General features: G+C 68.5%; 214 protein-coding genes and 2 tRNA genes (2 of these 216 cut by a window edge). 82 read left to right on the top strand and 134 right to left on the bottom strand.

The genetic code is table 11. The features are described 5' to 3' along the window. The 3 genes in view from AC3A6J_RS10045 to AC3A6J_RS10035 are tightly spaced (at most 10 nt apart) and all read left to right on the top strand, a layout consistent with a single transcriptional unit that may run on beyond the window. A protein-coding gene (locus AC3A6J_RS10045; protein WP_487859783.1) for a GNAT family N-acetyltransferase crosses the window boundary here: on the top strand, nt 1–760 show its 3' portion. It extends 80 nt beyond the left edge of the window; the window shows 760 of its 840 coding nt (coding positions 81–840); its start codon lies beyond the left edge, outside the window; the stop codon is at nt 758–760. A gap of 10 nt (nt 761–770) precedes the next feature. Next, on the top strand, nt 771–1,838 hold the full coding sequence (locus AC3A6J_RS10040) for a dihydrodipicolinate synthase family protein (protein WP_487859782.1): 1,068 nt from the start codon (nt 771–773) through the stop codon (nt 1,836–1,838). Continuing rightward, nucleotides 1,835–2,626, top strand: coding sequence for an ABC transporter ATP-binding protein (locus tag AC3A6J_RS10035; RefSeq protein WP_487859781.1), 792 nt, complete (start codon nt 1,835–1,837; stop codon nt 2,624–2,626). The genes AC3A6J_RS10040 and AC3A6J_RS10035 overlap by 4 nt, the downstream gene beginning before the upstream one ends. A gap of 18 nt (nt 2,627–2,644) precedes the next feature. Here the strand turns inward: AC3A6J_RS10035 and AC3A6J_RS10030 are convergent, their stop codons facing one another. The 7 genes from AC3A6J_RS10030 to AC3A6J_RS10000 form a co-directional block, all read right to left on the bottom strand. Beyond that, nucleotides 2,645–3,667 (bottom strand): XdhC family protein, encoded by a 1,023-nt coding sequence (locus tag AC3A6J_RS10030; protein ID WP_487859780.1) that lies wholly within the window; start codon nt 3,665–3,667, stop codon nt 2,645–2,647. Nucleotides 3,668–3,677: 10 nt separating this feature from the next. Next, nucleotides 3,678–4,265, bottom strand: a complete 588-nt coding sequence (locus AC3A6J_RS10025; RefSeq protein WP_487859779.1) for an SRPBCC family protein — start codon at nt 4,263–4,265, stop codon at nt 3,678–3,680. Between the two features lie 34 nt (nt 4,266–4,299). Next, nucleotides 4,300–5,511 carry a vWA domain-containing protein gene (locus AC3A6J_RS10020; RefSeq protein WP_487860050.1) on the bottom strand — a complete coding sequence of 404 codons (1,212 nt, stop codon included), beginning with the start codon at nt 5,509–5,511 and terminating at the stop codon, nt 4,300–4,302. 25 nt (nt 5,512–5,536) lie between these two features. Continuing rightward, on the bottom strand, nt 5,537–6,439 hold the full coding sequence (locus AC3A6J_RS10015; protein ID WP_487859778.1) for an AAA family ATPase: 903 nt from the start codon (nt 6,437–6,439) through the stop codon (nt 5,537–5,539). Nucleotides 6,440–6,503: 64 nt separating this feature from the next. Continuing rightward, nucleotides 6,504–7,295 (bottom strand): FAD binding domain-containing protein, encoded by a 792-nt coding sequence (locus AC3A6J_RS10010; protein WP_487859777.1) that lies wholly within the window; start codon nt 7,293–7,295, stop codon nt 6,504–6,506. A gap of 49 nt (nt 7,296–7,344) precedes the next feature. Further along, nucleotides 7,345–9,783 (bottom strand): xanthine dehydrogenase family protein molybdopterin-binding subunit, encoded by a 2,439-nt coding sequence (locus tag AC3A6J_RS10005; RefSeq protein WP_487859776.1) that lies wholly within the window; start codon nt 9,781–9,783, stop codon nt 7,345–7,347. 13 nt (nt 9,784–9,796) lie between these two features. After that, entirely contained in the window at nt 9,797–10,294 is a 498-nt protein-coding gene (locus AC3A6J_RS10000) for a (2Fe-2S)-binding protein (protein ID WP_487859775.1), read from the bottom strand. A 179-nt stretch (nt 10,295–10,473) separates the two neighbouring features. Between AC3A6J_RS10000 and AC3A6J_RS09995 the strand changes: the two genes are divergently transcribed. Next, nucleotides 10,474–11,601 carry a helix-turn-helix domain-containing protein gene (locus tag AC3A6J_RS09995; RefSeq protein WP_487859774.1) on the top strand — a complete coding sequence of 376 codons (1,128 nt, stop codon included), beginning with the start codon at nt 10,474–10,476 and terminating at the stop codon, nt 11,599–11,601. 3 nt (nt 11,602–11,604) lie between these two features. Here the strand turns inward: AC3A6J_RS09995 and AC3A6J_RS09990 are convergent, their stop codons facing one another. The 11 genes from AC3A6J_RS09990 to AC3A6J_RS09940 all read right to left on the bottom strand — a co-directional run bounded on the left by AC3A6J_RS09990 (nt 11,605) and on the right by AC3A6J_RS09940 (nt 21,936). Beyond that, nucleotides 11,605–11,982, bottom strand: a complete 378-nt coding sequence (locus AC3A6J_RS09990) for a nuclear transport factor 2 family protein (RefSeq protein WP_487859773.1) — start codon at nt 11,980–11,982, stop codon at nt 11,605–11,607. A 110-nt stretch (nt 11,983–12,092) separates the two neighbouring features. After that, on the bottom strand, nt 12,093–12,929 hold the full coding sequence (locus tag AC3A6J_RS09985) for an ABC transporter substrate-binding protein (protein WP_487859772.1): 837 nt from the start codon (nt 12,927–12,929) through the stop codon (nt 12,093–12,095). Continuing rightward, on the bottom strand, nt 12,926–13,624 hold the full coding sequence (locus AC3A6J_RS09980; RefSeq protein ID WP_487859771.1) for an ABC transporter ATP-binding protein: 699 nt from the start codon (nt 13,622–13,624) through the stop codon (nt 12,926–12,928). The genes AC3A6J_RS09985 and AC3A6J_RS09980 overlap by 4 nt, the downstream gene beginning before the upstream one ends. Then, nucleotides 13,621–14,376: an ABC transporter permease gene (locus AC3A6J_RS09975; protein WP_487859770.1), complete on the bottom strand. Its 756-nt coding sequence runs from the start codon at nt 14,374–14,376 to the stop codon at nt 13,621–13,623. The genes AC3A6J_RS09980 and AC3A6J_RS09975 overlap by 4 nt, the downstream gene beginning before the upstream one ends. 99 nt (nt 14,377–14,475) lie before the next feature. Beyond that, complete coding sequence (locus AC3A6J_RS09970) at nt 14,476–15,951, bottom strand: M81 family metallopeptidase (protein ID WP_487859769.1); 1,476 nt, start codon at nt 15,949–15,951, stop codon at nt 14,476–14,478. After that, complete coding sequence (locus AC3A6J_RS09965; RefSeq protein WP_487859768.1) at nt 15,948–17,204, bottom strand: Zn-dependent hydrolase; 1,257 nt, start codon at nt 17,202–17,204, stop codon at nt 15,948–15,950. Before AC3A6J_RS09965 ends, AC3A6J_RS09970 begins: the two co-directional genes overlap by 4 nt. 28 nt (nt 17,205–17,232) lie before the next feature. Next, on the bottom strand, nt 17,233–17,943 hold the full coding sequence (locus tag AC3A6J_RS09960; protein WP_487859767.1) for an ABC transporter ATP-binding protein: 711 nt from the start codon (nt 17,941–17,943) through the stop codon (nt 17,233–17,235). A gap of 172 nt (nt 17,944–18,115) precedes the next feature. Continuing rightward, nucleotides 18,116–18,883 (bottom strand): ABC transporter ATP-binding protein, encoded by a 768-nt coding sequence (locus tag AC3A6J_RS09955; protein ID WP_487859766.1) that lies wholly within the window; start codon nt 18,881–18,883, stop codon nt 18,116–18,118. Beyond that, the gene (locus tag AC3A6J_RS09950) at nt 18,880–19,839 is read right to left on the bottom strand and encodes a branched-chain amino acid ABC transporter permease (protein WP_487859765.1); all 960 of its coding nucleotides are present in this window, start codon (nt 19,837–19,839) and stop codon (nt 18,880–18,882) included. Before AC3A6J_RS09950 ends, AC3A6J_RS09955 begins: the two co-directional genes overlap by 4 nt. Nucleotides 19,840–19,844: 5 nt before the next feature. Next, complete coding sequence (locus AC3A6J_RS09945) at nt 19,845–20,705, bottom strand: branched-chain amino acid ABC transporter permease (protein WP_487859764.1); 861 nt, start codon at nt 20,703–20,705, stop codon at nt 19,845–19,847. A gap of 25 nt (nt 20,706–20,730) precedes the next feature. Next, nucleotides 20,731–21,936, bottom strand: a complete 1,206-nt coding sequence (locus tag AC3A6J_RS09940; RefSeq protein ID WP_487859763.1) for an ABC transporter substrate-binding protein — start codon at nt 21,934–21,936, stop codon at nt 20,731–20,733. Nucleotides 21,937–22,097: 161 nt separating this feature from the next. Between AC3A6J_RS09940 and AC3A6J_RS09935 the strand changes: the two genes are divergently transcribed. After that, a complete protein-coding gene (locus AC3A6J_RS09935; protein WP_487859762.1) occupies nt 22,098–22,889 on the top strand; it encodes a FadR/GntR family transcriptional regulator in 792 nt (263 codons plus the stop codon). Between the two features lie 18 nt (nt 22,890–22,907). Here the strand turns inward: AC3A6J_RS09935 and AC3A6J_RS09930 are convergent, their stop codons facing one another. Both AC3A6J_RS09930 and AC3A6J_RS09925 read right to left on the bottom strand, forming a co-directional pair. Next, nucleotides 22,908–23,918 carry a DUF6929 family protein gene (locus AC3A6J_RS09930; protein ID WP_487859761.1) on the bottom strand — a complete coding sequence of 337 codons (1,011 nt, stop codon included), beginning with the start codon at nt 23,916–23,918 and terminating at the stop codon, nt 22,908–22,910. Nucleotides 23,919–24,061: 143 nt separating this feature from the next. Next, entirely contained in the window at nt 24,062–24,997 is a 936-nt protein-coding gene (locus AC3A6J_RS09925) for a LysR family transcriptional regulator (protein ID WP_487859760.1), read from the bottom strand. A gap of 94 nt (nt 24,998–25,091) precedes the next feature. Here AC3A6J_RS09925 and aptA point away from each other — a divergent pair, with 94 nt between their 5' ends. The 3 genes from aptA to AC3A6J_RS09910 all read left to right on the top strand — a co-directional run bounded on the left by aptA (nt 25,092) and on the right by AC3A6J_RS09910 (nt 29,100). Then, on the top strand, nt 25,092–26,447 hold the full coding sequence (gene aptA, locus AC3A6J_RS09920) for an omega-aminotransferase AptA (RefSeq protein WP_487859759.1): 1,356 nt from the start codon (nt 25,092–25,094) through the stop codon (nt 26,445–26,447). Nucleotides 26,448–26,536: 89 nt separating this feature from the next. Continuing rightward, on the top strand, nt 26,537–27,649 hold the full coding sequence (locus AC3A6J_RS09915; protein WP_487859758.1) for a substrate-binding domain-containing protein: 1,113 nt from the start codon (nt 26,537–26,539) through the stop codon (nt 27,647–27,649). Beyond that, complete coding sequence (locus AC3A6J_RS09910; protein ID WP_487859757.1) at nt 27,646–29,100, top strand: MFS transporter; 1,455 nt, start codon at nt 27,646–27,648, stop codon at nt 29,098–29,100. The genes AC3A6J_RS09915 and AC3A6J_RS09910 overlap by 4 nt, the downstream gene beginning before the upstream one ends. A gap of 19 nt (nt 29,101–29,119) precedes the next feature. Here the strand turns inward: AC3A6J_RS09910 and AC3A6J_RS09905 are convergent, their stop codons facing one another. Then, nucleotides 29,120–30,403, bottom strand: a complete 1,284-nt coding sequence (locus AC3A6J_RS09905) for an SUMF1/EgtB/PvdO family nonheme iron enzyme (protein ID WP_487859756.1) — start codon at nt 30,401–30,403, stop codon at nt 29,120–29,122. Between the two features lie 163 nt (nt 30,404–30,566). Between AC3A6J_RS09905 and AC3A6J_RS09900 the strand changes: the two genes are divergently transcribed. Together AC3A6J_RS09900 and AC3A6J_RS09895 are read left to right on the top strand one after the other, a co-directional pair. Further along, a complete protein-coding gene (locus AC3A6J_RS09900; protein ID WP_487859755.1) occupies nt 30,567–31,190 on the top strand; it encodes a TRAP transporter small permease subunit in 624 nt (207 codons plus the stop codon). A gap of 18 nt (nt 31,191–31,208) precedes the next feature. Further along, complete coding sequence (locus tag AC3A6J_RS09895) at nt 31,209–33,056, top strand: TRAP transporter large permease (RefSeq protein WP_487859754.1); 1,848 nt, start codon at nt 31,209–31,211, stop codon at nt 33,054–33,056. Nucleotides 33,057–33,156: 100 nt separating this feature from the next. On the opposite strand, the gene AC3A6J_RS09890 is transcribed toward AC3A6J_RS09895, so the two are convergent. From AC3A6J_RS09890 to AC3A6J_RS09875, 4 genes are all read right to left on the bottom strand, one after another. Next, complete coding sequence (locus AC3A6J_RS09890; protein ID WP_487859753.1) at nt 33,157–34,239, bottom strand: TRAP transporter substrate-binding protein; 1,083 nt, start codon at nt 34,237–34,239, stop codon at nt 33,157–33,159. Nucleotides 34,240–34,351: 112 nt separating this feature from the next. After that, complete coding sequence (gene dxs, locus AC3A6J_RS09885; RefSeq protein ID WP_487860049.1) at nt 34,352–36,208, bottom strand: 1-deoxy-D-xylulose-5-phosphate synthase; 1,857 nt, start codon at nt 36,206–36,208, stop codon at nt 34,352–34,354. Between the two features lie 38 nt (nt 36,209–36,246). Beyond that, nucleotides 36,247–37,170 carry a polyprenyl synthetase family protein gene (locus AC3A6J_RS09880; protein ID WP_487859752.1) on the bottom strand — a complete coding sequence of 308 codons (924 nt, stop codon included), beginning with the start codon at nt 37,168–37,170 and terminating at the stop codon, nt 36,247–36,249. After that, the gene (locus AC3A6J_RS09875; RefSeq protein ID WP_487859751.1) at nt 37,167–37,433 is read right to left on the bottom strand and encodes an exodeoxyribonuclease VII small subunit; all 267 of its coding nucleotides are present in this window, start codon (nt 37,431–37,433) and stop codon (nt 37,167–37,169) included. Before AC3A6J_RS09875 ends, AC3A6J_RS09880 begins: the two co-directional genes overlap by 4 nt. A 215-nt stretch (nt 37,434–37,648) precedes the next feature. On the opposite strand from AC3A6J_RS09875, the gene AC3A6J_RS09870 reads away from it, so the two are divergent. Genes AC3A6J_RS09870 through AC3A6J_RS09840 form a run of 7 tightly spaced genes read left to right on the top strand, consistent with a single transcriptional unit; the run spans nt 37,649 to nt 43,929 of the window. Then, nucleotides 37,649–38,776, top strand: a complete 1,128-nt coding sequence (locus tag AC3A6J_RS09870) for an aromatic ring-hydroxylating oxygenase subunit alpha (protein ID WP_487859750.1) — start codon at nt 37,649–37,651, stop codon at nt 38,774–38,776. 36 nt (nt 38,777–38,812) lie between these two features. Further along, complete coding sequence (locus tag AC3A6J_RS09865; protein ID WP_487859749.1) at nt 38,813–39,745, top strand: DMT family transporter; 933 nt, start codon at nt 38,813–38,815, stop codon at nt 39,743–39,745. A gap of 47 nt (nt 39,746–39,792) precedes the next feature. Further along, a complete protein-coding gene (locus tag AC3A6J_RS09860) occupies nt 39,793–40,701 on the top strand; it encodes a sulfurtransferase (protein WP_487859748.1) in 909 nt (302 codons plus the stop codon). Beyond that, a complete protein-coding gene (locus AC3A6J_RS09855; RefSeq protein ID WP_487859747.1) occupies nt 40,698–41,282 on the top strand; it encodes a DUF2796 domain-containing protein in 585 nt (194 codons plus the stop codon). Before AC3A6J_RS09860 ends, AC3A6J_RS09855 begins: the two co-directional genes overlap by 4 nt. A 4-nt stretch (nt 41,283–41,286) precedes the next feature. Further along, complete coding sequence (locus tag AC3A6J_RS09850; protein ID WP_487859746.1) at nt 41,287–42,033, top strand: ABC transporter ATP-binding protein; 747 nt, start codon at nt 41,287–41,289, stop codon at nt 42,031–42,033. Beyond that, the gene (locus AC3A6J_RS09845) at nt 42,030–43,292 is read left to right on the top strand and encodes an ABC transporter permease (protein ID WP_487859745.1); all 1,263 of its coding nucleotides are present in this window, start codon (nt 42,030–42,032) and stop codon (nt 43,290–43,292) included. The genes AC3A6J_RS09850 and AC3A6J_RS09845 overlap by 4 nt, the downstream gene beginning before the upstream one ends. Before the next feature lie 4 nt (nt 43,293–43,296). Beyond that, nucleotides 43,297–43,929: a DUF3299 domain-containing protein gene (locus tag AC3A6J_RS09840; RefSeq protein WP_487859744.1), complete on the top strand. Its 633-nt coding sequence runs from the start codon at nt 43,297–43,299 to the stop codon at nt 43,927–43,929. Between the two features lie 6 nt (nt 43,930–43,935). On the opposite strand, the gene AC3A6J_RS09835 is transcribed toward AC3A6J_RS09840, so the two are convergent. Then, a complete protein-coding gene (locus AC3A6J_RS09835; RefSeq protein WP_487859743.1) occupies nt 43,936–44,628 on the bottom strand; it encodes a helix-turn-helix domain-containing protein in 693 nt (230 codons plus the stop codon). 202 nt (nt 44,629–44,830) lie between these two features. Here AC3A6J_RS09835 and AC3A6J_RS09830 point away from each other — a divergent pair, with 202 nt between their 5' ends. The 8 genes from AC3A6J_RS09830 to AC3A6J_RS09795 are packed head-to-tail and all read left to right on the top strand — an operon-like array spanning nt 44,831 to nt 54,508. After that, entirely contained in the window at nt 44,831–45,994 is a 1,164-nt protein-coding gene (locus AC3A6J_RS09830; protein WP_487859742.1) for an NAD(P)/FAD-dependent oxidoreductase, read from the top strand. Nucleotides 45,995–46,030: 36 nt separating this feature from the next. Next, complete coding sequence (locus tag AC3A6J_RS09825) at nt 46,031–47,482, top strand: M81 family metallopeptidase (RefSeq protein ID WP_487859741.1); 1,452 nt, start codon at nt 46,031–46,033, stop codon at nt 47,480–47,482. 38 nt (nt 47,483–47,520) lie between these two features. Beyond that, nucleotides 47,521–49,110, top strand: coding sequence for an ABC transporter substrate-binding protein (locus tag AC3A6J_RS09820; RefSeq protein WP_487859740.1), 1,590 nt, complete (start codon nt 47,521–47,523; stop codon nt 49,108–49,110). Nucleotides 49,111–49,127: 17 nt separating this feature from the next. Continuing rightward, nucleotides 49,128–50,063 carry an ABC transporter permease gene (locus AC3A6J_RS09815; RefSeq protein WP_487859739.1) on the top strand — a complete coding sequence of 312 codons (936 nt, stop codon included), beginning with the start codon at nt 49,128–49,130 and terminating at the stop codon, nt 50,061–50,063. 27 nt (nt 50,064–50,090) lie between these two features. Next, entirely contained in the window at nt 50,091–50,984 is an 894-nt protein-coding gene (locus tag AC3A6J_RS09810) for an ABC transporter permease (protein WP_487859738.1), read from the top strand. Between the two features lie 17 nt (nt 50,985–51,001). Then, entirely contained in the window at nt 51,002–52,039 is a 1,038-nt protein-coding gene (locus AC3A6J_RS09805) for an ABC transporter ATP-binding protein (RefSeq protein ID WP_487859737.1), read from the top strand. After that, a complete protein-coding gene (locus AC3A6J_RS09800) occupies nt 52,036–53,025 on the top strand; it encodes an ABC transporter ATP-binding protein (protein WP_487859736.1) in 990 nt (329 codons plus the stop codon). Before AC3A6J_RS09805 ends, AC3A6J_RS09800 begins: the two co-directional genes overlap by 4 nt. Before the next feature lie 16 nt (nt 53,026–53,041). After that, nucleotides 53,042–54,508 carry an N-acyl-D-amino-acid deacylase family protein gene (locus AC3A6J_RS09795; RefSeq protein WP_487859735.1) on the top strand — a complete coding sequence of 489 codons (1,467 nt, stop codon included), beginning with the start codon at nt 53,042–53,044 and terminating at the stop codon, nt 54,506–54,508. Nucleotides 54,509–54,517: 9 nt separating this feature from the next. Here AC3A6J_RS09795 and AC3A6J_RS09790 read toward each other — a convergent pair whose 3' ends face one another. From AC3A6J_RS09790 to AC3A6J_RS09770, 5 genes are all read right to left on the bottom strand, one after another. Then, nucleotides 54,518–54,730, bottom strand: coding sequence for a hypothetical protein (locus tag AC3A6J_RS09790; RefSeq protein ID WP_487859734.1), 213 nt, complete (start codon nt 54,728–54,730; stop codon nt 54,518–54,520). A 95-nt stretch (nt 54,731–54,825) separates the two neighbouring features. Beyond that, nucleotides 54,826–55,719, bottom strand: coding sequence for a ZIP family metal transporter (locus AC3A6J_RS09785; RefSeq protein ID WP_487859733.1), 894 nt, complete (start codon nt 55,717–55,719; stop codon nt 54,826–54,828). A 112-nt stretch (nt 55,720–55,831) separates the two neighbouring features. Further along, complete coding sequence (locus AC3A6J_RS09780) at nt 55,832–56,743, bottom strand: dienelactone hydrolase family protein (RefSeq protein WP_487859732.1); 912 nt, start codon at nt 56,741–56,743, stop codon at nt 55,832–55,834. Between the two features lie 80 nt (nt 56,744–56,823). Further along, nucleotides 56,824–57,591 carry an aspartate/glutamate racemase family protein gene (locus AC3A6J_RS09775; protein WP_487859731.1) on the bottom strand — a complete coding sequence of 256 codons (768 nt, stop codon included), beginning with the start codon at nt 57,589–57,591 and terminating at the stop codon, nt 56,824–56,826. A 20-nt stretch (nt 57,592–57,611) separates the two neighbouring features. Then, nucleotides 57,612–58,493, bottom strand: coding sequence for a transporter substrate-binding domain-containing protein (locus AC3A6J_RS09770; protein ID WP_487859730.1), 882 nt, complete (start codon nt 58,491–58,493; stop codon nt 57,612–57,614). Nucleotides 58,494–58,748: 255 nt separating this feature from the next. Between AC3A6J_RS09770 and AC3A6J_RS09765 the strand changes: the two genes are divergently transcribed. After that, complete coding sequence (locus AC3A6J_RS09765) at nt 58,749–59,978, top strand: D-amino acid dehydrogenase (protein WP_487859729.1); 1,230 nt, start codon at nt 58,749–58,751, stop codon at nt 59,976–59,978. On the opposite strand, the gene AC3A6J_RS09760 is transcribed toward AC3A6J_RS09765, so the two are convergent. The 6 genes from AC3A6J_RS09760 to AC3A6J_RS09735 all read right to left on the bottom strand — a co-directional run bounded on the left by AC3A6J_RS09760 (nt 59,908) and on the right by AC3A6J_RS09735 (nt 67,315). Continuing rightward, a complete protein-coding gene (locus tag AC3A6J_RS09760; protein ID WP_487859728.1) occupies nt 59,908–61,470 on the bottom strand; it encodes a PepSY domain-containing protein in 1,563 nt (520 codons plus the stop codon). The genes AC3A6J_RS09765 and AC3A6J_RS09760 overlap by 71 nt on opposite strands. A 14-nt stretch (nt 61,471–61,484) precedes the next feature. Further along, entirely contained in the window at nt 61,485–63,656 is a 2,172-nt protein-coding gene (locus tag AC3A6J_RS09755) for a TonB-dependent receptor (protein WP_487859727.1), read from the bottom strand. 129 nt (nt 63,657–63,785) lie between these two features. Next, entirely contained in the window at nt 63,786–64,142 is a 357-nt protein-coding gene (locus AC3A6J_RS09750; RefSeq protein WP_487859726.1) for a DUF2946 family protein, read from the bottom strand. A 9-nt stretch (nt 64,143–64,151) separates the two neighbouring features. Then, the gene (locus AC3A6J_RS09745; protein WP_487859725.1) at nt 64,152–65,054 is read right to left on the bottom strand and encodes a LysR family transcriptional regulator; all 903 of its coding nucleotides are present in this window, start codon (nt 65,052–65,054) and stop codon (nt 64,152–64,154) included. A gap of 3 nt (nt 65,055–65,057) precedes the next feature. Further along, nucleotides 65,058–66,356: a M20/M25/M40 family metallo-hydrolase gene (locus AC3A6J_RS09740; RefSeq protein WP_487859724.1), complete on the bottom strand. Its 1,299-nt coding sequence runs from the start codon at nt 66,354–66,356 to the stop codon at nt 65,058–65,060. A 2-nt stretch (nt 66,357–66,358) separates the two neighbouring features. After that, nucleotides 66,359–67,315 (bottom strand): LysR family transcriptional regulator, encoded by a 957-nt coding sequence (locus AC3A6J_RS09735; RefSeq protein WP_487859723.1) that lies wholly within the window; start codon nt 67,313–67,315, stop codon nt 66,359–66,361. Nucleotides 67,316–67,398: 83 nt separating this feature from the next. Here AC3A6J_RS09735 and AC3A6J_RS09730 point away from each other — a divergent pair, with 83 nt between their 5' ends. Continuing rightward, nucleotides 67,399–68,952, top strand: coding sequence for an MFS transporter (locus AC3A6J_RS09730; protein ID WP_487859722.1), 1,554 nt, complete (start codon nt 67,399–67,401; stop codon nt 68,950–68,952). On the opposite strand, the gene polA is transcribed toward AC3A6J_RS09730, so the two are convergent. Beyond that, a complete protein-coding gene (gene polA, locus AC3A6J_RS09725) occupies nt 68,905–71,727 on the bottom strand; it encodes a DNA polymerase I (protein WP_487859721.1) in 2,823 nt (940 codons plus the stop codon). The two genes, AC3A6J_RS09730 and polA, sit on opposite strands and share 48 nt — an antisense overlap. Nucleotides 71,728–71,823: 96 nt before the next feature. Here polA and AC3A6J_RS09720 point away from each other — a divergent pair, with 96 nt between their 5' ends. Genes AC3A6J_RS09720 through AC3A6J_RS09710 form a run of 3 tightly spaced genes read left to right on the top strand, consistent with a single transcriptional unit; the run spans nt 71,824 to nt 74,105 of the window. Then, entirely contained in the window at nt 71,824–72,180 is a 357-nt protein-coding gene (locus AC3A6J_RS09720) for a hypothetical protein (protein ID WP_487859720.1), read from the top strand. Between the two features lie 43 nt (nt 72,181–72,223). Then, nucleotides 72,224–73,282 (top strand): homoserine kinase, encoded by a 1,059-nt coding sequence (locus tag AC3A6J_RS09715; protein WP_487859719.1) that lies wholly within the window; start codon nt 72,224–72,226, stop codon nt 73,280–73,282. Between the two features lie 10 nt (nt 73,283–73,292). After that, nucleotides 73,293–74,105, top strand: coding sequence for a BPSS1780 family membrane protein (locus tag AC3A6J_RS09710; RefSeq protein WP_487859718.1), 813 nt, complete (start codon nt 73,293–73,295; stop codon nt 74,103–74,105). A gap of 21 nt (nt 74,106–74,126) precedes the next feature. On the opposite strand, the gene AC3A6J_RS09705 is transcribed toward AC3A6J_RS09710, so the two are convergent. Together AC3A6J_RS09705 and AC3A6J_RS09700 are read right to left on the bottom strand one after the other, a co-directional pair. Then, nucleotides 74,127–74,447 (bottom strand): hypothetical protein, encoded by a 321-nt coding sequence (locus AC3A6J_RS09705; RefSeq protein WP_487859717.1) that lies wholly within the window; start codon nt 74,445–74,447, stop codon nt 74,127–74,129. 184 nt (nt 74,448–74,631) lie between these two features. Further along, nucleotides 74,632–77,043: a UvrD-helicase domain-containing protein gene (locus AC3A6J_RS09700; protein WP_487859716.1), complete on the bottom strand. Its 2,412-nt coding sequence runs from the start codon at nt 77,041–77,043 to the stop codon at nt 74,632–74,634. A gap of 207 nt (nt 77,044–77,250) precedes the next feature. Between AC3A6J_RS09700 and AC3A6J_RS09695 the strand changes: the two genes are divergently transcribed. Then, nucleotides 77,251–78,228, top strand: coding sequence for a GMP reductase (locus tag AC3A6J_RS09695; RefSeq protein ID WP_487859715.1), 978 nt, complete (start codon nt 77,251–77,253; stop codon nt 78,226–78,228). A 28-nt stretch (nt 78,229–78,256) separates the two neighbouring features. Here the strand turns inward: AC3A6J_RS09695 and AC3A6J_RS09690 are convergent, their stop codons facing one another. Continuing rightward, the gene (locus AC3A6J_RS09690; protein WP_487859714.1) at nt 78,257–79,126 is read right to left on the bottom strand and encodes an alpha/beta hydrolase; all 870 of its coding nucleotides are present in this window, start codon (nt 79,124–79,126) and stop codon (nt 78,257–78,259) included. Nucleotides 79,127–79,221: 95 nt separating this feature from the next. Between AC3A6J_RS09690 and AC3A6J_RS09685 the strand changes: the two genes are divergently transcribed. From AC3A6J_RS09685 to AC3A6J_RS09675, 3 genes are all read left to right on the top strand, one after another. After that, nucleotides 79,222–79,297, top strand: a tRNA-Ala gene (locus AC3A6J_RS09685). 307 nt (nt 79,298–79,604) lie between these two features. Then, nucleotides 79,605–81,293 carry a sensor histidine kinase gene (locus tag AC3A6J_RS09680; RefSeq protein ID WP_487859713.1) on the top strand — a complete coding sequence of 563 codons (1,689 nt, stop codon included), beginning with the start codon at nt 79,605–79,607 and terminating at the stop codon, nt 81,291–81,293. 18 nt (nt 81,294–81,311) lie between these two features. Next, entirely contained in the window at nt 81,312–82,001 is a 690-nt protein-coding gene (locus AC3A6J_RS09675; RefSeq protein WP_487859712.1) for a response regulator, read from the top strand. A 30-nt stretch (nt 82,002–82,031) separates the two neighbouring features. On the opposite strand, the gene AC3A6J_RS09670 is transcribed toward AC3A6J_RS09675, so the two are convergent. The 4 genes from AC3A6J_RS09670 to AC3A6J_RS09655 all read right to left on the bottom strand — a co-directional run bounded on the left by AC3A6J_RS09670 (nt 82,032) and on the right by AC3A6J_RS09655 (nt 83,928). Beyond that, a complete protein-coding gene (locus AC3A6J_RS09670; RefSeq protein WP_487859711.1) occupies nt 82,032–82,241 on the bottom strand; it encodes a Flp family type IVb pilin in 210 nt (69 codons plus the stop codon). A 13-nt stretch (nt 82,242–82,254) separates the two neighbouring features. Further along, nucleotides 82,255–82,818 (bottom strand): A24 family peptidase, encoded by a 564-nt coding sequence (locus AC3A6J_RS09665; RefSeq protein WP_487859710.1) that lies wholly within the window; start codon nt 82,816–82,818, stop codon nt 82,255–82,257. A gap of 26 nt (nt 82,819–82,844) precedes the next feature. Continuing rightward, the gene (locus AC3A6J_RS09660) at nt 82,845–82,991 is read right to left on the bottom strand and encodes a hypothetical protein (RefSeq protein WP_487859709.1); all 147 of its coding nucleotides are present in this window, start codon (nt 82,989–82,991) and stop codon (nt 82,845–82,847) included. A gap of 223 nt (nt 82,992–83,214) precedes the next feature. Further along, nucleotides 83,215–83,928, bottom strand: a complete 714-nt coding sequence (locus AC3A6J_RS09655) for an SDR family NAD(P)-dependent oxidoreductase (RefSeq protein WP_487859708.1) — start codon at nt 83,926–83,928, stop codon at nt 83,215–83,217. Nucleotides 83,929–84,067: 139 nt separating this feature from the next. Between AC3A6J_RS09655 and AC3A6J_RS09650 the strand changes: the two genes are divergently transcribed. After that, nucleotides 84,068–84,143: transfer RNA gene (locus AC3A6J_RS09650), tRNA-Lys, on the top strand. Between the two features lie 287 nt (nt 84,144–84,430). On the opposite strand, the gene AC3A6J_RS09645 is transcribed toward AC3A6J_RS09650, so the two are convergent. The 23 genes from AC3A6J_RS09645 to AC3A6J_RS09535 form a co-directional block, all read right to left on the bottom strand. Then, entirely contained in the window at nt 84,431–84,832 is a 402-nt protein-coding gene (locus tag AC3A6J_RS09645; RefSeq protein WP_487860048.1) for an acyl-CoA thioesterase, read from the bottom strand. A gap of 50 nt (nt 84,833–84,882) precedes the next feature. Next, a complete protein-coding gene (locus AC3A6J_RS09640) occupies nt 84,883–85,413 on the bottom strand; it encodes a MarR family winged helix-turn-helix transcriptional regulator (protein WP_487859707.1) in 531 nt (176 codons plus the stop codon). Beyond that, complete coding sequence (locus AC3A6J_RS09635; protein ID WP_487859706.1) at nt 85,413–86,189, bottom strand: SDR family NAD(P)-dependent oxidoreductase; 777 nt, start codon at nt 86,187–86,189, stop codon at nt 85,413–85,415. The genes AC3A6J_RS09640 and AC3A6J_RS09635 overlap by 1 nt, the downstream gene beginning before the upstream one ends. 55 nt (nt 86,190–86,244) lie before the next feature. Beyond that, on the bottom strand, nt 86,245–87,003 hold the full coding sequence (locus AC3A6J_RS09630) for an SDR family NAD(P)-dependent oxidoreductase (protein ID WP_487859705.1): 759 nt from the start codon (nt 87,001–87,003) through the stop codon (nt 86,245–86,247). After that, nucleotides 87,003–88,607, bottom strand: coding sequence for an ATP-dependent acyl-CoA ligase (locus AC3A6J_RS09625; protein WP_487859704.1), 1,605 nt, complete (start codon nt 88,605–88,607; stop codon nt 87,003–87,005). The genes AC3A6J_RS09630 and AC3A6J_RS09625 overlap by 1 nt, the downstream gene beginning before the upstream one ends. Further along, the gene (locus AC3A6J_RS09620) at nt 88,597–89,328 is read right to left on the bottom strand and encodes an ABC transporter ATP-binding protein (RefSeq protein WP_487859703.1); all 732 of its coding nucleotides are present in this window, start codon (nt 89,326–89,328) and stop codon (nt 88,597–88,599) included. The genes AC3A6J_RS09625 and AC3A6J_RS09620 overlap by 11 nt, the downstream gene beginning before the upstream one ends. After that, nucleotides 89,325–91,112, bottom strand: a complete 1,788-nt coding sequence (locus AC3A6J_RS09615) for a branched-chain amino acid ABC transporter ATP-binding protein/permease (RefSeq protein WP_487859702.1) — start codon at nt 91,110–91,112, stop codon at nt 89,325–89,327. The genes AC3A6J_RS09620 and AC3A6J_RS09615 overlap by 4 nt, the downstream gene beginning before the upstream one ends. Further along, nucleotides 91,112–92,167, bottom strand: a complete 1,056-nt coding sequence (locus tag AC3A6J_RS09610) for a branched-chain amino acid ABC transporter permease (protein ID WP_487859701.1) — start codon at nt 92,165–92,167, stop codon at nt 91,112–91,114. Before AC3A6J_RS09610 ends, AC3A6J_RS09615 begins: the two co-directional genes overlap by 1 nt. 52 nt (nt 92,168–92,219) lie before the next feature. Continuing rightward, complete coding sequence (locus AC3A6J_RS09605) at nt 92,220–93,383, bottom strand: ABC transporter substrate-binding protein (RefSeq protein ID WP_487859700.1); 1,164 nt, start codon at nt 93,381–93,383, stop codon at nt 92,220–92,222. Nucleotides 93,384–93,430: 47 nt separating this feature from the next. Then, the gene (locus AC3A6J_RS09600; protein ID WP_487859699.1) at nt 93,431–93,898 is read right to left on the bottom strand and encodes an aromatic-ring-hydroxylating dioxygenase subunit beta; all 468 of its coding nucleotides are present in this window, start codon (nt 93,896–93,898) and stop codon (nt 93,431–93,433) included. Beyond that, nucleotides 93,895–95,223, bottom strand: a complete 1,329-nt coding sequence (locus AC3A6J_RS09595) for an aromatic ring-hydroxylating dioxygenase subunit alpha (protein WP_487859698.1) — start codon at nt 95,221–95,223, stop codon at nt 93,895–93,897. Before AC3A6J_RS09595 ends, AC3A6J_RS09600 begins: the two co-directional genes overlap by 4 nt. Before the next feature lie 31 nt (nt 95,224–95,254). Beyond that, nucleotides 95,255–96,403 (bottom strand): ABC transporter substrate-binding protein, encoded by a 1,149-nt coding sequence (locus AC3A6J_RS09590; RefSeq protein ID WP_487859697.1) that lies wholly within the window; start codon nt 96,401–96,403, stop codon nt 95,255–95,257. Nucleotides 96,404–96,417: 14 nt separating this feature from the next. Further along, entirely contained in the window at nt 96,418–97,587 is a 1,170-nt protein-coding gene (locus AC3A6J_RS09585) for an ABC transporter substrate-binding protein (RefSeq protein ID WP_487859696.1), read from the bottom strand. Between the two features lie 62 nt (nt 97,588–97,649). Next, entirely contained in the window at nt 97,650–98,381 is a 732-nt protein-coding gene (locus tag AC3A6J_RS09580; RefSeq protein WP_487859695.1) for an SDR family NAD(P)-dependent oxidoreductase, read from the bottom strand. Then, the gene (locus AC3A6J_RS09575; RefSeq protein WP_487859694.1) at nt 98,378–99,190 is read right to left on the bottom strand and encodes a cyclase family protein; all 813 of its coding nucleotides are present in this window, start codon (nt 99,188–99,190) and stop codon (nt 98,378–98,380) included. Before AC3A6J_RS09575 ends, AC3A6J_RS09580 begins: the two co-directional genes overlap by 4 nt. Before the next feature lie 17 nt (nt 99,191–99,207). Beyond that, entirely contained in the window at nt 99,208–100,461 is a 1,254-nt protein-coding gene (locus AC3A6J_RS09570; protein ID WP_487859693.1) for an SDR family NAD(P)-dependent oxidoreductase, read from the bottom strand. Beyond that, nucleotides 100,458–101,630, bottom strand: coding sequence for a thiolase family protein (locus AC3A6J_RS09565; protein WP_487859692.1), 1,173 nt, complete (start codon nt 101,628–101,630; stop codon nt 100,458–100,460). The genes AC3A6J_RS09570 and AC3A6J_RS09565 overlap by 4 nt, the downstream gene beginning before the upstream one ends. After that, on the bottom strand, nt 101,627–103,261 hold the full coding sequence (locus AC3A6J_RS09560) for an AMP-binding protein (RefSeq protein WP_487859691.1): 1,635 nt from the start codon (nt 103,259–103,261) through the stop codon (nt 101,627–101,629). Before AC3A6J_RS09560 ends, AC3A6J_RS09565 begins: the two co-directional genes overlap by 4 nt. 7 nt (nt 103,262–103,268) lie before the next feature. Further along, nucleotides 103,269–103,757, bottom strand: a complete 489-nt coding sequence (locus AC3A6J_RS09555; protein WP_487859690.1) for an aromatic-ring-hydroxylating dioxygenase subunit beta — start codon at nt 103,755–103,757, stop codon at nt 103,269–103,271. Next, complete coding sequence (locus tag AC3A6J_RS09550) at nt 103,757–105,070, bottom strand: aromatic ring-hydroxylating dioxygenase subunit alpha (RefSeq protein WP_487859689.1); 1,314 nt, start codon at nt 105,068–105,070, stop codon at nt 103,757–103,759. The genes AC3A6J_RS09555 and AC3A6J_RS09550 overlap by 1 nt, the downstream gene beginning before the upstream one ends. 20 nt (nt 105,071–105,090) lie before the next feature. After that, on the bottom strand, nt 105,091–106,083 hold the full coding sequence (locus AC3A6J_RS09545; protein WP_487859688.1) for a PDR/VanB family oxidoreductase: 993 nt from the start codon (nt 106,081–106,083) through the stop codon (nt 105,091–105,093). A 13-nt stretch (nt 106,084–106,096) separates the two neighbouring features. After that, nucleotides 106,097–107,605, bottom strand: coding sequence for an indolepyruvate oxidoreductase subunit beta family protein (locus AC3A6J_RS09540; protein WP_487859687.1), 1,509 nt, complete (start codon nt 107,603–107,605; stop codon nt 106,097–106,099). A gap of 7 nt (nt 107,606–107,612) precedes the next feature. Continuing rightward, entirely contained in the window at nt 107,613–109,805 is a 2,193-nt protein-coding gene (locus AC3A6J_RS09535) for a thiamine pyrophosphate-dependent enzyme (RefSeq protein WP_487859686.1), read from the bottom strand. A gap of 160 nt (nt 109,806–109,965) precedes the next feature. Here AC3A6J_RS09535 and AC3A6J_RS09530 point away from each other — a divergent pair, with 160 nt between their 5' ends. Next, nucleotides 109,966–110,454: a MarR family winged helix-turn-helix transcriptional regulator gene (locus AC3A6J_RS09530; protein WP_487859685.1), complete on the top strand. Its 489-nt coding sequence runs from the start codon at nt 109,966–109,968 to the stop codon at nt 110,452–110,454. Here AC3A6J_RS09530 and AC3A6J_RS09525 read toward each other — a convergent pair. The 6 genes from AC3A6J_RS09525 to orn all read right to left on the bottom strand — a co-directional run bounded on the left by AC3A6J_RS09525 (nt 110,451) and on the right by orn (nt 117,115). Next, nucleotides 110,451–111,329: a quinone oxidoreductase family protein gene (locus AC3A6J_RS09525; RefSeq protein WP_487859684.1), complete on the bottom strand. Its 879-nt coding sequence runs from the start codon at nt 111,327–111,329 to the stop codon at nt 110,451–110,453. The genes AC3A6J_RS09530 and AC3A6J_RS09525 overlap by 4 nt on opposite strands. Continuing rightward, nucleotides 111,326–112,126, bottom strand: a complete 801-nt coding sequence (locus AC3A6J_RS09520) for an alpha/beta fold hydrolase (protein ID WP_487859683.1) — start codon at nt 112,124–112,126, stop codon at nt 111,326–111,328. The genes AC3A6J_RS09525 and AC3A6J_RS09520 overlap by 4 nt, the downstream gene beginning before the upstream one ends. Further along, the gene (locus AC3A6J_RS09515; RefSeq protein WP_487859682.1) at nt 112,123–113,127 is read right to left on the bottom strand and encodes a 3-hydroxybutyryl-CoA dehydrogenase; all 1,005 of its coding nucleotides are present in this window, start codon (nt 113,125–113,127) and stop codon (nt 112,123–112,125) included. The genes AC3A6J_RS09520 and AC3A6J_RS09515 overlap by 4 nt, the downstream gene beginning before the upstream one ends. Beyond that, nucleotides 113,117–114,190 carry an NAD/NADP octopine/nopaline dehydrogenase family protein gene (locus AC3A6J_RS09510; RefSeq protein ID WP_487859681.1) on the bottom strand — a complete coding sequence of 358 codons (1,074 nt, stop codon included), beginning with the start codon at nt 114,188–114,190 and terminating at the stop codon, nt 113,117–113,119. The genes AC3A6J_RS09515 and AC3A6J_RS09510 overlap by 11 nt, the downstream gene beginning before the upstream one ends. Before the next feature lie 212 nt (nt 114,191–114,402). Beyond that, on the bottom strand, nt 114,403–116,283 hold the full coding sequence (locus tag AC3A6J_RS09505; RefSeq protein WP_487859680.1) for a DEAD/DEAH box helicase: 1,881 nt from the start codon (nt 116,281–116,283) through the stop codon (nt 114,403–114,405). 235 nt (nt 116,284–116,518) lie between these two features. After that, on the bottom strand, nt 116,519–117,115 hold the full coding sequence (orn, locus tag AC3A6J_RS09500) for an oligoribonuclease (protein WP_487859679.1): 597 nt from the start codon (nt 117,113–117,115) through the stop codon (nt 116,519–116,521). Nucleotides 117,116–117,186: 71 nt separating this feature from the next. On the opposite strand from orn, the gene AC3A6J_RS09495 reads away from it, so the two are divergent. The 3 genes from AC3A6J_RS09495 to rsgA are packed head-to-tail and all read left to right on the top strand — an operon-like array spanning nt 117,187 to nt 119,808. Beyond that, on the top strand, nt 117,187–118,452 hold the full coding sequence (locus AC3A6J_RS09495) for a M48 family metallopeptidase (RefSeq protein WP_487859678.1): 1,266 nt from the start codon (nt 117,187–117,189) through the stop codon (nt 118,450–118,452). 36 nt (nt 118,453–118,488) lie between these two features. Beyond that, the gene (locus AC3A6J_RS09490; RefSeq protein ID WP_487860047.1) at nt 118,489–118,836 is read left to right on the top strand and encodes a 4a-hydroxytetrahydrobiopterin dehydratase; all 348 of its coding nucleotides are present in this window, start codon (nt 118,489–118,491) and stop codon (nt 118,834–118,836) included. Between the two features lie 15 nt (nt 118,837–118,851). After that, nucleotides 118,852–119,808 carry a ribosome small subunit-dependent GTPase A gene (gene rsgA / locus AC3A6J_RS09485; RefSeq protein ID WP_487859677.1) on the top strand — a complete coding sequence of 319 codons (957 nt, stop codon included), beginning with the start codon at nt 118,852–118,854 and terminating at the stop codon, nt 119,806–119,808. Nucleotides 119,809–119,813: 5 nt separating this feature from the next. On the opposite strand, the gene hisC is transcribed toward rsgA, so the two are convergent. The 7 genes from hisC to rpsP form a co-directional block, all read right to left on the bottom strand. Beyond that, nucleotides 119,814–120,902, bottom strand: a complete 1,089-nt coding sequence (gene hisC, locus AC3A6J_RS09480; protein WP_487859676.1) for a histidinol-phosphate transaminase — start codon at nt 120,900–120,902, stop codon at nt 119,814–119,816. 25 nt (nt 120,903–120,927) lie between these two features. Further along, nucleotides 120,928–121,929: a CobD/CbiB family protein gene (locus AC3A6J_RS09475; RefSeq protein WP_487859675.1), complete on the bottom strand. Its 1,002-nt coding sequence runs from the start codon at nt 121,927–121,929 to the stop codon at nt 120,928–120,930. A 49-nt stretch (nt 121,930–121,978) separates the two neighbouring features. Beyond that, entirely contained in the window at nt 121,979–122,698 is a 720-nt protein-coding gene (locus tag AC3A6J_RS09470; protein ID WP_487859674.1) for a CoA pyrophosphatase, read from the bottom strand. 153 nt (nt 122,699–122,851) lie between these two features. Then, nucleotides 122,852–123,232 (bottom strand): 50S ribosomal protein L19, encoded by a 381-nt coding sequence (gene rplS, locus AC3A6J_RS09465; protein WP_487859673.1) that lies wholly within the window; start codon nt 123,230–123,232, stop codon nt 122,852–122,854. Between the two features lie 123 nt (nt 123,233–123,355). Further along, a complete protein-coding gene (gene trmD, locus AC3A6J_RS09460; RefSeq protein WP_487859672.1) occupies nt 123,356–124,102 on the bottom strand; it encodes a tRNA (guanosine(37)-N1)-methyltransferase TrmD in 747 nt (248 codons plus the stop codon). A gap of 14 nt (nt 124,103–124,116) precedes the next feature. Beyond that, on the bottom strand, nt 124,117–124,671 hold the full coding sequence (rimM, locus tag AC3A6J_RS09455; protein ID WP_487859671.1) for a ribosome maturation factor RimM: 555 nt from the start codon (nt 124,669–124,671) through the stop codon (nt 124,117–124,119). Nucleotides 124,672–124,694: 23 nt separating this feature from the next. After that, nucleotides 124,695–124,958 carry a 30S ribosomal protein S16 gene (gene rpsP / locus AC3A6J_RS09450; RefSeq protein WP_307702207.1) on the bottom strand — a complete coding sequence of 88 codons (264 nt, stop codon included), beginning with the start codon at nt 124,956–124,958 and terminating at the stop codon, nt 124,695–124,697. Between the two features lie 169 nt (nt 124,959–125,127). Between rpsP and AC3A6J_RS09445 the strand changes: the two genes are divergently transcribed. Together AC3A6J_RS09445 and AC3A6J_RS09440 are read left to right on the top strand one after the other, a co-directional pair. Beyond that, nucleotides 125,128–125,652 carry an N-acetyltransferase family protein gene (locus AC3A6J_RS09445; RefSeq protein ID WP_487859670.1) on the top strand — a complete coding sequence of 175 codons (525 nt, stop codon included), beginning with the start codon at nt 125,128–125,130 and terminating at the stop codon, nt 125,650–125,652. Then, on the top strand, nt 125,649–126,095 hold the full coding sequence (locus tag AC3A6J_RS09440) for a TM2 domain-containing protein (protein ID WP_487859669.1): 447 nt from the start codon (nt 125,649–125,651) through the stop codon (nt 126,093–126,095). The genes AC3A6J_RS09445 and AC3A6J_RS09440 overlap by 4 nt, the downstream gene beginning before the upstream one ends. A gap of 21 nt (nt 126,096–126,116) precedes the next feature. Here AC3A6J_RS09440 and AC3A6J_RS09435 read toward each other — a convergent pair whose 3' ends face one another. From AC3A6J_RS09435 to hda, 5 genes are all read right to left on the bottom strand, one after another. Next, the gene (locus tag AC3A6J_RS09435) at nt 126,117–127,127 is read right to left on the bottom strand and encodes an anion permease (protein WP_487859668.1); all 1,011 of its coding nucleotides are present in this window, start codon (nt 127,125–127,127) and stop codon (nt 126,117–126,119) included. Between the two features lie 13 nt (nt 127,128–127,140). Next, nucleotides 127,141–127,785 carry a DUF47 domain-containing protein gene (locus AC3A6J_RS09430; protein ID WP_487859667.1) on the bottom strand — a complete coding sequence of 215 codons (645 nt, stop codon included), beginning with the start codon at nt 127,783–127,785 and terminating at the stop codon, nt 127,141–127,143. Nucleotides 127,786–127,898: 113 nt separating this feature from the next. Continuing rightward, nucleotides 127,899–128,507, bottom strand: a complete 609-nt coding sequence (gene folK / locus AC3A6J_RS09425; protein WP_487859666.1) for a 2-amino-4-hydroxy-6-hydroxymethyldihydropteridine diphosphokinase — start codon at nt 128,505–128,507, stop codon at nt 127,899–127,901. Continuing rightward, nucleotides 128,504–130,132, bottom strand: a complete 1,629-nt coding sequence (gene pcnB, locus AC3A6J_RS09420) for a polynucleotide adenylyltransferase PcnB (protein ID WP_487859665.1) — start codon at nt 130,130–130,132, stop codon at nt 128,504–128,506. The genes folK and pcnB overlap by 4 nt, the downstream gene beginning before the upstream one ends. 18 nt (nt 130,133–130,150) lie before the next feature. Beyond that, nucleotides 130,151–130,837 carry a DnaA regulatory inactivator Hda gene (hda, locus tag AC3A6J_RS09415; protein ID WP_487860046.1) on the bottom strand — a complete coding sequence of 229 codons (687 nt, stop codon included), beginning with the start codon at nt 130,835–130,837 and terminating at the stop codon, nt 130,151–130,153. Nucleotides 130,838–130,979: 142 nt separating this feature from the next. Between hda and purM the strand changes: the two genes are divergently transcribed. The 4 genes from purM (at nt 130,980) to AC3A6J_RS09395 (ending at nt 134,842) form a co-directional block, all read left to right on the top strand. Further along, nucleotides 130,980–132,020 carry a phosphoribosylformylglycinamidine cyclo-ligase gene (gene purM / locus AC3A6J_RS09410; RefSeq protein ID WP_487859664.1) on the top strand — a complete coding sequence of 347 codons (1,041 nt, stop codon included), beginning with the start codon at nt 130,980–130,982 and terminating at the stop codon, nt 132,018–132,020. A 40-nt stretch (nt 132,021–132,060) separates the two neighbouring features. Beyond that, nucleotides 132,061–133,131 (top strand): AI-2E family transporter, encoded by a 1,071-nt coding sequence (locus tag AC3A6J_RS09405; protein ID WP_487859663.1) that lies wholly within the window; start codon nt 132,061–132,063, stop codon nt 133,129–133,131. Nucleotides 133,132–133,259: 128 nt separating this feature from the next. After that, on the top strand, nt 133,260–133,841 hold the full coding sequence (locus AC3A6J_RS09400; protein WP_487859662.1) for an isochorismatase family protein: 582 nt from the start codon (nt 133,260–133,262) through the stop codon (nt 133,839–133,841). 11 nt (nt 133,842–133,852) lie between these two features. After that, nucleotides 133,853–134,842 carry a GlxA family transcriptional regulator gene (locus AC3A6J_RS09395; protein WP_487859661.1) on the top strand — a complete coding sequence of 330 codons (990 nt, stop codon included), beginning with the start codon at nt 133,853–133,855 and terminating at the stop codon, nt 134,840–134,842. Here the strand turns inward: AC3A6J_RS09395 and AC3A6J_RS09390 are convergent. From AC3A6J_RS09390 to murJ, 6 genes are all read right to left on the bottom strand, one after another. Further along, the gene (locus AC3A6J_RS09390; protein ID WP_487859660.1) at nt 134,836–136,122 is read right to left on the bottom strand and encodes an RNA polymerase sigma factor; all 1,287 of its coding nucleotides are present in this window, start codon (nt 136,120–136,122) and stop codon (nt 134,836–134,838) included. The two genes, AC3A6J_RS09395 and AC3A6J_RS09390, sit on opposite strands and share 7 nt — an antisense overlap. Then, nucleotides 136,119–136,541 carry a YciI family protein gene (locus AC3A6J_RS09385; RefSeq protein ID WP_487859659.1) on the bottom strand — a complete coding sequence of 141 codons (423 nt, stop codon included), beginning with the start codon at nt 136,539–136,541 and terminating at the stop codon, nt 136,119–136,121. Before AC3A6J_RS09385 ends, AC3A6J_RS09390 begins: the two co-directional genes overlap by 4 nt. Before the next feature lie 26 nt (nt 136,542–136,567). Then, entirely contained in the window at nt 136,568–136,984 is a 417-nt protein-coding gene (locus tag AC3A6J_RS09380) for a YciI family protein (protein ID WP_487859658.1), read from the bottom strand. Nucleotides 136,985–137,153: 169 nt separating this feature from the next. Continuing rightward, nucleotides 137,154–137,582, bottom strand: coding sequence for a bleomycin resistance protein (locus tag AC3A6J_RS09375; protein WP_487859657.1), 429 nt, complete (start codon nt 137,580–137,582; stop codon nt 137,154–137,156). Continuing rightward, nucleotides 137,579–138,433, bottom strand: a complete 855-nt coding sequence (locus AC3A6J_RS09370; RefSeq protein ID WP_487859656.1) for a SirB1 family protein — start codon at nt 138,431–138,433, stop codon at nt 137,579–137,581. The genes AC3A6J_RS09375 and AC3A6J_RS09370 overlap by 4 nt, the downstream gene beginning before the upstream one ends. Before the next feature lie 77 nt (nt 138,434–138,510). Then, complete coding sequence (gene murJ / locus AC3A6J_RS09365; RefSeq protein WP_487859655.1) at nt 138,511–140,064, bottom strand: murein biosynthesis integral membrane protein MurJ; 1,554 nt, start codon at nt 140,062–140,064, stop codon at nt 138,511–138,513. 106 nt (nt 140,065–140,170) lie between these two features. Between murJ and rpsT the strand changes: the two genes are divergently transcribed. Then, nucleotides 140,171–140,485: a 30S ribosomal protein S20 gene (rpsT, locus tag AC3A6J_RS09360; RefSeq protein WP_295984544.1), complete on the top strand. Its 315-nt coding sequence runs from the start codon at nt 140,171–140,173 to the stop codon at nt 140,483–140,485. 127 nt (nt 140,486–140,612) lie between these two features. Here rpsT and AC3A6J_RS09355 read toward each other — a convergent pair whose 3' ends face one another. Next, a complete protein-coding gene (locus AC3A6J_RS09355; protein ID WP_487859654.1) occupies nt 140,613–140,942 on the bottom strand; it encodes a DUF3579 domain-containing protein in 330 nt (109 codons plus the stop codon). Nucleotides 140,943–141,101: 159 nt separating this feature from the next. Here AC3A6J_RS09355 and AC3A6J_RS09350 point away from each other — a divergent pair, with 159 nt between their 5' ends. Both AC3A6J_RS09350 and argF read left to right on the top strand, forming a co-directional pair. Next, nucleotides 141,102–142,310: an acetylornithine/succinylornithine family transaminase gene (locus tag AC3A6J_RS09350; RefSeq protein ID WP_487859653.1), complete on the top strand. Its 1,209-nt coding sequence runs from the start codon at nt 141,102–141,104 to the stop codon at nt 142,308–142,310. Beyond that, on the top strand, nt 142,307–143,245 hold the full coding sequence (gene argF / locus AC3A6J_RS09345) for an ornithine carbamoyltransferase (protein ID WP_487859652.1): 939 nt from the start codon (nt 142,307–142,309) through the stop codon (nt 143,243–143,245). Before AC3A6J_RS09350 ends, argF begins: the two co-directional genes overlap by 4 nt. Nucleotides 143,246–143,266: 21 nt before the next feature. On the opposite strand, the gene AC3A6J_RS09340 is transcribed toward argF, so the two are convergent. After that, nucleotides 143,267–145,222 carry a S9 family peptidase gene (locus AC3A6J_RS09340; RefSeq protein WP_487859651.1) on the bottom strand — a complete coding sequence of 652 codons (1,956 nt, stop codon included), beginning with the start codon at nt 145,220–145,222 and terminating at the stop codon, nt 143,267–143,269. Between the two features lie 82 nt (nt 145,223–145,304). Here AC3A6J_RS09340 and AC3A6J_RS09335 point away from each other — a divergent pair, with 82 nt between their 5' ends. From AC3A6J_RS09335 to AC3A6J_RS09305, 7 genes are all read left to right on the top strand, one after another. After that, entirely contained in the window at nt 145,305–145,961 is a 657-nt protein-coding gene (locus tag AC3A6J_RS09335; RefSeq protein WP_487859650.1) for a response regulator, read from the top strand. Beyond that, nucleotides 145,958–147,334, top strand: a complete 1,377-nt coding sequence (locus tag AC3A6J_RS09330) for a sensor histidine kinase (RefSeq protein WP_487859649.1) — start codon at nt 145,958–145,960, stop codon at nt 147,332–147,334. Before AC3A6J_RS09335 ends, AC3A6J_RS09330 begins: the two co-directional genes overlap by 4 nt. A gap of 10 nt (nt 147,335–147,344) precedes the next feature. Next, the gene (locus tag AC3A6J_RS09325; protein ID WP_487859648.1) at nt 147,345–147,668 is read left to right on the top strand and encodes a YkgJ family cysteine cluster protein; all 324 of its coding nucleotides are present in this window, start codon (nt 147,345–147,347) and stop codon (nt 147,666–147,668) included. A gap of 81 nt (nt 147,669–147,749) precedes the next feature. Beyond that, nucleotides 147,750–148,403, top strand: a complete 654-nt coding sequence (gene kynB, locus AC3A6J_RS09320; RefSeq protein ID WP_487859647.1) for an arylformamidase — start codon at nt 147,750–147,752, stop codon at nt 148,401–148,403. 14 nt (nt 148,404–148,417) lie between these two features. Next, nucleotides 148,418–149,722: a kynureninase gene (kynU, locus tag AC3A6J_RS09315; protein ID WP_487859646.1), complete on the top strand. Its 1,305-nt coding sequence runs from the start codon at nt 148,418–148,420 to the stop codon at nt 149,720–149,722. After that, nucleotides 149,719–150,579 carry a tryptophan 2,3-dioxygenase gene (gene kynA, locus AC3A6J_RS09310; RefSeq protein ID WP_487859645.1) on the top strand — a complete coding sequence of 287 codons (861 nt, stop codon included), beginning with the start codon at nt 149,719–149,721 and terminating at the stop codon, nt 150,577–150,579. The genes kynU and kynA overlap by 4 nt, the downstream gene beginning before the upstream one ends. 48 nt (nt 150,580–150,627) lie before the next feature. Continuing rightward, complete coding sequence (locus tag AC3A6J_RS09305; protein ID WP_487859644.1) at nt 150,628–151,887, top strand: SMI1/KNR4 family protein; 1,260 nt, start codon at nt 150,628–150,630, stop codon at nt 151,885–151,887. Between the two features lie 19 nt (nt 151,888–151,906). Here the strand turns inward: AC3A6J_RS09305 and AC3A6J_RS09300 are convergent, their stop codons facing one another. From AC3A6J_RS09300 to AC3A6J_RS09270, 7 genes are all read right to left on the bottom strand, one after another. After that, a complete protein-coding gene (locus AC3A6J_RS09300) occupies nt 151,907–153,091 on the bottom strand; it encodes an FAD-dependent monooxygenase (protein WP_487859643.1) in 1,185 nt (394 codons plus the stop codon). Nucleotides 153,092–153,095: 4 nt separating this feature from the next. After that, the gene (locus tag AC3A6J_RS09295; RefSeq protein ID WP_487859642.1) at nt 153,096–153,386 is read right to left on the bottom strand and encodes a DUF6587 family protein; all 291 of its coding nucleotides are present in this window, start codon (nt 153,384–153,386) and stop codon (nt 153,096–153,098) included. A 28-nt stretch (nt 153,387–153,414) separates the two neighbouring features. Beyond that, complete coding sequence (gene feoB, locus AC3A6J_RS09290) at nt 153,415–155,310, bottom strand: ferrous iron transporter B (RefSeq protein WP_487859641.1); 1,896 nt, start codon at nt 155,308–155,310, stop codon at nt 153,415–153,417. Then, entirely contained in the window at nt 155,303–155,611 is a 309-nt protein-coding gene (locus tag AC3A6J_RS09285) for a FeoA family protein (protein WP_487859640.1), read from the bottom strand. The genes feoB and AC3A6J_RS09285 overlap by 8 nt, the downstream gene beginning before the upstream one ends. Before the next feature lie 124 nt (nt 155,612–155,735). Further along, nucleotides 155,736–156,191 (bottom strand): metallophosphoesterase family protein, encoded by a 456-nt coding sequence (locus AC3A6J_RS09280; protein ID WP_487859639.1) that lies wholly within the window; start codon nt 156,189–156,191, stop codon nt 155,736–155,738. 2 nt (nt 156,192–156,193) lie between these two features. Then, nucleotides 156,194–158,929 carry an aconitate hydratase AcnA gene (gene acnA / locus AC3A6J_RS09275; RefSeq protein ID WP_487859638.1) on the bottom strand — a complete coding sequence of 912 codons (2,736 nt, stop codon included), beginning with the start codon at nt 158,927–158,929 and terminating at the stop codon, nt 156,194–156,196. An 89-nt stretch (nt 158,930–159,018) separates the two neighbouring features. Next, entirely contained in the window at nt 159,019–159,432 is a 414-nt protein-coding gene (locus AC3A6J_RS09270; RefSeq protein ID WP_487859637.1) for a hypothetical protein, read from the bottom strand. Between the two features lie 133 nt (nt 159,433–159,565). Here AC3A6J_RS09270 and AC3A6J_RS09265 point away from each other — a divergent pair, with 133 nt between their 5' ends. After that, nucleotides 159,566–160,405, top strand: a complete 840-nt coding sequence (locus AC3A6J_RS09265) for a helix-turn-helix domain-containing protein (protein ID WP_487860045.1) — start codon at nt 159,566–159,568, stop codon at nt 160,403–160,405. Here the strand turns inward: AC3A6J_RS09265 and AC3A6J_RS09260 are convergent. The 6 genes from AC3A6J_RS09260 to AC3A6J_RS09235 all read right to left on the bottom strand — a co-directional run bounded on the left by AC3A6J_RS09260 (nt 160,317) and on the right by AC3A6J_RS09235 (nt 168,789). Further along, on the bottom strand, nt 160,317–162,569 hold the full coding sequence (locus tag AC3A6J_RS09260) for an acyl-CoA dehydrogenase (protein WP_487859636.1): 2,253 nt from the start codon (nt 162,567–162,569) through the stop codon (nt 160,317–160,319). The two genes, AC3A6J_RS09265 and AC3A6J_RS09260, sit on opposite strands and share 89 nt — an antisense overlap. 180 nt (nt 162,570–162,749) lie before the next feature. Further along, nucleotides 162,750–165,344 carry a bifunctional aconitate hydratase 2/2-methylisocitrate dehydratase gene (locus tag AC3A6J_RS09255; RefSeq protein WP_487859635.1) on the bottom strand — a complete coding sequence of 865 codons (2,595 nt, stop codon included), beginning with the start codon at nt 165,342–165,344 and terminating at the stop codon, nt 162,750–162,752. A gap of 80 nt (nt 165,345–165,424) precedes the next feature. Beyond that, on the bottom strand, nt 165,425–165,988 hold the full coding sequence (locus AC3A6J_RS09250) for a hypothetical protein (RefSeq protein ID WP_487859634.1): 564 nt from the start codon (nt 165,986–165,988) through the stop codon (nt 165,425–165,427). Between the two features lie 28 nt (nt 165,989–166,016). Beyond that, nucleotides 166,017–167,018 carry an HpcH/HpaI aldolase/citrate lyase family protein gene (locus AC3A6J_RS09245; protein ID WP_487859633.1) on the bottom strand — a complete coding sequence of 334 codons (1,002 nt, stop codon included), beginning with the start codon at nt 167,016–167,018 and terminating at the stop codon, nt 166,017–166,019. Continuing rightward, nucleotides 167,015–167,791, bottom strand: coding sequence for a trans-aconitate 2-methyltransferase (tam, locus tag AC3A6J_RS09240; RefSeq protein WP_487859632.1), 777 nt, complete (start codon nt 167,789–167,791; stop codon nt 167,015–167,017). Before tam ends, AC3A6J_RS09245 begins: the two co-directional genes overlap by 4 nt. Before the next feature lie 11 nt (nt 167,792–167,802). Further along, nucleotides 167,803–168,789: a malate dehydrogenase gene (locus AC3A6J_RS09235; RefSeq protein WP_042578072.1), complete on the bottom strand. Its 987-nt coding sequence runs from the start codon at nt 168,787–168,789 to the stop codon at nt 167,803–167,805. Between the two features lie 184 nt (nt 168,790–168,973). Between AC3A6J_RS09235 and AC3A6J_RS09230 the strand changes: the two genes are divergently transcribed. From AC3A6J_RS09230 to accD, 19 genes are all read left to right on the top strand, one after another. Continuing rightward, nucleotides 168,974–169,732 carry a GntR family transcriptional regulator gene (locus AC3A6J_RS09230; protein WP_487859631.1) on the top strand — a complete coding sequence of 253 codons (759 nt, stop codon included), beginning with the start codon at nt 168,974–168,976 and terminating at the stop codon, nt 169,730–169,732. A 235-nt stretch (nt 169,733–169,967) separates the two neighbouring features. Next, nucleotides 169,968–170,414, top strand: a complete 447-nt coding sequence (gene sdhC, locus AC3A6J_RS09225) for a succinate dehydrogenase, cytochrome b556 subunit (RefSeq protein WP_487859630.1) — start codon at nt 169,968–169,970, stop codon at nt 170,412–170,414. Between the two features lie 15 nt (nt 170,415–170,429). Continuing rightward, nucleotides 170,430–170,795 carry a succinate dehydrogenase, hydrophobic membrane anchor protein gene (gene sdhD, locus AC3A6J_RS09220; protein WP_487859629.1) on the top strand — a complete coding sequence of 122 codons (366 nt, stop codon included), beginning with the start codon at nt 170,430–170,432 and terminating at the stop codon, nt 170,793–170,795. A 16-nt stretch (nt 170,796–170,811) separates the two neighbouring features. Further along, nucleotides 170,812–172,620: a succinate dehydrogenase flavoprotein subunit gene (gene sdhA / locus AC3A6J_RS09215; protein ID WP_487859628.1), complete on the top strand. Its 1,809-nt coding sequence runs from the start codon at nt 170,812–170,814 to the stop codon at nt 172,618–172,620. Nucleotides 172,621–172,647: 27 nt separating this feature from the next. Then, nucleotides 172,648–173,349, top strand: a complete 702-nt coding sequence (locus AC3A6J_RS09210; protein ID WP_487859627.1) for a succinate dehydrogenase iron-sulfur subunit — start codon at nt 172,648–172,650, stop codon at nt 173,347–173,349. Between the two features lie 19 nt (nt 173,350–173,368). Continuing rightward, a complete protein-coding gene (locus AC3A6J_RS09205; RefSeq protein WP_487859626.1) occupies nt 173,369–173,683 on the top strand; it encodes an FAD assembly factor SdhE in 315 nt (104 codons plus the stop codon). Nucleotides 173,684–173,707: 24 nt separating this feature from the next. Continuing rightward, nucleotides 173,708–175,018 carry a citrate synthase gene (gene gltA, locus AC3A6J_RS09200; protein ID WP_487859625.1) on the top strand — a complete coding sequence of 437 codons (1,311 nt, stop codon included), beginning with the start codon at nt 173,708–173,710 and terminating at the stop codon, nt 175,016–175,018. A gap of 147 nt (nt 175,019–175,165) precedes the next feature. Then, nucleotides 175,166–175,306: an entericidin A/B family lipoprotein gene (locus tag AC3A6J_RS09195; protein ID WP_487859624.1), complete on the top strand. Its 141-nt coding sequence runs from the start codon at nt 175,166–175,168 to the stop codon at nt 175,304–175,306. 148 nt (nt 175,307–175,454) lie between these two features. Beyond that, nucleotides 175,455–176,408, top strand: coding sequence for a LysR substrate-binding domain-containing protein (locus tag AC3A6J_RS09190; protein WP_487859623.1), 954 nt, complete (start codon nt 175,455–175,457; stop codon nt 176,406–176,408). Between the two features lie 39 nt (nt 176,409–176,447). Then, nucleotides 176,448–177,869 (top strand): 3-isopropylmalate dehydratase large subunit, encoded by a 1,422-nt coding sequence (gene leuC / locus AC3A6J_RS09185; RefSeq protein ID WP_487859622.1) that lies wholly within the window; start codon nt 176,448–176,450, stop codon nt 177,867–177,869. 14 nt (nt 177,870–177,883) lie between these two features. Then, the gene (gene leuD / locus AC3A6J_RS09180) at nt 177,884–178,534 is read left to right on the top strand and encodes a 3-isopropylmalate dehydratase small subunit (RefSeq protein WP_487859621.1); all 651 of its coding nucleotides are present in this window, start codon (nt 177,884–177,886) and stop codon (nt 178,532–178,534) included. Nucleotides 178,535–178,572: 38 nt separating this feature from the next. After that, the gene (gene leuB, locus AC3A6J_RS09175; protein WP_487859620.1) at nt 178,573–179,661 is read left to right on the top strand and encodes a 3-isopropylmalate dehydrogenase; all 1,089 of its coding nucleotides are present in this window, start codon (nt 178,573–178,575) and stop codon (nt 179,659–179,661) included. Nucleotides 179,662–179,739: 78 nt separating this feature from the next. Further along, nucleotides 179,740–180,882: an aspartate-semialdehyde dehydrogenase gene (gene asd / locus AC3A6J_RS09170; RefSeq protein ID WP_487859619.1), complete on the top strand. Its 1,143-nt coding sequence runs from the start codon at nt 179,740–179,742 to the stop codon at nt 180,880–180,882. Between the two features lie 168 nt (nt 180,883–181,050). Then, entirely contained in the window at nt 181,051–183,873 is a 2,823-nt protein-coding gene (locus AC3A6J_RS09165) for a FimV/HubP family polar landmark protein (protein ID WP_487859618.1), read from the top strand. Between the two features lie 30 nt (nt 183,874–183,903). Then, a complete protein-coding gene (truA, locus tag AC3A6J_RS09160; protein WP_487859617.1) occupies nt 183,904–184,728 on the top strand; it encodes a tRNA pseudouridine(38-40) synthase TruA in 825 nt (274 codons plus the stop codon). After that, nucleotides 184,725–185,420, top strand: a complete 696-nt coding sequence (locus AC3A6J_RS09155) for a phosphoribosylanthranilate isomerase (RefSeq protein ID WP_487859616.1) — start codon at nt 184,725–184,727, stop codon at nt 185,418–185,420. The genes truA and AC3A6J_RS09155 overlap by 4 nt, the downstream gene beginning before the upstream one ends. Nucleotides 185,421–185,468: 48 nt before the next feature. Then, on the top strand, nt 185,469–186,746 hold the full coding sequence (gene trpB / locus AC3A6J_RS09150; protein WP_487859615.1) for a tryptophan synthase subunit beta: 1,278 nt from the start codon (nt 185,469–185,471) through the stop codon (nt 186,744–186,746). Further along, on the top strand, nt 186,746–187,591 hold the full coding sequence (gene trpA / locus AC3A6J_RS09145; protein WP_487859614.1) for a tryptophan synthase subunit alpha: 846 nt from the start codon (nt 186,746–186,748) through the stop codon (nt 187,589–187,591). The genes trpB and trpA overlap by 1 nt, the downstream gene beginning before the upstream one ends. A gap of 30 nt (nt 187,592–187,621) precedes the next feature. Beyond that, nucleotides 187,622–188,494, top strand: coding sequence for an acetyl-CoA carboxylase, carboxyltransferase subunit beta (gene accD / locus AC3A6J_RS09140; RefSeq protein WP_487859613.1), 873 nt, complete (start codon nt 187,622–187,624; stop codon nt 188,492–188,494). Nucleotides 188,495–188,534: 40 nt separating this feature from the next. On the opposite strand, the gene AC3A6J_RS09135 is transcribed toward accD, so the two are convergent. After that, nucleotides 188,535–189,092 carry a YggT family protein gene (locus tag AC3A6J_RS09135; protein ID WP_487859612.1) on the bottom strand — a complete coding sequence of 186 codons (558 nt, stop codon included), beginning with the start codon at nt 189,090–189,092 and terminating at the stop codon, nt 188,535–188,537. Between the two features lie 49 nt (nt 189,093–189,141). Here AC3A6J_RS09135 and AC3A6J_RS09130 point away from each other — a divergent pair, with 49 nt between their 5' ends. The 4 genes from AC3A6J_RS09130 (at nt 189,142) to AC3A6J_RS09115 (ending at nt 193,263) form a co-directional block, all read left to right on the top strand. Beyond that, nucleotides 189,142–189,789, top strand: coding sequence for an LON peptidase substrate-binding domain-containing protein (locus AC3A6J_RS09130; protein WP_487859611.1), 648 nt, complete (start codon nt 189,142–189,144; stop codon nt 189,787–189,789). A 122-nt stretch (nt 189,790–189,911) separates the two neighbouring features. Continuing rightward, complete coding sequence (gene lysS / locus AC3A6J_RS09125; protein WP_487859610.1) at nt 189,912–191,483, top strand: lysine--tRNA ligase; 1,572 nt, start codon at nt 189,912–189,914, stop codon at nt 191,481–191,483. After that, the gene (locus tag AC3A6J_RS09120; protein WP_487859609.1) at nt 191,480–192,748 is read left to right on the top strand and encodes an Hsp70 family protein; all 1,269 of its coding nucleotides are present in this window, start codon (nt 191,480–191,482) and stop codon (nt 192,746–192,748) included. The genes lysS and AC3A6J_RS09120 overlap by 4 nt, the downstream gene beginning before the upstream one ends. Beyond that, nucleotides 192,745–193,263, top strand: a complete 519-nt coding sequence (locus tag AC3A6J_RS09115; RefSeq protein WP_487859608.1) for a M48 metallopeptidase family protein — start codon at nt 192,745–192,747, stop codon at nt 193,261–193,263. Before AC3A6J_RS09120 ends, AC3A6J_RS09115 begins: the two co-directional genes overlap by 4 nt. On the opposite strand, the gene nagZ is transcribed toward AC3A6J_RS09115, so the two are convergent. The 22 genes from nagZ to AC3A6J_RS09005 all read right to left on the bottom strand — a co-directional run bounded on the left by nagZ (nt 193,260) and on the right by AC3A6J_RS09005 (nt 212,716). Further along, nucleotides 193,260–194,372: a beta-N-acetylhexosaminidase gene (gene nagZ / locus AC3A6J_RS09110; protein ID WP_487859607.1), complete on the bottom strand. Its 1,113-nt coding sequence runs from the start codon at nt 194,370–194,372 to the stop codon at nt 193,260–193,262. The two genes, AC3A6J_RS09115 and nagZ, sit on opposite strands and share 4 nt — an antisense overlap. After that, nucleotides 194,369–194,761 (bottom strand): holo-ACP synthase, encoded by a 393-nt coding sequence (acpS, locus tag AC3A6J_RS09105; RefSeq protein WP_487859606.1) that lies wholly within the window; start codon nt 194,759–194,761, stop codon nt 194,369–194,371. Before acpS ends, nagZ begins: the two co-directional genes overlap by 4 nt. Continuing rightward, on the bottom strand, nt 194,758–195,519 hold the full coding sequence (locus AC3A6J_RS09100) for a pyridoxine 5'-phosphate synthase (RefSeq protein ID WP_487859605.1): 762 nt from the start codon (nt 195,517–195,519) through the stop codon (nt 194,758–194,760). Before AC3A6J_RS09100 ends, acpS begins: the two co-directional genes overlap by 4 nt. Further along, entirely contained in the window at nt 195,516–196,292 is a 777-nt protein-coding gene (gene recO, locus AC3A6J_RS09095) for a DNA repair protein RecO (RefSeq protein ID WP_487859604.1), read from the bottom strand. The genes AC3A6J_RS09100 and recO overlap by 4 nt, the downstream gene beginning before the upstream one ends. 1 nt (nt 196,293) lies before the next feature. After that, on the bottom strand, nt 196,294–197,262 hold the full coding sequence (era, locus tag AC3A6J_RS09090) for a GTPase Era (protein ID WP_487859603.1): 969 nt from the start codon (nt 197,260–197,262) through the stop codon (nt 196,294–196,296). Nucleotides 197,263–197,269: 7 nt separating this feature from the next. After that, a complete protein-coding gene (gene rnc / locus AC3A6J_RS09085; RefSeq protein WP_487859602.1) occupies nt 197,270–197,956 on the bottom strand; it encodes a ribonuclease III in 687 nt (228 codons plus the stop codon). A 17-nt stretch (nt 197,957–197,973) separates the two neighbouring features. Beyond that, nucleotides 197,974–198,345, bottom strand: coding sequence for a DUF4845 domain-containing protein (locus AC3A6J_RS09080; protein ID WP_487859601.1), 372 nt, complete (start codon nt 198,343–198,345; stop codon nt 197,974–197,976). A gap of 30 nt (nt 198,346–198,375) precedes the next feature. Then, on the bottom strand, nt 198,376–199,341 hold the full coding sequence (gene lepB / locus AC3A6J_RS09075) for a signal peptidase I (RefSeq protein ID WP_487859600.1): 966 nt from the start codon (nt 199,339–199,341) through the stop codon (nt 198,376–198,378). A gap of 8 nt (nt 199,342–199,349) precedes the next feature. Beyond that, nucleotides 199,350–201,161, bottom strand: coding sequence for a translation elongation factor 4 (lepA, locus tag AC3A6J_RS09070; protein ID WP_487859599.1), 1,812 nt, complete (start codon nt 201,159–201,161; stop codon nt 199,350–199,352). Nucleotides 201,162–201,683: 522 nt separating this feature from the next. After that, nucleotides 201,684–203,192: a DegQ family serine endoprotease gene (locus AC3A6J_RS09065; protein WP_487859598.1), complete on the bottom strand. Its 1,509-nt coding sequence runs from the start codon at nt 203,190–203,192 to the stop codon at nt 201,684–201,686. Nucleotides 203,193–203,289: 97 nt separating this feature from the next. Next, the gene (locus tag AC3A6J_RS09060; RefSeq protein ID WP_487859597.1) at nt 203,290–204,354 is read right to left on the bottom strand and encodes a MucB/RseB C-terminal domain-containing protein; all 1,065 of its coding nucleotides are present in this window, start codon (nt 204,352–204,354) and stop codon (nt 203,290–203,292) included. A 22-nt stretch (nt 204,355–204,376) separates the two neighbouring features. Continuing rightward, nucleotides 204,377–205,051 (bottom strand): sigma-E factor negative regulatory protein, encoded by a 675-nt coding sequence (locus tag AC3A6J_RS09055; RefSeq protein WP_487859596.1) that lies wholly within the window; start codon nt 205,049–205,051, stop codon nt 204,377–204,379. A 17-nt stretch (nt 205,052–205,068) separates the two neighbouring features. Beyond that, complete coding sequence (rpoE, locus tag AC3A6J_RS09050; protein ID WP_487859595.1) at nt 205,069–205,743, bottom strand: RNA polymerase sigma factor RpoE; 675 nt, start codon at nt 205,741–205,743, stop codon at nt 205,069–205,071. 9 nt (nt 205,744–205,752) lie between these two features. Beyond that, nucleotides 205,753–206,235 carry a hypothetical protein gene (locus AC3A6J_RS09045; RefSeq protein WP_487859594.1) on the bottom strand — a complete coding sequence of 161 codons (483 nt, stop codon included), beginning with the start codon at nt 206,233–206,235 and terminating at the stop codon, nt 205,753–205,755. A 13-nt stretch (nt 206,236–206,248) separates the two neighbouring features. After that, nucleotides 206,249–207,493: a beta-ketoacyl-ACP synthase II gene (gene fabF / locus AC3A6J_RS09040; RefSeq protein ID WP_487859593.1), complete on the bottom strand. Its 1,245-nt coding sequence runs from the start codon at nt 207,491–207,493 to the stop codon at nt 206,249–206,251. Nucleotides 207,494–207,592: 99 nt separating this feature from the next. Continuing rightward, nucleotides 207,593–207,832 carry an acyl carrier protein gene (gene acpP, locus AC3A6J_RS09035; protein ID WP_007830471.1) on the bottom strand — a complete coding sequence of 80 codons (240 nt, stop codon included), beginning with the start codon at nt 207,830–207,832 and terminating at the stop codon, nt 207,593–207,595. Nucleotides 207,833–207,930: 98 nt separating this feature from the next. After that, the gene (gene fabG / locus AC3A6J_RS09030) at nt 207,931–208,674 is read right to left on the bottom strand and encodes a 3-oxoacyl-ACP reductase FabG (protein WP_487859592.1); all 744 of its coding nucleotides are present in this window, start codon (nt 208,672–208,674) and stop codon (nt 207,931–207,933) included. 29 nt (nt 208,675–208,703) lie between these two features. Continuing rightward, a complete protein-coding gene (fabD, locus tag AC3A6J_RS09025) occupies nt 208,704–209,654 on the bottom strand; it encodes an ACP S-malonyltransferase (protein WP_487859591.1) in 951 nt (316 codons plus the stop codon). 54 nt (nt 209,655–209,708) lie between these two features. Beyond that, nucleotides 209,709–210,686, bottom strand: a complete 978-nt coding sequence (locus AC3A6J_RS09020) for a beta-ketoacyl-ACP synthase III (protein WP_487859590.1) — start codon at nt 210,684–210,686, stop codon at nt 209,709–209,711. Further along, nucleotides 210,686–211,780: a phosphate acyltransferase PlsX gene (gene plsX / locus AC3A6J_RS09015; RefSeq protein ID WP_487859589.1), complete on the bottom strand. Its 1,095-nt coding sequence runs from the start codon at nt 211,778–211,780 to the stop codon at nt 210,686–210,688. Before plsX ends, AC3A6J_RS09020 begins: the two co-directional genes overlap by 1 nt. A 61-nt stretch (nt 211,781–211,841) precedes the next feature. Further along, complete coding sequence (gene rpmF / locus AC3A6J_RS09010) at nt 211,842–212,024, bottom strand: 50S ribosomal protein L32 (protein ID WP_007830466.1); 183 nt, start codon at nt 212,022–212,024, stop codon at nt 211,842–211,844. Nucleotides 212,025–212,149: 125 nt separating this feature from the next. Then, nucleotides 212,150–212,716 (bottom strand): YceD family protein, encoded by a 567-nt coding sequence (locus AC3A6J_RS09005; RefSeq protein ID WP_487859588.1) that lies wholly within the window; start codon nt 212,714–212,716, stop codon nt 212,150–212,152. Between the two features lie 36 nt (nt 212,717–212,752). On the opposite strand from AC3A6J_RS09005, the gene AC3A6J_RS09000 reads away from it, so the two are divergent. The 3 genes from AC3A6J_RS09000 to AC3A6J_RS08990 are packed head-to-tail and all read left to right on the top strand — an operon-like array spanning nt 212,753 to nt 215,243. After that, on the top strand, nt 212,753–213,334 hold the full coding sequence (locus tag AC3A6J_RS09000) for a Maf family protein (protein WP_487859587.1): 582 nt from the start codon (nt 212,753–212,755) through the stop codon (nt 213,332–213,334). Then, nucleotides 213,331–214,092, top strand: a complete 762-nt coding sequence (locus AC3A6J_RS08995) for an SAM-dependent methyltransferase (protein WP_487859586.1) — start codon at nt 213,331–213,333, stop codon at nt 214,090–214,092. Before AC3A6J_RS09000 ends, AC3A6J_RS08995 begins: the two co-directional genes overlap by 4 nt. 2 nt (nt 214,093–214,094) lie before the next feature. Further along, nucleotides 214,095–215,243, top strand: coding sequence for an MFS transporter (locus tag AC3A6J_RS08990; RefSeq protein ID WP_487859585.1), 1,149 nt, complete (start codon nt 214,095–214,097; stop codon nt 215,241–215,243). Nucleotides 215,244–215,279: 36 nt separating this feature from the next. Here AC3A6J_RS08990 and AC3A6J_RS08985 read toward each other — a convergent pair whose 3' ends face one another. The 4 genes in view from AC3A6J_RS08985 to AC3A6J_RS08970 are tightly spaced (at most 31 nt apart) and all read right to left on the bottom strand, a layout consistent with a single transcriptional unit that may run on beyond the window. Next, nucleotides 215,280–216,323 carry a S49 family peptidase gene (locus tag AC3A6J_RS08985; protein ID WP_487859584.1) on the bottom strand — a complete coding sequence of 348 codons (1,044 nt, stop codon included), beginning with the start codon at nt 216,321–216,323 and terminating at the stop codon, nt 215,280–215,282. Between the two features lies 1 nt (nt 216,324). Beyond that, a complete protein-coding gene (locus tag AC3A6J_RS08980; RefSeq protein WP_487859583.1) occupies nt 216,325–216,699 on the bottom strand; it encodes a Rieske (2Fe-2S) protein in 375 nt (124 codons plus the stop codon). A gap of 31 nt (nt 216,700–216,730) precedes the next feature. Next, on the bottom strand, nt 216,731–217,405 hold the full coding sequence (locus AC3A6J_RS08975) for an HAD family hydrolase (RefSeq protein ID WP_487859582.1): 675 nt from the start codon (nt 217,403–217,405) through the stop codon (nt 216,731–216,733). Beyond that, nucleotides 217,398–218,135, bottom strand: partial view of an RluA family pseudouridine synthase gene (locus tag AC3A6J_RS08970; protein WP_487859581.1) — the 3' portion only. 345 nt of this gene lie beyond the right edge of the window; 738 of the gene's 1,083 nt are visible here — the last part of the coding sequence; its start codon lies off the right edge, out of view — the gene reads right to left on this strand; the stop codon is at nt 217,398–217,400. Before AC3A6J_RS08970 ends, AC3A6J_RS08975 begins: the two co-directional genes overlap by 8 nt.

Below are 218,135 nucleotides of genomic sequence, written 5' to 3'. Positions count from 1 at the left end.
CGGCTGGAACCAGACCGGCTGCGACTGGCGGCTGTTCGAGCGGCTCGGCACGCTGCACGTCGTGCGCGATGCGCACGGCACGATCGTCGCGAGCGGTGCCGTGCTGCCAATGGAAGGCGCAGCCTGGATCAGCATGATCCTCGTGCAGCCGGAGATGCGCGGCCAGGGCCTGGGCCGCGCGGTGTTCGCGCGCTGTCTGCAGCAGGTGCAAGCGGCGGGCCTGGTCGCCATGCTCGACGCCACGCCGCAGGGCGAGCCGCTCTATGCGAGCTTCGGTTTCACCCCGTTGTGGCGGCTGGCGCGCTGGCAGCGCGAGGCCACCGCAGGCCCCACCGATGCGCTCGCGGCCGGCAAGCCGCCCATCGACAGCCTCGCCGCACTCGACGCCGAGGCGCTCGGCATGGCGCGCCCGGCCGTGCTCGCCGACCTGCTCGCGCGCGAGGACAGCCGCTGCGTGCGCAACGGCCTCGGCTTCGGGCTGGTGCGCGCAGGCCGCATCGCCCATCACATCGGTCCGCTGCTGTCGGCCGACGAGCACACGGCCGCGGCGCTGCTGCAGGACGCCGCACGCGGCTTGGGCGGCCGCATCTTCATCGACGTGCCCGAAAACCGCCCCGCCATGGCCGCGGCGCTGCGCGAAGCCGGCTTCACGCCGCAGCGCAGCTTTGCGCGCATGGCGCTCGCCACGCGCCCCGGCACGGCACCGCCGCTCGGCCAGCCTGCCTTCATCCACGCCATTGCCGGCCCCGAGTTCGGCTGAGGACATCCAGATGCCATTGAATCGATCCGACCTGCCCGCCGACGTGCTCGCGCTGCTCTCGCAAGGCACGGTGATTCCCGCGCACCCGCTCGCACTCGACGCGTCGCGCCGCCTCGATCGCCAGCGTCAACGTGCGCTCACGCGCTACTACGTCGATGTCGGCGCCGGCGGGCTGGCGGTGGGCGTGCACACCACGCAGTTCGCGATCCGCGAGCGCGGCCTCTACGCCACGGTACTCGAAGCCGCGATGCACGACCGCCTTGCCTGGAGCGGCCGCCCGATGGCGATGATCGCCGGCCTCTGCGGCCCGACCTCGCAGGCGCAGGCCGAGGCGCGCACGGCCGTCTCGCTCGGCTACCACGCGGGACTGCTGAGCCTCGCCGCGCTCGCGGGCTCGCCCGAAGACGAACTCATCGCCCACTGCGAAGCCATCGCCGAAGAGATTCCGCTCGTCGGCTTCTACCTGCAGACGGTCGTCGGCGGCCCGGTGTTGTCGAGCGACTTCTGGCGCCGCTTCGCATCGATACCGAATGCGCTCGCGATCAAGGTCGCGCCGTTCAACCGCTACCGCACGCTCGACGTGGTGCGTGGGCTGGTCGATGCGCGCGCCGAGGAGCGCGTGTTTCTCTACACGGGCAACGACGACCACATCGTGCTCGACCTTGCGCTGCCGTTCGCCGCCATGCGCGACGGCGCGCCGGTCGAGGTGCGCTTTCGCGGCGGACTGCTCGGCCACTGGTCGGTCTGGACGTCGAGCGCAGTGAAGCAGCTGCAGGCGATCAAGGCCGAACTCGCCGCGGGCGGCGGCACGCTGAGCCCGTCGCTGCTCGCGCTCGATGCGCGCGTGACCGACTGCAATGCCGCCTTCTTCGACGTGGCGAACAACTTCCACGGCTGCATCGCCGGCTGCCACGAGGTGCTGCGGCGCCAGGGGCTGCTCGAAGGCATCTGGTGCCTCGATCCCGAAGAGGGGCTCGGCCGCGGGCAGGCGGACGAGATCGACCGCGTCTACCGCCAGCACGGCGACCTGGCCGACGATGCGTTCGTGCAGGCGAACCTTGCGCGGTGGCTGGCATGAGCGCCGTTCTGCAATCGCGCGACGAAACGCCGCTGATCCGCATGCGGCAGTTGCGCAAGGTCTACCGCAAGCGCAACGAAGAATTCCTCGCCGTCTCCGACGTCACGATGGACGTGCACGCCGGCGATCTCGTCTCGCTGGTCGGTCCTTCGGGCTGTGGCAAGTCGACGCTGCTCAAGATCCTCTCGGGACTGCACGGCCACGACGGCGGCACGCTCGAGATCGGCGGGCCCGGCGGTGCCGGCTTCCAGCCAGGGCGCGATGTCGGCATGGTGTTCCAGCAACCGCTGCTGCTCAAGTGGCGCACCATCCTCGACAACGTGATGCTGCCCGCCGACATCCTCGGGCTGGAGCGCCGCGCTGCCCGCCAGCGCGCGCACGAGCTGCTCGAGATGGTCGGCCTCGCGGGCTTCGCCGACAAGCTGCCCTACGAACTCTCGGGCGGCATGCAGCAGCGCGCGGCCATTGCGCGCGCGCTGATCCACGATCCGAAGCTGGTGCTGATGGACGAGCCCTTCGGCGCCCTCGATGCGCTCACGCGCGAGAAGATGAACCTCGAGATGCTGCGCATCTGGGAACAGAGCCGCAAGACCTTCGTCGTGGTCACGCACAGCATCCAGGAAGCGGTGTTCCTGGGCTCGCACTGCGCCGTGCTCACCGCCGGGCCCGCGCGCATGGCCGACTTCTTCCCCATCGAGCTGCCCGAACCGCGCAAGCTGCATGTGAAGACCAGCCCGGCCTTCGGCGCGTACGTGCGCCGCATCTACGACCTGCTGGGCGTGGAATAGCGCGCGCCCCCGCGCGTGTCAGCCCGCCACCGCCTGCTGCAGGCCCTTGGCGCGCGCCACTTCCATTTCGCGCGGCAGCGTCACCGCGTTCTTCACAGCGAGGATCTCGGCCATCACGCTGACCGCGATCTCGGGCGGCGTCTTGCTGCCGATGTAGATGCCGATCGGCCCGCGCAGCCGCGCGAGCGAGGCGTCCGTCTGGTCGAAGTGCTCGATCATGCGGCTGCGCCGTGCCTCGGCATTGCGGCGCGAGCCGATGGCGCCCACGTAGAAGGCCTCGCTCTGCAGGGCCTCGAGCAGCGCGAGGTCGTCGAGCTTGGGATCGTGCGTGAGCGCGACCACGCAGCTGCGCCGGTCCGGCCTGAAGGCCAGCACCGCATCGTCGGGCATCTCGGTGGTGATCTCCACGCCGGCCAGCGACCATGCGGTGCGGTACTCGGCGCGCGGGTCGCACAGCGTCACGGCGAAGCCGCTGAACTTGGCCATGGTGGCAAGGTATTCGGCCAGTTGCCCGGCGCCGATCAGCAGCATGCGGTACTCGGGACCGAAGGTGTTGGTGAGCTCGGTCTCGTCCACCTTGAGTTCGTCGGGCGCGCTGGCCTCGGCCAGCTGCACGGCGCCGCTCGCGAGCGCGACCGTGCGCCGCATGAGCCGGCCCTGCTCGAGCGCGGCGACGAGCGCCGCGAGCGAGGCGGCATCGGGGTCGTGTTCGAGCAGCAGCTCCAGCGTGCCGCCGCAAGGCAGCCCGAAGCGATGCGCCTCGTCGGCCGTGATGCCGTACTTGACGAGCGCGGGCGGCGTGCCCGGCGGCACGCGCTCGCCGCTGCCGTGCGCGTGGCTGTAGCGTGCGATCAGGTCGTCCTCGATGCAGCCGCCCGAGACCGAGCCCACCACCGCGCCGTCGTCCGCCAGCGCCATGATGGAACCGACCGGCCGTGGCGACGAGCCCCAGGTGCGCACCACCGTGGTCAGCAGCGCACGCTTTCCGGCCTGCCGCCAGTCGCGCAGCGTGCGCAGCACCATGACGTCGAGATTCTCCATCCCTTCGCCCCTAGCTCGCCGCGTCAGGCGTGTCGCTGCCGTCCTTCTTGCCCAGGCCGATCTTCTTCATCAAGCCCGACACCATGCCGGCCTTTTCGGCCGGCGCTTCGGCGGCACCTTCCGCGGGCGGCGCACCGTAGCGGCTTTGCATCTCGGCATCGAAGCGCTTGAAGAAGTCGTCGGCGGTGGACTTGGCGGCGCCGTCGATCAGCCGCTGGCCAAGCTGCGCGATCTTGCCGCCGACCTGTGCCTGCACCGTGTAGTCGAGCTCGCAGGCCGCATCGCCGGCGGCGCCGCCATCGACCGGCCGGAGCGTCACGCTCGACGATCCCTTGGCAAAACCCGCTACGCCGCCCTGCCCTTCGAACGCGAGCTTGTAGCCGTCGGGGGCGACGATGTCGGTGAGCATGACCTTGCCGCTGAACTTGGCCGACACGGGGCCGATCTTGAGCGCCAGCGCCACGCTGTACTGGTTGTCGCCGGTGGCTTCGAACTTGTCGCAGCCCGGAATGCACTTCTTGAGCGTCTCGGGGTCGTTGAGCGCTTCCCAGGCCTGTTGTTGCGTCACGCCGAGGCGGCGGTTGCCGAGCATTTCCATGGTGGTTTCCTTTGGGGTTCTTCGCTTCTTACGGTCAGCGGCCGGAGCGCATCAGGGCCGCGAGGCTGGCGGCCAGCTGTTCGAGGGCATTCAGATTGTGGACCGCCCACATCGCATCCGCATGGCGGTGCAGCACGGCGGCCCCACGCGCCAAGGGGGCGTAGCCCTCGAAGCGCAGCAGCGGGTTGAGCCACAGCAGCCGGCGCGAATGGCGCTTGAGCCAGAGCAGCTCGTGGTCGAGCACGGCCGGTTCGCCGGTGTCGAGCCCGTCGCTGATCACCAGCACCAGCGTGCGCAGCCCCGTCAGCCGGCGCGCATGCGTTCGCCGGAGTTCGGCCAGCGAACTGCCGAGCCGGGTGCCGCCCGCGAAGTCGTCGATTGCCAGGCTCGCGGCCGAGAGCATCGCGTCGGTGTCGGCCAGGCGGAACGCCGGCGTGAGATCGGTGAGTCCGGTGCCGAAGGCGAACACGTCGCGCCGCCCGGCGCGCCGCGTGGCGGCATGCAGGAAGGCCAGCAGCAGCCGCGCGTAGCGCTCCATCGAGCCCGACACATCGACCAGCACCAAAAGCGGCAGCGGCTCTTCGCGCCGCGTGAGCCGCGGCAGGCGCAGGATCTCGCCGCCGGTGCGCGCGGCCTCTTGCAGCACGCCGGGCCAGTGCATGCGCGCATGCGCTCCCGCCTGGCCGGTCGCGCGCAGCCGGCGCGAAGGCAGCAGGGGCACGGGCAGCGTGACCTCGCGCGCGAGCCGCTCGACCAGCCGGTATTCCGAGGCGCCGAGCGCATTGAAGTCGGCGTGCTGCAGCCGATGCCGGTCGCTGGCCGTCATGGCGGCGTCGAACTCGATCTCCTTGTCCGGCGGGGCCGCCGCAGCCGGCTTCACCGCATCGCGCGGCGGGCTCAGGGCTTCGCGCACGCGCGGGCGCCGCTTCGACGGCTCGGCCTTGCCTTCGGCGCTCGGCAGCATCTGCGCCAGCAGCTTGTTGGCCAGCTCGGGATCGCGGAACCAGGCATCGAACAGCTCGCGGAACACCATGCGGTCCTGCTCGCGGCTCACCATGACGGCCTCCATGGCGGCGCCAAGATCACGCCGGCTCTCCACGCCGGCCAGCGTCGCGGCTTCGGCGGCCAGCGCGATGCGCATCGCATCGGTGCGCACGCCTGCGCGGCGCAGCGCGCGGCCGAAGGCCGTGATGTTGCCGGCCAGCTTGCCGGTGCGGGCGTCGCCTAGCTGCTGCATCGGGCGAATCGGGCGGACATCACGGCGCCCGGGTTCATGCGCCGGCCTCCTCCTCCGGCCGCAGCGCATCGGCGGCCAGTTCGTGCGTGAGCGCGGCCACGTCGTCGCGCTGCTTGAACAGGATGCCGGCAGTGTCGACCACCACCTCGGGGTCGAGCTCGACCGTGTCGAGCGCGATCAGGGCGCGTGCCCATTCGACGCTCTCGGCAATGCCCGGCGCGCGCTGGAACGCGTTGACGAAAGGCGCATCGCGCAGCCGCGCGACGAACGCGGCCACCTGGGCCGAGAGCTTCTCGCCGGCCTCGGGCACCTGGGCCCGAACGATCGCCAGCTCGCGCTCGCGCTCGGGGTAGTCGAGCCAGTGGTAGAGGCAGCGCCGCTTGACCGCGTCGTTGAGCTCGCGCGTGCGGTTACTCGTGAGGATGGTGACCGGCGGCACCACGGCGCGCACGGTACCGAGCTCGGGAATGCTGACCTGGTACTCGCCCAGGTATTCGAGCAGGAAAGCCTCGAAGGGCTCGTCGGCGCGGTCCACTTCGTCGATCAGCAGCACTGCGCCGGGCATCGGGGTCTGCAGTGCCTGCAGCAGCGGGCGGCGGATCAGGTAGTGCGGCTGGTAGACCTCGGACTCCACATCCCGGGCAGCGCCCGCAGCTTCGGCCGCGCGCATATGTAGCAGTTGCGCGGCGTAGTTCCATTCGTAGAGCGCCTCGCGTTGTTCCAGGCCGTCGTAGCACTGTAGCCGCAGCAGCTCGCGGCCCAGCGCCTTCGACAAGGCCTTGGCAAGCTCGGTCTTGCCGACGCCGGGCTCGCCCTCGAGCAGCAGCGGACGCTGCAGCTTGAGCGCGAGGAACACCGCGGTGGCCAGGCGCCGGTCGGCGAAGTAGCCGGCCTGCACCAGGCTGTCGGAAAGGGCGTCGATGGAGGCGAAGGTCATGGCAAAGGGTAGCGCAGGCTGCCGGAGGCAGGGGTCTCGAACAGGCAGCCGAAGGTCTCGTCCGTCAGCCCAGCGCCCGCGCCACCGCCCTCTGGGTCAGCACGCTGATCAGGTTCGCGCGGTAGGCCGCCGACGCGTGCAGGTCGCTGTTGAGTTCGCTCGCGTCGATCTTCACCGCGGCCGCCGCCGCGGGCGTGAAGCTCTGGTTCAGCGCATCCTCGAGCCCCGCGTAGCGGAACACACCGTTGCCGGCACCGGTGACGGCCACGCGCACGCCGCCGTCGTACTGCGCGAGGAACACGCCGACGAGCGGAAAGTGCGAGGCCTTCTGGCGCAGCTTTTCGTATACCGCGCGCTTCGGGACCGGGAAGCGGATGGCGGTGATCAGCTCGTCCTCCTCGAGCGCCGTGGTGAAGAGCCCGAGGAAGAAATCGTCGGCGGCAATCTCGCGCTTCGACGTGACGACGGTCGCACCGGAGCCGAGCACCGCGCTCGGGTAGCAGGCGGCCGGGTCGTTGTTGGCCACCGAGCCGCCGATGGTGCCCATGGCGCGCACCTGCCGGTCGCCGATGCGCGCGGCCAGGTCGGCCAGCGCCGGGTAGGCGGCCTTGACGTCGGCATGGTTCGCCACCTCGATGTGGCGCGACATCGCACCGATGGTGATCGTGTCGCCGTCCTTGCGGATGCCGGTGAGTTCGCGGACGCCGCCGAGGTCGACGAGCTGCTCGGGCGCGGAGAACCGCAGCTTCATGGAGGCCAGCAGGGTCTGCCCGCCTGCGAGCGGCTTGGCGCCGGCCGCGGCGAGCCGGACCGCATCGGCCACGGTGGTCGGCTGTTCGAGTGTGAAGGCGTACATGGTGGGGTTCCTTCTTTTCGTGCTTCTTTTCTTGTCGTTCTTGCGGTGTTCAGGGCGCGGGGCGGCCCTGGGTGCTGGCGGCGAGCGAAGGCGCCTGCACGTCCTGCGGGTTGCCGCCCTTCTGCATCGCTTCCCAGACCCGGTTCGGCGAAGCGGGCATGTCGAAGTCCTTCACGCCGAGCGGCGCCAGCGCATCGAGCACGGCATTGATCACGGCCGGCGGCGAGCCGATCGCGCCGGCCTCGCCGCAGCCCTTGGTGCCGAGCGGATTGTGGGTGCAGGGCGTGCAGACGGTGTCGAGCTTGAACTGCGGGAAGTCGCCCGCGCGCGGCATCGCGTAGTCCATGAAGCTGCCGGTGAGCAATTGCCCCGTCTCGTTGTCGTAGACGCAGTTCTCGAGCAGCGCCTGGCCGATGCCCTGCACCAGCCCGCCATGCACCTGGCCCTCGACGATCATCGGGTTGATGATGGTGCCGAAGTCGTCCACCGCGGTGAAGCGGTCGACCTTCACTTCGCCGGTCTGCTTGTCGATCTCGACCTCGCAGATGTAGGTGCCGCCCGGAAAGGTGAAGTTGGTCGGGTCGTAGAAGGCGGTTTCGTTGAGGCCGGGCTCGAGCTTGTCGAGCGGATAGTTGTGCGGCACGTAGGCCGTGAGCGCGACCTGTCCGAACGGGATCTTCTTGTCGGTGCCCTTGACGGTGAACTCGCCATTGGCGAACTCGACGTCGGCGTCGCTCGCCTCCATCAGGTGCGCCGCGATCTTCTTGGCCTTGGTCTCGATCTTGTCGAGCGCCTTCATGATGGCCGCGCCGCCCACCGAAATGGAGCGCGAGCCGTAGGTACCCATGCCGAAGGGCACGCGACCGGTGTCGCCATGCACCACGTCGACGTTCTCGACCGAGATGCCGAGCCGCGCCGCAACGACCTGCGCGAACGTGGTCTCGTGGCCCTGCCCGTGGCTGTGCGAGCCGGTGAACACCGTCACGCTGCCGGTCGGGTGCACGCGGATCTCGCCGCATTCGAACAGGCCCGCGCGCGCGCCGAGCGCACCCGCGATGTTCGACGGCGCGAGGCCGCAGGCCTCGATGTAGCTCGAGTAGCCGATGCCGCGCAGCTTGCCCTGTGCCTCGCTCGCCGACTTGCGTTGTGCATAGCCTTCGACGTCGGCCAGCACGCGGGCCTTGTCCATGCAGGCATGGAAGTCGCCGGTGTCGTACTGCAGCGCCACGGGCGTCTGGTACGGGAAGCTGGAGACGAAGTTGCGCTTGCGGATCTCGTCCTGCCCGAGGTTCATTTCCCAGGCGCAGCGCGACACCAGGCGCTCGAGCAGGTAGGTGGCCTCGGGCCGCCCCGCGCCGCGGTAGGCGTCGACCGGCGCGGTGTTGGTGAACCAGGCATCGACCTCGACGTAGATCTGCGGCGTGGTGTACTGACCCGCGAGCAGCGTGGCGTACAGGATGGTCGGCACCGCGGTCGAGAAGGTCGACAGGTAGGCGCCGAGGTTGGCGTCGGTGTGCACGCGCATGGCGAGGAACTTGCCGTCCTTGTCCATCGCCATCTCGGCGTGACTCACATGGTCGCGGCCGTGCGCGTCGGACAGAAAGCACTCCGAGCGCTCGGCCGTCCACTTGATGTTGCGGTTGAGCTGCTTGGCGGCCCAGGTCAGGCACACGTCCTCGGCATAGAGAAATATCTTCGAGCCGAAGCCGCCGCCCACGTCGGGTGCGATCACGCGCACCTTGTGCTCGGGCAGGCCCAGCACGAAGGCCGTCATCAGCAGGCGCTCGACGTGCGGATTCTGGTTCGACACGTAGAGCGTGTAGTCGTCGGTGCCCCGGCTGTAGCTGCCGATCGCCACGCGCGGCTCGATCGGATTCGGAATCAGCCGGTTGTTGACCAGGTCGAGCTTCGTGACGTGCGCCGCATTGGCGAACACCGCATCGACCGCGGTCTTGTCGCCCAGCGCCCACTTGTAGCACTGGTTGTCGGGCGCCTCGTCGTGCAGCGTGACGCCGCCGGCCTTCTTGGCGGCATCGGCCACGCTCACGAGCGCGGGCAGCACGTCGTAGTCGACCACCACGGCCTCGGCGGCATTCTTGGCCTGCTCCACCGTCTCGGCCACCACCATGGCCACATGGTCGCCCACGTAGCGCACCTTGTGGATCGCGAGGATCGGGTGCATTGGCTCCTTCATCGGGGTGCCGTCGGGGTTGTTGATGAGCCAGCCGCAAGGCAGCCCGCCCATCTTGCCCTCGATGTCCTTGCCGCTGAAGATGCCGACCACGCCGGGCATCTTCAGCGCCTCGGCCGTGTCGACCGACTTGACGACCGCATGGGCGTGCGGCGAGCGCACGAAGACCGCGTGGCTCTGGTTGGCCAGCGTGATGTCGTCGGTGTAGTTGCCCGCGCCGGTCAGGAAGCGGTAGTCTTCCTTGCGCCGCAGCGCCTCGCCGATGTGGGGTAGGTTCGAGAAGTCGGAAGCACCCATGATGTCGCTCCCTTCAGGCCGAAGCCGTGGTCTTGACCGGGGTGCCCGAGGCCATGGCCTCGCCGCCCATCTGCACCGCCTTGACGATGTTCTGGTAGCCGGTGCACCGGCACAGGTTGCCGTCGAGCAGCTCGCGGATCTCCGATTCGCTCGACTTGGGATGGTGCGTGCACAGGTCGATGGCGCTCATCACCATGCCGGGGGTGCAGAAGCCGCACTGCAGGCCGTGGCATTCCTTGAAGGCGGCCTGCATCGGGTGCATGGTGCCGTCGGGCTCGGCGATGCCCTCGATGGTGGTGATCTCGGCACCGGCCGCCTGCGCCACGAGGATGTTGCACGACTTGACCGCGCGGCCGTTGAGGTGGATGGTGCAGGCGCCGCACTGGGCCGTGTCGCAGCCGACGTGGGTGCCGGTCAGGTGGAGATGCTCGCGGATGGCGTGCACGAGAAAGGTGTTGGGGGGTGCGTCGACCGTGACCTGACGGCCGTTGACCGTGAAAGCTACCTGCATGTGGCTGTCTCCGTTGAAGGTGATGGCTGGTTCAGCGAAAGGCATCTTGGATGCCGGCCACGTGCACTATCCTAGGCAAAACCCTCAGCGCTTGCGCCACGGGCGCGAAATTCTCAAAATGAAACAGCTTGCGGCCGGCAAGCGCTCCCCACGACGCCCTCCCCGCGTAAACCAGAACGATGTCCGCTCCGATCGCCCCGCACCTGACCGAGCGTTCGCTCGCCATTGCCGAGGCGCGCCGGGCCCTGATCCACGGCGAGGCCCGCGCACCGGTGCGCATCGAGCCCTGGATCGCGCGCTCCTGGCAGCGCTGCATGGAGGCCGGGCGCCAGCCGCAGCAACGCGTGAGCTTCGATCCGGTCGGCCAGTCGGCCATCCGCGACGTGGCCGAGCGCAACCGGGCGCTCATGGCGGCGGCGCGGCCGGTGATCGAGCGGCTGTCGCGCGCCATTGCCGACACGCGCTATTTCGCGGTGCTGACCAATGCCGAGGGCATCGTGGTCGACGTGGGCGCCCTGCCCGACGGCGCCGACGACAGCGCCCGCTATGCGCGCAACATCGGCCGCATCGGCGTGGACCTGTCGGAGCGCGCCATCGGCACCAGCGCCATCAGCACCGCGCTGGCCGAGCAGGAGGCGGTGTGGCTGCACCGTGGCGAGCACTTCTTCGAGGACACCAGCGTCTACAGCTGCGCCGGCGCCCCGCTCTTCGGCCCGCAGGGCGACTGCATCGGCATGCTCGACCTGACCGGCGTGCAGGTGGCCGAGCGGCCCGAGCTGCGCCACCTGGCCATGCTGTCGGCGCGCAGCATCGAGAACCTGCTGGTACTGATGCAGCCTTGCGAAATGCGCCTGCACCTCTCGTGGCCCGGCTGTCCGCCCAGCGAGGCGACCGAAGGCCTGCTGTGCGTCGATGCCGAGGGCGGCGTGATCGGCGCCAATGCCGCCGCGCGGCAGATGCTGCACGAGCCGCTCGGTCGCAGCCCCCAGGCGCCGCTGCACTGCAGCGACCTGTTCGCGCTGCCGCTGCAGATGCTGCGCGATGCGGCACGGCGCGGCGACGCGGTGCTCGAAGCCCCGCTCTGGTCGGGGCTGCGCGTGCAGGTGCGGCCGCAGCGCGGCGGCGGCAAGCACCCGCCGGAGCCCGTTGCCGAACCCCGTCCCCGGCTGCGCGATGTGGAGACCGCGCTGATCCGCAAGGCCGTGGCCGACGCCCGGGGCAACGTGGCCGAGGCTGCACGTGCGCTCGGCATCAGCCGTGCCACGGTCTACCGCAAGCTGTGGCGCGGGCGCTCGGCTTCGCGCTGAGGCTCAGGCGCTCGCGGGAACCTTGTCGAGAAACCCGGTCACGGCGTGCAGCTTGCCCGCCTCGAGCTGTGCAAAGTCGGTGCCCTGGATCATGTCCTCGGCCTCGCTCGGTCCCAGGGTCCACGAGAAGCGCAGGTTGTCGCCGTGGGACTGCGCTTCGCCGAGCAGCTTGAAGCGGAAGCCCGGAAAGCGCTGCTGCACCGCACCGACCAGTGCGCCGATCTGCTCGCGGCCGCTGGCCTGCGCCATGGGATCGACATAGCGCGCATCGGCGGTCCAGCCCGAAGCGATGAGTTCAGCCCGGCGTGCGGCGTCGGTTTCGTTCCAGACGTCGATGTAGCGCTGGGCGATCGCGGTGGCGTCGTGGGCGGCGGTGTTCATGGTGCGTGTCCTTTCGAGGTCGATGCCCGCAACGTCGCGGGGTGAAAGGATGGTCGCGCCGCGCGCGTTTGGCGTCGATGACCTCGGAGGTCATGGCGCGCCGGCGCCGCTCAGTTGGCCGAAGCGTTCGGGAAGAAGAGCTGCTCCCCGCCGATCTTGTAGCCCGCGATCGTGTCCTGCCCGGCCGGCGAGATCACCCAGTCGACGAACTTCTGCGCGCCCCGGCTGTTGAGCGATGGAAACTTCGCCGGGCTCACGACCATCACGCCGTACTGGTTGAAGAGGCGCTTGTCGCCCTCGACCAGCACCGCCAGGTCGGCGCGGTTCTTGAAGCTGAGCCAGGTGCCGCGGTCCGCGAGCACGTAGCCGCCCGAGGAGGCCGCGATGTTCAGCGCCGGGCCCATGCCGCAGCCGCACTCCTTGTAGCCGCTGCCCTTGCGCTCGTTCGGCACCGGCTGGCCCGCTTCGGCCACGCCGGCCTGCGTCCAGAGGCGGCGCTCGGCCGCGTCGGTGCCGCTCTTGTCGCCGCGCGAGACGAAAGGTGCATTCACCGCGGCGATCTTCTTCAGCGAGGTGGCGATGTCCTTGCCCTTTGCGCCCGCCGGGTCGGCCTTCGGGCCCACGAGCACGAAGTCGTTGTACATCACCGGATGGCGCCTGGCGCTGAAGCCTTCGGCCACGAACTTCTCCTCGGCCGCGGCGTCGTGCACGAACAGCACGTCGGCATCGCCGCGCCGCGCCATGTCGATGGCCTGGCCGGTGCCCACCGCCACCACCTTGACGTCAATGTTGCTGGCCTTCCTGAAGGCCGGCAGCAGGTGCGAGAACAGGCCCGACTGCTCGGTGGACGTGGTCGAGGCCATGGTGATGGTCTCGGCGTGTGCGACGGCCGCAGCCGCCGCGAACATGGCCAGCGCGGCCGCAAGGTGCTTGAAAGACAGGTTCATGCCAACTCTCCTTTGACGAACAGGCGGGCCTCTTCCGGCAGCGGCCCATGAAAGAAATCGTGCACCGGCAGGTCGGCCAGGATGCGGCCGTGCTCGAGGTAGACCACGCGCGTGGCGAGCCGCTTGACCTGCCCCAGGTTGTGGCTCGCGAATACCAGCGTGCGGCCGCTCGCGGCCTCGGCGATGAGCGACTCGACCTCGCGCTTGGCGGTCGGGTCGAGGCTGGCCGTGGGCTCGTCGAGCAGCAGCACCGCCGGATGCAGCGCCCAGGCGCGCGCCAGCGCGACCCGCTGCTGCTGCCCGCCCGACAGCGCGCGTGCATTGCGCTCGGCCAGGTCTTCGAGGCCCACGCGCGCGAGCGCCGGCATGGCCGCGCGGCGCGCCTCGCCCCAGCGCATGCCGCGCAGCCAGAGCGCCAGCGCCACGTTGGTGGCCACCGAGGCGCGCAGCATGTGCGGCCGCTGGAACAGCATCGCCTGCTGGCGGCGCGGCACCGTTCCCGCCAGGCTGCCCGCCGCGTGCGGCACCAGGCCGTGCAGCACGCGCAACAGCGTGGTCTTGCCGCTGCCGTTGGCGCCGATCAGCGCCACCCGCTCGCCCGCGTGGATGCGCAGCGTGGCGCCCTGCAGCGCCGCAACCCGCCCCAGGCGCACGTCGACGCCCTGCAGCGTGAAGACAGCCGCATCGGCGATCACGAACGCGCCTCCACACGCCACGCCGACGCCGAAGCGCCCGGACCGCCGCCGCCGTCGATCCGCTCGCGCCAACCGCGCAGCGCCGCGATCGCGAGGTTGAGCACCAGCACCACGCCCAGCAGCACCAGCCCGAGCGCGAGCGCCAGCGGCAGGTCGCCCTTGCTGGTCTCGAGCGCGATCGCGGTGGTCATCACGCGCGTGAAGCCGTCGATGTTGCCGCCCACGATCATCACCGCGCCCACCTCCGAGACCGCGCGCCCGAAGGCCGCGATCAGCACCGTGAGCAGCGCGTAGCGCTCGTCCCATGCCAGCAGCAGCGCCCGCACCAGCGGCCGCGCGCCGAGCGAGCGCAGCTGCTCGCCGTGCGCGCGGTCGGTGTCCTCGATGGTCTGCCGCGTGAGCGCCGTCACCACCGGCAGCACCAGCACCGTCTGCGCCAGCACCATGGCCTGGAACGAGAACAGCCAGCCCAGGAAGCCGAGCGGCCCCGAGCGCGACAGCAGCAGGTAGATCACCAGCCCAACCACCACCGAGGGCAGCGCCAGCAGCGTGTTCAGCAACGTCAGCAGCGCAGCCCGCCCGCGGAAGCGCGCCACGCCGAGCCAGGCGCCGAACAGCAGCCCGAAACCGCAGGCCAGCACGCAGGCACTGGCGCTGACCGCGAGCGAACGCCCGACGATGGCCAGCAGCATCGGGTCGCCGGAGGCGAGCAGCTGCCAGGCCGCGACGGCACTTTGCGCGAAGGTGTTCATGCGGCGGGCTTCATGGGAGGCATGGGAAGGCGCCGCAGTATCGGGGCGTGGCCCCAGTTACCTATGTAAATGTTTGCATAGGCTGGGGATGCGCTCGCGTCAGATCGCGTCGAGCGGAAAGACCGGTCTGCGTACTTTCGAGAACGGGAACAGCCCGTAGTCCGAACTCGTCACGCCCCGGCTGTCGCACTCGACCAGCCCGGCGGCGATCGGCTCGAACACCGGCCGGCAGTACATGCGCGACTTGAGCAGCAGAAAGCGCTCGGTGCGCGGATCGAGCCCCGCGCATTCGAAGACGCCGAGATCCCACGGCTCCTGCGTGCGCTCGGTCACGACGATGCGCGCGGCGCCGGTATCGAACAGCACGGTGCGGCCCATGCTGCTGCGCTGGCCGGTGTAGGTGGGACCGGTGATCACGTACTCGCCATTGCAGACGGTGCGCACCACGCCGGTCAGCACCACGGGCTGCGCCGACCGGCCGATGCCCGCGAGCGAGATCTTGTTGCCGAGCGCCACCGTCGCCGTGGCGCCCTCGCCCGCCGCGACCAGCGCGGCCACGGCCTCGGGGTCGCACAGCGGACCCACGCCGATGCCGGCCAGCCCCTGCGCCAGCGCCTCCTGCAGCACGTCCATCGTGTCGCAGCTGCCGCCCGACATGCAGTTGTCGCCATGGTCGAGCAGCAGCACCGGGCGCGTCGCACCGTCAGCGAGCCGTTTCGCGCGCGCGACCGATTCGGCCAGCGGCTCGCTGCGGTAGACGAAGGCCTCGCGCTCGGCCCACATCTGCGCGGCGATGCGGTCGGCGGTGGCTTGCGCGCGCTCGGGCGACTGTGCATCGACCGCCACCACGCTCATGCAGGGTGCCTCGATGTCCGACAGCGAGAAGCCCGCGAAGATCGACACCGCGAGCGATTCGCCCGCGCCCTCGGCGGCGCGCGCGGCCTCGATCGCGCGCTGCATCGCGCCTGCGAACGAGGCGCTGCGCAGCGTGTGCGCCATCAGCGGCAGCCCGTGCCAGCGCATCGCGGGCCGGCTGCGCCCCGCGAGCAGGTCGAACAGCAGGCGGCCCGCGTGGGCGCCGGTCTCGTACATGTCGATGTGCGGATAGGTCTTGAAGCCGACGATCACCTCGGCGTTGCCGACCATTGCCGGCGTCACGTTGGCATGCAGGTCGAGCGCCACGCCGATCGGCACGCCCGGCGCCGCGGCGCGCAGGCGCAGCAGCAGGTCGCCCTCGCCGTCGGTGCTGTTCTCGGCCACCATCGCGCCGTGCAGGTCGAGCAGGATGGCGTCGCAGCCGGGCGCCGCATCGACGATGCACTGCGTGAGCGTGGTGTAGGCCTCGGCATCGACCGGCCCGCTCGGGTTGGCCGAGGCCGACACCGGCGTGACGACCTCGGCGCCGGCCTGCTCGGCCAGGTCGATGAAGGCCGACATCGCGGTGCGCATGCCCTTGTTGTCGCGATAGGCCTGGGCGCCGAACGTGGGGCCCTCGGGCCCGAAGGCCGAAAGCGGCGTGGGCACCGGTGAGAAGGTGTTGGTCTCGTGGTTGAGGCGCGCGATCAGCACTTTCATGATGCGGCCACTCCCGCGCTCTGCAGCATCGCCTGGAGCAGCACGTTGCAGCCGGCCTCGAGGTGCGCGGCTTCGGCGTCCTCGATCTCGTTGTGGCTGATGCCGTCGCGGCAGGGCACGAAGATCATGGCCGTGGGGCACACCCGCGCGAGGTACACCGCATCGTGGCCTGCCCCGCTGATCACGTTCATCGCGCTCAGACCCTGCACTTGCGCCGCCTCGCGGATCGCCGACACCAGCGCGGGCGTGAACGGCTGCGGCGGGAAGTAGACGACCTGTTCGACCGTGGCCTCGACCCGGCCCTTGGCGGCGATGCGCTGCACCGCGTCCTTGAATGCGGCGTCGAGCGTCGACAGCACCGTGTCGTCGGCTGCACGCAGGTCGACGCTGAGCTTCACGCGGCCGGGGATCACGTTGCGCGAATTGGGGTAGCTGTCGATCCAGCCGACCGTGCCGCGCGCGTGCGGTGCATGGGCGAGCGCGATGCGGTTCACTTCGACCACGAGTTCGGCGGCCGCGAGCAGCGCGTCGCGGCGCAGTTCCATCGGCGTGGGGCCCGCATGCGCCTCCATGCCCTGCAGCATCACGTCGTACCAGCGCTGGCCGAGCGCGCCCTCGACCACGCCGATCACGCGCTCGTTGGCCTCGAGCACCGGGCCCTGCTCGATGTGCGCCTCGAAGTACGCGCCCACGGGCGACGCGGCGGCCGAGGTCGGCGCATCGCCCGCATAGCCGATGGCCGCGAGCGCCTCGGCCACGCTGATGCCGTCGTTGTCGCGCTGGGCCAGCGCATGCTCGAGCGTGAAGGCGCCGGCGAACACGCCCGAGCCCATCATCACGGGCACGAAGCGCGAGCCCTCCTCGTTGGTCCACACGGCAATCTCGAGCGGCGCTTCGGTGACGATGCCCGCGTCGTTGAGGCTGCGGACCACCTCGAGCCCGGCCAGCACGCCGTAGTTGCCATCGAACTTGCCGCCCGTCGGCTGGGTGTCGATGTGGCTGCCGGTCACCACGGGCGGCAGCGCGTTGTCGCGGCCCGCGCGGCGCGCGAAGATGTTGCCGATGCGGTCGACGCGTACGTCGCAGCCGGCCTCGCGCGCCCAGCGCACGAAGAGGTCACGGCCCTGGCGGTCGAGGTCGGTCAGCGCGATGCGGCAGACGCCGCCCTTGGCGGTGGCGCCCAATTGGGCCAGTTCCATCAGCGACTGCCAGAGGCGCTCGCCGTCGATGCGGAGTTCGGTGTGGGGTGTCATGGTGTTCGATGAATGGCGGGTGAAAGCTTCAGGCAAGGCCCACGCCCAGGTAGCGGTCCTTCACCTCGTGGTCGGCCATGAAGGCCGCATTGCCGGCCTCGTGCACGACCACGCCCTGCTCCAGGATGTAGTGGCGGTCGGCCAGCTGCACGCAGACCTCGAGGTTCTGCTCGACCAGCAGGATCGCCACGCCAGCCGCCTTGATGGTCTTGAGCTGGGCGACGATCTCTTCGACGATGACCGGCGCGAGGCCTTCGACGGGCTCGTCAAGGATCAACAGGCGCGGGTGGTTCATCAGCGCACGGCCGATGGCGAGCATCTGCTGCTCGCCGCCCGAAAGCTGGCCGCCGCCGTTGCGCCGGCGCTCCTTCAGGCGCGGGAAGATGCGGTACACGTCGCCCAACTGCCAGCGCGAGTCGCGCCGCTGGCCGAGCATGAGGTTCTCTTCCACCGTCAGCAGCTTGAAGATGCCGCGGTGCTCGGGCACCAGGCACACGCCGCGCTGCGCGATCCGGTGCGCCGGCTGGCCCGCGACGTCCGCACCCTGGAAGCGCACGCGCCCGCCGCTCGGCGTGACGGCGCCCGCAATGCTCTTGAGCGTGGTCGATTTGCCCGCGCCGTTGCGGCCCAGCAGCGTGACCAGCTCAGCCTCGCCGACCGTGAGCGACACGCCCTGCAGCACATGGCTCTTGCCGTAGTGGGCGTGCAGGGACTCGACTTCGAGGATGTTCGCGCTCATCGGGTCGCCTCCGTTCCCCGAGAATCGGCCATGGCCTGGCTGCTGCCCCCTCTCCCCTTGGGGAGAGGGCTGGGGTGAGGGCCAGCGGCGACGGCAGGGGCAGTGCATGTGCGAAGGCCGTTGCCCTCACCCCTGCCCTCTCCCCAGGGGGAGAGGGAGCAAGAAACGGCGCTCATGCTTTTCCTCCGGTGATCATGTTGCCCAGGTAAGCGCTGCGCACGCGCGCATCGGCGCGGATGTCGCCCGGCAGTCCTTCGGCGAGCACGCGGCCCAGTTGCATCACCGTCACGGTGTCGGAGATGTCCATCACGATGTTCATGTTGTGCTCGATCAGCACCACGGTGTGCGCGTCGCGCAGCCCGCGGATCAGCTGCTTCATGTCGTCGAGGTCGTCGATGCCCATGCCCGAGGTCGGTTCGTCGAGAAAGATCGCCTTGGGTCGGGCGGCCAGCGCCATGCCCACCTCGAGGCGGCGCTGCTGGCCGTGCGACAGTGCGCCGGCCGGCGTGTCGGCCATGCGCTCGAGGCCGACGCGCTGCAGCACCTCGTCCACCGTCTGCGTGCAGGCACGCTCGCCGACCGGCGCGCGCCAGCAGTTCATGGCCTGGCGCGGCGCCACGCCCTGCGCGGCCACGCGAAGGTTCTCGCGCACCGCGAGGCTCGCGAACAGGCTCGTGACCTGGAACGAGCGCGCCATGCCGCGCTGCACGCGCCGGTGGTCGGGCTCGCGCGTCACGTCGTGGCCATCGAACAGGATGCGCCCGCCCGTGGTGGTGCCGGTGCCCGTCAGCATGTGGAACAGCGTGGTCTTGCCCGCGCCATTGGGCCCGATCACCGAGTGCACGGTGTTCGCCCTGATCTTCAGGTCGACGCCGCCGAGCGCGGCGAACTTGCCGTAGTGCTTGGTGACGCCGATCGCTTCGATGAGCACCTCGCTCATGCTTTTTCCCCTTGTGCGTCGGGCAGCCGGGCCGCAGGCGGTGCCTTGCGGAACACGCGCCGCCAGGCGCCTTCGCCAAGGCCCCAGAGCCCGCGCTGCATGCCAATGCTCACCGCGATCAGCAGCAGCCCCAGCAGCAACAGCCAGCGCGGCCAGAGCGTCGAGAGCCAGTCGGCCAGCAGCACGTAGAAGGCCGACCCGAGCACCGACGCGAAGAGGTTGCCGGTGCCGCCGATCACGGTGATGACCAGGATCATCTCGCTCGTGTGGTACTCGGCGTTCGACAGCGGTGCGATGCCGGTCATCATCGCGTGCAGGCCGCCCGCCAGGCCGGTGACAGCGCCCGAGATCACGAACGCCAGCAGCTTGAAGCGCCGCAGGTTGTAGCCCGCGGCAGCGGCGCGGTCCTCGTTGTCGCGGATGGCCAGCAGCGTGCGACCGAACACCGAATCGGTCACGCGCAGCAGCAGGCCGAACGCGATGAGGAACATCACGGCCACGAAGGCGTAGTACTTCCAGGGGGTGTCCATGAAGGCGGGGCGCGGCACGTCGAGCAGGCCGTTGTCGCCGCCCGTCAGGCCCGAGGCCGTGTAGGCCACGAAATAGAACATCTGCGCGAAGGCCAGCGTGAGCATCACGAAGTAGGTGCCGCGCTGACGAATGGCGACCCAGCCGACCACCGCCGCGCCGAGCGCGCCCATGGCAATGGCCGCGAGCAATGCCAGCGGCATCGGCAGCGCAAGCCGCGTGAGAAGGATGGCGATGGTGTAGCTGCCCAGGCCGAAGAAGATGCCTTGGCCGAACGACAGCAACCCGGTGTAGCCCAGCAGCAGGTTGCAGCCCAGCGCGGCCAGCGCGTAGATCAGCACCTCGCTCGCGAGCGAACCCGAGCGCAGCACCAGCGGCAGGCCCGCGGCGACGATCAGCGCCAGGAGAAACGTCATTTTTTTCGACATGGCGGTCAGGCCCTCCGGCCGAGCAGGCCATGTGGACGAAGCAGCAGCACGGCGCCCATCGCGATGTAGATCATCAGGCTCGCGCCCGGCGGCCAGAGGGTGCTCATGAGGCTCTGCACGATGCCGATCAGCAGGCCGCCCACCAACGCGCCGCCGAAGCTGCCGAGCCCGCCGATCACCACCACCACGAACGCCACGCCCAGCGCCTCGACACCCATGAACGGTTCGGCACCGCGGATCGGCGCGGCCAGCACACCGGCCAGCGCGGCCGTGGCCGCGCCGAGCGCGAACACCAGGCTGAACACGCGGAACACGTTGATGCCGAGCAGCGACACCATCTCGGTCGACTCGCTGCCCGCGCGCACCGCGCTGCCCAGCCGCGTGCCTTCGAGCACCCACCACAGCAGCACCGCGAGCACGGCCGTGAAGCCGATCACGAACAGCCGGTACTTCGGATAGATGAAGCTGCCCCACATCACCACGCCCTGCAGCAGGTCGGGCGTCGGCACGCTGTTGCCCAGCGGCCCCCAGACGACGATGACGATCTCCTGCACCGCGAGCGCGAGCCCCACGGTCACGAGGATGTGGAACTCGTGCGGCTTGGCATACACGCGGCGCAGCAGCAGCTTTTCCGCCAGCCAGCCGAGCGCACCGACGAACACCGGCACCACCACCAGCGCGAGCCAGAAGTCGAGCCCCCACTGCATCACCTGGAAGCAGAGGTAGGCGCCCAGCAGGTAGAACGCCCCGTGCGCGAAGTTGACGAAGCGCAGCAGGCCGAACACGATGGACAAGCCAACGGCCAGCAGGAAATACAGCATCCCGATGCCGATGCCGTTGATGGTCTGGAGCAGGTAGACGGACATGGGGCGCGTCGGTTTCCTTGCGTGCTCAGCCCAGCTTGCAGCCGGTCTTGTCGGGGGCCAGGAACGACTTGCCCGAACTCACCACGTCCACGTAGTCGGCCGCATCCTTCATCTTCGACTTGGCCTTGCCCTTGAGCAGGTAGTAGTCCTTGATGACCTGGTGGTCGGCCTTGCGGATTTCCTCGGCACCCGTGAGGCCGTCGTACTTCAGGCCTTCGAGCGCCGCGATCACGGCCTTCTGGTCGACGTTGCCGGCCTTGACGATGCCGTCGATCAGGATCTTGGTGCACACGTACGAGCCCGCGAGGCTGTAGTTGGGCACGATCTTGAGCTTGTCGGCCGTGCGCTTGACCAGGTCCTTGTTGAGCGCCGAGTCGACCGTGTGCCAGTACTGCGCGCCGAAGTACACGCCGTCGCACAGGTCGGCGCCGAGTTCGTCGAACTGCTCCAGCCCCGACGCCCAGGCGATCAGGATCGTCATGTTCTTGTGCATCCCGAAGCTCACCGCCTGGCGCAGCGCCGCCGACGACTGCGCGCCGAAGTTCAGCAGCAGCAGCACGTCGGGCTTGGCGGCGAGCGCGTTGGTGAGGTAGCCGCTGAACTCCTTCTCGTTGAGCGAGTGGTAGCTGTTGCCCACGTGCTCGATGCCCTTCTCCTGGAAGATGTTCTTGGCGGCGCTGAGCAAGCCTTCGCCGAACACGTACTGCGGCGTGATGGTGTACCAGCGCTTGGCCTTGGGCATGCTCGCGATCAGCGGGCGCACCGTCTGCTCGACCGCGCCGAAGGTGGGCACCGACCAGCGGAAGGTGGCTGCGTTGCAGTCCTGGCCCGTGATTTCGTCGGCCCCCGCGGTGGTGATGAACAGGCCGCCGGACTTCTCGGCCTGCTTGCCCATGGCCAGTGCTTCCGACGAGAGGATGCCGCCTGCGAAGAACCTGGTGCCTTCCTGCTGCAGCGCTTCCTGCACCTTGCGCACGGCGGTGGCGGGCTTGCCCTCGGTGTCGAGCACGGTGTAGGCGAGCGGGCGCTTGAGCACGCTGCCGTACTGCTCGATCGCGAGCTTCATGCCGAGGTCGGCGTACTTGCCGTTGGCCGCGAAGGCCCCGGACATCGGCACCGGGCAACCGAAGCGGATCGCCTCGGCCGACTGGGCCCAGGCGCCGCCGCTGCCGAACAGGGAAGCGGGCGTGGCCGACATGGCGGCGAGTTGAAGGAGGTGTCTGCGTTGCATGGTGTTCTCCGGTCGGTGGTGGATCAGCGCAGCGGTGAAGCTGCTCCGTGTGCGGGCAATTTAAGCGGATAAATAGGATTAATATGCTGGTAAAAACCCGCTAGCAATGCCCATGCCAAAATTCGCCGCGCCCCCCGTTCGCCCATGACATTCGTTCACGTATGAAACCCCCGCCGCCAGATGCCAACAGCTTCGGACAGCGCCGCCCCCGGCGGCAAAAGCTCTCGGACGTCATCGTCGAGGACGTCAAGCGCTGGATCGTGGCCGAGCGCAAGCAGCCCGGCGACCGGCTGCCGAACGAGAAGGAGCTGATCGAACTGTTCGGCTATTCGAAGAGCACAGTGCGCGAGGCGCTCAAGGCGCTGGAGGTGCGCGGCCTGGTGGCGATCCGCACCGGCCCCGGCGGCGGCGCCTACCTGCAGCAGGTGTCGGTCGAGCATGCGTCGGAGCCGCTGCGCAACTTCCTGCACTTCCATCACCTCGACGGGCACCACATCTACCAGCTGCGCAAGGCGCTCGAACCGGAGCTGGCCGTGAGCGTGGTGGGGCGGCTCACGCCCGAGAACTTCGAGCAGTTGGAGGCCAACGTGCGCCGGTGCACCATCGAGCCCACCAACGAAGACGAGCTGCGCACGCAGCGCGAGGCCGAGCTTGCTTTTCACACCATGCTGGCCGAGCGCTGCCCCAATCCGGTGCTCTCGTTCATGTGCCGCTTCCTCAACGACCTGCTGCGCGACCTGGTGGTCTACAAGAAGGCGCTCGACCACCACCACTTCGGCGAGACCAACGTGGACTACCACACGCAGCTGCTCGCGGCCTACCGCAAGGAGGATGCGGACGAGGTGCGCCGGCTCATGGCCGAGCACATGGTCGACGCCGAGGCCCACATGCACGAGATGGAAGCGCACATCGGGGCGAAGCATTTGCTGCTGCCCAGTGGGGGACAGCGGTAGGCGCGCAGGCCCGCGCGGTCAGCGTCGCTGCGCGGACTTCAGGGTCAAGACGACATCGAAGAACTCGCTCGTGCCGTCGTCGTTGTCGCTGACCAAGGCCGCGGTGGCCTGGCGCGGCTCCGTGTGCGTCAGCGCAATGGATTCCACCTTGGTCTTGAGTGGCACCCCGCCCTTCGACAGCAGGCGCTGCGCGCGTTGGGTCAGGTCGAGCGGCGCGCCATCGTCCAGCTCGGACAGCGGAATCAACCCCAGGAAGCTGCCGAGCACCGCGCCATCGTCGTAGGCGTTGTCGGTTCCCTCGACCGAGGCGCTGTAGACCAGGCTGTCGATCTCGGGCCAGTGGTCGGCGCCCGAGAGCCCTGCCTCGCGTCCCCCTAGCCGCGGCAGCTGCACCACGTACCGGCGGATGTCGGCGATGCGGCTCGCCTGGCCGGTCATGTAGGCCATGAGGTCGGCGAGCGTCACCTTGAAGAGCATGTTCTGCCCGGCGTTGCCCCGATTGAAGAAGTAAACCGCGTCAAGGGCCACCGCCACGGCCTCGATGTTGACCGTCTGGCCGGCCTCGAAGCCCGCGAGGGCGGCGAAGTCGCGGTAGAGCCCGGCCATGTCCCGCACATGGGCGACAGACTTGCCATTCACGGCAACCAGCAGGCCCGTTTCGCGCGTTCCCTGCTTGCTGCCCGAACCCAGGATCAGGTTCCAGACGGCCCCGTTCCATGCGACGGTGGCCATCGCTTCATGGTCAGGCTTGATTTTCTTGGCAATGCGGCCGTTCTTCTTGAGCGGATAGTCCTGCAGCAGGGTCTTGTCGACGATCGCGAATTTGCGGTTCAGCTCGAACAGATAGGGCGAATCGTCACCCACGACGAAGTACTTCCCCGCATGCCAGGTCATGCCCGAACCGGACGGAAGCGCTTTCCTGACCACCGGGTCGGTGGCTTGAACGCCGATCTCCGCGGCATGCGAACTCGAAGCGAAAGCCGCCAGCACGAGCGAGGCGGTGAAGGTCTTGTAGCGCGGGATGGGCATCTGTGGGAGCTGGCGAACGGGTCTGTCGCGCGGTTTCTGGAGGGAGCGCAAGCCTAATCCAGGCTCTGGCCGCAGCCCGAAAAGAAGGCGTCCACCGCGTGACGTATACACGCTTTTGTTTTACTTTCTGCACGACATCGCATTCAGCAATGCGCCTCCTCCAGGCACGCTTGAAACGCCAGCACCGCCCGCGAAGGCTTCGGCGACCTGCGCAGCAGGCTCACGAACCGGCACGCATAGTTGAACCGCGCCGGCAGCACGGCCTGCATGAGCCCGCGCTGCTCGAACACTTGCGCGTAGTGGTCGGGCAGAAAACCGAGAAAGCGCCCCGACAGGATCAGGGTTGCGATCGCCTCCTGGTCGAAGCCCGTGGCCTTGCGCGAGAGTTTCGCGCGGTGGCTCAACTCCATGTTCGGCGAGTGGTAGCCCAGGCCCGCGAAATGATGCTCGCGCAACCGGGTCCAGGTGAGCTTCGCGTGGCTCGCACCAAAGAGCGGATGCCCGGCACCGCAGTACAGCAGCATCGTCTCGTCGAACAGGTCGGCATACACCAGGCTCTTCGACGCGCGGTGCGCGGGGATGATGCCGATCTGAAAATGGCCGTCGAGCACGCCCTGCTCGATCGCGTTGATCGAGCCCACGTGGACGGCCAGGTTTACCTCGGGCGCAAGTTGGTTGAATCGCGCAATGGCGTCGCCGATGCGCGCCTTCGGATTGGTCGCTGTCTTGTCGAACAGCGCCACGTCGAGCTGGCCGCCCATGCGGTTGTGAATGTCGTCGATGCTGCCGCGAAACGCGTCGACCGAAGCCAGCAAACGCAGCGTCTCGTCGTACACGCGCTGGCCCTCGGCCGTGAGCGCAAAGCCCGCACGGCCGCGTCGGCACAGCACCAGTCCGAGCCGCGTCTCGAGGTCCTTGACATGGCGGCTTACCGTGGAAGTGCCGATGTTGAGCTCGAGCTCCGCCGCCGCCATGCCGCCGCAGTCGACCACGCTCCTGAACACCTTCAGCAGGCGCAGGTCCATGTCGCTGAGCTGGCCCAGCACCGCACGACTTCGGCTCTTTCCCTTTACTTGCATGAATCGTCAAGTGAACATTGATATTGCGCCATTCTCCACACTGACGGCGTTGCCAACAATGGGGCGCATCCCACTCACTCCCGGAGCCCGTGCCATGACCCTCGCCGCCCCTGCCGCCGATCCCACGCCCGCCTTTCGCACCGACGCCGCCTGGCTCGACGCGCACTGGATGCCCTACACCGGCAACCGCCAGTTCAAGGCCGATCCGCGCATGATCGTGGAAGCCAAGGGCGCCTACTTCACCGACGGCGAAGGCCGCAAGGTCTTCGACGGCCTCTCGGGCCTGTGGTGCTCGGGCCTGGGCCACGGCCGCCCCGAGATCACCGAGGCGGTGAGCCGCCAGATCGCGAAGCTCGACTATTCGCCGGCCTTCCAGTTCGGCCATCCGCTGTCTTTCGAGCTTGCCAACAAGCTCAAGGAACTCACGCCCGCGGGCCTGGATTACGTGTTCTTCACGGGCTCGGGTTCGGAGGCCGCGGACACCTCGCTGAAGATGGCGCGCGCCTACTGGCGCACCAAGGGCCTGGCGGGCAAGACGCGCCTGATCGGCCGCGAGAAGGGCTACCACGGCGTCAACTTCGGCGGCATCTCGGTGGGCGGCATCGCGGCCAACCGCAAGCTCTTCGGCCAGGGCGTGGAAGCCGACCACCTGCCCCACACGCAGATCGCGGCCAACGCCTTCACGCGCGGCATGGCCGAGCACGGCGCCGAGCTCGCCGACCGCCTGCTCGACCTGATCGCGCTGCACGACGCGTCGACCATCGCGGCCGTGATCGTGGAGCCCTTCGCGGGTTCGGCCGGCGTGGTGATCCCGCCCAAGGGCTACCTGAAGCGCCTGCGCGACATCTGCACCGCCAACAACATCCTGCTGATCTTCGACGAGGTCATCACCGGCTTCGGCCGCTGCGGCGCGCTCACGGGTGCAGAGGCCTTCGGCGTCACGCCCGACATCATGAACGTGGCCAAGCAGGTGACCAACGGTGCGCAGCCGCTGGGCGCGGTGATCGTGAGCAAGGAGATCTACGACACCTTCATGGCGGCCGGTGGCCCCGACTACATGCTCGAGTTTCCGCACGGCTACACCTACGGCGCGCACCCCGTCGCTTGCGCGGCCGGCATCGCCGCGCTCGACGTGCTGCAGAAGGAAAACATGATCGGCCGCGTGAAGGCGCTGGCCTCGCATTTCGAGAACGCGGTGCACAGCCTCAAGGGCAGCAAGCATGTGACGGACATCCGCAACTACGGCCTGGCCGCGGGCCTGACGATCGCCGCGCTGCCGGGCGAGCCGGCACGCCGTCCGTACGAGATCGCGATGAACTGCTGGAAGAAGGGCTTCTACGTGCGCTACGGCGGCGACACGATCCAGCTCGCGCCGCCGTTCATCGCCGAGCCGGCCGAGATCGACCGCCTCGTCAATGCGCTGGCCGACGCATTGGCCGAAACGCAATAGAGGGACGCCGCGCACCGCGCGGCGCAGGCCGACACCCGCCGGCGGAGGCGGCTCTGCATAATGGGCCGGCCTCCACCCTCCGCCGCCCCGTGCAACAGATCGACCTTTCCTACGCGATCCGGCCGCGCCGCCATGGACCGCGGCAGATCCGCAATCCGCTGATGCAGATCCTGCAGGCGGTGCGCGAGCATGGCTCCATATCGGGCGCGTCGCGCGCGCTGGGGCTATCGTACCGCCATGTGTGGGGCGAACTCCGCACGTGGGAGCAGACGCTGGGCCGGCCGCTGGTGCAGGGCGAACAGGGCCAGCGTGCGCAGCTCTCCGAATTCGGCGACAAGCTGCTGTGGGCCGAGCGCCAGGCGCAGGCCCGGCTCGCGCCGCAGATCGAGGCGCTGCATGCCGAACTCGAGCGCGCCTTCGCGCTCGCCTTCGACGACCGCACCCATGTGCTGAGCCTGCAGGCGAGCCACGACGACGCGCTCGCGCTGCTGCGCACCCATGCGGCGGGCACGGCGCAGTTGCAGCTCGATATCCATTTCACCGGCAGCGTGGACGCGATCCGCGCGCTCAACCAGGGCCGCTGCGTGATGGCGGGCTTCCACACGCTGGAGAACCCGCCGCGCGGCTCGCTGGCGCAGCGCACCTACCAGCCGCTGCTCAAGCCGGGCCAGCACAAGCTGATCGGCTTTGCGCGGCGCACGCAGGGGCTGCTCGTGGCGCCGGGCAATCCGCTGCGCCTGCGCTCGCTGGCCGACGCGGCACGCCTGCGCGCGCGCTACGTGAACCGCGCCATCGGCACCGGCACGCGCGTGCTGCTCGACGACCTGCTCGCGCAGGCCGGGCTCGACGGCACCGCGCTCGCGGGCTACCACGAGCGCTGCGAGACCTCGCATGCGGCGGTGGCGCATGCCGTGGCATCGGGCCAGGCCGACGTGGGCCTCGGGCTCGCATCGGCGGCCGATGCCGAAGGCCTGGGCTTCGTGCCGCTGGTGCACGAGCGCTACCACCTCGCCTGCCTCAAGTCGGCGCTCGACCAGCCCGCCGTGCAGGCGCTGGTGCAGGTGCTGCGCAGCGCCGGGTGGCAGCACCTGCTGGGCACGCTGCCCGGCTACGAGACCGCAGGCAGCGGCGAAGTGCAGTCGCTGCGCGCGCTGCTGCCCTGGTGGACCTTTCAACGTGAGAAGGAGCACGGAGCGCATTGACCGACCAAAGCAGCAGCAACACCCTCTACAGCGACATCCCCGCGCGGCTCGACCGCCTGCCTTGGTCGCGCTGGCACTGGCGCGTGGTGATCGCGCTCGGCGTCGCCTGGATTCTCGACGGGCTCGAGGTGACGCTGGTCGGATCGATCGGCGCGGTGCTCGAACGGCCCGACACGCTCGGCCTGAGCGCCACCGAGATCGGCCTGTCGGGCTCGGTCTACATCGCGGGCGCGGTGATCGGCGCGCTGCTGTTCGGCCGCCTCACCGACCGGCTCGGGCGCAAGAAGCTGTTCCTCGTCACGCTGGTGGTCTACACGCTGGGCACCTTCGCCACCGCGTTCTCGCCCGACTTCGCGTTCTTCGCGGTCTGCCGCTTCGTCACCGGCCTGGGCATCGGCGGCGAATACGCGGCCATCAACTCGGCGGTGGACGAACTCATCCCCGCGCGCGTGCGCGGCCGCGTGAACCTCGCGATCAACGGCAGCTTCTGGGTCGGCGCCGGACTGGGCGCCGGGCTCAGCCTGGTGCTGCTCGATCCGCAGGTGATTGGGCCGGTCTGGGGCTGGCGCGTGGGCTTCGGGCTCGGCGCGGTGCTGGCGGTGGCGATCTTGCTGGTGCGGCGCGACGTACCCGAAAGCCCGCGCTGGCTGGTGGCGCACGGCCGCGCCGACGAGGCGCTCGCGATCGTCGAGCGCATCGAGGCCGAGGTGCGCGTGCAGCATGGGCCGCTGCCGGCCCCCTCGACGAGCCGCGTGGCCTACGGCGGCGAGCGCCGCAGCCCCACCCTGCGCGAAGTGGCGCAGGTGCTGTTGCACCGCTACCGCGCGCGCAGCGTGGTCGCGATGGCGCTGATGGTGTCGCAGGCCTTCTTCTACAACGCGATTTTCTTCACCTACGCGCTCGTGCTCACGCGCTTCTACGGCGTGGCCGAGGAAAACGTGGCGCTCTACATCTTTCCGTTCGCGCTCGGCAACGTGCTGGGTCCGCTGCTGCTCGGGCCGCTGTTCGACAGCGTGGGGCGGCGCAGGATGATCGCGCTGACCTACGTGCTGGCCGGCATCGGCCTCGCGCTCACGGGCTGGGCCTTCATGATGGGCTGGCTCGACGCGCGCAGCCAGGCGCTGTGCTGGTCGGCGGTGTTCTTCCTGGCCTCGGCCGCCGCGAGCTCCGCCTACCTGACGGTCAGCGAGGTCTTCCCGCTCGAGATGCGCGCCATGGCGATCGCGATCTTCTATGCCATCGGCACCGGCGCGGGCGGCTTCGTGGCGCCGCTGCTGTTCGGCATGCTCATCGAGACCGGCAGCCGCGGCGCGGTGACGGTCGGCTACGCGATCGGTGCCGTGCTGGTCATCGTGGCGGGGCTGCTGGCGCTGCGCTATGCGGCCGACGCCGAACGCAGGCCGCTCGAGGAAGTGGCGCCGCCGATGTCGACAGGCCCGCACGGCCGTTGACCTGTTCGGGGGTGGCGGGTCACAGGCTACAAGTCCGGAAGCCGAAGAACCCGTCGTCGCGTTCGGGCATCGCGAAACTGCGCCGCCGCAGCGACCGCAGCCGCGCGCGCCTCGCGAACGAGGCGCCGCGCAGCACGCGCGCGCGGCCGAAGGCGGGCACGGGGTCGAACTCGCTGCCCGCACTCCAGGGATCGGCGCGAAAGCCTGGCCACGGCCGCAACGTGCCCGCCGTCCATTCGTGCACATCGGCCCAGCGGAAGCCGCGCCGCGCGGCAGTGTGGGCCGCGATCTCCCATTCGACCTCGGTCGCGATGCGCCGGCCGGCCCAGCGCGCCCAGGCATCAGCCTCCCACCAGCTCAGGTGCACCGCGCTTTGATGGCCCGCGGCGCGCACCGTGGCGCCAAAGCGGTGTTGCAGCACCGAGCCGCCGCCGGTGCCGATGCGTGCCGCGCCGATCTGCTCGACGTGGCGCGGACTGCGGCGCCCCTCGGCCTGCTGCCCGAGCCAGCGCCAGCCTTCGGGATGCCAGAGCGCCTCGCGGTCGTAGCCGCCCTCGTCGACGAACTCGATGTACTGGCTCCAGGTCACGGGCTGCGCGTCGATCTCGAATTCGGGCACCTCGAGGCGTTGCAGGCCGGTCTCCTGTGCAAAGGTGAAGCCGCCGCCCTCGCCCGCGCCGAGCGCCCATGGCGTGGCGGGCAGCAGCAGCGGCTCGCGCACCACAGCGGCTGGCGGCTGGCCGATGCCGAGCGGCAGCCCCAGCGTTTGCGCCATCACGATGAACTGCTCGCCGCGCAGGTCTTCGTGGAACAGCGCCAGGCGATAGAAGTAGAGCCCCGGATCGGTCTCGGCCGCATGCTCGAGCAGTTCGAGCGTGCTCTCCAGGGTCTCGAGCAGGTAGGCCCGGGTGTGCGCCAGGTCGGGCAGGTCCGACGACCCGCGCTGCGCCGGGTTCCACCATTCGTCGGCCTGCGGGTCGATGGCGGCGAGTCGGGTCGGGCGCACCGGGCAGTCGGCGCCGAAGGCACGCTGGGTGTTGCGGCCGATCCACCATTCGGCAAACCAGCCGATGTGCCCGGCGAGCCAGAGCGGCGGCACCACGTCCGGCTCGCCCGCGGGCACCGGCAGCCTGGCCGAGCCCAGCGCCTGTTCGTAGAGCGACAGCAGGTGGAGCGTGTGGTTGCGCGCGTCGATCAGCGCCAGTGAGAGCAGGTCGCGCCCGGCCCGATGCATCTCGGGCGAATCGATGCCGGCGGGCACGGAGATCGCCGGATCGAATGCGGAGCGCGGTGCCTGGGCCATGGCCCGCATTATCGGCACCGTCCCGCGGGTAGCCCCTGAAGGTATTCCCCTGGGTAGTTCATTAGAATTCAGCCCGCCCTCCCGCACCCGACCCATCGGCGCACAACGCCGGTGCGTCGGGTGCATTCGTATCGGGGGCTTCCAATACAAAGATGGAGATGTGATGCAAGGCTTGCTCAAGCTGTCCCGGGCCATTGACTGGCTCAATGCCCAAGTGGGCAAATACGCCATCTGGCTCATCCTGGCGGCCACCGTGATCAGCGCACTCAATGCGGTGGTCCGGAAGGTCTTCAACATGAGTTCGAACGCGTTCCTCGAAGTGCAGTGGTACCTCTTCGCCTGGTCGTTCCTGGTTGCGGCGGGCTTCACGCTGCTGCACCGCGAGCATGTGCGCATCGACGTGGTCAACAGCCGCCTGTCCAAACGCAAGCAGGTGTGGATCGACATCATCGGCTTCGCCTTCTTTCTCACGCCGCTGTGCCTCACGGTGCTGTACCTGTCGACGCCGGTGGTGCTCCAGATGTACCAGTCGGGCGAGACCTCGGGCAATTCGGGCGGCCTGATCCGCTGGCCCGTGTGGGCGGCGCTGCCGGTGGGCTTCATGCTGCTGATGCTGCAGGGCTGGTCCGAGCTCATCAAGCGCATCGCATTCCTGCGCGGCGAGGGGCCCGACCCGATGGGCCGCCTGACCGACAAGACGGCCGAGGCCGAACTCATCGAAGCCCTGCGCCTGCAGGCCGAGGTCGAGGCCGCCAAGGCCGCCGCCGAGCCCAAGCCACAGCACTGACCCCGCCAGAACCACATCATGGAATTCATTGCTGCCAACTTCGCCCCGATCATGTTCGCGGGGCTGATCTGTTTCCTGCTGCTCGGCTTTCCGGTGGCTTTCAGCCTCGGCGCCTGCGGCCTTTTCTTCGGTCTCGTGGGCATCGAACTGGGCGTGTTCCAGTCTTCGGTGATGGCATGGCTGCCGCAGCGGCTCATCGGCATCATGGCCAACGACACGCTGCTGGCCGTGCCCTTCTTCACGCTCATGGGGCTCATCCTCGAGCGAAGCGGCATGGCCGAGGACCTGCTCGACACCGTCGGCCAGGTCTTCGGCCCCATGCGCGGCGGCCTGGCGCTCGCGGTGATCTTCGTCGGCGCCCTGCTGGCGGCGACCACCGGCGTAGTGGCCGCCTCGGTCATCTCGATGGGCCTGATCTCGCTGCCGATCATGCTGCGCTACGGCTACGACCGGCGCCTCGCGAGCGGCGCGATCGCCGCCTCGGGTACGCTGGCGCAGATCATCCCGCCCTCGCTGGTGCTGATCATCATGGCCGACCAGCTCGGCCGCAGCGTGGGCGACATGTACAAGGGCGCGTTCCTGCCCGGCTTCATGCTGATGGGCCTGTACGTGCTGTACGTCGTGCTCCTCGCGATCTTCAAGCCGTCGCAGGTGCCTGCGCTGCCGCCCGAGGCGCGCACCTACCGTGAGCCCAACGGCAGCGGCGGCTACATCTCGCTGGTGGGGCTCACGGCGCTGTCGGCCGTGGTGGCGGTCTGGCTGGCGCGCAACATGGAAGCGGTGCACACCTGGATCCAAGGCCGTGAAGTCACCTTCGTGGCCACCGACGAGAAGGTGGTGGTGGCGCTGTGCGGCGGCGTGTTCCTCGCACTGGTGATCGCCCTGGCCAACAAGGCGCTCAAGCTCAACCTGCTGTCGCGACTGGCGGAGCGCGTGACCTTCGTGCTGATCCCGCCGCTGCTGCTGATCTTCCTGGTGCTGGGCACCATCTTCCTGGGCGTTGCCACGCCGACCGAAGGCGGCGCAATGGGCGCCATGGGCGCGCTGATCATGGCCTGGGTGCGCCGCCGGCTGAGCTTCTCGCTGCTCAAGCAGGCGCTGGCCGCGACCACCAAGCTGTCGAGCTTCGTGATGTTCATCCTGATCGGCGCGACGGTGTTCAGCCTGGTGTTCCAGGCCGCCGACGGCCCGATCTGGGTCGAGCACCTGCTCTCCTCGCTGCCGGGCGGCGCCGTGGGCTTCCTGATCGTGGTGAACATCCTGGTGTTCTTCCTGGCGTTCTTCCTCGACTACTTCGAACTGTCGTTCATCGTGGTGCCGCTCCTGGCGCCGGTGGCCGACAAGCTTGGTATCGACCTGATCTGGTTCGGCGTGCTGCTCGCGGTCAACATGCAGACCTCGTTCATGCATCCGCCGTTCGGCTTCGCACTGTTCTTCCTGCGCTCGGTGGCGCCCGAAAAGCAGTACGTCGACCGCGTGACCCAGAAGGTCATGGAGCCGGTCACCACGATGCAGATCTACAGGGGCGCGATTCCCTTCCTGCTGATCCAGCTGACGATGGTGGGCATCCTGATCGCGTTCCCGCAGATCGTGACGGGCAGCCTCGAGAAGGCGCCGAACGTCAATCTCGAGGACATCGGCCGCCAGATGCGTGAAAGCCTCACACCCGAAGGCGGCGGACTCGCGCCCGAGCCCTATGGCTCCGAAGTGCCGACCTTCGGCAGCAGCCCTGCGCCGGAAGAACCGCCGCCGTCGGCTGAACCCGCCGAACCGGCGGAGAGCGCGGAGAGCGCGGAGAGCGCGGAGAGTGATCCGCTGAAGGCCATGGAAGACGCGCTCAAGCAGCAGGAGGGCAAGAAGCCCTGACCTGCCGCCAGGCACTGACGGCAAAAAGGCCGGCCACTCTTGCGAGTGGCCGGCCTTCTTTTTTGTCGTGCGCCCGACGATTGCTCGCCGGTGCGTTCGGTCAGATCTTGACCGAGTTCATGTACTGGTTGAACGGGTACTCCGAGAAGCGGTTCCACAGGATCTGGTCGCGCTGGAAGGCGCGCATGTCCTGGTGGATCTTCTTGAACTCGGGCGACTTGCCCTCGTGCAGGGCGAACACTTCCATCGAAGCCTTGAAGCCGGCGTCCATCACTGCCTTCGGGAAGGCCTTGAGCTGGGTCTTGTCGGCCACGAGCTTCTTCAGCGCGATGGGGTTGTACGCGTCGTACTTGGCGAGCATGTCGCGCGCGGCAACCTTGGTGGCCGCGTTGAGGATCGCCTTGTTCTCGTCGGACAGCTTGGCGAATGCCTTGTTGTTGATGAAGAACTCGAGGTCGGCGCCGCCTTCCCACCAGCCGGGGTAGTAGTAGTACGGCGCAACCTTGTTGAAGCCGAGCTTCTGGTCGTCGTGCGGACCGACGAACTCGGCCGCGTCCAGCGTGCCCTTCTCGAGCGCCTGGTACACGTCGCCGGCCGGCATGTTCTGCGAGATCACGCCCAGCTTGGCCATCGCCTCGCCGAACACGCCGCCGCCCATGCGCATCTTCAGGCCCTTGAGGTCCGCGACGGTCTTGATCTCCTTGCGGTACCAGCCGCCCATCTGCGTGCCGGTGCTGCCGGCGCTGGCGGTGTGGAAGTTGTAGTTGGCGAAGAAGGCATCGAGCAGCTTGCGGCCGTTGCCGTATTCCTTCCAGGCGTCGTTCTGGCGTGCGGTGAGGCCGAAGGGCACGGCGCAGCTGAACGCAAAGATCGGGTCCTTGCCGGTGAAGTAGTAGGCGGCGCTCTGCGCCATCTCGAGCGTGTCGCCCTGCAGGGCATCGACCACGCCGAACGCGGGCATCAGTTCGCCGGCGGGGTGCGCCGAGATCTCGAACTTGCCGCCCGACATGGCCTTGACCGTCTTCGACAGCATTTCGGCGCTGCCGAAGATGGTGTCGAGCGAGCGGGGAAAGCTCGATGCGAGGCGCCAGCGGACGGCGGCCTGCGCGTGAACCGCGGGCGCAATGCCGGCAGCCAGAACGCCGGCGATGCCTGCGTTTTTGATGAGAGAACGACGATCCATTGATTTCACTCCGGGTGCTTCAGAAAAAACGAAACGCGGCTTGTGACCGCGTTGGGGACTTTTGTGAGTCTTCGCGATTGTAAAAACCCGCTTACACCCGGCTCGCCGGGGTTTACCCTGCGACCGCGCCGAAGCGCTGGGCGATGGCGGCCTCGATGCCGGCCGCGTCGAGCCCGATCGACGCCAGCAGCCCGGCCGGGTCGCCATGCTCGATGAAGCGGTCGGGCAAGCCCAATTGCAGCACCGGCTTCTGCACGCCCGCAGCCTGCAGCGCCTCGAGCACCGCGCTGCCCGCGCCGCCCATGACCGCGCCCTCCTCGAGCGTGACGATGGCCTCGTGCGTGCGGGCGGCCTCGAGCAACAGCTCGACGTCGAGCGGCTTGGCCCAGCGCATGTTGAGCACCGTGGCGTCGAGCGATTCGGCGGCGGTGAGCGCCGGATAGAGCAGCGTGCCGAACGCGAGGATCGCAATGCGCCGTCCCTGGCGGCGCACCTCGCCCTTGCCGAAGGGCAGCGCGTCCAGCGCAAGGTGCGGCACCACACCGGCGCCCGCGCCGCGCGGATAGCGCACCGCCACCGGATGGTTCTGCTCGTAGGCGCTCGTGAGCAGTTGCCGGCATTCGCGCTCGTCGGCCGGGCAGGCGATGCTCATGTTCGGAATGCAGCGCAGGAACGGGATGTCGTAGGCGCCCGCATGGGTGGCACCGTCGGCGCCCACGAGGCCCGCGCGGTCGAGCGCGAACACCACGGGCAGGTTCTGGATCGCCACGTCGTGGATCAGCTGGTCGTAGGCGCGCTGCAGGAAGGTCGAATAGATGGCGACCACCGGCTTCAGGCCCTCGCACGCGAGGCCGGCCGCGAAGGTGACCGCATGCTGCTCGGCAATGCCCACGTCGTAGTAGCGGTCGGGGAAGCGCTGCTCGAATTCGACCAGCCCCGAGCCCTCGCGCATCGCGGGCGTGATGCCCACGAGCCGTCCGTCGTGCGCCGCCATGTCGCAGAGCCACTGGCCGAAGACCTGGGTGAAGGTCTGCTTGGCCGGCGCGGCGGACTTGACCAGGCCGACCTGCGGATCGAACTTGCCGGGCCCGTGGTAGGCCACCGGATCGGCCTCGGCCAGCTTGTACCCCTGCCCCTTCTTGGTGACCACGTGCAGGAACTGCGGGCCGTCGAGGTGCTTGAGGTTCTCGAGCGTAGGCACCAGCGAGTCGAGGTCGTGGCCGTCGATCGGTCCGACGTAGTTGAAGCCGAACTGCTCGAACAGCGTGGCCGGTACCACCATGCCCTTGGCATGCTGCTCGAAGCGCTTGGCCAGCTCGAACAGCGGCGGCGCGGCGCGCAGCACGCTCTTGCCGACGTTCTTGGCCGCGGCGTAGAAGTTGCCGCTCATCAGTTGCGCGAGATAGCGGTTGAGCGCGCCCACGGGCGGGCTGATCGACATGTCGTTGTCGTTCAGGATCACGAGCAGCTTGCAGTCGCACACGCCCGCGTTGTTGAGCGCCTCGAAGGCCATGCCGGCGGTGAGTGCGCCGTCGCCGATGATCGCGACCGTGTGGCGGTCTTCGCCCTTCTGCTTGGCCGCCATCGCCATGCCGAGTGCGGCCGAGATGCTGGTCGACGAGTGCGCGGTGCCGAAGGTGTCGTATTCGCTCTCGGTGCGCTGCGGAAAGCCCGAGATGCCGCCGATCTGTCGCAGCGTGGGCATGCGATCGCGCCGGCCGGTCAGGATCTTGTGCGGATAGGTCTGGTGGCCCACGTCCCACACCAGCCGGTCGTGCGGTGTCTCGAACACATGGTGCAGCGCGACCGTGAGCTCGACCGTCCCGAGGTTGGAGCTCAGGTGGCCGCCGGTGCGCGAGACGTTGTCGAGCACGCAGGCCCGCACCTCGTCCGCCAGCTGCTTGAGCTGGGCCCGGTCGTACTGCCGGATCGGCGCCGGGTCGTGGAGCGTGGAAAGCAGCGGTGCCATGGGTTCGTCGTGGGTCTTCTTGTCCATCGGTGGTCAGTTCATCGGTCGCGGTCGACGACCATGTGGGCCAGCGCGCGCAGCGCGGCCGTGTCGGCGAGGCCGCTGCGTTCGAGCGCGGCGAGCGCCTGGGCGAGCAACTGGGCCGCCTGCGCGCGCGCGCCCTCGAGGCCCCAGAGCGAGACGTAGGTGGGCTTGTCCGCGGCCGCATCCTTGCCGGCCGTCTTGCCGAGGGTCTGCGAGTCGGCCGTCACGTCGAGGATGTCGTCGACCACCTGGAACGCCAGGCCGATCGCGGCTCCGTATTCGCGCAGCGCTGCGACGGCGCCGGGCGGCATCGTACCGGCCGCGCAGGCCGCGCCCATCTCGACGCTGCCTTGCAACAACGCGCCGGTCTTCAGGCGGTGCATCTCGCGCAGTTGGGCTTCGTCGAGCGCCATGCCGACACTGGCAAGGTCGATGGCTTGGCCGCCCGCCATGCCCTGGCTGCCTGCGGCGCGCGCGAGCAGCCGGCACAGGGTGGCCTGCATCGGCGTAGGCACCTCGTCGCCTTCGGGCGTCAGCAGCTCGAAGGCCAGCGCCTGCAGCGCGTCGCCGGCCAGCAGCGCATCGGCTTCGCCGAACTTCACGTGGACCGTGGGCTTGCCGCGGCGCAGCACGTCGTTGTCCATGCAGGGCAGGTCGTCGTGCACCAGCGAATACGCATGAATGAGTTCCGCCGCGCAGGCCGCACGCAGCGCCGCGGCGGGATTGCCGTCGACCGCCTCGCTCGCCGCCAGCACCAGCAGGGGCCGCAGGCGCTTGCCACCGTCGAGCACTGCATAGCGCATGGCATCGCCGAGCAGCACGGGCGCATCGACACCGACCCAGGCCGACAGCGCCGATTCGACGCGTGCGAGGTGCGGTTCGCTCCAGCGCGCGAGGCGCGCCGAGTCCCAGTGCCCGGCCAGACGTTCAGCGCTCATTCGGCGGCCCACGGCTTCAGCGCGCCGGCATCGAGCACCTTGATCTGGTCTTCGACCGCCTGGAGCTTCTCGCGGCAGAAGGCGAGCAGGGCGGCGCCACGCTGGTAGCTGCCCAGCAGCTGGTCGAGCGGCAACTGGCCCGACTCGAGCTCTGCAACCAGCTTCTCCAACTCCTGGAGCCCGGCTTCGTAGCTGGCCGGCAGCGGACCTGTGTCGGGCGAGGCTTCCGGGCTGGACGAAGCGGAGGGAGTGACCTTGGGCATGCGAGGGAATGTGAATGAAACATGGCATTTTAGGACGGGGAACCAGCGGGCTGCCGCCGGGCCTCGACCTTGGGCCGGCGCGATGACGCCCCCTTGGGTACAATGCCCGATTCCCCCGCCGGCAGCGCCGGCACAACTCTCGGGCCGTCGCATTGCCGCACGGCGCCCTTCCGTCTTTCTCTTTTCTCCCTGTGGGGAGCTTGGTCAGGTCCTCCATGTCTGATTTAAGTCTTCAACTGCAGCAGGCCGCGAGCCAACTTCCAGTTTCCGCGTACTTCGACGACTCGCTCTACGCGCGCGAGATGCAGACGCTCTTCGCCCAAGGCCCGCGCTACGTGGGTCACCGGCTGGCCGTGCCCGAACCGGGCAACTTCCACACCTTGCCGCAGGAGCACCAGGGCCGCGCGCTCGTGCACACGCCCAAGGGCGTGGAGCTCATCTCCAACGTGTGCCGCCATCGGCAGGCGCTGATCCTGCAGGGCCGCGGCCAACTCGACAGCCAGGCGGGCGGCAACATCGTGTGTCCGCTGCACCGGTGGACCTACGCGGCGAGCGACCCGCGCACCACGGGCACGCTGATCGGCGCGCCCCACTTCGACCAGGACCCCTGCCTGAACCTGCACAACTACCCGCTCACCGAGTGGAACGGGCTGCTGTTCGAGGCCAACGGGCGCGACGTGGTGGCCGACCTCGCCACGCTGGGGCCGCGCGCCGAACTCGACTTCGAGGGCTATGCGCTCGACCACGTCGAGCTGCACGAGTGCAACTACAACTGGAAGACCTTCATCGAGGTCTACCTCGAGGACTACCACGTGGGCCCCTTTCACCCGGGCCTGGGCAGCTTCGTGACCTGCGACGACCTGCGCTGGGAATTCAACAAGAATTTCTCCGTGCAGACCGTGGGCGTGGCCAACCGGCTCGGCCGCGCCGGCAGCCCCGTCTACCAGCGCTGGCAGGAGCAGTTGCTCAAGTACCGCGAAGGCAAGCCGCCGAAGTTCGGCGCCATCTGGCTCACCTACTACCCGCACGTCATGATCGAGTGGTATCCGCACGTGCTGACCGTCTCCACGCTGCACCCGGTGGGGCCGCAGAAGACGCTCAACATGGTCGAGTTCTTCTACCCCGAGGAAATCGTCGCCTTCGAGCGCGAATTCGTCGAGGCCCAACGCGCTGCGTACATGGAAACCTGCGTCGAGGACGACGAGATCGCCGAGCGCATGGACGCCGGGCGCCGCGCGCTGATGCTGCGCGGCGAGAACGAGACCGGCCCTTACCAGAGCCCGATGGAAGACGGCATGCAGCAGTTCCACGAGTGGTATCGGCAGACGATGCATGCCGCCTGAGGCGATGACCGCTGCGCCGGCGGGCGGGGGCGGCTGATGCAAGCACTGTGGATGGTGCTGGGCGCCTTTCTTTTCGCAACCATGAGCGTGGTCGTCAAGATTGCATCGGCCTGGTTCAACAGCGGCGAGATGGTGCTCGGGCGCGGGCTGATCGGCATCGTGTTCCTGTGGCTGCTGGCGCGCAGCCGCGGCGTGTCGATGGCCACGCGCTACCCCGGCATGCACGCCTGGCGCAGCATCATTGGCGTGGTGTCGCTCGGCGCGTGGTTCTACGCCATCGCCCACATGCCGCTCGCCACGGCCGTCACGCTCAACTACATGAGCAGTGTCTGGGTCGCGGCCTTCCTGGTCGGCGGCACGCTGCTCGCCTGGGTGCCGGTGCGCGGGCGCGACGGCCGCGTCGAGCGCCCGCCGCTGCAGGGCACGCTCGCGGCCACGGTGCTCGCGGGCTTCGTCGGCGTGGTGCTGATGCTCAAGCCCACGGTGGACGACAGCAACGGCTTCGCGGGCATGCTGGGCCTGCTGTCGGGCCTGACGGCCGCCTTCGCCTACATGCAGGTGGTGGCGCTGTCGCGCATCGGCGAACCCGAGCTGCGTACCGTCTTCTATTTTGCGGTGGGCTCGGCCGTGGCCGGCGCATTCGCGACCGGCGCCACCGGGTTTTCGGGCAACGGCGCATGGACGTGGCAGCATGCGCTCTGGCTGCTGCCCATCGGCCTCCTGGCCGCCCTCGGCCAGCTCTGCATGACACGCGCCTATGCCACTGCCAAGACGCAGGCCGGCACCCTCGTGGTCGCCAACCTGCAGTATTCCGGCATCGTCTTTGCGGCGTTCTACGGCGTGGTGCTGTTCGACGACCGCATCGACGCCACCGGGTGGGCCGGCATGGCGCTCATCATCGCGAGCGGCATCGCGGCCACCGTGCTGCGTCAGCGCGCCGTGCCCAAGGCGCCCGCCGAGGAACACTGACACGCCGGCGCATCAAACCGATCAACGCGACAGCGAAGGAACTTGCCATGTACACCACCCTCGTCAGCGTCGAACAACTCCGCGCGCTTCAAGCGGGCGACACGCCCTTGATGGTCTTCGACTGCACCTTCGACCTCATGGCGCCCGAAGCCGGCGCAAAGCAATATGCGGCGGCCCACATCCCGGGCGCAGTGCATGCCGACCTCGACGACAACCTGAGCGCGCCGCACGGCAGGCCCGGCGCGCACGGTGAGGTGGTGGTTGCACAAGAAGACGGCGTGCCGGCCTCGGGCGGGCGCCATCCGCTGCCGAGCCGCGAGAAATTCGCGCAGTGGCTGTCGAGCGTGGGCTTTTCCAACGACATGCAGGCCGTGGTGTACGACCGCAACGGCGCCAACTACTGCGGCCGGCTCTGGTGGATGCTCAAGTGGATGGGCCACGATGCCGTGGCCGTGCTCGACGGCGGCCTGCAGGCGTGGCAGGCCGCAGGCGGCGAAGTGACCGACCGCGAGGAGCCGGCGCGCTTCCAGTCGAACTTCGTCGCCAGCGAGCCGCTCGCTCGGCTCGTGACCACCGACGACGTGGTCCGCCGGCTCGGCCAGCCCGGCCAGAACTTGATCGATGCGCGTGCCGCCGCACGCTATCGCGGCGAGGTGGAACCTCTGGACCCGATCGCGGGTCACATCCCCGGGGCCCTGAACCGGCCCTTCGCCGAGAACCTCGGCCCCGACGGCAAGTTCAAGCCGGCATCGCAGCTGCGTGCCGAGTTCGAGGCGCTGCTCGCGGGACGCGATCCGGCGACGGTCGTGCACCAATGCGGCAGTGGCGTGAGCGCCGTGCCCAACCTGCTGGCGATGCAGATCGCGGGGCTGGGAACGACCGCGCTCTATGCCGGCAGCTGGAGCGAATGGAGCAACACCCCGGGGCTGCCGACCCGGCAAGGCGCAGAACCATGAAACGCATTCGACTCCGACGCACGTCGTCCGGCTTCGCCCTCGCAATGGCAGCAGCATTGGCTGCCGCCTGCGTTCTTCCTGCACAGGCCCAGCACCAGCATGCGCATGTGCATGGCCAGCTCACGCTCGACGTGGCCGTCGACGGCCCCACAGTGGTGATCGCCATGGAATCCCCGCTCGACAACCTCGTGGGCTTCGAGCGCGCGCCCCGCACCGACGCCGAGAAAAAAACCGCCGAGGACGCCGTGGCCCAGTTGCGCGCGGCCGACAAGCTCTTCGCCATCGATCCCGCCGCCAACTGCAAGCTCGGCCCGGTCGAACTGCGCTCCAGCGCGCTGGGCCTGGGCCAGCCGGACCCCGCCGAGGCCGCGGGCCATGCCGACCTGGACGCCACCTTCTCCTTCAACTGCACCAGCGCAGCCGCGGCCAAATTCATCGACGTGAACCTCTTCTCCGCCTTCAAGGGCATGCGGCAGATCGACGTGCAGGTCGCCACGGCCCAGGGACAGTTCAAGCGCCAGCTCAAGCGCCCGGGCGGCGCCAAGGCGGCCCAGCCGGTTCGCCTCGGCTGGGGCCAATGAGGCCGTGAGCACCCTCGCCGCGGGCCAAGCGAAGCCGCTGCGCGTGGTGCTTGCCGCCGAAGGCCTGCGCTTTGCATGGCCCGGCGCGACGCGGCCCTGCATCGACATCGAAGCCTTCCGCATCACCGCCGGCGAATCCGTCTTCCTGCACGGGCCGAGCGGCTGTGGCAAGAGCACGCTGCTGTCGCTGCTGGCCGGCGTGCTGGTGGCGGACGAAGGCCGCGTGAGCCTGCTGGGCCACGACTGGTCGAAGCTTTCGGGCGCGGCGCGCGACCGCTGCCGCGTGGCGCATGTGGGCTACATCTTCCAGCAGTTCAACCTGCTGCCGTACCTGAGCGTGGTCGACAACGTGCTGCTGCCCTGCCGATTCTCCGAGCGGCGCAGCAACCAGGCGGCGCAGCACGGCGGCAGCGCGCGCGCCGAGGCCGAGCGCCTGCTCGGCGACATGGGCCTCGAGCGCAGCCTCTGGCAGCGCCCGGCCATGCAGCTCTCGGTGGGCCAGCAGCAGCGCGTAGCCGCGGCACGCGCGCTCATCGGCCAGCCCGAGGTGGTGATCGCCGACGAACCCACCTCGGCGCTCGACGAGGACCGGCGCGAAGCCTTTCTCGACGTGCTGCTGACCGCCTGCGCACTGAAGCAGAGCGCGCTCGTCTTCGTGAGCCACGACCAGCGCATCGCCCAGCGCTTTGCGCGCCACGTGCTGCTGCCCGAGATCAACCGCGCGGCGGCGGGCGCGTCGGAAATGATATGAGCGCCCTCTTCTCGATCGCCTGGCGCAGCGCCTGGAACCGCCGCTTCACGCTCGCGCTCACCGTGTTCTCGATCGCGCTGTCGACCTTCTTGCTGCTCGGGGTCGAGCGCATCCGCACCGAGCTGCGCCAGAACTTCGCCGCGTCGGTCTCGGGCACCGACCTGATCGTCGGCGCGCGCACGGGCTCCACGCAGCTGCTGCTGTATTCGGTATTCCGCATCGGCTCGGCCACCAACAACATTGCGTGGAAGAGCGTGCAGGCGCTCGCCGCGCACCCGGGCGTCGACTGGGCGGTGCCGCTGTCGCTCGGCGATTCGCACCGCGGCTTTGCCGTGCTTGCCACCTCGCCCGAGTACTTCATGCGGTTCCGCTACGGCAACCGGCAGCCGCTCGTGCTGCGCGAAGGCAAGCCATTCGACGCGCTGTTCGACGCGGTGGTCGGCGCCGAAGTGGCCGACCGGCTCGGCTATCACGTGGGCCAGAAGATCACGCTCGCCCATGGCGGTGGCGAACTCAACACCGCCGAGCATGCCGACAAGCCCTTCACCGTGGTGGGCGTGCTCGCGCGGACCGGCACGCCGGTCGACCGCACGGTGCACATCGGCCTCGAGGCTATGGAGGCGATCCACCTCGAGTGGGTGGGCGGCGCACCGATGCCGGGCGTGAAGATCCCGGCCGAGCAGGTGCGCAAGTTCGACCTCACGCCGAAGAACGTGACGGCCGCGCTCGTGGGCCTGAAGAACCGCGCCGCGGTGTTCGGCGTGCAGCGCTGGATCTCGACCTACAACGGCGAGCCGCTCATGGCGATCCTGCCCGGCGTGGCCCTCGACGAACTGTGGAGCGTGATCGGCGTGGGCGAGAACGCGCTGCTCCTGATGTCGGCGCTGGTGGCGCTCGTCAGCCTCGCGGGGCTGGTGTCGGTGGTGCTGGCGGGGCTCAACGAACGGCGGCGCGAGCTCGCGGTGCTGCGCGCCGTCGGCGCCGGCGGGCGCCATGTGCTGGCGCTGCTCGCGCTCGAAGGCGCCATGGTCACCGTGCTCGGCGTGGCCTTCGGCGTGGCGATGGCGGTGCTCGGCATTGCCCTGCTGGCGCCATGGCTGCAGTCGCAGTTCGGGCTGACACTGAGCCTTTCGGAACCTACACTGAACGAATGGCTGCTGCTGGCGAGCCTGCTGGCCGCAGGCTGGCTGGCAAGCCTGCTGCCCGGAATCCGCGCGTACAGGCTGTCGCTGGCGGACGGGCTTTCTCCGAGGATCTAGAAACATGAACACCCCCCGACTTCGCGGCTTCCGTTCCTGCGCCGCCCTGGCGCTGGCCAGTTCGCTGCTCACGGCTGCGGCCTGGGCCGCCGAACCCGCGCCCAAAGACACCACCGCCACGAACCCGCTCGGCGGCAAGGGGGGTGCGCCGGCGGCCGCAGCCAAGGCTGCCGCCGGGCAGCCACGCCAGATCAGCTGGGAAGAACTGGTGCCGAAGGACTGGGATCCCGCCAAGGAGTTCAAGGGCATCGACCTGAGCGCGCTCGAGGACGGCGATCCGCGCGCGAACGAGCTGCTCATGAAGATGCAGGAAGTGTCGAACAACGCGCCCACCAACCCGGCGATGAACGGCGTCGACGTCAAGATCCCAGGCTTCATCGTGCCGCTCGAAGAGGTCAAGGGCGAAGTCACCGAGTTCCTGCTCGTGCCCTACTTCGGCGCCTGCATCCACACCCCGCCGCCGCCCGCGAACCAGATCCTGCACGTGGTGACGCCCAAGGGCGCCAAGTTCCGCGCGATGGACACCGTGTGGGTCACGGGCAAGCTGCAAACCAAGCGCAACGATTCGATGATGGGCGTGAGCGGCTACCACGTGAGCGCCACGAGCGTCACCAAGTACACGGGCGGCGCGAAGTAAGGCGGCTCAGGCCTTTCGGCCTCGGGCGGCGCCCTTCGGCGCCAGCGCCGGCGCCTCGCGCGCCGACTTCATGTGCCCGCTTTCACCCGTGGTCATGCCCACGATCTTCGCGAGCTGGCGGCTCACGCTCTTGTACGCATGGCCGATGCGGCTGTCGAAGTACAACGAGTCGCCGCGCGCGAGGCGCACCACCTCGCCGTTCTCGAAATGCACCTCGATCTCGCCTGAGAGCACATAGGCAAACTCTTCGCCCGCATGTCGCACGAAGTCTTCGGGGCCATGGATGCGGCGCGCATGCACGGTGCCGACGATCGGGCTCATCTGCTTGCCGGCCGCGGTGGTGCCGAGGAACTCGTAGGCGATCGAAAGCCCCCGGTACACCACGCCCTTGCCCGCGCGCGTGACCACCGGGCCGTCGAGCTGCGCGGGCTTGATGCCGGCCCCGGCGAACATGGCGTTCATGTCCATCTCGAGCGCGCGCCCCAGCGCGGTGAAGTTCTCGTAGCCGAGTGCGAGCTGACCGCGCTCGGCGCGCGAGATGGTGGTGATCGACACGCCCGATCGCTCGGCCAGCTGCGCCAGCGTCCAGCCGAAACGCTTGCGCGCACTGCGCAGCCGGTGACCGAAAGTGGTGCGGTCCAGTGTGGGCGGCTCGTCCTTCGGCTTGGTCCCCGCTCTGGTCACTGTGTGTGGATTCACGCTTGGCTTTCTCTTGTGATGCATGGCGATTCTGCCAGTGGGCAGCACGCCATCCATGGCAACCCGGATGACGCAGGCGCGGAAGTTGCGTATCCGCAAATTGCATTCACGCAAATTTCACCGATGCGGTGCGTCATGGTTTCCCCTTGGTGCGTTGCAAATAATTTGCGTATCCGCAAAATCCTGCCTACACTTTTCGCCAATGACTTCCAGCACACCCGCGCCCGTTGTGGCAGCCGACTACCTCGTGATTGGCGGCGGCATTGCCGGGGCCTCGGTGGCCCATTGGCTCGCGCCGCACGCGCGCGTGATCGTTCTCGAACGCGAGGCCCAGCCGGGCTACCACGCCACCGGCCGCTCGGCCGCGCTGTTCATGGAAAGCTACGGCACGCCGCAGGTGCGGGCCCTCACCATGGCGAGCCGCGCGTTCCTGCAGAACCCGCCCGAGGGCTTTGCCGAACATCCGCTGCTCACGCCGCGCGGCGCCATGATGGTGGGCAGCGCCGCGCAGTCCGCCGTGCTCGATGCGCACTGGAACGTGCTGCGCGCCATGGACCGCGAGGCGATGCGCCTCAGCGGCGCCGAGGCCATCGCCATGGTGCCGGCGCTGCGCCCCGACCAGGTCGACGGAGCCGTCTACGAGCCCGATGCCGCCGACATGGACGTGCACGCCATCCACCAGGGCTACCTGCGCGGCATGCGCCAGGCCGGCGGCAAGCTGGTGTGCGACGCCGGCGTCACGGCCATCGAGCGCATCGGCGAACGCTGGCGCGTGACGGCCGGCGGCGTTGCCTACGAAGCGCCGGTGCTGCTCAATGCCGCTGGCGCCTGGGTCGACGCCATCGCGCAGCTGGCCGGCGTGCGGCCCATCGGCATCGAGCCGCGCCGTCGCTCGGCCTTCATCTTCGCGCCGCCCGAGGGCGAGAACGTCGCGCACTGGCCCATGGTCTTCAGCGCCGACGAGGGCTGGTACATCAAGCCCGATGCCGGCATGCTGCTCGGCTCGCCGGCCAATGCCGATCCGGTCGACCCGCAGGACGTGCAGCCCGAGGAGCTCGACATCGCCATCGCGATCCACCGCATCGAAGAAGCCACCACGCTCGCCATCCGCCGGCCCACGCGCACCTGGGCCGGCCTGCGCTCCTTCGTGGCCGACGGCGACCTCGTCGGCGGCTTCGAGCCCGGCGCGCCGGGCTTCTTCTGGGTCGCGGCGCAAGGCGGCTACGGCATCCAGACCTCGGCGGCGATGGGCGAGGCCTGCGCGGCCCTGGCCCGCGGGCTGCCGCTGCCCGAGCGCATCGCGTCCTTCGGGCTCACGGCCGCCATGCTCGGCCCCGAGCGGCTGCGAAGCGCGTCGCCCGCCTGACAAGAACAACCACCCCCTCGAACGAAAGAACATCCCATGCGTGTCTTCAGCGCCTCGCTCGCCACCGAGACCAACACCTTCGGCCCGATGCCGACCGGCCTTGCCTCCTTCAAGGACCGCGGCTATTTCGCGGCCGGCAAGCACCCCGATGCGATGACGCTGTTCTCGGGCCCGCTGTGGGCCGCGCGCATGCGCGGCGCCGACAAGGGCTGGACACTGTTCGAGGGCATGGTGGCCGGCGCGCAGCCCAGCGGCACCACCACGCGCCACGCCTACGAGACGCTGCGCGACGAGCTGCTGGCCGACCTGCGCGCGGTGCTGCCCGTCGACATGGTGCTGCTCGGCCTGCATGGCGCGATGGTGGCCGACGGCTACGACGACTGCGAAGGCGACCTGCTGGCACGCGTGCGGCAGATCGCCGGGCCCGGCGCGGTGATCGGTGCCGAGCTCGATCCGCACAACCATCTCACGCCCGAGATGATCGCGAACGCCGACCTGATGATCTCGTTCAAGGAATACCCGCACACCGACGTGCTCGAGCGCGGGCTCGAGCTGGTGGACCTCTGCGCCGCAATGGTCGAGGGCAAGGTCAGGCCGGTGGCGGCGGTGGTCGACTGCGACATGATCGTGACGGTGCACACCTCGCGCGAGCCGGCGCGCGGTTTCGTCGAACGCATGCAGTCGCTCGAGGGAAAGGACGGCGTGCTGTCGATCTCGCTCACGCACGGCTTCTCGTGGGGCGACGTGCCCGAGATGGGCACCAAGGTGCTGGTCTACACCGACGGCGACCAGGCCAAGGCCGATGCGCTCGCGCGCCAGCTCGCCGACGAAGTCATCGCGATGCGCGACGGCCTCACCTTGAACTACCCCGGCATCGATGCCTCGCTCGACGAGGCGCTGGCATTCGACGGCGGTCCTGTGGTGCTCGCCGATGGCGCCGACAACCCCGGCGGCGGCGCCGCCAGCGACGCGACCTTCATCCTGCGCCGCATGGTCGAACGCGGCATCGCCAATGCGGCGCTCGGCCCGATGTGGGATCCGATCGCGGTGCGCATCGCCTTCGATGCGGGCGTGGGCGCCCGGCTGGCCATGCGCCTCGGCGGCAAGATCAGTCCGCTCTCGGGCGACCCGATCGATCTCGAATGCACGGTGAAGGCGCTGCGGCACGACCTGGTGATGACGGGGCTTGCCGGCACGCCCACGCTGATGGGCGACAGCGCCCTCGTCGAAGCCAACGGCATCGAGATCGTGCTGATCACGCTGCGCAACCAGGCCATGGGCACCGACCTGTTCACCCAGCTGGGCTGCGACCTCGCGGCCAAGAAGATCATCGTCGTGAAGTCGTCGCAACACTTCTACGCGTCGTATTCGAAGGTCGCGAAGCACGTGATCTACGCCGGCGCGCCGGGCGCGGTCACGCTCGATCTCAACACCCTGCCCTACCGCAAGGCGCGGCTGCCCAAGTGGCCGATCGGCGTCGCCGCTTGAGTTTTCCTTTCTTCTTTTGCCCCACCGGAGTACCGACCATGAAACGACGAACGCTCGCAGTCCACGCTGCTGCTGTTGCCCTGGCGCTTTCCGCCGCATGCCTGCCGGCGCTGGCCCAGGCACCCGCGACGAAAACGCTCAAGGTGGTCGCGCATGCGGATCTGAAGATCCTCGACCCGACCTTCACCACCGCCTACATCTCGCGCAACTTCGGCTACATGGTGTACGACACCCTGTTCGCGCAGGATGCGTCGGGCAAGCCGCAGCCGCAGATGGTCGAGAAATACACGGTCTCGAAGGACGGCAAGGCCTGGAACTTCACGCTGCGCGAGGGCCTCAAGTTCTCCGACGGCAGCGCCGTCACCTCGGCCGACGCGGTGGCCTCGCTGCAGCGCTGGGCCGCGCGCGACAGCCTGGGCCGTGCCATGACCGCGGTCGGCGCCGAATGGAAGGCCGCCGATGCGCGCAGCTTCACGCTCACGCTCGCAGAGCCCTTCGGCATGGTGCTCGATGCGCTCGCCAAGCCCTCGGGTTTTCCGCCGGTGGTGCTGCCCGAGCGGCTCGCGAAGATGTCGGCGACCGCGCCGCTGTCCGAGGTGCTGGGCTCGGGCCCGTTCGTCTTCAAGCGCGATGAATGGGTGCCGGGCAACAAGGCGGTGTTCGTGCGCAATCCGCACTACGTGGCGCGCAGCGAGCCGCCCAACGGCCTCGCGGGCAGCAAGAAGCCGCACTTCGACCGCATCGAGTGGCTCTACCTGCCCGATTCCAACAGCGCCATCGCGGCGCTCAAGCGCGGCGAGGTCGACCTCGTCGAGCAGTTGCAGCCCGACTACATCGCGCCGCTGCGCACCGACAGCAGCATCAAGATCGGCTCGGGCGGCGCCTACCAGGGCTTCCTGGTCATGAACCAGCTGCATCCCCCGTTCAACAACCCGAAGGTGCGCCAGGCGCTGCTCGCAGCGGTGAACCAGGAGCGCTTCGTCGCGGCCATGGGCTATCCGCTCGACATGCGCATGGCCTACTGCCCCACCTTCTTCATCTGCGGCAGCCCGAACGAGACCGCGGCCGGTGCCGAGCCCTACCGCAAATCCGACGTCGCCAAGGCCAAGAAGATGCTGGCCGACGCGGGCTACAAGGGCGAGAAGGTGGTGCTGCTGGTGCCGAGCGACGTGCCCTACCTCAACGCCGAGGCGCTGATGGCCGCCCAGACCATGAAGAGCATCGGCATCAACGTCGATGCGCAGAACCTCGACTGGGCTTCCATCGGCGCGCGCCGCGCCAAGCGCGATGCACCCGAGGCCGGCGGCTGGAACATGTACGTGACGGTGGCCGGCGAGTTCGACGTCAACTCGCCGATCAGCAACGCCTACCTGGGTGCAGCCTGCGGCAACACGCTGCCGGGCTGGCCGTGCGACAAGCCGCTGGACGAGCTGCGCACCGCCTGGCTGAAGGAAACCGTGCCCGCCAAGCGGAAGGAGCTGCTCGACGCCTTCCAGGTCCGCGCCTACGAGGCGGTGCCCTACATCAACGCCGGTCAGTACTCGGCCGCCTTCGCCGCGCGTTCCGACCTCAAGGGACTCGACAAGCTCTGGGCCGGCATGCCGATGTTCTGGGCGCTCAGCCGATAGGCAACGCAGGCACCGCCATGGGCTACATCGTTCGACGCGTCATCGCGACGCTTCCCGTCATGGCGGTGGTCGCCGTCGTGGTGTTCCTGCTGATCCACCTGTCGCCGGGCGATCCAGCCGCGCTGATCGCGGGCGACCTCGCGAGCGTGGAAGACATCGAGAAGCTGCGCACCGCGCTCGGGCTCGACCTGCCGCTATGGCAGCAGTTCGTGCTGTGGCTCGGCAAGCTCTTCACCGGCGACCTCGGCACCTCGATCTTCACGCAGGTGCCGGTGTCGCAGCTGCTGGGCCAGCGGCTGGAGCCCACGGTGTCGATCGCTGCGCTCACCATGCTGATCACGCTCGTGGTCGCGGTGCCGCTGGGCACGCTCGCGGCCTACCGCGCGGGCACCTGGGTCGACCGCCTCGTGATGCTGTTCGCGGTGCTCGCGTTCTCGGTGCCGGTGTTCCTCGTCGGCTATCTGCTGATCTATGCCTTCGCGATCCAGCTGCCGTGGTTCCCGGTGCAGGGCTACGTGCGCTTTGCCGACGGCCCCGGCGAATGGCTGCGCTCGCTGGTGCTGCCGTGCGTGAACCTCGCGCTGGTGTACATCGCGCTCGTGACCCGCATGACGCGCGCCACCGTGCTCGAGGTGCTGCATGAAGACTACATCCGCACTGCGCGCGCCAAGGGCCTGGGCGTGTTGCCCGTGCTCGGGCATGCGCTGCGCAACGCGGCGATCCCGATCGCCACCACCGTCGGTGTCGGCATCGCGCTGCTGATCGGCGGCGTGGTGGTCACCGAGACCGTGTTCGCCATTCCGGGCGTGGGCCGGCTGGTGATCGATTCGGTGCAGCGCCACGACTACCCGGTGATCCAGAGCGTGCTGCTGCTGTCGGCCGGCGTGTACGTGCTGATCAACCTGTTGATCGACCTGAGCTACCGGTTCTTCGATCCGCGCATCAGTTACTAGCCCACCGTGATGTCCAGCATCCTTCCGATGAACGAACACACCCTGCCCGCGGCGCCTGCCGCTGCCATGCCCGACGAGGCGCCCTTCGTGCCGCCGCGCTGGCGCTGGGCGCGCAAGCACCCGACGCTGATCGTCGGCGCGCTGCTGCTGATCGCCGTGGCCGTGCTGTCGATCGCCGCACCGTGGATCGCCACCCACGATCCGCAGGACATCGATCCGCTCGCGCGCATGCAGCCGCCGTCGGCCGAGCACTGGTTCGGTACCGACGCGCTCGGTCGCGACGTGTTCAGCCGCGCGGTGTGGGGCGGGCAGGTGTCGATGATCGTCGGCGCTGCAGTGGCCGCGCTGGCCACCGTGTTCGGTGTGCTGATCGGCCTGTTCGCGGGCTTCGTGCGCTGGGCCGACGGGCCCGTGATGCGCGTGATGGACGGGCTCATGGCCATCCCCGGCATCCTGCTGGCGATCGCGCTCATGGCCGTGACGCGCGCGAGCCTCACGACGGTGATCGTCGCCATCACCGTGCCCGAGATCCCGCGCGTGGTGCGGCTGGTGCGCTCGCTCGCGCTCACGCTGCGCGAACAGCTCTACGTGGAAGCCGCGCACGCCGTGGGCACGCGCCTGCCGTTGATCCTGTTTCGCCACGTGCTGCCCAACATGGTGGCGCCGCTGATCGTGCAATCGACCTTCGTCGCGGCCGCGGCGGTGCTGACCGAGGCCGCCCTCTCGTTCCTGGGCGTGGGCGTGCCCGCGCAGACGCCGAGCTGGGGCAACATGATGGCCGAGGGCCGCAACTTCGTGGCGGTGGCGTTCCACATCATCCTGTACCCGGGGCTGCTGCTGGCCGCGACGGTGCTGGCGATCAACCTGCTGGGCGACGGCTTGCGCGATGCGCTCGATCCGCGCCTGGCGCGGCAACTGTAGAAAGTGGGAAGAGCGCCATGAAGCCGATGTCCCATGTGGCCCTCGCCCCCGGCGAGCCCCTGCTCGAGGTCGACGAGCTGCGCACGCACTTCCACACGTTGAATGGCGTGGTGCGTTCGGTCGATGGCGTCTCGTACACGGTGCGCGCGGGCCGAACGCTCGGTGTGGTCGGCGAGTCGGGCTGCGGCAAGAGCGTGACCGCGCTGTCGATCCTGCGGCTCGTGCCCACGCCGCCCGGCCGCCATATGGGTTCTGTGCGCCTGCGCGGCACCGACCTGATGCAGCTGAGCGAGCGCGAGATGCGGCAGATCCGCGGCAACCGCATCTCGATGATCTTCCAGGAGCCGATGACCTCGCTGAACCCGGTGCTCACCGTGGGCCGGCAGATCGCCGAGACGGTGCAGCTGCACCAGAAGGCGACCCGCACCCAGGCGATGCAGCGCGCGGTCGAGATGCTGCGCGTGGTGCAGATCCCCGAGCCCGAGCGGCGCGTGAACGAATACCCGCACCAGCTGTCGGGCGGCATGCGGCAGCGCGTGATGATCGCGCTGGCGCTGGCCTGCAACCCCGAGGTGCTGATCGCCGACGAGCCCACCACCGCGCTCGACGTGACGATCCAGGCGCAGATCCTCGACCTCATCAAGCGGCTGCAGAAGGAACTCGGCATGGGCGTGGTGATGATCACGCACGACCTCGGCGTGGTGGCCGAAAGCTGCGACCGCGTGGTGGTGATGTACGCCGGCAAGAAGGTCGAGGAAGCCGACGTGATCGACCTGTTCGACCGGCCGCTGCATCCGTACACGCGGGCGCTGATGGCCTCGATGCCCGCAATGAACACGGCGCGTGCGCGGCTCAGCGAGATCCCGGGCTTGGTGCCCGCTGCGCACGAACTGGGGCGCGGTTGCGCCTTCGCCGCCCGCTGCAGCCACGCGCGCGAGCGCTGCCGCACCGAGGCGCCGCGGCTCGCGCCGCAGGGCGGCGACCACGAGGTGGCCTGCTTCGCCGTCGAGGAACGCTGGGACCAGCCCGCCGATGCCGTGGAGGTGAGCGCATGACGACGACCGACAGCGCGCCGCTGCTCCAGGTACGCAACCTGCGCAAGCACTACATCTCGCCCAAGCGCTGGCTGCGACCCGCTCAGCCGGCGATCCAGGCAGTCGACGGCGTCTCGTTCTCGGTCGCGCGCGGCGAGACGCTCTCGCTGGTCGGCGAGTCGGGTTGCGGCAAGACGACGACGGCCAAGTCGGTGATGCGGCTGGTCGAGCCGACCTCGGGCTCGGTGGCGCTCGAGGGCGAAGAGCTGCTGACGCTCTCGGCCAACGAGATGCGGCTGCGCCGCAGGCAACTGCAGATCATCTTCCAGGACCCGTACGCCTCGCTGAACCCCCGCCTGGCGGCCGGCGAGATCGTGGCCGAGCCGTTGCGCAACTTCGGCATGGGTGCCGCCGCCGAGCGGCGTGAGCGCGTGCAGTGGCTGTTCTCGCGCGTGGGGCTGCGGCCCGAAGCGGCCAGCAAGTTTCCGCACGAGTTCTCGGGCGGCCAGCGGCAGCGGCTGGGCATTGCGCGCGCGCTCGCGCTCAACCCGAAGCTCATCGTCTGCGACGAGCCCGTGTCGGCGCTCGACGTGTCGGTGCAGGCGCAGGTGGTGAACCTGCTGATGGACCTGCAGGCGGAGTTCGGCATCGCCTACCTGTTCGTCGCGCACGACCTGGCCGTGGTGCGGCACATCAGCCACCGCGTGGCGGTGATGTACCTCGGGCACATCGTCGAGATCGCCGACCGCGACACGCTGTTCTCGACGCCGCTGCATCCCTACACCGAGATTCTTCTTTCGGCGGTGCCGGTGCCCAATCCGCGCACGCCCGCGCGCCGGATGCTGCTGCAGGGCGATCCGCCGAGCCCCGCAAACCCGCCCTCCGGCTGCCGCTTCCATACGCGCTGCCCGATGGCGCAGGCGGTCTGCAAGGAAAAGACGCCCGAACTGGGCGAGCGCCCTTCGTCATCGGCCGGCGGCCATTGGGTTGCCTGCCACTTTCGCTGAAGAAACGACCTCACCGATGACCGATAAGCCCCCCCACTACGAGCTGCTGATCCGCGGCGGCACCGTGATCGACGGCACCAAGGCGCCGCGTTTCGATGCCGACGTCGGCATCGCGGGCGGCCGCATCGCCGCCATCGGCCAGCTCGCGGGCCACACGGCCGACCGCGTGCTCGACGCCACCGGCCGCATCGTCGCGCCGGGCTTCATCGACTCGCACACGCACGACGACCAGGCCGTGCTGTCGCAGGCGCAGATGCCGTTCAAGGTGTCGCAGGGCGTCACGACCGTGGTGGCCGGCAATTGCGGCATCAGCGCTGCACCGCTTCGGCCCGACATGGACCTGCCGATGCCGCTGAGCCTGCTCGAGGCGCCCGCCGAAGGCCGCTTCACCAGCTTCACGGCCTACCTCGACGCGCTGCGCGCCGCGCCCTCATCGGTGAACGTGGCCGCGATGGTCGGCCATTCGACGCTGCGCGCGGTGGTGATGTCCGACCTCGACCGCGCCGCGACCGCAGAGGAAATCTCGGCGATGCAGGCGCTGGTCGAAGAAGCGATGCAGGCCGGCGCGATCGGCCTGTCGACCGGCACCTTCTACCCGCCCGCGACGAAGGCGACGACCGAGGAGATCATCGAGGTCGCACGCCCGCTCACCGCCCGCAAGGCGCTCTACGTGACGCACATGCGCGACGAAGGCGACCGCGTGATGGAATCGCTCGAGGAGACCTTCCACATCGGGCGCGCGCTCGGCATTCCGGTGGTGGTGTCGCACCACAAGGTGCAGAACGCGCAGAACTTCGGCCGCACGAAGGTCACGCTTCCTTTCATCCAGCAGGCGATGCAGCACCAGTGCATCGGGCTCGACTGCTATCCGTACACCGCAGGCTCCACCATGATCCGTACCGACCGGGGCATGCTCGACGGCCGCGTGCTGATCGCCTCGAGCGTGCCGCACCCCGAGTGCGCGGGCCGCGACCTGAAGGACATCGCCGCCGACTGGGGCGTGCCGGCCGAAGAAGCGGCAAAGCGCCTGCTGCCCGGCAGTGCGATCTATTTCATGATGGACGAGGACGACGTGCAGCGCGTGCTGGCGTTCGACGAAACCATGATCGGCTCCGACGGCATTCCGCTAGGCGAGAAGCCGCATCCGCGGCTCTGGGGCACCTTCCCGCGCGTGCTAGGCCACTACAGCCGCGACATCGGCCTGTTCCCGCTGGAGACGGCGGTGTGGAAGATGACCGGGCTCACCGCGCGCAACTTCGGTTTGACCGAACGCGGCACACTGGCGCCGGGCCACCATGCCGACGTGGTGATCTTCGATGCCGCCACGGTGCGCGACACCGCGAGCTACGCAGCGCCGGCGCAGCCAGCCGAGGGCATCGACGTGGTGATCGTGAACGGCGCCGTCACCTGGCAGCACGGCGTGCACAGCGGGGCGCGCAACGGGCAGGTGATCGTGCGGCGGGACGCGGCAGCGGCGCGTTAGTTGGGCGGGTTAGTCGGGCGCGTTCATCACGCGCGCGAATTCCTCGTCGGCCGGCACGTTGTCGGCATCGAGATCGCTGGCGTCCGTGAGGTCGAGGCCGGCCTCGGAGAGATCGTCGCCCGCTTCGGATTCCATTTCCTCGAAATCGTCGACCGGCGAGTCGTCTTCATCTTCGTTCGATGGCGGCGGGGCGGAACGCTTGTGGGCGTCGACGTGCTTCATGATCGGCTCCTCGGCGAAGGGAATGGACGAAACAATCGCGAGCCCCGATGGTGCGCCTGTTTCGGGATTGCGCCAAATCCCCGCCGGCCGCGGATTCAGTCCTTGTGTCCGGGCTCGCCGTGCGTGCCGTGGTCATGGCCCTCGTGGCCATGTTCCTCATGTCCCTGGGCATGCCCATGCGCATGGTCGCCGTGGGCCAGCCCGCTCACGAGCGCGACCAGCAGGATGCCCACCGCAAGCCAGGCCACCTGGGCCGCGGTCTGCCGTGCGCCCAGGCGCTTCTGCAGTTGCGGAATCAGGTCGGCCAGCGCCACATAGACGAAGCTGCTGCTCGCCAGCACCAGGAAATACGGCAGCCAGTCCTTGAGCTGGTCGACCAGCCACCATCCCGCGATGCCGCCGAGCATCGTCATGGTGCCCGCAAGCGACACCTTGACGAGTGCAGCGCGCGGGTTGGCCGAGGTCTGCCGCAGCACGACCAGGTCGCCGATGTGGTGCGGCACCTCGTGCGCGAGCACCGCCACGGCCGCCACGAGGCCCAGGCGCATGTCGGCAACGAAGGCCGATGCGATCAGGATGCCGTCGCCGAAGCAGTGCACGCTGTCGCCGGTCAGCACGGCCCAGCCGCCGCCCGCGCGCGGGGCATGCGCGTGGTCGTGATCGTGGCCATGCGCGTGGTGATGGCCGCCATGTTGGTGATGCTCGTGGCCGTGGTGCCAGAGCTCGGCCTTGTCGAGCAGAAAGAAGAACACGATCCCGAACAGCAGCACGCCGAACAGGAGCGCGGGCGCGATGCGGCTCTCGAAGGCCTCGGGCAGCAGGTGCATGAAGGCGGTCGCGAGCAGCGCGCCCGCGGCGAGGCTCAATAGGTGCTGCGGATTCACGCCGCCCGAGCCGCTGCGCACGCCCACGCGCAGCAACCCTGCGGCGAGCCACACGCTTCCGATGCCGGCAACCAGGGTCGCCACGATGATCACTATCAAATTCATAGCTGCTTGCGCAAGGTCGATGGGCGCATGCGCCCGATGTCGTTCATCAACAAATAAACGGAAAAGGCCGTCACGCGGACGGCCTTCGGCAGTGGTTGGCTACTGGCGATCGTCAGGCGACGCCATTGGCTTTGAACCAGGCCGAGGCGCGCTGCCATCCGTCGTCGGCTGCGCTCTTGACGTAGCTCGGGCGGTAGTCGGCATGGAACGCGTGGCCTGCTTCGGGGTACACGACGAAGCTCGAGGCCTTGGCAGCCGGGGTTCCGGTCGCCAGGGCGGCCTTCATCTTATCAACCGTGTCAAGGGGGATGCCCTGGTCCTTGCCGCCATAGAGGCCGAGCACCGGCGCCTGCAGGCTGGCGGCCACGTCGACCGGGTGCCTGGGCGTCAGTTCGCTCGCGTTGCCGACGAGCCGGCCGTACCACGCCACGCCCGCCTTGACCTTGCCGGTGGCGGCATAGAGCCAGGTGATGCGGCCGCCCCAGCAGAAGCCGGTGATGCCCGCCTTGCTGGTGTCGCCGCCGTTGGCCGCGGCATAGGCGAGTGCGCCGTCGAGGTCGGCCATGACCTGCGCATCGGGCACCTTCGAGACGATGTCGGCCTGCAGCTTGGGGATGTCGGTGTAGCCGCGCGGGTCGCCCTGGCGCGCATAGAACTCGGGTGCGATCGCCAGATAGCCGAGCTTCGCGAGGCGGCGGCAGGTGTCGGCGATGTACTCGTGCACGCCGAAGATCTCCTGCACCACGAGGATCACCGGCAGCCCGGTCTTGCCGGCCGGCGCGGCGGCATAGCCGGGCACCTCGAAGCCGTTGACGGTGTACTTGATCGGGCCGGCCTTCAGGCCCTCGGCCGAGGTGCTGACGGTGCTCTGCGCCATCACCGGCATGACGGCGGCGGCATAGCCCACGCCGATCGCGGCCTTGAGCGCGGTGCGGCGCGTGGCGCCCTGCTCGGTGCTCTCGCCGGGGCGCAGCGAATCGAATTCGGATCGGAGGTCGGAACGGCTGTCGTCGCGAAGGGACATGGGAGGGGCTCCAGTGGGTTCGTCGAACAGAAGGGGCATGCGGACCAGGCTCTGGAACGCACGCCGCAATGTAGGCGAAATCAGGCCGGCCCGACTGACGGCAGGGTTGTCCAGCCGCGGTAGGCGCGCCGCGCCAACGCGTCGGCGAGCACCTGCGCCGGATCGACCAGGGCGAGGCCCGCCACGGCCGCCGAGCCCTGCAGCCCGAGCGGCACCTCGGTGCAGCCCATGATGATGGTGACCGGCCCGTGCCGCTCGGCGAGCCGCAGCGCCACCTGCGAGAAGCATTGCTCGGCGAGCGGCATGTTGCCCGCCTTGACGCCGTCGAAGATGCCCCGTGTGATGGCGCGGCGTTCGTCGGCGAGCGGCACGTGGCATTCGAGCCCCGCCTCGGCCAGCGCCTGTTCGTAGAGGCGCACGCGGTAGGTGCCCTCGGTGGCCATCAGCGCCACCTTGCCCACGTTGTGCGCGGCCAGGTGCAGCGCCACCTCGCGCGCCATGTGCAGCAGTTCCACCTGCGGAAAGCGCTCCTGCAGCTTGGCGTGCCAGGCATGCGCCGTGTTGCAGGCGATGGCCACGGCCTGGCTGCCGAGCGCCGCCAGGCGCCCGAGTGCCTGCAGCATCGGCTCGAGCGGCTGGTGCGCGCCGCTGTCGGGCGAGCCGAGCGCCTGCGTGCGGTCGGGCACCGGCACCTGCGCGAGCCAGTGCTCGGGAAAGGACTGGTCCCGCACCGGCAGCCCGCGCGCGCGCATCTGCCCGGCACAGGCCTCGACGAAGAGCCGCACGAAGTCGGCCCCCGCCGCCGGGCCCATGCCGCCCAGGATGCCGACGACGTTGGGGGAAGCCATGCCGCGTGCGCCTTGCCCGATCAGGTCGCCGGCTTGTCGCTCGGGTTCGCGATGTTGTCCTTGAGCTGCTGGTTCATCGGCAGGTTCAGCGGCACGTTGCGCGGCGGGATCGGCGACATGAACCACTTGGTGTAGAGCTTCTCGAACTCGCCGCTCTTCATCATGCCGGTGAAGGTGTCGTCCACGAGCTTCTTGAAGGCCGGGTCGTCCTTGGGCAGCATGCAGGCATAGGGCTCGACCTGCAGCGCGTCGCCCACCACCTCGTAGTCGGCCGGGTTCTTGGCGTTGGCGATCAGGCCGAACAGCAGGATGTCGTCCATCGCGAAGGCCACCGCGCGATTGCTTTCGACGAGCAGGAAGGCATCGGCGTGGTCCTTTCCGAGCACGATGTCCATGTCGAGGTTCTTCTCGGCGTTGTACTTGCGCATGACCAGCGCGTTGGTGGTGCCGGTGGTGCTCGCCACCGTCTTCTTGGCGAGGTCGGCGTAGTTCGTGATCTTCGACGACTTCTTCGCCAGCAGCCGCGTGCCCGTGTAGAAATGGTTGACGGCAAAAGCCACGTCCTTGCCGCGCGCGGTGTTGTTGGTGGTGGAGCCGCACTCCAGGTCGACCGTGCCGTTGGTGATCAGCGGGATGCGGTTCTGCGAGGTCACCGACATGAGCCCGACCTGCAGGTCCGGCTTGTTGAGCTTCTTCTTGACCGCCTCGACCACGGCGTTCGAAAGCTCGACCGAGAAGCCGATCGGCTTGTTCCCGTCCAGGTAGCTGAAGGGCACCGACGACTCGCGGTAGGCGAGCGTGATCTTGCCGGAGGCGGCGATCTTGGCCAGCGTGTCGGCGGCCTGGACGCCGGTGGCGGTGAGCGTCACCAGGGCGGCGGCCATCAAAGCGGAGAGTTTCATGCGTGCCTTCTTCAGTGGGTTGAACGGAGCGGCCAGTGTAAGAAGGAGTGACACACCGCGACAATTCCAAATGAACCCTAGGCCATACCCAAAGGTTATGGGTACCTGGCAGGCCAGCCATGCGGTTTGGCTATGGGGCGCGGCGCTTTTGGCATTTCCGGCACGGCCGAGGCGCACCTACATTCGTCGTTCCGGTTCGTTCTTCTGCTTTCTGTCTTCTCCGTTGTCCCCGTCTTCCTTCCTGAAAGTTGCCTGATGCATGTGTGTGTGCTCGGCGCCGGCATCGTGGGCCTGGCGACCGCCTGGCAGCTCGAGCGCCAGGGCCACGAGGTCACGGTCATCGACCGTGCCGCCCCCGGTGCGGGGGCGAGCGGCGGCAACGGCGCGCAGCTCAGCTACTCGTACGTTCAGCCGCTGGCCGACCCGTCGATCTGGAAGCAGCTGCCCAAGCTGCTGCTGTCGCCCACCTCGCCGCTCAAGCTGCGGCCGCAGCTCGATCCGCTGCAATGGCGCTGGGGCCTCTCCTTCCTGGCGGCCTGCAATGCCCCGACCTCGCGCGACACCACCGCCCGGCTGCTGGCGCTGGCCGCACTGAGCCGCACCGGGTTCGAGGCGATGCAGGCTGATGTCTCGCCCGACTGCGACTTCTCCGCCACCGGCAAGCTGGTGCTCTATGCGAGCGAGGCCTCGCTCGCGGGCGCGCACGCGCAGCTCGAACTGCAGCGCACGATGGGCAGCGAACAGCGCATCGTCACGCCCGACGAGTGCATCGCGATCGAACCCGCGCTGGCCGGCTACCGCGACCGGATGGCCGGTGCGGTGTACACGCCGAGCGAATGCGCGGCCGATTGCCTGAAGGTGTGCGCCGAGCTGATGCGCGTGCTCGAAGCGCGCGGCGTGCGCTTTCTGCTCGGCACCGATGTGCATGGCTTCGTGCAGCACGGCGGCCGCGTGGCCGCGGTGCAGACGAGCGCGGACGCGATCGAGGCCGATGCCTTCGTGATGGCGCTCGGCACCGCCTCGCACCGGCTCGGCCGCGCGCTCGGCGCCTACCTGCCGGTGTACCCGCTCAAGGGCTACAGCATCACGGTCGAGGTCGACCCGGCGCCCGGCGCCGCGCCGCACGTGAACGTGACCGACAGCGCACGCAAGGTGGTGTTCGCGCGCATCGGCTCGCGGCTGCGCGTGGCGGGCATGGCCGAGCTCGTGGGCCACGACGCCAGCATTCCGGCCACGCGCATCGAGACGCTCGCGGCCGCCACGCGCGCGCTGTTCCCGCACGCCAGCCGGCTCGCGGAACTGCACCCCTGGACCGGCATGCGGCCGGCCACCCCCACGGGGCTGCCGATCATCGGGCGGCTCGCCGGCGCGCCGTCGAACATGCTGTTCAACACCGGGCATGGCGCGCTGGGCTTCACGCTGGCGTTCGGCTCCGCGCTGCGGGTTGCCGAGGCGCTGGACGCCGCCCCGCCGTCGCCGTCCTGAGCTTGCGACCCAGGCGGCGCCAGCCGATGACGACGCCGGTCAGGCTCAGCAGCGCACCGCCAAGGCTCAGCGCGACCAGCACAAGATCCCAGAGCGGGCGCCGCTCGAGCAGCGGCAGCCAGTCCCAGCTGTGCAGCATCGCGAACAGCCAGCGGCTCAGGCGGCGCTGATTGTCGGAGCGGCCGAGCACCGCGCCGGTCTGCGGGTCGACATGCACCCAGGTGGCGTTCGCGTCGGCGAAGACCACGCGCCAGACGGGCAAGGGCTTCTCGTTGCCGCCCGTCATGGTGTGCGGATCGCGGGCGTAGTAATGGCTGTCGTAGGCGCGCAGCACCTCGACGCGCTCGACCTTGTCGGGCAATAGCCGCGCCACCGCACGCCGCAGCGCCTCGGCATCGACCGCCTGCGGCGCGGCATTGCGTGCGTCAAGCAATTGCGGGCGGCCGCCCGCCTGCTCGGCGCGCACCAGCGTGCGCCCGGCGACGCGCACCCAGCGCAGCTCGCGCACCCCGGTGCCGGCAGAAGCCAGCAGCGCCGCCGGCGCGGCGTCGTCCGCCGACGGTTCGAGCGGGCCGCCATTCATCGCCTCGGTGCGGAGCGCCGGTGCGCCGCTGTCGAAGATGCGCCACGGGTTCATCGACATGAGCCCGCTGAAAATCCACGTCAGCGTCACGAGCGCGAACAACAGCCCCGCGATGTGATGCCAGCGCATCATGCGTCCCTGATAGGGCGAATGCGAGCCGCTGCGGTGGTAGCTGCGGCGAAAGCGCCAGCGCATCAGGCCGACCGCGGTGCCGGTCAGCGTGAGCGCGATGCCCGCGATCGACAGCCAGTTGACGATGTCGGCCCAATACCGATCGAGCGCGGTGCCGCGCAGCGGATAGAGCCAGTGGATCCAGGCGCCGGCGTAGTTCCAGAGCCGCTCGGTGCGCGGCGCATCGCGCACCACTTCCCCGGTGCGCCCCGACACGTAGAGCCGCGTGGCCCCGGCATCGGCGAGATCGACCACCTGCAGCGGGCGATGGGCATCGAGCGCGCGCGAATGCGTGAACGCGTCCTCGTCGATCGTGCCGCGGTGCTCGGCCGCCACGCCCTCGCCCGCCCGGCCCTCGCCCACATAAGCGCGCGCGCTCGCGAGTGCGCGCTCGCGGTCGACCTCGCGCAGCACGGCGCCCGTGCGTGCGTCGATCACCACCACGCCGCCGCGCGCCGCCGCCCGCGCCAGGTATACGGGGCGCCCGCCGCTCGCCGCCGCGAGCCGCAAGTCCTTCAACGGCCCGACCAGCCCCGCTGCGTCGAGCGCCTGCCGTGGCGCGAGCAGCGGCGCAGAAGCGTCGAGCACGGGCAGGTGCCGCAGCCGCTCCGCCTCGGTGAGCTTCGGATAGCCCACGTACATCATCACCACGCCCGAGACGAACCACATCGCGAAGAAGGCGCAGGCCAGCACGCCGAGCCAGCGGTGGACCAGGAACAACCAGCGCTTCCAGTGCATGGTGCGGCTCCGGTTCAGAAGGCCACGCGAACGGACACGTCCGCCGTGCGCGGCGCGCCGAGGTAGGCAAAGGTGCTGCCCACGTTCGTGGCATGGATGCGATCGGTCGCGTTGCGGATGCGGCCGACCAGCGTGACCGACCGGTTGAGCTTCCAGCTCAGGCCCAGGTCGAGCAACGTGTAGCCGGGCCAGTGCAGCGTGTTGGCCGCGTCGGCATACACCTTGCCGACATGCCGCACGCCCACGCTGCCCTGCAGGTTCGGCGTGAAGGCATACGACACCCAGAGGTTCGCCACCGTGGCCGGCGTGTTGGTCGGCGTGCGGCCGGCCAGTGACACGCCGCCCTGCGTGAAGCGCTCGTAGCGCGCATCCACATAGCTGAGGTTGCCCTGCAGCGACCATCGCGGCGTCGGCTGCAGCCCGACGGCCAGCTCGACCCCCTTGGACGACTGCTCGCCGACCAGCAGCGTGAGTGCGCTGTTGGCCGGGTCCTGCGTGGCGATGTTGTTGCGGCGGATGCCGTAGGCCGCGAGCGTGGCGCTGCCCTTGCCTTGCCAGAAGTCGAGCTTGGTGCCGACCTCCAGCTGGCGTCCGGTGGTGAGCTCGCTGTTGTTACGCACGTCGGCGAACGATGCGGTGGAGAGCACCCCCGACGGCGGATCGGCCGCCGTCGCGTACTGCGCATAGAGGCTCGCGCCCGGCGCGAAGTCCCACACCAGGCCGATGCGCCCGGTCGTGGGCTTGTAGCCGCGGTGGAAGGTGGCGGGGTTCGACGCGTCGACCGTGCGACGGTTGACCAGGTCGAGCTCGATGCGCTCGTGGCGCAGTGCCGTCACCAGATGCAGCGTCTGCGCGAGCGCGGTGCGGTTCTCCAGATAGAGCGCGGTGGTGCGCACCCGGTTGTCGCGGTCGGGCCGGAAGCCCGGCACCATGCCCGGCACCTCGAAGAAGCGCTCGGTCGCGAACAGGTAGGGGTCCACCGTGCTCACCGTACCCGGCAGGCTGTTCGGAAAGCGCGTCTGCCGGTTCTCGCTGAAATCCAGCCCGAACGACCAGTCGCTCTTCAGCCCGCCGAGCTGCCCCTTGTAGACGCCCTCGATGCGGTTGCCCCACACCGTGTGGTCGTGCTGCTGCAGCAGCGCGGCCGAGCGGACCACGGCCGTGTTCGACGGGTTGTAGCGGTAGCTCTCGACGTTGCGGTAGTCGCGCAGGGCGTCATAGGCATAGAAGGTGTTCTTCAGCTGCAGCGCGTCGGTGGCCTGCCATTCTGTGACCGAGCGCAGCCACTGCACGCGTTGCGCATAGCGGCCGTCGCTGCTGTTGTAGTTCTTGAAGCGGGTGGCGGGGTCGATGCGCATCGTGCCGGCCAGCGGGTTGAGCGCCGGCGTGCCCCAGTACGGCCGGTCGACCTGCTCGTCCTGGAATTCGTAGGCCAGCGTGTGCGTGAGGCCGCCGCCCAGATCCGACAGCAGCGAGGCCGCGAGCTGCGTGGCACGGCGCCTGGTGCCGTCGGTCCAGCCGTCGGCATCGCGGTGGTTCACGTCGATGCGCGCATGCTGGCTGCCCGGCCCGCCATCGCCCACAACGCGGCGGTTCAGGCCGAAAGAGGCCTCCCTGAGGTGCTCGGTGCCGAGCCGCAATTGCGCCTCGGCAAAGTCGTTGCCGCGCTCGGCGACCTTCGTGATGTAGTTGACCGAGCCGCCCAGCGCGCCCGAGCCGAACAGAAAGCTCGAGGGTCCGCCGATGGCTTCGACGCGGTCGTAGATCCAGCTGTCGACCGGGCGCGCCGCAATCGAATACTGCACGCTGATGCCGTTGAAGAGCTGGCCGATCGAGTTGCTGCCGAAGCCGCGGTAGCTCACGCCAACGTTGCCCGGCGCGTCATGGGCGGTCACGCCCGGAATGGCGCGCAGGATCTCCTGCGTGTCCTGCGCGCCGCGCGCCTCGATCGCGGTGCGGTTCACCACCGTGACCGAGGCCGGCGTCTCGCGCGGCGTGAGGCCGAGCCGGCTCGCGGTGCCGGACGGAGTATCGAGGTCGAGGCGGCCGTTCGCGCGCGGCGCCTCGTCGACCACCTCGATCGGTGGCAGCGTGGGCGCGCCGGCGGTCTGGGCGCGTGCGGGGGCGCTCGCGGCGCCGACAAGGGCAAGCAGCCCGAGCGTGGGAGCAAAAGGAAGGCGGAACATGGAATCTCTCTGGCCATCGGCGTGCGCGCGCAAGAGAAGAAAGCGCAGACGCAGCGCCGGCCACGGAACGACCGGGAACCGCCACGCGCCCCGGGGGCGGGCTGCGTCAGGCGGACGAAAGGCGGAAGTTCAGGAGAGCGCGGGCGGTCCGCGCGCCGGCAACGGCGCGGCCGTGGCTGCCGCGATGCGGGCAGCGGGAATCGATTGCAGCGCGCGGCCGAGCGGCAGCGGCGTGGGCAGCACGACCTGCACGGCGGCAGGCGGTGGCCCGGAGACCATGCACAGCGGGCAGTGCATGGCGGCCGCGTTCAATTCAGCCGGACCGTCGTCGCCCTGCACGATGAGCTTGACGGTTCCGGCGGCGGAACAGATCAGCTCGATCGACTGCGGGTTGACCAGCGGCGAGGCCCCGGCCACCAGCAGCGAGCCCATGAACCACGCCAGCACAAGGCGGTGCAGGAAGCGGAGGGCTCGAAGGGCGTGCATGGGCCGGGATTATGCCGCCTGCTCGATGGCCTCGCGCATGCAGCGCGTGATGCCGCGCACCGCCACCGAGTCGGGCCGCCCCGCGAAGCGCAAGGCGCGCACCGGCACCGGAATGTGCGGCTCCAGCGCGAGCACGTCGACCTTGGCCGCGTCGGCCGAGCGCGCGGTGCAGCCGTCGACCAGCGCCACGCCCAGGCCGTGGTGCGCCATCGACAGCGCGGCGTGGTAGGTCTGCACCGTGACCACCGCCTGCTGGAAGCCCACGCCCGCCTGGCGGCAGGCCTGGCTCAGGCTGGTGCCCACCGGGTCGCGGCTGTCGAGGCCGATCACCGGCCGGTCGACCAGGTCGTGCAGCGCCACCGAACCGTTGCGCACCAATGCCCGCGGCAGCATGCCCTTGGGCGCGATGCACACCATGCGCGTGTCGGCGAGCGTCTCCTGCGTGAGCGACGGATGCACCGCGGGGCTGAAGACGAAGCCCACGTCGGCCTCCTGCAGCAACAGCGCCGACATGATCTGCGGCGAGTGCAGCGACTCGACGGTGATCGCATGGCCCGGGTGCTTCTCGCGGAAGGCCTTGAGCGCGCGCGGCAGGATTTCGTAGCTCAGCGCCAGCACGCTCAGGATGCGCAGTTCGCCCGTGTCGCTGCCCGCGCGCAGGTTCGACGCGAGGCGCTGCACCTCGTCGAGCTGCGCGAACAGCCGCTCGATGTGCGGGTACAGCGTGAGCGCCTCGGTGGTCGGCGTGAGCCGGCCCTTGGCGCGCTGGAACAGCGGAAAGCCCAGCTGCAGCTCGGCATGCTGCAAGGTGCGGCTCACCGCCGGCTGCGTGATGTTGATGAGCCGGGCCGCCGCACTCACGCTGCCCGTGAGCATGATCGCGTTGAAGACCTCGATGTGGCGCAGCCGCATCGCTCAGCGGCCGCCGACCTTGTCGCGCGAAAGGTCCATCACCATGCGCGTGGCAAGGTAAAGGCGCGGCTCGATCGAGTCGACCAGCACGTATTCGGCATCGGCCGAGTGCGCGCCGAAACCCTGCAGCCCGAAGCGCTCGACCACGGGCGCCTTGGTCTTGAGCGCGGCAAAGGCCGCATCGGTGCCGCCGCCCGCGGCCTTGTCGTCGGCACCGAGTGGGCGGCCGAGCTCGTCCTTGTAGATCGCCTGCGCATGCCTGGCGAGCGCGCGCGAGGCGTCGGTGGCTTCCAGCGGCGGACGGCGGCGCTCGAACTTCATGTCGACCTTGGCCTCGGGGATCAGCTGCTTCTTCACGCGCTCCTGCACCTGCTGCTCGATGCGGTCGTAGTCGCTGACCTTGAGCACGCGCACGTCGGCCGCCGCGGTGGCGCTGGCCGGAATCACGTTGCGGTTGCTGCCCGACTTCGAAATCGTCCAGTTCATCTTGAGGCCTGTCGCGGGGTCGGACAGGTCGCGCATCTGCAGCACCTGGTGCGACAGCTCGTAGAGCGCGTTCACGCCGAGCTCGGGCGCCGAGCCCGCATGCGAGGCCTTGCCCGTGACGTTGAGCGTGACCGAGGCGATGCCGGCGGTGGCGAGCGAGAGCTTGTCTTCCTTGACCGAGGCGCCCTCGAACGACAGCACCGCGTCGTGCTCGCCCCCGAGGCGCGTGATGAGCGCGCGCGAGCCCGGCGAGCTGATCTCCTCGTCGCCGTTGATCAGCACCGTGAGCGTGCCGTAGTCCTTGAACTTGAGCGCCTGCAGCATCGCCACCGTGTGGATGATGACCGCCACGCCCTGCTTGTCGTCGGCGATGCCGAGGCCGAAGGCCTTGTCGCCCTCGATGCGGAACGGCTGCTTGTTGAGCATGCCCACGGTGTAGACCGTGTCCATGTGCGCGATCAGCATGATCTTCTTCTTGCCCGTGCCCTTGAAGGTGGCGCGCACGACGCGGCCCATCGTCTCGGGCGTGTCTTCCATGCGGTAGGCCTCGGCGCTGGGGTCGATCAGCTCGACCTCGCCGCCCAGCGCCTTGAGCTTGCCGGCGATGAGGTCGGAGATCTTCGCGAGGCCTTCGAGGTCGCGGCTGCCCGACTCGATGCCCACGAGCTGCGACAGCGAATCGAGCAGCGGCTGCTTCTGCTCGGCGGCCAGGGTGGCGATGCGCGCATCGGGCGCAGCCAGCGCGGCGCCGCACATTGCAGCGAGCAGGCCGGCGCTGCCGAGGTGGCGCCAGGAACGAACGGAAAACGGATTCATGGTCAACGTCCTTTTGTTTTATGGGGCCGCGCGGCCGGTACCGCACGGTGCGGGCATTCTTCCATGCAGGCCGGCATCGCGGCGACCAGCGCATCGATCGCGCAGCGCGTCTTCGCGGGCAGATGCCGCGCGTGCGGCCAGAGCACGTGGATCGGCATCGCGTCGGCGTGGTGGTCGGCCAGCACGCGTTCGAGCTGCCCGGCTTGCACGTACCGCGCCAGCAGCCAGTTCGGCAGCCAGGCGAGGCCGGCTCCTGCGATGGCCGCATCGGCCACGGCCTGCAGGTCGTTCAGCCGTGCATGCCAGGGCAACTGCACCGTGAGCAGCCGGCCCTGCGGATCGCGCAGCTGCCAGCGCTGCGAATCGCCGGGGCCGCAATAGTCGATGCCGCGGTGCCGCGCCAGCGCGGCCACGTCCGCCGGCCGTCCGAAGCGTGCGAGGTAGGCCGGCGAGGCCGCCAGCACCATCGTCTGCTCGCCGAGGCGGCGCGCCACCAGCCGGTCGCTGTCGGGCAGTTCGCCGATGCGCACCGCGAGGTCGTAGCCCTCCTGCACCAGGTCGACCATGCGGTCGCTGATGGCGATCTCGACCTGCAGCTGCGGATGGCGCTCGATCAGCCCCAGCAGCGCGGGCGCGGCGTAGTGATGGCCGAAGGCCAGCGGCAGGCTGGCGCGCAGCCGGCCGCGCGGCGCGCGCCCGCCGCTGTCGAGGCCCGACTCCGCGGCCTCGAGTTCGGCCTGTGCACGCAGGCAGTGCTCGTAATAGGCCTGCCCTTCCTCGGTCAGGCTCTGGCTGCGCGTGGTGCGCTGGAGCAGGCGCACGCCGAGCCGCGCCTCGAGCCGCGCAAGGGCCTTGCCCACCGCCGAGCGCGTGAGATGGAGCCGTTCGGCCGCGAGCGTGAGGCTGCCGCTCTCGACCACCTCGAGGAAGGTCTGGATGCCATCGAATCGGTCGGTCATGGCGCGGGATTGTGCCTTCTCATTCCCGAATCTGCAGAACCGATGTCGCCAATGCGGAAGTGCTTTCCCATCAAGATAACCGCATGACTCCACCGCCACAGCCTGTTTCCCCACCCAGCCCGCGCCGCGATGCCGCCGCGCTCGCCGCCATCTGCCTCGTCGCGCTGATGTTCGGCCTCGAAATCTCCAGCGTGCCCGTGATCCTGCCGGCGCTCGAGCAGGTGCTGCACGCCGACTTCCAGGACGCGCAATGGATCATGAACGCCTACACGCTGGCCTGCACCTCGGTGCTGATGGCCGCGGGCACGCTGGCCGACCGCTACGGCCGGCGCCGGGTGCTGGTGGCGAGCCTGTGGCTGTTCGGCGTGGCATCGCTGGCGTGCGGCCTGGCGCCGAGTGCGCCGCTCTTGATCGCGGCGCGCTTCGTGCAGGGCGTGGGGGCCGGCGCGATGATGATCTGCCAGTTCGCGATCCTGTCGCAGCAGTTCCGCGAACCCGCAGCGCGCTCGCGCGCGTTCGCGCTCTGGGGCGTGGTCGCGGGCATCGGCCTGGGGTTCGGCCCGATCGTGGGTGCCGCCATCGTGGCCCTGGCCGACTGGCGCTGGGTGTTCCTGGTGCATGCGCCGCTCACGCTGCTGACGCTCGGCCTGGTGCATGCCAGCGTGCAGGAATCGCGCGACCCCGAGGCGCACCGGCTCGACCTGGCCGGCATGCTCACGCTGACGCTCGCGGTGTTCGCGCTGGTCTGGTTCATCACGCTCGGCACGGTGCGCGGCTTTTCGAACCCGCTCGGGCTCGCGCTCCTGGCCGGCGCGGCGCTGAGCCTTGCATTGTTCGTGCGGGCCGAACGGCGCAGCGCGCACCCGATGTTCGACTTCTCGGTCTTTCGCATCCACCGCTTCAACGGCGCGATGATGGGCTCGATCGGCATGAACTTCAGCTTCTGGCCGTTCATGATCTACCTGCCGATCTACTTCCAGGCGGGCCTCGGCCACGATGTGATGCGCACGGGCTGGGCGCTGCTGGCCTACACGCTGCCCACGCTGCTGGTGCCGCCCTTGGCCGAGCGGCTGGCGCTGCGCCACGGCGTCGAACGCGTCATTCCCGGCGGCCTGGGGCTGATGGCCGCGGGGTTCGGGCTCATGGCCCTGGGCGACGCGCAGGGCAGCGACGCCGTGGTGATCGCCGCCTGCCTCGCGGCGGGCATCGGCCTCGGCCTCACGAACTCGCCCGTCACCAACACCAGCACCGGCTCGGTGGCGGCAGCGCGCGCGGGCATGGCCTCGGGCATCGACTTCAGCGCGCGGCTCATCACGCTGGCCTTCAACATCGCGCTCATGGGCTTCGTGCTGGTGAGCGGCATTGCGCGCCACCTGGGCGACGCGGGGCTGCCTTCAGGGCCCGGCGAACTGCTGCAGCTCGCGCAGGGCGTGGCGGCCGGCAAGCTCGACGTGCTGCCGGGCGCCGCCGGCCCCGCGCTCGCACAGGCGGCGCTGCGCGAAGGCTTCGGCGACGTGATGCGCTATGCGGGCATCGGCGTCGGCCTGCTGGCGCTCGCGAGCCACGCCTTCTTCAGGCGCAGCCGCCGCTCAATGGGCCTTGTCCCAGTTCGGGCCGATGCCGATCTCGGCCAATAGCGGCACCTTGAGCTCGGCCACGCCGGCCATCAGGCGCGGGATCTCGGCGCGCACCCATTCGACCTCGGCCTCGGGCACTTCGAACACCAGTTCGTCGTGCACCTGCATGATCATCTTGGTGGCGCGCTGCTCGGCATCGAGCACGTCCTGCACCTTGACCATGCTGAGCTTGATCAGGTCGGCTGCGGTGCCCTGCATCGGCGCGTTGATGGCCGCGCGCTCGGCACCGCCGCGGCGCGGGCCGTTGGGCGAGTTGATCTCGGGCAGGTACAGGCGGCGGCCGAACACCGTTTCGACGTAGCCCTGCTCCTTGGCGATCGCCTTGGTCTCGTCCATGTACGCCTTCACGCCCGGGTAGCGCGCGAAGTAGCGCTCGATGTAGGACGCCGCGGCCTTGGTCTCGATGCCGAGGTTGCGCGCCAGCCCGAAGCTGCTCATGCCGTAGATCAGCCCGAAGTTGATGACCTTGGCATAGCGGCGCTGCTCGCTCGACACCTGGTCGGGCGTGGAGCCGAACACTTCCGCCGCGGTGGCGCGGTGCACGTCGATGCCTTCGCGGAACGCACGCAGCAGCGACTCGTCGCCGCTGATGTGGGCCATGATGCGCAGCTCGATCTGCGAGTAGTCGGCACTCGCGATCACGCTGCCCGGCGGGGCGACGAAGGCTTCGCGCACGCGGCGGCCTTCGGGCGTGCGGATCGGGATGTTCTGCAGGTTGGGATCGTTGCTCGACAGCCGCCCGGTCACCGCCACCGCCTGCGCATAGTGCGTGTGGACGCGGCCGGTGCGCGGATTGGCCAGCTGGCCCAGCTTGTCGGTGTAGGTGCCCTTGAGCTTCGACAGGCCGCGGTGCTCGAGGATCTTGGCCGGCAGCGGAAAATCCTCGGCCAGCTTCTCGAGCACTTCCTCGTCGGTGCTCGGCGCGCCGCTCGGCGTCTTCTTGACGACCGGCAGCCCGAGCTTGGTGAAGAACACCTCGCCGATTTGCTTGGGCGAACCGAGGTTGAAAGGCTGGCCCGCGAGCTCGTAGGCCTCCTGCTCGAGCGCCATGATGCGGGTGCCGAGTTCGTGGCTCTGCGCCGCGAGCGTGGGTGCGTCGATCAGCACGCCGTTGCGCTCGACGCGGTAGAGCGCCTCGCTCGAGTCCAGCTCGAGCCGGTAGATGAAGCGCAGCTTCTCGTCGCGCTCGATCTGCGGCCACAGCGCGCGGTGCACGTCGAGCGTCTGGTCGCTGTCCTCGCACGAATACTCGGCGGCCTTGGCGATGTCGACCTGGCTGAACGGGATCTGGTGCGCGCCCTTGCCGCACAGGTCTTCGTACGAAATGCCGCTGCGCCCCAGGTGGCGCTCGGCCAGGCTCGCGAGGCCGTGCGGCCGGTGCGCCTCGAGCACGTAGCTCTGCAACATCGTGTCGTGCGCATAGCCCTGCACCTCGATGCCGTGGTTGGCGAACACATGGCGGTCGTACTTGATGTGCTGGCCGAGCTTTTTCTTCTCGCCGTTCTCGAGCCAGGGCTTGAGCCGCGCGAGCACCTCGTCGAGCGGCAGCTGCGCGGGCGCATCGGGGTAGTCGTGCGCGAGCGGCACGTAGGCCGCCTCGCCGGGCTCGACGCTGAAGCTCACACCGACGATCTGCGCCACCATCTCGTCGAGCGAGGTGGTCTCGGTGTCGATCGCCACGAGCTCGGCGGCCTCGAGCCGGGCGAGCCAGGCGTCGAACAGTTCCCAGGTCGTGACCGTGTCGTACTTGAGGTTGCTCGCCGGTTCGGCGGCCGCCAGCGCGCCGAGGTTGGTCGATTCGTCGAACAGGCCGGCCTGGTCGGTGCTCGCCGCACCACCGCGCGCCGCCTGCTTCTTGATGTTCTCCTCGATCAGCTCGGGCGGCACTTCCATCGCCTCGATCGACTTGACCAGGCTCTTGAAGCCGAAGCGCTCGTAGAAGGGCTTGAGCTCGGCCGTCTTGGGTGCGCTCACCGGCAGGCCCTCGAGCGAAGGCAGGCCCGCCACATGCGCGGCCAGGTCGCAGTCGGTGCGGATGGTGACGAGCTGGCGCGACAGCGGCAGCCGGTCGATCGCCTTGCGCAGGTTCTCGCCGGCTTGCCCCTTGACCTCGGCGGCGCGTGCGATCAAGCCGTCGAGCGAGCCGTATTCGAGCAGCCACTTGGCCGCTGTCTTGGGCCCGACCTTGTCCACGCCCGGCACGTTGTCGACCGCGTCGCCCACGAGCGTCTGGTAGTCGACCATCAGCTGCGGCGGCACGCCGAACTCGGCCGTCACGCCTGCCACGTCGCGCTTCTTGCCGTTCATCGTGTCGATGATCGTGATGTGCTCGTCGACCAGCTGGCTCAGGTCCTTGTCGCCGCTCGACACGATGACCTCCACGCCCTGCGCCGCGGCCGTCCTGGCGAGCGTGCCGATCACGTCGTCGGCCTCGATGTCGGGCACGCAGAGCACCGGCCAGCCCATCAGCTTCACCACCTCGTGGATCGGCTCGATCTGGCTGCGCAGCTCGTCGGGCATCGGCGACCGGTTGGCCTTGTATTCGGGGTACAGGTCGTCGCGGAAGGTCTTGCCGGGCGCGTCGAACACGCAGGCCGCGTAGTCGGCGCGTACCTCGCGGCGCAACGCCGTCATCATGTTGATCATTCCCCGGATCGCGCCGGTGGCCGGGCTCTTGGGATCGCCCGGCACGGCCCGCAGGTCGGGCATGGCGTGGAAGGCGCGGTACAGATAGCTCGATCCGTCGACGAGCAGCAGCGTTTTCTTGTCGGTCATCGGGCCATTTTGCCGTGCCCGCCGCGGCCTTCCGAACCACGGGCGCATGCGCGGCCAACCGACACGCTGGAACGGGCGCGCGCCTACAATCCGGCCATGCCTGACTCCACACTCCTGGTCGCCCGCCGCATCCTGCTGGCGCTGGCCTTCGCCACCCCCGTTGCCGCCCTGCAGGCGCAACCCGCGCCCGCCGCGCCGCCGGCCGAGTCGCTACAGAACCAGGAGCAGGCCGACGGCCGCCGCAACCAGAAGATCGAGCACATCCGCACCGAGGACAGCGGCGCCACGGTCGACGAAGTCCGCTACGGCGGCCGCACGCAGAGCATCAACGTCAAGCCCAAATCGAACATGCCCGGCTACGAGGTGCTGCCGCAGGACGCCGGCACCGCCCGCCCCGGGCCGAGCGACTCGAGCGGCAACGGCGCGCGCGTCTGGAACGTGATGAAGTTCTGACCGTGCTGCGCCTTCCTTTGGCAGCACCCCGCTGAGCACCGCCATGGCAGTTTTTACCGAAGTCGAGTTCGGCGAGGCCGACGCGCTCGTGCAGCGCCTTGGCCTGGGCCCCCTGCGCGAACTGCGCGGCATCGAGGGCGGCATCGAGAACACCAACTATTTCGCGACCACCGAGCGTGGCGAGTTCGTGTTGACGCTGTTCGAGCGCCTGGGCGCCGAGCAGTTGCCCTACTACCTTTGCCTGATGAAGCACCTGGCCGCGCGCGGCCTGCCGGTGCCCGAGCCCGTGGCCGACCCAGCCGTCGCGCCGCCTTCGGGCCACCCCCTCACCATGCCCGCCCAGGCGCCCTGCGAACTGCTGCTGCAGGTGGCGGGCAAGCCGGCCGCGCTGGTGCAGCGCCTTTCGGGCCGCAGCGAACTGGCGCCGAACGCCGCGCACTGCACCGAGCTCGGCAGCATGCTCGCGCGCATGCACCTCGCGGCGCGCGACTTTCCGCGCATCCAGCCGAACCTGCGCGGCCTTGCGTGGTGGAACGAGACGGTGCCGGTGGTCCTGCCCTACATCGACGAGGCCCAGGCCGCCCTGCTGCGCGCCGAACTCGCCTACCAGAACCACGTTGCCGAATCGGCGGCCTATGCGGCGCTGCCGCGCGGGCCGGTGCATGCCGACCTGTTCCGCGACAACGTGATGTTCGCGAGCGGCACCGAGGCCGACGCTGAAGCCGGCGCCACACCGCGCCTGACGGGCGTGTTCGATTTCTACTTCGCGGGCACCGACACCTGGCTGTTCGACCTTGCCGTGTGCCTGAACGACTGGGCCATCGACCTCGCGACCGGCCGGCACGATGCCGCGCGCGCCGACGCGCTGCTCGCAGCCTACGAGACCGTGCGCCCGCTGAATGCGGCCGAGCGCGCCCTGCTGCCCGCCATGCTGCGCGCCGCGGCGCTGCGCTTCTGGACCTCGCGGCTCTGGGACTTTCACCTGCCACGCGAAGCCAGCATGCTGAAGCCGCACGACCCGGCGCACTTCGAGCGCGTGCTGCGCGAGCGCGTCTTCCATCCGCACGCCATGGCGCGATCGCTCGAGTCCATGGCCGCCTGAGCCCCAAGAAATGAAACTCCACATCGTGCCGGCGCGAACCGGCGCCGAATGGGTCCGCCTCGGGCTCAAGACCTTCTGGCGCCAGCCGCTGGCCTTCATCTCGCTGTTCTTCCTGCTGATGGCGATCATCTCCACGGTGTCGCTACTGCCGCTGGTCGGCAGCCTGCTGGCGCCGATCCTGCTGCCGTTCATGACGCTGGGCTTGATGGTCGCCACCTCCGTGGCCTACGGCGAGGGTCCGCCGCAGCCCGCCACCGCGGGCCAGGTGCAGCGGCCCATGGGCTCCGCGATGCTGGTCGCGGTGATCGGCGCCATGCGCGCCGAATGGCGCGCGCTCGTCAAGCTCGGCGTGATCTCGGCGGTGTACTTCGCGCTCGCGGTGCTGCTCACGGGCTTCATCGACGGCGGCGAACTGGCGCGCGCCTACCTGCTCGACCAGGCGCCCACGCCCGAGGTGATGGCAAGCAGCGACTTCCAGCTCGCGCGCATGTTCCTGATGTGCCTGAACCTGCCGCTGTCGCTGGCCATGTGGCATGCGCCCGCGCTGGTGCACTGGCACCGCGTCGAGCCGGTCAAGAGCATCTTCTTCAGCATCGTGGCGCTGTTCCGCAACTTCGGCGCCTACGCGCTGTTCGCGGTGGCCTGGTTCGGCGTGTTCCTGCTCGCGGGCATCGCCATGGGGCTGGTCGCGACCGTGCTGATGAGCGTGGGCTCGGCGGCCTTCCTGGGCAACATGCTGATCGTCGGCTCGGCGCTGGTGCTCGCGGCCATGTCGCTGAGCTCGACCTGGTTCACCTTCCGCGACAGCTTCGACCCGAACTGAACGCGGCGCGAGACGCGCCGCTCAGCCGCGCGCCCGGTCCTTGCGCAGGCTCGCGAACAGCGACCAGACCATGCCCGCCAGCAGCAGCAGCGCGACGCACAGCGCGCCCCACAGCCACCATTCGCGCGCGGGGTGCGGCTCGATGGGCACCGGCAACTGAACCGCCGCGGCAACGGCCGCATCGACGGCCTCGAGCACCGGTGGCCGGCGCATCGCGGCGTCCTCCACCGCCATGCGCGTGACCGCGGGCGTGTCCGGTGCGTTGCCGGCCGGCTGCTGTGCACCGGCCGCGCAGAACCAGGCCGCAGCCAACGCCACGGACCAACGGACAACACACACCATGGGGCGCGATGAGTTCGCACCAGGCTTCATGCGGCACCTCCTTCGGGCAGAAGAAGCCGCATCTTTCCCGATTTCTCGCCGCGTTGGGCACGCCGATGCGAAATAACCCGCTGCCGCGAGGGCGACGGTGGCCGCAGTTTGAACTATCGACCTAAACCGCAGCCCGCCTGCGGCGCGGGCATCGTCAAACCGGCGTGAGCTTGGCGACCGACAGCGCGAGCCACTTCACGCCGTGGCGCGAGAACTTCACCTGCGCGCGCGCATCGTCGCCGGTGCCTTCGAGTGCGAGCACCGTGCCTTCGCCGAACTTGTTGTGGAACACCTGCATGCCCGAGCGCAGGCCGTGCGAGGGCGCGGCCTTCTGCGGCGGCACCGGCGGACTCGCGAAGCTGTCCTTGTTGCTGCTGCCGTAGCCGCTGCCCCCGCCGTAGCCGCCGCCGCCCCCGGAACGCGTGCTGCCGTAACCACCGCCGTAGCCGAAAGCCGAGGGCTTGAACCCCTGGTTCTTCGGCGTGAGCCACTTGAGCGCGCCCTCGGGGAGCTCGTCGAAGAAGCGGCTCTTCAGGTTGTAGCGCGTCTGGCCGTGCAGCATGCGGGTCTGCGAATGGCTCAGGTAGAGGCGCTTGCGCGCGCGCGTGATCGCCACGTACATCAGGCGGCGCTCTTCCTCGAGGCTCTCGAAGTCGCTCATCGAGTTCTCGTGCGGGAACAGGCCCTCTTCCATGCCGGTGATGAACACGCAGTCGAACTCGAGCCCCTTGGCGGCGTGCACCGTCATGAGCTGCACCGCGTCCTGCCCGGCCTGCGCCTGGTTGTCGCCCGACTCGAGCGCCGCATGCGTGAGGAAGGCCGCGAGCGGGCTCAGCGTCTCGCCCGTTTCGGCGTCGGGTGCGAGCGGTTCGTCTAGCACTGGCCGGCTCGGGTCGAGGCCCTGGCTCGCGGGCGACTGCCGCAGCTCGTCGACTGGCAGTGCCACCGCATCGCGGCCGAAGCCCTCCTGCGTGACGAAGCTCTCGGCCGCGTTCACGAGTTCTTCCAGGTTCTCGATGCGGTCGGCGCCTTCGCGGTCGGCGCGGTAGTGCTCGACGAGGCCGCTGTGGTCGAGCACCAGCTCGATGATCTCGCGCAGGCTGATGCCCTGCGTCTGCTCGCGCAGCACGTCGATCTTGGCGACGAATGCCGTGAGGTTCGCACCCGCCTTGCCGCCCACGGCGTGCACCGCGTCGTGCAGCGAGCGCCCGGCGTTGCGCGCGGCGTCCTGCAGCTGCTCGAGCGTGCGCGCGCCTATGCCGCGCGGCGGAAAATTGACCACCCGCAGGAAGCTGGTGTCGTCGTCCTTGTTCTCGAGCAGGCGCAGGTAGGCCAGCGCGTGCTTGATTTCGGCGCGCTCGAAAAAGCGCAGGCCGCCGTACACGCGGTACGGCACGCCGGCATTGAAGAGCGCCGTCTCGATGACCCGGCTCTGCGCGTTGCTGCGGTAGAGCACGGCCATTTCCTTGCGCTCGAAGTCGTCGCGCACGAGCTGGCGCATCTCCTCGACCATCCACTGCGCTTCGGCCAGGTCGCTCGGCGCCTCGTACACGCGCACCGGCTCGCCGGGGCCCTGGTCGGTGCGCAGGCTCTTGCCGAGCCGCTTCTTGTTGTGGCTGATGAGCTCGTTGGCCGAATCGAGGATGTTGCTATAGCTGCGGTAGTTCTGCTCGAGCTTGATCTGGTTCTGCACATCGAACTCGCGCACGAAGTCGGCCATGTTGCCCACGCGCGCGCCGCGGAAGGCATAGATGCTCTGGTCGTCGTCGCCCACCGCGATCACGCTGTTGGGACCGGGCACGAAGTGCCCCGAGACCGTGTTGCCCGCGAGGATCTTGATCCAGGCGTACTGCAGCCGGTTGGTGTCCTGGAACTCGTCGATCAGGATGTGGCGGAAGCGCCGTTGGTAGTGCTCGCGCACCGGCTCGTTGTCGCGCAGCAGCTCGTAGCTGCGCAGCATGAGCTCGCCGAAGTCGACCACGCCCTCGCGCTGGCACTGCTCTTCGTAGAGCTGGTAGAGCTCCACCTTCTTGCGGTCGTCCTCGCTGCGGATCTCCACGTCCTTGGGGCGCAGGCCGTCTTCCTTGGCGCCCGCGATGAACCATTGCGTCTGCTTCGCCGGGTAGCGCTCGTCGTCGACGTTGAACTGCTTCATGAGCCGCTTGATGGCCGAGAGCTGGTCCTGGGTGTCGAGGATCTGGAACGTGGACGGCAGGTTGGCGAGCTTCCAGTGCGCGCGCAGGAAGCGGTTGCACAAGCCGTGGAAGGTGCCGATCCACATGCCGCGCACGTTCACCGGCAATATCGCCGTCAGCCGCGTCATCATCTCCTTGGCGGCCTTGTTGGTGAAGGTCACGGCCAGGATGCCGCCTGCGGAGACTTGGCCGGTCTGCAGCAGCCAGGCGATGCGCGTGGTCAGCACGCGGGTCTTGCCCGAGCCCGCGCCCGCGAGGATGAGTGCATTGCCCGCAGGCAACGTGACCGCAGCGCGCTGCTCCGGGTTCAGGTTCTGCAGCAGCGGCAGGTCCGAGGGGTGGGCATCAGCCGCAGGATCGTTGAACAACATCCGTCGATTGTAGAAACCGCCGCGTATGGGGGTTATATGAAGAAGCGGAAGACCCGCCTTCGTGGGACTGCGTAAAATCAATCACCGGGCCCAAGTTTCTTGCGCCCGGTTTTTTGTGCCCGCTCACTTTGGTGAAAAGCACACGAGAACCGGCCGGACCAAGCGCTCATTCGTTTTTTTGGGACGAAATTTCCGAGGAGCCAGTCCATGCAGATTTTCGATTACGACAACATCCTTTTGCTGCCGCGCAAGTGCCGCGTCGAGAGCCGTTCCGAATGCGACGCCAGCGTCGTGCTCGGCAGCCGCAGCTTCCGCCTGCCGGTGGTGCCCGCCAACATGAAGACGGTGGTCGACGAGCCGATCTGCCTCTGGCTGGCGCAGAACGGCTACTTCTACGTGATGCACCGCTTCGACCTCGACAACGTGAAGTTCGTGCGCGAGATGCAGGCCCAGGGCGTGTTCGCCTCGATCTCGCTGGGCGTGAAGAAGCCCGACTACGAGACGGTCGACCAGCTCGTGGCTGAGGGCCTGGTGCCCGAATACATCACGATCGACATCGCGCACGGCCATGCCGACAGCGTGAAGAACATGATCGGCTACCTCAAGCAGAAGCTGCCGGGCGCCTTCGTGATCGCCGGCAACGTGGGCACGCCCGAAGCCGTGATCGACCTCGAGAACTGGGGCGCCGACGCGACCAAGGTCGGCATCGGCCCGGGCAAGGTCTGCATCACCAAGCTCAAGACCGGCTTCGGCACCGGCGGCTGGCAGCTCAGCGCGCTCAAGTGGTGTGCGCGCGTGGCCACCAAGCCGATCATTGCCGACGGCGGCATTCGCGACCATGGCGACATCGCCAAGAGCGTGCGCTTCGGCGCCTCGATGGTGATGATCGGCTCGCTGTTCGCGGGCCACGAGGAGTCGCCGGGCCAGACGGTCGAGGTCGACGGCGCCCGCTTCAAGGAGTACTACGGCTCGGCCAGCGACTTCAACAAGGGCGAGTACAAGCACGTCGAGGGCAAGCGCATCCTCGAGCCGATCAAGGGCCTGCTGGCCGACACGCTGGTCGAGATGGAGCAGGACGTGCAGAGCTCCATCAGCTACGCGGGCGGGCGCACGCTGATGGACATCCGCAAGGTCAACTACGTCACGCTCGGCGGCGACAACGCAGGCGAACACCTGCTGATGTAGCCCCCCGGTCCGGAGTCCTCCTCTTTCGTCAGGCCTCCAGCAGCTGCACCGCGCACCGGTGCAGCCGGTGTGCCGGGTCGGCCAGCGCATCGAGGATACTGAAGTGGTCCAGGCCCGGCAGCGTCTCGCACACCGGCACCGCATGCCGGCCCCAGGCGGCGCGGATCATCGCGTTGTGGCGCAGGAACTCGTCGCTCTCGTTGCCCCCCACCAGCGCATGGAGTTGCCCGCGCGCGGGCGCCGGCCACAGCGCCGGGCTCGCGCGCAGCGCATCGGCATCGCCGAGCTTCAGCGTGTTGGCCAGGAACGGCGTGTGCTGCAGCGGGCGCAGGTCGTAGAGGCCCGAGATCGACAGTGCGTTGCGCACCAGCTGCGCCGGCAGGTCGGGCGCCACCGCCTGCCAGTCGCAGGCCAGCAGCGCAGCCGCCATGTGGCCGCCGGCCGAATGCCCCGCCACCGTGATGCGCGCGGGGTCGGCGCCCAGCGCCGCCGCATGCCGCCAGACCCATTCGAGCGCGCGCACCATCTGCATCAGGATGCCGGGCACCGTGACCGGCTGCTCGGGCGTGCCGGGGCACAGCGCGTAGTTCGGCATCACCACGCAGACACCGCGGTCGTTGAATGCGGGTGCGATGAAGGAATGGTCGCGCTTGTCCATCGCGCGCCAGTAGCCGCCGTGGATGAACACCAGCACCGGCGCGTCGGGCACCGGCGCGGGAAAGATGTCGAAGGTCTCGTTGACACCGCCTCCGTAGGGCACGTCGATGCGGCACGGCAGCGCTTCGCGCGCCGCGGCCGATTCGCGCGCCCAGCGCGAGAAATACGCCGGATACTCTTTGACCCGGGCGAGGTTGTTGTACATGCCTTCGAGCCAGGCGGGATCGTCGTGCGCGGCCATGCGGATGCTGCTCCTTGTGGGGGGACGCGCATCTTGGCATGCACTGGCCGGCCCTGCGCCGGCGGACACGATCTGGTTAGAATTCGGCTTGCGTTGGGGGGGTAGCTCAGCTGGGAGAGCGCCGCGTTCGCAATGCGGAGGTCGTGAGTTCGATCCTCATCCTCTCCACCAATCCATTCGAGGGCTCGGTTTTCACCGAGCCCTTTTTCTTTGCGGCGCGCGCTGCGGCCGCAACCTCCAACGGCTCCCGCTCGCATTTGCACTCCTGTGTTAACAAAAGCGTACTGCTTTAGTGGGTTTTTCAGATCAAGTTTGCAATTGACTACAAAGGTAGTACTGTAAATGCCTCGCATTTATTAAATATCTATCCAAAGTGAACCAAGGTGTTACGCCCTCCCACCTCCCCCTCCGGGGTGCGGACGCCTTGGCCTGTTGGAACGGGCAGGCATGAGCCGCGGTATGGACTGGAACCAACTCCGTGCCAGCCAAACCCCTCAGCCCGCCCCGCGGGCCCGACCCAGGCATCGCCGCCGATGCGCTCATGGTGGCGGGCATGCGGCTGGTGCTGGCGGTCTCGGCCCTGCTGGCCGTTGCGGTTGACGCTGGAGAGTCGCAACGGCGCCTGGACGGCGGCACCTGGCTCGCGTTCTCGGGTTACGCGCTCTACAGCCTCGGGGTCTACGCCTGCACGCGCAGCGGCCAGCCGTATTTCCAGGGCAAGGCGATCCACTGGTTCGACGTGCTGTGGTCGACGCTGCTCATCTTCGTGACCGGCGGCATCCAAAGCCACTACTTCCTCTTCTACTTCTTCGCGATCCTCACGTCGTCGTTCCGCTGGGGCTACGAGGAAGGCGCACGCATCACGATGGCATCGGTGGTCTCGTTCGGCGCCTGCTGCCTTGCGAGCGTCACGGGAAACAGCACGCCGCAGTTGCTCATGCGCGCCACTTTCCTGCTGGCGCTGGGCCACATGGTCGGCCACTGGGGCGGATCGAAAGTGGCGCTGCAGCGGCGCCTCGCGCTGCTGAGCCAGGTGAGCCGGCTGTCGAACCCGCGCTTCGGTGTCGACCGCACCCTCGCGAGCACGATGGAAAAGACGATGGCCTTCTTCGAAGCGAGCCATTGCATCCTGCTGATGCGCGACGCGGCCAACGGCCCCTGGGCCATGCGCAGCCTCGGACACGCCGACCCGGGCAAGCCGGCGAGCGTCGAAACGCTCGACCTGCTCTCGAGTTCGCCGCTGATGGGGTTGGGCGCCGAGCACATCGTGCTGAGCAACCGCAGGCCCTGGCCGCTGAGCCTGCTGGGCGCGCAGGGCCAGATCTGCGCCCCGCGGACGCAGCGCTGGCTTGCCCAGGATGCGCAAGGGCTCGCACGCAGCGCCGCGGTGGCCGCCATGCTCGAGGTGCGCGCCTTCATCAGCGCGCCGCTGCCGCTGCGCCAGGGCGAGGGGCGAATCTTCGTGGGCTCGCGCGGCGGGCTGTTCCAGAAGGCCGACGCGACCTTCCTCGCGCACATCATGAGCCAGGTCATCCCGGTGATCGAGACGATCAAGGTGCTCGACCGCATGGCCTCGGAGGCCGCCTCGAAGGAGCGCCTGAAGATCTCGCTCGACCTGCACGACACTGCCATCCAGCCCTACATCGGGCTCAAGCTCGGGTTGAGCGCGCTGCGCAAGAAAGCGTCGGCCGACAACCCGCTGATTGCCGACCTCGACCGGCTGGCCGCGATGGCCGACGGCGTGGTGGCAGAACTGCGCCACTACGCGGGCACCGTGCGCGACGGCGCCGACAACCGCTGCGAGTTCATCCTGCCGCACCTGCACCGCCAGGCCGCGCGCATCAAGGTGCTCTACGGCATCGACATCGACATCGTGGTCGAGGGCGACGTGCAGCTCGACGACCGCATGACGGCCGAAGTGCTGCAGCTCGCGCGCGAAGGCCTGCACAACATCTGCAAGCACACCGACGCGCACCACGGCCGCATCCGCATCGGCTGCGCCGACGGCAAGCTGCAGCTGCGCATCGAGAACGATGCCTGCGACGCGGAACCGGTCGAATTCCACCCGCGTTCCATCAGCGAACGCGCAGCCGCCCTAGGCGGCAGCGCCAGAGTGAGTCGGGGCTGGGACGGCGCCACTGCCGTGCTGGTCGAAATACCCATCTGAATCAAGGAGAAGGTGCCCATGCAGCCAACCACCGCCCGACCCATCAGCGTCATGCTCGTCGACGATCATCGGACCATGCTCTGGGGCCTCTCGAAGCTGATCGACGGCGAACAGCCGCGCATGAAGGTCGTCGCCACGGCCAACTGCGCCGAGCAGGCACTGGAGCGAAGCGAGGCGACGATGCCCGACGTGATCGTGCTCGACCTCGACCTGGCCGGCCAGAGCGCCCTCGACATCCTGCCGATGCTGCTCGCGAACGAGGTGTCGCGTGCGCTCATCCTTACGGCCGAGCGCCAGCAGCACACGCTCGACCTCGCGGTGCTGAGCGGGGCGCGCGGCGTGCTGTGCAAGGACGCCCCTGCGGAACAGGTGCTCGACGCGATCGAGCGCGTCCACAAGGGCGAACTCTGCATCGACGCACAGGCGATGGGCCGCGTGTTCTCGCAGCTCACTTCACCGAAGAAGGCCGCCAGGCCCGACCCCGAAGCCGCCAGGATCGCAAGCCTGACGCAGAAGGAGCGCCAGGCCATCCGCGCCGTCGTCGAAGGCAGCGGCGCGCCGAACAAGACGCTCGCATCGCGGCTGTTCGTGACCGAGCACACCTTCCGCAATCACCTGACGTCGATCTACCAGAAGCTCGACGTCGCGAACCGCCTCGAGCTGTACATCTACGCGATGAAGCACCAGCTCCACGTCGCGCCGCACTGAGCGCGGCAGGCCGCGCCCGGCGGTATCCGCTCAATCACAGACGGACCGGGCGAGGCAGGCCGTGAGACGACCGAAGATCGTCTCGAAGCCGCCGATGTCTTCGGCGAGCGCCCTGAACGACACGACCAGCGTGATCGACACCACCGCGATGACCAGCGCGTATTCGACCAGCTGAGCGCCCTCTTCGCCGCGCAGGAACCCGCGGGTCGATTGGCCGAGGGCCTGGAGAACCTGGTTCATTGGTCTTTCCCTTTCATTTCAACCAGCCCAGTTGGTTCGCGAGGATCTGGGTCACGGTCCCGGCGCAGATGCAGATGCCGTAGGGCAGCTTTCCGATCGACTGGCGCAGGTCGCCGGCCGCGTCCGGCCGCATGCAGGCCATCCCCGAGACCACGTTGGCGAGCATGTGGCAGAGGCGGCTGCGGTGGATGGCAAAGGCGATGGCGGCCACGCCCCCGGCCATGCATGTGAAGAAGATGGCCGTCAGCGTCTGGTGGGGGCCGAGAAAGGCACCCACCATCGCCATCAGCTTGACGTCGCCCGCACCCATCACACCGAGCAGGTAGAACGGCAGCATGATGGCCAGGCCGAGGCCAAGGCCACCGAACGCGTGCGACGCACCTGCCGCCGGCGTGCGCGCCGCGATGGTGCCGTAGACCACCGCGAAGACCATGCCGCCGAATGTCAGCCAGTTGGGAATTCGGTAGAAGCGCCAGTCGCTGACCGCGGCCATCGCCAGCAGCACCAGCAGCCCGCCCAGGCGAAAATCCAGTGCCGCCACCGTCAACAGGTCGAGGAAGGCGTCGAGTCCGCGCATGGCCTGATGCTCCTGTCTGCCGGCGGTCAGGCGCTGCGCCGCACCGCGAGCAGCAGGAGCAGGCACACGGCCAGCACGAGCGAGCCGATGAGTGCGAACTCCATGAACGACATGCCTGCTTCCTCGCGCAGCAGGTTCATGAAGTTTCTTGGCAGCAGTTCGTGCGATTCCATGCGTATTTCCCGGTGATGTGGCGTCACTGTAGGAATTGGCACGCTTGCGCGCATGGGCCGTGCGCCCCCGGCCCGGGGAGACATGTGCCCCGGGTCCGCCGCCCGGGTGCATGACAAAGCGCCTGCCTCGCGTGCACCAGCGCGGGGCGCGCCCGTGAAAAAGGCCCCGGTGTGTGCCGGGGCCTCTGGATGCGTGCCGCCCGTGGGCCGGGCGCGCCGCTTCTCAGGTGTCGAGCGTCAGGTGCTGGCCATGCAGCGCTGCTGCCGCGGGCGAGGCGAGGAACGCGATGGTCTGCGCCGCGACCGAGGTCGACACCCAGTCGGCGGGATTCGCGTCGGGCATCGCCTGTCGGTTGGCCGGCGTGTCGAGCACGCTGGGCGCCACGCTGTTGATGGCCACGCCATGCGGCGCCGCTTCGGCCGCCATGGCTTCGACCAGGCGCTGCAGCGCGCTCTTCGACGCGATGTAGGCGGCCATGCCCGGCAGGCCGCGCGCAGCCACCTTGGCGGTGACCGCGACGATGCGGCCGGCGCCGTGCTCGATCATCGAAGGCAGCACCGCCTGCGTGACCGCCACGAACGACCAGGCGTTGAGGTCCATCATGCGGTTCCAGCTCGCGCGCGTGAGCGCATGCGTGGCCTCGCCCATCTCGAAGCCGCCCGCGATGTGGACCAGTGCATCGATGCGGCCGAACGCCTTTCGCGCCTGCGTCGCGAGCGCCGACATCTCGTCGACCGAGGTCACGTCGCCCTCCAGCAGCAGGTGCTGCGAATTGTCGAGACCCGGGAAGGCATCGGCCAGCCGGTCCGCGCGATGGTCGACAAGCGCGAGACGTGCGCCCTGCGCAAGAAAGTGCTGGACCACCGCACGGCCCAGCGCGCCCGCGGCGCCGGTGATCACCACATGCGGCATGGTGCTTGTGTCTGCTGTTGTCATGGAAGTGTTCTCCTGGTGAAGGGCGTGGACCGCCGCCGATGACGCATGCTACCGCTGCGGCGCACAAAATCGTTGAGCCCCAAAATTTTTACGCTATACTTGCGGTCTTGCCAAAAAACGCCAAGCGTTTGAAAAGCAAGGGCTCTTAGCTCAGTTGGTAGAGCAGCGGACTCTTAATCCGTAGGTCGAGTGTTCGAGTCACTCAGGGCCCACCAACCAACACGAAAAGCCTGCTACCGCTCGGTAGCAGGCTTTTTTCATGGTGATACGCCGCCCCGGCCGGAGAGGATCCTCTCGGAAGAAGAGGAAATATTTCACGGTTTCACAGCCAATCCGAGTTGCTTCCGGCCGCCGCCTACGCCGGACAGTCCTTTGGCGTGGCATCTTGCAAACTGCTGTCACGCACCAAAAGAAGAACAAGAACGACCGCGACAGAAGTCTCGCGTCCAAACGCCAGTTCGTTTTTCTACCCGCCCAGGCGGGTTTTTTTTGCCTGTTCCGTTCAGGCCGGCGGCGAAAAGCCGCGCAGGATCGCAGCGCGGATGTCTTCGGGCACGGCCACGGCACGGTGGCTTTCGAGCGACGTGGTCACGAGCACCTGCTTTACCTGCATGCGCAGCTCGCCGGTCGCAGGCTCGAAGCAGCGCAGCGCGAGCGCGATCGAACGCGAACCCAGCCGCTCCACCGAGAGCCCGAGCATCACATCGTCGCCCATGCGGCTCACCGCGCGGAAATCGGCCTCGAGCTGCACGGTCGGCAGGCCGATGCGCCGCCCGCCGATGAGCGCGTGGTAGTCCACGCCGAGGCCCTCGCCCACCCAGTCTTCCACGAGGCCGTTGAGCATCACGAAGTACTGCGGATAGAAGACGATGCCCGCCGGGTCGCAGTCCGAGAAGCGGATCATCCGCGCGCGCTGGAACTCGACCACGGTCTGGGCGGGCGAGTCGATGGCGCTCACGCCGCTTCCTCGCCCGCAGGCTCGCTGCGCATCACGTGCACGCGCAGCTGCCCGAGTTGCGCATGCATCTGCTTGACGGTCTTCATGTCGAGCCCCGAGAACATCTCGAGGATCCACTGTTCGTGCTCCTTGGCCATGGCCTCGAAGCTCGTGCGGCCCTTGGGCGTGAGGCTCACGATCCACGAGCGACGGTCGTCGGGGCTGTGCGTGCGCACCACCACGCCATCGCGTTCGAGCTCGTCGGTCAGGCCGGTGACGTTGCCGCCGGTCACCATCAGGTAGCGCGAGAGCACGCGCATCTTGAGGCCTTCGCGGTAGCGATGGAGCTGCGCCATGTAGTCGAAGCGCGCCAGCGAGATGCCGAAGCGCTCGCGCAGCCGGCGCCGGATCTCGGCCTCGATCTGCGTGGTGCTGGCCAGCATGCGCAGCCAGAGCTTGAGCATCGCGTGGTCGTCGTGGCCGGCGCGCGCTTCGTGGCCTAGTTCTTCGGCGTCGCTGAGCGCCGCATGCGAGGCGTCGTTGCGCATCACATCACCTCTCCGCCCGAGACCGACACCGATTGCCCGGTGACGGAGCCGGCGCCCTCGCCGCAGAGCCAGCGCACCGCATCGGCCACTTCGGCCGGCTGCACGATGCGCTTCTGCGGATTGACGGCAGAGAACTCGGCCAGCGCATCGGCTTCGCTGCGCCCGGTCTTGCCGACCACGTTGGCCACGCTCGTGCGCAGGATCTCGGTGTCGGTGTAGCCGGGGCACACCGCGTTCACCGTGATGCCCTTGCGCGCCACCTCGAGCGCGAGCGCGCGGGTGAGCCCGATCACGCCGTGCTTGGCCGCCGTATAGGCCGCTACGTACGCGTAGCCCTTCTGGCCCGCAGTGCTCGCGATGTTGACGATGCGGCCCCAGCCGGCCTCGAGCATGCCGGGCAGTGCCGCCTGCGTGCACAGGAAGGTGCCGGTCAGGTTGACGTCGAGCATGCGCTGCCAGAGCGCGGGCGTGGTCTTGAGGAACGGTGCGCTCTCTGCCGCGCCCGCGTTGTTCACGAGGACGGCGACGGGCCCGCGTTCAGCGCTGGCCTGTGCGAAGGCCGCGCGCACCGCGGCCTCGTCGGCCACGTCGGCCGCCGCGACACCGTGCCCCTGGCCCGGCAGCGATGCGGCCACGCGCGCGAGCGCATCGAGGTCGCGCCCGAGCAACGTCAATGTGGCGCCCTCGGCCGCGAGCGTGCGGGCGATTTCGGCGCCGATGCCGCGCGCGGCGCCGGTCACGAGTGCATGGCGTCCGGCGAGTGGATTTTCTTGCATACCTGAAATATTTACTTATGAACTTTTCGAACCGCGATTTTGGCGCATCGCCTTTTCAGCGCATGAAACGGCCGCCGTTGAGGTCGAGCGTGGCGCCTGTCATGAAGGCCGCTGCGGGCGACGCGAGATAGACCACCGCAGCCGCCACTTCTTCGGGCTCGCCGAAGCGGCCTACCGGAATGCCGGCCTGTAGTGCCTGTTGCCGCGCCGCATCGAGCGCGTCGAGCGCGGGGCTCCTGACCGCCGCGGGCGCGACGGCGTTGACTGTGACCCCGTGCGGCGCCAGTTCCGCGGCGAAGCTGCGTGTCAGCGCCAGCAGCGCCGCCTTGCTGGCCGCATAGTGCGCGCCCGTGGCCGCGCTGGGCTGCTGCCCCGCCATGGACGCGATGTTGACTATGCGCCCCTGCCCGCGCGCGCGCATGTGGCGCCCCGCGATGCGGCAGCCGAAGAAGCTGCCGCGCAGGTTGACCGCGAGCACCTCGTCCCACTCCTCGGGCGTGATGTCCCAGAGCGAGGTGAAGGCGGTGCGTGCGGCGTTGTTGACCAGCACGTCGACCGCGCCGAAGCGCGCGGCGGCCGCATCGAAGCAGCGCGAGAACGCCGCCTCGTCGCGCACGTCGAGCTGCATGGCCACGCAGTCGGCGCCTGTGCCGCGCAAGCGCGCGGCCGCGCGTTCGGCGCCATCGCCATCGATGTCCGCGAGCACGGTGCGCGCGCCCGCCTCGGCCAGCCCGCGCGCGATGGCCTCGCCCAGCCCCTGCGCCGCACCCGTGACGAAGGCGGCGCGGCCGGCGAGCACGGGCGATGCGGCCATCAGGCCGCCTTTGCGGCAGGCCGCGACGCCGGCCCGCGGTCCCAGGTGCCGGCGGTCACGCCGCGTTCGCGCAGCTTGAACTTCTGCACCTTGCCGTTCTCCGTGCGCGGAAGGTCGGGCAGCAGGTCGATGTAGCGGGGCACCGCGAAGTACGGCAGCCGGCTTTCGCAGAAGCGCACCAGCGCGGCCGGCTCGATGTGCTCGCCCTCGCGCGCAACGAGCGCGGCCATCACCTCGTCTTCGGCAAGTTCCGAGCGCACCGGATAGACCGCGCAGGCCGCCACGCCGGGATGGCTCAGCAGCACCTGCTCGACCTCGAACGACGAGATGTTCTCGCCGCGGCGGCGGATCGCGTCCTTGATGCGGTCGACAAAACGGAACGCCCCATCGGCATCGCGCACCACGCGGTCGCCGGTGTGGAACCAGAGGTTGCGCCAGGCCTCGACCGTCTTCTCGGGCATCTGGAAGTAGCCGCTCGCGAAGGCATGGGGTTCGTCCGAACGCAGCAGCAATTCGCCGGCTTCGCCGATCGGAAGTTCCACGTCGCCCTCGTCGGCCACGCGCGCCTGGAAGCCCGGACGCAGCCAGCCCATGACGCCGCCGCGCGGTGAATCCGGCGCGGTGGCGATCGCAAAGTTGGTTTCGGTCGAGCCGTAGCCCTCGAGCAGCTTCACGCCGGTGCGCGCCAAAAAGGCCTGTGCGGCCGTCGCGGGCACGCCCGGCCCGAGCCCGATGCGCACGCGGTGGCCGCGTTCGCCTTGGCCCTCGGGCTGCGCGAGCAGGATGGGCACCATCGCGCCGAGCAGGTAAACCACGGTCGCCCGGTTGTCGCGCATCGCGGGCCAGAAGCCCGACGCCGAGAAGCGTGTCTCGAACACCGCCTCGGCGCCGGTCAGCGCGGCCTGCGCGAAGGTGTTGAGCGCATTGATGTGGAACAGCGGCAGCGTGGTGCACAGCACATCGTCCGCACCGACGCCGATCACCTCGGCACTGTTCACGCCCCACCAGAAATACTGCGCATGCGGGCAGACCACGCCCTTGGCGGGGCCGGTGGTGCCCGAGGTGTAGAGGATGGCGAGCGGATCGCCGGGCAGAACGTCTGCGGGTGGCAGCGAAGGCCCCTCCAGCGGATAGCGGCTCACGCGCACGCCTGCCGGCGCTGTCCACGCAGCGCCAGCCTCGCCAACCACCCACACCGCTTGCAGCGACGTGCGCGCGAGGTCGGCCGTCGCCAGCCGTTCGAGGAATCCGGCCTCGATCACCAGCAGCTTCGCCTGGCTGTTGGCGAGGAAGTATTCGAGCTGCGGCCCCATCGACGCGCTGTTGACCGGCACCACCGCCGCGCCGAGCCAGCCGGCGCCGAGAAAGACCTCGAGAAACTCGATGCGGTTGCCGCACATCACGGCGATGCGGTCGCCGCGCGCCACGCCGGCCGCGGCCAGGGCGCCGGCGCGCACCGCGGCCGCCGCCGCCGCATCGCCGTGCGTCCACTGCCGCCCCGCGATGCGCACCAGCGGACGCCCCGCGAAGCGCTCGGCCTGCCGCTGCAGCATCGCCGGCAGCATGCGCTGGCCGGGCGGCAGCGCGCGCACCTCACTCGTCATCGTGCGTGCCTCCGCCGAGGTAGGTGGCCTGCACGCGCGGGTCGCCCGCCAGTTCGGCCGAGGCGCCCGACAGCGCGATCTCGCCGGTCTCGAGCACGTAGCCGTGGTCGGAGGTCTCGAGTGCCGCGCGCGCGTTCTGCTCGACCAGCAGGATCGAGACGCCGTCGTCGCGCAGCTTGCGCACGATCGACAGGATGTCGCGCACGATGAGCGGTGCCAGCCCGAGGCTCGGCTCGTCGAGCATCAACAGCCGCGGGGCCGACATCAGCGCCCGCCCGACCGCGAGCATCTGCCGCTCGCCGCCCGAGAGCGTGTCGGCGCGCTGCGCGCGGCGCTCGGCCAGGCGCGGGAACCGGTCGTACACCGATTGCAAGCGCTTCTTCATCGCGTCGCCGCGCAGCCGCTTGGCATAGGCGCCGAGCTGCAGGTTGTCGAGCACCGTCAGCTCGCCGAACAGCTCGCGCTTCTCGGGCACGAGGCACAGGCCGCGCTCCACGCGCGATTCGACGTCGAGGCCCTGCAGGTCCTCGCCCTCGAAGCGCAGCGTTCCCTTGCAGGGCAGCAGGCCCATCGCCGCCGCGAGCAGCGTGGTCTTGCCCGCGCCATTCGGGCCGATCACCGAGATGATCTGGCCCGGCTGCAGGTCGAGCGACACGCCGCGCACCGCCTCGACCTGCCCGTACGACACGTGCAGATCGCCGATCTCGAGCATGGCGGTCATACAACGCTCCCCAGATAAGCCGCCTGCACGCGTTCGTCGGCGCGCACCGCCGACGGCACGCCCTCGACGAGCTTGGAGCCGAAATTCATCACCACCAGCCGGTCCACGAGTTTCATCACGAAGTCCATGTCATGTTCGACGATCAGGATCGTCACGCCCTCCTCGCGCAGCTTGCGCAGCAGGTCGCCGAGCGCCATCTTTTCCTTGCGGCGCAGGCCCGCCGCGGGCTCGTCGAGCACCAGCAGCACCGGGTCGGCCGCGAGCGCACGTGCGATCTCGAGGATGCGCTGCGTGCCCAGCGGCAGGCTGCCCGCGAGTTCGTCCGCGCGGTCGCCCAGGCCGATGCGGTCGAGCTGGCGCTGTGCCTCCTGCAGGATCTGCCGCTCCTCGGCGCGGTCGAGCCGCAGGCCCGCCCTGAGGACACCCGAGCGCGTGCGCGAATGCGCACCCAGCGCCACGTTGTCGAGCAGGCTCATGTGGGGGCGCAGCTTGACGTGCTGGAAGGTGCGCGCCAGCCCGAGCCGCGCGACCTGCCGCTGCGGCATGCCCGCGATGTCGCGCCCGAGAAAGCGCACCTCGCCCGCGCTCATCGGCAAGGTGCAGGTCAGCAGGTTGAACATGGTCGACTTGCCGGCGCCGTTGGGCCCGATGAGGCCGACGATCTCGCCCGCATTGACCTCGAAGCTCACGTCGTTGACCGCCACGAGGCCGCCGAAGCGCCTGACCGCGCCCTTGACCGACAGCACCTGCGTGCCGCGCGCGGGCAACTGCCGGTGTGCGAGCGGCGCCACTTCAGGCCCTTCGTAGCGCGAAGCCCCCGAGGTACCGCCATGCCGCCGCGTCCAGCGTCGCAGCAGCCCCATCAGCCCGCCGCGCGCAAAGTGCAGCAGCAGGATGAAGAGCGTCGCGAAGGCCACCGCTTCCAGCTGGCCCGCGCGCTGCGTGAGCATGGGCAGCACGTCCTGCAGCCCGTTCTTGAGCACCAGCACCAGCGCCGCACCCACCAGCGCGCCCGACAGGTGGCCCAGGCCGCCCGCCACCGCCATCAGCAGGTATTCGATGCTCACCCGAACGTCGAACGGCGACGGGCTCACGAAGCGGTTCATGTGCGCATAGAGCCAACCCGCCAGGCCCGCGAAGAGCGCGGCCGTGACGAACAGCGTGAGGCGCACGCGGTAAGCGTCGGCGCCCACGCTCGCAAGCAGCGTGGCGCCGCCGCGCAGTCCGCGGATGGCGCGGCCCGGGCGCGACTGCAGCAGGTTGTGGCTGAACAGGCAGGCCAGCCCGACGATCGCCCAGATCAGGTAGTACATCGCGCGCGGATCGGCGAGCGACCAGCCCGCGACATGCAGCGGCGGAATGTTCGACAGCCCCGTGTGGCGCCCGAGCGCATCGACGTTGCCGAACAGCATTGCGATCGACAGGCCCCAGGCGATGGTGCTGAGCGGCAGGAAGTGTCCGCCGAGCCGCAGCGTGAGCATGCCGATCGCCAACGCCGAGACGCCGGTCAACAGCAGCGCGAAGAAAAGGCCGATCCACGGCGACAGGCCCTGCGTGGTCGTGAGCCATGCCGTCGCATAGGCTGCGATGCCCACGAAGGCGGCCTGTCCGAACGACGTGGCGCCGCCCACGCCGGTGAGCAGCACCAGGCCCAGCGCCACCAGGGCGCCGATGCCGATGTCGTTGAAGAGCGAGACCGTGAAGCTGCCCGCCAGCGCCGGCAGCAGTGCCAGCACGACGACCACTCCGGCGATCAACGCCATGCGTTTGCGGTTCGCGTTCATCATTGCTCCACCTCGTCTTCTTCCTCTTCGCTGTGGACCGCCAGGAACGATCGCAGCATGAGCACGGGTATCAGCAGGCTGAAGACGATCACGTCCTTCAGCGCCCCGCTCCAGAACGACGCGAAGCTCTCGACCACGCCGACCGCCAGCGCGCCGAGCGCCGTGATCGGGTAGCTCACCAGACCGCCAATGATCGCGGCCACGAAGGCCTTCAGTCCGATGATGAAGCCCGAGTCGTAGTACATCGTGGTCACCGGCGCGATCAACACGCCGATGAGGCCGGCGAGCAGCGACGCGCAGCCGTAGGCCAGCAACGCGGTGCGCACCGGCCGGATGCCGACCAGCCGCGCGCCCACGCGGTTGACCGCGGTCGCGCGCAGGGCCTTGCCGGCCACCGTGCGTTCGAAGACTAGAAAGAACAACCCGCTGAGCACGATCGCGGCGCCCACCATCAGCACCACCTGGCCGCTGACGGTGAAACCGTCGCCCAGCGTGAACACCGCACTCGTGAGCGGCGTGGTGCGCGAGCCCTCGGGTCCGAAGAACAGCAGGCCCAGGCCCGAGAGCAGGAAGTGCAGCGCGAGCGACACGATCAGCAGCACCAGCACCGAGGCGTCGGCAATCGGCTGGAACACCACCCGCGCGAGCAGCGGCGCCATCGGCACCACCAGCAGCACGGCCACGGCAATGTGCACGGCCACGGGCACGCCGGGCCGCGCCGCGAGCCATGCGAGCACGCAGGGCACCGCAGGCAGCACGCCCCACATCAGCACCGCCTTCGGAATGCGCGCAGCCTCACCGCGGCGCACCAGGCTGCCGATCTCGGTGGCAAGCGCCAGCGCCGCGAGCACCGCCACCATGCCGATGGTCGGCGGCACGCGGCCGGTCTCGAAGGCCGCGAGCGACAGCGCGGCAAAGGCCGCGAGGTCGCCGAACGGCACGAACACCACGCGGGTGACGGAAAAAATCAGCACCAGCCCGAGGCCGGCGAGCAGATAGACGGCACCGTTGGCGAGGCCATCGGTGACGAGGATCAATGCCACGTCCCATGTCATGAGGAAACTCCCTGCAGGATCGTTGTTGTCCGGATCGTTCGCGCGCGTGTACTCAAGGTGCGAGCTTCCATTGGCCGTTGTCGAGCTTGACGATCACGCGCGCGCGTTCGTCCACGCCGTAGAGGCTGCCGGGCTTGAAGGTGTAGACGCCGTGGGTGCCCACCACTTCCTTGGTGCTGAAGATCGCATCGCGCAGCGCCACCCGGAACTCGGCCGTGCCCGGCTCTGCCTTCTTCATGGCGCGCGCGGCGGCATCGGCGAACACCAGCCAGCCGTCGAACGAGTAGGCCGAGAAGGCATCGTTGGTGGCGGCGTTGTTGACCTTCTGGAACACGGCACGGAAGTCGGTCGCGATCTTCTTGGTCGGATGGCTCTCGGGCAATTGCTCGGCCACGATCACAGGCCCCGTGGGCATCAGCGCGTTCTGCCCGGCCGCGCCGACCACGCGCACGAAGTCGGGGTTGATCAGCCCATGCTGGCCGTACACGCCGCCCTTGAAGCCGCGCTCCTGCAGCGCCAGGAAAGGCAGTGCGCCCGGCGTGCCCGCGCCGCCGGTCATCACCGCGTCGGGGCGCAGCGCCACGATCTTGAGCACCTGCCCGGTGACCGATGCGTCGGCGCGCGCATAGCGCTCGTTGCTCACCACCTTGATGCCGGCCGCGGGCGCGGCTTTCATCATGGCGTTGTAGACCAGGTCGCCCCAGGCGTCGGAGAAGCCGATGTAGCCCACGGTCTTGACGTTGTTGCGCTTCATGCGCTCGATCACCGCATCGATCATGAGCTGCGTGGGCTGTGCCACGGTCATCACCCATTCGTTGTCGGCCGGATCCAGCAGGATGGGTGTCAAGCCGATCATCGGCGTCTTCGCGCCCTTGCCGACCTGCGCCATCGCGATGGCGGCCGGCACGCCCGAGGTGCCCATGAGCACGTCGACCTTTTCCTCCTCGATCAGCTTGCGCGCATTGCGTCCGGCCGTGGTGGGGTCGGAGCCGTCGTCGAGCACGATGAGCTGGATCTTGCGGCCCTCGACCTCGCCTTTGTAGGCCAGCGCGGCCTGCATGCCCTTGGCATAGGGCACGCCGAGCGAGGAGTTGGGCCCCGAGAGCGAGACGCTCAGCCCCACTTTGAGATCGGCCGCGATGGCGCCCGCCATGCCGCAGGCGGTCAGCGCCGCGGCGAGGGCGCCGCGCGTCAAGGTCAACATCAGGCTCTTCATGTCTTGGCTCCGGTGAGGGAAGGTGGATGAAACGAACGGGAGGAAACTCAGATGAACAACTGGATCGCGGGCAATGCGCGCGCACAGTCGAGCAGGTCGACGCGCTTCTCGCGCAGGGCCCAACCCGAGGGCGTGCACACCAGGTGATGGCGCGCCGTGCCGCTCAGCAGCACCTGCGCGTCGCCACGCGCCTCGACGTAGAGGAACGGTGTGCGAAGGCGCACCTCACCCTGCGACTCGGTCTCGATGCGCGACGGCTGCAGCACATGCTGGCTGCGGCTCGGCGGATGCTGCGAATGGGCCCGCGGGTTGCCCAGCCGGTCCACGCGCAGCTGCAGCAACAGCCGGTCTTCGTAGGCCAGCGAGTTGTGCGAGAACGGGTCGGCCTGCGCCGCGCCGAGCAGCGGCACCCAGTAGTGGCCGTCGTCGGTGAAGAGCGCCAGCCACTCGGCGAAGCGCCGTTCGTCGAGCAGCGCCGCCTCGTGCGCGGCGAAATCGCGCGGGTCGCCGTTCATGCCGAGGCCTCCATGCCCGCCACCATGGCCTGGGCCCAGGCGCGGAACTGGTTGCGCATGAGCAGCTCGTTGGTGCCGTTGGTGGTGAGCGTAGTCTGCGCACGCTCGGCGGGGTCGTAGTTCCGGTGCAGGCTCACCCAGTCGTTGCCCTCGGCGCGCAGGCCGCGCTGGATGCTCTCGAACAGGTGCACGTCGTCGTGCGCGACCACCGACATCGGCGAGAACACGAGCCGGTTGTAGCTCATCGCGCGTTCGAAAAGAAGCTCGGGCGCACCGGCCGCGCGAAAGCTCCAGGCCTCGACGAGCGTGCGGTCCGCTGCCAGCGGCCGGATCACGCGGATGGCCTGCGGCGAGCCCTTGACCGACAGGCTCGGGTACAGCACCGAGTTCTGCGGCGAGCGCTGCAGGATCTCGGTGGCGCGCGCCTCGCCGTGCGCGGCGCGCATCGCGGCCTCGTAGTCGGGCAGCTGCGCGTAGTTGGAATGGATGCTGAAGTTGACGCCGAGCATGCTGTGGCCGTTGGCGAACACCCGGCCGCCCATGTCGTCGAAGAACGCATAGCCCGCGCCGAACGGCAGGATCTGCTCCATCGCCATCGGCTTGGGATCGGTGGGCGCATGGCCTTCCCACAGCGCCTCGGCCGCCTGCGTGGCGGACTCGTGGGTCGACATCGGGTGCACCGTGTCGTTGATGTTCTCGAGGTAGATCTTCCAGTTGCAGTGCACGATGTTGCGCAGCACGCCGCCGCCCACCGTGAGCCTGCCTTCGGGCGAGCGGTCGACCATGTTGTCGATCGCGCCGAGCACCTCGCCGAAGTAGTCCTCGAAGCCAGGTCCCGTGTCGGCGAGCCGCACGAAGACGAAGTCGCGGTACACCTTCACATGCTTCACCGGCGCCATGCCCTGCCCCGATTCGCAGGCTTTGAGCCGTGTGCCTTCGTAGCCCTGCTTGAGCGGCATGCCGAGCGGCGCGCCGTCGAGCTTGTAGGTCCACGCGTGGTAGGGGCAGCGAAAGAAGCGCCCGGCGTTGCCGCATTCGTCGGTGACCAGCTGCGTGCCCTTGTGGGCGCAGCGGTTGTAGAGCACGCGCAGGTCGCCGTCGGGCTGGCGCACCATCACGAGCGGCCGGCCGGCGATCTCCGCGGCCACGAAGTCGCCGGCCTCCGGCACCTGGCTCGCATGGCCGAGGAAGACCCAGCTGTTGGCGAACAGGTGCGCCTGCTCGAGCGCGAAGATCTCCTCGCTCAGGTACAGGTCGCGGTGCACGCAGTCGTCCTGCACGAGCGCGGCAATGCGCTCGGGGTGGTCGCGGTAGGCGGATGTCATCGGCGCGGGCCTTGGGTCGTCCGGGGTCGCGTCAGGGCACCAGCTTCCACTGGCCCTTCTGCATCTGCACCACGACCACGCCGCGCTGGTCGGATCCGTAGCGGTCGTCGGGCTTGAAGGTGTAGATGCCGTGGGTGCCCACGAGCTCCTTGGTCGCGACGATGGCATCGCGCAGCGCCGTGCGGTACTGCGGCGTGCCCGGCTCGCCCTTGGTGCGCGAAGCCGCGTCGGCGAGCAGCAGGTAGGCATCGTAGGTGTAGGACGAGAAGGCATCGGTCGGCACGGCGCCATGGGCCTTCTGGTAGGCCGCGCGGAAGCTCATCGCCACCTTCTTGATGGGGTTGCTGTCGGGCAGCTGGTCGGCCACCAGCACCGGGCCGCTGGGCACCTGCAGGCCTTCGATGGAGGCACCGCCCACGCGCACGAAGTCGGCGTTGATGAGGCCGTGCGTGCCGTAGATCTTTCCTTTGTAGCCGCGCTCGGCAAGCGCAAGGTACGGCAGCGCCCCGGGCGTGCCGGAGTTGCCTGCGAACACGGCGTCGGGCCGCTTGGCGACGATCTTGAGCACCTGGCCCGCGACCGAAGAATCGCTGCGCGCATAGCGTTCGTTGCCCACCACCTGGATGCCGGCCTTCTCGGCGCTCTTCACGAGCGAGTCGTAGGCCAGGTCGCCGAGCGCATCGGAAAAGCCGATGAAGGCCACGGTCTTGACGCCCGACTTCTTCATGCGGTCGACGACGCCCGCGACCATGAGCGGGAACGGCTGCGAGACGGTGACGGTCCACGCGCCTTCGGGGCCTGCGATGGTGACGGGCGTGGGTGAGATCAGCGGCGTGTTGAGCTCGCGCGCCACCGCCGCGATGGCCATGGCGCCGGGCACGCCCGACGTGCCGATGAGCACGTCGACCTTGTCCTCGGTCACGAGCTTGCGCGCGTTGCGCCCGGCGGTGGTCGGATCGGAAGCGTCGTCGAGCACGATCAGCTCGACCTTGCGCCCGGCGATCTGCGGGTGCTCGGCGATGGCCGCGCGAATGCCCTTCTCGTACGGCACGCCGAGCGCGGCGACGGGGCCCGAGAGCGAGCTGATGAAGCCGATCTTGAGGTCGGCGGCGATGGCCTGCGTGGCGGCCAGCGCCACGGCAGTGAGGCCGAGGATGCGGATCAGGTGATGTTTTTTCATTGTCTTGGCTTCCATCAGGGAACGAGCTTCCACTGCCCCTTCTCGAGCCTCACGACGACGCGCGAGCGCTCGTCGGCGCCATAGCGATCGGTGGGCTTGAAGTTGTAGACCGCGTGCGTGCCCACGAGCTCCTTGGTGCTCACGATGGCATCACGCAGCGCCAGGCGGAACTGCGGCGTGCCGGGCTCGGCCTTGGTGGCGAGGGCGCGCTCGGCCGCATCGAGGTACAGCAGCCAGGCATCGAAGGTGTAGGCCGAGAAGGCATCGGTCGGCGGCGCGCCGTTGGCCTTCTGGTAGGCCGCGCGAAAGTCGAGCGACACCTTGCGGATCGGGTTGGACTCGGGCAGCTGCTCGGCCACGATCACCGGGCCGGTGGGCGCCAGCAGGCCTTCGACCGCGTTGCCGCCGACGCGCACGAAATCAGGGTTGATGAGTGCGTGCATGCCGTAGATCTGGCCCTTGTAGCCGCGGTCGGCGAGCGCAAGGTACGGCAGCGCGCCGGGCGTGCCCGAAGTGCCGGTAATCACCGCGTCGGGGCGCAGCGCCACGATCTTGAGCACCTGGCCCGTGACCGACGAATCGGCGCGCGCATAGCGCTCGTTCGAGACCACCTTGATGCCCGCCGGGGCTGCGCTCTTCTGCAGCGCGTCGTACACCAGGTCGCCCCAGGCGTCGGAAAAGCCGATGTAGCCGACCGTCTTGACGCCCGACTTCTTCATGCGCTCAATCACCGCGCTCACCATCAACGGCGCGGGCTGCGGCAGCGTGACCATCCACGCGCCCTCCTCGCCCGGCAGGTTGGCATTGGCAATGGAGATGAGCGGCGTCTTCGTCTCGCGCGCCACGCCGGCAATGGCCAGCGCACCGGGCGAGCCGGCGGTGCCGATGATCACGTCGACCTTGTCCTCGTCGATCATCTTGCGCGCATTGCGCGCGGCGGTCGACGGATCGGACGCATCGTCGAGCTGCACCAGCTGGACCTTGCGGCCGCCCACTTCCGACTTGTAGGCCAGGGCCGCCTTCATGCCCTTCTCGTAGGGAATGCCGAGCGACGACACCGGCCCCGACAGCGAGGTGATGAAACCGACCTTGAGATCGGCCGCCCATGCGCCCGCGGCGGTGACGAGGGCGCCGAGGCCCACGGCGATGCCCGCGAGGGCTCGGAATCGGTTCGGAACTGTCATGGCAATGCTCCCGGTGGGATGGTGGTGAATGAAGGCTTGGAATGAATGAATGAGCGACGGGTTCAGAGCGCCAGGCTGCCGACGCTGGTGCCGCCGCAGACGTAGAGCACCTGGCCCGTGACGAAACTGTTGTCGGCGTCGGCAAAGAAACGCACGGCGCGTGCCACGTCGGCCGATTCGCCGAGGCGCTTGACCGGCACCGAGGCCGCGAGCGCGCGCTCCTTCTCGCTGCCGGCCTCGACCACGTCGTAGAACATGTCGGTGCGGATGGGGCCGGGCGCGACCACGTTCACCGTGATGCCGTCGGCCGCCAGCTCGAGCGCCCAGGTGCGCGCCATGCCCAGCATGCCGGCCTTGGTGGCGGAGTAGCTGGTGCGCGTGGCCAGGCCGAGCGCCGCGCGCGAAGAGAGCAGCACGATGCGGCCGAACTTCTGTGCGCGCATCGCGGGCAGCGCGCCCTGCACGAGCTGGATCGCCGCGCCCAGGTGCAGGTCGACCAGCGCATCGAGGTCGTCGAGCTTCACTTCGGACAGCAAAGCCGCGCGGATCACGCCGGCGTTGTGCACCAGGGTGGTCGGCGAGAAACGCGCAACCAGCTCGCGCACCGCCTCGCCGGTGGCCGCGCGGTCGCTCAGATCGACCTCGATGCTGCGGAGATTCGGGTGCGCGATGTCGGCCTTGCGGCGCGCGAGCGACACCACCTCGTAGCCCTGCGCCAGCAGGTCTTCGCAGATCGCGCGCCCGATGCCGGCGCTGCCGCCGGTGACGGCTGCGACCTTGCCCGGTGCCGTCATGCCTGCGCTCCCACCAGCGCGAGCACGCGCAGCGGGCTGCCGCTGCCCTTCTCGATCTTCAGCGGCGGGCAGATCAGCACCGCGCCGGCCGGCGGCAGCAGGTCGAGGTTGGCAAGGCACTGCAGGCCGTAGCGCCCCGCGCCATGCATGTAGTAATGGCACGGGTACGGCGGGCGCAGGTGGTAGCCCTGCCCCGCATCGGTGCCGATGGCTTCCGAGCCGAAGCCCAGCACGTCGCGCTGCTCCACCAGGAAGCGCACCGCCTCCGTACTCGGGCCGGGCGTGTGCTGGCCGGTCTCGTCGAAGTTCTGGTAGGCCGCTGGATCGCTGCGCTTGGACCAGTCGGTGCGCATCAGCACCCAGGCGCCCTTCGGGATGCGGCCGTGCGCGGCTTCGTAGCGCTCGATGTCGGCCACGCTCAGCAGGTAGTCGTCGTTGGCCTGCACGTCGGCCGAGCAGTCGATCACGCAGGCCGGTGCCACGAAGTTCTGCACCGGGATGGTGTCGACCGAGTTGTTCGGCAGGTCGCGCCCCGAGATCCAGTGGATCGGCGCATCGAAGTGCGTGCCGGTGTGCTCGCCGCACGAGAAGTTGTTCCAGTACCAGGCCGGGCCGCGCTCGTCGTACTTGGACACTTCCTCGATGCGGAACGGCCAGCACTGGCCCATCTCGGGCGGCAGCGCGATCTGCGGGAACTCGGGCGTGAGCGTCTGCGTGAGGTCGATCACGCGGATGCGGCCGCTGGCCATGGCGGTCACGAGGCCGCCGAGGACTTCGGCGGCGGAGATCAGTTCGGTGGTCGTGGTCATTCGTGTGGCTCCTGTTCTCAACCGCCGGCCGCGAGTTCGCGTTCCAGCACCTTCGGGTTGTCCCGCCAGCGTTCCAGCCACTCCTGCGCCACGTCGCCGGGGTACACGTCTTCCACCCCGTCGCGCAGCGCCTTGACGATGGCATTGGCGAGCGTGGCGGGCGCGAGCTTGGGCGGCGGCATGTGCTGGTTCCATTCGTCGTCGATCGGCCCGGGAAACACGTTGATCACGCGGATGCCGGCCGGGCGCATCTCGGCGCGCAGGCACTGCGCGAGCGAATGCGCGGCGGCCTTCGAGGCGCTGAAGGTGCCGTGCGGCGGGAAGTTGCTGAGCGCGTAGATCGACAGCAGGTTGACCCAGGCGGTCGCGCCGGTCGCGCCGTCGGCCGAGCGTCCCTTGAGCGCCGGGCCGAACTCCTGCGCGAGGCGCAGCAGGCCGAAGTAGTTGATGTCCATCTCGGCCCTGGCCACGTCGGTGCCGCGGCGCGTGCCGATGCCGAAGGTGCGGTGCAGCTCGGCGTTGTTGATCACGATGTCGACCTTGCCGCCGATGGCACCCGCGACCTCGGTCACCTGGCGTCCATTCGTCAGGTCCAAGGGCACCAGCGTGACCTGCGGCAGGGCCGAGATGTCGTCCAGCCCATCGCCGAGCTTCTTCCAGGGCTCGGCATGACCGACCCAGACGATGTCGGCGCCGGCCTTCACCAGTGCGCGCACCAGCGCCTGGCCCACTTCGGTCTTGCCGTCGGTCACCAGCGCCTTGCGGAATTTTGGGTCGCTGGTCATTTCGCGCAGCATCTTGTCGTCGGCCATATGGGGACTCCCTTCGTTCGGAAAAGCAATGAGGACGGCCTGGCCGGCGCGGTCGAGCCGGGCGCCGACACGCACCTTCTGCGGCGCCTCGCCGACCTCGCCGTGCAGGTGGACCATGAGCGTCGGCCCGGCATCGAGGTGCACCAGCCCGAGCCGCCACGGCAGCCGCTCGCGGAAGAACAGGTCGTTGCTGTGGTGCAGCGTGGTGCTGCCGAGCAGTTCGCCCTCGCCGCTCTGTTCGCGCCAGCGCAGAGAAGCCGACAGGCACTTGTGGCAGACCTCGCGCGGCGGGTACTGCACCGTGCCGCAGTCGTCACAGGTCTGCAACTCGAAGCGGCCTTCGGCGGCGGCCGCCGTGAGGCCGAGCGCCACGCGGCCGCGTGCGCCGGGCGGCAGGTTCATCTGCCGGGTGCGCAGCACCGGGTTCTTGCGCGGTGGGCGCATCAGGGGCATGGTCATGCCGATCTCCCCAGGATGACCGCGCCCGTACAGAGGCAGCGGTCGTAGGTCACCATACCGAAGCCGGCGACGAGGCCCAGTTGCGCGTCGGGCACTGCGCGCGCTCCGGCTTGATCGGTCAGTTGCCGGATCGCCTCGACCATGCCGAGGAAGCCGCCCGCCGCACCCGCCTGCCCGGCCGAGAGTTGCCCGCCGCTCGTGTTGTTGGGAAAGCTGCCATCGAAGGTCATGGTGTTGGCCTGCACGAAGGCCGAGCCCTCGCCCTTCTCGCAGAAGCCCAGGTCCTCGAACTGCATCATGACGATCACCGGATAGTCGTCGTAGGTCTGCACGAAGTCGAGCGCGGCGGGCTGCACGCCGGCCTGCGCGTAGAGGTCGTCGCGGTCCATGCGCCAGCCGCCCTGCACCATCACCGGGTCTTCGGCATAGGCGTTGTGGCGTTCGATGGCGCCGCGGATCACCACGTGGGCCAGGCCGAGGTCGCGCGCACGTTCCTCGCTCATCACCAGGAACGCGTCGGCGCCCGCGCAGGGCATCACGCAGTCGAACAGGTGGATCGGGTCGGAGATCGGCCGTGCCGCCATGTACTCGTCGAGCGTCAGCGCCTTCTTGAACATCGCGTTCGGGTTGCCGAGCGCGTTGGTGCGCTGGTCGACGCAGATGCGGCCGAAGTCCTCGCGCTTCACGCCATAGGTGCGCATGTAGTTGGCGGTGATGAAGGCGAAGATCGAGTTCGGCCCGCCCGAGCCGTACGGATAGCTCGCGTCGCGCGCAAAGTTGCTGAAGCTGCCGAGCGTCTGGCGGAACGAGTCGACATGGTTGGTGTCGGCACCCACGCAGGCGACGATGTCGGCATCGCCCGCCTGCACGGCGCGCGCAGCACGCCGCAGGCACATCACGCCCGAGGCGCCGCCCGTGGGCACATGGTCGAGCCAGCGCGGCGACATGCCCAGATGCTGCGTGACGCCCACGGCCGTGTCGGGCGCGAGCGAGAAGCTGCTGAGGCAGAGGCCGTCGATTTCTTCCTTGGCAACGCCGCTGGCCTTGACGAGGGCCTCGACGGCCTGGCCGACGAACCAGTGCGCGGTGCGCGTGGAATAGCGCACGTAGGGCACGGTGACGGGCACCGCGACCGCGACGCCTTCGTAGGAGAGCCGGTTGCGCTTCATGCCGGTTGCCTCTTCTTCATCGGCCGGGTGTCGATGCAGTGGCCCTGCCCCGGCAGCGACTGCGCCATCTCTCGCAGCTGCCCGCGCTGGATCTTCTGCGAGGGCGTGAGCGGCAGCGCCTCGACGAATGCGACGTAGCCCGGGGCCTTGTAGTAGGCGAGCTGCGCGAGCGCGTGCTCGACGATGCTGGCCGCAACCTGCGCGCGCTGCGCCGCATCGCCGGCGCCTTCGCGCAGCACGATGCAGGCCAGCACTTCGTCGCCGCGCACCGTATCGGGCGTGGCGGCCACGGCCGAGGCCTTCACGGCCGGATGCTGGTTGAGCACGCTTTCGACCTCGACGGCCGAGATGTTCTCGCCGCTGCGGCGGATCACGTTCTTCTTGCGGTCGACGAAGAAGAAGTTGCCTTCGGCGTCGCGGCGCACCAGGTCGCCGGTGTGAAACCAGCCATCGGCCCAAGCTTCGCTCGTCGCGTCCTCGTCCTTCAGGTAGCCCGAGAAGAAATAGCGCCTCGGGTCGGCGCCGGCCGAGCGCACGAGCAGCTCGCCCGGCGCATCGGTGCCCACCTCGCTGCCGTCGTCGCCCACGAGGCGGATCTCGACGAAGTCTTCCTGCCGGCCGAAGCAGCTGGTGCCCACGCGCCGCGGCTCGCGGTTGGCCATGATGCAGGCGGCCGCGCCGGTCTCGGTCATGGCCCAGGCCTCGACCAGCGGAAAGCCGAAGCGTTCCTCGAACGGCGCGTGGTTCTTGCGGTCGACACCGGCGCCGAAACCCCAGCGGATCGCATGCTCGCGGTCGGCCGCCGAGGGCGGCGCCGACAGCAGCATCGCGGGCATCACGCCGAGGTAATGCGCGATGGTCGCGCCGCTTTCGCGTGCGCTCGCGAGCCAGCTCTTCGGATGGAAGCGGTCGAGCTGCACCAGGCAGCCGCCTGCGACCAGCACCACCATGGTGGAGAAGGCCATCGCGTTCATGTGGTTGAGCGGCAGCGGCGTGATGACGCGCTCCGCATCGCGCCGGATGCTGCACACGCCGTCGAGCGCCGCGTACCACTGGCCCGCGCGCAGGAAGTAGGCATTGCCGAGGATGCAGCCCTTGGGCCGACCGGTGGTGCCCGAGGTGTAGAGCAGGCCGCATTCGGTGGCCTCGCCGATGGGCTCGCCGGCGCGCGGGGCGGGCGTCTTTGCGCGCGGTACGGCATCGTCCGGGCCCATGGTCTCGCAGGCCATGCCGGCCTGTGCCGCCGCGGCGCGCAGGTCGTTCGCGCGTTCGGGCAGCGTGACCGCGAGAGCAATCTCGCTGTGGCCGATCAGGTAGGTAAGTTCGGCCGAACGCATGTCGGCGTTGATCGGCACCACGCTCACGCCCAGCGCATTGAGCGCGAACCAGTGGAAGAGGAATGCGGGCCGGTTCTCCAGCAGCAGGCCGACGCGGTGGCCGTGGCCGTACCCCGCCTGTGCATAGGCCGTGCGCAGGCGCTCGACCTCGGCCGCAGCATCGCCCCAGCGGATGGCGCCGGCCGCGATGCCGTAGGCCGCCGCGGTCACCGATTCGGTGAACAGGAATTCGGCCTCGGGCGTGCGCCGCGCGGTGGCCGTGAAGACCTCGTGGACAGTGCGCTGTTGTTGCATCGCGTCCCTAGATGAAAAGCTGCACGGCCGGCAGCGCCGCGTCGCAGTTGAGGAGGTTCACGCGCTTCAGCGTCATGCGCAGCGCGCCGTCGTGCACGGTGAGGTGGTGAAAGAAGGTGCCCACGTAAAACTGCAGCTCGTCGCCCTGCGCTTCGGTGTAGTGGAATGCGGTGCGGACCACGAAGCGGTTGCCCTCGGCATCGAGGGTTTCGACCACCGGCACCTGCAGCAGGTGGTGGCAGCGGCTCGGCGGCTGCTGCGAGAACGCACGCGGGCTCTTGAGGCGCTCGATGCGCAGCTCGCGCAGCAGCTTGTCCTCATACAGGTGCGAGGTGTGGTTGAGGCCGTCTTCCTGGTCGGGCACGAGCGGCACCCAGTAGAAGGCGTCGTCGGTGAAGAGCGCGTTCCACTCCTCGTAGCGGCGCGTGTCGAGCAGATGCACTTCGTTCACCACGAAGTCGATCAGGTCCTGGCGGGTGACTTCGGTCGGCGTCATCACATCGTCTCCGTCATGCGTTGGAGCCAGCTGCGGTACTGGTTGCGCATCGGCAGCTCGTTGGTGCCGCCGGTGGTTATCTCGCCGCCCTCGAGTTCGGCCGGGTCGTAGTCGCGGTGCAGGCTCACCCATTCGTTGCCGCTCGCATGCAGGCCGGCCTGCATGCCGCGGTAGGCCTGCAGGTCGTCGTGCCCGACCACCGAGAACGGCGAGTTGATGAGCCGGTTGTACATGGTGGTGCGCTGCAGCAGCTCGGGCGGCGCGCCCTTGAGGCGGAAGGTCCAGCTTTCCACGAGCGTCCTGTCGGCCGAGATCGGCTTGACCACGCGGATCGCCTGGATCGCACCCTTGATCGTGAGGTTCGGGTAGTAAACCGTGTTGTGCCGCGCCATGCCCAGGATCTGCGCGGTCTTCTCTTCGCCGTAGCGCGCCTTCATGGCGTCGTCGTAGGCGGGAATGGCCTTGTACTTGCTGTGGATGCTGAAGTGCACGCCCGTGAAGCTGTGGCCGTGGTCGTAGGTGCGAATGCCCATGTCCTCGAAGAACTTGTAGTCGGACATGAAGGGCACGAACTGCTCCACCGCCATGGGCTTGGGCTCGTCCTCGGGCTTGTCGGCCCACATGCGCTTGGCCGTGCCGGCCGACGATTCGTGCGCCACCATCGGATGCATGGTGTCGTTGAGGTTCTCGACGAACATCTTCCAGTTGCACTGGTGCATGAAGCGCAGGCAGCCGCCCGCGATTTCGAGCTCGCCTTCGGGCGAGCGGTCGGCCATGTTGTCGATGGAGCTCAGCGAATCGCCGAAGTATTCTTCGAAGTCCGGCCCCGCATCGTTGATCTTCACGAAGATGAAGCCGCGGTGGCTGCGCACGTGCTTCACGGGCGTGAGGCCCTTGCCCGATTCGCATTCGTGCAGCTGCGTGTTCTCGTAGCCGGTCTTGAGCGGAATCGCGAGCGGCGAACCGTCGGTCTTGAAGGTCCAGGCGTGGTACGGGCAACGGAAGAACTTGCCGGTGTTGCCGCACGGGCCGCTCACGAGCCGCGAGCCCTTGTGGGCGCAGCGGTTCATCACCACGCGCACCGTGCCGTCGGAGTGGCGCACCACGATCAGCGGGCGGCCCGCGATCTCGTTGCTGATCCAGTCGCCGGGCTTGGGCAGCTGGCTCTCGTGGCCGACGTAGTTCCAGGTGTTGGCGAAGAAGTGTTCCTGCTCGAGCTCGAACAGTTCCTGGCTGATGTACAGGTCGCGGTGCACGCGGTCGGGCTTGACCAGCGCGCGGATCGCATCGGGGTTGTCGCGGTAGGAGGTCATCGGGGGCGGCTCCTTGTCGTTCACATGTCGAGCACCAGGCGCGCACCCTTGGCGCGCGAGATGCAGATCTGCATGACGTTGCCCTCGGCCTTCTCGCGGGCCGTGAGCACGTAGTCGCGGTGGTCGATCTCGCCTTCGATCACGGGCACCGCGCACACGCCGCATTCGCCGCGCTTGCAATCGAACATCGGGTCGCAGCCGTGGTCGATGAGGCAGTCGAGGATGCTCTGGTCGGCCGGCACGGTGAAGCGCTGGCCCGACTGCGCGAGCTCGACCTCGAACGGCTGGTCGCCTTCCTCGGCGACCGGCTCGGTGAAGAGTTCGAAGTGCACGCGGTCGTGTTCCCAGCCGCGCGCCTGGGTCCGCGCGAGCACGGCATCGAGCATGACCTTGGGGCCGCAGACATAGAGGCGGTCGCCGGCAGGCACGCTGTCGAGCAATGCGTCGATGTCGAGTGGCGCGCCGGCCTCGGCGTCGGCATGCACGCGCAGGTCGTCACCGAGCAGCGCCTGCAGTTCGGGCAGGAAGGCCATGAGTTCGCGGCTGCGGCCGGCGTAGTGCAGGCGCACCGGCGCGGCTTCGGCGCGGCGGCGCGCGGCCATGCTGGCGAGCGGCGTCACGCCGATGCCGCCCGCCACGAGCACCGTGCCGCCGGGGCCGGTGTGCAGCGGGAAGTCGTTCTTCGGCGCCTCGACGGCGAGCGTGTCGCCCTCGTTGAGCCGCTCGTGCATGAAGCGCGATCCGCCGCGGCCATCGGCCTCCTTGCGGACGGCGATCACGTAGTCGGTCGGCGCATTCGTGGCATTGCGCGCGGTGTCGAAATTGATGAGCGAGTAGTGACGCCAGTCGGTCTGGCCCTCGGCGAGCGAGACCTGCACGCGGATGTGCGCGCCGGCCGCGAAGCCGGGCAAAGCGCGGCCGTCGTCGGCGCGCAGGCGCAGCAGGCGGATCAACGGATTGAGCTGGCGCGCTTCGGCGACGCGAAGCTGGAGCGTGGCGGTGGGTGCGGTCATCGTGGTCGTCTCTTCAGGCCATGGCATGCCGCGCCAGCGCGGCCTGCAGCTTGTCGCCGTGTTCGTCGGCCAGCGCCGCGTCGCGCCACTCGCGCAGCGTGGCCGGTGCAAGCGCCGTGCCCGCGCGCTCCACGGCGCGCATCACGGTGTCGTAGTTGCGGATGCCGCGCTCGTGCGTGTCGCTGTAGCCCTTGACGAGGCGTTGGCACTGGGCCAGTTCGACCGCCAACTCGGGGTTGCGTGCGGCGATGCCGGCGATGCGCGCGAGCCATTCCTCGATGCGGCGGTTCTCCTCGGCATAGCGCATCGTGGAACGGCGCCAGCGCTTCATCGCGGCCACGGTGCGCAGCATCAGGTAGCCGTGCAGCGAGCTGGTGCGGATCACGCGGCCATGCTGGGTAAAGCGCTCGACGAGCTTCTTCGGCAGCGTCGAACCCATGAGCCAGCGGCCGAGCCCGCCGGGCAGCGTCTCGCAGATTTCCTGCAGCCGCGGATGCATGTATTCGTTGATGGCGAGCACCTGGCCAGGCTGCACGCGCGCCTCGCCGCGCACGCGCTCGAAGCGGGTGGCCCGGGTCTTGAGTGCGGCGACGCGCGCGGTGTCTTCGTACGACATCCAGAGCGCAAGGTGCCGCGCGGTCTCGCGCAGCAGCCGGTACGAGCCGGCGCCGGGCAGCGCCGCCACTTCGGCCATGCGGTCGAGGTAGAGCCCCGCATAGTCCGGATCCTGGTAGTCGATGAGGCGGCGCACGCCTTCGAACAGCAGGTCTTGCGCATCGGGCGGAAAGTTGCGCTGCACGCGCTCGACGAGCGCGCGCACCGCGGGGTGGCGCGGTTGCGGCGCGGGCGTGGCGATGGGCGCCTGCGGCACGGGCTCGCCATCGTCGCCGTCCTGCGCACGCGCGAACGCTGCGCCGAAGGCCTTCAGGCTCGGCTTCACGCCCACGCCGCCGCGCTCGATGGTGGCCTCGAACTGGGCGCGGCTGAACGGCAGCACGCCAGATCCCGCGAGCGCGCCGAAGAGCACGGCGCTGATCACGCTGCCCGCGGCCTCGGCCGCCTGCGCCATGTCGAAGCGGATGAAGCGCTTGGCCGCTCGGCCCGCATGCGCGAGCAGCTGGTCGCTGTCGACGCGGCCATCGCCGAGCGCGCTCTTCTCGGCGATCGAGAACACGCGGTGGGTGGAGGCGATCAGCGTGGTGCGATCGCCCGTGACCAGCCCGCGCTGCACCGCGCGGCCGGCCTCCATGAGTTCGGAGGCCAGCACCACGTCGACGTCGCCGGGCAGCGGCATCAGCGCGAGCACAGGGCGCCCGCCATCGACCTCGGCCTGCGCCACCGGGTACAGCTCGACGTAGTAGATGGTGGCGCCCGTGCGCTGGGCGACGCCCGGCACCGAGGTGGTTTGCGCGTGATAGCCGTTGGCCTCGCCCATGTCGACGATCCAGTCGGCCAGCACGCCGCCGCCCTCGCCGCCCATGGCGAGGATCGCGATCTTGATCGGTTGCGCCTTGTTCGTCATGGCTGCTTCAGAAGGCATAGGTGTCGCGCCGGCGCGCCTCGCCGCGCTGCAGCCAGCCGATCACGGCAGAACGCACGCGATCACGCAGGCGGTCCCAACGCGTGGGGTTGCTCACGATCTGCGCCTTGTAGAACGAGGGGCACAGCACGGCGGCATGCGAGACCTCGCCGCAGACGCCGCAGCCCACGCAGCTGTCGAGCACGGTGGCCACCGGGTCGGTGCGCAGCGGATCGGGGTTGGGCTTGATCGACAGCGACGGGCAGCCCGACAGGCGGATGCACGAATGGTCGCCGGTGCAGGTGTCGGAATCGACGCCGAACTTCTCGCGCACCATGCGCTGGCCGTCGGCAATGGCCTTGCGCACCAGCGGCTTCTCGCGGCGCTGCTTGTTGAGCATGCACTCCGACTGCGCGATCAGGACCTTGGGGCCCTTCTTCGTGGTGGTGAGCGCTTCTTTCAGCGCGTCGCGCATGCCCGCCACGTCGTAGGTGCGGCGCAGCGTCTTCACCCACTCCACGCCCACGCCGCGCACGGCGCGCTCGATCTCGTGGCCGGTGCTGCGCGTGCGGTTGACGGCGCTCGACGAGAGGATGTCCTGCCCGCCCGTGGCCGAGGTGTAGTTGTTGTCGACGATGATCGTGAGGTTGTCGCTCTTGTTGAAGACCGCGTTGGCCACGCCGCTCGTGAGGCCGTTGTGCCAGAAGCCGCCGTCGCCCATCATGGAGATCGCGCGCTTGCCCGCCGGTGCATTCAATGCCGCCGCACCGGCACCGCCCAGGCCGTAGCCCATGGTGGTGTTGCCGATGTTGAACGGCGGCAGGATCGAGAACAGGTGGCAGCCGATGTCCGCGCTCACGTGGTGCGCGCCGAGTTCGCGCTCGACCAGCTTCATCGCACTGAAGATCGGCCGCTCGGGGCAGCCGGTGCAGAAGCCCGGCGGACGCGCATGCACGACCTCGCCGAGCGCCATGGACGGCTCGGCCGGTTGGGGCGCCGCATCGACGCCGATGGCCGCCACTTCCTTGAGCGGAATCACCTTGCGCACCGGCGCGGGCACGGGCAGCGGCGCGAGCCGCTCATAGCGCTCGCAGAAGGTGCGTGCACCCTTGAGCAGTTCGGACGCGGTGTACTCGCCGGCCACCGGCAGCATGTCCTTGCCGTGCAGCACGGTGGTCGAGCCGGCCTGGCGCAGGATGGTCGCCAGGTTCTGCTCGACGAAGTTGGGCTGGCCCTCCTCGACGACCATCACCGCGCGCTTGCCTTCGCAGAAGCGGATCACCTCGCTCTCGATGACCGGGTAGGCCACGTTCATCACGTAGAGCGGCACCTCGGTGTTGCCGTAGACGTCGGCCAGGCCGAGCCGCTCGAGCGCGCGCAGCAGCGTGTTGTAGCTGCCGCCCTGCACGATGATGCCGATGTCGTCGGCGTCTTCCGAGAAGAACTCGTTGAGCTTGCGCTCCTCGATGAAGCGCACGGCGGCGGGCCAGCGGTCCTTCACCTTCTCCTGCTCGTGCACGAAGCTCGCGGGCGGCAGCACGATGCGGCCGACGTCGCGCTGCGGGTTCTCGAGCGCGTCTTTCAGCGTGAACTTGGCGCGCTTGTTGTCGCCCGCGATGAAATGCCCATGCACGTGGCAGGCACGGATGCGCAGCTGCAGCATCACGGGCGTGTTGCTCGCCTCGGAGAGATCGAAGCCGGTCTTCACCGCGTCGACGATGCTCGGCAGGTTGGGCCGCGGATCGAGCAGCCAGATCTGCGACTTCATCGCGAAGGCGTGGCTGCGCTCCTGCATGATCGACGAGCCCTCGCCGTAGTCCTCGCCGACGATGATGAGCGCGCCGCCGGTGACGCCGCCCGACGCGAGGTTGGCCAGCGCATCGGACGCCACGTTGGTGCCCACGGTGGCCTTGAAGGTGACGGCACCGCGCAGCGGGTAGTTGACCGAGGCCGCCAGCGTGGCCGCGGCCGTGGCCTCGCTCGCGCTGTTCTCGAAGCGGATGCCCTGCTCGGCAAGGATGTCCTGCGCATCGGCCAGTACGTCCATCAGGTGCGAGATCGGCGCACCCTGGTAGCCCGCGACGTAGGACACTCCCGATTCGAGCAGGGCCTTGGTGACGGCCAGGATGCCTTCACCGCGAAATACTTCGCCACCGGAAAGCCGCAGCTTCTTGACTTCTTCGACGAATGAACGCTCAGCCATGGGGTGTCCTTGTTCTCTCTCGTGGGACGATGCGCAAACGCTGCCACACCGTGCTTCCTATAATGTTGACAAATAAACGTATCCACAATCATGAATTACCCTAGACATGCAAACCGCGTGCCCGAGGCTCGTTCGACCCCTCTGGTTGTGAGGTGCCTTCATGGCCGAGCCTGCTGCTGAGACGCACCGCTTCGTCGACGACTACCTGCCGGCCCTGCTGGCGCAGGCGAGCCAGTTGATTTCGTCGGAGTTCCACGAGGTGGCGCGCCAGCACGGCTTCTCGGTGTCGGAGTGGCGCGTGATGGCGTCGCTCGCCGGCAGCGAGCCGGTCAGCATCGGCCAGCTCGCGCAGGTGACGGTGACCAAGCAGCCGACCGTGACGCGGCTGCTCGACCGCATGGAAGCGCGCGGCCAGGTCGAGAGGCTGCCCCACGAGAGTGATCGCCGCATCACGCTGGTGCGCATCACGCGCAAGGGGCTGCACGCGGTCGAGCACCTGATGGAACTCGCGCGCGAACACGAGCGCCGGGTGCTCGAGCCGTTCGGCTTGCGGCGTGCCGAAGAGCTCAAGCAGACGCTGCGGCAGATGATCGAGCTGCATGTCCATGTGCCGACCGGCGAGGCCGAGGCCGCGGGCGAGGAAAGCTAGGGCACCAGCACCGCGCGGCCGCGGTGTCCGCGCTGCGCGATCCATTCGAGCGCCGCACCCGCATCGGCCAGCGCGAACGGCGTCACATCGAGGTGCAGCCGCCCGTCGGCCAGCCGCGCGAGCAGGTCGGGCGCCGCCGCACGGCCCGCGGCTTCGCGCCGGAACATGTTGAGCGGCAGCAGCGCCACGTCGCGCTGCAGGAAATGAGCGATGTCGAGCTGCAGCAACGGCCCCGCGGTGTAGCCGACCAGCACCGCGCGGCCACCGGGACGCACCGCCGGCAATACCTTCGCGAGCACGTCGCCGCCGACGGTGTCGACGAGCAGGTCGGCTGTGCCCTCGCCCGGCGGCGGCCCATCGGGATCGACCGGCGACGCGGTGCAGCCGGCATCGCGCGCCAATTGCATTGCGAGCGATCCGACCGCACCGCTCGCGCCGGTCACGAGCACGCGCTCGCCCGGCTGCAGCTTCGCGACCTCGTGCAGCGCGACCCAGGCCGAGGTGCACGGCGAGAAGAAAGCCGCGCCCAGCGCCATCGGCACGGCATCGGGCAGCAGGCCCAGGGTTTCGTCGGGCGCGTCGATGAGTTCGCACCAGGTGCCGTCGAAGAGCGTGCCGAGCCCGCCGCCGCGCAGCCACACGCGCTGGCCCGCCGCGTAGCGCTGGCTCGCGACCACGATGCCCGCGGCCTCCACGCCCGGTATGTACGGCATCGGCGGATGGCGCAGGAAGCTGCCGCGCCACACGGTGCGGTCGATGTGGCCGACCGTGGCCGCCTGCATGCGCACGAGGGTGCGTCCGGCGCGCGGCAGTGGATCGGCGGCTTCTTGGAGCACCGGCGCGGCATGGAAGCCATGGATGCGCACGGCCTTCATGGCAGCGTCGACAGGAAGTCGGCGACCGTGCGCGCGAAGGCTCCGGGCATCTGGTCGGGCAGCGGCACCATGCCGCCTTCGATGTCGACGATGCGCGCCTGCGGCAGGTGCTGCTGCAGCTCCGCCGCATGCGGCGCGGCGAACGGATCGGCCGTGGCGCGCACGATGAGCGCAGGCTGCGTCACGCGGGCGATGCGCGTCTCCATGCGGTACGACGCCACGGCGCGGTGCCCTTCCTCGAGCCGATGGCCGACCTTCATGGCATCGCGCACGAAGGCTTCGAGCAGGTCGGGGCGGCCCGGCGGATAGAAGCCCTGGCGCTTCTGCCAGAGCGCCGCGAGATGCATGCCGTCTTCGCTGGGCGCGACTTCGTCGATGGGCGGACGTTCGGCCCGCGCGCGGCGAAAGGCTTCGTCGGTGAAAGGCGTCGACGACAACACGAGGCTGCGCACGCGCTCGGGAAACGCAGCCGCCATTTCCAGCGCCACGACCCCACCCGTGTGGTGGCCGACCACGTCGGCGCGCAGGATGCCCAGCGCGTCGAGCAACTCGCAGGCCACGCGCGCCCATTGCGCGATGCTCGCAGGCGCGCCGCCGTCGTCGGAGTCGCCGAAACCCGCGGTGTCCATCGCAATGGCGCGGTAGCGCGCACCCAGCAGCGGCAGCACCGCGCGGTATTCGGCCCAGCTGCGCGGCGACTGGTGCAGCAGCAGCACGGGTGGCGCGTAAATGTCGCCACACGCCGCGTAGTGCACCTGTCCCACCGACAGATCGGCGAAGGCGCGGCGGATCGTCATGGCAGGGTGTCGGCGGCGGGCGCGCGCCAGAGGCCCGCGTGCTTCAGTTCGCCGAGCGTGCGCGAGAGCACGTCGCGCCGGTAGGCGGCCACGTCGCGGCCTTCGTAGTCGTAGAAGCCGCTGCCGCTCTTGAGGCCGAGCCGCCCCTCTTCGACCATGCGCCCGACGATGGCCGGCGCGGTGTAGCGCCCCGCATCGAGCGAGGCCGACATCTCGCGGCTCGCGTGGTGCAGGATGTCGCAGCCGCCGAAGTCGATGAACTCCACCACGCCGAGCGCCGCGAAGCGCAGGCCGAGACCGTAGCGCGTGGCCTTGTCGATCTCCTCGGCGGTGGCGGCGCCCTCCTCGATCATGCGTGCGGCCTCGTTCATGACCAGCGCCTGCAGGCGCGGCACGATGTAGCCCGGCGATGCGCCGCAGACCACCGGCAGCTTGCCGATGGCCTCCATCAGCGCCTTGGTGCGCGCGAGCACGGCGGCGTCGGTGCCCGGGTGGCAACTGAGCTCCACCACCGGAATCACGTAGGCCGGATTGAGCCAGTGCATGTTGAGGAAGCGTTCGGGCCGCCGCACGAGCGCCGCGAGCTGCGTGACGAGGATGCTGCTCGTGGTCGACGTGAGGATCGCGTCGTCGCGGCAATGCCGGTTGAGCTGCTCGAAGGCCTCGCGCTTGGCCTCGAGCGTCTCGGGCACGCCTTCGAATACCAGCTCGGCGGCCGCCAGGGCCTGCGGCGCGTCGGCCGCATTCACGAGGTGCACGCGCGCCGCGATGGCCTCGGCCTGCGCGGCGTTGATCACGCCGAGTTGCGCCAGCCCTGAGAGGCTGGCCTCGATCTCGGCCCGGGCCTCGGCCTGCAGCCGCTGCCAGGCTTCGTCGCTGCGCGGGCGCAGGTCGATCAATGCGATGCGGTGACCCGCATAGGCGAACGCGATCGCGATGCCGCGCCCCATGCGGCCCGCGCCGACGGCCGCAAAGCGGGGCAGCGCGGCTTCATTCGCCATCGTGCAGCCTTTGCTGGAGGTCGGCCGCGCTCAGGTCGGCCAGCCCCAGGCTTTCGAAGGTGCGCGCGCCGCGGCGCAGGTCGCGGCCGAGAAAGCCGCCCACGATGGCCAGCAGGCCGTGCGCGATCGGCGCATCCACGCCCGCATGGCGCGCGGCCGAGGCCAGGAAAGCCAGGCCGAGTTCGGTGTCCTCGGTGATGTAGCGGTGGGTGTGCAGGTCGATGTGCTCGCGCCAGTCGCCCGACTTGACGAGCTTCTTGTGCGCATCGCCGTACATCCACTGGTCGTTGTTGTAGTGGTCGGCCAGCGGATAGTGCGGCGCCGCATGCCCGAAGGCTTCGCGCACCGCCATGCGCTCCTGGTCGAGCCGGTCGGTCACGTCGCGCACCGCGCGCTGCGTGCCTTCGTTGTGGATGTCCCAGCGCTCGAAGTGCTGCAGCGGCGCGGCGTTCATCACCATGAGCGGCGGATGGATCACCGGGCCGGCATTCATCAGCGCGCCCGAGAGCGCATTGCCGCAGCCGTGCACCGCAGGGTAGGCCTGGCGGATCACCTCGATCGCCTCGGCTTCCTTCTGCGCAGGATAGACGCCGGTGGGCAGCCGGATCGCACGGATGGTGACGTTCACTTCGCGCTCGCCGTGCTTGCGCGCCAGGTATGGCAGGGTGCCGGTCTCGGCCCACGCCACGTCGGCACGGCTGCCTGCCGCCTTCACGGTGCGCGCCATCACGTAGCTGCCGAAGGTGCCGGGCGGCAGGAACACCACCTGGCCGTCGGCGAGGTGCGGCGCCATGGCCAGCGCGATGTCGTGCTGCGCGATCGCCGGGGTGGGAACGACGATGAGTTCCGCGCCCTTCAATGCCGCGGCGATATCGCCGGTGGCCAGGGCCAGCGGCACCTCGCGCGCGCCGTCGGCATCCTTCAGCGTGATGGCGCCCGCCTGCACCACCGGCTCGAGCGCTGCCGCATCGCGGCGCCACAGCCGCACTTCATGGCCCGCTTCGGAGAGGTCCGCGGCCGCCGCGTAGGCCCCATGGCCACCGCCAAGAATCGCAATTTTCATGTTCGGAATTTGAAGGCAGATGTCGATGAACCGGCAGCCGCGGTGCGGACCGGAGAAGTAAATGCCTCAATACATTACTTTTCATCGTTTCATGTGTCAACCAACTTCCGTGACTGCGGCCCCCGCGGAAACCCGCAAAGGAAAAGCCCGGACTTCTCGCGAAGTCCGGGCTTTCTCGGGTGCGGGCGGCCCGCAGGCCGCCCTGGAGGGGATCAGCGCGTGGGCTTGAAGGCGCGCTTCTGGGCGTCGCGCGGCACGAAGACCTTGCCCGGGCCGCCATGGCCTGCGCCATTGCCGCGGGGTGCGAAGCCCTCGCGGGGTGCGAAGCCTTCACGCGGTGCAAAGCCGCCGTCGCCACGGCCGCCGCGCGGTGCGGCGTTGTCGCCGCCCCAACCCGGCTTGCGACCGTAGCCGCCACCGCCGCCCTCTTCACGGGCACCACCGCCGCCGAAGCCGGCGTTCTGGCCCTGGAAGCCACGCGGGCCGGCCGGGGCGCCGCGGCGGTCGTTGAAGCCGCTGGCGCCGGCATAGCCGCCGCGCGGGCCGCCTGCATTGCCGCCGCCACCGAACTTGCGGTCGCCACGCGGGCCGCTGTTGTTGTCGCGGCCACGGCCGCCGAAGTCGCCCTGCGGGCGCGACTGCGGCATGCGCTGCTGCGGCTCGAGGCCGGCAACCACTTCCGCCTTGAACTGCTGACGGCTGTACTGCTCGATGTCCATGATCTTGCGGCGATCGCGGAATTCGGCAAACGTGATGGCCAGGCCATCGCGGCCGGCACGGCCGGTGCGGCCGATGCGGTGGGTGTAGTCCTCGGCCTTCATCGGCAGGCCGAAGTTGAAGACGTGCGTGATGGTCGGCACGTCGATGCCGCGGGCAGCAACGTCGGTGGCCACCAGGATCTGGACCTGACCTTGACGCAGTGCCATCAGGCGGCGGTTGCGCAGGCCCTGGCTCAGGGCGCCGTGCAACGCGACGGCGCTGAAGCCTTCTTGCTGCAGGTCGTTGGCGAGGCCGTCGCACTCGACTTGCGTGCTGGCGAACACGATCGCCTGGTTGATGCTGGTGTCGCGCAGCCAATGGTCGAGCAGCTTGCGCTTGTGCTGGCTGTTGTCAGCCCAGTACAGCGACTGCTTGATGTTGGCGTGCTTCTCTTGCGGGCTATCGATGGTGATGCGCTGCGGCTCGCGCATGACGCGCTGAGCCAGCTGCTGAATGCGCGGCGCGAAGGTGGCGCTGAACATCATCGTTTGCTGACGCTCGATCGTGAGCTGGTTGACTTCGGCCAGGTCGTCGGAGAAGCCGAGGTCGAGCATGCGGTCGGCTTCGTCGACGACCAGGAACTTGACCTGGTCGAGCTTGAGCTGCTGCGAGCGCTGCAGGTCGAGCAGGCGGCCCGGCGTGGCAACCACGAGGTCGGCGTTCTGCAGCTTGGCGATCTGCAGCTGGTAGGGCATGCCGCCCACCACGTTGGCGACGCGCAGGCCGCGGCAATGGCGCACCAGCTCAATGGCGTCGTGCGCCACCTGCTGCGCGAGCTCGCGCGTCGGGCACAGGATCAGGGCGCCGGGCGTGGCGGCCTTGAAGTGGCGCGCGTTGGTCGGGTCCTTGCGCTTCGCCTTCTTGGGCACGGCTTCGCCGCGCGCGGCGGCTTCGGCAGCCAGGCGCTGGTATTCGGCCTTGGCGGCCTCTTCGGCTTCGGCCTGGCGCTTGAGCAGCGTGTGCAGCACCGGCAGCAGGAAGGCTGCGGTCTTGCCCGAGCCGGTCTGGCTCGAGACCATCAGGTCGACGAAGCGGGCCTTGCCGTCCTGGCCGGCTTCACCGCCCATGGCGAGCGGGATCACCTTGTCCTGCACGGTCGTGGGCTGGGTGAAACCCAGGTCGGCCACGGCGGCGATGAGTTCGGGCGCGAGACCGAGCCGGACGAAACCGTTCGGTGCGACGGGCGCCTCGGCCACGGCCGCTTCGGGCAGCGCGGCGTCGAGTGCCTCGAGGATCGGCGACTCGGACGCGGTGTCCGGAGCGGCGATGAATTCGTTGTTGTTGGTGGATTGCACAGGCGCGAACTCGCCCTGCGCTTCAAAAGCGTCGGTCATGTGATTTGTCAATCTCAAACGCGAGCGCTGCCGTAGGCGGCGCCCCGTTGGTGGTTAAAAACATCAACCATCCAACGACATTCAACTTCCGGATTTCGCCGGAGGCTGCGGCCCTTTTTGATCAGCGGATGCGATCGGGCGCGGTGTGCAAGATAGGGAGATGCAAGAGACGCTGGCCGAAAAAAACCTGTCGACCAGCGAAGCCAACGATTATGGCACGGATCGGGGTTTTTACCTAATCCGTCAAACGCAAGAAGGTTTCACGGTAGTGCGCGAGCTCCTCGATGGATTCGTGCACGTCGGCCAGCGCGGTATGCGCCTGCTGCTTCTTGAACGCGCTGTAGGCCGAGGGCTTCCAGCGCTTGGCCAGCTCCTTGAGGGTGCTGACGTCGAGGTTCCGGTAGTGGAAATAGGCCTCGAGCCTGGGCATGAACTTGACCAGGAAGCGCCGGTCCTGCCCGATGGTGTTGCCGCACATCGGCGAGCCGGCCTTGGGCACATAGCGCGCGATGAACTCGAGCAGCTGCAGTTCGGCCGTGGCTTCGTCGAGGGTGGAGGCCTTCACCTTGTCGATCAGGCCGCTGCGGCCGTGCGTGCCCTTGTTCCAGGCGTCCATGGCGTCGAGCACGGCATCGCTCTGGTGGATCACGAGCACGGGGCCGTCGATGCGGGGGCTCAGGTCGGGGCCGGTCACGACCACGGCGATCTCGAGCAGGCGCTCCTTCTCGGGGTCGAGCCCGCTCATTTCGCAGTCGAGCCAGACCAGGTTCTGGTCGCTTTTCTTCAGCACCGGCAGTGCGCCGCCGGTCGTGGGGTCCAGGGATTCGAGCATGCCCGGATTGTCGCCGATGGCTTCCGCGCTGCGGACCCGGCGGGCGGCAACACGCCCTAAACTCGCCGGTCATGTCCTATTCACTCATCTTCACCGCCGCCTTCGCCGCTGCACTCGTCGCGGGGCTCGTCGTGAAGTTCTGGCTCGCCTCGCGCCAGGTGCGCCACGTGGCGCGCCACCGCAACGCGGTGCCGCCCGCCTTCGAGCACAAGATCACGCTCGAGGCCCACCAGAAGGCCGCCGATTACACCGTGGCCAAGGCGCGCTTCGGCATGGTCGAGATGGCTTGGGGCACGGCGGTGCTGCTCGGCTGGACGCTGCTCGGCGGCCTCGACCTGCTCAACAAGCTGCTCGTGGCGTGGCTCGGTGGCGGCATGGTGCAGCAGCTCGCGCTACTCGCAGCATTCGCGGCGATCGGCGCGCTGCTCGAGCTGCCGTTCACGTTGTGGCAGATCTTCCGGCTCGAGGAGCGCTTCGGCTTCAACAAGATGAGCTGGCGGCTCTGGCTGCGCGACACGGCCGTCTCCACGCTGATCGGCGCAGCCATCGGGCTGCCGATCGCCGCGCTGATCCTGTGGATCATGGGCGCGGCCGGCACGCTGTGGTGGCTCTGGGCTTGGGCGGCATGGATGGGCTTCAACCTGCTGCTGATGATCGTCTATCCGATGTTCATTGCACCGCTCTACAACAAGTTCAAGCCGCTCGACGATCCCACCATCAAGGAGCGCGTCACCGCGCTCATGAAGCGCTGCGGCTTTCGCGCCAAGGGGCTGTTCGTGATGGACGGCAGCCGGCGCAGCGCGCATGCCAATGCCTACTTCACGGGCTTCGGCGCGAGCAAGCGCGTGGTCTTCTACGACACGCTGCTGCGCCAGCTCAATGCGGCCGAGATGGAGGCGGTGCTCGCGCACGAGCTCGGCCATTTCAAGCACCGCCACATCGTGAAGCGGCTCGCCTCGATGTTCGCGCTGAGCCTGGCGGGCTTCGCGCTGCTGGGCTGGGTGTCGACACAGGCCTGGTTCTACGGCGGGCTCGGCGTACAGCCGAACATGGCGCCCACGGCGCCGAACGACGCGCTCGCGCTGCTGCTCTTCATGCTCGCGGTGCCGGTGTTCGGCTTCTTCGTCGCGCCGCTCGCGGCCCGGCTGTCGCGCAAACACGAGTTCGAGGCCGACGCCTATGCGGTGGCGCAGACCAGCAGCGCCGATCTCTCCGCTGCGCTGCTGAAGCTCTACCAGGACAACGCGTCGACGCTCACGCCCGACCCTGTGTTCGTCAAGTTCTACTACTCCCACCCACCGGCCTCCGAGCGCCTCGCGCGCATGCAGGCCGCCTGAATGACTCCCACCTCTCGCGAAGAAAAAGCCGACACCATGAGCAGCATGTTCAAGCCCAAAGACTGGAAGGGCGTTACCCGCCAGGCACTGAGCGCCACCGAGATCGTCTCGGGTCTCGCCAAGCTCGACGGATGGAAGCTCAATGGCGACGGCGCCAACGTTGCGATCGAAAAGACCTTCAGCTTCGCGAACTACTTCGAGACCATGGCCTTCGTGAATGCGCTGGCCTTCGTCGCCCATACGCAAGACCACCATCCCGACCTGTCGGTGCACTACAACCGCTGCGTGGTGCGCTTCAACACGCACGACGTCGGCGGCATCTCGAGCACCGACTTCGAGTGCGCACGCCAGGCCGACGCGCTGGTGGCCGGGCCCGCGCCGTGACGAGGGCTCGCGCCTTTGGCTAAGCCGCCCCGCACCCCCGCCAAGGGCGCCGCGGGCGCCGCCCGCACCCTGCACGATGGCCTGGTCGTCGCGAGCCACGGACGCCACTGCCTGGTCGAGACGCCTGCGGGCGAACGGCTGATCTGCCATCCACGCGGCAAGAAGAGCCAGGCCGTGGTCGGCGACCGCGTGCGCTGGCAGGCCAGCGAGGACGAGGGCACGATCGAAGAGGTCGTGCCGCGGCGCAACCTCTTCTACCGGCAGGACGAGATCCGCACCAAGTCGTTCGCGGCCAACCTCGACCAGGTGCTGATCCTGATCGCGGCCGAACCGGAGTTTTCGGAGCACCAGTTGGCCCGCGCACTGATCGCGGCCGAGGCCGAGCGCATCGTGCCGATCATCGCGCTCAACAAGCGCGACCTGGCCGTGCCGTTCGAGCGCGCATGGAACCGACTCGCACCGTACCGGCGCATGCATGAAGGCGTGCTGCCGCTGTCGCTCACGGCCACGGGCGACGCCGACCGCGCCACGCTCATGGCACTGCTCGCGGGCAAGCGCACCCTGGTGCTGGGCCCCTCGGGCGCAGGCAAGAGCACGCTCGTGAACCTGCTCGTGCCGGGTGCCGCCGCGCTGACGAACGAAATCTCGCAGGCGCTCAATTCGGGCAAGCACACCACGACGAGCACCACCTGGTACTGGGTCGACGAGGCGCGCACCACAGGCCTCATCGATTCGCCGGGGTTCCAGGAATTCGGTCTCAACCACATTGCCCCGATGCAGTTGGCGGGACTGATGCCGGACATCGCCGAGCATGCGCAGGAATGCAAGTTCTACAACTGCACGCACCTGCACGAGCCGGGGTGCGGCGTCATCGCGAATGTCGACGCGCCCGGGAAGCCGGCCCCGATCAGCGCCACGCGTTACCGAATCTACGGCGAGCTGTTCGCCGAACTGAGCCAGACGCGCTACTGAACCGCTCAGGGCGCCTGGAGAATCTCCTGCAGACGCTGCACGAGCAGGCTGCACTGGTCGCGCGTGCCGATGCTGATGCGCAGGTGCTGCGCGATGCGCGGCTGCCTGAAATGCCGCACCAGCACCGCGCGCTCGCGCAACAGCGCCGCGAGTTCGGCCGCGTCGCGCCCCGGGTGGCGGGCGAAAACGAAATTGGCCTGCGAAGGCAGCACCTCGAAGCCCAGGTCTTCGAGCTGCAGGCACAGCCCTTCGCGCGCGTCCATGACCTGGCGGCGCGTGCGCTCGAACCAGGCCTCGTCGTCGAGCGCCGCCACCGCGCCCGCCGAGGCGAGGCGGTCGATCGGATAGGAATTGAAACTGTCCTTCACGCGCACCAGCGCATCGACCAGGTGCGACTGGCCGCAGGCGTAGCCGACCCGCAGGCCCGCGAGCGAGCGCGACTTCGACAGGGTGTGGACCACGAGCAGGTTCGGATGGCAGGCGATGAGCGGCATGGCGCTCTCGCCGCCGAAATCGACGTAGGCCTCGTCGACCAGCACCACGCGTTCGGGGCAGGCGGCGGCGAGCCGCTCGATGCGCTCGAGCGGAAGGCCGATCCCCGTGGGCGCATTCGGGTTCGCAATCACCAGGCCGGCGCAGCCGCTGGCCGCGCGCGACGCCATCGCCTCGGCGTCGATGCGCAACTGCGCGTCGACCGGCAGCAGCTCGCAGGCGATGCCGTAGAGCTGCGCATAGACGCGGTAGAAGCTGTAGCTCACGTCGGGCATGAGCAGCGGCTCGGCCTGCTGGAAGAAGGCGAAGAAGGCGTGTGCCAGCACCTCGTCCGAACCATTGCCCACGAAGACCTGCGCCACGTCCAGGCCATGCCGCCGGGCCACGGCTTCGCGCAGGGCGAGCGAGCTTGGATCGGGGTAGCGCTCCAGTCCCTCGGCAGCCGCCTCGCGGATCGCGTGGACCGCGCGCGGCGACGGCGGATACGGGTTCTCGTTGGTATTGAGCTTGACGAGGTCGGCGATGCGCGGCTGCTCGCCGGGCACGTAGGGTTCGAGCGCGCCGATGCGCGGGCTCCAGAAGGTCGGCACGGAGGTCGCCATGGCGTCGTGGTGGCGAGCAGCCCGCTCAACCGAGCAGGCGGGCCAGCGTGAGAAGGGCCAGCAGCACCATCCACATGACCACCGAGCGCCAGACCAGGCCGACCACGCTGCGCAGGTGACCCGGCTCGGGCTCGCGCCCGGGCGTGCTGCCGCTGTCGGTCCGGCGGTCGTCGGCCAAGGAATCGCCGGCCTGGGCGCGCGAGAGCGCATCAGCGAGCGGAATCGGCCGCAGCGCCCCCCCGCCGAGCCGCACGTTGACCGCACCAGACGTGGCCGCGAGGATCACGCCGTCGTTCTCGCTCGCGAAGCGGCGCGCGTCGTTGCGCCAGCAGTCGATGGCCTCCTCGAAGCTGCCGACGACGGCAAAGCCCAGCGCGGTGATGCGCGCCGGGAGCCAGTCGATCGCATGCCAGGCGCCCTCGGCGGCACGCTGCACCGAGACGCTCGAGGGCTGCACCGCCGCGCCGTCCTTGTGGGCCCAGTAGCGCGCGACGAATTCGCTCATGCGGTAGAACACCGCGCCGGCCGGACCGAGGCCCAGCGCCGCGAGCACAGAGAACCAGGCCAGCACGCCGAACACGTGGCGATGCGCGGCGATCACCGAATGCTCGATCACGCGACGGACGATCTCGCTGCGCCGCAACTCGGCCGCGTCCACGCCCTGCCAATGGGCGAGCAGCGAGCGCGCGAGCGGCTCGTCGCCTTCGTCGAGCGCATCGCGGATGCCGGTGAAGTGATGGCTGAACTGCCTGAAGCCCAGCGTGACGTAGAGCACGGCGACGCTCCAGAGCACCGCGAACGGCAGTCCGAGCGTGAGCACCAGCAGCCAGTGGATGCCCAGCGTTGCAAACGTGGGCATGAGCACCGCGAGCCCCCATGCGACCCATCCGTGGTGCGGTTTGCCGGCATCGAAGTTGCGGCTGGTCCAGCGGGTCCAGGAAAGCACGCCGCCGTACACCGGGTTGTGTGGCGCCAGCGGACGCACCTGCTCGATCAGCAACGCACACAGGATGGCAAAGAAGCTCATCCTTCGATGATAGCGAGGGCGCCCCGGCGCTTCACGCCGGCGCTCACCATCAGGCGATCAGGAAGCGGTAGAGGTTGCGCAGCATGCCCGCCGTGGCGCCCCAGACGAAGCGCTCCTCGGCGCCATCCTGGTAGGGCATCGAATACCACTCGCGGCGCGTGCCGTCGGGGGCCGGCACCGTGTGCCGGCGATGGTTGGCGGGGTCCATGAGCCAGGCCAGCGGCACCTCGAAGGCGGCGGCTACTTCGTAGGGATTGAGTGTGAGTTCGAAGGGCGGCTTCACCAGCGCGACCACGGGCGTCACGACGAACGAGGTGATCGTCGTGTAGGTCGGCAGGCTGCCGAGCACCTCGATGAACTGCGCCGAGAGGCCCACCTCTTCCCAGGCCTCGCGCAGGGCCGCCGCCGCGACGTTCGCGTCTTCGGGGTCGACGCGCCCGCCCGGGAACGCTACCTGGCCCGAATGGTTCGACAGGTGCGCGGTGCGTTCGGTCAGCAGCACCGTGGGGCCTTCCGGACGCTGGACGATTGGCACCAGCACCGCCGCCTGGGCCGGCGTGCGGTCGCTCAGGCGTGGCTCGCGGCGCAGCTCGGGCATCCACTCGGGGGGCGTGGCGAATCGCCGGCGCAGCGCCTCGGCCGTCAACTCGGCCACGTCAACCGCGGGCAGGCCATCCGGACCGCCGACCACCGGCGCCTTGCGCGGGTCGACCACGAGCAGCGTGGGCGGCACCACGGCATTGACGGGTTCGGCGGGCTCGAGCTGCATGGAGGGGTCGGCGGGGGTGGTCAAGTGGTAGCTGGCTGTCTGGTGAAGGAGTAGAACCCGAAACTGCTGTGCTGTCTTTTCGCGGAAAGGCCTGCACAGCGCACAACGCAAAAAGCCGCCAGAGGGCGGCTTTTTGCACGGCAGAAGAACGGCTTACTTGGCAGCCACTGCTGCGCGCTTGCCCGGCAGCTTTTCCTTGATACGTGCCGAGCGGCCGCTGCGCTCGCGCAGGTAGTACAGCTTGGCGCGGCGAACGTCGCCGCGGCGCTTGACTTCGATGCCGGCGATCAACGGGCTGTAGGTCTGGAACGTACGCTCCACGCCTTCGCCGCTCGAGATCTTGCGCACCGTGAAGCCGCTGTTGAGGCCGCGATTGCGCTTGGCGATCACGACGCCTTCGTAGGCCTGCACGCGCTTGCGGCTGCCTTCGACGACGTTCACGCTGACGATGACCGTGTCACCGGGCATGAAGTCGGGGATCTTCTTGTCGAGACGGGTAATTTCTTCCTGCTCGAGGGTCTGGATGAGGTTCATGATTTCCTGATGTCGATCGTGCTCGCGCTACACAAAAGGCGCCCTTGGGTTTTGTCGGCTGCTTCGAAAGAAGCCGAAGACGAAACCCAGGCGCGGCCGGGCAGAGGATCGGAGAACCAAGGATTATAGCTTTTTTTTGAGCGCCGTCTCGTCGGCCTTGCTCAGCCGGCCCGCGGTACGCGCGGCGTCGATCAGGTCGGGACGCCGGGCCGCGGTGATCGCGAGCCGCTGGTCGCGGCGCCAGCGCTCGATCTGGACGTGGTGGCCCGACAGGAGCGGCGCCGGCACGCCCTGCCCGTTCCACTGCTCGGGCCGGGTGTAGTGCGGGCAGTCGAGCAGTCCGTCGAGCGAGGGATTGAAGCTGTCCTGCACATGGCTGGCCTCGTCGCCCAGCACGCCGGGCTGCAGCCGTGCCACCGCATCGAGCAGCGCCATGGCCGCGATCTCGCCGCCCGACAGCACGAAGTCGCCGAGGCTCACCTGGTGGGTCACGCGCGTGTCGATGAAGCGCTGGTCGATTCCCTCGTAGCGCCCGCAGACCAGCACGGCGCCGTCGCTCGCGGACCAGCGTTCGACCGCCTCGTGCCGCAGCACGTCGCCAATCGGCGAAAACAGCACGACCGGTGCCGGCGTGCCGCGCGCGGCCAGCGCCGCATCGAGGCAGGCCGAGAGCGGCTCGGCCATCATGACCATGCCCGGCCCGCCGCCGAACGGACGATCGTCCACGCGCCGGTAGTTGCCTTGCGCGAAATCGCGCGGGTTCCAGAGCACGACTTCGACCTGTTTTGACTCGTAGGCACGGCGCGTCACGCCCGCGGCCATGAAAGGCGCGAACAGCTCGGGAAAGAGCGTGAGAACGTCGAAGCGCATGCGCGCGAGCCCGGTCAGTAGTCGGGTTGCCAGTCGACCGTGATGAGCCGGCCCGGCAGGTCGACCTTGTCGACGAAGGCCGAGACGAAAGGCACCATGCGCTCGATCGCCTTGCCGTCTTCTTCCGCGGACAGGACCAGCGTGGTCTGCGGCCCGGTCGCGAGCAGCTCGCGCACGTTGCCGAGCACCACGCCCTCGCGGTTGACGACCGAGAGGCCGATCAGGTCGACCCAGTAGTACTCGTCATCGCCGGCGGTGGGAAAGCTCGAACGCGGCACGAACACCCGCGCACCGCGAAGCGCTTCGGCCGCATTGCGGTCGGGCACGTCCTCGGACGAGGCGACGATGCAGTCGGAATGTTCCTTGGCTTCGCGGATCGCGAGCCGAAATGCAGCGCTGGTGGTGGCGCCGGGCGCCTGCAGGAACCAGCGTTTGGAAGAAAAAAGCGCCTCGGGTTGGGCGCTGTGGGGCAGGACCTTGAACCACCCCTTGATGCCCCAGGCATCGGCGATGCGTCCTACCTCGATCGCGTCCGCCGGCAATTCGGCGGTTTCGAGTGCGGGCAGCATGGCCGTGCGAAAGGCCTGCAGGCTCAGGCCGCGGCCTGGGGTGCTGCGGCTGCCGCTTGCTTGATCAGGCGCAGGACCGTGGGCGAAGCCTGTGCGCCGACGCTCTTCCAGTACGCCAGGCGGTCCTGGGCGATGCGGATGCTTTCTTCGTTTTCCTTCGCGGTCGGGTTGTAGAAACCCAGACGCTCGATGAAACGGCCATCGCGGCGAACGCGCTTGTCCGACACGACGATGTTGAAGAACGGACGGCCTTTCGAGCCGCCGCGGGAGAGTCGAATGACGACCATGATTTATCCTTGGGTGGTGCAGCGAGCCTGAATGCCCGCCCACAGAGTTCTTTCAGCGTCGAGACACGCGACATGGCCACCCGGCCAGCGACACGCTGAAAAGCCTGCGATTATAGCCCGAACCGCTTTTACAGAATTCGGCCCCCTGCGTCTCCCGCTCTCCACCTGCATGACCCTCACCATTCGACCCAGCCGCGACGAGGACGTCGCGGCCATCACCGCGATCTACGCGCACCACGTGCTGAACGGCACCGGCACCTTCGAGACCGAGCCGCCCCCGGCTGCCGACATGGCGGCGCGGCGCGCCGACGTGCTCGGCAAGAACCTGCCCTACCTCGTCGCCGAAGAGGCCGGCGAAGTGCTGGGCTTTGCCTACTGCAACTGGTTCAAGCCGCGCCCCGCCTACCGCTTCTCGGCCGAAGACTCGATCTACCTGGCCGAAGCCGCACGCGGTCGCGGGCTCGGCAGCCGCTTGCTGGCGGCGTTGTCGGAGGCCGCCGAAGCCGCGGGCATCCGCAAGCTCATCGCGGTGATCGGCGATTCTGCCAATGCCGGCTCTGTCGGCGTGCATCGCGCCCAGGGCTTCACGCACGTCGGCGTGCTCAAGGACTGCGGCTGGAAATTCGGCGAATGGCGCGACGTGGTGCTGATGGAGAAGGTGCTCGGCGAAGGCAGCACCACCCGACCCGAATGAAAAACAAGACGACTGCCGCCTGGCTCTCCTTCCTGGGGGGCCCCTTCGGGCTGCACCGCTTCTACCTGCGCGGATTCGGCGACTGGCTCGGATGGCTGCTGCCCATTCCGACCACGCTCGGCCTCTATGGCATGGAGCGCGTGCGCATGTACGGCGTGGACGACGGCTGGAGCTGGGTGCTGATTCCGATGCTGGGCTTCACCATCGCGGGCTGTGCGCTCATGGCCATCGTCTATGGCCTCATGGCGCCCGAGAAGTGGAATGCCCGCTTCAACGCCGGCGCGCCGGCCGACGCCGAACCGGGCCGCACGAACTGGGCCACGATCGGCGCCGTGGTGCTGGCGCTGTTCTTCGGCACCACGGTGCTCATGTCGAGCATCGTGTTCAGCTTCCAGCGCTACTTCGAGCACCAGATCGAAGAGGGCCGGAAGATTTCGCAGTAGCCCCGCCCGCCGGCCGGGGCCTCAGAAGATCTGCCAGCTCACCCAGTAGGCGATCGCGGCGACGAAGGCCGAGGCCGGGATCGTGAAGATCCAGGCCCAGACGATGTTGCCCGCCACGCCCCAGCGCACGGCACTTGCGCGCTGGGTCGCGCCCACGCCGACGATCGCGCCGGTGATGGTGTGGGTGGTCGACACCGGAATGCCGAGCGCGGTCGCCAGGAACAGCGTGATCGCGCCGCCTGTCTCGGCGCAGAAGCCGCCCACGGGCTTGAGCTTGGTGATCTTCTGGCCCATGGTCTTCACGATGCGCCAGCCGCCGAACATGGTGCCCAGCGCAATGGCGGCGTAGCAGCTCACGACCACCCAGCCGGGCGGCGCGCTCTCGGTCGCCGAGTGGTAGCCGGTCGCGATCAGCAGCATCCAGATGATGCCGATGGTCTTCTGCGCATCGTTGCCGCCGTGGCCCAGGCTGTAGGCTCCGGCCGAGACCAGCTGCAATCGCCGGAACCAGCGGTCCACGCGCGACGGCGTGGCGCGCCGGAAGCCCCAGGCCACCACCACCATCATCAGGGTGCCGAGCAGGAAGCCGAGCACCGGCGACACGAAGATGAAGGCCAGGGTCTTCCAGATGCCCGAGGCCACGAGGCCGCCGGTCCCGGTCTTGGCGATCACCGCGCCGACAATGCCGCCGATCAGCGCGTGCGACGAGCTGCTCGGAATGCCGTAATACCAGGTAACGAGGTTCCAGCTGATGGCGCCGATGAGTGCGCCGAAGACGACATGCACGTCCACCACGCCCGGCTGGGCGATCCCCTTGCCCACCGTCGCGGCCACGCTCAGGTGGAACACGAAGATGGCAATCAGGTTGAAGAACGCCGCGAACACCACCGCCTGCCCCGGCTTGAGCACGCCGGTGGACACCACCGTCGCGATCGAGTTGGCGGCGTCGTGGAAGCCGTTCATGAAGTCGAACAGGATCGCAAGCGCGACCAGCACTATCACCACCCAGAGGGCGACCTGCATCGTTTCCATCGGTAGCCGCCGCTCAGGAATTCTCGAGGACGATGCCCTCGATCACATTGGCCACGTCCTCGCATTTGTCGGTGATCGTCTCGAGCAGCTCGTAGATGGCCTTGAGCTTGATCACCTCGCGCACATCGGGCTCCTCGCGGAACAGCTTGCTCATGGCGCTGCGCATCACGCGGTCGGCATCCGACTCGAGGCGGTCGATCTCCTCGCAGGTCTTGAGCGTGGCCTCGGCCACCGCCGGATCGGCGATCTTGCTCAGAAACTTGACGGCATCCTTCAGGCGGTCGCAGCACTTCACGCACAAGGCCGTGAGCCGCACGATCTCTTCGGTCATGTGGCGCACGTCGTACAGCGCCATGGTCTCGGCCGAGTCCTGGATCAGGTCGGCCACGTCGTCCATCGTGTTGATGAGCTTGTGGATCTGCTCGCGGTCGATGGGCGTGATGAAGGTCTTGTGGATCAGCCGATTGACGTCGTGCGTCACACGGTCGGCCGCGCGCTCGGCGTTGTCGACGTCACGGTTGTACTGCTCGCGCAGGTGCACGTCGCTGTAGTTGGCCACGAGTTGCTCGAACGCGCGCGCCGCTTCGACGATGCGCTCGGCGTGCTGGTTGAACATCTCGAAAAAATTCCCCTCGCGGGGCAGCAGCTTGCCGAACATGGCGCTCTCCTGGGTTCGCGTCTGCCACAGGCATGTGACAGCGTTATGAAAAACCATAGGAGTGTAATGGGCGATCAAGCCCCCCCGGCGATCGGGGGCCCGGCTCCGCCGCTTCAGTCGCGGATGCGCTCGACCACTTGCGAGGAAACGCGCGCCAAGGCTGCGCGCGGCACCTTGTCGGGCGCGATCTCGGCAAGCGGCTTGAGCACGAAGGCGCGGTCGCGCATGCGCGGATGCGGCAGGCTCAGCGCGGGCGCGTCCTTGACCGTGTTGCCGTGCATCAGGAGGTCGAGGTCGAGCGTGCGCGGCGCATTGGGGAACGGCCGCTCGCGCCCGGCCTGGGTCTCGAGCAGTTGCAACTCGGCCAGGAAGGCCTCGGCCGTGAGGCCGGTGCGCACCGCCACCACGGCGTTGATGTAATCGGGCCCTTCTGCATCGATCGGCGCACTGCGGTAGAGCGACGACCGCGCCGTGACCTGGGTCCGTTCGATGCCGGCGATCGCGTCCATGGCCACCGTCACGGCCGCCTGGGCGTCGCCGAGGTTGGCTCCGATGGCCACGAAGGCCTGCACGGTCGGGTAGTCCTCGCGCGGGCGGCGGGCGGCGGGCGCCGGCCTGGGCGCCGCCTTGCCTGCCGGCCGCGGACGCGACGGCGCGCGCTTGTCGTTCGCCCGCGCGGGGCCAGGGGGCTTGCCGCCCTTCGGCTGGGAAGGCCGCGTCATTCGGATGCGGCGCCTGCGCCGCCTTCACTGCCGGCCGCGCCATCGGTGCGGGGCTTGCGGCGGCGCCGGCGCTTGCGCGGCGTCGTGGGGTCGCCACCGCCTTCGCCGGACGGCGCGACGGTTTCGGCCTCGAGCACCTCGTCGGGCTGCGGCTCGCGCCCTTCCTCGCGCTGGCGCCCGGCGGGCTCCGCGCGCGGCTTCGGTGCCACAGGGTCGCGCGTGCGCACGCGCTGGCGGGTCTTCTGCTCCTCGCGCACCTGCTCTAGCAGGTCCTGCCGGCGCACGTCGTCGGCGGTGCTGAACTCCTGCCACCACTCGGCGATTGCTTCGCCGATCTCGCCCACGTCGGCGCGCAGGCGCATGAAGTCGAAGGCAGCGCGAAAGCGCGCCTGCTCGACCAGGCTATAGGGCGTGGAGCCGGTGCGTTTGTCGAAGCGCGGCTGCATCATCCAGATCTCGCGCATGTCGGCCGCGAGCTTGCCACGGCCGGACACGTCGCCGATGCGGGCGTTGAACACATCGTCGATCGCATCCTGCAGCGCCGGGAACGGCGGCTGCGGCCGATGCCCGCGCTGGCCCTCGATGCGCTGGGACCAGCCATCGCGCACGTCGGCCCACAGCACGCAGGCCAGCAGGAAGCTGGGCGCGACGGGCTTGCCCTCGCCAACGCGACGGTCGGTGTCCAGAAGCGCCGCCTGCACGAAGGGCTGGTCGGCGCGCTCCACCACCACGTCGAGCAGCGGATAAATGCCCTTGGCCAGGCCGAGCTTGCGCAGTTGCTCGACGGTGGCGATCGCATGGCCGGTCTGCAGCAGCTTGAGCATCTCGTCGAACAGGCGGCTCTGCGGCACGTCGGCCAGGAGCCGGCTCGATTCGACCAGCGGCGCGGCCGTCTTGGTCTCCATCTTGAAGCCGAGCGCCGCGAGCTTGGCCGAGAAGCGGATCGCGCGGATGATGCGCACCGGATCCTCGCGGTAGCGCGTGGCCGGGTCGCCGATCATGCGCAGCGTGAGCTTCTGGGCGTCGCGAATGCCGTTGTGGTAGTCGACCACGACCTGGTTGGCCGGGTCGTAGTACATGGCGTTGACGGTGAAGTCGCGGCGCGCCGCGTCTTCTTCCTGCGGGCCCCACACGTTGTCGCGCAGCACGCGGCCGCTCGCATCCACCGCATGCGTCATGCTCGCGAGCTCGCCCTTGCTGGTGCGCTCGTTGCCGGTCACCTGCCCGGCCGCGGCGCTGTCCATGTAGGCGCGGAAGGTCGAGACCTCGATCACCTCGTGCTCGCGGCCGCGCCCGTACACGACGTGCACGATGCGGAAGCGCCGCCCGATGATGAAGGCGCGGCGAAAGAGCGACTTGACCTGTTCGGGCGTGGCATTGGTGGCCACGTCGAAATCTTTCGGGCGCAGGCCGAGCAGCAGGTCGCGCACCGCGCCGCCCACCACATAGGCCTCGTAGCCCGCCTGCTGCAGCGTGGTGACGACGTTCTTCGCACGTTCGTCGACCAGGGCCGGGTCGATCTTGTGAACCTCCGCCGATACCTCCTGACGCTTGCCGAAGCGGCTCTTGCCCTGTGCGCCGCCGGGCGATTTGCCGAGCAGCTTGTCGATGAATTTCTTGATCATTGTTGGTTGAGGCTCTTCTTATTCGTTTTCGAGCATGGATCGAATCAGGGGAATGGTGATCGCGCGCTGCGTCTGCAGCGCATAGCCGTCGAGCTGGTTCAGCAGCTCCATCAGGCTGCCGAGGTCGCGGCTGAAGCGGTGCAGCATGTAGTCGAGCACGTCGTCCGACAGCATCACGCCGCGCGTGTCGGCCGCCTGGCGCAGCACCGCGCGGCGTTCGCTTTCGCTCAGCACTTGCAGGTGGAACACATGGCCCCACCCGAGGCGCGTGCGCAGGTCCTCGCGCAGCGGCAGGTCGGCCGGCGGCAATGCGCCAGCGGCCACCACACCGCGCTGCAGGGTCTGCGCATTGACGAACCAGTTGAAGGCCGCGTGCTGCTGCACCGCGGTGTAGAGGTGCACGTCGTCAAGGAGCACCGCGCCCCAGCGCTCGTCGAACTCGGGCGGCTCGAGCAGGCCGGCATGCAGCCAGCCCACGCTCGCGCCCTGCTCGCGCAGTGCGACGCGCACCGATTCGAGCAGATGGCTCTTGCCACTGGCGCTTTCGCCCCACAGGTAGGTCGGCACCGGCGAGTGCGGCACGGGGCCGCCGGCGCCGCCCGCCCATACTTGAAGGTGGCGCAGCGCCGCCTCGTTGGGGCCGGCAAAAAAGGCGTCGAAGCTGGGGCCCGTCGCAATGCCGATATCGAGCGCGAGCTGTTTCATCCCGGGAAGGTTCATGGAGGGGGCCGCTGGGACCCTTAAAATCAACAGGAATTCTATCGGCCCGGCCGCTTCGGTTGCCGGCGCCTCCACCGCCCGCCTGCTTTTCGGCCCATCGTTTCGCCTTTTCCGACACCGTCCGACCATGACTTCCCCCACGCCCACCCCGCTCAGCTACAAGGACGCAGGCGTCGACATCGATGCCGGCGACGCCCTGATCGACCGGATCAAGCCGCTCGCAAAAAAGACCCTGCGCGAAGGCGTGCTGGCCGGCATCGGCGGCTTCGGCGCGCTGTTCGAGGTGCCCAAGCGCTACAAGGAGCCGGTGCTGGTGAGCGGCACCGACGGCGTGGGCACCAAGCTCAAGCTGGCGTTCGAATGGAACATGCACGACACGGTCGGCATCGACCTGGTGGCCATGAGCGTGAACGACGTGCTGGTGCAAGGAGCCGAGCCGCTGTTCTTCCTCGACTACTTCGCCTGCGGCAAGCTCGACGTGGACACGGCCGCGGCCGTGATCGGCGGCATCGCCCGCGGCTGCGAACTCTCGGGCTGCGCGCTGATCGGCGGCGAAACGGCCGAGATGCCCGGCATGTACCCGGCCGGCGAATACGATCTGGCCGGCTTCGCCGTTGGCGCGGTCGAGAAATCGAAGATCCTCACGGGCCTCAACGTGAAGCCCGGCGACGTGGTGCTCGGCCTCGCCTCGGCTGGCGTGCATTCCAACGGTTTCAGCCTGGTGCGCAAGGTGATCGAGCGCGCGGGCGCCGAACTGCCCGCCACGCTCGACGGCATGCCCTTCCGCGAAGCGGTCATGGCGCCCACGCACCTTTACGTGAAGCCCGTGCTCGAGGCCCTGATGAAGCATCCGATCAAGGCGCTGGCCCACATCACGGGCGGCGGCCTGCTCGAGAACATCCCGCGCGTGCTGCCCGAAGGCATGGCCGCGCACCTGAAGAAGGGCAGCTGGCCCCAGACCGAACTCTTCGCCTGGCTGCAGAAGGTGGCCGGCATCGACGACATCGAAATGAACCGCACCTTCAACAACGGCATTGGCATGGTGGTGGTGATCGACGCGGCCGAGGCCGCAGCCTGCGCCGACACGCTGCGCGCGGCCGGCGAAACGGTGCACGAGATCGGCACCATCGCCGAACGCGGCGAAGGCGCGGCCGTGGTGGTGGCCTGAGGCCCGCGGCTTCCGGTACGACGCGCAGCCCTCGCCACGGATGACCAAGCCGCTGCCCGCCACACCCCTCGCCACCCCGCCTGCGCGCACCGCGTCGCGCCAGGTGGTGGTCGCGAGCTATCTGCTGATGCTCGCGGGCCTGCTGCTCGTGATGTGGCAGCACCTGCTGCCGGGCCTGCTGTGCGTCTGCATCGGGTTTCTCGCCACGCGCTGGTTCACCCGGCTCATCGCGCCCCAGCTGGCCCGCCTCGGCGTGCTTCGCGGCCGCGGCGAAGGGCTGGCGCGTGTTCTCTCGGTCATCCTGGTGCTGCTGGCGCCGGTAGGGCTGCTCTCGCTGGGCTTTTCCGAGGCGCGCGAATATGTCATCGATGCGCCCGACCAGTACCGCGAACTTGTCGACTACACCGCGCGCACCGTGCTCGAGCTGCGCCAGAAGCTGCCGCCCGAGATCGCCGTCTACCTGCCCGAGGGTGCGGCCGAGATCCAGCGCATGGCGGCCAACTACATGCGCACGCAGGCCGGCGCGCTTGCACTCACGGGCCGCGCCTGGCTCGGCGCCCTGCTCTTCGCCTATGTTGGCCTGGTCATCGGCGCGCTCGCAGCGGTGGCGGTGCAGAACCGGGAGCGGCCGCCGCTCGCGGCCGAACTGCACCGGCGCATCAGCATGTTTGGCGAGGCCTTCGGCCAGATCGTCGCGGCCCAGTTCTGGATCGCGGCGTTCAACACGCTGCTGACCGCGATCTTCCTGCTGTTCCTGATGCCGCTCTGGGGCCCGCTGCTGCCCTACACGCCGGCGCTGATCACGCTCACCTTCGTGGCCGGGCTGGTGCCAATCGTCGGCAACCTGGTGTGCAACACGGTCATCACGCTGGTGGCGCTGTCGGTATCGCCGATCACCGCGCTTGCCTGCCTGATCTTCCTGATCGTCATCCACAAGGCCGAGTACGTGATCAATGCCAAGGTGGTCGGACGCCGCACGCAGATGAGCGTGTGGGAGCTGCTCGCGGTGATGTTCGTGGCCGAGGCGGTGTTCGGGCCGGCCGGACTGGTGGCGGCGCCGCTGTTCTACGCCTACCTCAAGAAAGAGCTGCAGGCGGCGGGGCTGGTCTAGGGCGTGCGCTCTTCCGGCTCTTGATGTCCTGATCTGATCGATTCCGGTCCGCTTCGGCACGGACCCTGCGCTGGCGGCGCCCAAGAATAGACGGCATCATTCACTCCGCCCGTGCGAGCACTCCACCCATGAGATCCTGTCTGATTGTGATCGACGTCCAGGAATCGTTTCGGCACCGGCCGTACTGGTCCGCCGGCGGCCTGCCGTCGTACCTCGCGGCGCAGAACGCGCTCATCGAGGGCTGCGCCGACGCGGGCGTGCCGATCGTTCGCGTGTTCCACATCGACGCGCCCGCAGTGCCCGACAACCCGTTCGCGCTTGAATCGGGTTTCGTGCGCCCGATCGAAGGCCTGGCGCCGTTCGAGGCGGCCGCCACCTTCACCAAGCACCGCCACAGCGCGCTGGTTGGAAGCGGGCTCGAGGTCTGGCTCACGCAGCACGGCATCGGCCGGCTGATCGTCAGCGGCATCCGCACCGAGCAATGCTGCGAGACCACCACGCGCCACGCCTCCGACCTGGGCTGGGAGGTCGATTTCGTGGCCGAGGCCACGCTGACCTTCGACATGGTGCAGCCCGATGGCCGGCCGCTCGCCGCGGCCGACATCCGTGCTCGCACGGCCACGGTGCTTCACGAGCGCTTCGCGACGGTCTGCAGCGTGGCGCAGGCGCTCGAGCGCGCGGGCGCCGTAGAGGCCGCCGCGGCGCGGTAGACGGACGACCGATGGCTCCGCAGCACACAGCGCCGCCCATCCGCGTCGTGTTCGCGCTGCTTCCGGACAGCCTCGTGCTCGACTGGGCCGGGCCCGCCGAAGCGCTGCGCATCGCCAACCAGCGGCTGGGCGCCGCGGGACGGCCGGCACGCTTCGAGATCGAATTCGCGAGTCCGCGGCCTACCGCCATCGGCTCGGTCGGCATCGCGCTCGCCGATCTCGCACCGCTGCCGACAGCGTGGAACGGGCCAGCCTGGGTGGTGCTGGTCGGGCTGCCGGGCGATGCGATCCCGATCGACAGCGCCGAGGCGCAGGACCTGCTGCACTGGCTGCGCGGGCTGCGCTTCGAACGCGGCGGGCTAGAGCTGATCACGATCTGCGCCGGCGCGCTGCTGGCCGCGCATGCCGGTGCGCTCGCGGGCCGGCGCGTGACCACCCACCACCATCACCTCGACGAACTGCGCGCAGCCGAGCCGCGCTGCGAAGTGGTGGCCAACCGCGTGTTCGTGCTCGATCCACCGGTCTACAGCAGCGCGGGCGTGACCACCGGCATCGACCTGATGCTGCACCGCATCGGCGACGTCTGCGGCGAAGCGCTGGCTGCACAGGTGGCGCAGACGATGGTGGTGGCGCAACGGCGCGGTCCGCACGATCCCGAGCTGTCGCCGTTTCTGGCCTACCGCAACCACCTGCATGCCGCGCTGCACCGCGTGCAGGACGCGGTGAGCGAGCAGCCGCAGGCCGACTGGAGCGTGCCGCGCATGGCCGAAGTGGCGCACACCTCGGCGCGGCACCTGACGCGGCTGTTCGTCGAGCATGGGGGCGTCGCGCCACTGGCCTACCTGCGGCGGCTGCGGCTCGCGGCGGCGCAGCTCGCGCTGGCCTCGGGGGCGAGCGTGACGCGGGCCGCGGAGATCTCGGGCTTCGGCTCCGACACCCAATTGCGGCGCGCCTGGCACCAGTTCGGCCTGCCGGGCTCGCCCTCGGCGTCGCGTCACTGAGGCAGGCACGCCCGCGCACGCGCCAACAGCAGTGCGCGTTCGCGCGTGTTGCGCGTGAGCGAGGCGGCGCGGTCGAACTCCCTGCGCGCTTCGTCGTGGCGGCCAAGCTTGAACAGCAGGTCGCCGCGCACCGTCGGCAGCAGGTGATACCCCTGCAGGGCCGTTTCTCCGACGAGCGCATCCACCACCTCGAGCGCTGCGGCCGGCCCGAAGGCCATCGACAGCGCCACCGCGCGGTTGAGCTCGACCACGGGCGACGGCGACAGCTGGGCCAGCGCGTCGTAGAGCGCGGCGATGCGCGGCCAGTCGGTATCGGCCGCGCCGCGGGCGCGCGCGTGGCAGGCGGCGATCGCGGCCTGCAGCGCATAGGGCCCGAGAGCGCCGCCCAGCGCTTCGGCGCGCGCCAGCCCGGCCAGGCCGCGGCGAATCAGCATCTGGTCCCAGCGCGCGCGGTTCTGTTCGAGCAGCAGCACAGGCTCCCCCGAGGCGCCCACACGCGCGGCCGTGCGCGAGGCCTGGATCTCCATCAGCGCGACCAGGCCGTGCACCTCGGCCTCCCCGGGCATCAGCCCGGCCACGATGCGGCCCAGGCGCATCGCTTCGTCGCAGAGCGCGGGCCGCATCCAGTCGTCGCCGGCCGTGGCCGAATAGCCTTCGTTGAAGACCAGGTAGAGCACTTCGAGCACCGACGCGAGCCTCGCCGCGAGCTCATGCCGGCGCGGCACCTCGAAAGGCACGCGCGCCTCGCGCAGCGTGCGCTTGGCGCGCACGATGCGCTGCGCGATGGTGGCTTCGGGCACGAGGAAGGCACGGGCGATCTCGTCGGTGGCGAGGCCGCCGACCAGGCGCAGCGTGAGCGCCACGCGCGCCTCGGTCGACAGCACCGGGTGGCAGGCGGTGAACACCAGCCGCAGCAGGTCGTCGCCGATGTCGTCGTCGATCGCCGCATCGCGCGCCTCGGCGAAGTCGGCCTGCGCGATCGCGTGTTGGGCGTCGAGCTCGCGACCGATCTCGGGCGCCTTGCGCTCGACCAGCTGGCCGTGGCGCAGTTGGTCCAGCGCCCGGTTCTTGGCGACGGCCGTGAGCCACGCCGCGGGGTTGTCGGGCACGCCGGCCGCGGGCCATTGCTCGAGTGCCGAAACCAGCGCGTCCTGGGCCAGTTCCTCGGCGCGGCCCACGTCGCGCACCATGCGCGCGACGGTGGCCACGATCTTCGCCGACTCGATGCGCCACACCGCCTCGATGCTGCGGTGGATGGCGGCCGTGGCGGAGGCGCTCACTGGGGCTTCTTCAGCGTCTGCATCGACGCGAAATCGCTCGTCCTGGCCTGCACGTCGGGCGGATAGTCGGCCACTTCCTGGATCTGGCGCACCTCGATGACCTCGTTCTCGGCGCCGGGGCAGCGCGTGGCCCATTCGATGGCGTCGGCGCGCGTGGGCACGTCGATGATCCAGAATCCGCCGAGCACTTCCTTGGCTTCTGCGAAAGGGCCGTCGACGACCTTGGGCTTGCGGCCCGGAAAGCTCACGCGCGCACCCATCGAAGGCGGGTGCAGGCCGTCGCAGCTGATCAGCACGCCGGCCTGCTGCATCGACTCGTTGTAGGCCATCATGGCCGACACCGCATCGATGTCGTCGGGTACGGTGCCGGGCGCGGCCGTCTCGTAGCCGTGGGGAATCATCAGCAGCATGAATCGCATGGCGGGTCTCCTTTATTGCGGGGCGGTCAGTGGGCGGCCTTGGTCTGGGCGCGCAGGCGGTCTTCCTGCGCGACCAGTTCGGGCGTCATCGCCTCGCCGAAATCGGCGGCTTCGAACACCTGGCGGATCTCGATCTCGCCCTCCTCGAAGGGGCTGCGCTTGATCCACTCGATCGCCTCTTCCTTCGACTTGACCTGCAGCAGCCAGAAGCCCGCGAGCAGCTCCTTCGTCTCGGTGAAGGGGCCGTCGATGACGGTGCGCTTCGTGCCTTCGCAGCGCACGCGCACACCCTTCGACGAGGGATGCAGCCCTTCGCCGGCAAGCAGCACGCCGGCGTTGACCAGCGCCTCGTTGAACTTGCCCATGGCGGTGAGCAACTCGGTGCTCGGCATCACGCCGGCTTCGGAATCCTTGCTGGCCTTGACCAGAACCATGAATCGCATGTCGTTTCTCCTGGAGGGTGGATGAAGAAAGAAACGGCGCGGAAAAAACACCTGCGCCTGTTCACACGTCGCGCAGCGTGCCGCCGGATCGACACGCGGGCGACTGACAATTTGTAAATTAGTGCTTCAACGTCGAACCGGCCGGGCGCAGTGCCACCCCCGCGCGCGCTCACAGATAGCCGCAGAAGCGCAGCACATGTCCGTCGGGTTCCCGCACCGCGAACTCGCGCAGGCCCCAGGGCTGCGACACCGGCGGCTCGACCACGGTGACGCCGCGCCGGAGGTAGGCGGCATGCAGGCCGTCGATGTCCTTGCCGACGTGGATCACGATCTCGCCGCGCCAGGGCGGCGCGTCGCGCGTGCTGCACTGCCACAGGCGCAGGTAGACCGGGTCGCCATGGCTGCCGTCACCCTTCTTGACCCTGGCATAGCTCGGCGGTTCGCCCGCGATGAAGTCGAGCTCGAAGCCCAGCACGTCGCAGAACCAGCGCGCCGCGCGCGTGACGTCGGACACCGGCAGCACCGGCTGCAAGCCGTGGAACTGATGCAGCGTCCCGAGGTCGGCCGCGGGCGCGACGCCGGGCCTCGCGGGGGTCATCGGTTCGACGCGCGGCGCAGCGCGGCCACGCGCTCGGCAATGTCGTCGACATCGAGCGCATCTTCGGCATGCGTGAGGTAGGTTTCGAGGTCGCGCACGGCCGCCGCGGTGTTGCCCTGCTCGGCATGGGCGATGCCGCGGTCGCGGTACTCGCCCCAGGCATTCGGCAGCAGCGCGATGAGGCGGTCCTGCACGGGAATGGCGCGCTGCCAGTCCTCTTGCGCGCGGTGCACTTCCTTGAGGTTGCGCAGCATGCGCGCAATGATCTCGCGCGAGCTCGCGGGCTGCAGGTAGAGGCCCAGAGGCACGTCGAAATCGCCCACAAGGCCGTTGCTGCGTTTGTAGGGCTCGAGCCGCTCGCTGAGTTCCTCGCGCGAGAGCGACTTGCCGCTGAAGGGATCGATCACCACCTGCCCCTTCGGCAGCGTCACCTTGACCATGAAGTGGCCCGGAAACCCGACGCCGCGTGCCTGCAGTCCGAGCCCCTGCGCCAGCTCCATCCAGAGCACCGCGAGCGAGATGGGGATGCCGCGGCGCGTGCGCAGCACGGCATTGAGGTAGCTGTTGTCGGGGTCGTAGTAGTCGTTGACGTTGCCGCCGAAGCTCAGGTCGCTGAAGAAGAACTGGTTGAGTGCGCGCAGCCGTGCCAGCGGCGCGGCGTCGCCCGGCAGCCGGCGCTTCAGGCGCGCGAGCAATTGGTCGACGTCGCCAAGCACCTGCTGCACGTCGAGGTCAGGGTATTCGTCCTGCGCCAGGCTGGCGGCAGCCTCGAGCAGCGGGAAATGGTCGTCGCTCTGCACCAGCGACTCGAAATACGCGAGGGCGGTGGGAACCTGAAAGCTGAACGTCATGTGTCTTTGTAGAGGAGCGCCAGGGGTGCGTCAAGGCGGTGTTTTCAGCTTGCGCCAGTCGCGGTGGCCGCGGGCCTTCAGCGCCGCAGGAAGCTGCGCAGCCGCACGCCCACGGCCGCGAGCACGCCGAAATACAACAGCCCCGCGCCCGCGATCAGCGCCGCCAGCCAGCCGATGCGCAACAGCCGCTGCTCGCGCAAGGCGATCCAGTCGACATGCTGTGCGCCCCAGGCCAGCACGGCGGCCAGTACCAGCGTGCCGGCGGCCACCTGCAGCACGAACCGGCCCCAGCCGGGCGCCGGCTGGTAGTTGCCGCGGCGCACCAGCCCGACCAGCAGCCAGACCGCATTGACCAGCGCGCCGATCGCGATGGTCAGCGTCAGCGCCGCATGCTGGAGCACCGGCACCAGCACGAGGTTGAGAAGTTGGATCAGCACCAGCACCGACACCGCGATGATCACCGGCGTGCGCATGTCGTGCTTGGCGTAGTAGCCCGGCGCCAGCACCTTGATCGCCACGATGCCGACGAGCCCCACGCCGTAGCCCATCAGCGCCATCGTGGTGCGCCGGACGTCCTCGCCGCTGTAGGCGCCGTTGTGGAACAGCACCGCCACCAGCGGCTGCGAAAAGAGCAGCAGCGCCACCGCGCAGGGCGCCGAAAGCAGCACCACGAGCCGCAGGCCCCAATCGAGCAGGGCCGAATAGCGCGCGTCGTCCTTGGCCGCGCGCGCGCCCGCCAGCTGCGGCATCAGCACCACGCCGAGCGCCACGCCGAGCATCGCTGTGGGAAATTCCATCAGGCGGTCGGCATTGGCGATCCAGGTCACGCTGCCGACCGCGAGGTGCGACGCAATCTGCGTATTGATGAGCAGCGAGATCTGCGCCACGCTGACGCCCAGCAGCGCCGGCGCCATGAGCTTGGCCACCTTGCGCGTGGTGGGGTCGCGCCAGGCCGCGCGCAGCGCGCCCAGGCTCGCGCCGATGCGCGGCGCGAGCCCGAGCTTGCGCAGTGCCGGCACCTGCAGCGCCAGCTGCAGCACGCCGCCGACCAGCACGCCGGCGCACTGCGCATAGATCGGCTCGATGCCCCAGCGCCGGAACAGCGGCGCGCCGACCACGATCGCAAGGATCAGCGACAGATTGAGCAGCACCGGCGACGCGGCCGGCACCGCGAACCTGCGCCAGGTATTGAGCACCCCCCCGGCCAGCGCCACGAGCGACATGAAGCCGATGTAGGGGAACATCCAGCGCGTCATCACCACGGCCGCGTCGAAGCCCGGCAGGCCGCTGGCCATGGCCCACACCAACCAGGGTGCGCCGACGACGCCCGCCACGCACACCACCACCAGCGCCCAGGTCAGGAGCGTCGCGACATGGTCGATCAGCGCCTTGGCGCCCTCCTCGCCGGCCTCGGTCTTGTGCGCGGCCAGCACGGGCACAAAGGCCTGGCTGAAGGCGCCCTCGCCGAACACCCGCCGGAACAGGTTGGGAATGCGGAATGCGACATTGAAAGCGTCGGTCAGCGCGCTGACGCCGAAGACCGAGGCAAAAAGCACGTCGCGCACGAGGCCCGTGATCCGCGAGGCGAGCGTCAGCAGGGATACGGTGGAGGCGGATTTGAGCAGGGACACGGGGCGAGTGTAGGGCCCGGAAAGCCCCGATTCGGCCGAAAACGCAACCCGGCCTATAATGGAGGGCTTTGCTGCATCATCCTCAGACACCTAAGGAACCAAAACCATGGCATCCGCCAAGCCCAAGAAAAAGAACCCGCGCCTCGCGTCGGGCCGTAAGCGCGTCCGTCAGGACACCAAGCTCAACGCTGCGAACACCTCGCTGCGCTCCAAATACCGCACCGCCGTGAAGAATGTCGAGAAGGCCGTGCTGGCCGGCGACAAGACCAAGGCGAGCGAACTCTTCGCGAAGGCCCAGAGCATCGTCGACGCCATCGCCGACAAGGGCATCTTCCACAAGAACAAGGCTGCCCGCGACAAGAGCCGCCTGTCGGCGAAGGTCAAGGCCCTCGCCCTCGCGCCTGAAAAGGCCGCCGCCTGACACCTGTCAGGCAAGCCCGGACTGAAATGTTTCAGTCCGCCGTTTGATCGGGGTGCGCTGCAGCAAAGTGTAAAAAACCGCCTTCGGGCGGTTTTTTCATGGGCGATGGATTCGCGAGGGCGGCGGCTCAGGCCTTGGGCGGCACTTCGGGTACGTCGGGCACCAGACAGGCCTCGGCCACCTGCAGGTCGTTGTCGCGCGCGAAGTTCACGCAGAAGTCCCATGCCATGGGCTCCGCGTCGCGCAGCGCCCTGTTCACCACCACGCATTTGACCCCGTTGATCGTGGTGGGAACACACCAGGGCGAATAGCTCAGATGGCTCCCCGGGTAGGCCCCTCCGGGGCGGAAGGAGCACATCACACCGGCCAGCCGCTCGGCCCAGTCGCTGGGGCGAAAAGTCCGGCCATCGCGCGTGATGCCCTGGATGAAGATTTCTTTGGCAGTGGGGGAAATCATCGTTGAAAGAGGCGACCGAAGCAGGTGCTGCGGTGCAGCATGCAATTGTATCCGCGCCCTTTTGGCGGCCATGGCCGGGGGCATTGCTGTGATGCGGAATCGTCAACGAAGCCGTCGTACCACCCGCCTAGAATTCCCCTTCCCTTTCTGGAGAACCGAATGAGCGCCACCGCCGAGCCCACCTCGCCCCACGTCATGAACACCTACGGTCGACTGCCGATCGCGCTGTCGCACGGCCAGGGCTGCCGAGTCTGGGACACCGCGGGCAAGGCCTACCTCGACGGTCTCGGCGGCATCGCCGTCAACACGCTGGGCCACAACCACCCCGAGCTGGTGCCCGCGCTGCAGGACCAGATCGCCAAGCTGATCCACAGCTCCAACTACTACCACGTGCCGGGCCAGGAGCAGCTCGCGGCCAAGCTGGTCGAACTCTCGGGCCTGACCAACGCCTTCTTCTGCTGCACCGGCCTCGAGGCCAACGAGGCCGCGCTGAAGCTCGCGCGCAAGTTCGGCCACGACAAGGGCATCGAGCGCCCCGAGATCGTGGTCTACGAGGCCGCCTTCCACGGCCGCAGCATCGCCACGCTGTCTGCCACCGGCAATCCGAAGGTGCAGGCCGGCTTCGGCCCGCTGGTCGAGGGCTTCATCCGCGTGCCGCTCAACGACATCGATGCCCTCAAGAAGGCCACCGAAGGCAACCCGAACGTGGTGGCGGTGTTCTTCGAGACCATCCAGGGCGAAGGCGGCATCAACCCGATGCGCCTCGACTACCTCAAGCAGGTACGGGCGCTCTGCGACGAGCGCGACTGGCTCATGATGATCGACGAGGTGCAGTGCGGCATGGGCCGCACGGGCAAGTGGTTCGCGCACCAGTGGGCGGACATCAAACCTGATGTGATGCCGCTCGCCAAGGGGCTGGGCTCGGGCGTGCCGATCGGCGCCGTGGTGGCCGGCCCCAAAGCCGCCAACATCTTTGCGCCCGGCAACCATGGCACCACCTTCGGCGGCAATCCGCTCGCGATGCGTGCGGGCATCGAGACCATCCGCATCATGGAAGAGCACAAGCTGCTCGAGAATGCCGCCACCGTGGGCGCGCACCTGAAGGCCGCGCTCGAGCGCGAGCTTGGCGGGCTGGCGGGCGTGAAGGACATCCGCGGCCAGGGCCTGATGCTCGGCATCGAGCTCGACCGGCCCTGCGGCGTGATTCTGAACCGCGCCTGCGACGCCGGCCTGCTGTTGAGCGTGACCGCCGACCGCGTGATCCGCCTCGTGCCACCGCTCATCCTGAGCATTGCCGAGGCCGACGAGATCGTGGCCATCCTCGCGCCCATCGTGAAGAACTTCCTTTCGGAACCTGCCGCGCAATGACGACCGCCGCCACCACGCCCAACGCCATCCGCCACTACCTGCAGTTCTCGGACCTCACGGCCGACGAATACACCTACCTGTTCGACCGCATGGCGGTCATCAAGCAGAAGTTCAAGACCTACGAGAAGCACCAGCCGCTGACCGACCGCACGCTGGCGATGATCTTCGAGAAGGCTTCCACACGCACCCGCGTGAGCTTCGAGGCCGGCATGTACCAGCTCGGCGGCAGCGTGGTGCACCTGACCACCGGCGACAGCCAGCTCGGCCGCGCCGAACCGATCGAAGACAGCGCCAAGGTCATCAGCCGCATGGTCGACCTGGTGATGATCCGCACCTACGAGCAGGCCAAGATCGACACCTTCGCCGCGCATTCGCGCGTGCCCGTGATCAACGGCCTGACCAACGAGTTCCATCCCTGCCAGATCCTTGCGGACATCTTCACCTACATCGAGCACCGCGGTTCGATCCAGGGCAAGACCGTGGCCTGGGTCGGCGACGGCAACAACATGGCCAACACCTGGCTGCAGGCAGCCGAGATCCTCGGCTTCTCGGTGCACGTGAGCACGCCCAGCGGCTACGAGGTCGACCAGTCTATCGCCGGCATCCGCTCGGGCGACAGCTACAAGGTCTTCAAGGACCCGATGGAAGCCTGCCGCGGCGCCGACCTCGTGACCACCGACGTCTGGACCAGCATGGGTTACGAAGCCGAGAACGAGGCCCGCCGCAAGGCCTTTGCCGACTGGTGCGTCGACGAGGACATGATGCGCGCCGCCCAGCCCGACGCCCTCTTCATGCACTGCCTGCCCGCGCACCGTGGCGAAGAGGTGCAGGCCGAAGTCATCGACGGGCCGCAGTCGGTGGTGTGGGACGAGGCCGAGAACCGGCTCCATGCGCAGAAGGCGCTGATGGAGTTTCTGCTGCTGGGGCGGCTGTAAGTCCTGGCGCCTCGGGCCTGATCAAAACGCCCAGGCGCCCAGCTGGTAATAGTCGAAGCCGCTGCTGCGCCCGCCGAGACAGCCGGCGAGGAAATCTTCGGCGTGGCGGTACATGGCGAGGTTGTTGGGCCACTTCTGGTTGCCGTGGCCGTCGCCCCGGAAGCTGACGAACTCGACCTTCTTGCCGGCCGCGCGCAGCGCCGCCACCATGCGCTCCGATTGATCGAACTTCACGCGCGCATCGTTCACGCCATGCATGACGAGCAGCGGCGCGCGCACTTGGGCGACGTGATTGATCGGTGACTTGGCGTCCAACAGCTTGCGCTGCACAGGATCGGCCGGATCGCCCACATAGCGCTTCCACCAAGGCAGGTTGAGCGACCAGTAGGCGGGCGCGTTCTCGATCAGCCGCGAGAGGTCGGACATCCCCACCACGTCGACCGCGCAGGCAAAAGTCTCCGGCGTCATCGTGGCGCCCACGAGCGCCGAATAGCCGCCGTAGCTCGCGCCGTAGATCGCCACGCGCGCGGGATCGGCCACGCCCTCGGCCACGGCCCATCGCACGCCGTCGATGAGGTCGTCGTGCATCTTGCCCGCGAACTCGCCCACGGCCTTTTCCATGAACGCGCGGCCGTAGCCGGTGGAACCGCGGTAGTTGACCTGCAGCACCGCATAGCCGCGGTTGGCAAGAAACTGCTGGACGCTGTAGTTGCTCTGGTAGGTCCAGATATCGCGCGCCCAAGGCCCGCCGTGCACCAGCAGCACCATCGGCAGCGCGCGCGCCTGCGCGCCCGGCGGCAGCGTCAGGTAGCCATGGATCCGCAAGCCGTCACGCGCGGCGTAGTCGATCGGCCGCGTCGATGCCAGCGAGGCAGCGAGGCCGCTGGTGTTGTTTTCGCCGAGCAGCAGCGGCGCTGTGCCCGCATCGCGGTGCAGCAGGTAATGCTTCCAACCCTTGTCGGTTCCGACGCTGACCGTCATGGCGTGCTCGTCGTCGGCCATGCTGGTCACGTGCACCGCAGCCGGTGCGCCGCCCGCCAGCGGTTCGAGCCGCGCCGCCAGCGCGGTATCGAAGTACCTGGCGCGCGGGTAGCCCGGCATCGCATAGGCCGCGAGCGGCGCATGGCTGCGGCGACTGATGAGCACCTGCTCGACGTCGACCTCGCGCTCGGCGTGCACCACTTCCTCGGCGCCCGATTCGAGGTCGAGGCGCACCAAAGCGTCCTTGTCACGGCCGCGGCCCGAGACCGCCCACGCGATGTTCGTGCCGGGCACGAAGTCGGCGATCCACCAGTTCTCGCCCTTCTGCCAGCGCAACGTGGTGCGCCATCCATCGCCATCGGGCAGCTGCAGGTAGCGCGCGTCCCCGTCCAGCACCGAACGCGCGCGCAGGCGCCCCGCGCGGTCCACCACCCAAGAGGTGACGTTGCCCGGGTTCTGCGCCAGCAAGGTCCGCGCGCCGGTGGCGGGATCGATGCGGTAGAGGTCGAAGACCTTCTTGTCGCGCAGGTTGGAGATCACAAGGAGTTCGGCACTGCCGTCGACGCGTCGCACGATGCGCGAGCGGGTGCCCTTGAAGGGCGTCAGGTCGACGGGCTGCGAATCGGCGCGCATCAGGTCAACGGCCAGCACATGGGTGTCCTCGTCGCCTGTGCGATCGACCGTGAGGAAGAGAAAGCGACTGTCGCCCGACCAGACGATGCCTCGCGCGCGCACCGGGATCGCCCGCGTGTCGCCGCTGGCCAGCTTCTTCACCCAGACGGCCGGCTGCAACCCGCTGACGCCCTTCCATGCAAGAGACGCGCCGTCGGGCGACACGCGGTAGAGGCTCGTGCCCACGGTGTTCGCGACGAACTCACGCACGGGTATCAGCGGCGGCAGCGGCGCATCCTGCAGCGCCGGGTGCGTCGGCGCGATGGCGCAGCCGCCGAGCAGCACCGTCAGAAAAAGCGCGATCCACATTCTTGGCAGCGTCACGGGAATGCCTCCTTGTTGCAGGCCGGATTCTGAGCCGCCCGACCTTTGGCGATCCCAAAGGTGCGGGCGCCACAATGCGGCCATGCACCTCCTGCTCATCGAAGACGATCTCGACCTGGGGCGTGCGCTGCAGGCCACGCTCAAGGTCGAGCACTTCACGAGCGAGTGGGTGCGCCGCGCCGCCGATGCACCGCAGGCCGTCGATGCCGCGCGCGTCGACTGCGTGCTGCTCGACCTGAACCTGCCCGATGCCAGCGGCTTCGACCTGCTGCGGCGCTGGCGGCGCAGCGAAGTTCGCGTGCCGGTGATCGTGATCACCGCGCGCTCGGCCATCGACGACCGGCTGGCCGGCTTCGAAGGCGGTGCCGACGATTTCGTCATCAAGCCTTTCGACACCGCCGAATTGGTGGCGCGCATCCGCGCGGTGGTTCGGCGCAGCGCGCGGCAGGCGAGCGAAGACTGGACCGTGGGCGCCCTCGAAATCGAACCGGGCCGGCGCCAGGCCAGGCTGCACGGCACACCGCTGGCGCTCTCGCCGCGCGAATTCCAGCTGCTGCTCGAACTGGCGCGCGAACCGGGCGTCGTGGTGCCCAAGGACCGGCTGGCACAGCGCCTGGAGCCCTTGGGCGATCCGGTCGACTTTGCCGCGATCGAGGTGCATGTTTCGAACCTGCGCAAGAAGATCGGCACCGAACGCGTGCGCACGGTGCGCGGCGTGGGCTATCTGCTCGAGCCATGAGCGTTGCGCTTCGCAATTTGTGGCAGCGCGTGCGCGAGCCCTCGCTGGTGCGGCGCGGCACCGCGGCGACGCTGCTGGTCCTGCTGCTGATCTGGGCCGTGCTGCTGGGCTACATGTACCTCGAGAACCGCAGGTACTTGGCCGAGGCGCCCGGGCTGCAGCAGTTCGGCGACGCGCTGCTCGTCGCGCTCGACGAAACCCCGGACCCGGCCCAGGCGCGCATGGTGATGGCCGCCACCGAACGCTGGACTGCCATCCGCCGCACCCAGGACAGGCGCCTCGGCGGCATCGTGCTCTACGAACTGCGCGACCGCGGCGGCGCCCGCGTGTACGCGTCCGACGCGTGGCCGTGGGCAGCCGCTACACCGCCGGACGGCCGCTGGACCGAGCGCTACTGGCGCTACCACGGCACGAGTGCGCAGTGGCACCTGCAGATCCTCAACCCGCGCCGCACCCGCGGCGCATGGCTCGGCTACAACGCCCGCACCATCGCTCCCTACCTGCTGGTGGCGTTCCCTTTCGTGCTGCTCGCGGTGTGGCTCACGGTGCGCGCCAGCCTGCGGCCACTGCAGCAGCTGGCGCAGCGGATCGAAGCGCGTCCGGCCGACGACCTGAGCCCGGTCGGCGTGCCGGCGCACTACCGCGAACTCAGGCCGCTGGTGCAGGCGCTCGACACGCTGGTGTCGCGCCTGCGCGGCACGGTGGAGCGCGAGCGTGCATTCGTGCAGGACGCGGCCCACGAGATCCGCACGCCGCTGGCCGTCATCAGCGCGCAGGCCCATGTGCTGGCGCATGCGCGCGAGCCGGCAGAGCGCGCCACGGCCGAGGCGCAATTGAGCCAGGCCATCGCACGCGCCTCGCACCTGGCACGGCAACTGCTGGCACTCGCCGCGCTCGACCGCGCCGGTGCGCCGAGCGCCAGCCGCATCGACCTGGCGCACTGGCTGCGCACGCTGCTCGGGCCCGCCGCCCAGGCCGCGCTGCGCGAAGGCCGCGAACTCTCGCTGGACGCGCCCGACACGCTGCCCTGGAGGGTCGAGCTCGGCACGCTGGAGTCGATCGTGCAAAACCTGGTCGACAACGCGCTGCGCCACGGCGTGCCCGGCAGCATGGTGGCCGTTACCCTCTGCGATACCGGCGGCGAGCTGCAGCTCGACGTGCGCGACGATGGCCCCGGCATCGCAGCGGCCGAGCGCGACAGGGTCTTCGAGCGCTTCCACCGCGGCACCGAGCCGCGCGCGAACGGCGCCGGCCTCGGGCTCGCCATCGTCCGCCAGGCTGCCGCGCGCCTGGGCGGCAGCATCGAGATCTTGGAGGGGCTGCGGGGCCGCGGCGTTGGCTTTCGCGTGCGCCTGCCGCGGCCGGGCGGATAGCATCGCCGCCATGAGCAGCCGCTATTCTTCCTGCCAGCAATGCGGCGCCTGCTGCGCCGCCTACCGCGTCGACTTCAGCGTGCACGAACTCGACACGCACGGCGGCGCGGTGCCGGCCGGACTCGCGGTGGACGTCAACGAGGCGATCGCCCGCATGCGCGGCACCGACCACGCTCGGCCGCGCTGCGCGGCGCTCACCGGCCGGATCGGCGAGGCGGTGGGCTGCGGCATCTACGAATGGCGTCCCAACCCCTGCCACGAGCTCGAGGCCGGCAGCGACGCCTGCGAACGTGCCCGCGCGCGCCACGGGTTGCCGGCGCTCGCGGCGTCCTGAAACCCGCGCCCATCAACTCGTCACCGCAGTTGTTGGAAATAACCGACACCACGACCGCGCGCGCGGCGCTACCTTCGCGCCATGCGCTCTCTGCAACCCCAACCCCGCGTCTGGGACATCTCGCCGCCGGTCCATGAAGGCACGCCGGTGTTCCCCGGCGACACGCCCTACCGGCAACGCTGGGCGGCCACCATCTCGCCGGGCTGCCCCGTCAACGTAAGCGAGATCACGCTCTCGCCGCACACCGGCGCGCATGCCGACGCACCGCTTCACTACGACGCCGAAGGCCTGCCCATCGGCCTGGTCGATCTCGCGCCCTTTCTCGGGCCCTGCCGCGTCATCCATGCCATTGCCAAGGGACCCTTGGTCGAATGGGCGCACATCGCGCACGCTGTCGACAGCCAGTTGCCGCCGCGCGTGCTGGTGCGCACCTATGCGGCCATGCCGGTGGACCGCTGGGACCCGCAGCTCGCGGCCTATGCGCCCGACACGGTCGAGCGCCTCGCGGCCATGGGCGTGAAGCTCATCGGCATCGACACGGCGAGCATCGACCCGGCCGACAGCAAGACGCTCGACAGCCACCAGCGCATCCGCCGGCTCGACATGCGCGTGCTCGAGAACCTCGTGCTCGACGCGGTGCCCGAAGGCGACTACGAACTCATCGCGCTGCCGCTGAAGCTGGCGAGTGCCGATGCATCTCCCGTTCGCGCGGTGCTGCGCGACCTTCCCCGCTGACATCCCTTCCCTCCATGACCACCCTCGAAGACTGCCGCGCGCTCGACGCGCAAGACCCGCTCGGCGCGTTGCGCGACCAATTCATCCTGCCCGAGGGCGTGATCTACCTCGACGGCAACTCGCTCGGCGTGCTGCCGAAGGCGGCTCCGTCACGCATTGCCGAAGTGGTGGCCGCCGAATGGGGCCAGGGCTTGATCCGCTCCTGGAACACGGCCAGCTGGTTCGACCTGCCGCAGCGCCTGGGCGACAAGGTGGCGCGGCTGATCGGTGCCGCACCCGGCGAGGTGGTGTGCACCGACAGCACCTCGGTCAATCTCTACAAGGTGCTGTTCGCCGCGCTCGCGCAGCAGAAGCAGCATGCCGGCCGCAGGCTCGTGGTCAGCGAGCGCAGCAACTTCCCGACCGACCTCTACATCGCCGAATCGCTGTGCCGCGAACGCGGCTTCACGCTCAAGCTCGTCGACGAGGGCGAGCTGCCCGCCGTGCTGACCGACGAAGTGGCCGTGCTGATGCTCACGCACGTCAACTACCGCACCGGTGCGATGCACGACATGAAGGCCGTCACCGCGGCCGCGCATGCGGTCGGCGCGCTGACCGTCTGGGACCTGGCCCACAGCGCGGGTGCGGTGCCGGTCGCGCTCAACGACAGTCAGGCCGACTACGCGATCGGCTGCGGCTACAAGTACCTGAACGGCGGCCCCGGTGCGCCGGCGTTCGTGTGGGTGCACACCCGGCACGCGGGCCAGTTCGAACAGCCGCTCGCGGGCTGGTGGGGCCATGCGGCGCCGTTCGAGTTCACGCCGCACTATCGGCCAGCGCCCGGCGTGGGCCGCTACCTCTGCGGCACGCAGCCGATCATTGCGCTCGCGGGGCTCGAATGCGGCATCGACACCGTGCTCGCGGCCGAAACCTTCGACAACGGCCGGGGCGGCATGGCGGCCCTGCGCGCCAAGTCGCTCGCACTGACCGACCTGTTCATCGCGCTGGTCGAGGCGCGCTGCGCGGGCCACGGGCTCTCGCTCGTCACACCGCGCGATCCGGCACGCCGCGGCTCGCAGGTCTGCCTGAGCCGCACGGACCCGCAAGACCCGCAGGGCGGCTCGGGTGCCTACGCGATCGTGCAGGCGCTGATCGCCCGCGGCGTGATCGGCGACTACCGCGCCGGCGACGCGCAGATGCCCGACATCCTGCGCTTCGGCTTCACGCCGCTCTACCTCGGCTTCGAGGATGTGTGGAATGCGGTGGAGCACCTGGTGCAGGTGCTCGAGACGGGCGAATGGCGGCGCGCCGAGTTCAACCAGAAGAATGCAGTGACATGAGCACCGGGAAGCCTTCGCCGAACCACCCCGAGCACATCGTGCGGGAAGAAGGCGCACAGCTCGACTTCAGCAAGTCGATGAGCTACGGCGACTACCTGCACCTCGACGAGATCCTCAACGCGCAGCATCCGCTGTCGCCCGCGCACGACGAGCTGCTGTTCATCGTGCAGCACCAGACCAGCGAGCTCTGGATGAAGCTCATGCTGCACGAACTGCGCGCGGCCACGGCCTGCATCGCCAGCGAGAAGCTGTCGGACGCCTTCAAGATGCTCGCGCGCGTGAGCCGGATCATGGAACAGCTCGTGAGCGCATGGACCGTGCTCTCGACCATGACGCCGCCCGAGTACACGGCCATGCGCCCCTACCTCGCGAACTCGAGCGGCTTCCAGAGCGCGCAGTACCGCTGCATCGAATTTGCGCTGGGCAACAAAAACGCGGCGATGCTCAAACCCCATGCGCACCGCCCTGATCTGCTGGCACAGGTCGAGGCCGCCTACCGCTCGCCCTCGCTCTACGACGAGTCGCTGCGCCTGCTGGCGCGCCACGGACTGCCAGTGCCCGCCGACAAGCTCGAGCGCGACTGGACGCAGCCGTACGATGCGAGCGACGGCGTCGAGGCCGCATGGCTCACGGTGTACCGCGATCCGCATGCGCATTGGGATCTCTACCAGCTCGGCGAGAAGCTCACCGACCTTGAAGATGCCTTCCGGCTCTGGCGCTTCCGCCACGTGACCACGGTCGAGCGCGTGATCGGCTTCAAGCGCGGCACCGGCGGCACGGGTGGCGTGAGCTACCTGCGCAAGATGCTGGACGTGGTTCTGTTCCCTGAAATCTGGAAGATCCGAACGGATCTCTAGGACGCGCCCCGACACGCTACATTGGCAGACACCTCACGGAGACCTGCCATGCACAAAGACGACGTCCAGTTTTCTCCCGACGAACTCGCCACGCTGCGCACACATGGCGTGGTGCTGTTCGCGGACCGCGTGATCTTCGAAGCCCGGCCGCCGATGCCCGAGGCGCGCATCGCCGAGGTCGAGGTCCTGTGCGCCGGGCCGGTTCCCGATGCGCTCGCCGCGCTCTGGCGCGAAACCGCGGGCGGCCGCCTCGACTACGACCTCTCGCTGCCGATGAAAGGCAACATCGAGGCCGTGAGCTGGTCGGAGCTGTTCTGGGACGGCAGCGACGGCTACCACGACCTGCAGGGCTGGATCGCGCACGAGCAGGAGATCGCCCAGGAAGCCGCCGACGACGAGGGCCGCACCTGGAGCGGCAAGCTCACGCACCTGCCGCTCGGCGGCTTCGAGTACCTCGACCGCGTGTACGCGGTGGTGGAACCCGGCGGCGAGCACGGCAGCATCGTCGCATGGAAGCACGGCCTGCCGCCCGCCTGGACGCATGCGCTGCACGAGGACGGCGTCAGCACCATTGCGCCCGACCTGCGCGGCGCCTTCGCGGCGCTGCACCTCGACGAGGATCCGCTCGCACCCGCGGGCGACTACTTCTCGGGCCAGGCGCTACTCGAATACCTCGACGACCAGCACGAGGAACACGGCCTCGCGATCGACCTCGTCGACAAGCTCGTGGCCTTCTACCGCCGCGCGATGCGCGACTGGCGCACGCCGCTCGCCGACGGCACGCTGCGCCTCCAGCCGGCGACCGCACGCGCGGCATTGCGCCACGCCATCGGCACAGACGACGCCTCGCTGGTGGCCGAGCTCGCGGCCGCGGGCGTGAGCTTCCAGGGCCCACAGCAGGGCAGCGCACTGGCCACCGACGTGGCGATCGGCCACGGCGCGTTCGCAGCCGCCATGGCACTGGTGCGCGCCGGCGCACCGGTGGCGCGCGAGGCGCTGGCCAACATCGACGGCCAGATCTCGCCCGAACTCACGAGCGCCCTGCTCGCGAACGGTGCCGAGCCTAGCGTGGTCGCGATCGTGCAGTGCGCGGCCTGCGGCGCGCCTGCGAGCGCGCACCTGATCGCGGAGGCCTGCGCAAAGGCGGGCATCGACGTGCCGGCCGCGTTCGCCCTGGAACGCGAAGCCATGCTGGGCGAACTCAAGGCCACGCTGCTCGAGGTGCGCGAGGACACGCAGGGCCACTATCTCGGGCCCGAGGGCCTGGCCGAACGCATCGAACACCTGCAGGCATTCAGCCTCGATTGAGCGCGGCAGCCCGCCGGGCTCAGCCCGCGTACAGCCAGGGCTGGTCGAGCAGCCGCGCGCCGAGCACCCGCATCGCCAGGTCGCGGCCGATGCGCGTGGCACCGGTCGCGTGGAAGACCTGGCCGTTGCGCCGCGCCCGCGCCTGCACCAGCGCATTGCGCTGCCACCGGGCCTCGGCATAGCGCGCGAAGGCGGCCGGCACCTCGGCCGCGGAGCCCTCGCCGAGCGCATCGGCCAGCGCCACCGCATCCTCGATGGCCATGCCTGCGCCCTGCGCGAGGTACGGCACCATCGGATGCGCGGCGTCGCCGACCAGTGCCACGCGTTCGTGCGCCATCTCGGCGGCCGAGCGCATCGGGGGCCGGTCGCTCAGCGACCAGGCACGCCAGCCCGGCATCGCCTCGAGCAGGGCCTGCAGGCTGCGCCCGCTCGGCCCCGTGGCTTGCTGCAGCGCGGCCAGGCTGCTGGCCTGATCCCAGTCGTGCACGTTGCCGGTGGCTGCCGCTTCGGCGATCACCACCACGTTGAGCCAGTCGCCGCCGCGCACCGGATAGGCCACCGCATGCAGGCGGGGGCCGAGCCAGACGTCGATGCCGTCGCGGCGCAGCGCCTGCGGCAGGTCGGCCTGGGCGGCGAGCGCGCGCCAGGCCGTGTGGCCGGTGACACGCGGCGCCTCTGCGGCCGAAGGCGCGTCGAGCCGCTGCCGCGCGATGCTCCAGAGCCCGTCGGCGCCGACCAGCGCCTCGCCCTCCCAGGCCCTCGCACCGCTGCTCGAGATGCACACCAGGTCTTCGCCGGCCTCGACGTCGGCGATGCGCGCGTCGGTGACCAGCACGCCGCTGCCCGCGGCGCGCACCGCATCGAGCAGCAGCGCGTGCAGGTCGGCACGGTGAACGCAGACGTAGGGTGCGCCATAGCGCCGGCGCATCGCCGGGCCCAGCGGCAGCCGCGCGAGTTCGGCGCCGCTGCCGGCGCTGCGCACCGCCAGCATGGTGGGGCGCGCAGCGATCGCGTCAAGGCCTTCGGCCAGGCCCAGGCGTGCGAGGCGACGCGTGACGTTGGGGCCGAGCTGGATGCCGGCACCGATTTCGCCGAAGGCCGCCGCCTGCTCGAAGACATCGACCCGGTGCCGGCCGCGCGACAACGCCAGCGCCGCGGCAAGCCCCCCGATGCCGCCGCCGGCGACGAGGATGTGCGCGGGCATGGCCTCAGCGGCTGGGATGCGTGTCGCGGAGATCCTGGCTGGTTTTGTCAGCCTCGGCGCCGGGGCGCACCTTGGGGCCGCAGCTGCCGCAACTGTCGCAGGAGCCGCAACCCGAGGTCTTGGCCAGCGACGCGGCCAGTGCATCGGCGCGCTCGCGGTCGACCCAGCCGGCCCGATGCGTGCCGGCAGCGAGCTTCTGCGCGGCGCTGCGGCGCCAGCCGGCGGGCATCCAGCGCCAGACCGCGTAGAACGCGGCAGCCGCGACGATCAATCCGACGATCAGTTGCTGTGTCATGTCCGTCCCTTGTTGCCAAGCCTTCTTTTTACCCCGCCCCCAAAGCCAGCGCCACCCGGTAGGTGATGAAGCAGGCCACGTAGGCGAGCGCGAACAGGTAGCCCGCCATGATCCAGACGTATTTCCACGCGCCGGTTTCGCGCTTGACCGCCGCGAGCGTCGAGATGCATTGCGGCGCGAACACGAACCAGACCAGGAGCGACAGCGCAGTCGCGAGCGACCAGGTGCCCGCGATCAGCGGCTGGAGCTGGCCCGCGACGTCGTCGCCCGTGGCCGACAGCGCATACACCGTACCGAGCGCGCCCACCGCCACTTCGCGCGCCGCCATGCCCGGCACCAGCGCGATGGAGATCTGCCAGTTGAAGCCGATTGGCGCAAAGATGTGCTCGAGCCCGCGGCCGATGATGCCGGCCAGGCTGTACTGGATCGCGGGCCCCGTGGCGCCCTCGGGCGGCGACGGGAAGGTCGACAGGAACCACAGCAGGATCGTGAGCGTGAGGATGATGGTGCCCACGCGGCGCAGGAAGATCCAGGCGCGCTCGTAGAGGCCGAGCGCCAGGTTGCGCAGGTTGGGCCAGCGGTACGCCGGCAGTTCCATCAGCAACGGCGAGTGCTGCTTGTTGTCGCGGAAGCGCTTCATGACCCAGGCCACCGCCATCGCCGAGACGATGCCGAACACGTAGAGCGCGAACAGCACCACGCCCTGCAGGTTGAACACCCCGGCCACCGAGCGCTCGGGGATGAACGCCGCGATCAGCAACGCATACACCGGCAGGCGCGCCGAACAGGTCATGAGCGGCGCGATCATGATCGTCGTGATGCGGTCGCGCCAGTTGCTGATGGTGCGCGTCGCCATCACGCCGGGAATGGCGCAGGCAAAGCTCGACAGCAGCGGAATGAACGAGCGGCCCGACAGCCCCACCGAACCCATCATGCGGTCGAGCAGGAACGCGGCGCGCGGCAAGTAGCCCGAGTCCTCGAGCGCGAGGATGAAAAGGAACAGGATCAGGATCTGCGGCAGGAAGACGATCACGCCGCCCACGCCAGCAATCACGCCGTCGACCAGCAGGCTTTGCAGCATGCCTTCGGGCATGTAGGTCTTGAGCAGCCCGCCGGCGCCGTCGGTGGCAGCGAGGATCGCGTCCATCGGCACGCTGGCCCAGCTGAACACGGCCTGGAACATCAGGAACATCGTGACCGCGAGCACCAGCATGCCCCACACCGGATGCATCACCACGCGGTCGATGCGGTCGCTGGTAACGAGGCTGGTCGCGGGCTCGGTGACCGCGAGCCCGAGGATGCGGCGCACCTCGCGCTGCGTGGCCAGCACGTCGTCGAGCCCCGGTGCCTGCCAGGCCTTGGGCGAAGCCGCGGGCACCGGCGCATCGAGCGCCGCGAGCAGGTCGTGGGCGCCGCCCGACTGCACGCCGACGGTCTCGACCACCGGCACGCCGAGCTCGCGCGCGAGCACGGCGGTGTCGACCGCGATGCCCTGCTTGCGCGCCATGTCGGTCATGTTGAGCGCCACCACCATCGGCAGGCCGAGGCGCTTGGCCTCGAGCACCAGCCGCAGGTTGAGCCGCAGGTTGGTGGCATCGGTCACGCACACCAGCAGGTCGGGCAGCGCCTCGGTGCTCTTGCCGGTGACGACGTCGCGCGTCACGGCCTCGTCCGCGCTCAGCGCGTTGAGGCTGTAAGCGCCGGGCAGGTCGAGCACGAAGACGCGGCGCCCCGACGGGGTGCGCAGCAGCCCTTCCTTGCGCTCGACGGTCACGCCCGCGTAGTTGGCGACCTTCTGGCGGCTGCCGGTCAGCAGGTTGAAGAGCGCGGTCTTGCCGCAGTTCGGGTTGCCGAGCAGCGCGACGCGCCCCGGCTGGGCGGTGGCCGCGAGGCGGCCCGGTCCCTGGATCACGGCCTCACCCATGGCGGACTCCTTCCGGCGTGTCGGGTGCCACCCGGATCAGCGCGGCCTCGTGGCGGCGCAGGGCAAAGGTGGTGTGGCCAAGCCGGACCGCGAGCGGCTCGCGCCCTGCCATGCCGGTCGCGACGATGCGCACGGCCTCGCCCGGCACGAAGCCGATCTCGGTCAGGCGCAGCACCAGCTCGCGATCGTCCGCGCCGTCGGGGCGCGCCACGTCGAGCACGGTGGCCCATTGGTTGTCGGGAAGCTGGTCGAGCCGCAGGCCGGTGGGCGCCAGGGCGGCGCCGGAGTCAGAGGTTTGCACGGTGAGAAAGCACGCCGGAAACCGGCCACGCCAAGGAGCAAAACCCAGATGCTATCAATTCTCAATTGCAGTCGCAGAGAAAGTCCTTTGGCTGGCGTGCGGAATAGCGCCGCACAGCCCGTGTTCAGACCGCCAGTTCGACGATGCGCGCGCTGACGGAAGCGCCCTCGATGGCGAGTTCCGCTACCGAAACCGGCAGCTTGAAGCGCCGCGGCCCGGCGCTGCCGGGATTGACGTAGAGGATGCCGTCGCGCGTTTCGACCCTCGGTTTGTGCGAATGGCCCGACACGACCACGCGCACCCCCGCGAGGCCGAGCGCGATCTGCGACAGGTCGTGTATCACATGGATGCGCACGCCCTCGGCGCCGAGTTCCGCGGTCTCGGGAATTCCGTCGGCCCAGGCCTCGCGGTCGTTGTTGCCGCGCACCACGGTGAGTGGCGCGATGGCCGCGAGCGCCTCGAGGATCGCCGCGCTGCCGATGTCGCCGCCGTGCACGATGCGGTCGCAGCCCTGCAGCGCCGCCACGGCCTGCGGCCGCAGCAGGCCGTGGGTGTCGGAGATCAGGCCGACGCGGACCAAGCTCAGGCGGCCAGCAGTTGCCGCAGCACGAACGGCAGGATGCCGCCATGCTTGTAGTAGTCGACCTCGATCGGCGTGTCGATGCGCAGGCGCACCGTCACTTCCTGGTGGCTGCCGTCGGCGCGGTGCACGACGAGCTTCACGTCCATCTGCGGCTTGAGTTCGCCGCCGATCACCACGTCGATCTTCTCGTCGCCGTTGAGCCCCAGCGTCTGCCAGGAATCGGCACCGCGGAACTGCAGCGGCAGCACGCCCATGCCGACGAGGTTGGCGCGGTGGATGCGCTCGAAGCTGCGCGCCACCACGGCCTTGATGCCGAGCAGCTGCGTGCCCTTGGCGGCCCAGTCGCGCGACGAGCCGGTGCCGTACTCCTCGCCGCCGAACACGACCGTCGGCACGCCCTGGGCCATGTACTTCATGGCCGCGTCGTAGATGAACATCTTCTCGCCGCCGGGCTGGAACAGCGTGAGGCCGCCCTCTTCCTGCGTGCCGTTGACGTCCGGCGGGATCATGAGGTTCTTGATGCGCACGTTGGCAAAGGTGCCGCGCATCATCACGTCGTGGTTGCCGCGGCGCGAGCCGTAGCTGTTGAAGTCGGCCTTGGCCACGCCGTTGGCCTTGAGCCAGATCCCTGCGGGCGAGCTTTCCTTGATGGCGCCGGCGGGAGAGATATGGTCGGTGGTGATCGAGTCGCCGAAGAGCGCCATGATGCGCGCGCCCTTGAAGCCCGCGTCCGACGCGTGCGGCTCCATCTTGAAGCCTTCGAAGAAGGGCGGCTCGGCGATGTAGGTCGAAGCGGGCCAGTCATAGACCTGGCCCGTGGTGCCCTTGATGCTGCTCCAGAACTTGCCTGGGTCGGTCTTGACCTTGTCGTAGTTGGCGCGGAACGACTTGGCGTTCATCGCATGGCGCAGGTTCTCGTCGATCTCCTTCGGCGTCGGCCAGATGTCGCCGAGATAGACGTCCTTGCCATTGTTGCCTTTGCCCACGGGTTCGGTCATCAGGTCGACCATCACGTTGCCCGCGATCGCGAACGCCACGACGAGCGGCGGCGAGGCGAGGAAGTTGGCCTTGAGGTTCGGATGGATGCGCGCCTCGAAGTTGCGGTTGCCCGAGAGCACGGCCGCACCGATGAGGTCGTTCTTGACGATGACGTCATTGATCTCGGGCGTGAGGTCGCCGGCGTTGCCAATGCAGGTGGTGCAGCCGTAGCCCGCGAGATAGAAGCCGAGCTTCTCGAGGTACGGCAGCAGGCCGGCCTTCTCGAGGTATTCGGTCACGATGCGCGAACCCGGGGCCAGCGAGGTCTTGACGTGCGGCTTGACCGTGAGGCCCGCCTCCACCGCCTTCTTGGCCAGCAGCCCGGCCGCGAGCATCACGCTCGGGTTCGACGTGTTGGTGCACGAGGTGATGGCCGCGATCAGCACGTCGCCGTTGCCGATGGCGACGTCGCCGGCCGGCAGCGGATGGCGCTGCTTGAGCCGCTCGGGCGGCTGGTTGAAGCCGTTGGCATTGTTGGGCTTGCTGAAGAGCTCGGAGAACTTGGTCGACAGCTGGCCGAGGTCGATGCGGTCCTGCGGGCGCTTCGGTCCGGCGAGGCTCGGCGACACGGTGCCCAGGTCGAGCTTGACGATCTTGGTGTAGTCGATGTCGCCCGGCGCCGGCATGCCGAACAGGCCCTGGGCCTTGTAGTAGGCCTCGAAGCGTTCGACTTCCTCCTGGGTGCGGCCGGTGCCCTTGAAATAGGCCACGGTCATCTCGTCGACCGGGAAGAAGCCCATGGTCGCGCCGTATTCGGGCGCCATGTTGCCGATGGTGGCGCGGTCGGGCACCGCGATCGAGGCGGCGCCGGGGCCGAAGAACTCGACGAACTTGCCCACCACCTTCTCGGCGCGCAGGATCGCGGTGACATACAGCACCAGGTCGGTGGCCGTGACGCCTTCGCGCAGCTTGCCCGTGAGCTCGAAGCCGACGACGTCGGGCGTGAGCATGTAGACCGGCTGGCCCAGCATGGCGGCTTCGGCCTCGATGCCGCCGACGCCCCAGCCGACCACCCCGACGCCGTTGATCATGGTGGTGTGGCTGTCGGTGCCTACGAGCGAGTCGGGGTAGTACACCGGCACCTCGGCCGTGTCGCTCGCGCTCTTGTAGACGCCGCGCGCAAAGTACTCGAGGTTGACCTGGTGCACGATGCCGAAGCCGGGCGGCACGACGCCAAAGGTGTCGAAGGCCTGCATGCCCCACTTCATGAACTGGTAGCGCTCGTTGTTGCGCTGGAACTCGAGCTTCATGTTGAGGTCGAGCGCCTTCGGCGTGCCGTAGTGGTCGACCATCACCGAATGGTCGACCACCAGGTCGACGGGCACCAGCGGCTCGATGGTCTTGGGCGACTTGCCGAGCTTGGCGGCCACGCTGCGCATGGCGGCCAGGTCGGCGAGCAGCGGCACGCCGGTGAAGTCCTGCAGCACCACGCGCGTGACGACGAAGGGAATCTCGTCGGTGCGGTCCGAGTTGGGCGTCCACCGGGCCAGTTCCTCGACGTGCTTGGGCGAGACCTTCTTGCCGTCGCAGTTGCGCAGCACCGACTCGAGCACGATGCGGATGGAGACCGGCAGGCGCTCGATCGACGGATACTGCTTCGCCAGCTCCTTCAGTGACCAGTATTTGCCGGCCTTGCCCGAGTCGGTCTTGAAGGTCTTGAGGGTAGAGGCAAAGGCATGCGCCGGTGCTTGGGCCATTGAGGAAACTCCTGTTCGTTCGGTCTGTTCGTGGAAGCACCTCAAAGATAGCAGGGAACGATGACCATGGTCCGCACCGAGGGTCTTTTTCAGGCGACCGCCATGCCGGCGCCGGCGCGCGTGCGGCGCAGGCCGGTCCACTGCAGCTCGGCCAGCACCACCACGCACAGCGCCTGCGCCAGCACCCAGGCCACGCCGAGCGCTGTGACCGCGAGCATGCCGCTCATCAGCAGCGCGACGCAGCCCGCGGCCCAGCCGAAGTTCCCGGCCACCACCAGTCCGATCAGCGTGCGCGGCGGGGTCTTGCGGCTGGCCATCCAGGCCGCGGCCGCCGCATAGCCGAGCAGGAACACGCCCGTGGCCATGAGCAGCGGCGCCGGCAGGCCGGTGAGCCGCGCGAGCGTGTCGGTCAGCGCGACCTGGAGCGCACCGGTCGCGGCGCAGGAGGCGGCATCGGCCCACATCACGCGGGGCAGGAAACGGGGGGACGCAAAGACGGACATGACTTTCTCCTTCGGGTTGTACGGCAAGCCTGTCCTGCCGCGTTGGAGCCAATGATCCCGAAGCGCCCGCGCACGGTCGATAACCTCGCAGGTCATGGCGCGGCGCCGCGGCCGCGCCAGAATGCGCGGCATGATGAACACGCCCCGCCCCCCTTCGTCCGCCGTCGCCCAACCCGGCGCGCGCGATCCCTTCGGCGCCCATCTGCGGCACTGGCGAACGCGCCGCCGGCTCAGCCAGCTCGACCTGGCGCAGGAGGCCGAGGTCTCGACGCGGCACCTGAGCTACGTGGAAACCGGCCGCGCCGCGCCGAGCCGCGAGATGGTGCTGCGCCTGGCCGAGCGCCTGGACGTGCCGCTGCGCGAGCGCAATGCGCTGCTGGTGGCCGCCGGCTTCGCGCCGATGTACCGGCAGCGTTCGCTCGACGACCCTGCGATGGCCGCGGCGCGGCGCGCGGTGGACCTCGTGCTCAAGGGCCACGAGCCCTTTCCCGCGCTCGCGGTCGACCGGCACTGGAACCTCGTGGCCCACAACGCGCTGGTGCCGATGCTCATGGCCGGCGCGGCGCCCGAACTGGTGCGTGCGCCGATCAACGTGCTGCGGCTGAGCCTGCATCCCGATGGCCTGGCCCCGCGCATCGCCAACCTCGCCCAATGGCGCGCGCACCTGCTCGAGCGGCTGCAGCAGCAGATCGCCGCCACTGGCGATGCGGTGCTGCAGGCGCTGCACGACGAGCTCGAGGCCTACCCCATGCCGCAGGTCGGCCACGACGCACCGCCCGCGGCCGCAGAGTTGTCGAACGTGGTGGTGCCGTTTCAGCTCGCGACGCCGAACGGCATGCTGAGCTTCATCAGCACCACCACCATCTTCGGCACGCCGGTCGACGTCACCCTGCAGGAACTGGCGGTGGAATCGTTCTTTCCCGCGGATGCGCAGACGGCTGCGGCGCTGACGGCGCTGACGGCGGCGGGCTGAGGTCCGGGCGCCCGGGACGCTGCGTGGCAATGCCTTCGAAGTCGTCGACCTGGATCACCTTGTCGGCGGCCTTCAGGTAGGCCAGCGCCAGCGCGGGATCGGGCGCAGAAGCCGCAGCTTCCTCGAGCGAGCCGGTGCGGCGCAGGTTCTTGTTGAGCGCCGCGGTCGCATCGCCCAGCTGTGCGGCGAGTTCCATCGCGTGCATCAGGTCGCGCAGACCGCCCGGGCCGGGCGCGCTGAGGTCGGGCGCGAGCCGCGCGACCGTGCGCGGGTCGCTGCGCAGCAGCTCGGCCAGCGCCATCAACTGCACGTCGCGCAGCGGCGCCAGGTGTGCGGTCCGGCGCAGCACCAGCGCACCGATGAGGCGGCGCCCCGGCGTCGGCAGGTTGGCATAGAGATCGTGCAGGATCTCGCCGGCCGCATCGATCTGCAGGCGTATCGCCGCCTGCGCGAAGGGCAGCATCTCCGGCGCGGCATCGACGCGCCAGCGCCAGATGCAGGCGCTCGCGAGGTACAGGTGCGCCAGTACGTCGCCCAGGCGCGCCGAGAGCAGCTCCATGCGCTTGAGCTTGCCGCCCAGAAGACCCATTGCGAGGTCGGCCGTGAGCGCGTACTTGGCGCTCATGCGCGCGATCAGCCGCGCCTCGTGGGCCAGTGCCTCGGGCGGTTCACCGACCACCGGTGCGCCGAACAGGCTGTGCCACAGGTTGCGGGCCACATGCCTGCCATGGGCGATGAGCGCGCGGCCCAGCGCGGTTTCGTCGCGGGCCTGCACCGCCGCCATCTCGTCGAACACATGCGGATGGCAACGCACCGCCCCCTGGCCGAACACGATCAGCGCGCGCGTCAGGATGTTGGCGCCCTCGACGGTGATCGCGATCGGCGCCTGACGGTAGGCCACGCCGAGCAGGTTCGACGGGCCCGCGATGATGCCCTTGCCGCCGAGGATGTCCATGCCGTGGTTCACGGCGCGCCGGCCCGCCTCGGTGAGCTGGACCTTGAGGATCGCGCTCGCCACGCTGGGCCGCTCGCCGTTGTCGAGCGCGGCCGCGGTGAAGCGCCGCGCCGCATCGCTCGCATAGAGCTCGGCCGACATCTGCGCGATCAGCCCCGCCACCGCATGGAACTTGCCCACCGGCAGGCCGAACTGCTCGCGGATCTGGCCGTAGGCATTGCTCACGTAGAGCGCCGTCTGCTGCATGGCCGAGCCGAGCGCAGGCAGCGAGATCGCACGGCCCGCGGCCAGGCATTCCATCAGCATGCGCCAGCCCTGCCCCACCTGCTGCTCGCCGCCGATCACCCAGTCCATCGGCACGAACACCTGACGCCCGCGGATCGGGCCGTTCATGAAGGCGCTGTCCATGGGGCGATGGCGCCGGCCGATCTCCATGCCCTCGTGCGGCACGGGGATCAGCGCGCAGGTGATGCCGAGTTCGCGCTCGCCTTCCGGGCGGCTCTCGTCCACGGCATGGAAGGCCAGGCCCACGACCGTGGCCACGGGCGCGAGCGTGATGTAGCGCTTGTCGAAGTCGACCAGGAAGCCGCGCGTGCGGCGGCCGCCGAAGTCGCGCTCGACCAGCACGCCGCGGTCCGGAATGGCGGCCGCATCGGAACCCGCGTAGGGCGAGGTCAGGCCGAAGCACGGCAGCTCGCTGCCATTGGCCAGGCGCGGGAGGTAGTGCGCCTTCTGCGCCTCGGTGCCGTAGCGCAGCAGCAGTTCGGCGGGCCCCAGCGAGTTGGGCACCATCACGGTGACGGCCGTGGCGACGTTGACGCTGGCGATGCGCGCGACCACCGTCGCATGCGCGTAGTGGCCGAAGCCGAGGCCGCCGAACTCCTCGGGAATGATCATGCCGAAGAAGCGCTTCTCACGAAGGAAGCGCCAGACCTCGGGCGGCAGGTCCTTCGCCTCGTCGATGGCATGGTCGTCGAGCATGCGGCAGAGGTCGGCCACCTCGCGGTCGAGGAAGGCCTGCTCGCGATCGGTGAGGCGGTTCGGGCCCATCTGCGCGAGCGCGTCGAAGTCGGGCCGCCCTGCAAAAAGCCGGCCTTCGAACCCGACGGTGCCGGCCTCGAGCGCTGCACGCTCGGTGTCGCCGAGCGGCGGCAGCGCCTTGGCGAAGGGCTGCATGGCCCAGCGGCCGATCAGAGAAGCCAGAGGCATGGGGTGGTCTCCTTCTTGTTGCGCGGCAAGCCCCGCGCCTGCTCCATTTTGTGCACGACCACCCGCGGCGCGGGCCGGCCGAGGGCGCTCCCGGCTGTCGGAGACCGGCGCGGCACGGCGAACGGCGCCCATGAAAAAGCCCCGCAGTGCGGGGCTTGGTCGTCGAGGCCGAAGACAGGATCAGGACACGGCGGCCGCCACCTTGGCGTCCTCGGTCTTGTAGTCGTCGATCTTGTCGAAGTTCAGGTACTGGTAGATCTGCGCGCTCGAGGCATCGAGCACACCCACCTGTTCCATGTACTCCTCGCGCGTCGGAATGCGGCCGAGGCGCGAGCAGATGGCGGCGAGTTCGGCCGAGCCCAGGTACACGTTGGTGTTCTTGCCCAGGCGGTTCGGGAAGTTGCGGGTGCTGGTCGACATCACCGTGGCGCCTTCGCGCACCTGCGCCTGGTTGCCCATGCACAGCGAGCAACCGGGCATCTCGGTGCGTGCGCCGGCATTGCCGAAGACGCCGTAGTGGCCTTCTTCGGTGAGCTGCTGCGCGTCCATCTTGGTCGGCGGCGCGATCCAGAGCTTGACCGGGATATCGCGCTTGCCTTCGAGCAGCTTCGATGCCGCGCGGAAGTGGCCGATGTTGGTCATGCACGAGCCGATGAACACTTCGTCGATCACGGCGCCGGCCACGTCGCTGAGCGTCTTGACGTCGTCGGGGTCGTTCGGGCAGGCGACGATCGGTTCGTGGATCTCGGCCAGGTCGATCTCGATGACGGCGGCGTAGTCGGCGTCGGCATCGCCCTTGAGCAGCTGCGGGTCCTTGAGCCAGGCTTCCTGGGCCGCGATGCGGCGCTCGAGCGTGCGGGCGTCGGCATAGCCCTCCGCGATCATCCACTTCATCAGCGTGATGTTGCTGTTGATGTACTCGATGATCGGTTCCTTGTTCAGGTGCACCGTGCAGCCGGCGGCCGAGCGTTCGGCCGAGGCGTCGCTGAGCTCGAAGGCCTGTTCCACCTTCAGGTCGGGCAGGCCCTCGATCTCGAGGATGCGGCCCGAGAAGATGTTCTTCTTGCCTTGCTTGGCGACCGTGAGCAGCCCCGACTTGATGGCGTACAGCGGAATCGCGTTGACCAGATCGCGCAGCGTGACGCCAGGCTGCATCTGGCCCTTGAAGCGCACGAGCACCGATTCGGGCATGTCCAGCGGCATCACGCCGGTGGCGGCCGCGAAGGCCACGAGGCCGGAGCCGGCCGGGAAGCTGATGCCGATGGGGAAACGGGTGTGGCTGTCGCCGCCGGTGCCGACGGTGTCGGGCGTCAGCAGGCGGTTGAGCCAGCTGTGGATCACACCGTCGCCGGGACGCAGCGAAACGCCGCCGCGGTTGGCCATGAACTCCGGGAGTTCGTGGTGCATCTTGACGTCGACCTTCTTCGGGTACGCCGCCGTGTGGCAGAACGACTGCATCACGAGGTCGGCCGAGAAGCCCAGGCAGGCCAGGTCCTTGAGCTCGTCGCGCGTCATCGGACCGGTGGTGTCCTGCGAGCCGACCGAGGTCATCTTGGGTTCGCAGTACGTACCCGGGCGAACGCCGGTGCCTTCGGGCAGGCCGCAGGCGCGGCCGACCATCTTCTGTGCGAGCGAGAAGCCCTTCTTGGTGTCGACCGGGCTTTGCGGCAGGCGGAACAGCGTGGAGACCGGCAGGCCCAGCGCCTCGCGCGCCTTGGTCGTGAGGCCGCGGCCGATGATCAGCGGAATGCGGCCGCCGGCGCGCACTTCGTCGAAGAGCACGTCGCTCTTGACGGTGAATTCGGCGATGACCTTGCCGTCCTTCAGCGCCTTGCCTTCGTAGGGACGCAGCTCGACCACGTCACCCATGTTCATCTGGCTCACGTCGAGCTCGATGGGCAGCGCGCCCGAGTCTTCCATGGTGTTATAGAAGATGGGGGCGATCTTGCCGCCGAGGCAGACGCCGCCGAAGCGCTTGTTGGGCACGAAGGGAATGTCTTCGCCGGTGAACCAGAGCACCGAATTGGTGGCGCTCTTGCGCGAAGAACCGGTGCCGACCACGTCGCCGGCATAGGCCACGAGGTGGCCGCGCGCGCGCAGGTCTTCGATGAACTTCACCGGGCCGCGCTTGCCGTCTTCTTCAGGGACGATGCCGGGGCGGGCGTTCTTGTGCATCGCCAGGGCGTGCATCGGAATGTCGGGACGCGTGGTGGCGTCGGGTGCGGGGGACAGGTCATCGGTGTTAATTTCACCGGCCACCTTGAAGATGCTGACCGTGATGCTCTGCGGTACTTCGGGGCGGCTGGTGAACCACTCGGCGTCGGCCCAGCTTTGCAGCACGGCCTTGGCATGAGCGTTGCCCTGGTCGGCCTTTTCCTTGACGTCATGGAACTGGTCGAACATCAGCAGGGTCTTCTTGAGGCCCTCGGCCGCGACGCTGCCGACCTCGGCATCGTCCAGCAGGTCGATCAGCGGGGAGATGTTGTAGCCGCCGAGCATGGTGCCGAGCAGTTCGGTGGCGCGGGCGCGCGTGATGAATTGGCTCTTCTCGGTGCCATGCGCCACCGCCGCGAGGTAGCTGGCCTTGACCTTGGCGGCATCGTCGACGCCGGCAGGCACGCGGTGGGTCAGCAGGTCGAGCAGGAAAGCGCCGTCCTCGGCGTTCGCGCCCTTGAGGAGCTCGATGGCTTCGGCGGTCTGCTTCGCACTCAGGGGAAGCGGTGGAATGCCGAGCGCGGCGCGTTCGGCAACATGGTCAACGTAGGCTTGCAACATCTTCTTTTCTCCGGAAACGGGGGCCGGGCGTGCGGTGCGGCCAGGCAGGCGCCGCGCCGCAGCCCGACAGGGCTCTCTTACTACTGCTTGGGCGCGTCGGAGCCTTCGAACAGGCTCTTCGGCGGGTTCTTCTTCATTTCTTCGGCAAAGGCCAGCTGCTCCGCCGTCTGGCATTCGTCGGCAATGCGCAGACCGGCCTTCTGGTTCATCAGCATCGACTTGTTGCCGAGCTGCAGCCACATGGCGCCGGCGCGCGGGTCTTCGAGGCGGATCGCGCCGGTGCGGCTTTCGACCGGGTGCATGCGGTACTTCAGGCCCTTGGTGGTCACGTTGAAGAAACCGGGCTTCTTGTCGTCGGCGCTCACCGTCACGTCGGCGCCGAGTTCGCACTGCGCCCGGCCGGTGGAAACCCGCTGAGCCACGGCCAGGTCGGCGTCGGTCAGCACGATGTTGGCGTCGTCGGCGATGGGGGTGACTTCCTCCACCGCCTTCTTGGCGCTGCGCGCGACCCTCTTCTTGGGCGGAGTCTTCTTGGCCTTCGGCTTGGCCTCAGCCTTGGCTGCAGGCTTTGCGGGGGCGGTCTGGGCCACTGCCGCGAACGGCAGCGCCAGGGCCAGGGCGGCGATCAGAGCGATTTTCTTCATGGGTGTGTCCTTGAGGCTGGATCGGGTTTCAGGAGGCCGCGAGTGCAAACCAGGCCTGGGCCTCTGGCGGCAGCGTGCGCCCGGTGGCCTGGGCGCGCGTCAGCACCTGCCAGAAATGGCGATAGCTCGCGCGGTCGTGCAATGTGCCATCAATTTGTGTCGGCGCCCAATCGGCGGCCGCCGCAGTTGTAATGATTCTTGTGGCCACCTCGATCTGCGCCTCGTCCGGTGCAAAGGCCTCGAGGATCGGCCGGATCTGGTTCGGATGGATGCTCCACATGCGCGTGTAGCCGAATTCGGCCGCCGCCCTGCGCGCCGCGGTGCGCATGGCGTCCGTGTCGTTGAACTCGGTGACCACGCAGTGCGAGGGGACCTTGCCATGCGCATGGGCGGCCGAGGCGATGGCGAGCTTGGCGCGCACCACGAGCGGATGCGTGAACTGCCCGGCCGCTCCCATGCCGTCGGCGGGAATCGCACCCGCATGGGCCGAGACGAAGTCCATCAGGCCGAAGCTCAGCGACTGCACGCGCGGATGCGCCGCAATCTCGAAGGCGTTGTGCACGGCGAGCGGCGATTCGATCAGCACATGCAGCGGCAGCGCCGGGGCATCGGCCGCGTCGAGCGCTTCGACCGCCTGCAGCACGTCGGCCACGGATTCGACCTTCGGCACCATCAGGTGGCTGAGCCGCTGGCCCGCACCGCCCGCGATGGTGACGACGTCGCCGGCAAAGGCGGGGTGGTCCACCGGGTGCACCCGCACGCCGACCCGCAGGCCCGGCCTGGCGGCCAGCGCGAGTTCGGTCACCAGTGCGGCATGGTCGGACTCGCCGCCCACGGGTGCGCCGTCCTCGCAGTCGAGCGTGACGTCGAACACGCAGGCGCCGAATTCGTCGGCCATCTCGGCCTGCAGCGCGAGGCTCTTGCGCATGCGCGCCTCGACGCCGCTGTAGTGGTCGCACACCGGCAGCGTGACGGCGCCGGCCTGGGCGCCGAGCAGCACTTCGGCAGGATGAACGGATTTCGTCGTCATGCTTTTTTCTGCGCCACGATGAACATGCGCGGGAACGCCAGCAGCCGCTTGCCGTCGGTCCGCGCCGGATAGGCCTGGTCGACGCGGCGCTCGTATTCAGCCAGGTAGCTGGCCTGCAGGTCGGCCGGCAGCCGGTCGACGAAGGGTTTCAGCCCGGTGCCGCGCACCCATTCGACGATGGCCGCGGCGCTGGCCATCGGGTGCTGATAGATGGTGTGCCACACATCGACCCGGGCCGCCTCGGGCGCCAGCAAGTCGTAGTAGCCGCCGAGCGGCAAGAGCAGCGTGCGCAGGCGATCGGCGTCGCCGATGGGTTCGGCCCAGGGCGCCTCGGCCGCAACGGCGCGCATCAGGCGGTGCGTGGGCTCTTCACGGTTGTCGGGCATCTGGACGGCGAGCACGCCGCCCGGGGCCAGCGCAGCGAACAGGCGCGGGATCAGCTTTTCGTGGTCCGGCACCCACTGGAGGGCTGCGTTGGCATAGATGAGATCGGGCGCTTCATGCGGCGCCCAGGTCGCAATGTCGCTCAACTCGAAGCGCGCCTCGGGCAGGCGCTCGCGCGCACTGGCCAGCATGGCTTCGGAGTTGTCGGTGCCGACGACGCGTGCCGCCGGGAACCGCCGCGACAGCAGCTCGGTGGAATTGCCCGGCCCGCAGCCGAGATCGACGACACGTCGGGCCTCGGCCAGTGGCACCCGCGCCAGGAGTTCCTGTGCGGGGCGGGTGCGCTCGTCCTCGTAGCGACGGTAGAGCGCGGGGTTCCAGTCGAGCATGCGCGGGTTGCTTACAGCAGGTGGGCGACGCCGGCGCGCTCGCCTTCGAGCTCTTCGAGGGTCTTGTTGATCCGCTCCTGGCTGAAGGCGTCGATCTCGAGGCCTTCGACCAGCTTGTACTCGCCGTTCTCGCAGGTGACCGGGAAGCCGAACATCACGTCCTTCGGGATCCCGTACTGGCCGTCCGACGGAATGCCCATCGTGACCCACTTGCCATTGGTACCCAGCGCCCAGTCGCGCATGTGGTCGATGGCGGCGTTGGCGGCCGAGGCGGCCGACGACAGGCCGCGCGCCTCGATGATGGCGGCGCCGCGCTTGCCGACGGTCGGCAGGAAGGTGTTGGCGTTCCATTCCTGGTCGTTGATCATCTTGGCGACGCTCTCGCCGTTGATGGTGGCGAAGCGGTAGTCGGCGTACATCGTGGGCGAGTGGTTGCCCCAGACGGTGAGCTTCTCGATGTCGGCCACGGCCTTGCCGGTCTTGGCGGCGATCTGGCTGGCAGCGCGGTTGTGGTCGAGGCGCAGCATGGCGGTGAAGTTCTTGCGCGGCAGGTCGGGCGCGCTCTTCATGGCGATGTAGGCATTGGTGTTGGCCGGGTTGCCGACCACCAGCACCTTGACGTTGCGGCTCGCCACGGCGTTCAGGGCCTTGCCCTGGGCGGTGAAGATGGCGCCGTTGACGGCGAGCAGCTCGGCGCGCTCCATGCCCGGGCCGCGCGGGCGCGAGCCCACGAGCAGCGCGTAGTCTGCGTCCTTGAAGGCGGTCATCGGGTCGCCGTGGGCTTCCATGCCGGCCAGCAGCGGGAAGGCGCAGTCGTCGAGCTCCATCATCACGCCCTTGAGCGCCTTCTGCGCTTTTTCATCGGGGATCTCGAGCAGCTGGAGGATGACCGGCTGGTCCTTGCCGAGCATTTCGCCCGACGCGATACGGAACAACAGGGCGTAACCGATTTGACCGGCGGCACCGGTGACGGCAACGCGGACGGGCTTTTTGCTCATGGGAAGACTCCAGAAGATGGTGAAACGGTAGGGGCGGGCGCGTGGAGGCGCCAGGCTTCCTGCGGGGCGGGTGTTCGTCCGCGGCGCAGGCCGGCCCGCATTTTAAGCCGATTCGATTCGCCTCGTCTTATGTCTTATATAAGATATGCTCCACGGTTGCCGCCACGGCGCACCCACCGCTGCCATGAATGCCCCCTCCGTCCTCGAAGATTCCGCGACGCCGTCCTTCAGCCCGCTCTACCAGCAGATCAAGACGCTGATCCTGCAGAGCCTGCAGGCCGGCGAATGGAAGCCGGGCGAACCGATCCCGAGCGAGATGGACCTGGCGGTGCGCTACCGCGTGAGCCAGGGCACGGTGCGCAAGGCCATCGACGAGCTCGCGGCCGAGAACCTCGTGGTGCGGCGCCAGGGCAAGGGCACCTTCGTCGCCACGCATGCCGAGCAGCATGTGCAGTACCGCTTCCTCAAGCTCGTGCCGGACACCGGCAGCCCGGCTGCCGAAGGGCCCGCCGAGCGCACCATCGTCGACTGTCGGCGCCAGCGCGCCTCGGCCGACGTGGCGCGCGCGCTGGGGCTGCGCACGGGCGACGCGGTGCTGCAGGTGCGGCGCGTGCTCGCGTACGGGGGCGTGCCCACGATCCTCGAAGACCTCTGGCTGCCGGGCGCCCCGTTCAAAGGGCTGACGGCCGAGCGGCTGCGCGCCTGGCCGGGGCCGATGTACGCGATGTTCGAGACCGAGTTCGGCGTGCGCATGGTGCGGGCCGAGGAAAAGATCCGCGCCGTGCTGCCCGATGCCGAGCAGGCCGCCCTGCTCGACGTGGCGCCGCAGACGCCGCTGCTGAGCGTCGAGCGCCTGGCGCACACCTACCACGACACGCCGATGGAACTGCGGCGCGGGCTCTACCGCACCGACACGCACCACTACCGCAACCAGCTGGGTTGAGACGATGCCGGGCCCATTCCACATCGCATCCGGATCGGACCGCATTGCAGCGCCGGCGCGCCGGGTCCACCATGCGACCAAGTCGATAGCATCCGACTGCCGCGGTGCGACGACGCGGGCCCCTCCGCCGGACAATGGTGCATTGCAATAGAATTTTGCGTCGTTTGCATTCCGCAGAAGAAACAACAGCGTTCGCTCTCAGAACAAGCCAACAAGCCACGAAAGCCCTCCCCCCATGACAGAGCTTGCCACTCCCCCCCGGACACCGCGCCGCGAGTTCCGCAACATCAACGCCTTCACCGATCTCACGACCTACCGGCTGCCGCCGGCCGGCATCGTGTCGATCCTGCACCGCATCAGCGGCGTGCTGATGTTCCTGCTGATGCCGTTCATCATCTGGATGTTCGACACCTCGCTGTCTTCGGACTATTCGTTCGCCAGGTTCAAGGCCGCCTTCAACAGCGGCATTGGTTTCGCTCCGGGCTGGTTCTTCAAGCTTGTCGCGCTCGCGCTGATCTGGGCCTACCTGCACCACTTCATCGCCGGCCTGCGCCATCTCTGGATGGACGTGAGCCACAAGGCGGTGACCAAGGAGTTTGGCCACAGCTCGGCCCTGGTCACGCTGGTCCTGAGCATCCTGCTCACCGTGGTGCTCGGCGCCAAGCTGTTCGGTCTGTACTGAGAAGGAGCCAGAACCATGTCTGTGAACTACGGCTCCAAGCGCATCGTCGTCGGCGCACATTACGGTCTTCGCGACTGGCTCAGCCAGCGCATCACGGGCGGCCTGATGGCGCTCTTCACGATCGTGCTGCTCGCGCAGTTGATCTTCTCGCGCGGCCCCATCGGCTACGACCTCTGGGCCGGCATCTTTGCCGCGCAGTGGATGAAGGTGCTGACCTTCTCCGTGATCGCCGCCCTGCTCTACCACGTGTGGGTGGGCATGCGCGACGTATGGATGGACTACATCCAGCCGGTCGGCATCCGCCTTGCCCTGCAAATTTTCACCATCGTCTGGCTTGTCGGTTGCGCGGGTTGGGCCATTCAAGTGCTTTGGAAAATCTGACGACGCGATCCCCACCATGACCTACACAAAAGAACAAATCACCAAGCGCAAGTTCGACGTCGTGATCGTCGGTGCCGGCGGTTCCGGCATGCGCGCCTCGCTGCAGCTCGCGCGTGCCGGCCTCAACGTGGCCGTGCTCTCGAAGGTGTTCCCGACCCGCTCGCACACCGTCGCCGCGCAGGGCGGCGTGGGCGCCTCTCTCGGCAACATGAGCGAGGACAACTGGCACTACCACTTCTACGACACGATCAAGGGCTCCGACTGGCTCGGCGACCAGGATGCGATCGAGTTCATGTGCCGCGAAGCGCCGAAGGTCGTGTACGAACTCGAGCACTTCGGCATGCCTTTCGACCGCAACCCCGACGGCACGATCTACCAGCGCCCGTTCGGCGGCCACACGGCCAACTATGGCGAAAAGCCCGTGCAGCGCGCCTGCGCCGCGGCCGACCGCACCGGTCACGCGATGCTGCACACGCTCTACCAGAAGAACGTCGAGGCACGCACCCAGTTCTTCGTCGAGTGGATGGCGCTCGACCTGATCCGCGACGCCGAAGGCGACGTGGTGGGCGTGACGGCACTCGAAATGGAAACCGGCGACCTGCACATCCTGCAGGCCAAGACCGTGCTGCTCGCCACCGGTGGCGCGGGCCGCATCTTCCAGGCCTCGACCAACGCCTTCATCAACACCGGCGACGGCCTGGGCATGGCCGCGCGCTCGGGCATCCCGCTGCAGGACATGGAGTTCTGGCAGTTCCACCCGACCGGCGTGGCCGGCGCGGGCGTGCTGCTGACCGAAGGCTGCCGCGGCGAAGGCGCCATCCTGCTCAACAGCAACGGCGAGCGCTTCATGGAGCGCTATGCGCCCACGCTGAAGGACCTGGCCCCGCGCGACTTCGTGTCGCGCTCGATGGACCAGGAGATCAAGGAAGGCCGCGGCTGCGGACCCAACAAGGACTACGTGCTGCTGAAGCTCGACCACCTCGGTGCCGAGACCATCCACAAGCGCCTGCCTTCGGTGTACGAGATCGGCGTGAACTTCGCCAACGTCGACATCACCAAGGAGCCGATCCCCGTGGTGCCCACCATCCACTACCAGATGGGCGGCATCCCGACCAACATCAACGGCCAGGTGGTGGTGCAGAACGGCGACGTTCACAACCAGGTGGTGAACGGCCTCTACGCCGTGGGCGAATGCTCCTGCGTGAGCGTGCACGGCGCCAACCGCCTCGGCACCAATTCGCTGCTCGACCTGCTGGTATTCGGCCGCGCGGCCGGCAACCACATCGTCGAGTTCAACGACAAGCAGAAGGAGCACAAGCCGCTGCCGGCCGATGCGGCCGACCGCACGCTGGAGCGCCTGAACCGGCTCGAGGCCGATGCCGGCGGCGAGTACGCGCAAGACGTGGCCGGCGAGATCCGCACCGTCATGCAGCAGCACGCCGCCGTGTTCCGCAAGCAGGCTTCGATGGACGAAGGCGTGGTCAAGATCGCCGCGGTGCGCGAGCGCGTCAACGCGATCGGCCTGAAGGACAAATCCAAGGTGTTCAACACCGCGCGCATCGAGGCCCTCGAGGTCGACAACCTGATCGAGGTGGCCCAGGCCACGATGGTGTCGGCTGCCGCCCGCAAGGAATGCCGCGGCGCGCACACGGTCGAGGACTACGAGCGTCCGTCGGACGACCCGGTCGCACCGCTCGGCCGCGACGACGCCAACTGGATGAAGCACACGCTTTGGTACAGCGAGGGCAACCGCCTTTCCTACAAGCCGGTCAACCTCAAGCCACTGACGGTCGACTCCGTTCCTCCCAAGGTCCGTACGTTCTAAGCCAGAACAACATCACAAGGTTTCACGATGAAGCGCACATTCCAGATCTACCGCTACGACCCGGACAAGGACGCCAAGCCCTACATGCAGACCATCGAGATCGAACTCGACGGCCATGAGCGCATGCTGCTAGACGCCCTGATGAAGCTCAAGGCGCAGGACCCGACGCTGTCGTTCCGCCGCTCGTGCCGCGAAGGCGTCTGCGGCTCCGACGCGATGAACATCAACGGCAAGAACGGCCTGGCCTGCCTGACAAACATGAACACGCTCAAGGGCACCGTGGTGCTCAAGCCGCTGCCGGGCCTGCCCGTGATCCGCGACTTGATCGTGGACATGACCCAGTTCTTCAAGCAGTACAACTCGATCAAGCCGTACCTGCAGAACGACAACGTGCCGCCCGAGAAGGAACGCCTGCAGTCGCCCGAGGAGCGCGACGAGCTCAACGGCCTCTACGAGTGCATTCTGTGCGCGAGCTGCTCCACCAGCTGCCCGAGCTTCTGGTGGAACCCCGACAAGTTCGTGGGCCCCGCCGGCCTGCTGCAGGCCTACCGCTTCATCGCCGACAGCCGCGACGAAGCCACGGCCGAGCGCCTGGACAACCTCGAAGACCCGTACCGCCTGTTCCGCTGCCACACGATCATGAACTGCGTCGACGTGTGCCCGAAGAACCTGAATCCGACCAAGGCGATCGGCAAGATCAAGGAACTGATGGTGCGTCGCGCCATCTGATCCCGGACCGATAGAAGCCATGGACACCGCTGCCGACCTCGCACAGCCGCTCAGCGAACGCGCGCTGAGCAAGCTGAAATGGCGCTGCCGGCGCGGCCTGCTCGAGAACGACCTGTTCATCGCCCGCTTCTTCGAGCGGCACGAGGCCGACATCACCGTCGGCCAGGCTGCGGCGATGGAGACCCTGATGGACCTGTCGGACAACGATCTCCTCGATCTGCTCCTGCAAAGAAAGGAGCCCGAGCCCGCATGGGCCGGGGCCGAGGTGGTCGCCTTGCTGCAGCTGATGCGCACCGACGGCGCCCAGCGCCCCTCGACCTCTCCATCGTCCTGAATCCACCTCTGAAAGAAACCCGAAATGAAAGCTTCCGATACCAAGGCCACGCTGTCGTTCAGCAACGGCGGAGACAACGTCGAACTGCCGATCTACAAAGGCACCATCGGCCCCGACGTGATCGACATCCGCAAGCTCTATGCGCAGACCGGCATGTTCACGTACGACCCGGGTTTCATGTCGACCGCTTCCTGCCAGTCGGCCATTACCTACATCGACGGCGACAAGGGCGAGCTGCTGTACCGCGGCTATCCGATCGAGCAACTCGCCACCAACTGCGACTTCCTCGAGACCTGCCACCTATTGCTCTACGGGGAACTGCCCGACGCCACCAAGAAGGCCAACTTCACGAAGCTCGTGACCAACCACACGATGGTCAACGAGCAGATGCAGTTCTTCCTGCGCGGTTTCCGCCGCGACGCGCACCCGATGGCCATCATGACCGGCCTTGTCGGCGCGCTCTCGGCCTTCTATCACGACAGCACGGACATCAACAATCCCGAGCACCGCGAGATCGCCGCGATCCGCCTGATCGCGAAGATGCCTACGCTCGTGGCCATGGCCTACAAGTACACGATCGGCCAGCCGTACATGTACCCGAAGAACGAGCTCAGCTATGCGGGCAACTTCCTGCACATGATGTTCGCGACGCCCTGCGAGGAGTACAAGGTGAACCCGGTGCTCGAGCGCGCGCTCGACCGCATCTTCATCCTGCACGCCGACCACGAGCAGAACGCCTCGACCTCGACCGTGCGCCTGTGCGGCTCGTCGGGCACCAACCCGTTCGCGGCGATCGCGGCCGGCGTGGCCTGCCTCTGGGGCCCGGCCCACGGCGGTGCCAACGAGGCGGCGCTCAACATGCTGTACGACATCCAGCGTGAGGGCGGCGTCGAGAAGATCGGCGAGTTCATCAAGAAGGTCAAGGACAAGAACTCGAACGTCAAGCTCATGGGCTTCGGCCATCGCGTGTACAAGAACTACGACCCGCGCGCAAAGCTGATGCAGGAAACCTGCAACGAAGTGCTGACCGAACTCGGCCTCGAGCAAGACCCGCTGTTCAAGCTCGCCAAGGAGCTCGAGAAGATCGCGCTTGAAGACGAGTACTTCGTCTCGCGCAAGCTCTACCCGAACGTCGACTTCTATTCGGGCATCGTGCAGCGCGCCATCGGCATCCCGGTGCCGCTGTTCACCGCGATCTTCGCGCTCGCGCGCACGGTCGGCTGGATCGCCCAGCTCAACGAGATGATCGGCGACCCCGAGTACAAGATCGGCCGGCCGCGCCAGCTGTTCGAAGGTTCGCCCAAGCGCGACGTGAAGCCGATCTCGGCCCGCTAAGTACCGCGGCGCATCGCTTCCAAAAAGGCTGCCCACGGGCAGCCTTTTTGCGTCTTGGCTGACACGAACGGCGTTGGGGGAGACTAGGTTCAGACACGAGGCTCGATCCCGACCTTGTTTTTTCAACCTTCCGTCAGGAGACCCGTCATGAAGCAAATCACCGCGCTGCTCGCCGTCGCTTTCGCCCTCGCCATTCCGCTGAGTGGCTGCAACACCTTCCGGGGTGCCGGACAGGACATCCAGAAGGGTGGCGAAAAGGTCGAGGACGCCGCCAAGAAGCGCCAGTAAGCGCGCCGACACGGGCCGACTCGCTCCAGGGCGTCGGCCCGCTGCTCGTCGCCCCATGGCAACGAACCCATCGCAGATGGCGATGGCATCGCGTTGAAAACCGGGGGAAAATGGCAAACTCATCGCAAAGCGCGATGCCGCCACCCCCATGAGCACCTCCGAACGCAATTTCGCCCGCCGCATCGACCTCACGTCGTTGCAGCTGTTCGTGGCCGTTTGCGAGCTCGGCAGCATCGGGCGCGCGGCCGAGCGCGAATTCATTGCTGCCTCGGCCATCAGCAAGCGGCTGTCCGACCTGGAGGCCACGCTCGGCACCCCCCTTCTCTACCGCCATGCGCGCGGCGTGGACCTCACGCCCGCGGGCGAGAGCCTGCTGCACCACGCCCGCTCGGTGCTCTACAGCCTCGAGAAGATGCAGGGCGAGCTCAGCGAGTACGCGGACGGCGTGCGCGGCCATGTTCGCGTGCACGCGAACATCTCGGCGATCGTGCAGTTCCTCCCTGAAGACCTCGGCGTGTTCTCGCGCGCCCACGAAGCGATCAAGATCGACCTCGAAGAGCACCTGAGCAGCGAGGTGATCCGCGCGGTGCAGGAAGGCGCGGCCGATCTCGGCGTCTGCCACGTGGCCGGCGGCGCGGGCGAGCTGCAGAGCCTTGCGTACCGCCACGACCGCCTGGCGCTGATCGTTCCTGCGGGCCATGCGCTCGCTGCGCGCGCGCGCATCGACTTCGTCGAGTCGCTCGAATTCGACCATGTCGGCCTGCACACCAACAGTTCGATCTACGTGGCGATGCACGAGGCCGCACTCGCCGCCGGCCGCAGCATCAAGCTGCGCATCCACGTCACCGGCCTGGACGCCATGTGCCGCATGATCGAGAACGGCCTGGGCGTGGGCGTGATGCCGCAGCGCGCCTTCGAGCTCATGCACGACGGCATCGGCCGCGGCCTTGCGAGCGTGGCGCTCGACAACGCCTGGGCCGAGCGCGAGATCCGGCTGGTGGCGCGCGACTTTTCCACCCTGCCGGTGGCGGCTCGCTCGCTGGTGAACCACCTGCACGCGGCCGCGGGCGCCGGCGCCGACGAACAGCCGCTCGCGGCATAGACACAATCTAGTTTCCCCACGAAAGACCAAGAGACCGACATGGCACGCACGCTCTACGACAAGATCTGGGACGAACACGTCGTCCACACCGAGGAAGACGGCACCGCGATCCTCTACATCGATCGCCACCTGGTGCACGAAGTCACCAGTCCGCAGGCCTTCGAAGGCCTGCGCGTCGCCGGCCGCAAGCTGTGGCGCATCAGCTCCGTGGTGGCCACGGCCGACCACAACACCCCCACCACGGGCTGGGAACTCGGCTATGAAGGCATTGCCGACCCGACCAGCAAGGAACAGGTCACCACGCTCGACAAGAACATCGCCGAGTTCGGCGCCGCCGCGTTCTTCCCGTTCCTGAGCAAGCGCCAGGGCATCGTGCACGTGATCGGCCCCGAATCGGGCGCCACGCTGCCCGGCATGACCGTGGTCTGCGGCGACTCGCACACCTCCACGCACGGTGCGTTCGGCGCGCTCGCGCACGGCATCGGCACCAGCGAGGTCGAGCACGTCATGGCCACCCAGACGCTGCTGGGCAAGAAGGCGAAGAACATGCTCGTCAAGGTCGAGGGCAAGCTGCCGCTCGGCTGCACCGCCAAGGACATCGTGCTGGCGATCATCGGCAAGATCGGCACCGCCGGCGGCACCGGCTACACCATCGAGTTCGCAGGTTCCGCGATCCGCGACCTGAGCATGGAAGGCCGCATGACGGTCTGCAACATGGCCATCGAGGCCGGCGCGCGCGCCGGGCTGGTGGCCGTCGACGACAAGACCCTGAGCTATGTGAAGGGCCGACCGCTCGCGCCCACCGGCGTCGAATGGGACCAGGCCGCGAGCTACTGGCGCACGCTGCATTCCGACCCGGACGCGCATTTCGACGCCGTGGTCGAGCTCGACGCCGCGCAGATCCAGCCGCAGGTGACCTGGGGCACCTCGCCCGAGATGGTGGTCGCCATCAATGGCCGCGTGCCCGACCCCGAGAAGGAAAAGGACGCGAGCAAGCGCGGCGCCATCGAGCGCGCGCTGGTCTACATGGGCCTGGAGCCGAACAAGGCGATGGACGACATCTTCATCGACAAGGTGTTCATCGGCTCGTGCACCAACAGCCGCATCGAGGACATGCGCGAGGCCGCCGCCGTGGTGAAGAAGCTCGGCCAGAGGGTCGCGAAGAACGTGAAGCTCGCGATGGTGGTGCCCGGTTCGGGCGTGGTGAAGGAACAGGCCGAGCGCGAAGGGCTCGATGCGATCTTCAAGGCCGCGGGCTTCGAATGGCGCGAGCCGGGCTGCTCGATGTGCCTGGCGATGAACGCCGACCGGCTCGAGCCCGGCGAGCGCTGCGCCTCGACCAGCAACCGCAACTTCGAAGGCCGCCAGGGCGCCGGCGGGCGCACCCACCTCGTGAGCCCCGCCATGGCTGCGGCCGCGGCCGTCCACGGCCACTTCGTCGATGTGCGCAAGTTCGCCTGATCTGGAGACCACACATGCAGAAATTCACCGTACACCAAGGCCTCGTGGCACCGATGGACCGCGAGAACGTCGACACCGACGCGATCATCCCGAAGCAGTTCCTCAAGTCGATCAAGCGCACCGGCTTCGGCCAGAACCTGTTCGACGAATGGCGCTACCTGGACGCCGGCTTCCCGGGCCAGGACCCGGCCAGCCGCAAGCCCAACCCCGATTTCGTGCTGAACCAGCCGCGCTATGCGGGCGCCTCGGTCCTGCTCGCGCGCAAGAACTTCGGCTGCGGCTCGTCGCGCGAGCACGCGCCGTGGGCGCTCGACCAGTACGGCTTCCGCGCGATCATCGCGCCGAGCTATGCCGACATCTTCTTCAACAACAGCTTCAAGAACGGGCTGCTGCCGATCGTGCTGCCCGAGGCGCAGGTGGCCCAGCTGTTCGACGAGGCCCTTGCATTCCCCGGCTACACGCTGACCATCGACCTGGAGCGCCAGGTGGTCGTGAAGCCCGACGGCGGCGAGTTCGCGTTCGACGTGCAGGCCTTCCGCAAGTACTGCCTCGTCAACGGCCTCGACGACATCGGCCTCACGCTGCGGCACCAGGACAAGATCAAGGCCTTCGAAGCCGAACGGCTCGCGTCGAAGCCCTGGCTGGCGCACACGATGATCGCCTGAACGGCATCCGCATCCCATTTCCAAACCTCAGACCAACCATGAAAATCGCAGTTCTCCCGGGTGACGGCATCGGCACCGAAATCGTGGCGGAAGCCATCCGCGTGCTCGACGCGCTCGACCTCTCGTTCGAGATGGAAACGGCGCTCGTCGGCGGTGCCGCCTACGAAGCGCACGGCCATCCGCTGCCCGAGGCGACGCTCAAGCTCGCGAAGGAAGCCGACGCCGTGCTTTTCGGCGCCGTCGGCGACTGGAAGTACGACAAGCTCGACCGCCCGCTGCGGCCCGAACAGGCGATCCTGGGCCTGCGCAAGAACCTCGGTCTGTTCGCGAACTTCCGGCCGGCCATCTGCTACGAGCAGCTGGTCGACGCCTCGAGCCTCAAGCCCGAACTCATCGCGGGCCTGGACATCCTCATCATCCGCGAGCTGACCGGCGACATCTACTTCGGCCAGCCGCGCGGCCGCCGCACCGCGGTGGACGGCCACTTCCCGGGCGCCGAAGAAGCCTTCGACACGATGCGCTATTCGCGCCCCGAGATCGAGCGCATCGCCCGCGTCGCCTTCGAGGCCGCCCGCAAGCGCAGCAAGCGCGTGACCAGCGTCGACAAGGCCAACGTGCTCGAGACCTTCCAGTTCTGGAAGGACGTGGTGACCGAAGTGCACAAGGACTACCCCGACGTCGAGCTCGACCACATGTACGTCGACAACGCCGCCATGCAGCTCGTGAAGGCGCCGAAGAAGTTCGACGTGATCGTCACCGGCAACATGTTCGGCGACATCCTGTCGGACGAGGCGGCGATGCTCACGGGTTCGATCGGCATGCTGCCTTCGGCCTCGCTCAATGCGAGCAACCAGGGCCTCTACGAGCCCAGCCACGGCAGCGCACCCGACATTGCGGGCAAAGGGGTTGCCAATCCATTGGCTACAATACTGTCCGCTGCCATGATGCTCCGCTTTTCACTCAACCAAGCCGAAGCTGCCGACCGTATCGAGTCGGCAGTCAAGCAAGTGCTCGCCTCCGGGCTGCGCACGGGTGACATCTGGTCGGAAGGCACGAAGCGCGTCGGCACCCGTGAAATGGGCGATGCGGTCGTTGCAGCAATCACCAAAAAGACGATTACCGGCTAACCGCAGCCCGCTTCGTCACGCCCCTCCCCGGCTCGACGAGTCGGGCGAAAGAGAAACTTTTTCAAAGGGCAAACTGAAATGGCGAACGCATCCCAACCCCTGGTCGGCCTCGTAGGCTGGCGCGGCATGGTCGGCTCGGTCCTGATGGACCGCATGCAGGCCGAAAGCGACTTCGGGCTCATCGAGCCGGTCTTCTTCTCGACCTCGAACGTCGGCGGCAAGGCCCCGGCCATGGCGAAGAACGAGACCACGCTCAAGGATGCGAACGACATCGACGCACTCAAGAAGTGCGACATCGTCATCACCTGCCAGGGCGGCGACTACACCACCGAGGTATTTCCCAAGCTGCGCGCGGCAGGCTGGAGCGGCCATTGGATCGATGCCGCTTCCACGCTGCGCATGAACGACGACGCGGTCATCGTGCTCGACCCGGTCAACCTGCCGGTGATCCAGAACGCGCTCGCCAAGGGCGGCAAGAACTGGATCGGCGGCAACTGCACCGTGAGCTGCATGCTCATGGGCGTGAGCGCGCTCTACAAGGCCGGGCTGGTCGAATGGATGACCAGCATGACCTACCAGGCGGCCTCGGGCGGCGGCGCGCAGCACATGCGCGAACTGCTGACCCAGTTCGGCACCATCAACGCCGAGGTGCGCGCGCTGCTGGACGACCCCAAGTCGGCCATTCTTGAGATCGACCGCAAGGTGCTGCATCGCCAGCAGAACCTCAGCGCCTCCGAAACCGCGAACTTCGGCGCGCCGCTGGGCGGCTCGCTGATTCCCTGGATCGACAAGGACCTGGGCGATGGCGTCTCGAAGGAAGAATGGAAGGCCGGCGCCGAAACCAACAAGATCCTGGGCCAGGGTGCGGGCTTCGGTACGGCGGCCACGCCGGTCGACGGCTTCTGCGTGCGCATCGGCGCCATGCGCTGCCACAGCCAGGCGCTGACCTTCAAGCTCAAGAAGGACGTGCCGGTGGCGGACATCGAAGCGCTCATCGCCGCCGACAACCCCTGGGCCAAGGTGGTGCCGAACACCCGCGAAGCCACGCTCGCGGCCCTGACGCCCGTGGCCGTGACTGGCACCATGGACATCCCGGTGGGCCGCATCCGCAAGCTGGCGATGGGCCCCGAATACGTCGGCGCGTTCACGATCGGCGACCAGCTGCTGTGGGGCGCCGCCGAACCGCTGCGTCGCATGCTGCGGATCCTGCTCGGGGCTTGATGGGGGTTCGCGGGCTCCCCAGAGGTCAAGGGTGTTGCCGGCAGGCAACACCGAACGCGTGCGTAAGTATGCGCGCACTGGGTAGACGGGGCGCGGCGCCTTGTCAGCCCCCGGTCTTGGTGCTAACGTCCTCTTACAATTTCTGGGCCTGAGCCGCCCCCTATCAGCATGACAAGACATCTGTTGCCCGCGGCCCGCCCATCGGCCGCTCGCCCTTCGCCGACCCTCCATGGCCTCCGTCTCTCGGTGCTCGGCACGGCCATCGCCGTGGTCCTGGGCCTTGGAAGCGCCGACGCCAGCGCCTTTGCGCTCGGACAGTTGAAGGTGCAGTCGGCCCTGGGCGAACCGCTGCGCGCCGAGATCGAGGTGACCGAAATGGCCGCCGCCGAGGCCGAAAGCCTGAAGATCGGGGTTGCCAGCGCAGAGGCATTCAAGAACGCCGGCGTGCCCTACAACGCGGCGCTCAGCGACGTCAGGGCCACGCTGCAGCGACGTGCCGGGGGCCAGTACGTCGTGCGGCTGACCGGCAGCCGCCCGCTCAACGATCCGTTCATCGACCTGCTGCTCGAAGCCAATGGCGCATCGGGCCGGATCGTGCGCGACTACACCGTGCTGCTCGACCCGCCGACGACCCGCCAGCCCGCGCCCGCCGCACCGATTGCTCCGGTGTCGCCCCAGGTCCGCGCGCCCGTGGAACGCCCCGAGGTACTGGCAGCACGCGCGCGCCGAGAGCGGGCACTTTCTGCGCCCGCTGCCCCGGTTGCGCCCGCCACCGCACCAGCGCCCACCGCCACGCCGCCCGCCGCAGCGCCGCAGCGTGCCGCCACCACCGCCCCGCCCCGCGCGACAGGCGGCGAGCAGCTCACCGTCCAGCGCGGCGATACCGCCGGCAGGATCGCCGCGGCCCACAAACCTGCCGAGGTTTCGCTCGACCAGATGCTGGTCGCACTCCTGCGGGCCAACCCCGATGCATTCATCGGTGGCAACGTCAACCGCATGAAGGCTGGTGCAGTGCTCGACCTGCCGAGCGCCACCGAGGCGGGTGCGACACCCGCCGCCGAGGCACGGCGCACCATCGTCGCGCAAAGCCGGGACTTCGGCGCCTACCGCCGGCGCCTGGCCGAGAACGCGCCCACCTCGAACGTCGCCGCGGCCGACCGCAGCGCGTCGGGCAGGCTGCAGGCCAGTGTCGAAGACCGCAATGCGGCAGCGAGCGCGCCCGACAAGCTGACCATCACGCAGAACAGCGCCGCAGCCCGCGCAGCCGAAGAAAAGGTTGCCCAGGCGCGCCAGGCGCAGGAGAACAGCAACCGTGTCGCGGAGCTCTCCAAGAACATCGAGGAACTGGCCAAGCTGAAGGCCGCCACCGGTTCGGTGACGCCCCCCGCAGGGTCAGCGCCTGCTGCAGGATCAGCGCCTGCTGCGGGTTCGCCCGCAGCGCCTGCGGCACCCGGCATTCCGGTTCCCAACCCGGGCGTGACCGCGCCGGCGACGGCCGCAGCCCCCGCCACTCCGCCGACCGCTCCCACGCCTGCGGCAGAAGCCCCGGCCGCAGCAGCAACGGCCGCGGCGCCAGCCACCGCCGCGCCCGAAGCCACCGTTGGCACACCGAGCACGGCCGAAACGACCCCGGGCGCTCCCGCGGCGGCGGCCAGTGCCGCGGCGCCCGCACCGGTTGCGCCCCCCAAGCCGGTCGTCAAGGCAGCCCCTCCGCCGCCACCGCCCGAGCGCGGCTTCTTCGAAGAGCTGCTCGCCAACCCGCTGATGCTCGCGGGTGCCGCGCTGGTCGCCTTGCTCGTCGGCTTCCTGCTCTTCCGCGTGCTCGGCCGCCGGCGCGAGGAAATGAGCGAGAGCGTGTTCCTCGAGAGCCGCATTCCGAAGGACTCGTTCTTCGGCGCCAGCGGCGGCGAATCGGTCGACACCAAGCAGCGCGGCGACTCCACCGTCTCGTCGCTGTCGTACTCGCCGAGCCAGCTCGATGCCGGCGACGTGGATCCGGTGGCCGAAGCCGACGTGTATCTCGCCTACGGTCGCGACCTGCAGGCCGAGGAAATCCTGCGCGAAGCGCTGCGCGTGAACCCCGAGCGCACGGCGATCCACCTCAAGCTGCTCGAAATCCACGCCAAGCGCCGCGACGTGCGGGCCTACGAAGGCCTGGCCACCGAAGTACACAAGCTCACCAATGGCACCGGTCCCGACTGGAACCGTGTGGTCGACATGGGCAAAGACCTGGATCCGGGCAACCCGCTGTACGACGCGGGCAGCACGGCCCGCGGCGTGAGCCCGGCCGAAAGCGCTGCGTTTGCCGGCGCGCTGGCCGCGGCCGCAGCAGCCAAGCCCGCAGCACCGGCCCCTGCGCCTGCCCCGGCGCCCGCCGTGTCGGCACCGCCGGCCTTCGTGCCTTCGGTCGCACCGCTGGATTTCGACCTCGACCTGAGCCAGCCCGCGGCCCTCTCCCCTGCGCCGGCACCTGCGCCTGCCCCGGTCAGCGCCAGCCTGCCCAAGACCGCCTATGCAGCCCCGACGCCTGTCGCGCCGCTGGGCAACAGCCATCCCGCCGCGCAGCCGCCCATCGCGCCGGCCGACATGGAGAACGACTTCGACACCGCGCCAGGCGCACTGGCACCGATAACCCGCCCCGGGGCGCTCGGCGATGTCGATCCCAACACGCGCCCTGTCGGCCTGCGCAGCGCGCTCCCCGCCGACTCGGGCTTCATCGAATTCGACATGAGCGCGCTGGCCGGCCTTCCGGCCCGTCCGGCGGCCGACAGGAGCAACAGCAACGCCGCCACCGGGGCGACGCTGCGCGCGGAGCCGAGCCTGGACGAGGACGACGAAGACAGCCCGCATGCAGTCAAGCTGTCGCTGGCGCGCGAACTGCAGGCGATCGGCGACGTCGAAGGCGCCCGCTCGCTGGTCGAGGAAGTCGAAGCCGAAAGCGCCGGCGACGTCCAGTCGCAGGCCCGGCAGCTCCTCGCCGAGCTGCGATGAGCCGCCCGCCGCCTTGTTCTTCCTGAATTCGTGAGGCTCGCGCTCGGCATCCGCTACAACGGGCAGGCATACGAGGGCTGGCAAAGCCAGCGCTCGGGCCGCACGGTGCAGGACAAGCTCGAAGCCGCGCTCGCGAAGTTCGCCGGGCTGTCCGCAGGCAGCAGGGTCAGCACGCTGTGCGCCGGCCGCACCGACGCCGGCGTGCATGCGCTGATGCAGGTGGTGCACTTCGACACCGACATCGCACGCGACAACGTCTCCTGGATGCGCGGCACCAACCGCTACCTGCCCGACGACATCGCGGTGCAGTGGGCGCACCCGGTGCCTGACGAATTCCATTGCCGAGCCAGCGCCCTGGCCCGCCGCTACGTCTACGTGCTCTCGCAGTCGCCCGTGCGACCCAGCCTCGACGCAGGCAGAGTCGGCTGGTCGATGTACCCGCTCGACGGCGACGCAATGCGCGCCGCGGCGGCACAGTTGGTGGGCCGGCACGACTTCAGCTCGTTCCGCGCCTCGGCCTGCCAGGCCCTCTCGCCTGTCAAGGACCTGCGGCGCATCGAGATCACGCGCCGCGGCGACGGCGAGCGCTGCCGCTGGCACTTCGAGTTCGAGGCCGACGCCTTCCTGCACCACATGATCCGCAACCTGATGGGCTGCCTGGTGCGCATCGGCCGCGGCGACGAGCGGCCCGAGTGGATCACCGAAGTGCTCGAGGCCCGCAGCCGCAAGGTCGCGGCGCCTACCTTTTCCGCGAATGGGCTGTACTTCCTCGGGCCGTTGTACGACGCCCGGTGGGGTCTGCCGGCCGAAGCCACGCTGCAGGGCGGCGGCGCTGCTTATGATGGCCCGCCATGAGCGCAGCCCGCACCCGCATCAAGATCTGTGGCCTCACGCGTGAGGCCGACGTGGATGCGGCGGTCGAGGCCGGTGCCGACGCCGTGGGCTTCGTGCTCTACGCCGCCAGCCCGCGCGCGGTCACGGCCGAGCGCGCGGCCGAACTGGCGTCGCGGCTGCCGCCCTTCGTGACGCCGGTGCTGCTGTTCGTCAACGAGGCGGCGCCCAAGGTGGTGGAATCACTCGCCCGCGTGAACGGCGCCATCGCGCAGTTCCATGGCGACGAGACCCCGTTGCAGTGCAACGAGGCCGCAGGCCAAGGGCGGTTTCGCTACATGCGCGCCGCCCGGATTCCCATGGGGGCTGCCGGCGTGGCCTTCGACCTCGTAAAATACGCTTCCGATTACTCCCACGCCCAGGCCATCCTGCTCGACGCGCATGTCGAAGGTTATGGCGGTGGCGGCAAGGCATTCGATTGGTCACTTCTTCCACCCGCCGTCGACGCTCACCTCGTCTTGAGTGGTGGGCTCACACCTGCAAACGTGAGCGATGGCATTCGCATCCTGCGGACGCGCTGCAAGTCGCTGTCCGTTGATGTGAGCTCGGGCGTCGAAATCGACGGCCCGGGAAACAAGGGCCTGAAGGACGCCGCCAAGATCCGGCAATTCGTTGCAGCCGCCAGGGCGGCCGACGCGTCCTTCTCCTCCAGTTAGCCGCCGCTTCCCGATCGCGATCGGGCCGCGGCCCACCGATCGAGAACCATGCAAAGCAATTACCAGCAACCCGATGCCAGCGGCCATTTCGGCCGTTACGGCGGCAGCTTCGCGAGCGAAACGCTCACCCACGCGATCAATGAACTGCGCGACGCCTATGCGAAGTGCAAGGACGATCCAGCGTTCCTCGCGGAATTTCACTATGAGCTCAAGCACTTCGTCGGCCGCCCCTCGCCGATCTACCACGCCGCGCGCACGAGCCGCGAGATGGGCGGCGCCCAGATCTACCTGAAGCGCGAAGACCTCAACCACACCGGCGCGCACAAGATCAACAACGTGATCGGCCAGGCGATGCTCGCGCGCCGCATGGGCAAGCCCCGCGTCATCGCCGAGACCGGTGCCGGCCAGCACGGCGTGGCCACGGCGACGATCTGCGCGCGCTACGGGCTCGAGTGCGTGGTCTACATGGGCAGCCAGGACGTGAAGCGCCAGAGCCCGAACGTCTACCGCATGAACCTGCTCGGCGCCACGGTGGTGCCGGTCGACTCGGGCAGCCAGACGCTGAAGGACGCGCTCAACGAGGCCATGCGCGACTGGGTCACGAACGTGGAAAACACCTTCTACATCATCGGCACGGTGGCGGGCCCGCACCCTTACCCGACGATGGTGCGCGACTTCCAGAGCGTGATCGGCACCGAATGCGTCGAGCAGATGCCCGCCATGCTGGCGGCGCAGGGCATCACCGGCGAAGCCGAGGGCCGGCAGCCCGACGTGGTGATCGCCTGCGTGGGCGGCGGCAGCAACGCCATCGGCATCTTTCATCCGTACATCCCCTTCGCGGGCACGCGGCTCATCGGCGTGGAAGCCGCCGGCGAAGGCCTCGACAGCGGCAAGCACGCGGCATCGATCCTGCGTGGCAGCCCGGGCGTGCTGCACGGCAACCGCACCTACCTGCTGCAGAACGAGGACGGCCAGGTCACTGAAACGCACAGCATCAGCGCGGGCCTCGACTACCCGGGCGTAGGCCCCGAACATGCACACCTGGCCGACATCGGCCGCGCCGAATACGTGGGCATCACCGACACCGAAGCGCTCGAGGCCTTCCACTACCTGTGCCGCACCGAAGGCATCATCCCCGCGCTCGAATCGAGCCACGCGGTGGCGTACGCGCTCAAGCTCGCCAAGACCATGCGGCCCGACCAGTCGATCCTCGTGAACCTCTCGGGGCGCGGCGACAAGGACATCGGCACCGTGGCCGATCTTTCGGGCGTCGACTTCTACGACCGGCCCTCGATGCGCGGGCTGAGCGTGAAGGGAGGCAAATGATGAGCCGTATTGCCGCCACCTTCGACGCACTGAAAAAGGACGGGCGCCGCGCCCTCATCCCCTACGTCACCGCCGGCTTTCCCTATGCCGACATCACACCGGCGCTGATGCACGGCATGGTGGCCGCGGGCGCCGACGTGATCGAGCTCGGCGTGCCGTTCTCCGACCCGATGGCCGACGGCCCCGTGATCCAGAAGGCCGGTGAAGCGGCGCTGGCCATGGGCGTGGGCATGAAGCAGGTGCTCGCGATGGTCGCCGCCTTCCGCCAGGATGATGCGACGACGCCGGTGGTGCTGATGGGCTATGCCAACCCGGTCGAGCGCTACGACCTCGTGCATGGCCCGAAGGCCTTCATTCGCGATGCCGCCGCCGCCGGCGTCGACGGCCTCCTCGTGGTCGACTACCCACCGGAAGAATGCGAGGACTTCGCCGCCGACCTCAAGGCGGCCGGCATCGACTTGATCTTCCTGCTCGCGCCCACCAGCACGAGCGAGCGCATGGCGCAGGTGGCGCGCATCGCGAGCGGCTACGTCTACTACGTCTCGCTCAAGGGCGTCACCGGCGCCGGCCACCTCGACACCGAGGCGGTCGGCCAGATGATCCCGCGCATCCGCGAACATGTGAGCATCCCGGTGGGCGTGGGCTTCGGCATCCGCGACGCGCGCACTGCGCAGGCGGTCGGTTCGGCGGCGGACGCCGTCGTGATCGGCACCAAGATCATCCAGCTGATCGACGGGCAACCACGCGAGCAGGTGGTGCCGGTGGTGCGTGAATTCCTGTCCGAAATCCGCGAGGCGCTCGATGCTCTGCCCGCGGCTACCCCCAAGAACGCGGCTGGCCGATAATCGCCGCTGCCCTGACCCCGAGGATTGCCCATGAGCTGGCTTGAAAAACTGCTACCCGCCAAGATCGCCCAGACCGACCCTTCGGAGCGCCGCCAGGTGCCCGAAGGCCTGTGGATCAAATGCCCGGCCTGCGAGACGGTGCTCTACAAGACCGATCTCGAGCACAACCAGAACGTCTGCCCGAGCTGCAGCCACCATCACCGCATCGGCGCGCGCGCGCGGCTCGATGCCTTCCTGGACGCCGAGGGCCGCTACGAGCTCGCCCAGGAAGTGCTTCCCGTCGATGCACTCAAGTTCAAGGACAGCCGCCGCTATCCCGAGCGGCTCAAGGAAGCCCTCGAGAACACCGGCGAGACCGACGCGCTCGTCGTCATGGGCGGCTCCGTCCACAGCATCAGCGTGGTCGTGGCCTGCTTCGAGTTCGAGTTCATGGGCGGCAGCATGGGCAGCGTGGTCGGCGAGCGCTTCGTGCGGGGCGTCGAGACCGCCATCGAGCAGAAGGTGCCCTTCATCTGCTTCACCGCGACCGGCGGCGCGCGCATGCAGGAAGGCCTGCTGTCGCTGATGCAGATGGCCAAGACCAATGCAGCGCTCACGCGCCTGGCCAAGAAGGGCCTGCCCTACATCAGCGTGCTGACCGACCCGACCATGGGCGGCGTCTCGGCCGGTTTTGCGTTCGTGGGCGACGTGGTCATTGCCGAGCCCAAGGCGCTGATCGGCTTTGCCGGCCCGCGCGTGATCGAATCGACCGTGCGTGTGACGCTGCCCGAAGGCTTCCAGCGCGCGGAGTTCCTGCAGACCAAGGGCGCGATCGACTTCATCTGCGACCGCCGCGAACTGCGCAAGACCATGGCCAGCACACTGGCGATGCTGCTGCGCCAGCCAGCCGACGCGGTCCTTTGAACGCGCGCTGCCCGGCAGGGCAACGGGGCGCGAGCCCTGTTCAGCCCAGCCGGTAGGCCCAGACCAGCAGGTTGCCCAGCACGATCGCGACCACCTGCAACAGGACGATCGCGACCAGCGGCGACAGGTCCACTCCGCCGAGCAGCGGGATGAAGCGGCGCAACGGCCGTACCAGCGGTTCCGCGAGCCGCGAAATCAGGTCGAGCAGCATCGGCGAAGCGCCCGGTATCCATGACAGCACGGCGTACACCACGAGCAACGCCGTCAGCCCCGAAACGGCCAACTGAAGCAGACCCACGAACGACACCAGCGGCAGCGCAATGAGCCGGCCCAGGTTGCCGATCAGGAGCCAGAGCAGCAGGAACTTGGCAAGCACCAGCAGCCAGGCCGCGATCCCGCTCGCGAGGTCCCAGCGCTTCACCGACGGCACGATCCGCCGCAGCGGCAGCACGATCCAGTCGGTGATCGCAAAGATGAAACGACCGAGCGGATTGCCGAACGGCACGCGGTGGTACTGCATGTACAGGCGCAGCAGGCAGGCGCCGCCGAGCAGGCCGACGATCACATCGAGAAGAAACGAGGGAATCTGGTAGAGCATGGGACGGCATCGTGAGGGGAATGCGATGATAGCCATGCGAGACCGCTCGATGACGAAACAGCCCCTTTTGCATTCACTTCCATTATTCCCGCTCGGCACCGTGCTGTTTCCGGGCGGTGTGCTGCCGCTGCGGATCTTCGAGGTCCGCTACCTCGACATGGTCGGCAAATGCCGCCGGGCCGACGCCCCCTTCGGCGTGGTCAGCCTGACGAGCGGCAGCGAGGTGCGCAAGCCTGGTGCCGAGGCCGAGCGCTTCGCGGCCATCGGCACCCTGGCCGTCATCCGCGAGCTCGAATCGCCACAGAGCGGGCTGCTCCAGATCGAATGCGTGGGCACCCAGCGCTTCCGCGTGCGCGAAACCGAAATGCAGAAGCACGGCCTGTGGGTTGCCGAAGTCGAAGGCCTGGCCGACGACATGGCACTCGAGATCCCGGCCGACCTCGCGCACACCGCCACCGCCCTGCGCCGCCTGGTCGACACCCTCGAGGAACGCCGCAGCGCCCAGGGTGCCGAGGCCGTGCGGCTGCCGATCGGCGCGCCCTACCGCTTCGACGATTGCGGCTGGGTCGCCAACCGCTGGTGCGAACTCGTGCCCATGCAACTCGAACTGCGGCAGCGGCTCATGGAACTCGAGAGCCCGCTGATGCGCCTCGAACTGGTCAGCGATCTTCTCGCACGCACGGGCATCACTGGCTAAGGCGCTACCTTTTAAATAGCAGATCGCACAGCATTGACGGGCTTTTCTGGCCGGTTCGGCCCGGACTTCATCGGCTAAAATGCGCGGTTGCGCACGCTCCCGATGCGCCCTCCCCGCCTTCCATGTCCGATCACCTGACTCCCCCCATTCCCACGCCCGCCGCAGTAGCGCCCGCCGCACCGGCCGCCGACGACAACCAGCTCATCGCGGAGCGCCGCGAAAAGCTCAAGCTGCTGCGCGCCGCGCAGGCCGAGGGCAAGGGCGTTGCATTTCCCAACGACTTCAAGCCCGGCCACCGTGCCGCCGCGCTCGTCGAGGCGCATGGCGCCGTCGAAGCCGAGGCGCTCGAAGCGAAGGCCGTGGCCGTGAGCGTGGCGGGGCGCATGATGCTCAAGCGCGTGATGGGCAAGGCCAGCTTCGCGACCCTGCAGGACGCCACCGGCCGCATCCAGCTCTACGTGACGCGTGACGCGGTTGGCGAGGAGGTCTATGCGGACTTCAAGCGCTGGGACCTCGGCGACATCGTCGGCGCCGAAGGCACGCTGATGAAGACCAAGACCGGCGAGCTGTCGGTCAAAGTGACCACGCTGCGCCTGCTCACCAAGAGCCTGCGGCCGCTGCCCGACAAGTTTCACGGCATGGCCGACCAGGAGCAGAAGTACCGCCAGCGCTATGTCGACCTGATCACCGACGAAACCGCTCGCGTGCGCTTCACCGCGCGCAGCAAGGCCGTGAGCGCGCTGCGCGAGTTCATGGTGGCGAACGACTTCCTCGAGGTCGAGACGCCGATGCTGCACCCGATTCCGGGCGGCGCGAACGCCAAGCCGTTCAAGACGCACCACAACGCGCTCGACCAGGAGATGTTCCTGCGCATCGCGCCCGAGCTGTACCTGAAGCGCCTGATCGTCGGTGGCTTCGAGCGTGTGTTCGAGATCAACCGGAGCTACCGCAACGAAGGCATCTCGGTGCGGCACAACCCCGAGTTCACGATGATGGAGTTCTACGCGGCCTACTGGAACTACCGCGACCTGATGGACTTCACCGAGACGCTGATCCGCACCATCGCCGACAAGGCCGTGGGCACCCAGCAGCTCACCTACCAGGGAAAGCCGGTCGACCTGACGCAGCCCTTTGAGCGGCTGACGATCCGCGAGGCGATCCTCAAGTACACCGACGCCGCGGACGTGGCGCAGGGCGTGGACGACAGCGCGTGGCTGGTCAACGCATTGCGCAAGCTCGGCCTCAGCGAAGAAAAGGACAAGCTCTCGCAGCGCAGCCTCGCGAGCCTGCAGGTCATGTACTTCGAAGAGACGGTGGAAGAAAAGCTCTGGCAGCCCACCTTCATCATGGAACACCCGACCGAGATCTCGCCGCTGGCACGCGCCAACGACGACCGGCCCGAGGTCACCGAGCGCTTCGAGCTCTACATCACCGGGCGCGAATTCGGCAATGGCTTCAGCGAGCTCAACGATGCCGAGGACCAGGCCGCGCGCTTCAACACGCAGGTGGCCGCCAAGGACAGCGGCGACGATGAAGCCATGTACTACGACCACGATTTCGTGCGGGCGCTCGAGTACGGCATGCCGCCCACCGGCGGCTGCGGCATCGGCATCGACCGACTGATGATGCTGCTGACGGATTCACCGAGCATCCGCGACGTGATCCTGTTCCCGGCGCTGCGCAGGGAAGCTTGAACGTGCGTTCCCCGTCGTCGCTGCCGACGATCGGCATCGACTTCGGCACCTCCAATTCAGCCGTCGCCTGCCGCGTCGACGGCGCGGTGCGGCTGCTGCCGGTCGAGGGCACCGCGACCACGCTGCCGACCGCCATCTTCTTCAACGCCGAGGACCGCAGCACCCACTTCGGCCGCGATGCCATTGCGCTGTACCTCGCGGGCGTCGAAGGTCGACTGATGCGCTCGCTCAAGAGCCTGCTGGGCAGTCCGCTGATGCAGGAGAAGACCGCCATCTACGACGGCCTTGTGAGCTTCGAAGACATCATTGCGCGTTTCCTGCGCGAGCTCGCCGTCCGTGCGGGCCGCGAGCTGGGGCGCACGCCCGAGCGCGTGGTGATCGGGCGCCCGGTTCATTTCGTCGACGGCGATGCGAAGCGCGACGAGCGGGCCGAGGAGAGCCTGCGCCACGCAGCGCGCGCGGCGGGCTTCAGTGACATCGCGTTCCAGCTCGAGCCGATCGCGGCGGCCTTCGACTACGAGCAGCGCATCGCCAAGGAATCGCTGGTGCTGATCGTCGACGTCGGCGGCGGCACCTCCGACTTCACGGTCGTGCGCGTCGGCCCCGAGCGTGCGGAGCGCGACGACCGCAGCGGCGACGTGCTCGCCACCAGCGGCGTGCACATCGGCGGGACCGATTTCGACCAACGCCTCAACCTCGACCGCGTGATGCCCGCATTCGGATTCCGCCACACCGGCGCGCAGGGCCGCGAAGTGCCGAGCAAGGTCTTCTTCGACCTGTCGTCCTGGCACCTGATCAACTGGCTCTATGCCGCCAAGGCGCTGCGGCAGGCGAAGGATTTGCGTTCCAGCTACGCCGACACGCGGTTGCACGACCGGCTCATGACGGTGCTCGAGGAGCGGCACGGCCACCGGATCGCCAGCGAGGTCGAGCAGGCGAAGATCGCCGCCTCGGTGCAGGACGCAAGCGCCGAGATCGACCTGTCGTGCGCCGAGCGCAACCTGTCGGCCTCGCTCTCGCCCGCCGACATGGCGCAGCAGCTGTCGTCCCTGCTCGACGACGTGGTCGCCTGCGCCCATGCGTGCGTGCGGCGCGCGGGCCTGCGCAGCGGCGACCTCGACGCGATCTACCTGACCGGCGGCTCCTCGGCCTTGCGGCCGTTCCAGCAGGCGCTGCGCAAGAGCTTTGCCGGCGTGCCGCTGGTCGAGGGCGATCTGTTCGGCGGCGTGGCCACCGGGCTCGCCTGCGCCGGATCGGCTGCATGAAGTACCTCGCGGGCTATCCCCCCGCGTTGCTGGCGCAGGTCCAGCAGCTCGTGGCGACCGACGGGCTGGGGCCCTTGCTGCAGAAGCGCTATCCGGGGCCGATGCACGACGTGCAGACCGACCGCGCGCTCTACGAATACGTGAGTGCGCTCAAGAACGACTTCATGCGCAAGGCCCCGCCGCTGTCGAAGGTGGCATTCGACAGCAAGCTCCATGTGATCCGCAACGCACTCGGCACGCACACCACCGTCTCGCGCGTTCAGGGCAGCAAGCTCAAGGCCAAACGCGAAATCCGCGTCGCGACCCTGTTCAGGGAAGTGCCACTCGAATGGCTGCGCATGATCGTGGTGCATGAACTCGCGCACATGAAGGAGCGCGAGCACGACAAGAGCTTCTATGCGCTGTGCGAGCACATGGCGCCCGACTACCACCGGCTGGAATTCGACGTGCGGCTTTACCTGACGCACCTGGAGACGGGCGGCGAACGCCTGTGGGCGAATCCGCTCGCAGGCTAGACGCCCTGCGCAGCGGCCAGCTCCGCCTTCGCCAGCACTTGCCGGGCGTGCCGGTACCCTGGAGATCCGGCCAGCGCCTGCCAACCGAGCGGCGAAGCACCGGGGAGCAGCGCCCGCCGCCGCGACTCGCTGGCCGCATCGGGGTGCCAGCGTCCCGTCCTCGCTGCCGACTGGAAGCCGTCGAGCAGCCCATCGAGCGCCAGCCCATCACCGATGCTCTGGTTGCAAAGCATCGCAAGATCGCAGCCCGCATCGAGCGCCGCAAGTGCCGCGTCGGCGTAGCTCAGCAGTTCGCCGTCGATGTAGCGCCCCGCCTCCATGCTCAGGTCGTCGCTGAAGATGGCGCCGTCGAAGGCCAGCCGCTCGCGCAGCACATCCTTCAGCCATTTGCGCGAGAAACCCGCGGGTCGCTTGTCGACTTTTGGATAGATAACGTGCGCGGGCATCACGGCCGTGAGCGTGCCCGCGAGCCATTCGAACGGCCGCGCGTCGTCCGCCAGGATGGCCTTGAGACCGCGCCGGTCGACCGGAATCTCGACATGCGAATCGGCCTTGACGAAACCGTGTCCCGGAAAGTGCTTGCCGCAGTTGGCCATGCCGGCCTGCAGCATGCCGTGTGCCACGCTCTTGGCCAACATGGCCACCACGCGCGGATCGCGGTGGAAGCTGCGGTCGCCGATCACGCCGCTGCCGCCGTGGTCGAGGTCGAGCACCGGCGCGAAGCTGAAGTCGACATCGCAGGCGCGCAGCTCCGCGGCCAGCACCTGCCCTGCCGCGGTCGCGGCCTGGGTGGCGCGCATGGCATCGCGCATCCACAGTTCGCCCAGCGCCCGCATCGACGGCAGGCGCGTGAAACCGTCGGTGCGAAAGCGCTGGACCCGGCCACCTTCGTGGTCCACGCAAATCAGCAGGTCGGGCCGGATGGCCTTCAACTCGGCGTTGAGCGCGGTCATCTGGGCACGGTCGTGCCAGTTGCGGGCGAAATGGATCACGCCACCCACCAGCGGATCGCGCACGCGGCGGCGGTCGGCATCGGTGAGTTCGGTGCCCGCCACGTCGATGATCAGCGGCGCATGGCCGCCGTTATGCGGCGCCCTTGCGGCCGTCATGCCTTCTCCACCACGACGAAGCTCGCCGCATAGTCGGTCTCGTCGGTCACGGTGACGTGCGCCGTGAGGCCCTGGGCCTCGAACCACCGCTTGAGTTCGCCATGCAGCACGATCACCGGCTTGCCGCTTCGCAGGTTCGCGATCTCGCACAGGCGCCAGCTCATCGGCATGCGCATGCCCATGCCGATCGCCTTGCTGAATGCCTCCTTGGCGGAAAAGCGGGTGGCGAGATAGCTCAGGCCGCGCTTCGGCCAGCGCGCGCTGCGGCTCTTCCAGACCACGAATTCGGCCTCGCTCAGCACGCGCTCGGCAAAACGCTCGCCCTGGCGCTCGAAGGTCGCGGCGATGCGCCGCACGTCGCAGATGTCGGTGCCGATGCCGTAGATCATGACGCGTCGGCGATGCAGCGCAGGTAGGCCCGCGTGGTGGCGGCATAGCCGAGCTCGAGCGCATCGGCGATGAATGCATGGCCGATCGAGACCTCGTGCACACCGCGCACGGCGCGCAAGAAAGGCGTGAGGTTGTCGCGGCTAAGGTCGTGCCCGGCATTGACTCCCAGGCCGGCGGCCTGCGCCGCGCGCGCCGCTTCGGCGTAGCGCGCAAGCACGGCCTCGTCGCCGGCGGTGCCGCGCGCAGCGGCATAGCCCTCGGTGTACAGCTCGACGCGGTCGGCGCCCACGGCTTTGGCCGCGGCCATCATCTCGGGAATCGGGTCCATGAAGAGGCTCACGCGCACGCCGAGCGCACGCGCTTCGGCAATCACCGGGCGCAGGCGCTCGGCGTCCTCCGGGAAGCTCCAGCCGTGGTCGCTGGTCGACTGCGTTTCGCTGTCGGGCACGAAGGTGGCCTGGTGCGGCTTCTGTTCGCGCACGAAGTCCATCAGGTTGTGGAACGGGTTGCCTTCGATGTTGAACTCGATGGCCGGCCACTTTGCGGCGAGCAGTGCCGCCAGGTCGTGCACGTCGTGCGCGCGTATGTGGCGCGCGTCGGGCCGCGGATGCACCGTGATGCCCTGCGCGCCGGCGGCGAGGCAGGCCTCGGCGGCGGCCACCACGCTCGGAATGCCGAGCTGGCGGGTGTTGCGCACCAGCGCTACCTTGTTGAGATTGACCGACAGCGAGGTGGTCGTTGGGCCGGAAGTGCTCATAGGGCTTGCAAATCTCTCATCATCTGCCGCGTACGCAGCGTGGACACACCGCAATGGTAGTTGAGCAGAGGGCGCAGCTGGTTTCTCAACGCACCGTTGCTGCCGGCGTCCAGGTTCGCGATCTCGCGCAGCGTGGCCGTGAACGGCGCCCGGTCGTCGAGCACGGCCTGCAGCGACCGCCAGTCGGTGCCGCGCAGCGCCGCTTCGCCGCCGGCCGCAAGCCGGAGGCCGGCTTCGGGCACCAGACTGTAGTGCGCGTCGGCCGAGAGCGGCTCGAGCGTCAGCGTCTGGACATCGAGCGAAGGCAGCAAGCCCACTTCACGCAGCAGCAGCAATTCGAAGGCGCGCAGCGCCGCGGCCTGGGTGGCCGCCTGCGCACCGGCATGGTCGCCGGCAAGCACCTGCACCACGCCGGCATAGGCGTCGAACAGCGCTTCGTGGGGATCGTCGCGCGCGAGCAGGCGCAGCAGCAGCTCGTTGACGTAATAGCCCGAGAGCAGCGCCTCGCCCGTGGGCATGACATGGCCGCCCATCCATTCGGCACCTTTAAGGGTACGGATCTCGGCGTCGCCGCCGTAGTTGAGCTGCAGTGGCTGCAGCGGCAGCAGCACCGGCCTGAAATTGGAACTCGGCCGCTTCGCGCCCTTGGCCACCAGCGCGATGCGCCCGTGGTGCCGCGTGAAGACCTCGAGGATCAGGCTCGACTCGCTCCAGTCGTAGCGGTGGAGCACGTACGCCGGTTCGTGCGAAACGCGGTGGGCAGCCGTCGCCACTTCATTCGTAGCCGAAGGAGCGCACGCGGGCTTCGTCGTCGGCCCAGCCGGAGCGCACCTTCACCCACAGCTCGAGGAAGACCTTCGCGTCGGCGAGCTTTTCGAGCTCGACCCGCGTTTCCATGCCGATGCGCTTGATGCGCTCGCCCTTGTCGCCGATGACCATGGCCTTGTGGCCGTCGCGCTCGACGACGATGGTCGCGGCGATGCGCAGCAGGCGCTTCTGCCCCTTCTTCTGCGGCGGCTCTTCCTCGAACTTGTCGATGATGACCGTCGAGGTGTAGGGCAGCTCATCGCCGGTCAGACGAAACAGTTTCTCGCGCACCAGCTCGCCCGCGAGGAATTTCTCGCTGCGGTCGGTCAGTTCGTCCTCGGCGTAGAACCAGGGCTGCTCGGGCAGGTATTTCTCGCAGACGCCGAACAGGCGTTCGACGTCCTTGGCATTCTTGGCCGACATCGGCACGAATTCGGTGAAAGCGTGCTTCTGCTGCATCTGCTGCAGCCAGGGGGCGATGTCGCCGCGGCGGTGCACGTTGTCGAGCTTGTTGGCGAGCAGCACCGTGGGAATGCCCTTGCCGAGCAGCTTGAGCACGCGCTCGTCGGCGGGCGTGAAGCTCCCGGCCTCGACCACGAAGAGGATCAGGTCCACGTCGCCCACGGCCCCCTGCACGGTCTTGTTCAGCGACTTGTTGAGCGCGTTGGCATGCAGGGTCTGGAAACCCGGCGTGTCGACGAACACGAACTGCGTCGCCCCCCGCGTGCGCATGCCCGTGATGCGGTGCCGCGTGGTTTGCGCCTTGCGCGAGGTGATGCTGATCTTCTGGCCGACCAGCGCATTGAGCAGCGTCGACTTGCCCACGTTGGGCTTGCCGACGATGGCCACCAGCCCGCAGTGCTGCGGACCGCTTGCGTTCGGACCGGCCGGAGGCTCCGGGGCGTCTGCTGCTGCTGAGTCGATTACGTCGTTCATTCTGGTTTCACGCGGCGCCGCGTGCCTTGAGCCGGATCAACATGGCCGCCGCGGCGGCCTGCTCGCCGGCGCGGCGCGAGCCACCGATGCCGCGCTCGCGCAGGCCCAGCTCCGGCACTTCGCACTCGACATCGAAGGTCTGCTTGTGCGCTGCGCCGAGCGTGTCCACCACGCGATACGCCGGCAACTTCATTTTGTGGCCCTGGAGCCATTCCTGCAATTCGGTCTTCGGGTCTTTGGCCGCAGCCTGCATTCGCGGATTGATCTCGACGGCGTCGTAGAGCCGATGCACCAGCGCCTCGGCGGCGGCGAAGCCGGCGTCGAGGTAGACCGCGCCGATCAGCGCCTCGAGCGCGTCGGCCAGGATCGAGGGCCGGTTCGGTCCACCCGAGCGTGCCTCGCCTTCCCCGAGCCGCAACAGCGGCGACAGCGCCAGGTCGACCGCCAGCTGGTGCAACGTGTCCTGCTTGACCAGATTGGCCCGCACGCGGGAAAGGTCGCCCTCGGGCAGCGCCGAAAGCCGGATGTAGAGCAGGTGCGAAACCGCGAGGTTGAGCACCGAGTCGCCGAGGAACTCGAGGCGCTCGTTGTGGTCGGCGGAGAAGCTGCGGTGCGTCAGCGCGAGCTGAAGCAGCCGCGGGTCCGAGAACGAATGCTGGAGGCGCTCCTGCAGCGCAACGAGGCCACCGTCCACCTTGCGTGTCGCCGCGTTCAGCGGGCCTCGCCCTTGTACTTGAGCACCAGGTAGGCCGGGCCGAACAACGGGATCTCGCGCTCGTAGGCATACGAGACGACCACCCGGTCGCCTTCCTTGCGGATGTCGAGGTCCTTGCCGGAGACCGACTTGAAGTCGTCGATCGCCTGCGCTCGGTCGAAGATTGCGCGCACTTCGGGCACCGTGGTGCCTTCCTTGGCCTTGTTGGCGGCCTTGTTGATGGCCTGGTATTCGATCAGCGTCGGAATGACCTGCGCGACCACGACGCCCACGCACGCCAGCACCACGGCCACGAAGACCAGGCCGAGGAACGAAATGCCGCGCTGCCGCGAAGCCCCGGCGCTGCGGATGAATGGATTCGACTTCATATCCCTAACCCCCTCGAGTATCTCGATTGCTTATTGGAACGGACCGATGCGACCCAGGTCTCCGAAATTCATCCACACGAAGAACGCTCGTCCGACGATGTTCTTGTCGGGCACGAAGCCCCAGAAACGCGAGTCGGCCGAATTATCGCGGTTGTCGCCCATCATGAAGTAGTTGCCGGCGGGCACCTTGCACACCACGCCCTCCACCGAATAGCGGCAATTCTCGCGAAACGGGAAATCGGTCACCCCCTGCACGAAGGCCGGGCCTGCATCGTCGTTGAGGAGGCGGTGCTGCTTGCTGCCAAGGTCTTCGCTGAACTGCTTCAGCAGCCGCATCGATTCGCTGTCGAGATAGTCGGGCAGCGGCTGCTTGGGTACCGGTTGGCCGTTGATGGTGAGCTTCTTGTTGAGGTAGGCGACCTCGTCGCCCGGGATGCCGACCACGCGCTTGATGTAGTCCATGCTCGGCTTGGGCGGATAGCGGAAGACCACCACGTCGCCGCGGGCCAGCGGCGTGCCCTCGGTGATCTTGGTGTTGATGACCGGCAGGCGCAGGCCATAGGTGAACTTGTTGACCAGGATCAGGTCGCCGGTCAGCAGCGTCGGCATCATCGAGCCCGAGGGAATCTTGAAGGGTTCGTACAGGAACGAACGCAGCAGAAACACCACCAGGATCACCGGGAACAGCCCGGCCGTCCAGTCGAGCCACCACGGCTGCATCAGCAGGCGCTCGCTCGCCTTCGGGTCCACCGTGTCGACCTGCGTGATGCCCTGGCCGGCGAGGCGCGCGTTGCGCTCGGCGAGCGACTCCTCGAGCGCCGCAGCGGCGCGCTCGCGCCGGGGCAGGAAGTAGAAGCGCTCGGCCAGCCAGTACAGGCCGGTGACCACCGTGGCCAGGAACAGCAGCAGCGCGAAGTTGCCTTCGAGCGCACCAAAGTACCAGGCACCGACGTAGCCGACGAAGGCCGCGAGTACCACTGAAGTAATGAATGCCATGTTTGAGATCAGTCTTCGACTTGCAGAATCGCGAGGAAGGCCTCTTGCGGGACCTCGACGGAGCCGATCTGCTTCATTCTTTTCTTGCCCGCCTTCTGCTTCTCGAGCAGCTTCTTCTTGCGGGAGATGTCGCCGCCGTAGCACTTGGCCAGCACGTTCTTGCGCAGCGCCTTGATTGTCTCACGCGCAATGATGTTGACCCCGATGGCAGCCTGGATCGCAACGTCGAACATCTGGCGCGAAATGATCTCGCGCATCTTCGATACCACCGCCCTGCCGCGGTATTGCGACTGGCTGCGGTGCACGATGATCGACAGCGCGTCGACCTTCTCGCCGTTGAGCAGGATGTCGACCTTGACCACGTCCGACGCCCGGTACTCCTTGAACTCGTAGTCCATGGAGGCGTAGCCCCGGCTGACCGACTTCAGCTTGTCGAAGAAGTCGAGCACGATCTCGCCGAGCGGCATCTCGTAGGTCAGCATGACCTGGCGGCCGTGGTAGGCCATGTTCAACTGCACGCCGCGCTTCTGGTTCGCGAGCGTCATGACCGCGCCGACATATTCCTGCGGCATGTAGAGATGAACGGTCACGATCGGCTCGCGGATCTCGCTCATCTTGCCGACTTCGGGCATCTTGGACGGGTTCTCGACCATGATGACCTCGCCGTCGTTGCGCACCACCTGATACACCACGCTTGGCGCGGTGGTGATCAGGTCCTGGTCGAACTCCCGCTCCAGCCGCTCCTGCACGATCTCCATGTGCAGCAGGCCGAGGAAGCCGCAGCGGAAGCCGAACCCCAGCGCCTGGCTCACCTCGGGCTCATAGCGCAGCGACGAATCGTTGAGCTTGAGCTTCTCGAGCGCATCGCGAAGCGAGTCGTACTCGCTGGCCTCGGTCGGATAGAGCCCGGCAAACACCTGCGGCTGGATTTCCTTGAAGCCCGGCAGCGCCTCGGTGGCCGTGGCCCCCGCGCCGCCCGTGCCCGACTTGATCAGCGTCACGGTGTCGCCGACCTTGGCAGCCTGCAGTTCCTTGATGCCCGCGATGATGTAGCCCACCTCGCCCGCCTCGAGCGACGCGCGCGGCTCGGTGGCCGGCGTGAAGACGCCGATGTTGTCGGCGTTGTACATGGCGCCCGAGGCCATCATCTTGATGCGCTCGCCCTTGACGAGCCGTCCATCCACCACGCGCACCAGCATGACGACACCAACGTACGCATCGAACCAGCTGTCGACGATCATCGCGCGCAGCGGACCGTCGGGATTGCCGCGCGGCGCGGGCATGCGCTTGACGATCGTCTCGAGGATCTCGTCGATGCCCACGCCGGTTTTCGCCGAGCAGGGAATCGCGTCGGTCGCATCGATGCCGATCACGTCTTCGATCTCGGTGCGCGCGTTGTCGAGGTCCGCGTTCGGCAAGTCGATCTTGTTCAGCACCGGCACCACCTCGACACCGAGATCGAGCGCGGTGTAGCAGTTGGCCACCGTCTGCGCTTCGACACCTTGCGATGCGTCGACGACGAGCAGCGCACCTTCGCATGCGGAGAGCGAGCGACTCACTTCGTACGAGAAGTCGACGTGGCCCGGCGTGTCGATCAGATTGAGGTTGTAGACCTGTCCATCGCGCGCCTTGTAGTGCAGTGCTGCGGTCTGCGCCTTGATGGTTATCCCACGCTCTTTTTCGATGTCCATCGAGTCGAGAACCTGCGCTTCCATTTCGCGCTCCGCGAGGCCGCCGCAACGCTGGATCAAGCGGTCTGCGAGCGTCGACTTGCCGTGGTCGATGTGCGCAATGATCGAGAAATTTCTGATGTGATTCATCAACGGGAACGCTTAAGTACTTGAATTGGCTCGTGCGCAGAGTGCGACAGGCAAGAAAAAAGGGCGCGTCTTCTGGAGACGCGCCCTGAACCAACAAGCAATGGCAACTGCAGTAGTTGGAACTTCATTGTAGGCAAAAAGGGAAGCGCGTACATCCAGGGACAGGGTCGAAACGGGTCGTTGCGGGTCCACAACATCAAAGATATTAACAACTTATCCACAAGATCGGTGGAGCACTCCATGAACAACATGTGGGCGATCTGTGGAGCGCCGGTGGACTGCTGCAGGACATCTCGCATGGTGGAGGAAACCCACCTCCTTATGCACTGACCTACCGCCCAGCGTTCACTATTCTACCGAAATTCGTCCTAAGGCTCGATTTAAGTTAGTTTTCACTAACAAAATCAACTCTTTTCACCCCATTAACTTTTTTTGAAACCAGGCGCTCGAACGTCGCAAACACCTCAAAAAAAGGGCCCCAAACCCGAGTGAAGGGTGGGGCCACTTGACGGCTGGGCCGGATCAGCGTGCGGGCCGGATCAGTGCGTATTGCGCCCACTCGCCGCGGCGGAACAGCACACTGAGTGGCTTGCTCTTGTCGGCCTTGGCGATCGCGGCCTCAAAATCCTTCACGCCCGAGACCTCGATGTTCCCGACGGCAAGGATCACGTCGCCTTCGCGGAGCCCGGCCCGCGCCGCGGCATCGCTCGCAGCTTCGATGCGCACGCCACCGCGCATCTTCAGCTCTTTCTTCTGCGCTTCGGTCAGGTCGGTGACCGTCAAGCCCAACGCCTTGCCGGCTGCCGAGGGTTTGCCTTGCGGCTCTTCGCTCTCCTGCGGGCGTTTGCCGGCGGGCTTGGCTTCAGGGTCGCCTTCGGCCACCGTGATCGACAGCTCGCGCGCGCTGCCGTTGCGGAAGACGCTCAGCGTGCTCTTGATGCCCGGCTTGGTGCTCGCGACCGAGCGCGACAGATCGGTCGGCGTCTCGATGACCTTGTCGCCGTACTTGGTGATGATGTCGCCCGGACGCACGCCGGCCTTGTCGGCCGCCGAACCCGGCACCACGCTGCTCACGACCGCCCCACGCGCCTTGCCAAGGCCGAGGGATTCGGCCACGTCCTTCGACACCGTGCCGATGGTCACGCCGATGAGGCCGCGCGACACGCGGCCGGTGGTGCGCAGCTGGTCGCTGACACGGATCGCCTCGTCGATCGGGATCGAGAACGAAATGCCCATGTAGCCGCCCGAGCGCGAGTAGATCTGGCTGTTGATACCGACCACTTCGCCGCGCAGGTTGATCAGCGGGCCACCGGAATTGCCGGGGTTGATCGCCACGTCGGTCTGGATCAGCGGCACCAGGTCGCCGGTGTCGCGCTGCTTCGCGCTCACGATGCCGGCCGTCACGGTGTTCTCGAGGCCGAAGGGCGAACCGATCGCCATGACCCATTCGCCGACGCGCAGCTTCGAGATGTCGCCCACCTTCACCGCGGGGAGGCCCGCGGCCTCGATCTTGACCACGGCAACGTCGCTGCGCTTGTCGGCGCCGATCAGCTTGGCCTTGAACTCGCGCTTGTCGGTCAGGGTGACGATGATCTCGGAAGCATCCTCGATCACGTGCGCATTGGTCATCACGTAGCCGTCGGCGCTCAGGATAAAACCCGAACCCACGCCGCGCGGACGCTCTTCCTCCTGCGGCGGGCGGTTCGGGCGCGGGCCGGGGCGCGGGTTGCCGGGCAGCGGCTGGCCGAAGAAACGGCGAAAGAACTCCTGCATCTCCTCGTCCATTTCCCCGCCACCGCTACCGCCGCCACGCGTGACCTTCTCGATCGTGCGGATGCCGACCACCGCGGGGCCGACCTGCTCGACGAGGTCTGCGAAATCGGGCAGACCGCGCGCTTGCGGCATCTGGGGCACCTGCGGTGCCTGCGCATGAGCCGGCGCGGCGGGCAATAGCGCTGCTGCGCCGGTGAATGCCATGCCGAATGCGAAGAGATAGGAACGAACCTGGTGTCCCTCGACTTTGAACATCATCGGTTTTCTTTCAAAAGAACAGAGCGGCAAAAAGTAGAAGAGCTATGGAGTCTGCAATGCCAACTTGGTTCAGCACCGGCCGTGGGACAGTTCCACTTCAGCGCGTGCGTGCAAGACTCTGGGCAAATGCGTTGAGCGTCTGCTGCGGCACCTCGCCCACTGCCGTGAGCCACCAGTCGCTCACCGGCTCCGGCAGCCGCCGGCGAATCGCATTGGTGGCACCGATGGTCAACACGCCGTCGCGGGGCGCGCGCTTTTCATCGTAGCGTTCGATGAAAAGCGAGACCGAAGCGAGGCCATCGGAAAACGTCCACTGGACGGTGCGTTCCTGCGCACTCTTGTCGCCCGCGGGGCGGCGGTAGAAGCTGCGCGGCCGGAAGCCCGCGACGGGTGTCTTGAGCGTCCAGCCCTCGTCATGCGCGCTGCTGCGCTCGAGTTCGAGCTTCTCGACGCGGTAGCCACTGGTGTTGGACATCATCTGCAGCAGCGCCTGCGCCTTGATCGGTGCATCGAGCTGGAGTTCGGAGAACGCCGACTGCTCCACCACGCGGGAGTCGTTGTCGACGGTCTGGAGCTTCACGAGCAGGCCGGAGCGGCGCTCGCTCCAGATGCGGTAGCCGAAGCGCAGGCCATCGTGCGGCACGAGCTGCACCACGTCGGTGTCGAAACCAGCCACGCGGTCCTTGCCGAGCGCCCGCACCTCGTAGAAGTCGCCGATCGACGAATCGGGCTTGTCCGGCAGGTTGGGGAACAGATCGAAGTTCTCGCGCTTCTCGACCTTCACGACCTTCGCCTCGGGCAGGAAGGTCATGACATGGTGGTTGCGCCTGAAGGTGGAGCGCGGCGGCCCCGACAAGGCCTCGATGCGCTCGATCTGCATCTCGCCGTCGCGCACATGCCAGATGCGCGCGCTCGACAGATTGCCGCCCGCGGCCGACACCACGAAGGTACCAATGTAGTTGCGCTGCCGTGCCCCCGAGTGCATGCGCTGCAGCCACTCGACAACGCCCAGCGACGGCGGCGCGTCACCGGCCTGTGCCGAGGCCGCACCTTTGGGGTTCGCCGCCGCGGGCCGGGTCTGGGCGACCGCCACATGGGCCAGGCAAAAGGCAGCGATCACCAGCGCAAACGCGCGAGCGGAGGTGGGCATCGGAACGGTCATCGAGCGTGGCGATCGGCGCACATCAGCGCGAAGGGCCTTCGAAAGTCGCATTGCGCAGGAACCCCGAGGGCATCTGCGATGCGCCGCCGGCCTGCTGATGCGCCTCGAGCAACTGGTCGAGTCGCGGATCGCGCAGCATCACTTGCGGGTTGCCGTTGCCGACCAGCACGCGCGTCGACGCCCGCGCGGTCGGGGCGGCATTCGCGGCGCCGTTCGCACCCGCTGTGGCCACCACGGACGCTGCGCCCGGCTGCGGCTGCGTTGCCGCGAGTTGAGCGCCCGGCGCCTGCACGGCAGCGCCGTTGCCGACCAGGGTCCAGCTGATGGCCGCGACCGCCATCAGCGACGCGGCACCGGCGACGAGTTTCCAGCGGAACACCGGCTCGTTGGCCGCGTCCGCCTTGCGACGAACCGCAGGCACCGACGTAGCGGGCGCCACGGGCACCGCGGCCGGCCGCACCACCAAGGGCTCGGCCGCCAGGCGCCGCTGGAAGCGCGTCAGGAAGGCGTCGGTGTCGGTGCATGGCGAATGGGCGCCCGAGCGCAGCACGTCGCCCACGAGATGGTAGGCCTGCCAGGCGCCGCGGGCGTCTTCCTGCGCGCAGACCGCTTCGATGGCCAGCGCCAGGTCCTCGCTTTGCAAATGACCGTCCGCGAGTGCGGACACTTGTTCACGAACCGTCATGCTCTGATTCATTTCATTCACCTGCTTACCTACCACCGCTTGCCGGATTGGTTGTCCAGCATCGGCTTGACCTTGGCCGAAATGGCCTCACGCGCTCTGAAGATACGCGAGCGCACCGTGCCGATGGGGCAATTCATGACCTCGGCAATCTCTTCGTAACTCATGCCCTCGATCTCGCGCAGGGTCACAGCCTGACGCAGTTCGGCTGGCAGCGCATCCATGGCCATCTCGACCACGCGGGCGATTTCGTTGGCCGCCAGCACCGATTCGGGGGTTTCGTCGGTGGTTGGTTCGTTTCCCGGACGGTAAGTTTCATCGTCGTCGTCAGAAGACGGGCGCAGGGCGCTTTCCGAGATGGTCGGATCGCGCTTCATGTCGACCAGCGCCTTCTTGGCGGTGTTGACCGCGATCCGGTAGAGCCAGGTGTAGAACTGCGCGTCGCCGCGAAACTGATGCAACGCGCGATAGGCCCGGATGAAGGTCTCCTGCGCGATATCCTCGACCAGGTCGACATCGCGCACCATGCGCCCGATCAGGCGCTCGATCCGGCGTTGGTACTTGATGACCAGAAGTTCGAAGGCTTTCTGGTCGCCGGCCACGGTGCGCTGGACCAGTTGCAAGTCGACCTCCCCCGGCCGCGGCGCAGCGGCGACTCCCTCGGGCAAGCCCGAGTCCGGTGGCACTGGCGGCACGGAAGTGGTCATCTGGAAGGTTCAGGGCCCATCGGCATGGGCGGTCGCCCGCCACGGCTCACCGGCGGTCGAACCCGACGGGGCGCGCGAATATACCGCACGGCGCAGGTCGCGCCAGCGCTCGGGCATGGCACTGTGCTCGGCCCACACCCAGCGCACCGACCGACCCGGCTCGGCCAGCCTGATCAGCAGCAGTGATTGCAGGTCGAGCGCCACGGCCGCGCGCGCCGCAACAACCGCCCGGCCGGTCTCCGCGCCCGCCAGCGTCCAGTGACGCCCGTCGAAACGCAGTTCGGCCGCAGCGTCGCCTCGCAGCGCGAGCGCGGCAGCACCGCCCGAGAACAGCACGCTCAGCACCAGGAGCACCTGGCGCCAGCCCGCGCCGTCAAAAAAATAGCAGGACACGCCGGCGCAGCACGCACCCAGTGCCCACGCCGCGATCAGGATCCGGGCTGCACCGCGCGAGCGCCCGACCGGATAGATCACCGACGGCGCGCTGTGCATGAAAGAGCAATGCTCAAACGCGCTTGAACACCAGCGTGCCGTTGGTGCCGCCGAAGCCGAAGTTGTTCTTGACCGCGACATCGATCTTCAGATCGCGCGCCTCGTTGGCGCAGTAGTCGAGATCGCACTCCGGATCCTGGTTGAAGATGTTGATGGTCGGCGGGCTCTTCTGATGATGCAGCGCGAGCACTGTGAACACCGACTCGATGCCGCCAGCGCCGCCCAGCAGGTGGCCGGTCATCGACTTGGTGGAGTTCACGATCAGCTTCTTCGCATGGTCGCCGAAGGTGTTCTTGATCGCGTTGGTCTCGTTCAGGTCGCCCAGCGGCGTGGAAGTGCCATGCGCATTGAGATACTGCACCTCGTCGGCGTTGACCCCCGCATTGGCGAGCGCCATCGACATCGACCGGCGTGGTCCGTCGACATTGGGCGCCGTCATGTGATACGCGTCGGCGCTCATGCCGAAGCCCGAAACCTCGGCGTAGATCTTGGCGCCGCGCGCCTTGGCGTGCTCGTACTCCTCGAGCACGACCACCCCGGCGCCCTCGCCGAGCACGAAGCCGTCGCGGTCCTTGTCCCACGGGCGCGAGGCCGTGGCGGGATCGTCGTTGCGCGTCGAGAGTGCGCGCGCCGCCGCGAAGCCGCCGATGCCCAGCGGCGAGACGGTCGATTCGGCGCCGCCCGCGACCATCACGTCGGCATCGCCGTACTCGATCATGCGGGCCGACAGGCCGATCGCATGCAAGCCGGTGGTGCAGGCCGTGACGACCGCGATGTTCGGCCCCTGGAAGCCGTACTTGATGGAGACGTGGCCCGAGATCATGTTGATGATCGAGGCCGGCACGAAGAACGGCGACACGCGGCGAGGGCCGCGGTTCACGAGCTCCCCGTGCGTTTCTTCGATCATCGGCAACCCGCCGATGCCCGAGCCGATGTTGCAGCCAATGCGCGTCGCCTCTTCGGGCGAAAGCGCATCGTTGGTCTGGATACCGCTGTCCTGCACGGCCTGGATGGCCGCGGCAAGGCCGAGATGGATGAAGCGGTCCATGTGACGCGCTTCCTTCTCGGAAATGTATTGGGTGATGTCGAAACCCTTCACCTCGCCTGCGAACTTGCAGGCGAAGGCGCTTGCATCGAAGGCGGTAATGTTCGCAATGCCCGACTTCCCGGCCAACAGGTTGGCCCAGGATTCGGTTGCGGAGTTTCCGACAGGAGCGATGCAACCGAGTCCGGTCACGACGACGCGGCGTTTGGTCATGCCGGCAAACCTTTCTGGAAGCGTGGAGCAGCTGCCGATCGGCGCTTGCGGTTCAGTGAAGAAAAGCCGCCAGGCGCCGTCGCAGCATCAATTGGCCGATCAGGCCTTTTGATTCTTGGTGGCGTAGTCGACGGCGTTTTGCACCGTGGTGATCTTTTCGGCATCTTCGTCGGGGATCTCGATGCCGAACTCGTCTTCGAGTGCCATCACGAGTTCGACCGTGTCGAGCGAGTCAGCGCCGAGGTCGGCCACGAAAGCCTTTTCATTCGTCACTTGAGACTCTTCCACGCCGAGCTGCTCGGCGATGATTTTCTTGACACGTGCTTCGATATCGCTCATTTGGTTCCCTCTGAGGGTTGTAGGTAACAGTGGATTTTAGCCGGGCGCATTGTGGCATTTGCCGTGCGTCCGGTACGGGAAAACATTGCGCCTTTCGGCTACATGTGCATGCCGCCGTTGACGTGCAGCTCCTGCCCCGTCACGTACGACGCCTGAGGCGATGCGAGGTAGGCCACCGCATGCGCGATGTCGGCCGGCTTGCCCAGGTGCCCGAGCGGGATCTGCTGCAGCAGCGCCTGCTGCTGGGCTTCGGGAAGGCTGGCCGTCATGTCGGTTTCGATGAAGCCCGGCGCGACGCAGTTGACCGTGATGTTGCGGCTGCCGAGTTCGCGCGCGAGCGCGCGGGTCATGCCGGCAACGCCGGCCTTGGCGGCCGCGTAGTTAGCCTGGCCGGCATTGCCGGCGGCGCCCACCACGCTCGTGATGCTGATGATGCGGCCGTAGCGCTGCTTCATCATCGGGCGGATCACCGCGCGCGAAAGCCGGAACACGGCTTTCAGATTGGTGTCGAGTACCGCATCCCAGTCTTCGTCCTTGAGGCGCATGGCCAGCGTGTCGCGCGTGATGCCGGCGTTGTTGACCAGCACGTGGATCGCGCCATAAGCCTTGACGATCTCGTCGATGAGCGCTTCGACGGCCGCCCCGTCGTTCACGTCGAGCGCACGGCCGCGGCCGTCGAACGCGCTCAGGGCCGACGTGATCTTGGCCGCGCTGTCGTTGGTGGTGCCAGTGCCGACCACCTTGAGACCGCGCTGCGCGAGTTCGAGCGCGATTGCCGCGCCGATGCCGCGCGATGCGCCGGTGACCAGGGCAACCTGCCCTTCGAATTTTGGAATGCTCATAAAAGGAGTATCGGGCCTTGGGCCGCTCATCAGGCGAGCAGTTGACGGGTGTCTGCGAGCGTGGCCGGGTCGTACACCGACGCGGCTTCGAGTTCGGGGGCGATGCGCTTGACCGTTCCGGCCAGCACCCGGCCGGGCCCGCACTCGATGATGGCGGCGACACCGCGCAGTTTCAAGGCCTGGACGCTCTCGACCCACCGCACCGGACCGGCGGCCTGGCGCACCAGGGCCTCGCGGATGCGCTCGGGCTCGGTTTCCACCGCCACGTCGATGTTGTTGAGCACCGGAATTTGCGGCGCGGCCAGCCTGATCGTGCTGAGCTTCTCGCGCAGCGCCTCGGCGGCGGGCTTCATCAGGCTCGAATGGAACGGTGCCGACACCGGCAGCAGCAGCGCGCGCTTGGCGCCGCCCGCCTTGAGCAGCTCACAGGCCTTGTCGACCGCGGCCTTGCTGCCGGCGATAACCGTCTGCATCGGATCGTTGAAGTTCACCGCCTCGACGATTTCGGCACTGCCCGCGCCGAAGGACGCGTTGGCCTCGGCGCAACCAGCGATCACCTTCGAGGCCTCCATGCCGAGGACCGCCGCCATCGCACCTGCGCCCACCGGCACGGCCTGCTGCATGGCCTTGGCGCGGAACCGCACGAGCGGCGCAGCCTGCGCCAGCGTGAGCACGCCCGACGCCACGAGTGCCGAATACTCGCCCAGCGAATGCCCCGCCACGACCGCAGGGGCCGCGCCGCCCTCGGCGAGCCAGGCACGCCAGGCGGCCACGCCAGCCACCAGCATCACGGGCTGGGTGTTGGTGGTGAGCGCCAGCTCTTCCTTGGGACCGTTCTTGATCAGCGCGCCGATGTCTTCGCCGAGCGCTTCGGACGCCTCGCGCAAGGTCTCGGTCACGGCCGGATGATCGCCCCAGGCGTCGAGCATGCCGACGGCCTGAGAGCCCTGGCCGGGAAAGACAAAAGCAAAGGATTTCATTGTTTTTTATGGCGCATGCGAACGCCGCGGTACGCGACTGCGGACGGCGGCATGCTATAGATTCAGTAGCACCGCACCCCAGGTGAAGCCACCGCCCACGCCTTCAAGCATGAGCGTCTCGCCTTTCTTCACCCTCCCGGACCGCACGGCCTCGTCGAGCGCCAGCGGGATCGAGGCGGCCGACGTGTTGCCGTGCTCGTTGACCGTGACGACAAGCTTCTCGAGCGGCAGCTTGAGCTTCTTCGCCGTGCCTTCCATGATGCGGATGTTCGCCTGGTGCGGAATCAGCCAGTCGATGTCGGCTTCGGTCTTGCCGGCCTTCGCGAGCGTGGTACGGGCGGCTTCCTCGAGCACGCGCACAGCGAGCTTGAAGACGGCCTGACCGTCCATGTGCAGCAGCGGTGTGCCGAGCACGTTGCCGCCCGACACATGGCCGGGCACGCACAGGATGCCCACGTGCTTGCCATCCGCATGCAGATCGCTCGCGAGAATGCCGGGCTCCTCGCTGGCCTCGAGCACCACCGCGCCCGCGCCGTCGCCGAACAGCACGCAGGTGGTGCGGTCGTTGAAATCGAGGATGCGCGAGAAGACCTCGGCGCCCACCACCAGCGCGCACCGTGCCGTGCCGGTGCGGATCATCGCGTCAGCCACCGTAAGGGCATAGACGAAGCCGCTGCAGACCGCCTGCACGTCGAAGGCCGGGCAGCCGGCAATGCCAAGCTTGTTCTGGAGGATCGCGGCCGACGACGGAAACACCATGTCCGGCGTCGAGGTCGCGACGATGATCAGGTCGATCTCTTCCGCCTTGCGGCCTGCCGCCTCGAGGGCGTGCCGGGCCGCTTCAAGGGCGAGGTCGCTGCTCGACACCTCCGGTGCCGCGAAGTGGCGCGCGTGGATGCCGGTGCGCTCGACGATCCACTGATTGGAGGTCTCGACGCCGCGCAGCGCCAGTTCACTGGCGAGGTCGTCGTTGGTCACCCGGCGCGGTGGCAGGTAGCTGCCGGTGCCGGTGATGCGTGAATATGGGCTCATCAAGCGTGAAGGGCCGTCGCGTCCTGGGACACCGCGGGCTCCTGCCGCGCGAGCAATGGCGCGGCGTGGGCAATGCGGGCCCGCACGCGATCGAGCAGGTTGTTGCGAGCGGCATCATAAGCGCGATCGAGCGCATGGCCGAAAGCCACTTCGTCAGCCGAGCCATGGCTCTTGAAAACCAGCCCGCGCAGGCCAAGCAGGGCCGCGCCGTTGTAGCGGCGGTGGTCAAGGCGGCTTTTGAACGCTTTTAGGACCGGATAGGCTGCAATTGCAGCCATCTTGGTGAAGACATTGCGGGAAAATTCGACCCGAATGAAATCGCCAATCATCGAAGCCACGCCTTCGCTGGCCTTGAGCGCCACGTTCCCGACGAAGCCGTCGCATACGACGATGTCCGTGGTGCCTTTGAAAATGTCGTTGCCCTCGACGTTGCCGTAGAAGTTGAGATCTTTCGAGTTGGCAGCAGTTCGCAGCAGTTGACTAGCCTTCTTGATGGTTTCGCTGCCCTTGATGGCTTCCTCGCCGATATTGAGCAGGCCCACCGATGGCGCCTCGTTGCCCGTGAGCGCGGAAACCAGGGCGGAACCGAGCACGGCGAACTGCAGCAGGTCCTCGGCATCGCAATCGACGTTGGCGCCCAGGTCGAGAACGGTCGTCGCGCCACCCTTCACGTTCGGCAGTTGCGGTGCGATCGCGGGGCGGTCGATACCGTCGAGCGTCTTGAGCAGGTAGCGCGCAATCGCCATCAAGGCGCCGGTGTTGCCGGCGGACACCGCCGCGTGCGCCGCGCCGTCCTTCACCTGCTGGATCGCCACGCGCATGGAAGAATCTTTCTTCTTGCGCAGCGCGATCTCGATCGGGTCGTCCATGCCCACCACTTCGCTGGCCGGCACGACGCGGGCGCGCGGATGCGCGGCGAAGCCCGCCAATGCGGCCGGCGCACCTACCAGCAGCAAGGAGGCCTCACTGTGCCGCTCGAGAAACGCGCGGCAGGCCGCGAGCGTGACGCGCGGCCCGTGGTCGCCTCCCATGCAATCGACGGCAAGCGTGATTGCGGAAGGCGCAGCAGTGGATTCGGGAGAAGACGTAGCCATCAAAACAAAGGCCCGACGCTACGGCAAAAGTAGCTTCGGGCCTCGGCCTTGGGATGCGAGATCAGGCTTCGGACTTGTTTTTGAGCACTTGCCGGCCACGGTAGAAACCGTTGGGGCTGATGTGGTGGCGCAGGTGCGTTTCGCCGGTGGTGGGCTCGACGGCGATACCGGGCACGACCAGCGCGTTGTGCGAACGGTGCATGCCACGCTTGGAAGGCGACTTCTTGTTTTGCTGGACGGCCATGATGGCTCCTGGACTGTGAGGTGAGTGATTGGATGCGCTCTCTTGCGGTGGCAATGATGAATGGCATTGCTGATCACGGCGGCGCGCGCGAAGCCCATGATTATAGCCCAGCTGGCGGATAAGGGCTACCCGCCCTCTTTGGGGCCACGCGGACGCAGCGCACCGAGCACCGCGAACGGGTTCGGCTTGGCCTCTTCCGCCGCCTTGAAATCGTCGTCGCTGGACGACAGCCGGACCGGCACGGGACAGACGTCATGCGCGGGCGTGACGGGAATTTCCATCAGCAGTTCGTCTTCGACGAGCGCGTGCAGGTCGAAGTCGCGGCTCATCGCGAGCACGTCTTCGTCGGCTTCCTCGTCCTCGGCCTCGGCCGTGGCCTCGTCGGCGACGAAACGGAACCATCGGCTCACCATGACCGGCGTCGCCACCGGCGTCAGGCAGCGCTGGCAAGTCAGGGGCAGCGTCGCTTCGGCGTCCAGGTGCAGCCAGGGCTCGGCCTTGCCGTCGGCGCCGGGACGCTCTTCGCCGCTGGCTGTCCAGCGCACGAGGGTGTCGGCAGCGGGGTCGGCCTCGGTCGCCAGCTCGGCCGCGAGCCGCACGTAGTTCGCAACCGGCTCGGCCGCTTCCAGCGTGGCGCCCGCGAGGGCAAAGCGGGCCACGTCGAGCCGTTCGGGGGCAAATTCTCTCTTCATCCTCACCAGTCTAGCGCGCTCACGCACAATCATCCCATGCAACGCCCCGTGATCCTTGCCTCGACCTCGCGCTACCGGCGCGAACTGCTTTCCCGCCTGCGCCTGCCCTTCGACGTGCAGCCGCCCGACGTCGACGAAACCCCGCGCGGCGGCGAGTCGCCCCGGGCGCTGGCCGAACGCCTGGCGCTCGAAAAGGCCCACGCGGTGGCGGCGCGCTTTCCCGAAGCCGTGGTGATCGGTTCCGACCAGGTGGCCGACCTGGCCGGCGAGGCGCTGGGCAAGCCGGGCGACCATGCGCGCGCGACCGCGCAGTTGCGGCGCATGCGCGGCCAGACGCTGGTGTTCCAGACGGCGGTGGCGGTGGTCTGCCACGCGAGCGGCTTCGTCCAGCACGACCTGGCGCCCGTTCGGGTGGTGTTCCGCGAGCTCACTGATGACGCGATCGAAAATTACCTGCAGGCCGAGCAGCCCTACGACTGCGCCGGGAGCGCCAAGAGCGAAGGCCTCGGCATCGCCCTGCTCGACGCCATCGACAGCGACGACCCCACGGCACTCGTGGGCTTGCCGCTGATCCGCACCTGCCGGATGCTGCGCGCCGCGGGAGTCGAACTCCTGTGACGCCGGGCAAGCTCTACCTCGTGCCCGCGCCACTCGACTTCGGCTGCGAATCGCAGGCGCCGCTGCAGGACGCGCTGCCGCTCGGAACCCTCCAGGTCGCCGCGGGCCTCACCCACTGGATCTGCGAGAACGCGAAGTCGGCGCGCGCCTACCTGAAGCGGATCGATGCGGTGGTGCCGCTGGCCGCGCCACTACAGGCGCAGGACATCCGCGAACTGCCGCGCGAAGTGCACAAGAAGGGCGACCATGCGGGCCAGTTCGACGCTCGGCCGCTGCTCGCCGCCGCGCTCGAAGGCCATGACATCGGACTGCTCAGCGAGGCGGGCATGCCGGCAGTGGCCGATCCCGGCTCGTCGGTGGCGCGGGCTGCGCACGATCTCGGCCTGGCCGTGGTCCCGCTAACCGGCCCGGTGTCGCTGCTGCTGGCGCTGGCGGCGAGCGGCCTCAATGGCCAGAACTTCGCCTTCGTCGGGTACCTGCCGCAGGATGCCGGCGAGCGCCAGGGCCGCATCCGCGATCTCGAGGCGCTGGCGCTGCGAACCGGCCAGACGCAGCTGTTCATCGAGACACCCTACCGCAATGCCGCACTCCTGCAGGCGCTGGTGCAGACGCTGCAGCACAACACGCGGCTCGCCGTCGCGCGCGGGCTGACGCTGGCCACCGCCGATGTTCGCAGCCAGACCGCGAAGACGTGGCGCACCCAGCCCAAGAGCACCGCGGACGAGCGCCTGCCGGCCGTGTTCGCGATCGGACGTTGACGATGAGGGTGACTGCCAGCCACCGCTGGGCCTCGCGCGCGCAGTTTTTCTCTTCCGGTTTCATCTTCGCGACCTGGGGCGTGCACGTGCCCACGGTCAAGGCGCACTACGGCATCGACGAGGCACAACTCGGCCTCGCCATGCTCGCGGCCGGCGCCGGCGCGATGTTCGGCCTCACGAGCGCAGGCCGATGGATCGGCCGCCACGGCGCCCGCCGCATGGCGGCTATTTGCGGCTGCATCTACGCGTTGCTGCTCGCGGGTCTCATCGCCATGCCGGGCTATTTCGCGCTGCTGGCGCTGCTGGCCGCCTTCGGGCTCGTCACCAGCGTGTTCGACGTTGCCATCAACACCGAGGCGGCCCAGCTCGAGCTGAAGGGCGGCAAGCCGCTGATGAGCGGCATGCACGGCATGTTCAGCCTCGGCGGCATGGCCGGCGCAGCAAGCGGCAGCGCCGCGCTGGCTGCCGGACTTGGGGCCCAGGCGCACCTGCTGTGGGTGGCGGCGGCGATGGTAGCTGCGGTCGCGATCGCCTCGACCCGCATGCTGCCGCCCGTTGCCGCTGTCGGCGACGCGGCCGCGCGCCATGGCTTCCGCCTGCCGCGCGGCACGCTCGCGGTGCTGGGCGTGCTCGCCGCGCTGGGCCTGATCGCCGAGGGTGCCATCTACGACTGGAGCGTGCTGTACATGCAGCAGGAGCTCCACAGCCCGCAGCAGCAGGCCGCACTGGCCTATGCGAGTTTTTCCGCAGCCATGGCGGCGGCGCGCTTCGGCGGCGACGCGCTGCGCGCCCGCTTCTCGCCCGCCGCCCTGCTGCTCGGCAGCGGCCTGCTCGCGGCCGCTGCCATGACGCTGGTGCTGTTGACGCACCTGCCGTGGGTCGCACTGCTCGGCTTCGCGGGCGTGGGCGTGGGCTTTGCGAACGTGGTGCCGATCCTGTTCGGCGCCTCGGCCCGCGTGCCCGGCGTGGAACCCGCCAGCGGCATTGCCGCGGTGTCGGCCGTGGCGTACCTGGGCTTCATGGCCGGGCCGGCGGTGATCGGGCTGCTGGCGCGCGCCAGTTCGCTGACGGCCGCGCTGTATGTGGTGGTGGCGTTCGCGGTGGCGCTCGCGGCCTCGGCGCGCTTCACCGAGCGCGGCACCCGGGCTTGATCGCGGCTTGATCGCGCCGGGCAGCCGCTGCCGATCTCAGCGCAGCGCCGGCGAGGCGGACTGCAGCGAGCGGACGGTGGCGGCGCCCATGGCGGCGCCGAATTTCTTCGCGAGCTTCTCGGCCACGTTGTCACGCCGCGTGTAGTCGGTGACCTCCTCGGCCTTGATGACTTCGCGCGCCACGAAGTCGACGTTGCCCAGCTGGTCGGCCAAGCCGAACTCGACGGCCTTCTCGCCGCTCCAGAACAGACCGCTGAAGAGCCCCGGCGTGTCGAGCTTGAGCCGGTCGCCGCGCCCGGTCTTCACCACATTGATGAACTGTGTGTGAATCTGGTCGAGCATCGCCTGGGCATGGGCACGCTGCGCGTCGTTCATGGGGCTGAACGGATCGAGGAAGCCCTTGTTCTCGCCGGCCGTGAGCAAGCGGCGCTCGACGCCGACCTTGTCCATCACGCCCGTGAAGCCGAAGCCGTCCATCAGCACGCCGATGCTGCCGACGATGCTGGCCTTGTCGACGAAGATCTTGTCGGTGGCTGCCGCGATGTAGTACGCCGCCGAGGCACAGGTTTCCTCGACCACGGCATAGACCGGCTTCTTGTGCTTGGCCTTCAGGCGCTTGATCTCGTCGCTGATGATGCCGGCCTGCACCGGGCTGCCGCCGGGCGAATTGATGAGCAGCACGATGCCCTTGGCACCCTGGTCCTCGAAGGCCGTCTTCAACGCGGCGATCACGAACTCGGCGCTCGCATCGCTGCCGTTGGCGATCTCGCCCTTGACCTCAACCACCGCCGTGTGCGCCGTGCTCGTGGCGGTGCTCGGCGCGCTGCGCGACATGGCCAGCCAGACCAGGAAGATGAAGAAGGCGAGCCACGACAGGCGCACGAAGGTCTTCCAGCGGCGCGCTGCCTTCTGTTCGTTCAGCGATGCGAAGGCGAGTTTTTCGAGCGTTGCACGCTCCCAGCCGGGGCGTTGCGTGGGATCTTTGGCCATGTTTCTCGGTGCGCCCTGCGAGGGCGCCAAAGGGGTCGCCGGCTCGAAGGGTTCGAAGCCTTCGGGTTCCGTGCGGTTCGAGTCGGTCATTTCAGAATGTCAGGGGATGGAGGTTCCAGGCAGTATGCCAGTGGACCACGCCGTGGCTTTCGCTCAGGGCGATCTTCACGAGGCCGCCGCGGCACGGGCCGCCCGCGCATTCGCCCGTGTCGGGCCGGTAGACCGCGCCGTGCGTGGCGCACAGCAGCCACTGGCCCGAATCGTCGAAGAAGCGGTCGGGCTGGAAGTCCATTTCCATCGCCACATGGCTGCACCGGTTCAGGTAGGCGTGCGGCTGCCCTTCGAAGCGCACCGCGAAGGCCCGGCAGGTCTCACCGCCATAGACCACGTCGAAGGGAACGGCGCGGCCGCCTTCGACCAGGTCGGACGCGTTGCACAGGGGAATGCGCTGTTCTTCGCTCGTCATCGCGCGATTGTCAGGCGGTCGCAGGCGGTCGTCAGGCGTTCTCGAGCAGCCAGGCCTCGAGGCTGGCCACCGAGTGGGCCACGAACAACGGCTTCAGTTCGTCGAAGCTCCCGGGCTCGTGCGCGCCGTAGCTCACGCCCACGCTCGCGCAGCCGGCATTGAGCGCGAGCTGCAGGTCGTGCGTGGTGTCGCCGATCATCAGCGTGCGCTCCGCCGGCACTTCGAGCTCCTCCATCAGTTCGAGCAGCATCCGCGGATGGGGCTTGCCGAAGGTCTCATCGGCGGTGCGCGAGCCGTCGAAGCGCTCGCGCAGCGCCACCGACCGGAGCGCCTCGTTGAGGCCGCGGCGCGATTTGCCCGTGGCCACAGCCAGCTTGTGGCCGCGCGCGCGCAGCGCATCGAGCATCTGCAGCACGCCGTCGAACAGCACGAGGTCGTCCTGGTGCTGCAGGTAGTGGTAGCGGTAGCGGGCACCGAGCTCGGGGTATTTCTCCTTCGGCACGTCGGGTGCCGCGCGCGCGAGCGCCTCGGCCAGGCCCAGGCCGATCACCCAGGCAGCGTCGTTCTCGCTCGGCTTCGCGCCGCCGACGTCGACCACCGCGGCCTGGATGCAGCGCACGATGAGCCGCGTGGAGTCATAGAGGGTGCCGTCCCAGTCGAAGGCAATCAGGTCGAAACGCAAGGGTCGGGTAGTGGGGTCAGTCATGGGCCGTGGGAAGGGGATGTTGGGCCAGCGCCTCGAGGGCGGGCGGCGGTATCAGGGTATGCAGTTCGGGCGGCAGGTCGGCCTGCAGCGCCACGCGCTCGCCGGTCACGGGATGGTTGAATTGCAGTCGCCAGGCATGCAGGAACATGCGCCGCAGCCCCAGCCGCTGGAGTGCGCGCTGGCGGTCCGAGTCGCCGTACTTGTCGTCGCCCGCGATCGGGTGGCCGGCCGAGGCCAGGTGCACCCGGATCTGGTGCGTGCGGCCGGTCTTGATGGTGACTGCGAGCAGCGACAACGGCGCGGCCTCGCCCGCCAGCGTGAGCCGCGCAAGCACGCGCACCAGCGTCACCGCGTGCATCGCGTCGGGGTGGTCCTTGGCGACCACGCGCACGCGGCGTTCGCCGGCGCCCGCAACGTCGCCCGGCAGCAGGAACCGCGCAAGCGGTGCATCGAGCACCTTGCGGTTCGCCGGCCAGGTTCCTTCGACCAGCGCCAGATAGGTCTTGCCGGTCTCGCGTTCGCGGAACTGGTCTTGCAGCGCCACCAGCGCGCTGCGCTTCTTGGCCACGAGCAGGATGCCCGAGGTTTCGCGGTCGAGCCGGTGCACCAGTTCGAGGAATTTCGCGCCGGGCCGGGCGGTCCGCAGCTGTTCGATCACGCCGAAGCTCACGCCGCTGCCGCCATGCACCGCCACGCCGGCGGGCTTATCGATGGCGAGCACGGCATCGTC

This window comes from Variovorax sp. Soil_C_39 (assembly GCF_057656815.1).
The sequence above is the reverse complement of the archived record's forward strand: the minus strand, read 5'-3'. Positions and strand labels throughout refer to the sequence as shown.

What these genes read in the sequence shown, in the direction of transcription:
- AC3A6J_RS09080 (WP_487859601.1), bottom strand. Translation starts at nt 198,345, where the DNA reads ATGAAGTCGAATCCATTCATCCGCAGCGCCGGGGCTTCGCGGCAGCGC.
- AC3A6J_RS09475 (WP_487859675.1), bottom strand. Translation starts at nt 121,929, where the DNA reads ATGAGCTTCTTTGCCATCCTGTGTGCGTTGCTGATCGAGCAGGTGCGT.
- rpmF (WP_007830466.1), bottom strand. Translation starts at nt 212,024, where the DNA reads ATGGCCGTCCAGCAAAACAAGAAGTCGCCTTCCAAGCGTGGCATGCAC.
- AC3A6J_RS09975 (WP_487859770.1), bottom strand. Translation starts at nt 14,376, where the DNA reads ATGAACACCTTCGCGCAAAGTGCCGTCGCGGCCTGGCAGCTGCTCGCC.
- AC3A6J_RS09260 (WP_487859636.1), bottom strand. Translation starts at nt 162,569, where the DNA reads ATGCCTCTGGCTTCTCTGATCGGCCGCTGGGCCATGCAGCCCTTCGCC.
- AC3A6J_RS09960 (WP_487859767.1), bottom strand. Translation starts at nt 17,943, where the DNA reads ATGAGCGCGAACATCCTCGAAGTCGAGTCCCTGCACGCCCACTACGGC.
- AC3A6J_RS09265 (WP_487860045.1), top strand. Translation starts at nt 159,566, where the DNA reads ATGAACACGCCCCGCCCCCCTTCGTCCGCCGTCGCCCAACCCGGCGCG.
- AC3A6J_RS09405 (WP_487859663.1), top strand. Translation starts at nt 132,061, where the DNA reads ATGACCAAGCCGCTGCCCGCCACACCCCTCGCCACCCCGCCTGCGCGC.
- AC3A6J_RS09510 (WP_487859681.1), bottom strand. Translation starts at nt 114,190, where the DNA reads ATGAAAATTGCGATTCTTGGCGGTGGCCATGGGGCCTACGCGGCGGCC.
- kynU (WP_487859646.1), top strand. Translation starts at nt 148,418, where the DNA reads ATGACCACCCTCGAAGACTGCCGCGCGCTCGACGCGCAAGACCCGCTC.
- AC3A6J_RS09950 (WP_487859765.1), bottom strand. Translation starts at nt 19,839, where the DNA reads ATGTCGAAAAAAATGACGTTTCTCCTGGCGCTGATCGTCGCCGCGGGC.
- acpP (WP_007830471.1), bottom strand. Translation starts at nt 207,832, where the DNA reads ATGAGCGATATCGAAGCACGTGTCAAGAAAATCATCGCCGAGCAGCTC.
- hda (WP_487860046.1), bottom strand. Translation starts at nt 130,837, where the DNA reads ATGAAACAGCTCGCGCTCGATATCGGCATTGCGACGGGCCCCAGCTTC.
- AC3A6J_RS09210 (WP_487859627.1), top strand. Translation starts at nt 172,648, where the DNA reads ATGAAGCGCACATTCCAGATCTACCGCTACGACCCGGACAAGGACGCC.
- AC3A6J_RS09730 (WP_487859722.1), top strand. Translation starts at nt 67,399, where the DNA reads ATGACTCCACCGCCACAGCCTGTTTCCCCACCCAGCCCGCGCCGCGAT.
- kynA (WP_487859645.1), top strand. Translation starts at nt 149,719, where the DNA reads ATGAGCACCGGGAAGCCTTCGCCGAACCACCCCGAGCACATCGTGCGG.
- AC3A6J_RS09555 (WP_487859690.1), bottom strand. Translation starts at nt 103,757, where the DNA reads ATGACGCCGACCGAAGTCACCCGCCAGGACCTGATCGACTTCGTGGTG.
- AC3A6J_RS09575 (WP_487859694.1), bottom strand. Translation starts at nt 99,190, where the DNA reads ATGACCACGACCACCGAACTGATCTCCGCCGCCGAAGTCCTCGGCGGC.
- AC3A6J_RS09325 (WP_487859648.1), top strand. Translation starts at nt 147,345, where the DNA reads ATGAGCAGCCGCTATTCTTCCTGCCAGCAATGCGGCGCCTGCTGCGCC.
- AC3A6J_RS09635 (WP_487859706.1), bottom strand. Translation starts at nt 86,189, where the DNA reads ATGCAAGAAAATCCACTCGCCGGACGCCATGCACTCGTGACCGGCGCC.
- AC3A6J_RS09690 (WP_487859714.1), bottom strand. Translation starts at nt 79,126, where the DNA reads ATGGCCGCGCACGACGATCCCGCCTGGCTCGAAGGCATGTACAACAAC.
- AC3A6J_RS08985 (WP_487859584.1), bottom strand. Translation starts at nt 216,323, where the DNA reads ATGACCGACTCGAACCGCACGGAACCCGAAGGCTTCGAACCCTTCGAG.
- AC3A6J_RS09130 (WP_487859611.1), top strand. Translation starts at nt 189,142, where the DNA reads ATGACGAAACAGCCCCTTTTGCATTCACTTCCATTATTCCCGCTCGGC.
- accD (WP_487859613.1), top strand. Translation starts at nt 187,622, where the DNA reads ATGAGCTGGCTTGAAAAACTGCTACCCGCCAAGATCGCCCAGACCGAC.
- AC3A6J_RS09000 (WP_487859587.1), top strand. Translation starts at nt 212,753, where the DNA reads ATGCAACGCCCCGTGATCCTTGCCTCGACCTCGCGCTACCGGCGCGAA.
- AC3A6J_RS09700 (WP_487859716.1), bottom strand. Translation starts at nt 77,043, where the DNA reads ATGTTGTTCAACGATCCTGCGGCTGATGCCCACCCCTCGGACCTGCCG.
- AC3A6J_RS09355 (WP_487859654.1), bottom strand. Translation starts at nt 140,942, where the DNA reads ATGATTTCCCCCACTGCCAAAGAAATCTTCATCCAGGGCATCACGCGC.
- rpoE (WP_487859595.1), bottom strand. Translation starts at nt 205,743, where the DNA reads ATGACCACTTCCGTGCCGCCAGTGCCACCGGACTCGGGCTTGCCCGAG.
- AC3A6J_RS09715 (WP_487859719.1), top strand. Translation starts at nt 72,224, where the DNA reads ATGGCAGTTTTTACCGAAGTCGAGTTCGGCGAGGCCGACGCGCTCGTG.
- AC3A6J_RS09065 (WP_487859598.1), bottom strand. Translation starts at nt 203,192, where the DNA reads ATGATGTTCAAAGTCGAGGGACACCAGGTTCGTTCCTATCTCTTCGCA.
- orn (WP_487859679.1), bottom strand. Translation starts at nt 117,115, where the DNA reads ATGCTCGAATCCCTGGACCCCACGACCGGCGGCGCACTGCCGGTGCTG.
- AC3A6J_RS09245 (WP_487859633.1), bottom strand. Translation starts at nt 167,018, where the DNA reads ATGACGACGAAATCCGTTCATCCTGCCGAAGTGCTGCTCGGCGCCCAG.
- AC3A6J_RS09165 (WP_487859618.1), top strand. Translation starts at nt 181,051, where the DNA reads ATGACAAGACATCTGTTGCCCGCGGCCCGCCCATCGGCCGCTCGCCCT.
- AC3A6J_RS09620 (WP_487859703.1), bottom strand. Translation starts at nt 89,328, where the DNA reads ATGACCGCCATGCTCGAGATCGGCGATCTGCACGTGTCGTACGGGCAG.
- AC3A6J_RS09580 (WP_487859695.1), bottom strand. Translation starts at nt 98,381, where the DNA reads ATGACGGCACCGGGCAAGGTCGCAGCCGTCACCGGCGGCAGCGCCGGC.
- AC3A6J_RS09135 (WP_487859612.1), bottom strand. Translation starts at nt 189,092, where the DNA reads ATGCTCTACCAGATTCCCTCGTTTCTTCTCGATGTGATCGTCGGCCTG.
- AC3A6J_RS09670 (WP_487859711.1), bottom strand. Translation starts at nt 82,241, where the DNA reads ATGAACCAGGTTCTCCAGGCCCTCGGCCAATCGACCCGCGGGTTCCTG.
- AC3A6J_RS10000 (WP_487859775.1), bottom strand. Translation starts at nt 10,294, where the DNA reads ATGCAGGTAGCTTTCACGGTCAACGGCCGTCAGGTCACGGTCGACGCA.
- AC3A6J_RS09745 (WP_487859725.1), bottom strand. Translation starts at nt 65,054, where the DNA reads ATGCGGCTGCGCCACATCGAGGTCTTCAACGCGATCATGCTCACGGGC.
- leuD (WP_487859621.1), top strand. Translation starts at nt 177,884, where the DNA reads ATGCAGAAATTCACCGTACACCAAGGCCTCGTGGCACCGATGGACCGC.
- sdhC (WP_487859630.1), top strand. Translation starts at nt 169,968, where the DNA reads ATGACAGAGCTTGCCACTCCCCCCCGGACACCGCGCCGCGAGTTCCGC.
- AC3A6J_RS09440 (WP_487859669.1), top strand. Translation starts at nt 125,649, where the DNA reads ATGAAAAACAAGACGACTGCCGCCTGGCTCTCCTTCCTGGGGGGCCCC.
- polA (WP_487859721.1), bottom strand. Translation starts at nt 71,727, where the DNA reads ATGACCGACAAGAAAACGCTGCTGCTCGTCGACGGATCGAGCTATCTG.
- AC3A6J_RS09235 (WP_042578072.1), bottom strand. Translation starts at nt 168,789, where the DNA reads ATGAGCAAAAAGCCCGTCCGCGTTGCCGTCACCGGTGCCGCCGGTCAA.
- aptA (WP_487859759.1), top strand. Translation starts at nt 25,092, where the DNA reads ATGACCCTCGCCGCCCCTGCCGCCGATCCCACGCCCGCCTTTCGCACC.
- fabD (WP_487859591.1), bottom strand. Translation starts at nt 209,654, where the DNA reads ATGAAATCCTTTGCTTTTGTCTTTCCCGGCCAGGGCTCTCAGGCCGTC.
- AC3A6J_RS09020 (WP_487859590.1), bottom strand. Translation starts at nt 210,686, where the DNA reads ATGAGCCCATATTCACGCATCACCGGCACCGGCAGCTACCTGCCACCG.
- AC3A6J_RS09815 (WP_487859739.1), top strand. Translation starts at nt 49,128, where the DNA reads ATGGGCTACATCGTTCGACGCGTCATCGCGACGCTTCCCGTCATGGCG.
- rpsT (WP_295984544.1), top strand. Translation starts at nt 140,171, where the DNA reads ATGGCATCCGCCAAGCCCAAGAAAAAGAACCCGCGCCTCGCGTCGGGC.
- AC3A6J_RS09490 (WP_487860047.1), top strand. Translation starts at nt 118,489, where the DNA reads ATGAGCAGCATGTTCAAGCCCAAAGACTGGAAGGGCGTTACCCGCCAG.
- feoB (WP_487859641.1), bottom strand. Translation starts at nt 155,310, where the DNA reads ATGGGTGAGGCCGTGATCCAGGGACCGGGCCGCCTCGCGGCCACCGCC.
- AC3A6J_RS09840 (WP_487859744.1), top strand. Translation starts at nt 43,297, where the DNA reads ATGAACACCCCCCGACTTCGCGGCTTCCGTTCCTGCGCCGCCCTGGCG.
- AC3A6J_RS09100 (WP_487859605.1), bottom strand. Translation starts at nt 195,519, where the DNA reads ATGAGCACTTCCGGCCCAACGACCACCTCGCTGTCGGTCAATCTCAAC.
- AC3A6J_RS09870 (WP_487859750.1), top strand. Translation starts at nt 37,649, where the DNA reads ATGTCTGATTTAAGTCTTCAACTGCAGCAGGCCGCGAGCCAACTTCCA.
- AC3A6J_RS09750 (WP_487859726.1), bottom strand. Translation starts at nt 64,142, where the DNA reads ATGCACGCCCTTCGAGCCCTCCGCTTCCTGCACCGCCTTGTGCTGGCG.
- AC3A6J_RS09005 (WP_487859588.1), bottom strand. Translation starts at nt 212,716, where the DNA reads ATGAAGAGAGAATTTGCCCCCGAACGGCTCGACGTGGCCCGCTTTGCC.
- AC3A6J_RS09255 (WP_487859635.1), bottom strand. Translation starts at nt 165,344, where the DNA reads ATGTTGCAAGCCTACGTTGACCATGTTGCCGAACGCGCCGCGCTCGGC.
- sdhD (WP_487859629.1), top strand. Translation starts at nt 170,430, where the DNA reads ATGTCTGTGAACTACGGCTCCAAGCGCATCGTCGTCGGCGCACATTAC.
- AC3A6J_RS09655 (WP_487859708.1), bottom strand. Translation starts at nt 83,928, where the DNA reads ATGACAACAGCAGACACAAGCACCATGCCGCATGTGGTGATCACCGGC.
- AC3A6J_RS09300 (WP_487859643.1), bottom strand. Translation starts at nt 153,091, where the DNA reads ATGCCCGCGCACATCCTCGTCGCCGGCGGCGGCATCGGGGGGCTTGCC.
- AC3A6J_RS09990 (WP_487859773.1), bottom strand. Translation starts at nt 11,982, where the DNA reads ATGAACACCGCCGCCCACGACGCCACCGCGATCGCCCAGCGCTACATC.
- AC3A6J_RS09295 (WP_487859642.1), bottom strand. Translation starts at nt 153,386, where the DNA reads ATGACACAGCAACTGATCGTCGGATTGATCGTCGCGGCTGCCGCGTTC.
- lepB (WP_487859600.1), bottom strand. Translation starts at nt 199,341, where the DNA reads ATGGCATTCATTACTTCAGTGGTACTCGCGGCCTTCGTCGGCTACGTC.
- AC3A6J_RS09540 (WP_487859687.1), bottom strand. Translation starts at nt 107,605, where the DNA reads ATGACGAACAAGGCGCAACCGATCAAGATCGCGATCCTCGCCATGGGC.
- AC3A6J_RS09430 (WP_487859667.1), bottom strand. Translation starts at nt 127,785, where the DNA reads ATGTTCGGCAAGCTGCTGCCCCGCGAGGGGAATTTTTTCGAGATGTTC.
- AC3A6J_RS09370 (WP_487859656.1), bottom strand. Translation starts at nt 138,433, where the DNA reads ATGACGTTCAGCTTTCAGGTTCCCACCGCCCTCGCGTATTTCGAGTCG.
- fabG (WP_487859592.1), bottom strand. Translation starts at nt 208,674, where the DNA reads ATGAGCATTCCAAAATTCGAAGGGCAGGTTGCCCTGGTCACCGGCGCA.
- AC3A6J_RS09765 (WP_487859729.1), top strand. Translation starts at nt 58,749, where the DNA reads ATGCATGTGTGTGTGCTCGGCGCCGGCATCGTGGGCCTGGCGACCGCC.
- AC3A6J_RS09590 (WP_487859697.1), bottom strand. Translation starts at nt 96,403, where the DNA reads ATGAAAAAACATCACCTGATCCGCATCCTCGGCCTCACTGCCGTGGCG.
- AC3A6J_RS09675 (WP_487859712.1), top strand. Translation starts at nt 81,312, where the DNA reads ATGCAGCCAACCACCGCCCGACCCATCAGCGTCATGCTCGTCGACGAT.
- AC3A6J_RS09625 (WP_487859704.1), bottom strand. Translation starts at nt 88,607, where the DNA reads ATGACGAGTGAGGTGCGCGCGCTGCCGCCCGGCCAGCGCATGCTGCCG.
- plsX (WP_487859589.1), bottom strand. Translation starts at nt 211,780, where the DNA reads ATGGCTACGTCTTCTCCCGAATCCACTGCTGCGCCTTCCGCAATCACG.
- AC3A6J_RS09875 (WP_487859751.1), bottom strand. Translation starts at nt 37,433, where the DNA reads ATGCCCAAGGTCACTCCCTCCGCTTCGTCCAGCCCGGAAGCCTCGCCC.
- AC3A6J_RS09790 (WP_487859734.1), bottom strand. Translation starts at nt 54,730, where the DNA reads ATGAAGCACGTCGACGCCCACAAGCGTTCCGCCCCGCCGCCATCGAAC.
- leuB (WP_487859620.1), top strand. Translation starts at nt 178,573, where the DNA reads ATGAAAATCGCAGTTCTCCCGGGTGACGGCATCGGCACCGAAATCGTG.
- AC3A6J_RS09630 (WP_487859705.1), bottom strand. Translation starts at nt 87,003, where the DNA reads ATGGCCGCATCGCCCGTGCTCGCCGGCCGCGCCGCCTTCGTCACGGGT.
- AC3A6J_RS09230 (WP_487859631.1), top strand. Translation starts at nt 168,974, where the DNA reads ATGAATGCCCCCTCCGTCCTCGAAGATTCCGCGACGCCGTCCTTCAGC.
- AC3A6J_RS09525 (WP_487859684.1), bottom strand. Translation starts at nt 111,329, where the DNA reads ATGAAGGCCGTGCGCATCCATGGCTTCCATGCCGCGCCGGTGCTCCAA.
- sdhA (WP_487859628.1), top strand. Translation starts at nt 170,812, where the DNA reads ATGACCTACACAAAAGAACAAATCACCAAGCGCAAGTTCGACGTCGTG.
- tam (WP_487859632.1), bottom strand. Translation starts at nt 167,791, where the DNA reads ATGCTCGACTGGAACCCCGCGCTCTACCGTCGCTACGAGGACGAGCGC.
- AC3A6J_RS09545 (WP_487859688.1), bottom strand. Translation starts at nt 106,083, where the DNA reads ATGACCGCACCCACCGCCACGCTCCAGCTTCGCGTCGCCGAAGCGCGC.
- argF (WP_487859652.1), top strand. Translation starts at nt 142,307, where the DNA reads ATGACGACCGCCGCCACCACGCCCAACGCCATCCGCCACTACCTGCAG.
- purM (WP_487859664.1), top strand. Translation starts at nt 130,980, where the DNA reads ATGACTTCCCCCACGCCCACCCCGCTCAGCTACAAGGACGCAGGCGTC.
- leuC (WP_487859622.1), top strand. Translation starts at nt 176,448, where the DNA reads ATGGCACGCACGCTCTACGACAAGATCTGGGACGAACACGTCGTCCAC.
- AC3A6J_RS09565 (WP_487859692.1), bottom strand. Translation starts at nt 101,630, where the DNA reads ATGAAGCGCAACCGGCTCTCCTACGAAGGCGTCGCGGTCGCGGTGCCC.
- AC3A6J_RS10040 (WP_487859782.1), top strand. Translation starts at nt 771, where the DNA reads ATGCCATTGAATCGATCCGACCTGCCCGCCGACGTGCTCGCGCTGCTC.
- AC3A6J_RS09760 (WP_487859728.1), bottom strand. Translation starts at nt 61,470, where the DNA reads ATGCACTGGAAGCGCTGGTTGTTCCTGGTCCACCGCTGGCTCGGCGTG.
- AC3A6J_RS09515 (WP_487859682.1), bottom strand. Translation starts at nt 113,127, where the DNA reads ATGGCGAATGAAGCCGCGCTGCCCCGCTTTGCGGCCGTCGGCGCGGGC.
- AC3A6J_RS09770 (WP_487859730.1), bottom strand. Translation starts at nt 58,493, where the DNA reads ATGAAACTCTCCGCTTTGATGGCCGCCGCCCTGGTGACGCTCACCGCC.
- trmD (WP_487859672.1), bottom strand. Translation starts at nt 124,102, where the DNA reads ATGCGCTTCGACGTTCTCACGCTCTTTCCCGAGCTGTTCGCGCCTTTC.
- AC3A6J_RS09400 (WP_487859662.1), top strand. Translation starts at nt 133,260, where the DNA reads ATGAGATCCTGTCTGATTGTGATCGACGTCCAGGAATCGTTTCGGCAC.
- AC3A6J_RS09505 (WP_487859680.1), bottom strand. Translation starts at nt 116,283, where the DNA reads ATGACCGACGCTTTTGAAGCGCAGGGCGAGTTCGCGCCTGTGCAATCC.
- AC3A6J_RS09055 (WP_487859596.1), bottom strand. Translation starts at nt 205,051, where the DNA reads ATGAATCAGAGCATGACGGTTCGTGAACAAGTGTCCGCACTCGCGGAC.
- AC3A6J_RS09380 (WP_487859658.1), bottom strand. Translation starts at nt 136,984, where the DNA reads ATGCGATTCATGGTTCTGGTCAAGGCCAGCAAGGATTCCGAAGCCGGC.
- AC3A6J_RS09560 (WP_487859691.1), bottom strand. Translation starts at nt 103,261, where the DNA reads ATGCAACAACAGCGCACTGTCCACGAGGTCTTCACGGCCACCGCGCGG.
- AC3A6J_RS09895 (WP_487859754.1), top strand. Translation starts at nt 31,209, where the DNA reads ATGGAATTCATTGCTGCCAACTTCGCCCCGATCATGTTCGCGGGGCTG.
- kynB (WP_487859647.1), top strand. Translation starts at nt 147,750, where the DNA reads ATGCGCTCTCTGCAACCCCAACCCCGCGTCTGGGACATCTCGCCGCCG.
- hisC (WP_487859676.1), bottom strand. Translation starts at nt 120,902, where the DNA reads ATGGCGACCTCCGTGCCGACCTTCTGGAGCCCGCGCATCGGCGCGCTC.
- AC3A6J_RS09470 (WP_487859674.1), bottom strand. Translation starts at nt 122,698, where the DNA reads ATGCAGCTCGAGCCCGCCGAACCCGTCAATGCCGTGGTGCCGCCCACG.
- fabF (WP_487859593.1), bottom strand. Translation starts at nt 207,493, where the DNA reads ATGACCAAACGCCGCGTCGTCGTGACCGGACTCGGTTGCATCGCTCCT.
- AC3A6J_RS09955 (WP_487859766.1), bottom strand. Translation starts at nt 18,883, where the DNA reads ATGAGCGAGGTGCTCATCGAAGCGATCGGCGTCACCAAGCACTACGGC.
- AC3A6J_RS09060 (WP_487859597.1), bottom strand. Translation starts at nt 204,354, where the DNA reads ATGACCGTTCCGATGCCCACCTCCGCTCGCGCGTTTGCGCTGGTGATC.
- era (WP_487859603.1), bottom strand. Translation starts at nt 197,262, where the DNA reads ATGAACGACGTAATCGACTCAGCAGCAGCAGACGCCCCGGAGCCTCCG.
- AC3A6J_RS09845 (WP_487859745.1), top strand. Translation starts at nt 42,030, where the DNA reads ATGAGCGCCCTCTTCTCGATCGCCTGGCGCAGCGCCTGGAACCGCCGC.
- AC3A6J_RS09520 (WP_487859683.1), bottom strand. Translation starts at nt 112,126, where the DNA reads ATGACGATCCGCCGCGCCTTCGCCGATCTGTCGGTGGGACAGGTGCAC.
- AC3A6J_RS09805 (WP_487859737.1), top strand. Translation starts at nt 51,002, where the DNA reads ATGAAGCCGATGTCCCATGTGGCCCTCGCCCCCGGCGAGCCCCTGCTC.
- AC3A6J_RS09305 (WP_487859644.1), top strand. Translation starts at nt 150,628, where the DNA reads ATGCACAAAGACGACGTCCAGTTTTCTCCCGACGAACTCGCCACGCTG.
- AC3A6J_RS09195 (WP_487859624.1), top strand. Translation starts at nt 175,166, where the DNA reads ATGAAGCAAATCACCGCGCTGCTCGCCGTCGCTTTCGCCCTCGCCATT.
- AC3A6J_RS09550 (WP_487859689.1), bottom strand. Translation starts at nt 105,070, where the DNA reads ATGACCTCCTACCGCGACAACCCCGATGCGATCCGCGCGCTGGTCAAG.
- AC3A6J_RS09925 (WP_487859760.1), bottom strand. Translation starts at nt 24,997, where the DNA reads ATGCAAGTAAAGGGAAAGAGCCGAAGTCGTGCGGTGCTGGGCCAGCTC.
- AC3A6J_RS09645 (WP_487860048.1), bottom strand. Translation starts at nt 84,832, where the DNA reads ATGATCCGCTTCTCGGACTGCGACCCGGCGGGCATCGTCTTCTATCCG.
- AC3A6J_RS09855 (WP_487859747.1), top strand. Translation starts at nt 40,698, where the DNA reads ATGAAACGCATTCGACTCCGACGCACGTCGTCCGGCTTCGCCCTCGCA.
- AC3A6J_RS09600 (WP_487859699.1), bottom strand. Translation starts at nt 93,898, where the DNA reads ATGAACGGCGACCCGCGCGATTTCGCCGCGCACGAGGCGGCGCTGCTC.
- AC3A6J_RS09995 (WP_487859774.1), top strand. Translation starts at nt 10,474, where the DNA reads ATGTCCGCTCCGATCGCCCCGCACCTGACCGAGCGTTCGCTCGCCATT.
- AC3A6J_RS09755 (WP_487859727.1), bottom strand. Translation starts at nt 63,656, where the DNA reads ATGTTCCGCCTTCCTTTTGCTCCCACGCTCGGGCTGCTTGCCCTTGTC.
- AC3A6J_RS09800 (WP_487859736.1), top strand. Translation starts at nt 52,036, where the DNA reads ATGACGACGACCGACAGCGCGCCGCTGCTCCAGGTACGCAACCTGCGC.
- AC3A6J_RS09585 (WP_487859696.1), bottom strand. Translation starts at nt 97,587, where the DNA reads ATGACAGTTCCGAACCGATTCCGAGCCCTCGCGGGCATCGCCGTGGGC.
- AC3A6J_RS09905 (WP_487859756.1), bottom strand. Translation starts at nt 30,403, where the DNA reads ATGGCCCAGGCACCGCGCTCCGCATTCGATCCGGCGATCTCCGTGCCC.
- AC3A6J_RS09705 (WP_487859717.1), bottom strand. Translation starts at nt 74,447, where the DNA reads ATGGTGTGTGTTGTCCGTTGGTCCGTGGCGTTGGCTGCGGCCTGGTTC.
- AC3A6J_RS09860 (WP_487859748.1), top strand. Translation starts at nt 39,793, where the DNA reads ATGTACACCACCCTCGTCAGCGTCGAACAACTCCGCGCGCTTCAAGCG.
- AC3A6J_RS09810 (WP_487859738.1), top strand. Translation starts at nt 50,091, where the DNA reads ATGAACGAACACACCCTGCCCGCGGCGCCTGCCGCTGCCATGCCCGAC.
- AC3A6J_RS09940 (WP_487859763.1), bottom strand. Translation starts at nt 21,936, where the DNA reads ATGCAACGCAGACACCTCCTTCAACTCGCCGCCATGTCGGCCACGCCC.
- AC3A6J_RS09335 (WP_487859650.1), top strand. Translation starts at nt 145,305, where the DNA reads ATGCACCTCCTGCTCATCGAAGACGATCTCGACCTGGGGCGTGCGCTG.
- folK (WP_487859666.1), bottom strand. Translation starts at nt 128,507, where the DNA reads ATGACGCGGCCTTCCCAGCCGAAGGGCGGCAAGCCCCCTGGCCCCGCG.
- AC3A6J_RS09880 (WP_487859752.1), bottom strand. Translation starts at nt 37,170, where the DNA reads ATGAGCGCTGAACGTCTGGCCGGGCACTGGGACTCGGCGCGCCTCGCG.
- acnA (WP_487859638.1), bottom strand. Translation starts at nt 158,929, where the DNA reads ATGGCCCAAGCACCGGCGCATGCCTTTGCCTCTACCCTCAAGACCTTC.
- AC3A6J_RS08975 (WP_487859582.1), bottom strand. Translation starts at nt 217,405, where the DNA reads ATGACTGACCCCACTACCCGACCCTTGCGTTTCGACCTGATTGCCTTC.
- AC3A6J_RS09890 (WP_487859753.1), bottom strand. Translation starts at nt 34,239, where the DNA reads ATGGATCGTCGTTCTCTCATCAAAAACGCAGGCATCGCCGGCGTTCTG.
- AC3A6J_RS09965 (WP_487859768.1), bottom strand. Translation starts at nt 17,204, where the DNA reads ATGACACCCCACACCGAACTCCGCATCGACGGCGAGCGCCTCTGGCAG.
- AC3A6J_RS09775 (WP_487859731.1), bottom strand. Translation starts at nt 57,591, where the DNA reads ATGGCTTCCCCCAACGTCGTCGGCATCCTGGGCGGCATGGGCCCGGCG.
- AC3A6J_RS09640 (WP_487859707.1), bottom strand. Translation starts at nt 85,413, where the DNA reads ATGCGCAACGACGCCTCGCATGCGGCGCTCAGCGACGCCGAAGAACTA.
- AC3A6J_RS09395 (WP_487859661.1), top strand. Translation starts at nt 133,853, where the DNA reads ATGGCTCCGCAGCACACAGCGCCGCCCATCCGCGTCGTGTTCGCGCTG.
- AC3A6J_RS09865 (WP_487859749.1), top strand. Translation starts at nt 38,813, where the DNA reads ATGCAAGCACTGTGGATGGTGCTGGGCGCCTTTCTTTTCGCAACCATG.
- AC3A6J_RS09935 (WP_487859762.1), top strand. Translation starts at nt 22,098, where the DNA reads ATGAAACCCCCGCCGCCAGATGCCAACAGCTTCGGACAGCGCCGCCCC.
- AC3A6J_RS09330 (WP_487859649.1), top strand. Translation starts at nt 145,958, where the DNA reads ATGAGCGTTGCGCTTCGCAATTTGTGGCAGCGCGTGCGCGAGCCCTCG.
- AC3A6J_RS09375 (WP_487859657.1), bottom strand. Translation starts at nt 137,582, where the DNA reads ATGACCCCCGCGAGGCCCGGCGTCGCGCCCGCGGCCGACCTCGGGACG.
- AC3A6J_RS09930 (WP_487859761.1), bottom strand. Translation starts at nt 23,918, where the DNA reads ATGCCCATCCCGCGCTACAAGACCTTCACCGCCTCGCTCGTGCTGGCG.
- AC3A6J_RS09495 (WP_487859678.1), top strand. Translation starts at nt 117,187, where the DNA reads ATGTCCTATTCACTCATCTTCACCGCCGCCTTCGCCGCTGCACTCGTC.
- AC3A6J_RS09970 (WP_487859769.1), bottom strand. Translation starts at nt 15,951, where the DNA reads ATGAAAGTGCTGATCGCGCGCCTCAACCACGAGACCAACACCTTCTCA.
- AC3A6J_RS09665 (WP_487859710.1), bottom strand. Translation starts at nt 82,818, where the DNA reads ATGCGCGGACTCGACGCCTTCCTCGACCTGTTGACGGTGGCGGCACTG.
- pcnB (WP_487859665.1), bottom strand. Translation starts at nt 130,132, where the DNA reads ATGATCAAGAAATTCATCGACAAGCTGCTCGGCAAATCGCCCGGCGGC.
- AC3A6J_RS09435 (WP_487859668.1), bottom strand. Translation starts at nt 127,127, where the DNA reads ATGGAAACGATGCAGGTCGCCCTCTGGGTGGTGATAGTGCTGGTCGCG.
- AC3A6J_RS09695 (WP_487859715.1), top strand. Translation starts at nt 77,251, where the DNA reads ATGCAGATTTTCGATTACGACAACATCCTTTTGCTGCCGCGCAAGTGC.
- AC3A6J_RS09045 (WP_487859594.1), bottom strand. Translation starts at nt 206,235, where the DNA reads ATGCACAGCGCGCCGTCGGTGATCTATCCGGTCGGGCGCTCGCGCGGT.
- AC3A6J_RS09605 (WP_487859700.1), bottom strand. Translation starts at nt 93,383, where the DNA reads ATGAAGAGCCTGATGTTGACCTTGACGCGCGGCGCCCTCGCCGCGGCG.
- AC3A6J_RS08980 (WP_487859583.1), bottom strand. Translation starts at nt 216,699, where the DNA reads ATGACGAGCGAAGAACAGCGCATTCCCCTGTGCAACGCGTCCGACCTG.
- AC3A6J_RS09250 (WP_487859634.1), bottom strand. Translation starts at nt 165,988, where the DNA reads ATGAAGAAAATCGCTCTGATCGCCGCCCTGGCCCTGGCGCTGCCGTTC.
- AC3A6J_RS09595 (WP_487859698.1), bottom strand. Translation starts at nt 95,223, where the DNA reads ATGACATCCGCCTACCGCGACCACCCCGAGCGCATTGCCGCGCTCGTG.
- AC3A6J_RS09385 (WP_487859659.1), bottom strand. Translation starts at nt 136,541, where the DNA reads ATGCGATTCATGCTGCTGATGATTCCCCACGGCTACGAGACGGCCGCG.
- AC3A6J_RS09190 (WP_487859623.1), top strand. Translation starts at nt 175,455, where the DNA reads ATGAGCACCTCCGAACGCAATTTCGCCCGCCGCATCGACCTCACGTCG.
- AC3A6J_RS10030 (WP_487859780.1), bottom strand. Translation starts at nt 3,667, where the DNA reads ATGGAGAATCTCGACGTCATGGTGCTGCGCACGCTGCGCGACTGGCGG.
- AC3A6J_RS09350 (WP_487859653.1), top strand. Translation starts at nt 141,102, where the DNA reads ATGAGCGCCACCGCCGAGCCCACCTCGCCCCACGTCATGAACACCTAC.
- AC3A6J_RS10035 (WP_487859781.1), top strand. Translation starts at nt 1,835, where the DNA reads ATGAGCGCCGTTCTGCAATCGCGCGACGAAACGCCGCTGATCCGCATG.
- AC3A6J_RS10015 (WP_487859778.1), bottom strand. Translation starts at nt 6,439, where the DNA reads ATGACCTTCGCCTCCATCGACGCCCTTTCCGACAGCCTGGTGCAGGCC.
- AC3A6J_RS09780 (WP_487859732.1), bottom strand. Translation starts at nt 56,743, where the DNA reads ATGTCCCTTCGCGACGACAGCCGTTCCGACCTCCGATCCGAATTCGAT.
- AC3A6J_RS09740 (WP_487859724.1), bottom strand. Translation starts at nt 66,356, where the DNA reads ATGAATCCGTTTTCCGTTCGTTCCTGGCGCCACCTCGGCAGCGCCGGC.
- AC3A6J_RS09720 (WP_487859720.1), top strand. Translation starts at nt 71,824, where the DNA reads ATGCCTGACTCCACACTCCTGGTCGCCCGCCGCATCCTGCTGGCGCTG.
- AC3A6J_RS09825 (WP_487859741.1), top strand. Translation starts at nt 46,031, where the DNA reads ATGCGTGTCTTCAGCGCCTCGCTCGCCACCGAGACCAACACCTTCGGC.
- AC3A6J_RS08990 (WP_487859585.1), top strand. Translation starts at nt 214,095, where the DNA reads ATGAGGGTGACTGCCAGCCACCGCTGGGCCTCGCGCGCGCAGTTTTTC.
- AC3A6J_RS10010 (WP_487859777.1), bottom strand. Translation starts at nt 7,295, where the DNA reads ATGTACGCCTTCACACTCGAACAGCCGACCACCGTGGCCGATGCGGTC.
- AC3A6J_RS09945 (WP_487859764.1), bottom strand. Translation starts at nt 20,705, where the DNA reads ATGTCCGTCTACCTGCTCCAGACCATCAACGGCATCGGCATCGGGATG.
- AC3A6J_RS09985 (WP_487859772.1), bottom strand. Translation starts at nt 12,929, where the DNA reads ATGAACCTGTCTTTCAAGCACCTTGCGGCCGCGCTGGCCATGTTCGCG.
- gltA (WP_487859625.1), top strand. Translation starts at nt 173,708, where the DNA reads ATGAAAGCTTCCGATACCAAGGCCACGCTGTCGTTCAGCAACGGCGGA.
- AC3A6J_RS09660 (WP_487859709.1), bottom strand. Translation starts at nt 82,991, where the DNA reads ATGGAATCGCACGAACTGCTGCCAAGAAACTTCATGAACCTGCTGCGC.
- nagZ (WP_487859607.1), bottom strand. Translation starts at nt 194,372, where the DNA reads ATGACGGCCGCAAGGGCGCCGCATAACGGCGGCCATGCGCCGCTGATC.
- trpB (WP_487859615.1), top strand. Translation starts at nt 185,469, where the DNA reads ATGCAAAGCAATTACCAGCAACCCGATGCCAGCGGCCATTTCGGCCGT.
- AC3A6J_RS09530 (WP_487859685.1), top strand. Translation starts at nt 109,966, where the DNA reads ATGGCCGAGCCTGCTGCTGAGACGCACCGCTTCGTCGACGACTACCTG.
- lysS (WP_487859610.1), top strand. Translation starts at nt 189,912, where the DNA reads ATGTCCGATCACCTGACTCCCCCCATTCCCACGCCCGCCGCAGTAGCG.
- AC3A6J_RS09735 (WP_487859723.1), bottom strand. Translation starts at nt 67,315, where the DNA reads ATGACCGACCGATTCGATGGCATCCAGACCTTCCTCGAGGTGGTCGAG.
- AC3A6J_RS10025 (WP_487859779.1), bottom strand. Translation starts at nt 4,265, where the DNA reads ATGGAAATGCTCGGCAACCGCCGCCTCGGCGTGACGCAACAACAGGCC.
- asd (WP_487859619.1), top strand. Translation starts at nt 179,740, where the DNA reads ATGGCGAACGCATCCCAACCCCTGGTCGGCCTCGTAGGCTGGCGCGGC.
- acpS (WP_487859606.1), bottom strand. Translation starts at nt 194,761, where the DNA reads ATGATCTACGGCATCGGCACCGACATCTGCGACGTGCGGCGCATCGCC.
- AC3A6J_RS09710 (WP_487859718.1), top strand. Translation starts at nt 73,293, where the DNA reads ATGAAACTCCACATCGTGCCGGCGCGAACCGGCGCCGAATGGGTCCGC.
- AC3A6J_RS09900 (WP_487859755.1), top strand. Translation starts at nt 30,567, where the DNA reads ATGCAAGGCTTGCTCAAGCTGTCCCGGGCCATTGACTGGCTCAATGCC.
- AC3A6J_RS09795 (WP_487859735.1), top strand. Translation starts at nt 53,042, where the DNA reads ATGACCGATAAGCCCCCCCACTACGAGCTGCTGATCCGCGGCGGCACC.
- lepA (WP_487859599.1), bottom strand. Translation starts at nt 201,161, where the DNA reads ATGAATCACATCAGAAATTTCTCGATCATTGCGCACATCGACCACGGC.
- AC3A6J_RS09205 (WP_487859626.1), top strand. Translation starts at nt 173,369, where the DNA reads ATGGACACCGCTGCCGACCTCGCACAGCCGCTCAGCGAACGCGCGCTG.
- dxs (WP_487860049.1), bottom strand. Translation starts at nt 36,208, where the DNA reads ATGGCACCGCTGCTTTCCACGCTCCACGACCCGGCGCCGATCCGGCAG.
- AC3A6J_RS09570 (WP_487859693.1), bottom strand. Translation starts at nt 100,461, where the DNA reads ATGACCATGCCCCTGATGCGCCCACCGCGCAAGAACCCGGTGCTGCGC.
- AC3A6J_RS09830 (WP_487859742.1), top strand. Translation starts at nt 44,831, where the DNA reads ATGACTTCCAGCACACCCGCGCCCGTTGTGGCAGCCGACTACCTCGTG.
- rplS (WP_487859673.1), bottom strand. Translation starts at nt 123,232, where the DNA reads ATGAACCTCATCCAGACCCTCGAGCAGGAAGAAATTACCCGTCTCGAC.
- AC3A6J_RS09155 (WP_487859616.1), top strand. Translation starts at nt 184,725, where the DNA reads ATGAGCGCAGCCCGCACCCGCATCAAGATCTGTGGCCTCACGCGTGAG.
- AC3A6J_RS09270 (WP_487859637.1), bottom strand. Translation starts at nt 159,432, where the DNA reads ATGTCCGTCTTTGCGTCCCCCCGTTTCCTGCCCCGCGTGATGTGGGCC.
- trpA (WP_487859614.1), top strand. Translation starts at nt 186,746, where the DNA reads ATGAGCCGTATTGCCGCCACCTTCGACGCACTGAAAAAGGACGGGCGC.
- rimM (WP_487859671.1), bottom strand. Translation starts at nt 124,671, where the DNA reads ATGCTGCCCGCACTCGAAACCGCCGAATTGCCGGCGGACGCGATCGAG.
- rpsP (WP_307702207.1), bottom strand. Translation starts at nt 124,958, where the DNA reads ATGGTCGTCATTCGACTCTCCCGCGGCGGCTCGAAAGGCCGTCCGTTC.
- AC3A6J_RS09610 (WP_487859701.1), bottom strand. Translation starts at nt 92,167, where the DNA reads ATGACATGGGACGTGGCATTGATCCTCGTCACCGATGGCCTCGCCAAC.
- AC3A6J_RS10005 (WP_487859776.1), bottom strand. Translation starts at nt 9,783, where the DNA reads ATGGGTGCTTCCGACTTCTCGAACCTACCCCACATCGGCGAGGCGCTG.
- AC3A6J_RS09785 (WP_487859733.1), bottom strand. Translation starts at nt 55,719, where the DNA reads ATGAATTTGATAGTGATCATCGTGGCGACCCTGGTTGCCGGCATCGGA.
- AC3A6J_RS09820 (WP_487859740.1), top strand. Translation starts at nt 47,521, where the DNA reads ATGAAACGACGAACGCTCGCAGTCCACGCTGCTGCTGTTGCCCTGGCG.
- AC3A6J_RS09115 (WP_487859608.1), top strand. Translation starts at nt 192,745, where the DNA reads ATGAAGTACCTCGCGGGCTATCCCCCCGCGTTGCTGGCGCAGGTCCAG.
- AC3A6J_RS09615 (WP_487859702.1), bottom strand. Translation starts at nt 91,112, where the DNA reads ATGAACGCGAACCGCAAACGCATGGCGTTGATCGCCGGAGTGGTCGTC.
- AC3A6J_RS09445 (WP_487859670.1), top strand. Translation starts at nt 125,128, where the DNA reads ATGACCCTCACCATTCGACCCAGCCGCGACGAGGACGTCGCGGCCATC.
- AC3A6J_RS09535 (WP_487859686.1), bottom strand. Translation starts at nt 109,805, where the DNA reads ATGGCTGAGCGTTCATTCGTCGAAGAAGTCAAGAAGCTGCGGCTTTCC.